The 230,686-nt window shown below is 67.8% G+C and carries 195 protein-coding genes and 4 pseudogenes (2 of these 199 only partly in view); 101 read left to right on the top strand and 98 right to left on the bottom strand.

Annotated features, from left to right (window positions below; all coding sequences use genetic code 11):
- The 4 genes from FOB47_RS07135 to FOB47_RS07150 form a co-directional block, all read left to right on the top strand.
- Positions 1-481: the 3' portion of a hemolysin family protein gene (locus tag FOB47_RS07135; RefSeq protein WP_174780420.1), read on the top strand. Its footprint begins 833 nt before the window's first position; 481 of the gene's 1,314 nt are visible here — the last part of the coding sequence; its start codon lies off the left edge, out of view; the stop codon is at positions 479-481.
- Between the two features lie 251 nt (positions 482-732).
- Positions 733-1,116, top strand: coding sequence for a DUF6152 family protein (locus tag FOB47_RS07140; RefSeq protein ID WP_390884831.1), 384 nt, complete (start codon positions 733-735; stop codon positions 1,114-1,116).
- A gap of 19 nt (positions 1,117-1,135) precedes the next feature.
- On the top strand, positions 1,136-1,642 hold the full coding sequence (locus FOB47_RS07145; protein WP_053823708.1) for a DUF6644 family protein: 507 nt from the start codon (positions 1,136-1,138) through the stop codon (positions 1,640-1,642).
- Positions 1,643-1,820: 178 nt separating this feature from the next.
- Complete coding sequence (locus tag FOB47_RS07150) at positions 1,821-1,952, top strand: entericidin A/B family lipoprotein (protein ID WP_006578423.1); 132 nt, start codon at positions 1,821-1,823, stop codon at positions 1,950-1,952.
- 105 nt (positions 1,953-2,057) lie between these two features.
- On the opposite strand, the gene nhaR is transcribed toward FOB47_RS07150, so the two are convergent.
- Complete coding sequence (gene nhaR, locus FOB47_RS07155; RefSeq protein ID WP_174780421.1) at positions 2,058-2,981, bottom strand: transcriptional activator NhaR; 924 nt, start codon at positions 2,979-2,981, stop codon at positions 2,058-2,060.
- A gap of 196 nt (positions 2,982-3,177) precedes the next feature.
- On the opposite strand from nhaR, the gene FOB47_RS07160 reads away from it, so the two are divergent.
- Positions 3,178-3,684 carry a universal stress protein gene (locus FOB47_RS07160; RefSeq protein WP_053823706.1) on the top strand — a complete coding sequence of 169 codons (507 nt, stop codon included), beginning with the start codon at positions 3,178-3,180 and terminating at the stop codon, positions 3,682-3,684.
- Between the two features lies 1 nt (position 3,685).
- Positions 3,686-4,657 (top strand): TerC family protein, encoded by a 972-nt coding sequence (locus tag FOB47_RS07165; RefSeq protein ID WP_174780422.1) that lies wholly within the window; start codon positions 3,686-3,688, stop codon positions 4,655-4,657.
- A 46-nt stretch (positions 4,658-4,703) separates the two neighbouring features.
- On the opposite strand, the gene FOB47_RS07170 is transcribed toward FOB47_RS07165, so the two are convergent.
- The 4 genes from FOB47_RS07170 to FOB47_RS07185 form a co-directional block, all read right to left on the bottom strand.
- Complete coding sequence (locus FOB47_RS07170; protein ID WP_174780423.1) at positions 4,704-6,434, bottom strand: phospholipase D family protein; 1,731 nt, start codon at positions 6,432-6,434, stop codon at positions 4,704-4,706.
- Between the two features lie 101 nt (positions 6,435-6,535).
- Positions 6,536-7,177 (bottom strand): bifunctional 4-hydroxy-2-oxoglutarate aldolase/2-dehydro-3-deoxy-phosphogluconate aldolase, encoded by a 642-nt coding sequence (gene eda, locus FOB47_RS07175; RefSeq protein ID WP_053823704.1) that lies wholly within the window; start codon positions 7,175-7,177, stop codon positions 6,536-6,538.
- A 99-nt stretch (positions 7,178-7,276) separates the two neighbouring features.
- A complete protein-coding gene (locus tag FOB47_RS07180) occupies positions 7,277-8,212 on the bottom strand; it encodes a sugar kinase (protein ID WP_053823703.1) in 936 nt (311 codons plus the stop codon).
- Between the two features lie 51 nt (positions 8,213-8,263).
- Positions 8,264-9,592, bottom strand: a complete 1,329-nt coding sequence (locus FOB47_RS07185) for an amino acid deaminase (protein ID WP_174780424.1) — start codon at positions 9,590-9,592, stop codon at positions 8,264-8,266.
- A gap of 189 nt (positions 9,593-9,781) precedes the next feature.
- Between FOB47_RS07185 and FOB47_RS07190 the strand changes: the two genes are divergently transcribed.
- From FOB47_RS07190 to fghA, 8 genes are all read left to right on the top strand, one after another.
- Positions 9,782-10,696 carry a MurR/RpiR family transcriptional regulator gene (locus FOB47_RS07190; protein ID WP_174780425.1) on the top strand — a complete coding sequence of 305 codons (915 nt, stop codon included), beginning with the start codon at positions 9,782-9,784 and terminating at the stop codon, positions 10,694-10,696.
- A gap of 2 nt (positions 10,697-10,698) precedes the next feature.
- Positions 10,699-12,228, top strand: a complete 1,530-nt coding sequence (locus FOB47_RS07195; RefSeq protein ID WP_174780426.1) for an N-acyl-D-amino-acid deacylase family protein — start codon at positions 10,699-10,701, stop codon at positions 12,226-12,228.
- 67 nt (positions 12,229-12,295) lie between these two features.
- Positions 12,296-12,688 (top strand): RidA family protein, encoded by a 393-nt coding sequence (locus FOB47_RS07200; protein ID WP_053823699.1) that lies wholly within the window; start codon positions 12,296-12,298, stop codon positions 12,686-12,688.
- Positions 12,689-12,796: 108 nt separating this feature from the next.
- Positions 12,797-14,158 carry a GntP family permease gene (locus FOB47_RS07205; RefSeq protein WP_174780427.1) on the top strand — a complete coding sequence of 454 codons (1,362 nt, stop codon included), beginning with the start codon at positions 12,797-12,799 and terminating at the stop codon, positions 14,156-14,158.
- 79 nt (positions 14,159-14,237) lie between these two features.
- Entirely contained in the window at positions 14,238-15,185 is a 948-nt protein-coding gene (locus FOB47_RS07210) for an aldo/keto reductase (RefSeq protein ID WP_174780428.1), read from the top strand.
- A gap of 25 nt (positions 15,186-15,210) precedes the next feature.
- Entirely contained in the window at positions 15,211-16,698 is a 1,488-nt protein-coding gene (locus FOB47_RS07215) for an NTP/NDP exchange transporter (RefSeq protein ID WP_174780429.1), read from the top strand.
- Positions 16,699-16,887: 189 nt separating this feature from the next.
- Positions 16,888-17,994 (top strand): S-(hydroxymethyl)glutathione dehydrogenase/class III alcohol dehydrogenase, encoded by a 1,107-nt coding sequence (locus tag FOB47_RS07220; protein WP_174780430.1) that lies wholly within the window; start codon positions 16,888-16,890, stop codon positions 17,992-17,994.
- Between the two features lie 20 nt (positions 17,995-18,014).
- Positions 18,015-18,875, top strand: coding sequence for an S-formylglutathione hydrolase (fghA, locus tag FOB47_RS07225; protein ID WP_174780431.1), 861 nt, complete (start codon positions 18,015-18,017; stop codon positions 18,873-18,875).
- 33 nt (positions 18,876-18,908) lie between these two features.
- Here fghA and FOB47_RS07230 read toward each other — a convergent pair whose 3' ends face one another.
- Complete coding sequence (locus tag FOB47_RS07230) at positions 18,909-19,901, bottom strand: GlxA family transcriptional regulator (protein ID WP_174780432.1); 993 nt, start codon at positions 19,899-19,901, stop codon at positions 18,909-18,911.
- A 204-nt stretch (positions 19,902-20,105) separates the two neighbouring features.
- On the opposite strand from FOB47_RS07230, the gene FOB47_RS07235 reads away from it, so the two are divergent.
- The gene (locus tag FOB47_RS07235) at positions 20,106-21,935 is read left to right on the top strand and encodes a cation:proton antiporter domain-containing protein (protein WP_174780433.1); all 1,830 of its coding nucleotides are present in this window, start codon (positions 20,106-20,108) and stop codon (positions 21,933-21,935) included.
- Positions 21,936-21,956: 21 nt separating this feature from the next.
- Here FOB47_RS07235 and FOB47_RS07240 read toward each other — a convergent pair whose 3' ends face one another.
- Complete coding sequence (locus FOB47_RS07240) at positions 21,957-22,994, bottom strand: AraC family transcriptional regulator (protein ID WP_174780434.1); 1,038 nt, start codon at positions 22,992-22,994, stop codon at positions 21,957-21,959.
- Positions 22,995-23,233: 239 nt separating this feature from the next.
- Here FOB47_RS07240 and FOB47_RS07245 point away from each other — a divergent pair, with 239 nt between their 5' ends.
- From FOB47_RS07245 to FOB47_RS07265, 5 genes are all read left to right on the top strand, one after another.
- Entirely contained in the window at positions 23,234-24,367 is a 1,134-nt protein-coding gene (locus FOB47_RS07245) for an acyl-CoA dehydrogenase family protein (protein ID WP_174780435.1), read from the top strand.
- A 57-nt stretch (positions 24,368-24,424) separates the two neighbouring features.
- Complete coding sequence (locus FOB47_RS07250) at positions 24,425-25,948, top strand: CoA-acylating methylmalonate-semialdehyde dehydrogenase (RefSeq protein ID WP_174780436.1); 1,524 nt, start codon at positions 24,425-24,427, stop codon at positions 25,946-25,948.
- 35 nt (positions 25,949-25,983) lie between these two features.
- Positions 25,984-26,883 carry a 3-hydroxyisobutyrate dehydrogenase gene (gene mmsB, locus FOB47_RS07255; protein WP_174780437.1) on the top strand — a complete coding sequence of 300 codons (900 nt, stop codon included), beginning with the start codon at positions 25,984-25,986 and terminating at the stop codon, positions 26,881-26,883.
- Positions 26,880-28,055, top strand: coding sequence for an enoyl-CoA hydratase/isomerase family protein (locus tag FOB47_RS07260; RefSeq protein WP_174780438.1), 1,176 nt, complete (start codon positions 26,880-26,882; stop codon positions 28,053-28,055). Before mmsB ends, FOB47_RS07260 begins: the two co-directional genes overlap by 4 nt.
- Positions 28,056-28,329: 274 nt before the next feature.
- Positions 28,330-29,151, top strand: coding sequence for a hypothetical protein (locus tag FOB47_RS07265; protein WP_174780439.1), 822 nt, complete (start codon positions 28,330-28,332; stop codon positions 29,149-29,151).
- Positions 29,152-29,285: 134 nt separating this feature from the next.
- Here the strand turns inward: FOB47_RS07265 and alaC are convergent, their stop codons facing one another.
- A complete protein-coding gene (alaC, locus tag FOB47_RS07270; protein ID WP_174780440.1) occupies positions 29,286-30,548 on the bottom strand; it encodes an alanine transaminase in 1,263 nt (420 codons plus the stop codon).
- A gap of 268 nt (positions 30,549-30,816) precedes the next feature.
- On the opposite strand from alaC, the gene FOB47_RS07275 reads away from it, so the two are divergent.
- Positions 30,817-31,101, top strand: a complete 285-nt coding sequence (locus FOB47_RS07275) for a nicotinamide mononucleotide transporter (protein WP_053823687.1) — start codon at positions 30,817-30,819, stop codon at positions 31,099-31,101.
- Positions 31,102-31,147: 46 nt separating this feature from the next.
- Here FOB47_RS07275 and FOB47_RS07280 read toward each other — a convergent pair whose 3' ends face one another.
- From FOB47_RS07280 to FOB47_RS07290, 3 genes are all read right to left on the bottom strand, one after another.
- Positions 31,148-31,990: a siderophore-interacting protein gene (locus FOB47_RS07280; RefSeq protein ID WP_174780441.1), complete on the bottom strand. Its 843-nt coding sequence runs from the start codon at positions 31,988-31,990 to the stop codon at positions 31,148-31,150.
- 3 nt (positions 31,991-31,993) lie between these two features.
- Positions 31,994-32,632, bottom strand: coding sequence for a PadR family transcriptional regulator (locus FOB47_RS07285; RefSeq protein WP_244959188.1), 639 nt, complete (start codon positions 32,630-32,632; stop codon positions 31,994-31,996).
- A gap of 104 nt (positions 32,633-32,736) precedes the next feature.
- The gene (locus FOB47_RS07290; protein WP_244959189.1) at positions 32,737-34,005 is read right to left on the bottom strand and encodes an AI-2E family transporter; all 1,269 of its coding nucleotides are present in this window, start codon (positions 34,003-34,005) and stop codon (positions 32,737-32,739) included.
- 256 nt (positions 34,006-34,261) lie between these two features.
- On the opposite strand from FOB47_RS07290, the gene FOB47_RS07295 reads away from it, so the two are divergent.
- Positions 34,262-35,554, top strand: coding sequence for a DSD1 family PLP-dependent enzyme (locus tag FOB47_RS07295; protein WP_082371712.1), 1,293 nt, complete (start codon positions 34,262-34,264; stop codon positions 35,552-35,554).
- Positions 35,555-35,598: 44 nt separating this feature from the next.
- Positions 35,599-36,243, top strand: a complete 645-nt coding sequence (locus tag FOB47_RS07300) for a histidine phosphatase family protein (RefSeq protein ID WP_174780443.1) — start codon at positions 35,599-35,601, stop codon at positions 36,241-36,243.
- A gap of 7 nt (positions 36,244-36,250) precedes the next feature.
- Here FOB47_RS07300 and FOB47_RS07305 read toward each other — a convergent pair whose 3' ends face one another.
- The gene (locus tag FOB47_RS07305) at positions 36,251-36,652 is read right to left on the bottom strand and encodes a tautomerase family protein (protein ID WP_174780444.1); all 402 of its coding nucleotides are present in this window, start codon (positions 36,650-36,652) and stop codon (positions 36,251-36,253) included.
- A gap of 181 nt (positions 36,653-36,833) precedes the next feature.
- Here FOB47_RS07305 and FOB47_RS07310 point away from each other — a divergent pair, with 181 nt between their 5' ends.
- From FOB47_RS07310 to FOB47_RS07320, 3 genes are all read left to right on the top strand, one after another.
- The gene (locus tag FOB47_RS07310) at positions 36,834-37,721 is read left to right on the top strand and encodes a LysR family transcriptional regulator (protein WP_174780445.1); all 888 of its coding nucleotides are present in this window, start codon (positions 36,834-36,836) and stop codon (positions 37,719-37,721) included.
- Between the two features lie 165 nt (positions 37,722-37,886).
- The gene (locus tag FOB47_RS07315; RefSeq protein ID WP_174780446.1) at positions 37,887-38,924 is read left to right on the top strand and encodes a M14 family zinc carboxypeptidase; all 1,038 of its coding nucleotides are present in this window, start codon (positions 37,887-37,889) and stop codon (positions 38,922-38,924) included.
- The gene (locus tag FOB47_RS07320) at positions 38,921-39,697 is read left to right on the top strand and encodes an alpha/beta fold hydrolase (protein ID WP_053823680.1); all 777 of its coding nucleotides are present in this window, start codon (positions 38,921-38,923) and stop codon (positions 39,695-39,697) included. Before FOB47_RS07315 ends, FOB47_RS07320 begins: the two co-directional genes overlap by 4 nt.
- Here the strand turns inward: FOB47_RS07320 and FOB47_RS07325 are convergent.
- From FOB47_RS07325 to FOB47_RS07360, 8 genes are all read right to left on the bottom strand, one after another.
- Positions 39,678-40,262, bottom strand: a complete 585-nt coding sequence (locus tag FOB47_RS07325; RefSeq protein WP_174780447.1) for a cytochrome P460 family protein — start codon at positions 40,260-40,262, stop codon at positions 39,678-39,680. The genes FOB47_RS07320 and FOB47_RS07325 overlap by 20 nt on opposite strands.
- A gap of 15 nt (positions 40,263-40,277) precedes the next feature.
- A complete protein-coding gene (locus tag FOB47_RS07330) occupies positions 40,278-41,330 on the bottom strand; it encodes an alpha/beta fold hydrolase (RefSeq protein WP_174780448.1) in 1,053 nt (350 codons plus the stop codon).
- A gap of 168 nt (positions 41,331-41,498) precedes the next feature.
- Positions 41,499-42,770, bottom strand: a complete 1,272-nt coding sequence (locus tag FOB47_RS07335; RefSeq protein WP_174780449.1) for a hypothetical protein — start codon at positions 42,768-42,770, stop codon at positions 41,499-41,501.
- Between the two features lie 271 nt (positions 42,771-43,041).
- Positions 43,042-44,439 carry a hypothetical protein gene (locus FOB47_RS07340; RefSeq protein ID WP_174780450.1) on the bottom strand — a complete coding sequence of 466 codons (1,398 nt, stop codon included), beginning with the start codon at positions 44,437-44,439 and terminating at the stop codon, positions 43,042-43,044.
- Positions 44,440-44,820: 381 nt separating this feature from the next.
- Positions 44,821-45,447 (bottom strand): LysE family translocator, encoded by a 627-nt coding sequence (locus FOB47_RS07345; protein WP_174780451.1) that lies wholly within the window; start codon positions 45,445-45,447, stop codon positions 44,821-44,823.
- Between the two features lie 44 nt (positions 45,448-45,491).
- Positions 45,492-47,132, bottom strand: coding sequence for a histidine kinase N-terminal 7TM domain-containing protein (locus FOB47_RS07350; protein WP_174780452.1), 1,641 nt, complete (start codon positions 47,130-47,132; stop codon positions 45,492-45,494).
- Positions 47,133-47,289: 157 nt separating this feature from the next.
- Positions 47,290-47,910 (bottom strand): TetR/AcrR family transcriptional regulator, encoded by a 621-nt coding sequence (locus FOB47_RS07355; protein ID WP_053823676.1) that lies wholly within the window; start codon positions 47,908-47,910, stop codon positions 47,290-47,292.
- Positions 47,911-48,202: 292 nt separating this feature from the next.
- Positions 48,203-48,583: a hypothetical protein gene (locus tag FOB47_RS07360; protein ID WP_174780453.1), complete on the bottom strand. Its 381-nt coding sequence runs from the start codon at positions 48,581-48,583 to the stop codon at positions 48,203-48,205.
- 530 nt (positions 48,584-49,113) lie between these two features.
- On the opposite strand from FOB47_RS07360, the gene FOB47_RS07365 reads away from it, so the two are divergent.
- From FOB47_RS07365 to FOB47_RS07375, 3 genes are all read left to right on the top strand, one after another.
- The gene (locus tag FOB47_RS07365; protein WP_174780454.1) at positions 49,114-49,455 is read left to right on the top strand and encodes a hypothetical protein; all 342 of its coding nucleotides are present in this window, start codon (positions 49,114-49,116) and stop codon (positions 49,453-49,455) included.
- Positions 49,456-49,646: 191 nt separating this feature from the next.
- Positions 49,647-50,366 (top strand): alpha/beta hydrolase, encoded by a 720-nt coding sequence (locus FOB47_RS07370; RefSeq protein ID WP_174780455.1) that lies wholly within the window; start codon positions 49,647-49,649, stop codon positions 50,364-50,366.
- A gap of 110 nt (positions 50,367-50,476) precedes the next feature.
- Positions 50,477-50,848, top strand: coding sequence for a hypothetical protein (locus tag FOB47_RS07375; protein ID WP_174780456.1), 372 nt, complete (start codon positions 50,477-50,479; stop codon positions 50,846-50,848).
- Positions 50,849-50,873: 25 nt separating this feature from the next.
- Here FOB47_RS07375 and FOB47_RS07380 read toward each other — a convergent pair whose 3' ends face one another.
- The gene (locus FOB47_RS07380; RefSeq protein WP_174780457.1) at positions 50,874-52,007 is read right to left on the bottom strand and encodes an AGE family epimerase/isomerase; all 1,134 of its coding nucleotides are present in this window, start codon (positions 52,005-52,007) and stop codon (positions 50,874-50,876) included.
- Positions 52,008-52,169: 162 nt separating this feature from the next.
- Here FOB47_RS07380 and FOB47_RS07385 point away from each other — a divergent pair, with 162 nt between their 5' ends.
- The gene (locus FOB47_RS07385; RefSeq protein WP_006577695.1) at positions 52,170-52,409 is read left to right on the top strand and encodes a hypothetical protein; all 240 of its coding nucleotides are present in this window, start codon (positions 52,170-52,172) and stop codon (positions 52,407-52,409) included.
- Positions 52,410-52,656: 247 nt separating this feature from the next.
- The gene (locus tag FOB47_RS07390) at positions 52,657-52,959 is read left to right on the top strand and encodes a hypothetical protein (protein WP_006577694.1); all 303 of its coding nucleotides are present in this window, start codon (positions 52,657-52,659) and stop codon (positions 52,957-52,959) included.
- A gap of 27 nt (positions 52,960-52,986) precedes the next feature.
- Here the strand turns inward: FOB47_RS07390 and mdtD are convergent, their stop codons facing one another.
- Positions 52,987-54,435, bottom strand: coding sequence for a multidrug transporter subunit MdtD (gene mdtD, locus FOB47_RS07395; protein WP_174780458.1), 1,449 nt, complete (start codon positions 54,433-54,435; stop codon positions 52,987-52,989).
- A 173-nt stretch (positions 54,436-54,608) separates the two neighbouring features.
- Here mdtD and FOB47_RS07400 point away from each other — a divergent pair, with 173 nt between their 5' ends.
- The gene (locus tag FOB47_RS07400; protein ID WP_174780459.1) at positions 54,609-55,205 is read left to right on the top strand and encodes a lipocalin family protein; all 597 of its coding nucleotides are present in this window, start codon (positions 54,609-54,611) and stop codon (positions 55,203-55,205) included.
- Positions 55,206-55,260: 55 nt separating this feature from the next.
- Here FOB47_RS07400 and FOB47_RS26120 read toward each other — a convergent pair whose 3' ends face one another.
- Positions 55,261-55,599: a hypothetical protein gene (locus FOB47_RS26120; protein WP_232207036.1), complete on the bottom strand. Its 339-nt coding sequence runs from the start codon at positions 55,597-55,599 to the stop codon at positions 55,261-55,263.
- A gap of 250 nt (positions 55,600-55,849) precedes the next feature.
- Between FOB47_RS26120 and FOB47_RS07410 the strand changes: the two genes are divergently transcribed.
- Positions 55,850-56,326 carry a hypothetical protein gene (locus FOB47_RS07410; RefSeq protein WP_226995046.1) on the top strand — a complete coding sequence of 159 codons (477 nt, stop codon included), beginning with the start codon at positions 55,850-55,852 and terminating at the stop codon, positions 56,324-56,326.
- A 77-nt stretch (positions 56,327-56,403) separates the two neighbouring features.
- Here FOB47_RS07410 and hpnA read toward each other — a convergent pair whose 3' ends face one another.
- Entirely contained in the window at positions 56,404-57,405 is a 1,002-nt protein-coding gene (hpnA, locus tag FOB47_RS07415) for a hopanoid-associated sugar epimerase (protein WP_174780938.1), read from the bottom strand.
- A gap of 252 nt (positions 57,406-57,657) precedes the next feature.
- Here hpnA and ispH point away from each other — a divergent pair, with 252 nt between their 5' ends.
- The 6 genes from ispH (at position 57,658) to FOB47_RS07445 (ending at position 64,449) form a co-directional block, all read left to right on the top strand.
- Positions 57,658-58,593: a 4-hydroxy-3-methylbut-2-enyl diphosphate reductase gene (ispH, locus tag FOB47_RS07420; protein WP_174780460.1), complete on the top strand. Its 936-nt coding sequence runs from the start codon at positions 57,658-57,660 to the stop codon at positions 58,591-58,593.
- A 66-nt stretch (positions 58,594-58,659) separates the two neighbouring features.
- Positions 58,660-59,847 (top strand): adenosyl-hopene transferase HpnH, encoded by a 1,188-nt coding sequence (gene hpnH, locus FOB47_RS07425; RefSeq protein ID WP_174780461.1) that lies wholly within the window; start codon positions 58,660-58,662, stop codon positions 59,845-59,847.
- A 6-nt stretch (positions 59,848-59,853) separates the two neighbouring features.
- On the top strand, positions 59,854-61,059 hold the full coding sequence (gene hpnI / locus FOB47_RS07430; RefSeq protein WP_244959191.1) for a bacteriohopanetetrol glucosamine biosynthesis glycosyltransferase HpnI: 1,206 nt from the start codon (positions 59,854-59,856) through the stop codon (positions 61,057-61,059).
- On the top strand, positions 61,056-62,477 hold the full coding sequence (gene hpnJ / locus FOB47_RS07435) for a hopanoid biosynthesis associated radical SAM protein HpnJ (RefSeq protein ID WP_174780462.1): 1,422 nt from the start codon (positions 61,056-61,058) through the stop codon (positions 62,475-62,477). Before hpnI ends, hpnJ begins: the two co-directional genes overlap by 4 nt.
- A gap of 92 nt (positions 62,478-62,569) precedes the next feature.
- Positions 62,570-63,412 carry a hopanoid biosynthesis-associated protein HpnK gene (hpnK, locus tag FOB47_RS07440; protein WP_244959192.1) on the top strand — a complete coding sequence of 281 codons (843 nt, stop codon included), beginning with the start codon at positions 62,570-62,572 and terminating at the stop codon, positions 63,410-63,412.
- Complete coding sequence (locus tag FOB47_RS07445; protein WP_151023465.1) at positions 63,409-64,449, top strand: lysylphosphatidylglycerol synthase domain-containing protein; 1,041 nt, start codon at positions 63,409-63,411, stop codon at positions 64,447-64,449. Before hpnK ends, FOB47_RS07445 begins: the two co-directional genes overlap by 4 nt.
- An 11-nt stretch (positions 64,450-64,460) precedes the next feature.
- Here FOB47_RS07445 and FOB47_RS07450 read toward each other — a convergent pair whose 3' ends face one another.
- Entirely contained in the window at positions 64,461-65,102 is a 642-nt protein-coding gene (locus tag FOB47_RS07450; RefSeq protein ID WP_174780463.1) for an MlaC/ttg2D family ABC transporter substrate-binding protein, read from the bottom strand.
- A 92-nt stretch (positions 65,103-65,194) separates the two neighbouring features.
- On the opposite strand from FOB47_RS07450, the gene hpnN reads away from it, so the two are divergent.
- Together hpnN and FOB47_RS07460 are read left to right on the top strand one after the other, a co-directional pair.
- Positions 65,195-67,807, top strand: a complete 2,613-nt coding sequence (hpnN, locus tag FOB47_RS07455; protein ID WP_174780464.1) for a hopanoid transporter HpnN — start codon at positions 65,195-65,197, stop codon at positions 67,805-67,807.
- Positions 67,808-67,960: 153 nt separating this feature from the next.
- Entirely contained in the window at positions 67,961-68,731 is a 771-nt protein-coding gene (locus FOB47_RS07460; RefSeq protein WP_082371711.1) for an MlaA family lipoprotein, read from the top strand.
- Here FOB47_RS07460 and FOB47_RS07465 read toward each other — a convergent pair.
- Positions 68,629-69,438 (bottom strand): phosphorylase family protein, encoded by an 810-nt coding sequence (locus FOB47_RS07465; RefSeq protein ID WP_244959193.1) that lies wholly within the window; start codon positions 69,436-69,438, stop codon positions 68,629-68,631. The two genes, FOB47_RS07460 and FOB47_RS07465, sit on opposite strands and share 103 nt — an antisense overlap.
- Before the next feature lie 2 nt (positions 69,439-69,440).
- Positions 69,441-71,441 carry a squalene--hopene cyclase gene (shc, locus tag FOB47_RS07470; protein ID WP_244959317.1) on the bottom strand — a complete coding sequence of 667 codons (2,001 nt, stop codon included), beginning with the start codon at positions 71,439-71,441 and terminating at the stop codon, positions 69,441-69,443.
- A 364-nt stretch (positions 71,442-71,805) separates the two neighbouring features.
- Between shc and FOB47_RS07475 the strand changes: the two genes are divergently transcribed.
- Both FOB47_RS07475 and FOB47_RS07480 read left to right on the top strand, forming a co-directional pair.
- Positions 71,806-73,056 (top strand): CaiB/BaiF CoA transferase family protein, encoded by a 1,251-nt coding sequence (locus tag FOB47_RS07475; protein WP_174780941.1) that lies wholly within the window; start codon positions 71,806-71,808, stop codon positions 73,054-73,056.
- Positions 73,053-73,952, top strand: coding sequence for a citryl-CoA lyase (locus FOB47_RS07480; protein WP_244959194.1), 900 nt, complete (start codon positions 73,053-73,055; stop codon positions 73,950-73,952). Before FOB47_RS07475 ends, FOB47_RS07480 begins: the two co-directional genes overlap by 4 nt.
- Positions 73,953-73,989: 37 nt before the next feature.
- Here the strand turns inward: FOB47_RS07480 and FOB47_RS07485 are convergent, their stop codons facing one another.
- The 4 genes from FOB47_RS07485 to FOB47_RS07500 all read right to left on the bottom strand — a co-directional run bounded on the left by FOB47_RS07485 (position 73,990) and on the right by FOB47_RS07500 (position 78,984).
- Complete coding sequence (locus FOB47_RS07485; protein ID WP_174780466.1) at positions 73,990-75,306, bottom strand: GGDEF domain-containing protein; 1,317 nt, start codon at positions 75,304-75,306, stop codon at positions 73,990-73,992.
- A gap of 161 nt (positions 75,307-75,467) precedes the next feature.
- The gene (locus FOB47_RS07490) at positions 75,468-76,196 is read right to left on the bottom strand and encodes an IclR family transcriptional regulator (RefSeq protein WP_174780467.1); all 729 of its coding nucleotides are present in this window, start codon (positions 76,194-76,196) and stop codon (positions 75,468-75,470) included.
- Positions 76,197-76,454: 258 nt separating this feature from the next.
- Complete coding sequence (locus tag FOB47_RS07495) at positions 76,455-77,519, bottom strand: isocitrate/isopropylmalate dehydrogenase family protein (RefSeq protein WP_174780942.1); 1,065 nt, start codon at positions 77,517-77,519, stop codon at positions 76,455-76,457.
- A 115-nt stretch (positions 77,520-77,634) separates the two neighbouring features.
- Positions 77,635-78,984 carry a bifunctional alpha/beta hydrolase/OsmC family protein gene (locus FOB47_RS07500; RefSeq protein WP_174780468.1) on the bottom strand — a complete coding sequence of 450 codons (1,350 nt, stop codon included), beginning with the start codon at positions 78,982-78,984 and terminating at the stop codon, positions 77,635-77,637.
- A gap of 424 nt (positions 78,985-79,408) precedes the next feature.
- Between FOB47_RS07500 and FOB47_RS07505 the strand changes: the two genes are divergently transcribed.
- From FOB47_RS07505 to FOB47_RS07520, 4 genes and pseudogenes are all read left to right on the top strand, one after another.
- Complete coding sequence (locus FOB47_RS07505; protein WP_053823661.1) at positions 79,409-80,533, top strand: TRAP transporter substrate-binding protein; 1,125 nt, start codon at positions 79,409-79,411, stop codon at positions 80,531-80,533.
- Between the two features lie 16 nt (positions 80,534-80,549).
- Positions 80,550-81,158: pseudogene (locus FOB47_RS07510) on the top strand (TRAP transporter small permease subunit); the annotation flags it as partial.
- A 170-nt stretch (positions 81,159-81,328) separates the two neighbouring features.
- Positions 81,329-83,281, top strand: coding sequence for a TRAP transporter large permease (locus FOB47_RS07515; RefSeq protein ID WP_174780469.1), 1,953 nt, complete (start codon positions 81,329-81,331; stop codon positions 83,279-83,281).
- Positions 83,282-83,455: 174 nt separating this feature from the next.
- Entirely contained in the window at positions 83,456-84,490 is a 1,035-nt protein-coding gene (locus FOB47_RS07520; protein WP_174780470.1) for an aldo/keto reductase, read from the top strand.
- Between the two features lie 10 nt (positions 84,491-84,500).
- Here FOB47_RS07520 and FOB47_RS07525 read toward each other — a convergent pair whose 3' ends face one another.
- The 4 genes from FOB47_RS07525 to FOB47_RS07540 form a co-directional block, all read right to left on the bottom strand.
- The gene (locus tag FOB47_RS07525; protein WP_174780471.1) at positions 84,501-85,115 is read right to left on the bottom strand and encodes a hypothetical protein; all 615 of its coding nucleotides are present in this window, start codon (positions 85,113-85,115) and stop codon (positions 84,501-84,503) included.
- Positions 85,116-85,306: 191 nt separating this feature from the next.
- Positions 85,307-85,969, bottom strand: a complete 663-nt coding sequence (locus FOB47_RS07530; protein WP_053823654.1) for a TetR/AcrR family transcriptional regulator — start codon at positions 85,967-85,969, stop codon at positions 85,307-85,309.
- Positions 85,969-87,471 (bottom strand): MFS transporter, encoded by a 1,503-nt coding sequence (locus FOB47_RS07535; RefSeq protein WP_174780472.1) that lies wholly within the window; start codon positions 87,469-87,471, stop codon positions 85,969-85,971. The genes FOB47_RS07530 and FOB47_RS07535 overlap by 1 nt, the downstream gene beginning before the upstream one ends.
- Positions 87,472-87,671: 200 nt before the next feature.
- Complete coding sequence (locus tag FOB47_RS07540; RefSeq protein WP_174780473.1) at positions 87,672-88,667, bottom strand: LysR family transcriptional regulator; 996 nt, start codon at positions 88,665-88,667, stop codon at positions 87,672-87,674.
- 297 nt (positions 88,668-88,964) lie between these two features.
- Between FOB47_RS07540 and FOB47_RS07545 the strand changes: the two genes are divergently transcribed.
- Both FOB47_RS07545 and FOB47_RS07550 read left to right on the top strand, forming a co-directional pair.
- Complete coding sequence (locus FOB47_RS07545) at positions 88,965-90,299, top strand: MFS transporter (RefSeq protein WP_390884832.1); 1,335 nt, start codon at positions 88,965-88,967, stop codon at positions 90,297-90,299.
- 97 nt (positions 90,300-90,396) lie between these two features.
- A complete protein-coding gene (locus FOB47_RS07550) occupies positions 90,397-91,929 on the top strand; it encodes a M81 family metallopeptidase (protein WP_174780474.1) in 1,533 nt (510 codons plus the stop codon).
- A gap of 17 nt (positions 91,930-91,946) precedes the next feature.
- Here FOB47_RS07550 and FOB47_RS07555 read toward each other — a convergent pair whose 3' ends face one another.
- The 5 genes from FOB47_RS07555 to FOB47_RS07580 all read right to left on the bottom strand — a co-directional run bounded on the left by FOB47_RS07555 (position 91,947) and on the right by FOB47_RS07580 (position 100,061).
- On the bottom strand, positions 91,947-95,474 hold the full coding sequence (locus tag FOB47_RS07555; protein WP_420839245.1) for an error-prone DNA polymerase: 3,528 nt from the start codon (positions 95,472-95,474) through the stop codon (positions 91,947-91,949).
- 190 nt (positions 95,475-95,664) lie between these two features.
- Entirely contained in the window at positions 95,665-96,117 is a 453-nt protein-coding gene (locus FOB47_RS07560) for a DUF3800 domain-containing protein (RefSeq protein WP_244959195.1), read from the bottom strand.
- Positions 96,118-96,506: 389 nt separating this feature from the next.
- A complete protein-coding gene (locus FOB47_RS07570) occupies positions 96,507-98,111 on the bottom strand; it encodes a Y-family DNA polymerase (protein ID WP_053823649.1) in 1,605 nt (534 codons plus the stop codon).
- Positions 98,044-98,982 carry a damage-inducible protein gene (locus FOB47_RS07575; protein WP_174780478.1) on the bottom strand — a complete coding sequence of 313 codons (939 nt, stop codon included), beginning with the start codon at positions 98,980-98,982 and terminating at the stop codon, positions 98,044-98,046. The genes FOB47_RS07570 and FOB47_RS07575 overlap by 68 nt, the downstream gene beginning before the upstream one ends.
- 164 nt (positions 98,983-99,146) lie before the next feature.
- Positions 99,147-100,061 carry a LysR substrate-binding domain-containing protein gene (locus FOB47_RS07580; protein ID WP_174780479.1) on the bottom strand — a complete coding sequence of 305 codons (915 nt, stop codon included), beginning with the start codon at positions 100,059-100,061 and terminating at the stop codon, positions 99,147-99,149.
- Positions 100,062-100,193: 132 nt separating this feature from the next.
- Here FOB47_RS07580 and FOB47_RS07585 point away from each other — a divergent pair, with 132 nt between their 5' ends.
- The 3 genes from FOB47_RS07585 to serA all read left to right on the top strand — a co-directional run bounded on the left by FOB47_RS07585 (position 100,194) and on the right by serA (position 103,603).
- Complete coding sequence (locus FOB47_RS07585) at positions 100,194-101,507, top strand: MFS transporter (protein WP_174780480.1); 1,314 nt, start codon at positions 100,194-100,196, stop codon at positions 101,505-101,507.
- 121 nt (positions 101,508-101,628) lie between these two features.
- Positions 101,629-102,309 (top strand): hypothetical protein, encoded by a 681-nt coding sequence (locus tag FOB47_RS07590; protein ID WP_053823646.1) that lies wholly within the window; start codon positions 101,629-101,631, stop codon positions 102,307-102,309.
- Between the two features lie 61 nt (positions 102,310-102,370).
- A complete protein-coding gene (gene serA / locus FOB47_RS07595) occupies positions 102,371-103,603 on the top strand; it encodes a phosphoglycerate dehydrogenase (protein WP_174780481.1) in 1,233 nt (410 codons plus the stop codon).
- Between the two features lie 24 nt (positions 103,604-103,627).
- Here serA and FOB47_RS07600 read toward each other — a convergent pair whose 3' ends face one another.
- A complete protein-coding gene (locus FOB47_RS07600; protein WP_174780482.1) occupies positions 103,628-103,939 on the bottom strand; it encodes a hypothetical protein in 312 nt (103 codons plus the stop codon).
- Between the two features lie 163 nt (positions 103,940-104,102).
- Positions 104,103-105,578, bottom strand: a complete 1,476-nt coding sequence (locus tag FOB47_RS26125) for a BON domain-containing protein (protein ID WP_244959196.1) — start codon at positions 105,576-105,578, stop codon at positions 104,103-104,105.
- Positions 105,579-105,837: 259 nt separating this feature from the next.
- Between FOB47_RS26125 and FOB47_RS07610 the strand changes: the two genes are divergently transcribed.
- From FOB47_RS07610 to FOB47_RS07625, 4 genes are all read left to right on the top strand, one after another.
- Positions 105,838-106,251, top strand: coding sequence for a CBS domain-containing protein (locus FOB47_RS07610; RefSeq protein WP_170292932.1), 414 nt, complete (start codon positions 105,838-105,840; stop codon positions 106,249-106,251).
- A gap of 123 nt (positions 106,252-106,374) precedes the next feature.
- Positions 106,375-106,563, top strand: coding sequence for a DUF3008 family protein (locus tag FOB47_RS07615; RefSeq protein ID WP_006576892.1), 189 nt, complete (start codon positions 106,375-106,377; stop codon positions 106,561-106,563).
- A 53-nt stretch (positions 106,564-106,616) separates the two neighbouring features.
- On the top strand, positions 106,617-107,237 hold the full coding sequence (locus FOB47_RS07620) for a DUF4142 domain-containing protein (RefSeq protein ID WP_174780483.1): 621 nt from the start codon (positions 106,617-106,619) through the stop codon (positions 107,235-107,237).
- 92 nt (positions 107,238-107,329) lie between these two features.
- Positions 107,330-107,728, top strand: coding sequence for a BON domain-containing protein (locus FOB47_RS07625; RefSeq protein ID WP_174780484.1), 399 nt, complete (start codon positions 107,330-107,332; stop codon positions 107,726-107,728).
- A 170-nt stretch (positions 107,729-107,898) separates the two neighbouring features.
- Here FOB47_RS07625 and FOB47_RS07630 read toward each other — a convergent pair whose 3' ends face one another.
- The gene (locus tag FOB47_RS07630) at positions 107,899-108,366 is read right to left on the bottom strand and encodes a hemerythrin domain-containing protein (protein ID WP_174780485.1); all 468 of its coding nucleotides are present in this window, start codon (positions 108,364-108,366) and stop codon (positions 107,899-107,901) included.
- Between the two features lie 69 nt (positions 108,367-108,435).
- Positions 108,436-108,873: a BON domain-containing protein gene (locus FOB47_RS07635; RefSeq protein WP_244959197.1), complete on the bottom strand. Its 438-nt coding sequence runs from the start codon at positions 108,871-108,873 to the stop codon at positions 108,436-108,438.
- A 310-nt stretch (positions 108,874-109,183) separates the two neighbouring features.
- On the opposite strand from FOB47_RS07635, the gene FOB47_RS07640 reads away from it, so the two are divergent.
- Complete coding sequence (locus tag FOB47_RS07640) at positions 109,184-109,693, top strand: CinA family protein (RefSeq protein WP_174780487.1); 510 nt, start codon at positions 109,184-109,186, stop codon at positions 109,691-109,693.
- A 190-nt stretch (positions 109,694-109,883) separates the two neighbouring features.
- Here FOB47_RS07640 and FOB47_RS26275 read toward each other — a convergent pair whose 3' ends face one another.
- Positions 109,884-111,866 carry an ATP-binding protein gene (locus FOB47_RS26275; protein WP_174780488.1) on the bottom strand — a complete coding sequence of 661 codons (1,983 nt, stop codon included), beginning with the start codon at positions 111,864-111,866 and terminating at the stop codon, positions 109,884-109,886.
- A gap of 329 nt (positions 111,867-112,195) precedes the next feature.
- On the opposite strand from FOB47_RS26275, the gene FOB47_RS07650 reads away from it, so the two are divergent.
- From FOB47_RS07650 to FOB47_RS07660, 3 genes are all read left to right on the top strand, one after another.
- Complete coding sequence (locus tag FOB47_RS07650) at positions 112,196-112,549, top strand: hypothetical protein (protein ID WP_174779613.1); 354 nt, start codon at positions 112,196-112,198, stop codon at positions 112,547-112,549.
- Positions 112,550-112,778: 229 nt separating this feature from the next.
- Positions 112,779-113,222: a hypothetical protein gene (locus tag FOB47_RS07655; protein WP_053823634.1), complete on the top strand. Its 444-nt coding sequence runs from the start codon at positions 112,779-112,781 to the stop codon at positions 113,220-113,222.
- 18 nt (positions 113,223-113,240) lie between these two features.
- Positions 113,241-113,561, top strand: coding sequence for a hypothetical protein (locus FOB47_RS07660; RefSeq protein ID WP_053823633.1), 321 nt, complete (start codon positions 113,241-113,243; stop codon positions 113,559-113,561).
- A gap of 31 nt (positions 113,562-113,592) precedes the next feature.
- Here FOB47_RS07660 and FOB47_RS07665 read toward each other — a convergent pair whose 3' ends face one another.
- Complete coding sequence (locus FOB47_RS07665; protein WP_174780489.1) at positions 113,593-114,183, bottom strand: diguanylate cyclase; 591 nt, start codon at positions 114,181-114,183, stop codon at positions 113,593-113,595.
- Between the two features lie 9 nt (positions 114,184-114,192).
- Positions 114,193-115,206 carry an SDR family oxidoreductase gene (locus FOB47_RS07670; RefSeq protein WP_174780490.1) on the bottom strand — a complete coding sequence of 338 codons (1,014 nt, stop codon included), beginning with the start codon at positions 115,204-115,206 and terminating at the stop codon, positions 114,193-114,195.
- 418 nt (positions 115,207-115,624) lie between these two features.
- On the opposite strand from FOB47_RS07670, the gene FOB47_RS07675 reads away from it, so the two are divergent.
- Genes FOB47_RS07675 through FOB47_RS07695 form a run of 5 tightly spaced genes read left to right on the top strand, consistent with a single transcriptional unit; the run spans position 115,625 to position 119,886 of the window.
- Complete coding sequence (locus tag FOB47_RS07675; RefSeq protein ID WP_174780491.1) at positions 115,625-116,896, top strand: glycosyltransferase family 4 protein; 1,272 nt, start codon at positions 115,625-115,627, stop codon at positions 116,894-116,896.
- Positions 116,897-116,909: 13 nt separating this feature from the next.
- Positions 116,910-118,016, top strand: coding sequence for a UDP-glucuronic acid decarboxylase family protein (locus FOB47_RS07680; RefSeq protein WP_053823630.1), 1,107 nt, complete (start codon positions 116,910-116,912; stop codon positions 118,014-118,016).
- Entirely contained in the window at positions 118,013-118,216 is a 204-nt protein-coding gene (locus tag FOB47_RS07685; protein WP_174780492.1) for a hypothetical protein, read from the top strand. The genes FOB47_RS07680 and FOB47_RS07685 overlap by 4 nt, the downstream gene beginning before the upstream one ends.
- Positions 118,217-118,219: 3 nt before the next feature.
- Entirely contained in the window at positions 118,220-118,954 is a 735-nt protein-coding gene (locus FOB47_RS07690) for a PIG-L deacetylase family protein (protein WP_053823628.1), read from the top strand.
- A 14-nt stretch (positions 118,955-118,968) separates the two neighbouring features.
- Positions 118,969-119,886, top strand: a complete 918-nt coding sequence (locus tag FOB47_RS07695; RefSeq protein WP_174780945.1) for a glycosyltransferase family 2 protein — start codon at positions 118,969-118,971, stop codon at positions 119,884-119,886.
- 180 nt (positions 119,887-120,066) lie between these two features.
- On the opposite strand, the gene FOB47_RS07700 is transcribed toward FOB47_RS07695, so the two are convergent.
- The 11 genes from FOB47_RS07700 to FOB47_RS07750 all read right to left on the bottom strand — a co-directional run bounded on the left by FOB47_RS07700 (position 120,067) and on the right by FOB47_RS07750 (position 132,911).
- On the bottom strand, positions 120,067-121,014 hold the full coding sequence (locus FOB47_RS07700) for a glycosyltransferase (RefSeq protein WP_174780493.1): 948 nt from the start codon (positions 121,012-121,014) through the stop codon (positions 120,067-120,069).
- On the bottom strand, positions 121,007-122,134 hold the full coding sequence (locus FOB47_RS07705) for a glycosyltransferase family 9 protein (protein WP_174780494.1): 1,128 nt from the start codon (positions 122,132-122,134) through the stop codon (positions 121,007-121,009). The genes FOB47_RS07700 and FOB47_RS07705 overlap by 8 nt, the downstream gene beginning before the upstream one ends.
- Positions 122,131-123,162 (bottom strand): glycosyltransferase family 2 protein, encoded by a 1,032-nt coding sequence (locus FOB47_RS07710; RefSeq protein WP_174780495.1) that lies wholly within the window; start codon positions 123,160-123,162, stop codon positions 122,131-122,133. Before FOB47_RS07710 ends, FOB47_RS07705 begins: the two co-directional genes overlap by 4 nt.
- Positions 123,149-124,915 carry a carbamoyltransferase family protein gene (locus tag FOB47_RS07715; RefSeq protein ID WP_174780496.1) on the bottom strand — a complete coding sequence of 589 codons (1,767 nt, stop codon included), beginning with the start codon at positions 124,913-124,915 and terminating at the stop codon, positions 123,149-123,151. Before FOB47_RS07715 ends, FOB47_RS07710 begins: the two co-directional genes overlap by 14 nt.
- Before the next feature lie 33 nt (positions 124,916-124,948).
- Entirely contained in the window at positions 124,949-126,145 is a 1,197-nt protein-coding gene (locus FOB47_RS07720) for a glycosyltransferase family 9 protein (RefSeq protein ID WP_390884833.1), read from the bottom strand.
- On the bottom strand, positions 126,142-126,792 hold the full coding sequence (locus FOB47_RS07725; protein WP_174780946.1) for a D-glycero-alpha-D-manno-heptose-1,7-bisphosphate 7-phosphatase: 651 nt from the start codon (positions 126,790-126,792) through the stop codon (positions 126,142-126,144). Before FOB47_RS07725 ends, FOB47_RS07720 begins: the two co-directional genes overlap by 4 nt.
- 23 nt (positions 126,793-126,815) lie before the next feature.
- Positions 126,816-127,556 carry an SDR family oxidoreductase gene (locus FOB47_RS07730; protein ID WP_053823623.1) on the bottom strand — a complete coding sequence of 247 codons (741 nt, stop codon included), beginning with the start codon at positions 127,554-127,556 and terminating at the stop codon, positions 126,816-126,818.
- 318 nt (positions 127,557-127,874) lie between these two features.
- Positions 127,875-128,342 carry a heme-degrading domain-containing protein gene (locus tag FOB47_RS07735; protein WP_053824567.1) on the bottom strand — a complete coding sequence of 156 codons (468 nt, stop codon included), beginning with the start codon at positions 128,340-128,342 and terminating at the stop codon, positions 127,875-127,877.
- 170 nt (positions 128,343-128,512) lie between these two features.
- Positions 128,513-131,227, bottom strand: coding sequence for an ABC transporter transmembrane domain-containing protein (locus FOB47_RS07740; RefSeq protein ID WP_053823622.1), 2,715 nt, complete (start codon positions 131,225-131,227; stop codon positions 128,513-128,515).
- Between the two features lie 44 nt (positions 131,228-131,271).
- Positions 131,272-132,228: a hypothetical protein gene (locus FOB47_RS07745; RefSeq protein ID WP_174780498.1), complete on the bottom strand. Its 957-nt coding sequence runs from the start codon at positions 132,226-132,228 to the stop codon at positions 131,272-131,274.
- Positions 132,229-132,365: 137 nt separating this feature from the next.
- A complete protein-coding gene (locus FOB47_RS07750; RefSeq protein WP_170265900.1) occupies positions 132,366-132,911 on the bottom strand; it encodes a low affinity iron permease family protein in 546 nt (181 codons plus the stop codon).
- A gap of 1,609 nt (positions 132,912-134,520) precedes the next feature.
- On the opposite strand from FOB47_RS07750, the pseudogene FOB47_RS26370 reads away from it, so the two are divergent.
- Positions 134,521-134,613: pseudogene (locus FOB47_RS26370) on the top strand (hypothetical protein); the annotation flags it as partial.
- Between the two features lie 119 nt (positions 134,614-134,732).
- Here the strand turns inward: FOB47_RS26370 and FOB47_RS26375 are convergent.
- Positions 134,733-134,927, bottom strand: a pseudogene (locus FOB47_RS26375) (hypothetical protein); the annotation flags it as partial.
- 75 nt (positions 134,928-135,002) lie between these two features.
- Between FOB47_RS26375 and FOB47_RS07760 the strand changes: the two are divergent.
- Complete coding sequence (locus FOB47_RS07760) at positions 135,003-135,623, top strand: ParB-like protein (protein ID WP_174780500.1); 621 nt, start codon at positions 135,003-135,005, stop codon at positions 135,621-135,623.
- A 12-nt stretch (positions 135,624-135,635) separates the two neighbouring features.
- Here FOB47_RS07760 and FOB47_RS07765 read toward each other — a convergent pair whose 3' ends face one another.
- Entirely contained in the window at positions 135,636-135,893 is a 258-nt protein-coding gene (locus FOB47_RS07765) for a SecDF P1 head subdomain-containing protein (RefSeq protein WP_174780501.1), read from the bottom strand.
- Between the two features lie 167 nt (positions 135,894-136,060).
- Here FOB47_RS07765 and FOB47_RS07770 point away from each other — a divergent pair, with 167 nt between their 5' ends.
- The 3 genes from FOB47_RS07770 (at position 136,061) to FOB47_RS07780 (ending at position 137,988) form a co-directional block, all read left to right on the top strand.
- The gene (locus FOB47_RS07770) at positions 136,061-137,020 is read left to right on the top strand and encodes a chemotaxis protein (protein ID WP_174780502.1); all 960 of its coding nucleotides are present in this window, start codon (positions 136,061-136,063) and stop codon (positions 137,018-137,020) included.
- Positions 137,021-137,302: 282 nt separating this feature from the next.
- Positions 137,303-137,647 (top strand): hypothetical protein, encoded by a 345-nt coding sequence (locus FOB47_RS07775; RefSeq protein ID WP_315904302.1) that lies wholly within the window; start codon positions 137,303-137,305, stop codon positions 137,645-137,647.
- A gap of 26 nt (positions 137,648-137,673) precedes the next feature.
- Entirely contained in the window at positions 137,674-137,988 is a 315-nt protein-coding gene (locus tag FOB47_RS07780) for a GTP cyclohydrolase (protein WP_174780503.1), read from the top strand.
- Positions 137,989-138,054: 66 nt separating this feature from the next.
- Here FOB47_RS07780 and blaOXA read toward each other — a convergent pair whose 3' ends face one another.
- On the bottom strand, positions 138,055-138,972 hold the full coding sequence (gene blaOXA, locus FOB47_RS07785) for an OXA-837 family class D beta-lactamase (RefSeq protein ID WP_174780504.1): 918 nt from the start codon (positions 138,970-138,972) through the stop codon (positions 138,055-138,057).
- A gap of 182 nt (positions 138,973-139,154) precedes the next feature.
- Here blaOXA and FOB47_RS07790 point away from each other — a divergent pair, with 182 nt between their 5' ends.
- Positions 139,155-140,798 carry a hypothetical protein gene (locus FOB47_RS07790; protein WP_174780505.1) on the top strand — a complete coding sequence of 548 codons (1,644 nt, stop codon included), beginning with the start codon at positions 139,155-139,157 and terminating at the stop codon, positions 140,796-140,798.
- Between the two features lie 21 nt (positions 140,799-140,819).
- On the opposite strand, the gene FOB47_RS07795 is transcribed toward FOB47_RS07790, so the two are convergent.
- The 15 genes from FOB47_RS07795 to FOB47_RS07865 form a co-directional block, all read right to left on the bottom strand.
- Positions 140,820-142,040 carry an ISL3 family transposase gene (locus FOB47_RS07795; protein ID WP_174780257.1) on the bottom strand — a complete coding sequence of 407 codons (1,221 nt, stop codon included), beginning with the start codon at positions 142,038-142,040 and terminating at the stop codon, positions 140,820-140,822.
- Between the two features lie 156 nt (positions 142,041-142,196).
- Positions 142,197-145,316, bottom strand: a complete 3,120-nt coding sequence (locus tag FOB47_RS07800) for an efflux RND transporter permease subunit (RefSeq protein WP_043440510.1) — start codon at positions 145,314-145,316, stop codon at positions 142,197-142,199.
- A gap of 5 nt (positions 145,317-145,321) precedes the next feature.
- The gene (locus FOB47_RS07805) at positions 145,322-146,482 is read right to left on the bottom strand and encodes an efflux RND transporter periplasmic adaptor subunit (RefSeq protein WP_174780506.1); all 1,161 of its coding nucleotides are present in this window, start codon (positions 146,480-146,482) and stop codon (positions 145,322-145,324) included.
- A gap of 2 nt (positions 146,483-146,484) precedes the next feature.
- Positions 146,485-147,858 (bottom strand): TolC family protein, encoded by a 1,374-nt coding sequence (locus FOB47_RS07810; RefSeq protein WP_174780507.1) that lies wholly within the window; start codon positions 147,856-147,858, stop codon positions 146,485-146,487.
- Between the two features lie 154 nt (positions 147,859-148,012).
- Positions 148,013-148,468: a hypothetical protein gene (locus FOB47_RS07815; protein WP_006575723.1), complete on the bottom strand. Its 456-nt coding sequence runs from the start codon at positions 148,466-148,468 to the stop codon at positions 148,013-148,015.
- Positions 148,469-148,727: 259 nt separating this feature from the next.
- On the bottom strand, positions 148,728-150,062 hold the full coding sequence (locus FOB47_RS07820; RefSeq protein WP_174780508.1) for an MFS transporter: 1,335 nt from the start codon (positions 150,060-150,062) through the stop codon (positions 148,728-148,730).
- Positions 150,063-150,174: 112 nt separating this feature from the next.
- Positions 150,175-151,650 (bottom strand): amidase, encoded by a 1,476-nt coding sequence (locus FOB47_RS07825; RefSeq protein WP_174780947.1) that lies wholly within the window; start codon positions 151,648-151,650, stop codon positions 150,175-150,177.
- Positions 151,651-152,103: 453 nt separating this feature from the next.
- Positions 152,104-152,295 carry a hypothetical protein gene (locus FOB47_RS07830; protein WP_053823609.1) on the bottom strand — a complete coding sequence of 64 codons (192 nt, stop codon included), beginning with the start codon at positions 152,293-152,295 and terminating at the stop codon, positions 152,104-152,106.
- Between the two features lie 311 nt (positions 152,296-152,606).
- Positions 152,607-153,311 carry a GntR family transcriptional regulator gene (locus tag FOB47_RS07835; protein WP_023264630.1) on the bottom strand — a complete coding sequence of 235 codons (705 nt, stop codon included), beginning with the start codon at positions 153,309-153,311 and terminating at the stop codon, positions 152,607-152,609.
- 165 nt (positions 153,312-153,476) lie between these two features.
- Complete coding sequence (locus tag FOB47_RS07840; protein ID WP_174780509.1) at positions 153,477-154,478, bottom strand: 2Fe-2S iron-sulfur cluster-binding protein; 1,002 nt, start codon at positions 154,476-154,478, stop codon at positions 153,477-153,479.
- Between the two features lie 76 nt (positions 154,479-154,554).
- Complete coding sequence (locus tag FOB47_RS07845) at positions 154,555-155,034, bottom strand: GlcG/HbpS family heme-binding protein (RefSeq protein ID WP_006575728.1); 480 nt, start codon at positions 155,032-155,034, stop codon at positions 154,555-154,557.
- Positions 155,035-155,092: 58 nt separating this feature from the next.
- Positions 155,093-156,538, bottom strand: a complete 1,446-nt coding sequence (locus FOB47_RS07850) for an aldehyde dehydrogenase family protein (protein WP_174780948.1) — start codon at positions 156,536-156,538, stop codon at positions 155,093-155,095.
- Between the two features lie 80 nt (positions 156,539-156,618).
- Positions 156,619-157,350 (bottom strand): iron-containing redox enzyme family protein, encoded by a 732-nt coding sequence (locus FOB47_RS07855; RefSeq protein ID WP_174780510.1) that lies wholly within the window; start codon positions 157,348-157,350, stop codon positions 156,619-156,621.
- Positions 157,351-157,605: 255 nt separating this feature from the next.
- The gene (locus FOB47_RS07860; protein WP_174780511.1) at positions 157,606-158,526 is read right to left on the bottom strand and encodes an ornithine cyclodeaminase family protein; all 921 of its coding nucleotides are present in this window, start codon (positions 158,524-158,526) and stop codon (positions 157,606-157,608) included.
- Between the two features lie 88 nt (positions 158,527-158,614).
- The gene (locus tag FOB47_RS07865; protein ID WP_053824565.1) at positions 158,615-159,313 is read right to left on the bottom strand and encodes a sulfite exporter TauE/SafE family protein; all 699 of its coding nucleotides are present in this window, start codon (positions 159,311-159,313) and stop codon (positions 158,615-158,617) included.
- A gap of 448 nt (positions 159,314-159,761) precedes the next feature.
- Between FOB47_RS07865 and FOB47_RS07870 the strand changes: the two genes are divergently transcribed.
- From FOB47_RS07870 to FOB47_RS07885, 4 genes are all read left to right on the top strand, one after another.
- Entirely contained in the window at positions 159,762-161,312 is a 1,551-nt protein-coding gene (locus FOB47_RS07870) for a hypothetical protein (protein ID WP_174780512.1), read from the top strand.
- A gap of 72 nt (positions 161,313-161,384) precedes the next feature.
- On the top strand, positions 161,385-161,738 hold the full coding sequence (locus FOB47_RS07875) for a 2Fe-2S iron-sulfur cluster-binding protein (RefSeq protein WP_064573999.1): 354 nt from the start codon (positions 161,385-161,387) through the stop codon (positions 161,736-161,738).
- Between the two features lie 25 nt (positions 161,739-161,763).
- Positions 161,764-162,057 carry a hypothetical protein gene (locus FOB47_RS07880; protein WP_053823603.1) on the top strand — a complete coding sequence of 98 codons (294 nt, stop codon included), beginning with the start codon at positions 161,764-161,766 and terminating at the stop codon, positions 162,055-162,057.
- A 47-nt stretch (positions 162,058-162,104) separates the two neighbouring features.
- Complete coding sequence (locus FOB47_RS07885; RefSeq protein WP_174780513.1) at positions 162,105-162,497, top strand: 2Fe-2S iron-sulfur cluster-binding protein; 393 nt, start codon at positions 162,105-162,107, stop codon at positions 162,495-162,497.
- Between the two features lie 148 nt (positions 162,498-162,645).
- Here the strand turns inward: FOB47_RS07885 and FOB47_RS07890 are convergent, their stop codons facing one another.
- Positions 162,646-162,831: a hypothetical protein gene (locus tag FOB47_RS07890; RefSeq protein WP_006575737.1), complete on the bottom strand. Its 186-nt coding sequence runs from the start codon at positions 162,829-162,831 to the stop codon at positions 162,646-162,648.
- A 172-nt stretch (positions 162,832-163,003) separates the two neighbouring features.
- Positions 163,004-163,711, bottom strand: a complete 708-nt coding sequence (locus FOB47_RS07895) for a DUF2062 domain-containing protein (protein ID WP_244959198.1) — start codon at positions 163,709-163,711, stop codon at positions 163,004-163,006.
- Between the two features lie 242 nt (positions 163,712-163,953).
- On the opposite strand from FOB47_RS07895, the gene FOB47_RS07900 reads away from it, so the two are divergent.
- Entirely contained in the window at positions 163,954-166,047 is a 2,094-nt protein-coding gene (locus FOB47_RS07900; RefSeq protein WP_174780514.1) for a TonB-dependent receptor, read from the top strand.
- On the opposite strand, the gene FOB47_RS07905 is transcribed toward FOB47_RS07900, so the two are convergent.
- The 3 genes from FOB47_RS07905 to FOB47_RS07915 form a co-directional block, all read right to left on the bottom strand.
- On the bottom strand, positions 166,019-166,447 hold the full coding sequence (locus FOB47_RS07905; protein WP_174780515.1) for a hypothetical protein: 429 nt from the start codon (positions 166,445-166,447) through the stop codon (positions 166,019-166,021). The two genes, FOB47_RS07900 and FOB47_RS07905, sit on opposite strands and share 29 nt — an antisense overlap.
- A 162-nt stretch (positions 166,448-166,609) precedes the next feature.
- The gene (locus tag FOB47_RS07910; RefSeq protein ID WP_174780516.1) at positions 166,610-167,206 is read right to left on the bottom strand and encodes a LysE family translocator; all 597 of its coding nucleotides are present in this window, start codon (positions 167,204-167,206) and stop codon (positions 166,610-166,612) included.
- 96 nt (positions 167,207-167,302) lie between these two features.
- Positions 167,303-168,193, bottom strand: coding sequence for a LysR family transcriptional regulator (locus tag FOB47_RS07915; RefSeq protein ID WP_174780517.1), 891 nt, complete (start codon positions 168,191-168,193; stop codon positions 167,303-167,305).
- Between the two features lie 107 nt (positions 168,194-168,300).
- Here FOB47_RS07915 and FOB47_RS07920 point away from each other — a divergent pair, with 107 nt between their 5' ends.
- The 4 genes from FOB47_RS07920 (at position 168,301) to FOB47_RS07935 (ending at position 173,378) form a co-directional block, all read left to right on the top strand.
- Positions 168,301-169,854 (top strand): AMP-binding protein, encoded by a 1,554-nt coding sequence (locus FOB47_RS07920; RefSeq protein WP_174780518.1) that lies wholly within the window; start codon positions 168,301-168,303, stop codon positions 169,852-169,854.
- 74 nt (positions 169,855-169,928) lie between these two features.
- The gene (locus FOB47_RS07925) at positions 169,929-171,140 is read left to right on the top strand and encodes an acyl-CoA dehydrogenase family protein (RefSeq protein WP_174780519.1); all 1,212 of its coding nucleotides are present in this window, start codon (positions 169,929-169,931) and stop codon (positions 171,138-171,140) included.
- A gap of 104 nt (positions 171,141-171,244) precedes the next feature.
- Positions 171,245-172,228, top strand: a complete 984-nt coding sequence (locus tag FOB47_RS07930) for a tripartite tricarboxylate transporter substrate binding protein (RefSeq protein WP_174780520.1) — start codon at positions 171,245-171,247, stop codon at positions 172,226-172,228.
- A gap of 13 nt (positions 172,229-172,241) precedes the next feature.
- Positions 172,242-173,378, top strand: a complete 1,137-nt coding sequence (locus FOB47_RS07935; protein ID WP_174780521.1) for a CaiB/BaiF CoA transferase family protein — start codon at positions 172,242-172,244, stop codon at positions 173,376-173,378.
- Positions 173,379-173,465: 87 nt separating this feature from the next.
- On the opposite strand, the gene boxA is transcribed toward FOB47_RS07935, so the two are convergent.
- The 3 genes from boxA to boxC all read right to left on the bottom strand — a co-directional run bounded on the left by boxA (position 173,466) and on the right by boxC (position 178,016).
- Positions 173,466-174,755, bottom strand: coding sequence for a benzoyl-CoA 2,3-epoxidase subunit BoxA (gene boxA / locus FOB47_RS07940; RefSeq protein WP_174780522.1), 1,290 nt, complete (start codon positions 174,753-174,755; stop codon positions 173,466-173,468).
- A 108-nt stretch (positions 174,756-174,863) separates the two neighbouring features.
- Positions 174,864-176,291 (bottom strand): benzoyl-CoA 2,3-epoxidase subunit BoxB, encoded by a 1,428-nt coding sequence (gene boxB / locus FOB47_RS07945; protein ID WP_053823595.1) that lies wholly within the window; start codon positions 176,289-176,291, stop codon positions 174,864-174,866.
- A gap of 66 nt (positions 176,292-176,357) precedes the next feature.
- The gene (gene boxC / locus FOB47_RS07950) at positions 176,358-178,016 is read right to left on the bottom strand and encodes a 2,3-epoxybenzoyl-CoA dihydrolase (RefSeq protein ID WP_174780523.1); all 1,659 of its coding nucleotides are present in this window, start codon (positions 178,014-178,016) and stop codon (positions 176,358-176,360) included.
- Positions 178,017-178,411: 395 nt separating this feature from the next.
- Here boxC and FOB47_RS07955 point away from each other — a divergent pair, with 395 nt between their 5' ends.
- The 11 genes from FOB47_RS07955 to FOB47_RS08005 all read left to right on the top strand — a co-directional run bounded on the left by FOB47_RS07955 (position 178,412) and on the right by FOB47_RS08005 (position 192,271).
- Positions 178,412-178,906, top strand: a complete 495-nt coding sequence (locus FOB47_RS07955; protein WP_174780524.1) for a DUF4863 family protein — start codon at positions 178,412-178,414, stop codon at positions 178,904-178,906.
- The gene (locus FOB47_RS07960) at positions 178,903-180,471 is read left to right on the top strand and encodes a 3,4-dehydroadipyl-CoA semialdehyde dehydrogenase (protein WP_174780525.1); all 1,569 of its coding nucleotides are present in this window, start codon (positions 178,903-178,905) and stop codon (positions 180,469-180,471) included. Before FOB47_RS07955 ends, FOB47_RS07960 begins: the two co-directional genes overlap by 4 nt.
- 107 nt (positions 180,472-180,578) lie before the next feature.
- Complete coding sequence (locus FOB47_RS07965) at positions 180,579-182,312, top strand: benzoate-CoA ligase family protein (RefSeq protein ID WP_244959199.1); 1,734 nt, start codon at positions 180,579-180,581, stop codon at positions 182,310-182,312.
- Positions 182,309-183,115, top strand: coding sequence for an alpha/beta fold hydrolase (locus FOB47_RS07970; RefSeq protein WP_174780526.1), 807 nt, complete (start codon positions 182,309-182,311; stop codon positions 183,113-183,115). Before FOB47_RS07965 ends, FOB47_RS07970 begins: the two co-directional genes overlap by 4 nt.
- Before the next feature lie 64 nt (positions 183,116-183,179).
- Positions 183,180-184,532, top strand: a complete 1,353-nt coding sequence (locus FOB47_RS07975) for an MFS transporter (protein WP_174780527.1) — start codon at positions 183,180-183,182, stop codon at positions 184,530-184,532.
- A 146-nt stretch (positions 184,533-184,678) separates the two neighbouring features.
- Positions 184,679-185,899 (top strand): ISL3 family transposase, encoded by a 1,221-nt coding sequence (locus FOB47_RS07980; protein ID WP_174779953.1) that lies wholly within the window; start codon positions 184,679-184,681, stop codon positions 185,897-185,899.
- Between the two features lie 126 nt (positions 185,900-186,025).
- A complete protein-coding gene (locus FOB47_RS07985; protein ID WP_174780528.1) occupies positions 186,026-186,967 on the top strand; it encodes a VOC family protein in 942 nt (313 codons plus the stop codon).
- Between the two features lie 145 nt (positions 186,968-187,112).
- On the top strand, positions 187,113-188,579 hold the full coding sequence (locus FOB47_RS07990) for an MFS transporter (RefSeq protein ID WP_174780529.1): 1,467 nt from the start codon (positions 187,113-187,115) through the stop codon (positions 188,577-188,579).
- 179 nt (positions 188,580-188,758) lie between these two features.
- Positions 188,759-189,646, top strand: a complete 888-nt coding sequence (locus FOB47_RS07995) for a LysR substrate-binding domain-containing protein (RefSeq protein WP_174780530.1) — start codon at positions 188,759-188,761, stop codon at positions 189,644-189,646.
- Positions 189,647-189,673: 27 nt separating this feature from the next.
- Positions 189,674-190,780 (top strand): NAD(P)H-dependent flavin oxidoreductase, encoded by a 1,107-nt coding sequence (locus FOB47_RS08000; RefSeq protein ID WP_174780531.1) that lies wholly within the window; start codon positions 189,674-189,676, stop codon positions 190,778-190,780.
- Positions 190,781-190,852: 72 nt separating this feature from the next.
- Positions 190,853-192,271: a 3-deoxy-D-arabino-heptulosonate 7-phosphate synthase gene (locus tag FOB47_RS08005; RefSeq protein ID WP_174780532.1), complete on the top strand. Its 1,419-nt coding sequence runs from the start codon at positions 190,853-190,855 to the stop codon at positions 192,269-192,271.
- A gap of 29 nt (positions 192,272-192,300) precedes the next feature.
- Here the strand turns inward: FOB47_RS08005 and FOB47_RS08010 are convergent, their stop codons facing one another.
- Positions 192,301-193,269 (bottom strand): tripartite tricarboxylate transporter substrate binding protein, encoded by a 969-nt coding sequence (locus FOB47_RS08010; RefSeq protein ID WP_174780533.1) that lies wholly within the window; start codon positions 193,267-193,269, stop codon positions 192,301-192,303.
- A gap of 25 nt (positions 193,270-193,294) precedes the next feature.
- Positions 193,295-194,554 (bottom strand): pyridoxal-phosphate dependent enzyme, encoded by a 1,260-nt coding sequence (locus FOB47_RS08015; protein ID WP_244959200.1) that lies wholly within the window; start codon positions 194,552-194,554, stop codon positions 193,295-193,297.
- A 23-nt stretch (positions 194,555-194,577) separates the two neighbouring features.
- Between FOB47_RS08015 and FOB47_RS08020 the strand changes: the two genes are divergently transcribed.
- Complete coding sequence (locus tag FOB47_RS08020; RefSeq protein ID WP_174780534.1) at positions 194,578-195,507, top strand: LysR family transcriptional regulator; 930 nt, start codon at positions 194,578-194,580, stop codon at positions 195,505-195,507.
- Here FOB47_RS08020 and FOB47_RS08025 read toward each other — a convergent pair.
- Positions 195,485-195,895, bottom strand: coding sequence for a VOC family protein (locus FOB47_RS08025; RefSeq protein WP_174780535.1), 411 nt, complete (start codon positions 195,893-195,895; stop codon positions 195,485-195,487). The two genes, FOB47_RS08020 and FOB47_RS08025, sit on opposite strands and share 23 nt — an antisense overlap.
- A gap of 371 nt (positions 195,896-196,266) precedes the next feature.
- Between FOB47_RS08025 and FOB47_RS08030 the strand changes: the two genes are divergently transcribed.
- Positions 196,267-200,040 carry an SIR2 family NAD-dependent protein deacylase gene (locus tag FOB47_RS08030; protein ID WP_174780536.1) on the top strand — a complete coding sequence of 1,258 codons (3,774 nt, stop codon included), beginning with the start codon at positions 196,267-196,269 and terminating at the stop codon, positions 200,038-200,040.
- A gap of 604 nt (positions 200,041-200,644) precedes the next feature.
- Here FOB47_RS08030 and FOB47_RS08035 read toward each other — a convergent pair.
- The gene (locus FOB47_RS08035) at positions 200,645-200,998 is read right to left on the bottom strand and encodes a YggL 50S ribosome-binding family protein (RefSeq protein WP_174780537.1); all 354 of its coding nucleotides are present in this window, start codon (positions 200,996-200,998) and stop codon (positions 200,645-200,647) included.
- Positions 200,999-201,108: 110 nt separating this feature from the next.
- On the opposite strand from FOB47_RS08035, the gene FOB47_RS08040 reads away from it, so the two are divergent.
- Both FOB47_RS08040 and FOB47_RS08045 read left to right on the top strand, forming a co-directional pair.
- Positions 201,109-201,588, top strand: coding sequence for a YaiI/YqxD family protein (locus FOB47_RS08040; protein WP_174780538.1), 480 nt, complete (start codon positions 201,109-201,111; stop codon positions 201,586-201,588).
- 130 nt (positions 201,589-201,718) lie between these two features.
- A complete protein-coding gene (locus tag FOB47_RS08045) occupies positions 201,719-202,048 on the top strand; it encodes a DHCW motif cupin fold protein (protein ID WP_151023444.1) in 330 nt (109 codons plus the stop codon).
- Between the two features lie 99 nt (positions 202,049-202,147).
- Here FOB47_RS08045 and FOB47_RS08050 read toward each other — a convergent pair whose 3' ends face one another.
- The 3 genes from FOB47_RS08050 to FOB47_RS08060 are packed head-to-tail and all read right to left on the bottom strand — an operon-like array spanning position 202,148 to position 203,793.
- Positions 202,148-202,750 carry a cysteine hydrolase family protein gene (locus FOB47_RS08050; RefSeq protein ID WP_174780952.1) on the bottom strand — a complete coding sequence of 201 codons (603 nt, stop codon included), beginning with the start codon at positions 202,748-202,750 and terminating at the stop codon, positions 202,148-202,150.
- 60 nt (positions 202,751-202,810) lie between these two features.
- On the bottom strand, positions 202,811-203,584 hold the full coding sequence (map, locus tag FOB47_RS08055) for a type I methionyl aminopeptidase (RefSeq protein ID WP_174780539.1): 774 nt from the start codon (positions 203,582-203,584) through the stop codon (positions 202,811-202,813).
- Positions 203,581-203,793: a ParD-like family protein gene (locus FOB47_RS08060; RefSeq protein ID WP_174780540.1), complete on the bottom strand. Its 213-nt coding sequence runs from the start codon at positions 203,791-203,793 to the stop codon at positions 203,581-203,583. The genes map and FOB47_RS08060 overlap by 4 nt, the downstream gene beginning before the upstream one ends.
- Positions 203,794-204,366: 573 nt before the next feature.
- Here FOB47_RS08060 and FOB47_RS08065 point away from each other — a divergent pair.
- Together FOB47_RS08065 and FOB47_RS08070 are read left to right on the top strand one after the other, a co-directional pair.
- A complete protein-coding gene (locus FOB47_RS08065) occupies positions 204,367-206,250 on the top strand; it encodes an AAA family ATPase (protein WP_174780541.1) in 1,884 nt (627 codons plus the stop codon).
- Positions 206,251-206,551: 301 nt separating this feature from the next.
- A complete protein-coding gene (locus FOB47_RS08070) occupies positions 206,552-207,082 on the top strand; it encodes a hypothetical protein (protein ID WP_174780542.1) in 531 nt (176 codons plus the stop codon).
- A 96-nt stretch (positions 207,083-207,178) separates the two neighbouring features.
- Here the strand turns inward: FOB47_RS08070 and FOB47_RS08075 are convergent, their stop codons facing one another.
- Positions 207,179-207,970, bottom strand: a complete 792-nt coding sequence (locus tag FOB47_RS08075) for a VWA domain-containing protein (protein ID WP_390884878.1) — start codon at positions 207,968-207,970, stop codon at positions 207,179-207,181.
- A 108-nt stretch (positions 207,971-208,078) separates the two neighbouring features.
- Positions 208,079-208,231: pseudogene (locus FOB47_RS26380) on the bottom strand (LPXTG cell wall anchor domain-containing protein); the annotation flags it as partial.
- 252 nt (positions 208,232-208,483) lie between these two features.
- Between FOB47_RS26380 and FOB47_RS08080 the strand changes: the two are divergent.
- A complete protein-coding gene (locus FOB47_RS08080) occupies positions 208,484-210,163 on the top strand; it encodes an amidohydrolase (protein ID WP_174780544.1) in 1,680 nt (559 codons plus the stop codon).
- A 575-nt stretch (positions 210,164-210,738) separates the two neighbouring features.
- Here the strand turns inward: FOB47_RS08080 and FOB47_RS26135 are convergent.
- Entirely contained in the window at positions 210,739-211,515 is a 777-nt protein-coding gene (locus tag FOB47_RS26135) for an HNH endonuclease (protein ID WP_244959201.1), read from the bottom strand.
- Positions 211,516-211,640: 125 nt separating this feature from the next.
- Between FOB47_RS26135 and FOB47_RS08090 the strand changes: the two genes are divergently transcribed.
- Positions 211,641-212,669 carry a 5'-nucleotidase gene (locus FOB47_RS08090; RefSeq protein ID WP_174780545.1) on the top strand — a complete coding sequence of 343 codons (1,029 nt, stop codon included), beginning with the start codon at positions 211,641-211,643 and terminating at the stop codon, positions 212,667-212,669.
- A 29-nt stretch (positions 212,670-212,698) separates the two neighbouring features.
- Here the strand turns inward: FOB47_RS08090 and FOB47_RS08095 are convergent, their stop codons facing one another.
- The 4 genes from FOB47_RS08095 to FOB47_RS08110 all read right to left on the bottom strand — a co-directional run bounded on the left by FOB47_RS08095 (position 212,699) and on the right by FOB47_RS08110 (position 217,499).
- Positions 212,699-213,766: a LacI family DNA-binding transcriptional regulator gene (locus FOB47_RS08095; RefSeq protein ID WP_174780546.1), complete on the bottom strand. Its 1,068-nt coding sequence runs from the start codon at positions 213,764-213,766 to the stop codon at positions 212,699-212,701.
- Positions 213,767-213,861: 95 nt separating this feature from the next.
- Positions 213,862-214,638: an SDR family NAD(P)-dependent oxidoreductase gene (locus tag FOB47_RS08100; protein WP_174780547.1), complete on the bottom strand. Its 777-nt coding sequence runs from the start codon at positions 214,636-214,638 to the stop codon at positions 213,862-213,864.
- A complete protein-coding gene (locus FOB47_RS08105) occupies positions 214,635-215,174 on the bottom strand; it encodes a VOC family protein (RefSeq protein ID WP_174780548.1) in 540 nt (179 codons plus the stop codon). The genes FOB47_RS08100 and FOB47_RS08105 overlap by 4 nt, the downstream gene beginning before the upstream one ends.
- 108 nt (positions 215,175-215,282) lie before the next feature.
- Positions 215,283-217,499: a TonB-dependent siderophore receptor gene (locus tag FOB47_RS08110; RefSeq protein WP_174780549.1), complete on the bottom strand. Its 2,217-nt coding sequence runs from the start codon at positions 217,497-217,499 to the stop codon at positions 215,283-215,285.
- 259 nt (positions 217,500-217,758) lie between these two features.
- Here FOB47_RS08110 and fhuF point away from each other — a divergent pair, with 259 nt between their 5' ends.
- A complete protein-coding gene (fhuF, locus tag FOB47_RS08115) occupies positions 217,759-218,499 on the top strand; it encodes a siderophore-iron reductase FhuF (RefSeq protein WP_174780550.1) in 741 nt (246 codons plus the stop codon).
- 100 nt (positions 218,500-218,599) lie between these two features.
- Positions 218,600-230,686, top strand: the 5' portion of a protein-coding gene (locus FOB47_RS08120; RefSeq protein ID WP_174780551.1) for a non-ribosomal peptide synthetase. It continues 1,377 nt past the right edge of the window; the window shows 12,087 of its 13,464 coding nt (coding positions 1-12,087); its start codon is at positions 218,600-218,602; its stop codon lies beyond the right edge, outside the window.

A 230,686-nucleotide genomic window follows, 5' to 3' on the forward strand; every position in this document is an offset into this window, starting at 1 on the left:
GGTGATGCAGGCCCCGGTCTATGTGCCCGAGAGCGTCACCGGCATGGAGCTGCTCGAACACTTCCGCTCGTCGGGCGGACAGATGGCCTTCGTCATCGACGAGTACGGCGAGGTGCTGGGCATCGTCACGCTGCAGGACCTGATCGAGGCGATCACCGGCGAATTCAAGCCGGACATCGCCGGCGACGAATGGGCGGTGCAGCGCGAGGATGGCTCCTGGCTGCTCGACGGCCTGATCCCGATCCCCGAGCTGAAGGACCGCATCGGCCTGCGCAGCGTGCCCGAGGAAGACAAGGAGCGCTATCACACGCTGTCCGGCATGCTGTTGCTGCTGCTGGGACGGCTGCCGCAGATCGCCGATTCGGTCAGCTGGCTGGACTGGAAATTCGAGATCATCGATATGGACGGCAAGCGCATCGACAAGGTGCTGGCGAGCCGGCTGCCGGCCGAGGAAGGCCCGGAGCCGGATACGACGGGCTAGCCGTCCAGCCTGCGAGGCGAGCCTGCCCTCCCCCCTCTCCCGCAAGCGCGAGAGGGAGCAAGGTCGGAGGTACTGTTTGGCGATGTCGCTTGAATTTGCCGCCGCTGCTGCTCCGTTGCACGCTCCGTGCCGCTCGCGGGAGAGGGGTTGGGGAGAGCGCCTTGGGCAGAGGGCTTGGGGAGAAGAAAGCCGCGACGCCCCTTCATCAAGCGGCAGCTATACTCGACGAACGCAGAAGCCGGAGAACCGCCATGTCCCGCCTGTTCCGCTCGATGCCCCGCGGCCCGCTTGCCGCGCTTGCCACCGCCGCCGCGTTCGCCGCGCTGCTGGCCGGCCCGGCCGCCGCGCACCACGGCTGGTCGAGCTACGACGACAGCAAGCCGATCACGCTGACCGGCAAGCTGACCGAGGTCAAATACGAGAACCCGCACGCGATGGTGCGGATCGACGCCAACGGCAAGCGCTGGCTGGCCGTGCTGGCGCCGATCTCGCGGATGCAGGCGCGCGGGGCGACCGCCGACAAGGTCGCGGTCGGCCGCGAGGTCACCATCGTCGGCTACCCCAGCAAGGAACACGGCGACGAGATGCGCGCCGAGCGGATCGTGCTCGACGGCCAGACCGTCGAACTGCGCTGACTGTCCCGCAGCGGGCGCCGTGGCATCGCTGACCGGGCTGGGCGCCACGCTGGCGTCGTTGCCGCTGTCGAGCGCGCTGCGCGCTTCGGCCTGGGCCTACCCGCTGGTCGAGATCGTCCATCTGGCCGGCATGGCGCTGCTGTTCGGCACCATCGCCGTGGTCGACCTGCGGCTGGCCGGGCTCTGGCGCAACCTGCCGGTGACGGCGCTGCTGCGCCAGGTGCTGCCGCTGACGATGGCGGCCTTCGTCGCGGTGGCCGTCAGCGGCGTCCTGCTGCTGCTCGCGCATGCCGACGAGCTGGCGACCAATCCGGCGCTGTATGCCAAGCTGGCCCTGATCGCGGTCGGGCTGCTCAATGCGCTGGCATTTCATCTGTGGCCGTACCGCGCCCTGCAGCGGGCCGACGGCCCCGCCGACTGGAACATCGGCGCCCGGCCGCCGGGCTGGGCGCGCACCGCGGCGGTGCTGTCGCTGCTGACCTGGACGCTGGTGATCGCCGCCGGCCGGCTGATCGCCTACGTCTAGCGCGCGCTCGGACGCCACTGGGTCCCTGCTTTGGTGGGGACGACGGGGACCCGGGCCGGTTCGTCATTGCCACCCACGCCGGCCCCGCTTCGTTACAAATAGCCACACTGCCCTGTGCGCAGCGGGCCGCACCGATTGTAAAATCGCCCCGTTCGCAACACCTCAAAAGGAGCGCAGTGTGAAAAAAGGTTGGATTTTTGGTGTGATGCTGGCTGTGCTGCTGACCGGCTGCAACACGATGGCCGGCCTGGGCCAGGACATCCAGCGCGGCGGCCAGAAGCTCGAAGGCGCGGCGGACCGTCACAAGTAAGCCCGCGCAGCCGGGCCGCGGCGCAAGCGGCCCGGCTGTCCGAGGGACCCGCCCGGCTCCGCGGGCGAACGCCGCCGGCCACCGGCCAGCGGCGCTTTCTCGGCGTCAGCGCCCTCGCTGCCGCCGCCGCAACGGCGTGGCAAACAGCTCGTTGCGCGCCGCCTCGGTGTTCGCCGTCACGCAAGGATGCGTGATCCGGCGTTCGACCGAGATCGCGAAAAACTCCTCCACGACGTCGTACGTAGCGCCCAGCACGCGCACGCCGTACTGCTTCTCGATGTCCCGCTCGAGCACTGTGGGACCGACGAAGACACCCATGCCCCGCCGCCCGAACTCCTTGGCCAGCGCGCTGTCGTCGCACTCGGCGACCACACGCGGGCGCAGCGAATGCGCGTGCAGCCAGTTCCGCAGCCGCTTGCCGACAGCCGAATCCTCCGCCGGCATGACCAGCGGCGCACCGTCGAGATTTGCCGGAAAGCGCCCGCCGCGTGATTCGAGCAGCCCCGGCGCCGCGAAGAAGCTGACACCGCAACTGCCCAGGTGATGGTTGAACGCCGACACGCTGACGTCGGACGGAATCGGCGCGTCGGCAATCACGAGGTCGAGCCGATGCAGCGCCAGCTCGCCCAGCAGCATGTCGAGCTTCCACTCGCGGCACACGATGCGCACCGGCTCGGGCAGTTGCGTGGCGGGCTCGATCAGCCGGCAGGCAATCGTCTTCGGCACTGCATCGGCCACGCCCACGCGGAACTCCAGCAGCTTGCCCTGGCGAGGGTGATCCCGTATCGCTTCCTCGAGCTCCGCGCCCATCGAGAAGATCGCCTCGGCATAGCCCAGCACCATGCGGCCGGCATCGGTCAGTGCCAACCCGCGCCCGCTCTTCGCAAATAGCGCCATGCCAAGGGCCTCTTCCAGCGACCGGATCTGCGCGCTGATCGTCTGCGGGGCAACATGCAGGCGCTCGCTGGCGCGCAGCACGCCACCGAGCCTGGCCACCTGCAGGAAATAGTGCAGATGCTTGTAGTTCATCGGCTGTCCCCCGCTCGCCGCCAGCCGCGCGCGCGAGATTGTCAGGTTCTATCGGATGATGGTATCCGAACAATCTGCTTTTCACGCATTGTTTCCGGGTCTAGATTTTTTCCATGCGCCACGGCCGCGCTTCGGCTCGCGCCCGCGTCAACGGCCGCCTTGGCGGCCTCCCGCCCGCCTCTCAGGAGACATCGACATGGCCACGCTCCTTCTGCCGTGCGACGGCTCGCCCAGCGCCCTGCTGGCCGTCCGCCACGCCATCGACGAGTTCCACCGCGGCGATGCCAGCCGGGTCCACCTGCTGAACGTGCAGCCGCCCTTCTCGGCCTACGTCGCACGCCACGTCTGCCGCGAGCTGCGCGCGCAATTCCAGCGCGAACGCGCCGACGCGGAGCTTGCCGAGGCGCGGCAGTTGCTCGACGCCGCAGGCGTGCCCTGTTTCACGCACCGCGAAGTCGGGGACACGGCCCAGTGCATCGCCGAATCCGCGCGCCGGCTGCACTGCGATCGCGTGCTGATCGGCACCACCCGCAAGGGCGCACTGGTCCGTGCGATCGAACATTCGCTGACGAACCGGCTGCTCGATTGCTGCACGGTGCCGGTCGAGGTAGTCGCCGGCGCGCCGGCAGGCATGATCGAGCGGATCGGCATCCCGGCCGGCGTGGGCGCCGGGGTGGCGCTGGTCTGGGCAAGCGCATCCTGACATGATCGTCGATTCCTTCGCCACCGCGCCCATGTGGGCGGGCTTCATCGCCTTCGTCATGGCGATGCTGGCGCTGGACCTCTTTGTCTTCGGCGGCAACAAGGCGCATCGCGTTTCCGTCAGGGAGGCCGGCGGCTGGGTGGCTGCCTGGGTGACGATGGCCTTCACGTTCGCGGCGCTGCTGTGGTGGTATCTCGATGCGCACGCCGGCCGGGAAGTCGCCAACGGCAAGGCGCTCGAGTTCATCACCGGCTATCTGATCGAACAGTCGCTGTCGGTCGACAACATGTTCGTCTTCGTCATGATCTTCAGCTACTTCGCCGTGCCCCCGGAGCTGCAGAGGCGGGTGCTGCTGTACGGCGTGCTGGGCGCCATCATCATGCGCGCCGGCATGATCCTGGCCGGCGTCTGGCTCGTGCAGGAGTTCGCCTGGATCCTCTACGTATTCGGTGCCTTCCTGGTCGTGACCGGCATCAAGATGCTGGTCTTCGCGGACCGGCAGCCGGACCTGGAAAAGAATCCGCTGCTGCGCTGGCTGCGCCGGCACATGCGCATCACGCCCGCCTTCGAGCACGAGAAGTTCTTCGTGCGCATCGGCGGCGTGCGTTGGGCCACCCCGATGTTCCTGGTGCTGATCATGATCGAAGCGAGCGACCTGGTGTTCGCGATCGACAGCATTCCGGCGATCTTTGCCGTGACGACCGACCCGTTCATCGTCTTCACTTCCAATATCTTCGCGATCATGGGGCTGCGCGCCCTGTACTTTCTGCTGGCCGACATGGCAGGGCGCTTCCACCTGCTCAAGTACGGCCTCGCGGTCGTGCTGGTCTTCATCGGCGGCAAGATGCTGGCGGCGCCGTGGTTCCACATGCCGGTGCAGTGGTCGCTGGCCATCGTCGGCATCGTGATCCTGGTTTCCGTGCTGATCAGCCTGGTGCTCTCCGCCCGCAAGCTGGACCGCACCGCGACATGACGTGCGGCAATGTGCCGACGCGCCGGGCTGGAGCAGCGCTTGCGCGTCAGAGCAACTCTTCCGGCGTAAACGGAGTCAGCAAGTCGATCCAGAACCGTTGCGACCAGGTGGTATCGGGCTCGGTGTCCAGCACGACGGCCTGCTTGCCCTGCCCGTCCACCCATTGCAGCTCGTCGTCCTCCGACAGCTGCAGCCGCCAGCTGTTGACGCCGATGGCGCCCGAGAACAGCTGCGCGACCTGCCCCGCCAGCCGCTCGTTGCGCACGATGATGCCGGTCTCGGTGTTCTGCGTGATCGAGCGCGGGTCGAAGTTCATCGAGCCGACGAACAGCGTCCTGCGGTCGACCACCGCGGCCTTGACGTGCAGGCTGGCCTGCGAAGACTTGAAGTCCCCGACCGCGCGCTGCTGCCGATGCAGCCGGGACTTCAGCTCGTGCAGTTCGACGCCGGCGCGCAGCAGCTCCTTGCGGTAGCGCTTGTAGCCGACGTGCACGATCGGCGAATCGGTCGCCGCCAGCGAGTTCGTCAGCACGCGGATCTTGACGCCGCGCCGGGCCAGTCCGCTCAACCACTCGACGCCGCGCTTGCCGGGCACCAGGTACGGCGAAATGATGATGATCTCCTCGCGGGCCTCGTTCATCATCCGCGCGACCTCGTCGGCCAGCGTATCGTCGCTGTCCGGCAACTTGTCGGGTTCGACCTTGGCCGGGTTGTCGACCAGCACGCTGGCGCGCGCCCATTCGAAGTTCAGCCTGCCGCCGCGGGCGAGTTCGCGCGCGAGGAAGCTCTTGTTCGGATCGATCTTCTGCGGCGCCGTCATGCCGCTCGCCTCCAGCCGCTTCTGCTCGGCCTCGCGCTGCGCGGCCTCGTCGACCAGGGCCTGCTCGGGCGCGGGCGAAGCCGAACCGCGCGAACCGCCCGACCCCGATCCCCCTGTCCCACCGGACCCGCGCGCGGCGGACGCCTGCACGCCCGAACCCGGCGGCGTGCCCGCCGGCCCCGGCGCGGCCTCGTTCGGGTTGGCCAGCGACTCGACCGGAAAGGCGTACTGGCTGTTCCAGTATTCGTCGAAGCCCGCCGACAGCCGGCGCACAGCCGGACCGGCCACCACCACGTCGAGGTCGACGAAGTTGGTATCGGGCGCGCGCAGGAAATAGGCGTTGCCGATATTGCGGCCGCCGGTCATCGCCATCGCGTTGTCGGCGATGAAGACCTTGTTGTGCATGCGCCGGTTGACGCGGCGGGCGTCGCCGACCACGCTGATGAAGCGCGTCAGCTTGGAGAAGCGCCCCGCCGGAAACGGATTGAAGTAGCGGACCTCGATATTGGGATGGCGGGCGAACCGCAGGAAGGCCGGATCCTTGCCGTCGCTGTGCAGGTCGTCGACCAGCAGCCGCACATGGACGCCGCGCTCGGCGGCCGCGCGCACTCGGCGCAGGATTTCGCGCGACGATTCGTCGGCAGCGACGATGTAGTACTGCAGGTCGAGGGAACGGGTGGCGCGGTCGGCCAGCGTGATCAGCGTGCCGTAGGCGTCTTCGCCCGACGACACCACGTGGAAGCCGGACAGCGCCGGGTCCGGCGTACTGCTGGCGACGACCTGGCCCAGCGGGGTATCGGCCCAGCCGGCGAAGGCAGTCGAAGGCCGGCGCGGCACGTCCTGCGGCAGGCTGGCGCAGGCGGAAGCGCTGAGCGCCAGCGTCACCGTGGCAAGCCAGCGCAGCCAGCTTGCCGTGCGCGGCCCCGCTTTCCCACACGACACCGCAAGCGCCGTCATGCCGACTCCATCAGTCCCGATGCTGTCAGCTTAGGCGGCACCAACGGCGCGGACAATCGGCCTTTGTCCGACAGTCCGAAAGCGCGGGAGGGAGCCGGTGCTCAGCCGCGCCGCAGCGCCGCCGCTTCTTCGGCCAGCGCGCGGATGCGCGCCCAGTCGCCGCTGGCGACCGCGTCCCTGGGCACGACCCAGGAGCCGCCGACGCAGACGACGTTCGGCAGGGCCAGATAGCCCGGCGCGCGCGCCGCGTCGATGCCGCCGGTCGGGCAGAAGCGCAGCCGCGGAAGCGGCCCGTTCAGCGATTTCAGCATCGGCATGCCGCCGGCGGCCTCGGCCGGGAAGAACTTCAGGAAGGTAAAGCCGGCCTCGAGCGCGGCCATCGCCTCGCTGGCGGTGGCCACGCCGGGCAGCAGCGAAATGCCGGCATCGCGCGCGCCTTCGGCGAGCCGCGGCGTCAGCCCGGGCGACACCGCGAATTGCGCGCCGGCGTCGCGCACCGCATGCAGCTGCGCGACGTCGAGCACGGTACCGGCGCCGACAATGGCCTGCGGCAAGGCGGCGGCGACCGCGCGCATCGCCTCGAGCGCGACCGGCGTACGCAGCGTGATTTCGAGCACCGGCAGGCCGCCGGCGACCAGTGCCTCGGAGACGCGCAGCGCCTCGTCGACGGCGTGGAACTCGAGCACGGGGATGACCGGCACGCCGGCCAGGCGGTCGATCAGCGAGGGAGATTGGCTAGGCATGGCGTTATCGGGAAGAAAGTCGGTACGGGTTGAAGGAAAGCGCTGTCCGTCGTCGCACGGCAGGACGCGACACGGGGACCGAAGCGCGGACCGTTGCCGTCATCGGATCACCGAGACCGATTCGGCCAGCCGCGCCAGCACCGTTTCCGCCGACGGAATCGGCGCGACCGCGCCATAGCCGGTGGTCGACAGCGCGGCGGCCACGTTGGCATAGCGGGCCGCCTCGAAGGGATCGTCGCCGGCCGCGAGCCGGGCGATGAAGCTGCCGCCGAAGCAATCGCCGGCGCCGGTCGCGTCGAGCGGCTGCACCGGGTAGGCGGGCACCAGTGCGCGCGCATCGGGGGTCGCAACATAGGCGCCCTCCTCGCCGAGCTTGAGCGCGACCAGTTTGACGCCGCAGCCGAGCAGATGGTCGACGATCGCGTCGCGGTCGTCGAGCCCGGTCAGCACCGTGACATCGTCCCAGCTCGGCAGGCAGATATCGGTCATGCCGAGCGCCTCGCGCATGATGCCGCGCGCGCGGGCCAGCGACCACAGCCGCAGCCGCAGATTGGTGTCGAGCGAGACCTTGACGCCGGCCTTGCGCGCCAGCTCCATCGCCGCAAGCCCCGCGTCGCAGGCGCTGTTGCTGATCGCCAGGCTGATGCCCGACAGATGCAGATAGCGCGCTTCGGCGATCGCCTGCTGCGGCAGGTCGTCATGGCTGTAGCAGCTCGCCGCAGAGCCCGCGCGCAGATAGTCGAAGCGATGGCCGTGGTTGTCGTGGCTGACGAAGTAGACGCCCGTCGGCGCCCGCGAATCGGTGCGGACATGGCGGGTATCGACGCGCTCCTGCGTCCACAGCGCCAGCAGCCGTTCGCCGAAGCTGTCGGCGCCCACCGCGCTGATGAAGCCGGTCTGCGCGCCCTGGCGCGCGGCGGCAATGCAGAAGTTCGAGGTGTCGCCGCCGAAGCCCTGCAGATAGCGCTCGGGCGCGTCGGGCTGCTGGTTGAACTCGACCAGCGCTTCGCCGAAGGCCAGGATATCGATGCTCATGGTGCGACCGCCGATACGGTAGAAGAAAGGGAAAAGAGAGCCGGCAAACGGTCAGAAGAAGGTCTGCACGATATCGACCACGCGCAGCTCGTCGTCCAGCACCGGGATATGCCGCCACTTGTCGAAGGTCAGGCAAGGATGCGAGATATCGAAGGCGATCATGTCGCCGACCCGCACGTCATCGCCCGGCGCGATCCGCAGGTAGGCGTGCTGGTCCATCATGCCGGTCACTTCCCAATGGGACGGCGCATCGGCCGGTGCGGTTCCCCGCGCGTCGGCCGGCGCGCTTTCCGGCGCGCTTGCCGGCGCACTCGCCGAGCCCGGGCGGAAGTGCCGCGCTGGCGTCGGCATGCCGGCATCGAAGGCCGCGTCGCGCTTGCCCATGCCGACGATCGCGCGGTCCGGCTCCGGGATCGACTGCACATAGGCCCACAACTGCAAGGCGGGCAGCAGGCCCTCCCGCATCCTTTGTGCCACCGGATTGCTCGCGAGGATGCGCTGCTGCGCCTGCCGGTAGATACCGACGTCGTGCGTCAGATAGCAGCCCGGACGCAGCACGATGTCGATGGGCGCGCCGATGTCGGCGCCGGCGAATTCCTCGGCCACCACGTCATACCAGGCCGACCCCGCGCCGGACAGCACCACCGGACGCGATTCGATCCGTGCGCCGAAGCGGCCCTGCCCGGCCAGTTCGCGCGTGGTCGCCACCGTGCGGCGCAGGAAGGCGCGGATATCGGCCTCCTGCTGCAGCACGCCCTCGTAGATCTCCACACCGGCCAGCGTCAGCGCATCGGTCCAGCGGTCGAGCGCGTCCAGCACCTGCTGCTGCTGCGCGGCGTCGCGCACGCCGGTGCGGCCGCCCTCGACGCCCAGTTCGAGCAGCACCTGCAGGCGCTGGCCGCGCCCGCGGAAGAAGCCGCCGAGCCGATCCACCAGCTCGGCCGAATCGACCAGGGAGAAGAACTCGAAAGCGGGATCGCGCAGCAGGTCGGCGACGATCTCCATATTGCGCCGGCCCACCAGCTGGTTGGCCATCAGCACGCGCTTGACGCCGTGCGCATGCGCCGCCGCGGTCTGCTGCGCGGTCGCCAGCGTGATACCCCAGGCGCCGGCCTCGAGCTGCCGCGCGAACAGCTTGGGCGCCATCGTGGTCTTGCCGTGCGGCGCCAGCTTCACGCCGTACTCGCCCATGAACCGGCGCATCCAGGCCAGGTTATGGGCCAGCCGGGATTCGTACAGCACCGCGGCCGGCAGGCTGACCTCCTCTTCCAGCAGCCGCCAGCCGGTGGCGGCCTCGGCCGGTGCCAGCGGCGCCTCGAGCTTGCCAAGCGCCTTGTTCAGCGGATCGATGATGCCGCTCTGGTACTTTATATCACGCATGTCCTGATCCGCCCTTTCGCGCCTTTCCGCGCCCCAACGCGGCCTTGTGGCGCCGCATCGAAATTTTCGATTGACGTAATGATAGCGGCGAAATTACGATATTTCACCTTTGTTATAAAGTAACACGCTGCGATGCCGCGCCACCGCCCGAGGCGGGACGCACCATCCGGCCCTCCTTCCGCCGAGCCCATGCCCGCTGCCTTCGACATCCTGACCCGCATCGCCGAGCGCGGCCCGACGCTGCGGCTGGCCGAGCAGAAGGTGGCTCAGGTCATCCTCGAAGACGTCGGCGGCGCGGCGTCGGCGAGCATCAATGCGCTGGCGCGCAAGGCCGGCGTCAGCGAGGCAAGCGTGACACGCCTGGCCAAGGCGCTGGGCTGCCGCGACGTGCGCGACCTGAAGCTGCGGCTGGCGCGCGCCACCGCGGTCGGCCAACGCTTCCTGCAGCACGAGCCGGGCACCGCTGACGCCGATGCGGCCCCGCCCTCGCTGGCCGATCGGCTGCATGGCGACGTGGTCGCGGCGCTCGAAGCCAACCGCCAGCTGATCGACGAGGCCCAGATCGAACGCGCCGCGCGCCTGTTGCAGGACGCGCGCATGGTCTACGCTTTCGGCATGGGTGGCGGCTCGACGTGGCTCGCCGACGAGGCGCGCTATCGGCTGGCGCGGCTTGGCCGGCCGGTCGCCAGCTATCAGGACGCGGTGCTGCAGCAGATGGTGGCCGCCACGCTGGTCAAGGGCGATGTGGTGCTGGCCTTCTCCGTCAGCGGCAGCGTGCCCGAGATGCTGGCCAGTTGCGATGTCGCGCGCGAATACGGCGCGCGGGTGATCGCGGTGACCGCGCTGGGCTCGCCGCTGGCCGCGCGCGCCGACGTGCTGCTGCCGGTGCGCGCGCTGGAAACCGATTTCATCTTCAAGCCGTCGGCCTCGCGCTATGCGATGTTGCTGGTGCTGGACGTGCTGGCCACGCGGCTGGCGCTGCTGCAACAGGACGACAGCCAGGAACGGCTGCGTCGGCTCAAGTACGTGCTCGACGCGCATCGGGGCAGCGGCGAGCGCGGCAACGCGGCGCTGCGCGACAGCCGTCAGCCGCTCGGAGACTGACCATGGCAGCGAGCCCGGACACCGCCTTCGCCTATGACACGCTGATCCGCGGCGCCACCGTGATCGACGGTTCGGGCGCCGCCGCGCGCGTCGCCGATGTCGCGCTGCGCGACGGCCGCATCGCGCGCATCGTCGACATCGATGCCGACGGCGGCGACGCGGAGCAACGCATCGCCTCCGCTGCCGCGGCCGACGTCATCGATGCCGCCGGGCTGGTGCTGGCGCCGGGCTTCATCGACGTCCACACGCACGACGACACCAACGTCGTGCGCCAGCCCGAGATGATGCCGAAGCTGTCGCAGGGCGTGACCACCGTGGTGGTCGGCAACTGCGGCATCAGCGCGGCGCCGGTGACGCTGCGCGGCGAACCGCCCGATCCGATGAACCTGCTGGGCGATGCGGACGCGTTCCGCTATCCCAGCTTCGCGGCCTACGTCGATGCGATCGCGGCCGCGCGTCCCGCGGTCAACGTGGCCGCGCTGGTCGGCCACACGGCGCTGCGCAGCAATCATCTGGACCGGCTCGATCGGGCCGCCGGCGCGGACGAGATCGCCGCGATGCGCGCGCAGTTGCAGGAGGCACTGGACCACGGCGCGCTCGGCCTGTCGACCGGGCTGGCCTACGCCAATGCATTTGCCGCGCCGACCGAGGAAGTGCTGGCGCTGGCCGAGCCGCTGGCGCACGCCGGCGCGCTGTACGCCACGCACCTGCGCAGCGAATTCGCCGAGATTCTCGACGCGATGGACGAGGCCTTCCGCATCGGCCGCCATGCGCGCGTGCCGGTCGTGATCTCGCACCTCAAGTGCGCGGGCGTGGACAACTGGGGCCGCAGCGGCGCGGTGCTGGCCGCGCTCGATGCCGCGCAGCGCTGGCAGCCGGTGGGCTGCGACTGCTATCCCTACACGGCCAGTTCGTCGACGCTGGACCTGAAACAGGTCACCGGCGACTTCGACATCATGGTGACCTGGTCCGAGGCGCATCCCGGCATGGGCGGACGCCTGCTCGCCGATATCGCGGCCGAATGGCAGGTCGACCTGCACGAGGCGGCGCGCCGCCTGCAGCCGGCGGGCGCGGTCTATCACTGCATGGAAGACGCCGACGTCGACCGCATCCTGGCCCATCCGGCCACGGTGATCGGCTCGGACGGGCTGCCCAACGATCCGCTGCCGCATCCGCGCCTGTGGGGCGCGTTCCCGCGCGTGCTGGGGCACTACGCGCGCGATCGCGAGCTGTTTCCGCTGACGATCGCGATCGCCAAGATGACCGGCATGTCGGCCGAGCGGTTCGGCCTGGCCGGCCGCGGCTTCGTGCGCGAGGGCCATTGGGCCGACCTGGTGCTGTTCGATGCCGCGACGATCCGGGACGCGGCCACCTTCACCGAGCCGATGCAACCGGCCGAGGGCATCGCCGCGGTGTGGGTCAACGGCACGCTGTCATGGTCGCGGCGGCGCGCCACCGGCGCGCGCGCCGGCCGCTTCCTGCCGCGCGGCGAACCGGCCCCGGCCGTGGCGGACGCCATCGCGGACACGTAAGTCCGCGCCCTTCCTTCCCCGTTTTTTGCAGCTCACCGTTTCCCGTATTCAGTTCGAAGGAGTCTTCATGGATATCCAACGCTTTGGCGTCGAAGGCGGCACCGGCACCGGCGGCCAGCACATGCCGTTCGCGCGCGCGGTCGCGGCCGACGGCTGGCTCTATGTGTCCGGCCAGGTGCCGATGGTTGATGGCGAGGTCGTCGACGGCGGCATCGTCGCGCAGACCCACCAGGCCATCAGCAACGTGCTGGCGATCCTGGCCGAGGCCGGCTACGGCCCCGAGCACGTGGTCCGCTGCGGCGTCTGGCTCGACGACGCGCGCGACTTCGCCTCGTTCAACAAGATCTTCAAGCAGTATTTCGGCGCCAATCCCCCGGCCCGCGCCTGCGTGCAGTCCAGCATGGTGGTCGACTGCAAGGTCGAGATCGACTGCATCGCCTACAAGCGGCCGGGCGGCTGATTCGGCCGGCTTCGCCGCCACTTCCCTCCCTTTCCCAACCGGGCCGCGCCAGCGGCCTCTTTCATACGCCGCGGCGCCGACCGGCCCCGCGCACCCCAAGGAGACAACATGGTCCCAGTCACCGGAACCACGCTGTTGCTGTATGCGCTGATCGCCGTGATCGCGCTGGTCGTGCTGATCGCGCGATTCAAGCTGAACCCCTTCATCACGCTGGTGGTGGTATCGGTCCTGCTCGGCTTCTCGGTCGGCATGCCGATGAACGAGATCGTCAAGTCGTTCGAGGCCGGCGTCGGCGGCACGCTGGGCCATATCGCGCTGGTGGTCGGCCTGGGCACCATGCTCGGCAAGATGATGGCCGAGTCCGGCGGCGCCGAACGGATCGCGCGCACGCTGATCGCCTTCTTCGGCGAGAAGCACGTGCACTGGGCGATGGCGACGATCGCCTTCATCGTCGGCCTGCCGGTGTTCTTCGAGGTCGGCTTCGTGCTGCTGATCCCGATCGCCTTCAATATCGCGCAGCGCACCGGCACCTCGATGGTCAAGGTCGGCATCCCGATGGTGGCCGGCCTGTCGGTGGTGCACGGCCTGATCCCGCCGCATCCGGCGGCGCTGCTGGCGGTCACCGCCTACGGCGCCGACATCGGCCGCACCATCCTGTATGCACTGATCGTCGGCATTCCCACCGCGGCAATCGCCGGTCCGATCTTCGCGACGCTGATGGACCGCCATATCAAGCTGCCCGCCGACAACCCGCTGGCCGCGCAGTTCATCGAGGAAGCGGACGACACCGCGCGGGCGCAGGCGCTGCCGGGCTTCGGCATTACCGTGTTCACGATCCTGCTGCCGGTGATCCTGATGCTGATCGGCAGCAGCGCCGACCTGGTGACGACGCCGAAGACCTGGGCCAACGACTTCCTGAAGCTGATCGGCAATTCGGTGATCGCGCTGCTGATTGCCGCGCTGGTCAGCTTCTACACCTTCGGCAAGGCGCGCGGCTTCAATCGCGAGGCGATCCTGCGCTTTACCAACGAATCGGTGGCGCCCACCGCGATCATCACGCTGGTGGTGGGCGCGGGCGGCGGCTTCGGCCGCATCCTGCGCGACTCCGGCATCTCGAACTCGATCGTCGAGGTCGCGACCGGCGCCAACGTGTCGGTGCTGGTGCTCGGCTGGCTGGTCGCCGTGATGATCCGCGTCGCGACCGGCTCGGCCACCGTGGCGATGACCACCGCGGCGGGCATCGTCGCGCCGATCGCCGCCAGCGTGCCGGGCACGCGCCCGGAGCTGCTGGTGCTGGCCACCGGCGCCGGGTCGCTGATCCTGTCGCACGTCAACGATGCGGGCTTCTGGCTGGTCAAGGAGTACTTCAACATGACGGTCGCGCAGACCTTCAAGACCTGGACCGTCTGCGAGACGATCATCTCCGTGGTCGCGCTGCTGCTGACGCTGGGGCTGGCGGCCGTGATCTGAAGGCCGCGGCGGCGGCGGTGCCAAATTGGCGCGTCTTACCTACAATGGCCGGGAAGTTGCCGGCTTGCCAGGAGACGCCATGGCCATCGATCGTCGCCGCTTTCTTGCCTGTTCCGCCGCGCTGGCGGGCACGCTGACGTCCGCCGCACAGGCCCAGCCCGGCCCCGCATCCGGCGCGCCAGCCACGCCGGCTGCAGGCGCCGGTGCGGCCCCGCTGCGGCGCGCCATCCCGGGCACGCGAGAAACGCTGCCGGTGATCGGCCTGGGCACCGCCGACACCTTCGATGCCGGCACGCAAGGCCTGCAGCAGAGCCCGCTGTCCGAGGTGATGGCGCTGCTGCTGCGCACACCCGGCGCGGTTCTCGATACCGCGCCCAGCTATGGTGCGGCCGAGGCGGTGACCGGTGAATTATTGCGCCTGCACAATGGCCGCAAGCAGGTCTTCCTCGCCACCAAGATCTCGGCCTCCGCCAGCAGCGCGCCCGCGCAATGGGCGCGCTCGCAGCAGGAGCTGGGCACCGACACCGTCGACCTGCTGCAGGTCCACAACCTGATCGACTGGGAAGAGAACCTGCGTTTCCTGCGCCGGCTGCAGGAACAGGGCAAGACCCGCTATATCGGCGTCACGCACTATCGCGCCGACGCGCACGAGCGGCTGGAGCAGATCGTGCGCAGCGAGAAGATCGACTTCGTGCAGGTCAACTATTCGCTGGGCGAGCGCGAGGCCGAACGGCGGCTGCTGCCGCTGTGCCGGCAGCGCGGCATCGGCGTGCTGATCAACCGGCCGTTCCAGGACGGACGGCTGTTCCGCGCAGTGCAGGGACGCCAGCTGCCGCCGTGGGCGGCCGAGCTCGATTGCAGCAGCTGGGGGCAGCTGTTCCTCAAATTCATCGTCAGCCATCCCGCGGTGACCGCGGCGATTCCGGCGACGTCGAATCCGCGCCATATGCGCGACAACCTCGGCGCAGGGCTCGGCCGCATGCCGGACGCGCAGCAGCGCGAGCGCATCGCGGCGCTGCTGACCTAGCGCCGGTCCACCGCCCGCTTCCGGCATGGCAACCGCCCCGCCTCCGCAATCCGATCCCATCCCCGGCGGCCGTCCCGGCGCGCTTGGCATCCGCCCGGGCGAACACACGGCCGTGGCCGCCGCCTTCGGCTTCTTCTTCTGCCTGTTCGCCAGCTACTTCATGCTGCGGCCGGTGCGCGAAACGATGGGCATTGCCGGCGGCGTGCAGAACCTGCAATGGCTGTTCACAGCGACCTTCGTCGTGATGCTGGCCGCGATTCCGCTGTATGGCCTGTGCAGCTCGCGCCTGCCGCGGCGGCGCTTCGTGCCGTGGGTCTATGCCTTCTTCATCGCCAATCTGCTGGCCTTCGCGCTGGCCACGCGCGCGCGGCCCGACGATGTCTGGCTGGCGCGGGTGTTCTACGTGTGGCTGTCGGTATTCAATCTGTTCGTGGTGTCGGTCGCATGGAGCCTGATGGCGGACGTGTTCCGCCCGGAACAGGCGCGCCGGCTGTTTCCGGTGATCGCCGCCGGGGCCAGCGTCGGCGGCCTGACCGGGCCGCTGCTGTCGGGATGGCTGGTCGGACCGATCGGCCTGACGGGCCTGATGCTGCTGTCGGCAGTGTTGCTGGCGGCGACGCTGCCGGGCTGCGCGTGGCTGTTCCGCTGGCGGGCGCGGGCCGGAGCCGGGGCCGCGGCTGGAACCGCGGCTGGGGCCGGAGCCAGCGCGGGAGCCGGAACGCCGGCTCAGGCTGGGCCTGGTATTGGCGCCGGACCCATCGCGCAGGGCGATGCCGCGGCGGGTCGCATTGCCGCGCACCATGCCGGCGCCGCCCGCGACGATCCGCGCGATCCCATCGGCGGCAGCCTGCTGGCCGGCCTGACGCTGATCGCGCGCTCGCGCTATCTGCTCGGCATCGCGCTGTTCGTGATCCTGCTGTCCACCGCCAGCACCTTCCTGTACTTCGAACAGGCGCGGCTCGTCGCCGAAACCTTTCCCGATCGCACCGAACAGACGCGCGTGTTCAGCGCGATCGACGCGATCGTGCAGGCCGCCACCATCGCGATCCAGCTGTTCTTCTCCGGCCAGGTGGCGCGCCGCTACGGCGTGACCGCGCTGCTGACCGTGGTGCCGCTGGCGGTGGCCGGCGGCTTCGTGCTGCTGGCGCTCTGGCCGGTGTTCGGCGTGCTGGCGGGCGTGATGGTGCTGCGCCGCGTCGGCGAGTATGCGATGGTCCGCCCCGGCCGCGAGATGCTGTTTACCGTGGTCGATGCCGAAACCAAGTACAAGGCCAAGAACGTGATCGACACGATGGTCTACCGCGCCGGCGATGCGGTCAGCGCCTGGGTCAAGACCGGCATCGACGCGCTGGCCGGCCATCCCGCGGTGGTCGCCATCACCGGCGCCGTGCTGGCGCTGGTCTGGGGTTTGCTTGGCTGGTGGCTGGGCCGGCGCCACCAGGGTGCCGACGACCTGCCGGCACGGAGTGCCAGCCCGCGGGCGCCGGCATCGGCCCGGATGCCGGGCCGCTAGCCCACGCATTCGGCCAAAATGGCGGCATGCGGGGCCAAGCGGACGGGCTTGCCCGCCGGCCCGATGCCGCAGGCATTACAGTGTCGGCCGAACCGGGCAATGCCGCGCCGTGCCTGTACGGCCGGCGCGCCCGCCATCGATCGAACCCGGCCAAGCGCTCCCCGCGCGCGGCCACCGAAGGAAGCCGCCATGAAAACCAAAGCCGCCGTCGCCTGGAAAGCAGGTGCCCCGTTGACCATCGAGGACGTCGATCTGGCCGGACCGCGCGCCGGCGAGGTGCTGGTCGAGATCAAGGCCACCGGCATCTGCCATACCGACTACTACACGTTGTCGGGTGCGGACCCCGAGGGCATCTTCCCCGCGATCCTGGGCCATGAGGGCGCCGGCGTGGTGACCGAGGTGGGCCCGGGCGTGACCTCGCTGAAGCCCGGCGACCACGTGATTCCGCTTTACACGCCCGAATGCCGCCAGTGCAAGTTCTGCCTGTCGCGCAAGACCAACCTGTGCCAGGCGATCCGCGCGACCCAGGGCAAGGGCCTGATGCCGGACGGCACCTCGCGTTTCTCGCTCGACGGCAAGCCGATCTTCCACTACATGGGCACGTCGACCTTCGCCAACCACATCGTGGTGCCGGAGATCGCGCTGGCGAAGATCCGCGACGACGCGCCGTTCGACAAGGTCTGCTATATCGGCTGCGGCGTGACCACCGGCGTGGGCGCGGTGCTGTTCACGGCGAAGGTCGAGGCCGGCGCCAACGTCGTGGTGTTCGGCCTGGGCGGCATCGGCCTGAACGTGATCCAGGGCGCGAAGATGGTCGGTGCCGACAAGATCATCGGCGTCGACATCAATCCGAACCGCGAGGCGCTGGCGCGGCAGTTCGGCATGACGCATTTCGTCAATCCGAACGACGTCGACAACGTGGTCGACCACATCGTGCAGCTGACCGACGGCGGCGCCGACTATTCGTTCGAATGCATCGGCAACACCAAGGTCATGCGCCAGGCGCTGGAGTGCTGCCACAAGGGCTGGGGCAAGTCGATCATCATCGGCGTGGCCGAGGCCGGCGCCGAGATCTCGACCCGGCCATTCCAGCTGGTGACCGGGCGCGAGTGGAAGGGCTCGGCCTTCGGCGGCGCACGCGGCCGTACCGACGTGCCGAAGATCGTCGACTGGTACATGGACGGCAAGCTGAACATCGACGACCTGATCACGCATACGCTGCCGCTGGAGCGGATCAACGAGGGCTTCGACCTGATGAAGCGCGGCGAGTCGATCCGTTCGGTGGTGCTGTACTGAAGGCCGGAGGCGCGACGCTCATGCTCGAACTGCTCTCCGAGCACGGCTGCTTCGGCGGCGTGCAGCGCTTCTACCGGCATGCGTCGACCGCGGTCGGCCTGCCGATGCGCTTCTCGGTCTTCCTGCCGCCGGCGGCGCTGGCCGGCGTCGGCACGCCGCGGCCCGCGCTGTTCTACCTCGCCGGCCTGACCTGCACCGAAGAGACCTTCATGATCAAGGGCGGCGCGCAGCGGCTCGCCGCGCAGCTCGGCCTGATCCTGGTCGCGCCCGATACCAGCCCGCGCGACACCGGCATCGCCGGCGAGGCGGACGAATGGGATTTCGGTGCGGGCGCGGGCTTCTATCTGGACGCGACGCAGGCGCCGTGGAACGCGCACTGGCGCATGGAAAGCTATGTCGCCGGCGAGCTCTACGATCTGGTCGTCGGCGAACTGGGCGCCGATCCGCAGCGCATCGGCATCTGCGGCCATTCGATGGGCGGACACGGCGCGCTGGTGCTGGCGCAGCGCCATCGCGAGCGCTTCCGCTCGGTGTCGGCGTTCGCACCGATCGCCGCGCCTTCACAATGTCCATGGGGCGAGAAGGCATTCGGCCGCTATCTCGGCGGCGATCGCGCGCAATGGCTGCAGTACGACGCCAGCGCGCTGATGCGCGCGCAACCCGCCGCGCCCATCCCCGGCGGCATCCTGATCGATCAGGGGCTGGCCGACAAGTTCCTCGCCGACCAGCTGCATCCCGAGGCCTTCGAGGCGGCCTGCGCCGCGGTGGGCCAGCCGCTGACGCTGCGGCGGCACCAGGGCTACGACCACGGCTACTACTTCATCGCGACCTGGATGGAGGACCATCTGCGCCATCATGCGGCGCAGTTGCAGGCGCCCTGAAGCGCCGGGCCTTGCGGCGCGGCCCTGTCGACCTCAGGCCGCCGCGCCGAAGCGCTGGCGATAGTCGCGCGGCGTGATGCCCAGATGGCGCAGGAAGGCGCGCCGCAGCGCTTCGTCGGAGCCGAAGCCGCTGCGCGCGGCCACCGCCTTCAGCGGCAGCTCGCCCTGCTCCAGCAGGCGGCGCGCCGCCTCGAGCCGCGCCGATTCGATGAAGGCGGTCGGACTGGCGCCGGTCTCGCGGGCGAATACGCGGCGGAAATTGCGCTCGCTCATCGCAGCCCGCGCCGCCATCTCGCTCATCGTGAATACGCGCGTCAGGTCGCGCAGGATCCAGTCCTGTACCTCGCGCACGCCGGCGTGGCCGGTGGTCTGGCTGGCCAGATGCACGCTGAATTGCGACTGGCCGCCGGGGCGCTTCAGGAAGACCACCAGCTCGCGCGCCAGATCGAGCGCGATCTCCCGCCCCAGATCCTCCTCGACGATCGCCAGCGCCAGGTCGATGCCGGCGGTGACGCCGGCCGAGGTCCACAGCGTGCCCTGACGCACGAAGATCGCATCGGGATCGACCGCCACCGCGGGATAACGCTGCCGCAGCAGCGGCGCGACGCTCCAGTGCGTGGTCGCGCGCTTGCCGTCGAGCAGGCCGGCGGCGGCCAGGAAGAACGATCCCGAACACAGCGCCACCAGCCGGCCGATGCGCGGCGCCACCGCGCGCGCCCACGGCACGATCTCCTCGGCGTCGCGCAACGCCCCTTCGATATCGCGCGCGCCGACGATCACCGCGGTATCGGGCAGCAGCACCGTGTCGAGCCGCGCCGTGGCTTCGAGCGTCATCAGCGTGTCCGAGCGCACCGGGCCGACGCGCGTCGACACGATCCGGGTGCGATAGGCGGGCGGCTGGCCGCGCCGGGCCAGCTGCAGGTTCGCATAGTCGAACACCGTCATCGGTCCGACCGCCTCCATGGCCTTGAAGCCGGGATAGACGACGAGATCGATCTGATGGGGTGCGGGGGACGGCTGGGACATGAAGCGGGAACGGCGCGCGGCCGGCGGGAACGACCCGCGCAAGTGACCGCGCTCTTTGGAAAAAGAACGAAGGCAACAGTGTAAACGACGCCCCGTTGCCGGCCGTGCGAGGCGCCGGGCCGCGCCTGCTTGCTATCATGAACTGCAGACCGTTGCGCCACCGATTTTTCCGATCACCCCTGACCCCTTCGCCGCGAGCCGCCCGTGCCCCATGAAGTCAGCCTGATCACCACCATCGCCGCCGGCCTCGGTCTGGCGCTCGTCTTCGGCTTCATCTGTGCCCGGCTCGGCGCGCCGGCGCTGGTCGGCTACCTGCTGGCCGGCATCGTGATCGGGCCGGCCACGCCGGGCTTCGTCGCCGACATGGCGCTGGCCGGCCAACTGGCCGAGATCGGCGTGATGCTGCTGATGTTCGGCGTCGGCCTGCACTTCTCGCTCGAGGACCTGCTGTCGGTACGCCGAATCGCGCTCCCGGGCGCGATCGTGCAGATCGCCTTTGCCACCGCGCTGGGGGCCGGGTTGACCACGCTATGGGGCTGGCCGCTCGCCGATGCACTGGTGTTCGGGCTATGCCTGTCGGTCGCCAGCACCGTGGTGCTGCTGCGCGCCCTCGAGCAGCGCGGCACGCTGGATTCGGTCAATGGCCGCATCGCGGTCGGCTGGCTGGTGGTCGAGGACCTGGTGACGGTGCTGGTGCTGGTGATGCTGCCCGCGCTGGCGGAGGTGCTCGGCACCGTTCCATCGGGCCAGGCTGCCGCGATAGCGGCCGGCGGCAACGGCGCCGCGCCGGCCGCGGGCAGCGCGTCGCTGTGGGCGACGCTGGGCGCCACGCTGGGCCGCGTCGCCGTCTTTGTCGCGCTGATGCTGCTGGTGGGCCGGCGCCTGTTTCCGTGGCTGTTGTGGCAGGTCGCGCGCACCGGCTCGAACGAGCTGTTCACGCTGTGCCTGGTCGCGGCCGCGGTCGGCATCGCCTACGGCTCGGCGGTGCTGTTCGGCGTCTCGTTCGCGCTCGGCGCCTTCTTCGCCGGCATGGTGCTGCGCGGCTCGGCGCTGAGCCATCGCGCCGCGCAGGAAACGCTGCCGCTGCGCGACGCCTTCTCGGTACTGTTCTTCGTCTCGGTCGGCATGCTGTTCGATCCGCGCGTGCTGCTCGACGCGCCGCTGCAGGTCGCGGTCACGCTGGCCATCGTGATCGTCGGCAAGTCGCTGGCCGCGCTGGCGCTGGTGCTGGTGATGCGCTACCCGCTGAACACCGCGCTGACGGTGTCGGCGAGCCTCGCACAGATCGGCGAGTTCTCGTTCATCCTGGCCGGCCTTGGCGTCACGCTCGGCATGCTGAGCGCGCAGGGACACAACCTGGTGCTGGCGGCTTCGCTGATCTCGATCGCGCTGAACCCGCTGGTATTTCGCGCGGTCGAGCCGCTGCAGCGCTGGATTCGCGCGCGTTCCCCGCTGGCGCGCAAGCTCGAGCGCAGCGCCGACCCGCTGGCCGAGCTGCCCGCCACGGTCGACCAGGCGCTGCTGACGCGGCAGGTCGTGCTGGTCGGCCATGGCCGCGTCGGACGCCGCATCGCCGCGGCGCTGCGCTCGCATGGGGTGCCGGTGGTGGTGGCCGACCAGAACCGCGAGATCGTCGAAGCGCTGCGCGCGCAAGGGGTGCCGGCGGTATCCGGCGATGCGGCCGAGCCGGCGGTATTGATCCAGGCCCATATCGCCCGCGCGGGCGTGCTGGTGATCGCCACGCCCGATACCGTCGGCGTGCGGCGGATGGCCGAGATCGCGCGCACGCTCAATCCGGGCATCCGGATCCTGGTGCGCACGCACAGCGAGGACGAGGCGGCGCTGCTGCGGCAGGACCGCGTCGGCGAAGTCTTCCTCGGCGAGCACGAACTCGCAGCGGCGATGATCGAGCGCGTGTTGCAGACCGCGCGGCAGGACGCGGCCGCGCTCGATGCAAGCGCGAACAGCGGCGCCACCATCGGCGCCACGGGCAGCACAGGCAGCGGCAGCCAGCGCGCCGGCGCGCCGCACTGAAGCGTCGGGTCGGCCGCGACGTCAGCCCGCCGCGGCCTGCATGCCGCGATAGACGCCGGGCCGCAGCCCGGTCCAGCGCCGGAACGCACGATGGAACGCGCCGGGCTCGGCAAACCCGATCTCGGCCGCGATCTCGGTGATCGGCAGATCGGTATGGCTCAGCGCCTCGATCGCCAGATCGCGCCGCAATTCGTCCTTCAGCTGCTGATAGGTGGCGCCCTCCTCCATCAGCCTGCGCCGCAGCGACGAGGCCGACAGATGCAGCGCCGAGGCCAGCGCCTCGAAGGTTGGCCACATATCGGGCCGCGACTGCCGCAGCAGCCGGCGCACGCGCGCCACCACGCTGCTGCGGTCCGAGTACTTGACCACCACGTTGTGCGGCGCGTCGCGCAGGAAGGCCTTGACGCTGCGCTCGTCGTGCCGCACCGGATGGTCCAGCCACGCGGCGTCGAAGATCAGCGCGGTGCCGGGCGCATCGAACGCGAGCTGGCGCGAATACATGACGCGGTACTCGGCGCTGTAGTCCGGCTCGGAATAGCGGAACGCGGCCAGCCGCACCGGCACCCGCCGCCGCGCCAGCCAGCACATCAGCCCGTGCAGCATGATCAGCAGCGTCTCTTGCGCGAACACGCCCGGCCGGCGCCGCGACGGCTCGGTCAGCACCAGCGCGGCACGCTGCGGCCCGCCGTCGGTGGCGTTGCCATCGTAGCGGCGCAACAGCTGCACGCCGATATCGTCGAGCAGCACGCCGAAGCCGCGCGCGACCCGGTCCAGCCCCTGCCCCAGCGTGCGGCTGCCGGCCACCGCATGGCACAGCAGCGCGAAGCTGCCGGGCTTCATCGCGCGCGAGTCCTGGCCGAAGAACTCGTCGCCCAGTGCCGCCGATACCGCCAGCCACAGCGCGCCGTAGCTGGCCGCCGACACGCGTGCCTGCGGCACCGCCAGCATCGCGGGCGCGATACCGGCGGCGCGCAGCACCGGCTCGGCATCGATGCCGCGCGAGCGCAGGCCGGAAATCGCATGGTGGACGAAGCAGATCGCGACGCTACCTTTTTCCATCGGTACGCAAGGCAACAACGGGACGCAACAGCGCAGGCATGGAGACAGTCCGTGGAGTGATTGGGTTCGCTGATGGCGCCGAAGACGGCGGCGGTCGGGACAACCGTCATCGCGGCGCACGCCGCCGGCAGTGGCAAATCAGTTCAGCGCAGTTGACGGATTTTGGCATAGCGCGCGCCGGCATCGCCTTTCTACACTGCCGTCAACCGTCGCACGCCCGACTACACAACGACAGCGCCATGTACAGCGAATACACCGAGCAGCAACGCATGATCCGCGACACCGCGCGCACCTTCGCCGAGGAACGGCTCAAGCCCAACGCCGCGCAATGGGACCGCAGCGGACAACTGCCCGACGAGATCGTGGCCGAGATGGGCGCGCTCGGCCTGCTCGGCATGATCGTGCCCGAGCAATGGGGCGGCACCTATACCGACTACATCGCCTACGCGCTGGCGATCGAGGAGATCGCCGCCGGCTGCGCGGCCTGCGCGACGCTGATGAGCGTGCACAGCTCGGTCGGATGCGGTCCGATCCTGCACTACGGCACCGAAGCCCAGAAGGATCGCTATCTGCCGGCGCTGGCCAGCGGCGAGCTGATCGGCGCGTTCTGCCTGACCGAGCCGCAGGCCGGCTCGGAGGCGCACAACCTGCGCACACGCGCCCGTCCGACCGATGACGGCTGGGTGCTGTCCGGCAACAAGCAGTTCGTCACCAATGGCCAGCGCGCCGGCATCGCGATCGTCTTTGCCGCGACCGAGCCGGAGCGCGGCAAGCGTGGACTGTCGGCCTTCCTGGTGCCGACCGACACGCCGGGCTTTCACGTCCATGCCCCGGAAAAGAAGCTGGGCATCCGTGCCTCGGACACCTGCGCGATCACGCTGGAGGACTGCGTCGTGCCGCACGACGCGCTGCTCGGCGACACCGGCGAGGGCCTGCGCATCGCGCTGTCGAACCTCGAAGGCGGCCGCATCGGCATCGCCGCGCAGGCGATCGGCATCGCCCGTTCCGCCTTCGATGCCGCCTGCCGCTATGCCGGCGAACGCGTGCAGTTCGGCCGGCCGCTGCGCGAGCATGCGCCGATCGCCAACATGCTCGCCGACATGGCGACCGAGCTGAACGCGGCACGCCTGCTGGTGCATCGCGCCGCGCGCATGCGCAGCGACGGCCAGCCCTGCCTGTCCGAAGCGTCGCAGGCCAAGCTCTATGCGTCCGAGCTGGCCGAACGGGTCTGCTCGAAGGCGCTGCAGATCCACGGCGGCTATGGCTACCTCGAGGACTACCCGGTCGAGCGCCACTACCGGGACGCGCGCATCACGCAGATCTACGAGGGCACCAGCGAGATCCAGCGGATGCTGATCGCCCGCTCGCTGTAGTCCGGCCCTCGCCCTCCCTTGCGACTTGCCTCGCCAGAACAAACCGACGGAGACACCATGACCAAACAGCCCGCCACCGAAACCGCGATTCCGACCGTCAAGCTGCTGATCAACGGCGAATGGGTCGAATCGGCCGCCACCGAGTACCGCCAGGTCGTCAATCCGGCCACGCAGCAGGTGCTGGCGCGCGTGCCGCTGGCCACGCGCGCCGAGGTGGACGCCGCGGTCGGCGCGGCGCAGCGCGCCTTCGCCAGCTGGCGCCATACGCCGATCGGCGCGCGGCTGCGCATCATGCTGAAGTACCAGGCGCTGATCCGCGAGCACAGCAAGCGCATCGCCGCGATCCTGACCGCCGAACAGGGCAAGACGCTGTCCGACGCCGAGGGCGACATCTTCCGCGGCCTCGAGGTGGTCGAGCATGCCGCGTCGATCGGCACGCTGCAGCAAGGCGGCTTTGCCGAGAACGTCGCGGCGACTGTGGATACCTACACATTGCAGCAGCCGATCGGCGTCTGCGTCGGCATCACGCCGTTCAATTTCCCCGCGATGATCCCGCTGTGGATGTTCCCGATGGCGATCGTCTGCGGCAATACCTTCGTGCTCAAGCCGTCCGAGCAGGACCCGCTGTCGACGATGGAGCTGGTCGCACTCGCGCTCGAAGCGGGCGTGCCGCCCGGCGTGCTGAACGTCGTGCATGGCGCCAGGGAGGTGGTCGACGCGCTGTGCACGCACCCCGATGTCAAGGCGGTGTCCTTCGTCGGCTCGACCGCGGTCGGCACCCATGTCTACAACCTGGCCGGCAGCCACGGCAAGCGCGTGCAGTCGATGATGGGCGCGAAGAACCATGCGGTGGTGCTGCCCGACGCGCACAAGGAGCAGACGCTGAACGCACTGGTCGGCGCCGCCTTCGGCGCGGCGGGCCAGCGCTGCATGGCGACCTCGGTGGCGGTGCTGGTCGGCGCGGCGCGTGACTGGGTGCCCGACCTGATCGCCAAGGCACGCACGCTGAAGGTCGGCGCCGGCGCCGAGCCCGGCACCGATGTCGGACCGGTGGTGTCGGTCGCGGCGAAGCAGCGCATCCTGGGGCTGATCGAGGCCGGCGTGCAGGAAGGCGCGACGCTCGCGCTCGATGGCCGCGACGTCAGCGTGCCGGGCTATCCGGACGGCAACTTCATCGGGCCGACCGTGTTCACCGACGTCACGACCGGCATGTCGATCTACACGCAGGAGATCTTCGGGCCTGTGCTGGTCGTGATCGGCGTCGACACGCTCGACGAGGCCATCGCGCTGGTCAACCGTAATCCCTTCGGCAACGGCACCGGCGTGTTCACGCAGAGCGGCGCCGCGGCGCGCAAGTTCCAGAGCGAGATCGATGTCGGCCAAGTCGGCATCAATATCCCGATTCCGGTGCCGGTGCCGTATTTCAGCTTCACCGGCTCGCGCGGCTCCAAGCTCGGCGACCTCGGGCCCTACGGCAAGCAGGTGGTGCAGTTCTACACGCAGACCAAGACCGTGACGGCGCGCTGGTTCGATGACGAGACCGTGAACCACGGCGTCAACACCACCATCGCGCTGCGCTGAACCAGCCCAACGGACTCAACGGACAGGAGACCTCGATGCATATCGCCTTTATCGGCCTGGGCAACATGGGCGCGCCGATGGCGCGCAACCTGCTGAAGGCCGGCCACACGCTGACGGTATTCGACCTCAATGCGCAGGCGCTGGCCGCATTGCGCGACGCCGGCGCCAGCGGCGCCGATTCGCCGAAGCAGGCAGCTGCCGAGGCCGACATCGTGATCACGATGCTGCCGGCCGCGACGCATGTGCGCGGCGTCTACACCGGCGAGAACGGCGTGCTGGCCGGCGTGCGTGCCGGCGTGCCGCTGATCGATTCGAGCACGATCGACCCGGCGACGGTGCGCGAACTCGCCGCGCTGGCCGCGCGCCAGGGCAATCCGTTCGCCGACGCGCCGGTGTCCGGCGGCACCGGCGGCGCGCAGGCCGGCACGCTGACCTTCATGGTCGGCGCCGACGCGGCGCTGTTCGAGCGGCTGCAGCCGGTGCTGGCCGGCATGGGCAGGAACGTGGTCCGCTGCGGCGACACCGGTACCGGCCAGGTCGCGAAGATCTGCAACAACCTGATCCTCGGCATTTCGATGATCGGCGTGTCCGAGGCGATGGCGCTCGGCGCGCGGCTCGGCATCGACGCCAAGGTGCTGGCAGGCATCGTCAACACGTCGACCGGGCGCTGCTGGTCGTCCGACACCTGCAACCCCTACCCCGGCGTGATCGACACCGCCCCGGCCGCGCGCGGCTACAGCGGCGGCTTCGGCGCCGAACTGATGCTGAAGGACCTGGGCCTGGCCAACGACGCCGCCCGCGCGGTGCGGCAGCCGCTGTTCCTCGGCGCGCTGGCGCAGCAGCTGTACCAGGCGATGTGTCAGCGCGGAGACGGGCAGCTCGATTTCTCGGGCGTCATTCGGCAATACCTCGACGCCGATGGAGGCGCGGCGTGAACGCAAGAGTCGAATCGCTGCCGCCGCGGATCGAGGCCGAGGGCACCGATGAAGTCCGCTTCGAGGTCATCAACCGCGTCGGGCTGGTGACGCTGAACCGGCCGCGCCAGCTCAATGCGCTGTCGTATCCGATGATCATGGCGCTGCGAGAACAGCTGCGGCACTGGGCAGCGCAGAAGGATGTCGTTGCCGTGGTGCTGCGCGGCGCCGGCGACAAGGCCTTCTGCGCCGGCGGCGATATCCGCGCGCTGTACGACAGTTATCGCGACGCCGTGGCCGGACGTGGCGGCGACGATGGGGAACCGCTGTACCGGCGCTTCTTCGTCGACGAATACCAGCTCGACTTCGAGCTGCACCGCTATCCGAAACCCGTGATCGCGCTGATGGACGGCATCGTGATGGGCGGCGGCATGGGTCTGGCGCAAGCCGCACCGCTGCGCATCGTCACCGAACGCTCCCGCGTCGCGATGCCGGAGACCGGCATCGGCCTGGTGCCCGATGTCGGCGCCAGCCACTTCCTGTCGCGGATGACGCCCGAACTGGCGCTCTATCTGGGACTGACCGGCGTGACGCTCGGCGCGGCCGACACGCTGCTGTGCGGGCTTGCGGATGTTGCGGCCGACAGTGCCGCGCTGGCGGAACTGGAGACGACGCTGACCCGCATCGACTGGCCCGCCAGCGACCGCGACACGGTGCTGGCGACGCTGCGCCGGGCGCTGGTGCCCGCACCGCCGACGACCGCCGCGGATGCCCCGCTGCTGAACGTACTGCCTGCGCTGCTGCGGCACTTCCGCGCCGACGCGACGCCCGCGGCGATCCTGCAAGGCCTCGCCGGTGAACAGGATCCATGCTGCGCTGACTGGGCCGCGAAGACGGCGACGCTGCTGCGCGGCCGCTCCCCGCTGATGACGGCCGTCACCCGCGAACTGCTGCTGCGCGGCCGCCGGCTGGACCTGGCCGACTGCTTCCGCATGGAGCTCGACGTGGTCAGCCACGCCTTCACCGACGGCGACTTCATCGAGGGCGTGCGCGCGCTGATCGTCGACAAGGACCAGACGCCACGGTGGCGGGTGGACAGCCACGATGCGGTCGATCCCGATGCGGTACGCGGGTTCTTCATGCCGCCGTGGGAAGGCGAGCGGCATCCGCTGGCGCCACCAGCACTGAAATAGGAAAGGGCGCTCCGAAGAGCGCCCTGTATAGCCGACAAGTCTGTCGTCCCCGCGAAGGCGGGGACCCAGCGGCTTGGTCATCCCGCTCCGGCACAGGTGGAAACACCGTTCTGCCGTCCTACCGGTTACGATTCCCGCGCCTTGAAGGAAAAAGGGCGCTCCACGGAGCGCCCTTCAAGGAGGAAGTTGGGGGTCCGCTTGCCTATTCAGGCAGCTGCCGACACTGATCCCGACCTATCGCCAGCGAATATAGCCACGCTCACAGCTCGAGTCAATGGACCACCTGTCCGAACCAGAATTGGCTAGCGTCGCAGCCCTTCTCTCGGACGAACGGCTTGGAACGTTCGAGCGCTTCACCGGGTCTCGCCGCACCGCCATTGCGCTCCATCAGGCAATGCTCAGACTTGCCGCCTCGCTGATGACGGTCACCGCCGTGGTAGAGATTGCATTGCGCAACGCCGTCTGTGCCCAACTGACGGACCACTTCCAAACCCCGAACTGGCTCCGCATGCCGCCCGCTCCCTTTCAGGGGGACAACGAGTTGAAAGCGAAGATCCTGCAGGCCGACGCCAGCGCGCGAAAGACTGCGTACGCAAAGATGAACCTGGACGAACGGCAACAACTGGATAGACGCGCGTTCTGCGGCGGCATTGCACCGCACGGTCTTGCATATGAGCACATCCTGAGGGCCCGGCAAAAGGTCGTCAGCGTATCGATGGGACAACTGGTGGTACAGCTGACTCTGTACTTCTGGAAGCGGCTGTTTTCAACGAGCTACGAGCACACGCTATGGCGACCCGCGCTGAAGCACGTCTTCCCGGACAAATCGGTGTCGCGTGCATTGGTTGCCAGCCATCTTGAAGCGCTTTATCAGACCAGGAATCGCATTGCGCATCACGAACCTGTCTACGGACACAGGCTTCAACAAGCCGAAGCCGCGATCGACTTCATTGCACGGTGTCTGTGGCGAGGTGACATCAAAGGTGCCACCCCGCTGGAGAAGCTGCTTCAAGCAGAAATGACAGAGCTGAGAACCCGCGCCGAGTCTGCAAACCGCATCCTCGCCATGCGTGTTCCGCCGGCGCGGCCGCATTGAAGCAAGAGAAGCGCTGATGAGAGCGCCCAAGCTTGCCAACGGAGATTGTCGTCCCCCAAAGCGCGGATCCCAGCGGCTTTCAAAGACGCTGGGTTCCCGCTTTCGCGGGAACGACATGCGGTACGCGAGCCTGCTCAGGGCTTTGGCGCCGTTGCGGAAGCCGCCGCCGGTGCGACCAGCCCATCGGCGCGGAACATCGTCTTGATGCCCCGCACCGCCTGCCGGATGCGCGATTCGTTTTCGATCAGCGCGAAGCGCACGTAGTCGTCGCCGAAGTCGCCGAAGCCGATGCCCGGCGATACCGAGACCTTGGCCTTCTCCAGCAGCTGCTTGGCGAATTCCAGCGAGCCCAGCGCGCGATACGGCTCGGGAATCCGCGCCCAGATGTACATCGACGCCTTCGGCAGCTCCACCGGCCAGCCGGCCTCGTTCAGCCCGCGCGCCAGCACATCGCGGCGCGACTGGTATTGCGCGGCGATCTCGCGCACGCATTGCTGGTCGCCCTCGAGCGCGGCAATCGCGGCAATTTGCAGCGGCGTGAAGGTGCCGTAGTCGTGATAGCTCTTGATGCGCGCCAGCGCCGTCACCAGGTCGGCGTTGCCGGCCATGAAGCCGATGCGCCAGCCCGCCATGTTGTAGCTCTTCGACAACGTGAAGAACTCTACCGCGATGTCCTTGGCGCCCGGCACCTGCAGGATCGACGGCGCCTTCCAGCCATCGAAGACGATGTCGGCATAGGCGAGGTCATGCACGACCAGGATGTCGTGCTTGCGGGCCAGCGCGATCACGCGCTCGAAGAAGTCGAGCTCCACGCATTGCGCGGTGGGGTTCGACGGGAATCCGAGCACGATCATCTTCGGCTTTGGATAGCTGCCGCGGATCGCGCGTTCGAGCTCGGCGAAGAAATCGACGCCGGGGATCAGCGGCACCGAGCGGATATCGGCGCCCGCGATCACCGCCCCATAGATGTGGATCGGATAGCTCGGGTCGGGCACCAGCACGGTGTCGCCGCGATCGAGCGTGGCGAGCATCAGGTGCGACAACCCCTCCTTCGAGCCGATCGTCACGATGGCCTCGCGCTCCGGATCGATGTCGACGTCGTAGCGCTCGCGATACCAGTGCGAGATCGCGCGGCGCAGCCGCGGAATGCCGCGCGAGGTCGAATAGCCGTGGGTATTGGGACGCTGCGCCGCCTCGGTCAGCTTGGCCACGATATGCGCGGGCGTCGCGCCATCCGGGTTGCCCATGCTCATGTCGATGATGTCCTCGCCGCGGCGGCGCGCGGCCATCTTCAGCTCGGCGGTGATATTGAAGACGTAGGGGGGAAGACGATCGATGCGCGCGAAGCGGCGCTGGCTCGACGGGCTCGAGCCGGGGGATGCCGGAGTGGCTGACATGGTTGTCCTTGTACGTAAGCGCCCGGAACCGTCCGAGCGACGTTGGCGGTTGTCAGTGCCGCCGGCGACGATGTTAATCGGGTTACGGGCGCGCGTCCATCGCCGTCGTGCAGGCGCGATCTCGTTTCGATTGGTCCGCTTCGGCGCGAAGGAGTCCGCCGCACGTCGCGCCAGGCGTATATCCCCTCTTGCTCCCAGCGTACTTCGGCGTTAAGCTTCGCACGCTTTGTATGCAAAACTTGAACACAAAATAAGGAGACATAGCGCGATGGATCTCGCTGCCGCCCAACTGCCGATGGTGCTCAATGGTCTGGAATGGTCGGGCTGCGCGCTCGCGATGAGCGGCTCGCTGCTGGTCGCGCTGCACAACAAGGCGTCGCGCTGGGGCTGGATCTCGTACCTGTGCTCGAACATCGTGTGGAGCGTGTTCGCACTGGTGACCGGCACCTATGGCCTGTTCGTGCAGCAGCTCGGCTTCACCGCGACCAGTCTGTACGGGCTCTACCGGCATACGCAGTTCCATCGGACTGGCGGACACGCCGGCTCGCACTGAGCCGGACGCCCTCTCCGCCCTCCCCACTCCGGCCTCTTTACGCGGCTCAGTCGTCGAGCGTTTCATGCACGCCGACGGCGCCGTGCTTCCAGTAGGCCGACGCGCGGATGCGGCGCTTGTCGATGCCGCGCTCGTCCACCAGGCAGGCGCGCACGGCGCGGATCGCGGCCGCCTCGCCGGCGGCCCACACATAGCCCTCCCCGGCCGGCAATTCCAGCCGGCGCAGCGCCGTCAGCAGTTCGTCGCCTTCGGCGCGATACAGCCAATGCAGTTCGCAGTCGGCGTCGCTGTGCAGAGCGACACGCGCCTCGCGGTCGTCGATCTGCGCGACCACCACCACGCGCTTGCCGGCCGGCAGTTCCTCGACGCGGCGGGCGATCGCGGGCAGCGCCGCTTCGTCGCCGATCAGCAGGTGCCAGTCGAACGCAGTCGGGATCACGAACGAACCGCGTGGTCCGCCGATACCCAGCCATTGGCCCGGCTGCGCCTGCGCCGCCCAGCTGGCGCCGGGGCCGTCGCCGTGCAGCACGAATTCGATGTCGAGCTCGCGCGCCGCGGCGTCGTAGCGGCGTGGCGTGTAGTCGCGGGCGATCGGGCGCGGCTGTCCCTCCGGAAACATCGGACCATCGGGTCCCATCTCCGGCAGCACCGGTCGCTGCTGCCCCGGCGCGGGCAGGAACACCTTGATATGGTCGTCGAACGAGGCCGACACGAAGTCGGCGAGATCGTCGCCGGTAAAGGTCACGCGCAGCAGCGCCGGTGAGATCCGCTGCGTGCGGACCACCTGGATGTGGCGGAACTTCAGCGGATGGCGGACGCGCTCGACGGTCAGCGCGGCGTCGCGGCGATCGGTGGCTTCGATGGATGTGGCACGGTCGGTTGCGGACATGCATTACCTCGGGTTGCGTGGTCGGGCGGGATGCGGCGGCACGGCGGCCGCCTCGGTGCTTTCGATATCGGCGGCGGCGCGCAGCAGGATCCCGGCGATGCGCCGCTGTTCGTCCGGGGAGGCATCGGTGCGCAGCAGCAGCGCGCGCTTGAGCGCCATCCGTGCCTGCACGAACTCCGGCAGCCAGCCGTTGCCCTGATCGTCCGGCTCCGGCGGCGCCTCGCCGGCGAGCGCCCGGCGCACCCACTCCATCTTGCGGGCCGCATGACGCAGCCCGTTCCACAGCAGCGCCAGCCGTTCGCGGTTGGCCTGCAGGAACTCGCGGCCCGGCTCCGCCAGTCGGTAGCACTTGCGGTTGCCGTCGACATCGACGGCCGCGTGGCCGATCTCTTCGAGGTACGTCAAGGCGGGATAGATCACGCCGGGGCTGGGCTTGTAGAAGCCGGCACTGCGCGCTTCGAGCGCCTTGATCAGCTCGTAGCCGTGGCTGGGCTGCTCGGCCAGCAGGTCGAGCAGCAGCAGTTGCAGGTCGTCGGCCCCGAGCTTGCGGCCGCGGCGCAGGCTGTCCGCATCGGAGCCGAATCCTTCGAAAGGACCGCCGGGGCCGTGGCCGTGCCGGCCGTGATGATGGCGAGGGGGCATGGAACAGTCGCTCGTTATATCGAAAAACATATCTTACGATATAGTTCGCCGCACTGAAGGTCAACCCCTGGCCCTGCTTGCGGCAGGGTCTTGTCGGCTCGGCGCTACTCCCCGAGGAACTCGGCCATGAATTCCAGCCCTTCGATATGGTCGGCCACCACCTTGGCGATCACGGCCAGCGGAATCGCCAGCAGCATGCCCCAGGCGCCCCACAGCCACGTGAACAACAGCAGCGCAACGAATACCGCCACCGGATTCATCTTGGCCATCCGGCCGGTCATCCAGGTCTGCACGACCGAGCCGATCAGCGTCGCGATCAGGATCGAACCTCCGGCCGCCGCGGCGGCCAGGCCGAGCGTGCCGAACTGCATGAAGGCCGCCACGCCCAGCGCGATCGCGGTCGCGCCCGAGCCGAAATACGGAATCAGATGCAGCGCCGCCGCGGCCAGCGCCCAGGTGCCGGCGTGCTGCAGGCCGATCCCCTTCAGCAGGAACCAGGTACAGATGCCCAGCGCGGCATTGGTGATCAGCAGCATCAGCATGTAGCGCTGAATCTGCCGATTGATCTCGCCCAGCATATGGACGTTGACCTTCTTCTGCGTCAGCGTGCGGCCCGTCATCTTGACGAACTTGCGCTTGAACATGTCGCCCGACACCAGCAGGAAGAACGTCAGGAACAGCACCACCACGGCCTGCCCGGCCGCGGCAAAGGCACTGACCGAACCGGCCAGCACCATGTCGTGCAGCGCGCCGGCCGGCTTGTCGATGACGACCGGGGCGCCGCGCGAGAGCTGCGGGGTGCCGCCGGTCAGCACGGTCGCCGCGCGCTGGATCTTCTGCCACATCGAGTCGTCGCCGCTGAGCAGCGCCGACAGGCTGCGCGAGAGCTTGCGCGCGATCTCGGGCAGACGGTCGACGATCGCCTCGACCTGGCCCTGCAGCAGATACGCGCCGCACAGCAGCACCGCGACCAGGCCCAGCAATACCAGCGTCGCGCCGATCGGACGCGGCAGCCGCTGGCGGTGCAGCGCCGATACCAGTGGATCGAGCAGATAGGTCAGGATCACGGCCAGCACCACCGGGATCACGAAGGCCTTGGCGACATGCAGCGCGTACAGGCAGGCCAGCGTCGCCAGCACCACCAGCGCCAGGCTGCCGCGCTGGATCGCGATCGGCAACGCGCGGGCGCTGCCCGGACCGCGCAGCGGCTCGGCCGCCGCCGGGGGGGCCGAGGCCGCGGCCGCGGGCTCGTCGTCGCGGGGGTCGGCGGCGACGGTCGAGGCCTGCGCAGCAGTGTCGGCTGCGGTGTCCGCTGCGGGACGCGCTGCGGACGGCGCACCGGACTGCGCGGACGGGGTGGGCGTGGCATGCATGGCGAGGGGACGGTGCGGGGGGTGACCGGTGCCGCGCGGGGAGCGCGGTGCATCACTGTCAGCATAGTCGGCGCCGTCCGCCTCCCGAAGTCGGACGGCCGCCGCAAGCGATGTAGGACAAGCGCGACAGCGCCCTGGCCGGCGCGCGCAGCCGGGCCGCGGCAGCGGCACGGTTTGACAGCCGGTGCCGATCGGCCGATGATCCCCCGCGCCCTGTGCCATTCGGCCCACCGACCCATCTGGAGACATCGCCGTCATGCCTGCCCCTCGCGCCGTGCCTTCCGCCCCCTCCGATCTGCCCGTCTTGCGCGATCCGGCGGGACTGCCCACGCTGCCTCCGATCGCCGAAGCCGGCCAGCCCTGGCAGACGATCGACACGCCGGCGCTGGTGCTGGTGCTCGATGCCTTCGAGCGCAATCTGCAGCGGATGCAGCAGGCCGCGGATCGGGCCGGCGTCGCGCTGCGGCCCCACGCCAAGGCGCACAAATGTCCGGACATTGCGCTGGCGCAAATGACGCGGGGCGCTGTCGGCATCTGCTGCCAGAAGGTCAGCGAGGCGCTGCCCTTCCTGCGCGCCGGCGTCGCCGATATCCATATCAGCAACGAGATCGCCGGCCCGGCCAAGGCCATGCTGCTTGCACGCATGGCCCGCCACGCGCGCATCAGCGTCTGCGTCGACGCGGTCGTCCAGGTGCGGGCGCTTGCCGAGGCGGCCGAGCGCGAGCAGAGCGGACTGACGGTGCTGGTCGAGCTCGACATCGGCCAGGGCCGCTGCGGCGTGGCCGACGCCGATGCCGCGCTGCGGCTGGCCGAACGGATCGCCGCGCAGCCACGCCTGTCGTTCGGCGGATTGCAGGCCTACCATGGCGGCATCCAGCATGTGCGCGACCATGCCGCCCGGCGCGAGGCCGCGGCGCGCGCCGCCGAGCGTGCCGGGGCGGTGGCGGCCCGGCTGGCCGCGGCCGGGGCGCCCTGCCAGGTGGTCACCGGCGGCGGCAGCGGCAGCGTCGAATTCGATCTGGCCAGCGGCGTCTTCACCGAGATCCAGCCCGGTTCGTATGTGTTCATGGACGGCGACTACGGCAGCAACGAGGGCGTCGCCGCCAGCGGACTCGACGGCGGAATGGACAGCGGCAGCGCCGCCGAGGCGCTGCGTTTCGAGCACAGCCTGTTTATCGCGACGACGGTCATGAGCACCGCGGCGCATGGCCAGGTCGTGGTGGACGCGGGATTGAAGTCGATGGCGGTCGATTCGGGGCTGCCGTGGATATGGGAACGCGACTCCGGGGAGCGCGCCGGCGGCCAGTTCGGCGGCGGCAGGCGCAGCACGCGGCTGGCCTATGTCGCCGCCAATGACGAACACGGCATCGTGCGGCCGGTACCCGGCGCCGGCGGCGAGATGCCGGCGCTGCCGCAGCTGGGCGAACCGCTGTGGCTGGTGCCTGGCCATTGCGACCCGACGCTGAATCTGTACGACACGCTGGTCGGCGTGCGCGACGGCAAGGTCGAGTCGCTGTGGCCGATCTCCGCGCGCGGTCTAAGCCGCTAGCGTCGGGCCGGGCAGGCCGCACGGCGCGCGCAAGGAGGAGCATCATGATCGATCGCAGCACGGCCGCCATCGGCTCGCCCTCCGCGCGGCGCCGCAAGACGTTGGCCGCCGCGGCCCGCCTCGCCTGCTGGACCCTGCTGGCATCGGCCATGCCGGCCAGCGTGTCCAGCGCCCTTGCGCAACCGATCGCCACCCTGCCCGTCTCGGCGCTCGCTCGGCCCAATGTGGTCATGTTGCTGCGCCATGCCACCGCGCCGGGCGTCGGCGACCCGCCCGGCTTCGACCTGCGGTCCTGTCCGACGCAGCGCAATCTCGATGCGAGCGGGCGCGCCCAGGCCCAGCGTCTGGGCGCGGCCTGGCGCGCGGCAGGCTTTCGTCCCAGTGCCGTCTGGACCAGCGCCTGGTGCCGTTGCCAGGACACCGCGCGGCTGATGGACCTCGGTCCCGTCACCGTGCTGCCGCTGCTGAATTCCTTCTTTGGCGACGCCGGCGCCCGCACCGAGCAGACCGCCGCACTGTCGCGCTTCATCGATCGGCTCGATCCGCGCGGCGGGCCGTATCTGATGGTGACCCATCAGGTCAACATCACGGCGCTGACCGGACAAGGGGCGGACAGCGGCGGCGGCGTCGTGTTCGAGCTGTCGGCGGACGGACGGCCGCGGCGCCTGTATCGGCTGCCCGCCGGCTGAGCCCGCCTTACAACGTCGACCCGTGCTGATGGCGGTATTCCTGCGTGCGGCCGCCATAGCCGTACGCCGCCGCACGGGCGTCGATCACGTGGATATACGAGCAGTCGTGCACATCGCCGATCAGCTCGGACAGCGCATGGTGCACCGCTTCGAGGTAGCGCGCCTTCTCCGCCTTGGTATTGGTCTCGTCGGTGACGCTGATATCGAGATGGAAGGCGTTGCGTCCGAGCGCGGACAGCGGCTGGCCGTCGATGAACCAGGCGTCGTGCGGCACGTACTGGACCGCCACGGCCATCACCTCGGGCTTCTTGCCAAGCACGGTACGGGTCAGTTCGGCCACGGTGGCGGCGACCTTCGCGGTCAGCGCGGCGTTGGGTTGACCGGAGATCTGCAATTGAAGGTGGGGCATCGCGGTTTCCTCTTCGAATGGTCGGTGGGATGGAAGGTGGCACGGGCCCGCTTCGCTTCCGTCTCGCGATGCCGACCCGCCACTGACTCGATCGTAGTGCCCGCCTTTCCATCGGAAAAGCGGGAAGATGCGATACCATCCATCGGTATCTCCGAAACCAGAAGCGAACGAGGAGCGGGACATGCGAGGCTTCGATCTCGAACAATTGCGTACCTTCGTCGCGGTCGCCGACAGCGGCAGCCTGTCGGCCGCGGCGCCGCGGCTGTTCCTGTCGCAGTCGTCGGTCAGCGAGCAGCTGCGCAAGCTCGAGGAGCGCGCCGGCGTGCCGCTGCTGCTGCGCGGCCGCCGCGGCGTGCAGCCGACCCCGGCCGGCGAACGGCTGCTCGGCCATGCCCGCCGCATGCTCGATCTGGACGCGCTGGCGATGCAGGACATCCGCGGCGAGACGCTGGCCGGCGAGCTGCGGCTCGCCATCACCGACTACTACCGCACCGCCGAGATCGCCGGCATGCTGCGCCGCCTGCGCGAGCGGCATCCGCAACTGCGGCTGCACGTGACCGTGATGAAGAGCGCGGCGATCGACGCCAGCGTCGACGACGACGCCTTCGATATCGGCCTGACGATGCGCGTGGTCGGCGCGCGCGGCGGCACCGGCGAGCGGCCGCGCGCCGGCTGGCGGCCGTTACGGCGCGAGCCGCTGGCCTGGGTCGGCGCGCGCGGCGACACGGAAGACATCGCCGTGCCGCTGCCGCTGGTGCTGCTGCCCGACACCTGCTCGCTGCACCAGTACGTGGTACGGATGCTGAAGCGCGCCCGCGTGCCCTACCGGGTCTCGCACTCCGCGTCCGGCGTGGCGGGATTGCAGATGGCGCTGGCGGCAGGACTCGGCATCTCGTGCCTGAACCGATCGGCCATTCCGGCCGGCGTGGCCGCGCTCGATCCGTCGACGGCCTCGTCGCTGCGCCTGCCCGCGCTGCCCGAAGTCGAGTTCTGCCTGCTGCCGCCGCGCCGCGGCGAAGCGCCGGTGGTCCAGGCCGCGCGCGAGGTGCTGGCCGAGCAGCTGGGCTGATCGACGGCCACATCGCCCGGCCCGATGGGCTCGACAAGGTCGATGACAGTCCCGTGTCGTCACAAAGGCACTGTCATATTGCGCGAGTAGACTCGCAACATCGTTCCGTCATACGGACCGGCGCCATCGCCGCCCCGGCCGCTTCCTTTCCGCCCAGCCGACCCGATGCCCCTTCCCGCCTCCGACAGTTTCGCCGAGCTCGATCTGCTGCGCGCGCTGCTGGAAGTGGGCGCCGATCATTTCGATATCGACGTGGTATGCGAGGCCAGCAGCCATGGCCGGCGCTTTCCGGTGTATCTGGCCGGCATCGGCTCGCGCGCCCCCCGCGCGCCGGCGATCGGGCCGTTCGGCGGCATCCACGGCCTCGAACGGATCGGCACGCAACTGCTGCTCGACTATATGCGGGCGCTGCTCAAGCGCCTCGAATGGGACGAGCTGCTGCACCTGCAATTGCGCCAGGTCCGTCTGCTGTTCATGCCGATCGTCAATCCGGCCGGCATGTGGGCCGGCCGGCGCGCCAATCCGAACGGCGTCGACCTGATGCGCAATGCGCCGCAGGATGCCGAGGGGCGCGTGCCCTTCCTCGCCGGCGGCCAGCGCATCGGCCCGTGGCTGCCGTGGTACCGCGGCAGGGCCGGCACGCCGATGGAGGCCGAGAGCACCGCGCTGCTGCGCGTGGTGCAGGCGCAATTGCTGACGCGGCCGCTGAGCTTCGCCGTCGATTGCCATTCCGGCTACGGCTGGCGCGACAGCATCTGGTTTCCCTACGCCAGGACGCAGGCCGCGATGCCGCACCTGCCGGAGATGTACGTGCTGAAGACGCTGTTCGAGCAGGCCCATCCGCACCACGGCTACGCCTTCGAGCCGCAGAGCCACCAGTACCTGGTGCATGGCGACCTGTGGGACTACGCCTATGACCGCACGCCGGCGCCGCACATCTTCCTGCCGATGACGCTCGAACTGGGCTCGTGGCTGTGGATCAAGAAGAATCCCCGGCAGCTGTTCTCGCGCGACGGCTTCTTCAATCCGGTCAAGGCGCATCGCACGGCGCGCGTGCTGCGCCGCCATGTCAGCCTGTTCGATTTCCTCGCGCGCGCCGCCTTCGCGCCGACGCGCTGGCTGCCGACCGGCGCCGCGCGGCAGGCGATCTGGCGCGAGGCCAGCGAACACTGGCGTGCCCCCGCCGACAGGCCGGCACGATGAGCGACTGGATCCTGCTGCGCGGCCTGACGCGCGAGGCGCGCCATTGGGGCCGACTGCCGGCTGCGTTGCGGCGCCGCGGCGCGCTGGGCGACGACGACCGGCTGACGATGCTCGACCTGCCGGGCAACGGCAAGCAGGCCGGCCGGCGCTCGCCGGCGGCGGTGGACGACATCGTGTCCGAGCTGCGCGCCGAGGCGGCACGGGCCGGCCTGCGTCCGCCGTACCGGCTGCTGGCGATGTCGCTGGGCGGCATGGTCGCGACCGCGTGGGCGCAGCGGCATGCCGACGAGATCGAACGGCTGGTGCTGATCAACACCAGCATGCGGCCGTTCGGCGCGCCGCATCAGCGGATGCGCCCTGGCGCGTGGCCGGCGGTGCTTGGCCTGATGCGATCGTGGCACGACGGTGCCCGCTGCGAGGCCATCATCCATCGGCTGACCTGCGCCCGTACCGATACGCTGGAAGCCGACCTGGCGCGCTGGGCCGCGATCCGCGCCGACGCACCGGTCAGCCGCGCCAACGCGTTGCGCCAGTTGCTGGCGGCGGCCCGCTTCCAGGCCGGCACGGCGCCGCCGCGCTGCGCCACGCTGCTGCTGTCCTCGGCGGCCGACCGGCTGGTATCTCCGGCCTGCTCGGCGCGGCTGGCGGCGGCATGGTCGGTCCCGCACCGGATCCATCCGTGGGCGGGACACGACCTGCCGCATGACGATCCGGAATGGGTGGCGCGCGAGGTCGCCGGCTGGATCGCGTCGCCTACGGCGCGAAGCGGGTGAACACGTAGTCGCGGTCCTTGACGCGGGCCGCATGGCAGGCGAAGCAGGTCTGATGCTGGGCCGCGTCCACCGCCACGCCGCCGACGAAGCGGCCGAAGCCCCAGCCTCCGGTCGATGCATACCGGCGCGAGTCCTTGACCATCACCTGTACCGTGGTCGGCTGTCCCGGTATCGTCGCCGGTTCGAAGTCGGGCGATGGCTTTCGCTTGTAGGCCAGCTTGACCAGCACGGCCCCGTCGGGAAAGCGCTTCGCGGATCGTTCGATGGCCTCGACCGCTTCCGGATTGCCGAGCACCACGCGCAGTTCATCGAGCGGAGCCGCCTCCTCGGCCGGCGCGATCAGCTGCCATTTTCGGTAGCCCGGTGGAATCGTCACGCCGTAGATCGGCGATGCCGACGGCCTGGCGCTCTGCGGCTCGGTGGACGGCTGCTGTGCCGGCTGTTGCCTGGGCACCGTTTCGCTTGCGCCGTGGACCGGTGGCTGCGCCACTGCATGCTGGCCGAGGGCGGCGCAGGCCAGCAGCACGAGGCCGCCGAAAGCCGCTGCAATTCGGAGTCGTTGCATGCGCGTCTCCCCGGCTCAAAGCTTCACGACTTCCAGCACCGCATCGGCGAACGCACGCGGGGCTTCCTGCGGCAAGTTGTGGCCGATGCCGCCACCGATGTCCCGATGCCGATACTTGCCGGTGAACATGCCGGCGTACGCGGCGGGCTTCGGATGCGGCGCCCCGTTCGCGTCGCCTTCCATCGTGATGGTCGGCACCGAGATCTTCGGGGCGGCCGCCAGGCGCGTCTCCAGCGCATCGAAGTGCGGCTCGCCCTGGGCCAGGCCGAGGCGCCAGCGGTAGTTGTGGATCACGATGGCGACGTGATCGGGGTTGTCGAACGACTGCGCCGACCGCCGGTACGTCGCGTCATCGAACTTCCACTGCGGCGACGCCAGCTGCCAGATCAGCCGGTTGAAGCCGTCGAGATTGGCCGCATAGCCGGCGGCCCCGCGTTCGGTGGCGAAGTAGAACTGATACCACCATTGCAGCTCGGCCTGCGGCGGCAAGGGCTTGCGGTTGGCTTCCTGGCTGCCGATCAGATAGCCGCTGACCGACACCAGCCCCAGGCAGCGCTCCGGCCACAGCGCGGCGACGATATCGGCGGTGCGGGCGCCCCAGTCGAAGCCGGCGATGATGGCCTTGTCGATCTTAAGCGCGTCCATCAGCGCGATGACGTCGACCGCGAGCGCGGCCTGCTGGCCGTTGCGCGGCGTCTCGGGCGACAGGAAGCGGGTCGAGCCATAGCCGCGCAGGTAAGGCACGATCACGCGATAGCCGGCCTTGGCGAGCACCGGCGCGACGTCGACGAAGCTGTAGATGTCGTAGGGCCAGCCGTGCAGCAGGATCGCGACCGGGCCGTTGGCCGGACCGACCTCGGCATAGCCGACGTTCAGCGTACCGGCGTCGATCTGCCGGATCGTGCCAAACGAAGCGCTGCCGGGCGATTGGCCGGCAACGGCGGCGGCTTGCCGTGCCGGCCCTGCCTGGGCCACGCTGCCCAGGCCCAGTTCCAGCAGGCCGATACCGGCCAGCGCCGTGGTCGAGCCGAGCAGGCGGCGGCGTTGTGCGTTCACGGTGTTTGACATGGTCGTTTCTCCAAATAGGTCGGTGAGAAACGCCAGTAGACCGTTGCGCCGTATCGCCGCCGTGTCGGAAACCGGCCCGGCGCGCATCGCCGTGTATCGCCCCGCTGCGCCGATACACGCCGATACAAACCGGCGGCTGGACAGAGGAATCGTCCGACGGCACCGAGGCTAGCCGAGCGCGGTGCCATCGCGCGGCATCGCGCCGGCGGGTCCCGCTTCCCGTGTCACCTCGGCATCGACCAGCCCGATGCGGCGCCATATCAGCTGCGCCTGCTCGCGTACCGCGGACTGCCGCACCCGCACGCCGGCGATTCCCGCCATGGCATCGCGCAGGGCTCGATTGCCGGTCTCGTACAGCGCCTCGCGGATGTCCAGCAGCTTGCGGCACGTACCCCAGGCACTCAGACCGGCCCGCAGCAGCGCGTCGCCGAGGCGATGCAGTTGCGGCTCGGTCAGGCGAGCGCCGCCCCGCGCCAGCAGCTCGTCCAGGCGCGCCGCAATGTCGGCGGGAAACGCCTCGCTTTCGCGCTGCCGCGCCACCGTGCGCAGGTTGTGAACCAGCGAATCGACCGCGGCATCGAGCCGCTCGGCGTCGCAGCCGGGATCGAGCAGCAGCTCCATCAGCGTCCTCGCGGCGAGCGGGGTCGCGCCGTGGCTGCGTGCCTTGCCGCCGGCACCCGGCGCCCCTTGGGCGGCCTCGTCCGGCTCGGCGCCATCGGACGGACTCGACCCCGGCGCCTGCCACGCGATGCCCAGCTGCCCGCGGAGCAGAGCCAGCGCCGTGTCTCGCTGCTGCAGGCGCAATGCATCGGCATGCTCGGCCATCGCCGCCCCGGTCAGCCTTCCGGCCTCCAAGGCCTCGCACAACGCTGCCGCAGCGTCGACCCATTGCGCCGCCAGCGCCTGTGTGGCCGCCGGATCGCCGTCGGCCATCTCAAAGCGGCACAGCGCCTCGACCGAGCGTCGGAACCTGTCGAACATATTGGCGGCATGGCAGCCGCCGGCGACGAACTCGCGATCGCGCGGGTGCCGGCTGACCCAGTCGTCGCGCAAACGGGCCAGGTCGAGGACGCCCTTGCCGTCGCGGACCTTGACCAGCGCGCGGTGCAGCTGCGTCAGCACGTGTCGGACGCCGCCCGGTGGAACGAGCCCGTCCGGCTCGAACGCACGCAATGCTTCGCTGGCCTTTGCCTCGATCATGCCTTTCGCCGTGATCGTCTCCGTATCGTCCGCCGCAGGGCCGTTGCCAGGGGCCCGGCACCAGTCCACCATCGCCTGCAGCGTGTCCCTGGAGCAGCCGCGGCAGAACGCCTCGAGCGCATCGGGCGCCAGGGGCGCCAGGCTTTCGACGATCGACCTTGCGGTATCGCGGTCCGACAACGGCGGCGGCGTGGGAACGTAGGTGATCCGAGGCGACTGGCGGGTGCGGGCCCGGTCCATGCGCGGGCTGCGCCAGAAGAACAACGTGCGGACAAGCCGGGACCAGAGGCTGGCGCGGGGGCTTTCGGTATCCCGCGCAATGCGCGCGGATGAAGCGGCTGCGGGCCGCGGCTTGTGCCTGACGCCGAGGCACTGGCCGATGTATCTGAACACGACTGGCAACAACATCCGATCTCCCACAGACAATCAGTAAAAAAAGCTCTGCACGCGGCATCGTTCGATGCGCGTCCTTTCCGCTTGTGCTGCTATTGGTTTGAATTCGGGCCTGGGCTCAGGCTCGGACCCGATCGAGCTGCAACGCGGTACCGGCGTCCGACACGGGGTCGATTGCAAAAAGTTGCCGGAACAGATCGTTCGCCGTGGCGACCTCGGCCGCTTGTCCGGAAACCGGCGACGCAGCGGCTTTGCGCTTCGTCGCGGACTGCGCTTGCGCGGACATCCGCATGGTCAGCAACCCGGCCAGACCGTCGTAGGCCGCGATCCAGTCGCGCAGCAGCCGACGCTGGGCCGCAAGCGCGCTGGCGCCGCGGGAAGTGCCCTCGTCCTGCGGCGGGTTGTCCTGCGGCGGGTTGTCCTGCGGCGGGTTTGCCCGTGCGGCGCGATCGACCATGGTCCGCAAGGCGAGCAGCGCGGGCGTCGTGATCCAACGATGCAGGCCGGCAATGTCGCCCGGATTCCACGCCGAGAGCCGCGTCGACAGCGCGTCCTGCAGCAGGCCCTCCCGCGCCGCCTCCGAAGCCTGCCGGGCCGGAGCGCCGCCCGCCGGCGGCGCGCTGTCCGCGAGCTTGCGTGCACTGGCGCCGAGCGCCGCCAGTTCCGCCAGAAGGACCGCATCGTCGGCGTGCCGGCGCGCATCGGCCGCACAGTGCCTGGCATGCAGGCAAAGCCTGCCCAGCGTGTTCGCGGCCACGTTCGACAGCGTACTGCCCGCGTGCAGCACCGGTGTCAGTTCCGGGCCGAGCCCAGGGCACTGGCGCAGGGCGGTCCGCTGCGCCGGGCTCAGGCCATGACCGCCGTCGCGCGCCAGCCGGCATATTGCCGCGCGCAGTGCGGGCGGAAAGGGATCGGCTGCCGACGCCGGCCCGCAGGTGCGGGCCAGCCCATGCAGATGCGCCAGCAAGCGGTCGACCTGATGGACCGCGGCCTGACGGTCCGGCAGCCGGTCGCTGTTGATCATCGCAACAAGGTCCCATGGAGGGCCGCCGACGATCGCGCGCAGCGCGGCGTCGGCCCGTTCCCGTATCGCCGCATGCTCGCGGCCGCAGGGCGTGGCCTCCAGCGCGCCGATCAGTGCTTCCACGGCGTGCTGCAGCATGGGGACGTCTGTGTCTGCCGATGCCCCGCTGCGCAGGCGATCGCGCAGCGCATGCGCCTGCGCGATGGCGCTGCTGCCCCATTCCGAAGCGGCAAGCGGGCTCGACGAAGCGAGCGGACCGGCGGGCTTGCCCTCGGCCAGCAGCGCGTCGAGCAGCGCAATGGCCGCGGCGCGATCGCTGGGCAGGCCCGTGGCAACACGTTCGGCCAGCGGCACGCCGGTGCGCCGGCGCAGCAAGCTCAGCGCCGCGTCGACATGGCTGGCGGGATCAGGGGCATCGAGCGGGATGCGGGACAGCACGGGTTCGGCTGCAAGGGGCGGCTGGAGCAGCGCCAGCGCCGCGCATGGATGCATCGGATCCAGGGCGGGCTCGGCGTGCCGGCCATCAACATGGGATTGCCCGCGGAATGTCCCGCCGGATTGCGCCGGTTCGGAACCGGACAACGGCTGACCGGGCGGACGGCCGACGGAGGGAATGGAAGAGGGAAACACGATGGCAGTCGCCTCGACGGTCGAGCGGAAAGGCGCAATGTAGCGCTCCCGTGCGAGGCTGCTGTCGAAGCTGATCCGACGCTGTAGAAACTCGCCGACGTGCTGCGATCCGTGTTTCAGAATCTATACGGGCAGCCATGGCGCGCCAAATCGCGGCGCGTATCGGTGCCGCCTCGCACAGCCGCTGGGCCCTATCGGTGGGCCCTATCGTTGAGCCCTATCGTTGGGTCCTATCGTTGGGCCCTATCGCTGCGCCGTCGCGAGCCGCAGCGCCAGGCCGGCGAAGACGGTGCCGGCGAACCAGTTCAACGCCCGTCGCGCCCGCGCCGAGCGCAGCAGCAAGGTGCCGAACAAACCCGAGAACCACGCGATCGCGCCGAATACCAGCAGCGTCGCGAGCATGAAGACCGCGCCGAGCACCGCGATCTGCATCGCGATCGGTCCTTGCGCCGGCGACACGAACTGCGGCAGGAAAGCAAGAAAGAAGATCGCGACCTTGGGATTGGTGACGTTCATCACCACACCGCGGCGATACATCTGCCAGCCGTCGCCCGCCCGCTCGCCCTGCTGCACCGGCGCATCGACCGGCGCGCGGAACGCCTGCCACGCCAACCATGCCAGGTACAGCGCGCCGCAGACCTTCAGCACGGTGAAGGCGGTGGCCGACGCCGCGAACAGCGTCGCCAGTCCGAGCGCGACGGCGGCCGTATGGAACAGCAGGCCGGTGCACAGGCCCAGCACCACAGTCGAACCGGCGCGCGGGCCGCGCATGGCCGACTGCAGCAGCACGAAGACGTTGTCGGGCCCGGGCGCGAGGCCAAGCAGCACCGCAATGCCGAAGAAGGCGATCAGCGTATCGAGCGTGGGCATCTTGTCTCCTTGAGGCTGGCAGCCCTGGAGGGCCGGCGGCGCAGTCAGACCAGCGGGCGCGATGGATCGGCGCTACCAGCGTTGGCGGCGTTGGCGGTGCTGTCCGCGGACCTTGGCGCGCTCGCCTGGCCCCCGGCCATCACCAGCCGGTTGCGGCCGCCGCGTTTGGCCGCATAGAGCGCGACATCGGCTGCCGCCACCAGTTCCTCGATCAGCGGCGAGTCCGGAACGCGCGTCACCGCGCCGACGCTGATGCTGAGGAACGGATGGGACGGATCGGCGCCGGCGTGCGGCATCTGCAGCGACCGCACCGCCTGCAGCATGCGCATGCCGATGGCGCGGGTACGCTCGGCGTCCGCCTGGTGCAGCACCACGGCGAATTCCTCGCCACCGACACGCGCACAGAAGCTGGCGCCCTCGTCCAGCGTCTGCGCCAGCGTGGCACCGATCGCACGCAGACATTCGTCGCCGCGCAGGTGGCCGTAGATGTCGTTGTACTGCTTGAAGAAGTCGACGTCGATCAGCATCAGCCCAAGCGGCGTGCCGCGCTCCTGCGCGGCAGCCAGCAGCACACCGGCCTCGCGCTGGAAGAAGCGCCGGTTGAACAGGCCGGTCAGCGGGTCGCGATACAGATCGCCTTCGATGCGCAGCAGCTTGTCGACGGTCTCGTTGAGCCGCACCGCCAGATTGGAGTTCTCTTCCACCAGCGCATGCTCGCGCGTGCGAAACGCGCTGACGTCGCGCACGAACACGATGCGGCCGATGACCCGATCGTCCAGATTGCGCACCGGCTCGACCGTCAGCTCGTAGTCGGGGACGCCGGCCACATAGGGCCGGGTCGCCATCCATGAAGCGGGCGCCGGGACGCCGCGCCGAAGTCCCGGCAACATGCGCTGCGCGGTGCGGTTCAGATCGGCGATCCGGTCGCGATCGTCAACGATCACGCAGCCTTCGCGCAGCGCATCGAACACGCGCAGCCGCGCATAGTGGCCGACATCCCCCAGATGCGGCCGCAGCGCGCACAGCCAGACCAGCAGCGCCATCACCGAGAACGTTGCGGGCGTCAGGTCGCCGCCGAGCGCAGTCGTCCAGCCGCGCAGATAGGCGACGTTGGCAACTACCGGCAACAGCAGCCCGCCGATCAGCAGCGCCCTGCCCCCGCCCGACAGCTTGCCGCGCGGACGCGCCATCACGAGGAAATACAGGCTCGCCGACAGCAGGCCGTAACCATAGGCGGCCAGCGCCCAATAGGCTGGGCCGTGCGAGAACACGGCGCGCGTATGCAGGCCCACGCCGCCGAACCACTGGACCTGAGGCCAGACCAGGCCATGGCGTTCGTTGGTCAGCACCAGCACCATGCCGGCGACACTGACCGCCAGCGCCAGCGTCAGCCAGCCGCGGCCGACCACAAGATCGGGACGCGTCAGCCGCACGACCGACAGCAGCCACCCCACCGGCACCATCAGGATGCCCGGATACTGCAGCTTGGCCCAGAGGATGCGTTCGGCGACGTTCGGCGCCTGGATTTCCAGCATGCGCCCGGCGCACCAGATGCCGGCGCCGATCGCCAGCAGCAGGAACGCCCGCACGGTCGGATCGTCGCGCCGCGGCCAAGCGGCGATCGCGATCGCGGCGCACACCAGCAATGCGCCGGCCATCAGCAGAATCAGCAGGGAGATCGCCATCGGGCAGGATTGCAGCATGCCGCGCCCGAGCGGGCAACCGCTGCTGCACAGGGGTGGGTGTCGGCGCCTGCCGGGTAGCAAGCCGGAGGCGGCACCGGGCGGCCGGTCACGATCGACCGGCGCCGGTCATGGAGGCCGGCGTGCGGCGTCGCCGCGCTCAACCGGCCGCGGCTTCGGCCGCCTGCGCCGTGGCCGATGCGGACGTGCCTGCCGGCTTGCCAACCGCGGCCAGCAGCATCTGCGCCGCGGCCTCCCAGCGCTCGGGCGAGCGGAACAGCCGCGCCGAGATCAGGCCGCTCTGCAGCGCGCCGAAGATCACCATGGCGAGCTCGGACGCCGGAATCGGCTGGGCCGGCGCGCCTTCGGCGCGGGCCTGTTCGATCATGCCGGTCAGCAGGCGCTCGTGCAGCAAGAAGAAGTCCCTCAGCACCGCATGGACCGCCTCGGGCAGGCACTCGGTTTCGGTCGCCAGCATGCCGCACATGCAGATCTGGTCCGGATCGAGCTTGCGGCGCCAGCCGTTCAGATAGAGCTCGGCGCGCTCGAGCGGGCTCAGCGCCGGGTCGATATGGCTCAGTTCCTCGGCGATCCGGGCCGTGTATTGCTTGGTCGCTTCCAGCGCCAGGTCTTCCTTGCACGGGAAGTAATAGTGGATGCTGGACGTCTTGACGCCGACCAGGTCGGCCAGGTCGCGGTAGCTGAAACCATTGAAACCGCGCCGGCGGATCAAGGCGAAGGTATGGTCGAGCAGTTGCTCGCGGACGGATTGCGCTTTCATGACGCCACTTTATCTACCAACAGATAGGTTAGCAATGAGGGATAGCCCCGGATTGCCGGCATGTCTGCCGTGCTGGCGTCATGCAAGATGCGAGCCCATGCCCGCCTTCACGCGGGCAACACCTGCGCGATCGCCGTGACGAGCCAACCACTTGCCCCACAGAGCAACAGCCAGCCGGACACAATCAGAACACTGTCGCGAATTCCCATGATCGACTCCTGAAAACAAGCCGGGCCGCGGTACGGGCGGCCCGGCCACGATGATGGCCGCGGGCTCGGTGCCCGCCGCGGACTCAGGCGCGGGCGCCGTCGGTGTAGGCATCGACGCTGCGAGCGCCGTCGGTGTACGCGTCGAAGCGGCGCGACGGCGAGGCCGAGACGCCAGTGCGATCCAGGCCGGCGCTGCGGAAGCTGTCGGTGAACGGATCGGTCTTGCCGACGCGGGCGCCTTCGGTGAACGGGTCGAACTTGCCGGCCCGCGCGCCCTCGCTGTAGACGTCGAACTTGCCGGTGCGGGCGCCCTCGCTGTACGGATCGAACTTGCCGGTACGCAGTTCGTAGCCGTAGCGATCAGCCGGCACGCTGCCCGCGGGCGCGGCGGCTGCCTGCCCGGCAACGGCGGCGGCGGCCACGGCGGCGATGGCGATCACGGTCTTGGCGAACTTGGCTTGCATGGTGTTTCTCCTGGCTTCGGTGGACCCGGGGGTTGTCGTTCAGAGTCCCGCGTCAGTCCTGGCAACGGTGGCACCGGCGCTTTCGCGACATAGATTATCTACTCGTAGATAGATGGCCCATGTCAAAAAAATAGCCTCGGCGGCTCGGTAATGCTGGTGGGACCTGCAGTTCGTCGAATTCGAATTTTCTTCGGGGCTTCAACGGACTGCGCCTTCCATGCGTTGCATGTTATCTACCGATAGATAGATGGTCAAGGAAAATATGGTGGCGCCCCCGCGCAATCGCGCAACGTAGAGCGCCACGTGAAGCCAAGCTCATAACTTTGGGTGCCTGACCGCGGCACACCGGACAATCTACCCTGCTCCGCCGCCATCCGGCAATCGGTCGTGGCGCGCGGTTGTGGGCGATCCGCGACGGATGCGGTCCGCCGCACATGGCCGACATGCATTGGCGTCTATATTGGATCGCATGGCCTGAGAGGTTTTTCGACCACAAGGATCATCGAATCCAGTACGGGAGGTACACCGCCATGCGTTCGCTTGCATCACTGTTCATTGCGCCCAGCCCGGAAAAGATCGCCGCCAAGGAGTTGCAGGACATGCGGCTTGCGCTGTTCCAGGCCGAACGGCGGCTGCTGGAGGCGCAGATGCAGGTCGACTACTACCGCGACATGGTGGGCTTCCTGGAAGAGGTCGCCACCGCCGGAGTGGAACAGGTCGTCGACAAACGCCGCGCCAGCGAGGCCGCTGCGGCCGAGCAGGCCGAGGCTGCGGCCTCGCACACCGCGCCGGTGCCGTCGCAGACTGCCACGCAGCCTTCGCGCATCGCGCCTGGATTGACCACCGTGCCGATCGTGCCGTCCGCGGCCTGATCGATTGCTGTCGGCGGCGCGCCCCGCGGCGGGCGCACGCCGCTTCTGTGCGATACTGCGCAGCCGCGCTGCCTGGCGCCGTTGCATTCGCAAAGTGCGGATGCCGGCGTTTCCCTGAGGGCACCGCACGCCATCCCCTGTCGATGCCGTCCAGCCCCTCCCCAGCGCGCCGTTGACCCTCGCGCCCTGCCATGATCGAAGCCTTCCACGCCGTCCCATCCGCCGCCGACGCCCCCATCGAAATCGAAACCGCACCGGAGCCACGCTTTGCCGTGATCTGGATGCACGGCCTGGGCGCCGACGGCGGCGATTTCGTGCCGGTGGTGCCCGAACTGGGCCTGCCTGCCGGCGCGGCGGTGCGCTTCGTCTTTCCGCACGCGCCGCTGATTCCGGTGACCTGCAACGGCGGCTATATCATGCGCGCCTGGTACGACATCGTGTCGCTCAGCGACGCGCGGCGCCACGCGGACGAGAGCGGCATTCGCGCGTCGCGCGAGACGATCCGCGCGCTGATCGCACGCGAGAACGCGCGCGGCATCCCGAGTTCGCGGATCGTGCTGGCGGGGTTCTCGCAGGGCGGCGCGATGGCCTATCTGGCCGGACTTACCCATCCGGAGCCGCTGGCCGGCATCATCGCGCTGTCGACCTATCTGGCCTCGCCCGCGCTGCTGGACGTCGAGGCGGCGCCGGCCAACGCCGCCACGCCGGTCTTCGCCGCGCACGGGGCACAGGATGACGTCGTGCCGCTGGCGCTGGGCACGCAGGCGCGCGACCTGTTGCAGCAACGCGGTTATCCGCTGACGTGGCAAACCTATCCGATGCCTCATTCGGTCTGCCTCGAGGAGATCGCCGACATCGGCGTCTGGCTTGGCCAGCGGCTGGCGGCGGCCGGCGGCGGTTCCGCGGCTTGATACCGTTGCCGCTGCCGCTGCCATTGCCGGTGCCCACTCGCATCGACTGACCGCGCCAATTTCCGTTCGTCGGGCACACCACCGCCCGTGCCAATCCGATTCGTTTTCCGATGTCCGCGACTCCCCCCGCTCCCCTGCTCGATTTCGATACCCGCAAGGCGCTGCTGTTCGCGTTGGCCGCCGAACGCCTGTCGGCCTATTACGAGCATGGCAAATGGATGACCGACGCGCAGGGCGCGACGCTGGCCGCGCAATGGCTGTCGCGTTCGCGGCTGCAATTGGCGTTGAGCGAGCGCCGGCTGCTGTCGGAGCTGAGCGATCAGCTGGCACGCCAGCTCGCCGAGACGCTGTCGCGCTCCGCGGGGCTGTACGCCGCGCATGAAATGATGGAAGCGCTGGACCCGAACTATCAGTCGGCCTTCGCGCACGACATGCTCGACGAATGCGAGCGGCTGCTGCGCGAGAACGGCGTGCAGGACTGAGCCGCCCCGCTGTACCGCGCCGGATTCAAGCGAGCAGCTTGCGCAGCGCCTCGTAGGCGGTGGCCAGATGGTATGGCGTGGTCGACGGCATCTCGTCGCGCAGCACCGCACCGTCGGGACCGATGCATTCGTGCCAGCCGCGTCCATGCAGGAAACGGCCGGGGAAGGCGGCCAGCCACCGGGCCAGTGCCGCGCGGCCTTCGTCGTCGCCACGCAGCGCCAGCGCGCGCGCGTATTCCGTCTGCGCCCAGATGCGCTGGGTCGCATCGATGATGCGTCCGTCGGCGTCGAGCGCCGCGGCAACGCCCTGCGTCAGCGGTGCCACGCCATGGCGCTGCGCGAAGGCACAGCCGCGCGTCAGCGACTCGCCCAGCTCGCACGCGCCGAACACCGACGGCGCCATCGCCAGCAGCGAGTACCACTCGAACTGGTGGCCCGGCTCGATGCGGTTGTCGGCGCTGCCCAGCGGCAGTTCGGCGATGCAGCCGTTGGACGGATCGACGAAGGTGCACTGGACCTGCCGCGCGATCTCCCGCAGCCGCGGCACATACCACTGGTCACCGGTGGCCTCGCAGGCGGCCAGATAGGCCTCGGTCAGATGCATCACCGGGTTCTGCAGCACCGCCTTCCGCTCGACGGTAAAGTCGCGCGCCAGCGCGGCGTGGTACAGGCCGTCCGGCATGCCGAACTTCGTTTCGATCAGCGCGGCGGTATCGTCGAGCACCGCGCGTGCATCGGCATTGCCGCTGCGGCGCCAGTACGCGGCGCAGGCGAACACCACGAAGGCGTGCGTGTACAGGTCCTTGCCGGTATCGAGCGGCGCGCCGTCGGCGTCGATGCTGTAGTACCAGCCACCGTCCGGATCGGCGAACCGCCGGCGCAGCGCGGCGAACAGCGTATCGGCATGCGCGAGGCCATCCGCCTGCCTGGAAAACACGTAGAGCTGCCGCGCGCAGGCCATCGCCCGATAGCGCTGCACCGGCAGCGGGCTGGCATCGTGCCCTGCCAGGGCCTCGTAGGGCAGGCCGATCGATTCTTGCCAGCCGGGGCCGGTCCACAGCGGCAGCACCGTGGAGTCGTAGTGCGCCAGCAGCGAGGCGACGGCGGCGCCCAGGTCGGCGGATGTGTTCGAAGCGGCGGAGGAGGAAATGCGGCTCATCGAGACAAGGAGGTCGGCGGCGGAGCACGGGCGGGGGCACGCGCAAGCGCAGAAGATACTGTAAATGCCCACGAAACAAAAGCGGCGGACCGGACGGCGCCCCAGGCCGAAATCCCGCGGTCCAACTGCTACGATGAATCAGGTAGCAAGGGGGTATCCGCCATGCCGAACACATCCCTGTCCCTGTCCGACCAGCACCGCACCGTGGTGCTGCACGTGATCGAGCTGCAGCCGCAGGCCTACACCTGGCAGATGGTGCTCGAGGAGCACTGCGGCAGCGCCGACTGCGACTGCATCATCGAAGCGCACGCCGAGTGGCCCACGCAGGCCGAGGCGCAGGCGGCCGGCTGGGCCGAATGCAATCGGCTGCTGAACGGCCCCCGCGTCGCCACGGAGCACTGAGCCGGGGCGCCGGCGCTTGAACGCCGGCCGATATGCACTACGCTGAAGGCGTCGGGCCACCGCCCGACGCGGGTCTTCTGCGCGCTCGCGACCTGGCTTGACGGCACCTTGCCGGCAGGGCGCAGACGCCGTCGGCGTCTCGCTGGACCCGATCCGACCGACTCTCACCACGACGGGAGAACCCCACTCGCCACCGGCGCCACGGCGCACCGGCAAGAGAGGCTGTTCCGCTCGCAGGGAGACCGCCATGGAAAAGCCAGTGATCAGTCCGCGCCGCTTCGTCGAGATGGTGAACGCGCGGCTGCCGAGCCATCCGCTGTATCGGGAAGGCATGCACGTGTACGCGGTACCGCGCCATGCCGAGCATCCGCGCAGCCTGGTCTGCGTGGGCCCCAGGGGCACGGTCGGCGTCTGTACCGCGATCGAGACCATCGTGCGCAACGAATATGATGTCGAACCGGACATTCCGCGCGAGTGGCATCACGACATCCCGCCCTGCGCCCCCAATATCCGCCGCGCCCACCTTCCGGCGCAGGCACGCCAGTCCTGATCGGCGCGCCCTGCCCGGCCCCAACCGTCAGACCTCCGCCGCCTCGGCCGTCTCGCGGGTTTCCCGGGCGGCCCGGCCCGTGCCGGTATCGTCCTCCGGCGTCAGCTGCATGAAGATCCACGCCGACGCCGACGTAATCAGCCCGACGCAGACGAAGGTGGCATGAAACGCCGGCAGCGGTCCGGCCTGCGCATGCTCCTGCAATACGCGGTTGAAGGTCCCCAGCAGGGCGCCGGCGGAGGTCACCGCCAGACTCATCGCCAGCATCTGCACCATCGACAGCAGGCTGTTGCCGCCGCTGGCGCTGGCGCCGCCGAGATCCTTCAGCGTGACCGTATTCATCGCGGTGAACTGGATCGAATTGACGGCGCCGAACAGCGCCAGCTGGCACAGCACCAGCGGCAGCGGCAAGGTCGGCGAAATCAGCCCGAACGAGGCGATCACCAGGCCCACCACGAAGGTATTGGTCACCAGCACGCGGCGATAGCCGTGCCGCTCGATCAGGCGGGTCGCCACGCGCTTGGACAGCATGCCGGCCGCGGTCACGGGCAGCATCATCAGGCCCGCGTACAGCGGCGAGTAGCCGAGGCATACCTGCAGCGTCAGCGGGATCAGGAAGGGCATCGCGCCGTTGCCGATGCGCGCGAACAGATTGCCGAGCAGGCCCACGCTGAAGCTGTGGATGCGGAACAGCGTCAGCGGAAACAGCGGCTGCGTGCGCCGCGCCGCGTGCAGCGCGTAGGCTGTCAGCGCGGCCAGGCTGGCGATCAGCAGCATCAGCACGGTCGCGTGCTCGAAGCCGAAGTCGGCCAGGCCGTCCAGCGCGAAGGAGATCGTCACCATCGCCGTCGCGAGCAAGGCGTAGCCGGCGAGGTCGAAACGGCCGGTCTCGGCCAGACGGCTGTCAGGCATGTAGCGCAGCGTCGCCAGGCCGCCCAGCAGCCCGACCGGCACGTTGATCAGGAAGATCCAGTGCCACGACAGCGCCTGCGTCAGCCAGCCGCCCAGCGTCGGCCCGATCAGCGGACCGATCATGCCGGGAATCGCGACGAAGCTCAGCGCCTGCAGGAACTGTTCGCGCGGAAAGGTCCGCAGCACCGCCAGACGCCCGACCGGCAGCAGCATCGCGCCGCCGACGCCCTGCACGACGCGCGCCGCCACCAGGAACTGCAGGCTCTGCGCATAGGCGCACAGCAGCGAGCCCAGCACGAACAGCGCGATCGCCAGCTGGAAGATCCGGCGCGTGCCGAAGCGGTCGGCCAGCCAGCCCGACGCCGGGATGATCACGGCCATCGTCAGCGAGTACGCGATGATCACCGACTGCATCCGCAGCGGACTCTCGCCGAGGCTGGCCGCCATCGCCGGCAGCGCGGTATTGACGATGGTGCTGTCCAGCGTCTGCATGAAGAAGCCGACCGCGACGACCCACAACATCACCTTGCGCGTGCGGGCTTCACTGTCCTGGGTGGGCGTCATGCGGCTGCAAATCCATGGAGACAAATCAATACAGCACGATACGCCACATCGTTGCGGTACGACAAGGCCGGCAGCCGCCCCCGGGGCGCGTAGGACGCGGACCGATGCCGCCGGCGGTCATCGCTGCCTAGACTGGCCGATGTCCCGACCCAAAGGATGCCAAGGAGGCAGACATGAACAAGGCTCGCATGACCACGCTGGCCACGCTTGCCGGCGTCGCCAGCGTTGGTGCGGCACTGCTGCTGGCCGCGCGCTCGCGCGAACCCGTGCGCAACCCGCACGTGCCCGAGCCGGACAAGGATGTGGAACTGGACCCTTACCTGGGGCGCTGGTACGAGATGGCGCGCTACGACAACCACTTCGAGCAAGGCGCCGACGCGGTCACCGCGGAGTACAGCCTGCGGCCGGATGGATTGCTCGACATCGTCAACCGCGCCGGCCGCGACGCCACCGGCAAGCCCCGCATCTCGCGCGGCAAGGCGCGCGTCGTGCCGGACAGCCGCAACGCCAAGTTCAAGGTGTCGTTCTTCGGACCGTTCTATGTCGGCGACTACTGGATCCTGGACCACGCCGACGACTACAGCTGGTCGATCGTCGGCGAGCCGTCAGGCCGCTATCTGTGGATCCTGACGCGGGCACGCGACCCGGAGCCGGCGCTGCGCTCGCAATTGCTGCATCGGGTCGCCGAGCTCGGCTACGACGTCGACGCGCTGCGCATGACCGAACACGCCACGCTGCAGGAAGCGCCGGCGCCCGCCGCGCCGGCCTGAGGCGGCCGGGACGCCGGCTGCGCGCCGCCATGGACGCGGAGCCGGCGTCCGTGGCTCAGTGCCAGCGGCCGTGATCGCGCCAGCGCGCCTCGCGGTAGCCGTCGTGGCGATGCCAGCCGCGCGCATAGCCATACGGCGGGCCGTAGCGGACCGGCGCGGGAGCGACGACCACCGGACGGGGCGCCACTACCACCGGCGCCGGCGCATAGGCGACCGGAGCGGGCGCATAGACGGGCGCGGGGGCATAGACCGGAGCCGGCCGGTAGACCGGTGCCGGCGCCACGACCACGCCGGGCACGCCGACGCCGATATGGATGTCCACCCCGGCATGCGCCGCGGCGCTGGCTGCAAGCATGGCACCGCCCACGGCGGCCATTGCGAGAATCCGTTTCATGGCTGTCCCCCTGAGGAACCGTTGAACATGGGCGTACTGTATGCGGCGGCGCCGTAATATTGGCCTCGGGAAGTGTTGCATTTGTGACGCTGTATTACGTGTCCGGGCCTCCGCCGCCGCGTCGATGGGCCGGCCCACTTTTGCGGAATCGGCAAGAAAGCCGAAAACCGGTCGGCAAATTGCCGGCGAGGCGAGAACAAACCGGCCCTTCGCATCGTCAAACGGCTATCCCCGTCACAGGAGAACATCGATGAAGACTCCGACTCTTGCATCCGAATCGTCCTGCCTTGGCCATTCCGGCCGCTCCGATCCTCCCCGTCAACCGCACCGCCCCGCCGGTCCTCTGGTCCGCTTCGGTGCCGCCGCGCTCGGCGCGCTGGCCTTCGGCGTCCCGGCCCTCGCGGCGGACCTGACGCCGCAGACGGCCGGCCCCTTCACCTATGTCTGCGGCGGCGTCGCGGAAGACGAACAGCAAGCGATGCGCGCCGAGGCCCGCAACTACGACATGGGCCTGCTGATGACCGAAGGCCCGCGCGGCGAATACCTGTCCGACGTCGATATCACGCTGTCGCGCGGCGGCAAGCAGGTTGCCAACTTCCGCTCGACCGGACCGCGCTGCCTGATCAAGGGGCCGAAGGGCACCTACCAGGTCACCGCGGACTATCAGGGCAAATCGAAGCGCACCACGCTGAGCGCCGGCCAGCGCAACAAGCAGCTGCGCTGGTAAATCCGATCCCATGACCCTTGTTGTCGATCGGCGGCCTGCGGGCCGCCGATGCATTTGCGCGCTCGAATCCCCCGGTCTCAGCGCAGATACCCCGCCCCGCGAAACCACTCGACCGCGTCGCGCAGCCCTTCCCGGTATGGACGCGGCCGGTAGTCCAGTTCGCGGCGCGCCTTGTCCGAGCTGAAGTACATGCGGTAGCGCGACATCGCCAGCCCGTCGACCGTCAGCAGGGGCTCGGTGCCGCGCCGCCGCGCGATGGCCTGCGACAGATGCGCGAACGGGATCAGCGGCCAGCGCGGCAGCGGCACCAGCGGACCGCGGCGGCCGGTCAGCTCGGCGATATCGCGCAGCATCTGCCGCAGCGGCACGTCCTCGCCGCCGAGGATATAGCGCTCGCCGATGCGTCCGCGTTCGAGCGCGAGCCAATGCCCCTGCGCGACGTCGTCGACATGCGCGAGATTGAGCCCGGTATCGACGAAGGCCGGAATGCGCCCGCTGGCCGCTTCGACGATCACGCGGCCGGTCGGCGTCGGGCGGATGTCGCGCGGCCCGATCGGTGTCGACGGATTGACGATCACGGCCGGCAAGCCGGCGGCGATCTCGCGTTCGACCGCGCGCTCGGCCAGCACCTTGCTGCGCTTGTACGCCCCGATCGCCTGCTGCGGCGACAGCGTGGCGGTCTCGGTGACCGGCGCGGCCGCGCCCTGCACGCGCAGCGTGGCGACGCTGCTGGTATAGACGACCTTCTCGACGCCGCAGCGCCGGGCCGCTGCCATCATCGTCTCGGCGCCGACCACATTGGTGCGGACGATGGCCTCGGGCTCGGGCGCCCACAGCCGATAGTCCGCCGCCACGTGGAACAGATAGCGGACCCCGCGCATCGCACGTTCGACCGACTTCGGGTCGCACATGTCGCCCTCGACGATGCGCACCGGCAAGCCGTCGAGATTGCCGCGCGGGCTGCCGGCGCGGACCAGCACGCGCACGCGCCAGCCGCGCGCGATTCCTTGCCGCGCGACCGCCGAGCCGAGAAAACCCGATGCCCCGGTGACCAGAACGTCGTCGTCGATGCCTTCCATCGGGCTCTCCATCGGGCTCTCCATGGTGCTGTCCATCGTCTCGTCGAACTCGCCGGCCGCGCCGGGCCGGCCGGGCAAAGGCGGTGACGCGGGTATATAGTAACCACCGTGCGACGGGAAGCGCTTCCCGGACACCGGACAAGGCGGCTGCCTCAAGGCGGTTTGCCGACAACGCTGCGTCGATGGCGCTGCATCGATGGCTCTGTGCCGATGCCGCCGTGTCGAGGGTGTATTGCCAGGGGGAACGTCTCCATGCGGGTGATTCTGGCTCAGCCGCGCGGCTTCTGCGCGGGCGTGGTAAGGGCGATCGAGATCGTCGATCGCGCGCTGGTCAAGCACGGCGCGCCGGTCTACGTGCGGCACGAGATCGTCCACAACCGCCATGTGGTCGACACCCTGCGCGGCAAGGGCGCGCGTTTCGTCGAGGAGCTCGACGAGGTCCCCGCCGACGCCGTGACGATCTTCAGCGCGCACGGCGTCGCGCGCAGCGTCGAGGAAGAAGCCAGGTCGCGCCAGTTGCATGCGATCGACGCCACCTGCCCGCTGGTCATCAAGGTCCATAACCAAGGCCGGCAGTACGCGGCCAGCGGCCGCATCGTGATCCTGATCGGCCATGCCGGCCATCCCGAGGTGGTCGGCACCATGGGCCAGATTCCCGGCCGCGTGATCCTGGTACAGAACGAGGCCGAGGTCGCGCAGCTGGACCTGGCCGCCGATACCCCGCTTGCCTATGTCACGCAGACCACGCTGAGCGTCGACGATACGCGCGGCATCATCGCGGCACTGGAACGGCGCTTCCGCGATCTGGTCGGACCCGATACGCGCGACATCTGCTATGCCACGCAGAATCGCCAGAGCGCGGTGCGCGAACTGGCCACGCAGGTCGACGTGCTGCTGGTGATCGGCGCGCCCAACAGTTCGAATTCCAACCGCCTGCGCGAGATCGGCAGCGAGAGCGGCGTGCCGTCGTATCTGATCGCCGATGGCAGCGAACTCGATCCGGGCTGGGTCCGCGATGCCGCCGTGATCGGCATCACCGCCGGAGCGTCGGCGCCGGAAGCGATGGTCGAGGACGTGCTGGCCGCGCTGCGGCGTCTGGGTCCGGTCGAGGTCAGCACCATGAACGGCCGCGAGGAAAACGCGCAATTCCGGCTGCCCGCCGAACTGGCCGGCGTCACGATGGCCTGAAACCGCCGGGCGCAGCGCGATCCCGCCCAGGCATCCATCCACCCACATCGAAGGAGGAAGCGCGCCTTGGCCATCCCCCTGCTCCAGGTCGCCCGCGTGGGCGCCTATGTGGTCCGCCAGCGGCTGGCCGGCCGCCGGCGCTATCCGCTCGCGCTGATGCTCGAGCCGCTGTTCCGCTGCAACCTGGCCTGCGCCGGCTGCGGCAAGATCGACTACCCAGAGCCCATCCTGAACCAGCGCCTGTCGCTCGACGAATGCCTGGCGGCGGTCGACGAATGCGGGGCGCCGGTGGTGTCGATCGCCGGCGGCGAGCCGCTGCTGCACAAGGAGATGCCGGCCATCGTCGAAGGCATCGTCGCGCGCCGCAAGTTCGTCTACCTGTGCACCAACGCGCTGCTGATGGAGAAGAAGCTCGACGCCTACCGGCCCAGCCCCTACTTCGTCTGGTCCGTGCATCTGGACGGCGATGCCGGGATGCACGATCGCGCGGTCTGCCAGCCCGGCGTCTACGAGCGCGCGGTCGCCGCGATCCGCGCCGCCAAGCAGCGCGGCTTTCGGGTCAACATCAACTGCACGCTGTTCAACGACGCCGATGCCGAGCGCGTGGCCCGCTTCTTCGATTCGGTCAAGGCGATGGGCGTGGACGGCATCACGGTCTCTCCGGGCTACGCCTACGAGCGCGCGCCGGACCAGCAGCACTTCCTGCATCGCGGCAGGACGCGGCAGCTGTTCCGCGACATCCTCGCGCGCGGCCGGCGCGGCCGCCAATGGGCCTTCAGCCAGTCGACGCTGTTCCTCGATTTCCTCGCCGGCAACCAGACCTACCGCTGCACGCCGTGGGGCAATCCCGCGCGCACCGTGTTCGGCTGGCAGCGTCCTTGCTATCTGCTGGGCGAAGGCTATGCGGCGACGTTCCGCGAGCTGATGGAGGACACCGACTGGGATGCCTATGGCACCGGCAACTACGAGAAATGCGCCAACTGCATGGTGCACAGCGGTTACGAGGCCACCGCGGTCGCCGATACCGTCGCTCATCCGCTGAAGGCAATGCGCGTGGCGCTGCGCGGCGTGCGTACCGACGGGCCGATGGCGCCCGATATTCCGCTGGACGGCCAGCGCCCGGCCCAGTACGTGTTCTCTCGCCATGTCGAGATCAAGCTCGAGCAGATCCGGCGCGGCGCCGCGGATCCCAACCATGCCGGCCAGGCCGCCGGCGCGCAGAACCCGGAACGCCGGGCCACCGCCCTGCATTGAACGCGCATGGACTGGGCGAGACTGGCCGGCGCCATCCTGACCGTGCTGGCATCGGGCTATGCGGCAGCGGCCTGGTGGGCCAGCCGCCGTCCCTTGCCAACGCCAGCGGTCGACAGCGACGATGGCCTCGCGCCGGTGACGGTGCTCAAGCCGCTGTGCGGCGACGAGCCGCGCCTGTACCGCAATCTCGCCAGCTTCTGCCGGCAGCGCCATCCGTGCTTCCAGCTGGTGTTCGGCGTATCCGAGCCCGACGACGCCGCGCTGCTCGTGGTCGAGCGATTGCGGCGGGCGTTCCCCGGCTGCGATATCGCCGTGGCGGTCGGCGCGCAGCGGCTCGTGCCGGCGCTGTCGAACGTCGCCCCGGTCAATCCGAAGGTCGCCAACCTGATCGCGATGCTGCCGCTGGCACGCCACGAACGGCTGGTGATCGCGGACAGCGATATCGCGGTGCGCGCCGACTATCTGCGGCGCGTCACCGCGCCGCTGGCCGATCCGCGCGTCGGCATCGTGACCTGCCTGTATCGCGGCCGGCCGCTGCGTGGCGCATGGGCGCGGCTCGGTGCCCAGTTCGTCGACGAGTGGTTCGTTCCGGCGGTCCGCGTCGCGCAGGCGGGCGGCAGCCAGCGCTTCGGCTTCGGCGCGACCATCGCGCTGCGGCGCGAGGCGCTGCTGCGGATCGGCGGCTTCGCGGCCGTGGCCGACCGGCTCGCCGATGATTACTGGCTCGGCGAGCTGACCCGCCGGCAAGGGCTGCGCACCGTGCTGTCCGATGTCGAGGTCCGCACCGATATCGCGGAAACCACGCCGCGCGCGCTGTGGTCTCACGAACTGCGCTGGCTGCGGACGCTGCGCGGGCTCGATCCCGCCGGTTTCGCGCTGGTCTTCCTGACCTTTACCTGGCCAATGCTGGCATTCGGGCTGCTGCTGGCGTCCTCGCGCGCGCTCGCGCTCGTGGCCGCGCTCGGAGCACTGGCCCGGTCGCTGCGTTGCCGCGACGCGGGCGCGGCGCTGCGCGCGCCCTTGCGCGATACGCTGCTGCTGCTCGAATGGACGGTGGCAATGGCGGGCCGCCAGGTGCGCTGGCGCGGCACGCGCCTTGCCATCGAATGGACGCGCGATGGGATGGCGAGCGCCGCAGCTCGCGCAGACAGGCCACGCCGGCACGATCGCGTCGATAGGCAGTCCCCTTCCGTCTCCCGGAGGACCCGATGAAGACCCTGTTCCTGCAAGCGCCCTCCTTCGATGGCTTCGATGGCGGTGCCGGGTCGCGCTATCAGGCCAGGCGCGAGATCCGTTCGTTCTGGTATCCGACCTGGCTGGCGCAACCGGCCGCACTGGTGCCGGGCAGCCGCCTGCTCGATGCGCCGGCCGACGGCCTGAGCCTCGAACAGACGCTGGCCATCGCCAGCGAATACGAACTGGTGATCGTGCATACCAGCACGCCGTCGTTCCCGGCCGACGTGCGTTTCGCGCAGGCGCTGAAGGCGCGCTATCCGACGATCCGGCTCGGCATGGTCGGCGCCAAGGCCGCGGTGGACCCCGGCGGCACGCTGGCCGCCAGCGAGGCGATCGACTTCGTCTGCCGCGAGGAATTCGACTACACCTGCCGCGACGTCGCCGCCGGCATGCCGTTGCCGCGGATCGCCGGACTGAGCTACCGCGCGGCCGATGGCGCGATCGAACACAACCCGCCGCGCCCGATGATCGAGAACATGGACGAACTGCCGTTCGTCTCGCCGGTCTACCGGCGCGACCTGAACCTGCGCAACTACTTCATCGGCTATCTGCTGCACCCCTATGTCTCGATCTACACCGGCCGCGGCTGCCGCTCGCGCTGCACGTTCTGCCTGTGGCCGCAGACGGTCAGCGGACACCGCTACCGCGTCCGCTCGCCGGAGAACGTGCTGGCCGAAGTCGAATGGATCCGCCGCAATATGCCGGAGGTGCGCGAGATCATGTTCGACGACGACACCTTCACCGACTTCAGGCCGCGCGTGGAGGAGATCGCGCGCGGGCTCGGCAAGCTGGGCGTGACATGGTCGTGCAATGCCAAGGCCAACGTGCCGTACAGCACGTTGAAGATCATGAAGGACAACGGCCTGCGGCTGCTGCTGGTCGGCTACGAGTCGGGCGACGACCAGATCCTGCTGAACATCAGGAAGGGCCTGCGCACCGATATCGCGCGGCGCTTCACCGAGGACTGCCGCAGGCTCGGCATCACGATCCACGGCACCTTCATCCTCGGCCTGCCCGGCGAGACGCGCGAGACCATCGAGAAGACGATCGCCTTCGCGCAGGAAATCAATCCGCATACGATCCAGGTCTCGCTCGCGGCGCCCTACCCCGGCACCGCGCTGTACCGGCAGGCGCTCGACAACGGCTGGCTCGCCGGCGACAAGGTGATCCCGCTGGTCAACGACCGCGGCGTGCAGCTGGCGGCGATCAGCTATCCGCATCTGTCGCGCGACGAGATCTATCACGGCGTCGAGACCTTCTACCGCCGCTTCTATTTCCGCCCGTCCAAGATCTGGGAGATCACCCGCGAAATGATGGGCAGCTGGGAAATGACGCGGCGGCGGCTGCGCGAGGGCGTCGAGTTCTTCCGCTTCCTGCATACCCACGAGGCCTGATCCTGCCCAGCCCGACCACGACCACGACCACGACCGCAGCGACCGCAGCGACCGCCACGGCGACGCGCCGGACGCGGCCACGCGCGCTGATCGTGACCGCCGACGACTTCGGGCTGCACCCGGCCGTCAACGAGGCCGTCGAGCTGGCGCATCGGCACGGCGTGCTCGACGCCGCCAGCCTGATGGTCGGCGCACCGGCCGCGGCCGATGCGGTCGCGCGCGCGCACCGGCTGCCGACGCTGCGCGTCGGCCTGCATCTGGTGCTGGCCGACGGACCGTCGGTATTGCCGCCGGCCGCGATCCCCGACCTGGTCGACGCCGCCGGTCGCTTCGGCAGCGCAATGGCGCGCGACGGGCTGCGCTTCGTGCTGTCCGATTCGGTGCGCCGCCAGCTGGCCGCGGAAATCCGCGCGCAGTTCGCCGCCTTCGCCGCGACCGGCCTGGCGCTCGATCACGTCAACACGCACAAGCATTTCCACCTGCATCCGACCGTGCTGTCGCTGATCCTGGCCATCGGCCGCGACTACGGCCTGCGCGCGATGCGTCTGCCGCGCGAAGCGGGCGCGCCATGGTGGCTGCGCCCGTGGCTCGCGCTGCTGCGCCGGCGTCTCGATGCCGCCGGCATCGCGCACAACGACTACGTGATCGGCATCGCCCGCAGCGGCGCGATGGACGAACAGGCGGTGCTGGCCGCCCTGCGCGCGCTGCCGCCCGGCGTCGGCGAACTTTATCTGCATCCGGCCACCGAATCGGGCGAACGGATCGCCCCGTCGATGCGCGGCTATCGCCATGCGGACGAGCTGGCGGCGCTGCTGTCGCCGCGTGTGCGCACCGCGCTGGAGCGGGCGGCGCCGCGGCGCGGCGGCTTCGCCGACCAGCTGGCGGTGCGCATCGGCGACGGCGGGCCCTGTTCCTCGCCGGGGTGGCCGCGATGAAGCGGCTCGGACTGCTGGCGGGTCTGATCGGACTGATCGCGCTGGGCGCATTGATCGTGCACCAGGGCGTGGGCCAGATCGCCGCCACCGTCGCGCGCGCCGGCTGGCCGCTGCTGTGGCTGCTGCCGGTGCACGGCGTCGCGATCGCCCTCGATGCGCGCGCCTGGCGGGGCTTGCTGCGCGCCGCCGCGCCCATGGCCCGTCCCGGCATGCTGTTCCTGTGGTGGGTGGCCAGCGTGCGCGAGGCGGTCAACCGGCTGCTGCCGACGGCCAACGTCGGCGGCGAGCTGGCCGGCATCCGCCTGGGCAGGCTGCAGGTCGGCGACACCAGCGCGGTCACCGCCAGCGTGGTCGTCGAAGTGATGGTCACGCTGTTCTCGCAGTACCTGTACTGCGTGATCGGCGTGCTGCTGCTGATCGCCGCGATTCCCGGCGGCCATCAGGAACAGCGCGCGCTGACGATCGGCGGCGGGCTGCTGCTGTCGCTGCCGCTGCCGATCGCGTTTGCGCTGGCGCTGCGGCATGGCGCGCTGTTCGCGCGGCTCGAGCGGCTGGCCCGGCGCCTGCTCGGCGAGGAACACCGGATGGTCGATGCGATCGCCGGCGCCGACCTGGGCGCGGGCCTGGACCAGCGCATCCGCGCGCTGTTGGGACGGCTGCGCACGCCGGTTACCGCGGCGGTCTGGCAACTGCTCGGGCTGACCGCCGGCACCGTCGAGACCTGGCTCGCGCTGCGGCTGCTGGGCCATCCCGTCTCGTTCGGCGAGGCGCTGGCGATCGAGTCGCTGACGATGGCCGCGCGCAACATGGCCTTCTTCGTGCCGGGCGGACTCGGCGTGCAGGAGGCGGTGGTGATGCTGCTCGGACAGCTGCTCGGCATCGACGCGCAGACCGCGCTGTCGCTGGCGCTGGTGCGGCGCGCGCGCGAGGTGCTGTACGGCGTGCCGGCGCTGCTGTCGTGGCAGTGGTTCGAGGTGCGCCGCTGGCGCGACCGCCACGGCAAGCCCGACGCGGGCGCGCGGGGCCGCCCGCGATGAGGCGCCGCGCTTCAGCGGCTGCCGGCCTGGCGCGCGTTGTGGTCGGACAGGTAGCGGATCAGTCCGTCGATGCCGTCGCGCTCGACGATGTCGGCGAACTGGCGGCGATAGACCTCGATCAGCCACGCGCCCATCATGTTGATGTCGTAGATCTTCCAGCCGTCGGCGCCGCGCCGCAGCCGATAGTCGATCTGGTTGTCGTCGCCGGCGGTGATCACGCGGGTGCGCACCACCACGTCGTCGGCGTTGGCGCCGGCCTGGGCCGGCGTATAGCGGAACTGGACGTCCTGGCCACGCAGCTGCGACAGCGACAGCGCATAGGTGTGGACCAGCAGCGTGCGGAACTGCTCGACCAGTTGCTGCTGCTGCACCGGATTGGCGGTGCGCCAGGCGGGACCGAGCGCCAGCCGCGTGGTGCGCGCGAAATCGGTGTACGGAAGGAACTGGCGCCGCACCACGGCGACGACACGGGCCTGGTCGCCGGCGCCGGCCGCGGGATCGGATCGGACTGCGGAGATCACGCCTTCGACGGCGGTACGGACCTGGCGGTCCGGGGCGGCACGCTCGGCGGCACCGGCGGGCAGGGAACAGACCAGCGCGGGCGCCGCGATGGCCAGCGCGGGAATCGGCGAATGGGGACGGATATGGAACATGATCGGCAATCCGGCTGCATGGCAAGGCGAGCGATCGAGTATAGCCCCGCGGCGGCGGCCGTTGCAGCGCCGGCTGGCAAGGCCTTGCCGACATGCTGACCGCGGCCATCACCCGCCTGGTGATGCTGGCGACCGCGCGCGCCTGGCTGACCATCGCGCTGGCGGCCGTGGTCTGCGCGGGCAGCGGCTGGTATGCGGCGCGGCACTTCGCGATCAACACCGATATCGGCCGGCTGCTCGATGTCGACGCGCCATGGGCGCGTTACGACGCCGCGCTGAACCAGGCCTTCCCGGATCGCGACCGCATGATCCTGGCGGTGGTGCAGGCACCGGTCCCCGAACTGGCCGAAGCCGCAGCCGATGCGCTGGCGCAGTCCCTGCGCGAACAGCCGTCGCACTTCGAGGCGGTGCGCCAGCCCGGCGGCGGCGCCTTCTTCGCGCGCAACGGCCTGCTGTTTGTCGATACGCCGTCGCTGGCCCGGCTCACGCGCGACCTGACCGATGCGCGGCCCCTGCTGAACGCGTTGGCGCGCGATCCGAGCCTGCGCGGGCTGGCCGACACGCTGTCGGTGACGCTCGGCCTGCCGCTGCAGATGGGCCAGGTCACGCTGGCGCAGATGGCGCCGCTGCTCTCGCGCAGTGCGATGACGCTGGAGCAGGTGCTGGCGGGCCGGCCGGCGGCGCTGTCCTGGTGCACGCTGGCGGACCCCACGCCCGCGGCCGGACCGGCGCTGGCCTTCGTCGCGGTCAGCCCCGTGCTCGATTACGGCGACCTGCAGGCTGGCGCCGATGCGTCGGCCGCGATCCGCGCCAGCGCCGCGCAGCTGCAACTGGCGCAGCGCTACGCGGCCGAGGTGCGGCTGACCGGGCCGCAGGCGCTGGCCGACGACGAGTTCGCCTCGGTGGCCGACGGCGCCGCGCTGAATGGCGCGGTGACGGTGCTGGTGGTGATCCTGATCCTGTGGCTGGCGCTGCGTTCGGCGCGGCTGATCGTCGCCGTGCTGCTGAGCCTGTTCGCGGGCCTGGCCGTCACGGCGGCGCTGGGCCTGGCGATGGTCGGCGCGCTGAACATGATCTCGGTCGCGTTCGCCGTGCTGTTCGTCGGCCTCGGCGTGGACTTCGGCATCCAGTTCGGCGTGCGCTACCGGGCCGAACGCCACGACCGCGACCATATCGCGACGGCGCTGGCCCATACCGCGCAGGCGCTGGCGATTCCGCTGTCGCTGGCGGCGGCAGCCACGGCCGCGGCGTTCTTCGCCTTCCTGCCGACCGACTATCGCGGCGTGGCCGAGCTGGGCCTGATCGCCGGCGTCGGCATGTTCGTCGCGTTCTTCACCACGGTCACGCTGCTGCCGGCGCTGATCCGCGTGCTGCAGCCCGACGGCGAGACGGTCGCCCCGGGCATCCGCTGGCTCGCGCCCGCCGACGAATTCTTCGAGCGCCATCGCAAGCCGGTGCTGTGGGTCACGTGCGGGGTCATCGTGGCCGCCTCGCCGCTGCTGACGCAGCTGCGCTTCGATTTCGATCCGCTGAACCTGAAGGTCCCCGCTTCGGAATCGATGGCGACGCTGCGCGCGCTGAAGGACGCGCCGCAGGCCGGCACCGAGGATGTCAGCGTGCTGGCGCCCTCGCTGGAGGCGGCACGCGCGCTGGCAACGCGGCTGTCGGCACGGCCCGAGGTCGCGCGCGTCGCCACGCTCGACAGCTTCGTGCCGCCCGATCAGGACGCGAAGCTTCCCCTGATCGCATCGGCCGCGCGGGCGCTGCTGCCGGCGCTGACGCAGCCGGCCGCGCCGCCGGCCGCCGACGCGCAGCGCGTGGCCGCGTTGCGCCAGACCGCGACCCAGCTCGAGCTGGCTTCGAACGCCCGTTCTGCGCCGGGCACCACGCCAGCGGCCGGCGTGACCGAGGCGCGGCGGCTGGCCCAGGCGCTGCGCAAGCTGGCCGATGCCGATGCGGCGACCCGCGACCGCGCCGAACGCGCGATCGCCCTGCCGCTGCGGCTGGGACTGGCGGGCCTGGCGCAGGCGCTGCAGGCCGAGCGCGTCGGCATCGACTCGCTGCCGCGCGAGCTGGTGCGCGACTGGCTGACGCCCGACGGGCGCGCGCTGATCACGATCAGCCCGCGCCTGCCGCCCGGCGAACGCGCGCGCGAGGCGGCGCTCGACGTCTTCGTGCCCACGGTACTGGCGATCGCGCCGCAGGCCACCGGCGGCCCGATCGCGGTGCGCGGCTCCGCCCACACCATCCTGAGCGCGTTCGCGCAGGCCGGCGCATGGGCGGTGCTGTCGATCGCGGTGCTGCTGTGGCTGACACTGCGCCGCTTCGCGGACGTGCTGCGCACGCTGGTGCCGCTGCTGGTATCGGCGGTGCTGACGCTGGAGCTGTGCGTGGTGTTCGGCATCGCGCTGAACTTCGCCAACGTGATCGCGCTGCCGCTGCTGCTCGGCATCGGCGTCGCCTTCAAGATCTACTATGTGATCGCGTGGCGCGAGGGCAAGACCGGGCTGCTGCAGTCGAGCCTGACCCATGCGGTACTGTTCAGCGCGGCCACCACCGCGACCGCGTTCGGCAGCCTGTGGCTGTCCAACCATGCCGGCACCGCCAGCATGGGCAAGCTGCTGGCGCTGTCGCTGGTCTGTACGCTGGCCGGCGCGGTGTTTTTCCAGCCTATCCTGATGGGACGGCCGCGCCAGTCGCGCTGATTTGTCCGAGACCGCGGACGGCCCGACCACGACGCCACCATGATCGCCATGCCAGAGCCCTCGCCTCCCTCGCCCCCCTCGCCTCCATCGGCCCCCTTGCGCCCCCGGTCCCGTTCGCCCGCTGCGTTACCGCTGCGCCGGCTGGTCCCGCTCGTGCCCCTCGCCGCGCTGTGCTGCGGGGCCTGCGCGACCGGGCCCAACGCCAACCCCGCCGATCCGCTGGAACCGATGAACCGCGCGATCCATACGGTCAACGACAAGATCGACACCTATGTCGCGGTGCCGGTCGCCAAGGGCTATCGCCGCGTCACGCCGCAGCCGGTGCGCACCGCGGTGACCAATGTCTTCAACAATGTCGGCGACGTCGGCAACGCGATCAACAACCTGCTGCAGGGCAAGGGCGTCGCGGCGGCCGAGAGCGTGATGCGCGTTGCGATCAATACCGTGCTGGGCCTGGGCGGGCTGATCGATATCGCGACACCGGCCGGCCTGCCCCGGCACCCGCAGGATCTTGGCCTGACGCTGGGCACGTGGGGCGTGCCGTCGGGGCCGTATCTGGTGCTGCCGCTGTTCGGGCCCAGCACCGTGCGCGACGGCATCGGCATGGCCGGCGACGTGTTCGCCGACCCGGTGACCTACATGGATCCGGCCTGGCGCAACAGCCTGTTCGCGCTGCAGTTCGTCAATACGCGCAGCAACCTGCTCGATGCCACCAGCCTGCTGGAGCAGGCCGCGCTGGACAAATACAGCTTTGTGCGCGACGCCTATCTGCAGCAGCGCCGCCAGCGGCTGCGCGGCAGCGAAGCCGGCGATCTGCCCGACTATGGCGATGACGGCGACGAAGGAGACGGCGCGGCGGGCGGGGCTTCGCCATCGATCGACGCACCGGGCTCGCCCCCCGTTCCGGCTCCCGCCGCCCCATGATCGGACGATCGATACGCCGAGCACCGCAACGCAGCCGCCAGCCGGCGCAAACCCCTTCGCGCCGCGGCGGCGTCGCCGGCAAGCCGCAGCAGCTCGCCCAGTTGCGCCGGTCGCTTGAGCAAGCTGGCAGACAGCGCGCGCATCGCGATGCCGCCATCCGCGCCGAATGCGGCCAGCGCCGCCGGCGGAACGCGCCGCCCCGCCGGATCGGCGATCGCCCGGCATACCACGAAAGGCAGCCCCGCCGCGCGCGCCGCGGCGGCGATCCGGTGCGATTCCATATCGACCGCCACCGCGCCGGTCGCCGCATGCAGCGCCCGTTTGTCAGCAACGGCCGCGGCCGGCGTATCGGTGCCTGCGATCGTTCCGCCGACGGCCGCGGGCAATGCCATGCGCAGCACGCTGGTCCAGCGGGCATCCGTGTCGAAGCGCGAGCCTTCCGCGGCGACGGCATCGGCCAGGATCACGCTGCCGGGTGGCAGCGCGGGGTCGAGCCCGCCCGCCACCCCGAAGCTGATCAACCCCGCATAGCGCGGCGCCGATCCTGCGTCGTCATGCAAGGCAGCGATCATCGCGGCATCCAGCGCATCGCCACGCAGGCCGCTCAGCGTCGTCGCGCCTGGCCACGACAACAGCCGCGCCTCGAAGGCCATGCCGGTGACGACGAGCCAGCGCGGCGCGCCGGCATCGGCGCGGCTGGCGGCCACGCTCACATGCCCCATGGCATGCGGCCCGCGGCGTCGGCAGTCCCCGTGGCATTGGCCGGATTGCCGACGCGCTGGAGATTGCGGTAACGCGCCAGCGCCCACAGCGGGAAATAGCGCGCATAGCCGTGATAGCGCAGATAGAACACGCGCGGGAAGCCCACCGCGGTGAAATGCTGCTCGTCCCACAGCCCGTCGGCGCGCTGCTCGCGCAGCAAATAGTCGATGCCGCGCGCGACCGCCGGCAGATCGCGGCAACCGGCCGCCATCAGTCCGAGCAGCGCCCAGGCGGTCTGCGACGGCGTGCTCGGCGCGCTCTCGTGGCCGCGGTAGTCGAGCCGGTAGCTGCTGCCGTCCTCGCCCCAGCCGCCGTCGCCGTTCTGCACGGACAGCAGCCACTGCGCGGCGCGGCGCACCGAGGCCGCCTCAGGCCCGAGCCCGGCGGCCTGCAGCGCGCACAGCGCGCTCCAGGTGCCATACAGGTAGTTGGTACCCCAGCGCCCATACCAGCTGCCGTTGGCCTCCTGCTCGTCCAGCAGATAGCGCAGCGCCTGCGCGGCGGCGCGGCTGTTGGCCGGCAATTCGCCCAGCTGGGCCAGCATCGACAGGCAGCGCGCCGACACGTCGGCGGTCGGCGGGTCGAGCAGCGCGCCATGATCGGCAAACGGAATGCTGTTCAGATGGCTGTGCGTGTTCTCCGGCTCGAAGGCGCCCCAGCCGCCGTCGCTGCTCTGCATGCCTTCGATCCATTGGCGCGCGCGAGCCAGCGCGGGCTCGACGCCGCCCTGCCAGCGCGCATCGCCGCGCGCCGCGCGATCGAGCGCCATCGCGACCACGGCGGTATCGTCGACGTCCGGATAGTGCGGGTTGGCGTACTGGAAGGCCCAGCCGCCGGGGCGCAGATGCGGCCGGCGCACCGTCCAGTCGCCGCGCACGTCGAGCACCTGCAAGGGCAGCAGCCAGTCAAGCGCGCGCCGCGCCGCGGCCAGCGCGCGCTCGCCGCCGGCTTCGAGCATCGCATGGCAGGTCAGCGAGGTATCCCACACCGGCGAAAGGCAGGGCTGGCAATAGGTCTCGTCGCCATGCTCGACCAGCAGGCGATCGAGCGCCGCGCGAGCCTGCGCGACCGCCGGTTCGTCGCGCGGCACGCCGAGCGCGTCGAACATCATCACCGCATTGACCATCGCCGGAAAGATTGCGCCCAGGCCATCGTCGCCGTTCAGGCGCTCGCGCACGAATCGCTCCGCTTGCTCGATGGCGCGCCGGCGCAGCGTCTTCGGCGACAAGGGCTCGAACACGCGCAGCGCGACATCGACCCCGCGGAACACCGCATACCAGAAGCGGCCTTGATGCGGCGCCCTGCCCGGCATCCGCGCGGCCTGGCTGGGCCGGCGAAACAGTTCCTCGATGCCGACGCGGCGCGGATTGCGCGCGCACGGGCGCAGCGTGTTCAGCACCAGCAGCGGCACGATCACCGTGCGCGCCCAGTACGAAATCTTCGACAGATGGAACGGAAACCACAGCGGCAGCAGCATGATCTCGACCGGCATCAGCGGCACCGCGCGCCACGGCATCACGCCGTACAGCGCCAGCAGCGTGCGGGTGAACACATTGCTCGCCTCGGCCCCGCCCAGCGCCAGGATGCGCTCGCGCGCGCGCCGCATCGCCGGCGCGTCGGCCGGCTCGCCGATCATCTTCAGCGCGAAATACGCCTTGACGCTGGCGCTGATGTCGGAGGCGCCGCCATGAAACAGCGGCCAGCCGCCGTCCGCGTTCTGCCGGCGCAGCAGATAGCGCCCGATGCGCGCCTCCCGCGCAGGATCGGCCGGCTCGCCCAGATAGTGCACCAGCAGCACGTATTCGGACGGGATCGTGGTATCGGCTTCGAGCTCGAACACCCAGTGGCCGTCGGCGCGCTGCCGCGCGATCAGGGCATCGACGGCGTGCGCGATCGCGGCCTCGAGCCTCGGGTCGGTGGAGTCGGCGGAGGCGGTGGAACCGGTCAGCGGGGGAAAGGACGACGCGAAGGAAGCGGCGGAATCCGGCCGGTCCTGGTGGTCTACGAGGTCGGCGGCTTGCGGCGAACCGTTCAAGGCGATCTGGATTTCAGCCACATCACTCCTCGTCACGCGATGACATCGCGAGGCAGCCGGCGGCGGCGGGACCACGACCGGCGCGCGAGAGACTCGCGATCGGTATTGGGGGGTCGGGCGATTATAGCAATCAGGCCAAAAGCAGGCCGGCAGCGCCCGCTCGCCTTGACAGCGGCGCTGCCCGGCTTCTATGCTGGCGCGCATTGTTCCTTTGAAAAGACCAATGTTCTGTTGTACGGAACCAGAACCGAAGATGCAGAACCTTGGCAACACCGCGATGAATCCCGACTCCTCCAACGGCGGCCCATCCGGGGCCGCCCACCAGCCCCCCCGCAAACCCTTGCGCGGCATTCGCGTGCTCGACCTGACCAATGTGCTGGCCGGCCCCTTCTGCTGCCATCAGCTCGCGCATCTGGGCGCGGACGTGATCAAGGTCGAGACCCCTGTCACCGGCGACCTCGCGCGCCAGCTGGGCGCCGACGCCGAGCTGAACCGCAGGCTGATGGGCGTGTCCTTTCTGGCGCAGAACCCCGGCAAGCGCTCGATCACGCTGAACCTGAAGCATCCGCTGGGCAAGCAGGCGCTGCGCCGGCTGGTGCAGCAGTCCGACGTATTGGTCGAGAACTTCCGGCCGGGCGTGATGACACGCCTTGGGCTCGGCTACGACACGCTGAAGCAGGACAATGCGCGGCTGATCTATTGCGCGATCTCGGGCTTCGGCCAGGACGGCCCGCTGGCCGACCTGCCCGCCTACGACCAGATCATCCAGGGGATGGCGGGCGTGATGAGCATCACCGGCGATGCGCAGACCGCACCGTATCGCGTCGGCTATCCGGTCTCCGACACCGTCGGCGGGCTGACCGCGGCGCTGGCGGTGGCGGCGGCACTGGCCGACCGCGACCGCACCGAGGGCTATCTGATCGACGTGTCGATGCTCGAATCGACGCTGGCGACGATGGGCTGGGTGGTATCGAACTACCTGGTGGCCGGGCGCGAACCGGCGCCGATGGGCAACGACAACATGACCGCGAGCCCGTCGGGCACCTTCCGTACCGGCGACGGGCTGATCAATGTCGCCGCCAACAAGCAGGAACAGTTCGAGGCGGTCTGCCGCGTGATCGGCCGGCCCGAGCTGGCCACCGATCCGCGCTTCGCCGAGCGCCAGGCCCGCTTGCAGCATCGCGCCGCGCTGCAGGCGGAGCTCGAAGCCGAACTGAAGCGCCAGCCCACCGCGCATTGGTGGCCGCTGCTGAACCAGGCCGGCGTGCCGGCCGGGCCCGTCTATACGGTGCCGCAGACGCTGGCCCATCCGCAGGTTGCCACGCGCGGCATCGTCGCCGAGTTTCCCGACGCGCCGGGCGTCGGGCGCGACGTGCGTCTGCTGCGCACCGGCTTCAAGCTCGACGGCGCGGCGCCGGCCGTCGATGCGCCGCCGCCCGAACTGGGCCAGCACACGCGCGACATCCTTCTCGAACTCGGCTACACGGCCGAGCAGATCGACACCATGCAGGCGGAGCAGGCCCTATGACCGCATTCGATCCCTCGACCCCGGACGCCGGCCAGCGCCGCGCCGAAGACTGGTGGCACAGCGCCATCATCGACATGCAGCCCGGCGTGATCCGCTATCGGGGCTATCCGATCGAGCAGCTGATCGGGCGCGTGTCGTTCGCGCAGATGATCTGGCTGATGCTGCGCGGCGAGCTGCCGCCGCCGGGCCAGGCCGCGCTGCTCGACGCCGCGCTGATGTCCGCGGTCGACCATGGCCCGCAGGCGCCCAGCATCGCGGTCGCCCGGATGGCCGCGACCTGCGGCGTGGGGCTGAACAACGCGATGGCATCGGCCGTCAATCTGCTCGGCGACGTGCACGGCGGCGCCGGCGAGCAGGCGGTCGCGCTGTATCTCGATATCGCCGCGCGCGTCGATGCCGGCACGGACCTGCCGCAGGCGGCGCGGGCGGGCCTGCAGGCCTGGCGCGAGCTGCATGGCAAGTATGTGTCCGGCTTCGGCCATCGCTTCCATCCGGTCGATCCGCGCGCGCCGCGGCTGCTCGAGCTGGTCGACCAGGCGGCGGCGGACGGCGTGGTCGACGGACGGTTTGCCGCGATCGCGCGGGCGGTGCAGGCCGAGCTCGGGGCCGGACGATCGCGGCCGGTGCCGATCAATATCGACGGCGCCACCGCGGTGATCTACGCCGAGCTGGGCTTCCCGCCGCCGCTGGCGCGCGGGCTGTTCTGCCTGTCGCGCTCGGTCGGCATCCTGGCGCACGCCTGGGAGCAGACCGAGCAAGGCGGCCGCAACAAGGGGCCGATGCCGCGCGAATTCATCTGGACCTATGACGGGCACCCGCCGCGCGATGTGCTGGGCGCGGTGTCCGGCGAACGGCCGGACGGCCTGTCGGCCGAGCGGCCGGATGGGAAGCGCTAGGGTGCCAGCAAGGATCGCGGCTCGCGCGTCAGCAGCGTCAGCGGCCGTCTCCGGAAACATCCGCTTCGAGCGGGATCTCGGGCGCCGCCGCGGCGGACGCCGGTGCCGCAGCCGCGGCCGGGCGGCTGGCCGCGGCTGCGGCCATCGCCTCCTCGCGCTCCAGCGTGGACGCCACCACATAGCGGTCGCGCCCGCGCCGCTTGGCCTCGTACAGCGCGCGGTCGGCATTGCCGAACAGCTGCTGCCACAGACCGACCGAATCGGAGCCGTCGTCGCGCAGCTGCGCGACGCCGATGCTGACGCTGGCGAACTTGCCGGCCGGCCCGGGCAGCGGAATCGCCCGTACCTTGCGCAGGATCCGCCGGGCCAGCGCGGTGGCCTGATGCTCGTCGGTATGGGGGCACAGCACGCAGAATTCCTCGCCGCCGTAGCGGCCGGCCACATCGGAGGCGCGGCGCGAGTTGTCCAGCGCCTCGGCGATTGCCTGCAGCACCGCATCGCCGGCGCGATGGCCGCTGCGATCGTTGACCTGCTTGAAATGATCGACGTCGATGACCAGACAGGCGACCGCCTGCCGGTTGCGCAGCGCGGACACGATCAGACGGCTCGCGGCGTTGTCCAGCGCGGCGCGATTGAGCAGGCCCGTCAGGCCGTCGATGCGGGCGCCCCGCTCCTTGTTGGCGATCACCTGCTCCAGCGCCATCACGGTGAAGCCAAACAATCCGAGCAGCGTCGCCACCAGCGGGGCCAGCACCACCACCGCGTTATAGGTGGCGTCGTGGGCCAGGCTGCCCGCGTTGAACGGCGACGGGGAAATCGCGCCGTCGCCCTGCCAGGCCACGGCCGCGCCGTAGAGCTGCGCGCACAGCTGGACCGCGCTCGCCAGCAGCACCAGCGGCAGGCCGATTTCGCTATGGCGCACGCGCGAGCGCAGCAGCACCAGGATGGTCGCCAGCGACAGCAACGCCAATGCGACATAGGCGACCCGATGCAGCTGCAGCACCGGCTGCGGCCCGGTCAGCGCATCGAGCGAAGCGGCAACGGCGATCACCACGGCCGCGCCCTGGATGCGGGTAAATCCGGGCAAACCCTGATGCACGCGCACACCGCCATAGATCGTCAGCTTGCCGGCCAGATACACCATCGCGGCCACCGCGCCCACCTCGACCAGATGCGCCGTGGCCGCGTTGAGGGTCAGCGCCAGACCGCCGGCCGACAGCACCAGGTGGCCGCCTGCCCATAGGCGGCCGGCATCGGTGCGGATCAGCGCGAACACGAGGCCCGCCGAGATCAGCAGCGTGCTCGAAAACACCACCATCATGACGATCACAATGCTGTGCTGGTCTAGCTGCACGGTATCCCTCGGAAAATGCCGCGTTGCATATGCCCCGGCGGCACGGCCGCTCGTCCCAAAAACCTTTGATGATAGCTGGCGCACCGGCGCCGGGCATCCCCCTTGAGTCGGGCATGGGCGGGCCGCGGCGGCGGGCGTGCCGTCGCGGGGCCAATGCCGGCTCAGTCGTCGAAGGGGAAATGGCCGCCCAGCGTTTCGGTCAGCGTGCGCGCGGCGCGCAGCACGTCGGCGCGGAAATCCGGCCGATAGCGCGAGGCCGGACAGGTCAGCGTCAGCGCGCCGCGCAGCTCGCCGCCGGGGCCGAACACCGGGGCGGACACGCCGGCGATATCGGGCACGCGGTCGCCGACCAGCGTCGCCACGCCGTCGCGGCGGATGGTGTCGTACAGCTGGCCGCGCGCACCGGCAAAGGCGCGCAGCACCCGGCCGCCGGCGCCGCGGTTGCGCGGCAGCAGGTCGCCGGCGCGGGCGTGGTCACGCACCGGCTGCGGGGAGTCGACGCGATACAGGCATAGCCGATGCTCGCCCTGCTCGATATGGAAGGCCGCGCTCTCGCGGGTGTCCTGCACCAGTTGGCGCAGCACCGGCATCACCGCCGTTTCCAGCGAGAACGACGCGGCATAGACCGCATGCAGCCGCGCGACTTCGGGGCCGAGTCCGTAGCGGCCGTCGGCGTGGCGCACCACCAGCCGCGCATGCTCGAGCGAGGCGAGCAGCCGCAGCAGCGTACTCTTGTACAGGCCCGAGCGCTGCGCCAGCTCGGCCAGCGTCAGCGCGGTATCGCCCAGCCGGAACGCGCGCAGCAGGAACAGCGCGCGATCCACCGCCACCGCGCCGCCTTCGGCGGCATGCTTGTCGGCTTCGGAAACCTGGGCGGCTTTACGGGGCATGGGGCGGAACGGCGCGCAACCGACGCGCAATCGATGAGGTGCGCGCACCGTATAGAACGGCCCCCGCTTTGTCAATGCAGCACAGGGCAAGCCGCGAAGGACGCAAGACGCTGGGTCCCCGCTTCCGCGGGACGACGGGTGGCCAGACCCGTTGCATACCGCTGTCGTCCCCGTGCAGGCAGGGACCCAGTGGCTTTGATGTCGCCGCGAAGGACGCGGGGCTGCTGGGCCCCACCTTCGCGGCGACAACGGCAGGGTTCACCCCAGCCGCCGCACCACCGCCTGCGCGAACTCGCGCGTGCGGGCCTTGCCCTTCAGGTCGCCGGTACGGACGTTGTCCTCGTTCAGCGTCCGGTCGATCGCGGTGCGCATCCGTTGCGCCAGATCCTGGCGGCCGACGTGCTCGAGCATCAGGCCGGCCGCCAGCATCAGCGCGACCGGGTTCGCAATGCCCTTGCCCGCGATGTCGGGCGCGGAGCCGTGCACGGCCTCGAACACCGCCGCGTGCTCGCCGATGTTCGCGCCCGGCGCCAGGCCCAGCCCGCCGACCAGTCCGGCGATCTGGTCCGACAGGATGTCGCCGAACAGGTTCGTGCACAGCAGCACGTCGAACTTCCACGGGTCGAGCACCAGCTGCATCGCGCAGGCGTCGACGATGCGGTCGTCCATCTCGACCCGTCCCGCATAGTCGGCCGCCACCTCGCGCGCGGCCTCCAGGAAGATGCCGGTCAGCGCCTTCAGGATATTGGCCTTGTGGACCACGGTGACCTTCCTGCGGCCGTTGCGCAGCGCGTATTCGAAGGCGAAGCGGGCAATGCGCAGGCAGTCGGCGCGCGTATTGGTGCCGGTCGACACGGCCACCGCGCGCGGATCGTCGCCGACCGCGATGTAGTAATCGTGCGCGACGTAGAAACCGCCGACGTTCTCGCGCACCAGCACCAGGTCGATGTTCTCGTAGCGTCCCGGCACCAGCGTGCGCGCGGGCCGCACGTTGGCGTACAGCTGGAACAGCTCGCGCAGCCGCACATTGACGGAGCGGAAGCCCCCGCCCACCGGCGTGGTCAGCGGCCCCTTCAGCGCCAGGCCGGTACGGCGGATGCTGTCGAGCGTCGCTTCGGGCAGCGGATCGCCGCTGGCCTCGAGCGCGGCCATGCCGGCCTGCTGCGTTTCCCAGGCGAACGGCGCGCCCAGCGCGTCGAGCACCTGCAAGGTGGCATCCATGATTTCCGGCCCGATGCCGTCGCCGGGGATCAGCGTGGCCGGGATGGCGCCGCCGCCGCTGCTGTTGCTGCTGCTGTTGCCGCTGCTTGCCGCGGGGTCGATCTTGTTGGTCGGATTTGCATCGGTTTGCACAGGCGATCTCCACAAAATGACAATGGCCAGGAACGACGGCGACACGCCCGCGGCGGCCGGCTCGGGTTCGCGGATACGGCCCCGATCAGCCGCCAGGCGCCGTGCCGGCGGGGCTGGCGCCCTCCCCGGCGGGGCCCATGGCCGCTGGGCCCGCCCCTTCCTCAGGCGCCGCGCGCGTGCGCACCACCACTTCCGAATGCAAGGTTCGGTGCACCGGGCACTTGTCCGCGATGGCCAGCAGCGCCTCGCGCTGCTGCACGTCGAGCGGCCCGCGCAGCGTGACCTCGCGCTCGATCCAGTCGACCTTGCCGTCGCGGGTGTCGCACTCCGCGCAGTCCGCGGCATGGATCTTCTCGTGCCTCAGTGACACGCTGACGTGTTCCAGCGGCCAACCCTTGCGCTCGGCCACCATCCGGATCGTCATCGACGTGCAGGCGCCCAGCGCCGCCAGCAGCAGGTCGTAGGGCGCCGGTCCGCCGTTCAGGCCGCCGAACGAGACCGGCTCGTCGGCCAGCAGCCGGTGCTTGCCGACCGTGACCTGCTGCTGGAACTTGCCGGCGTGGTTCTCCTCGACGCGCACCAGCCCCTCCTCGACAGCGGCCGCCGGCAGCGTGGCCGCATCGATGCCGAGGTAGCGCTGGCTCCAGGCGGCGATGGTATTGGCGACATAGACCGCTTCCTCGCGCCGCGTCAGCAGATGGTCGGCATGATCGAGCGAGACGAAGCTCTTCGGATGGCGGGCCGCGATGAACAGCTGCGTGGCATTGTCGATGCCGACGGTGTCGTCGAGCGGGGAATGCAGGACCAGCAGCGCCCGCCGCAGCCGCGATACCTTGGCCAGCAGCGCCTGTTCGGCGACGTCGTCGAGAAACTGCTTGCGGATGCGGAACGGGCGGCCGGCCAGTTGCACCTCGGCCTCGCCCTGCGCGGCGATGGTGCCGGCGTGCTCGCGCAGCAGGCCGACCACGTGCGACGGATCGCTCGGCGCGGCGATGGTCGCCACCGCCCTCGCCTCCGGGATGCCCTCGGCCGCGGCCAGCACCGCGGCGCCGCCCAGGCTATGGCCGATCAGCAGCGCCGGCGCCTGCAGATGCCGGCGCATATGGTCGGCGGCCGCGTGCAGATCGGCGACGTTGGACGAGAAATTGGTGTTGGCGAAATCGCCGCCGCTGCCGCCCAGGCCGGTGAAGTCGAAGCGCAGCACCGCGATGCCGTGCTGGGTCAGCGCCTGCGCGATGCGGCTGGCCGCCACCGCATCCTTGCCGCAGGTAAAGCAATGCGCGAACAGCGCGTAGGCCTTGACCGGTCCGGCCGGCATGTCGAGGCGGCCTGCCAGCGGCTGGCCGTCGTGGCCGGGGAACTGGACTTTCTGGTTGGGCGCGCCGGGCGAACTCGGCGAGTTCGGCGAGTTCGGTGAATTCGACGGATCGGGCATGCGTGGCTCCTGGCGAAAAAATGGCGGGATGGCCGGTCCTTGCTACTGTAGCCGCTCCGTCCGCCGAAGTGGCCGAAAGGTCATGCAAAACCGGGCGCCGACGACCATTGGAGAGCCCGCGACAGTGGCCTCGCCAGACATGGAGCAGACAAGCACGAGACAAGATGCAGACATGCTGTAGAGCCCCGATTTGCACGCGGCGACAAGGCCGATCCGTCACGGGTAATCCCTACATTGTTGCGCTTGGTTGCAATTCCTAACATGAAGTCAATTACAAACCACTTGCACGCCGCCCCCTGAAAACGGCAGTCGCCGCCGGGCCGGCCACCGCATCGCAATTCCAAACGTCGCATCAACGGTTCGAGGCTGGCGCACTCGCGGCGCTGCCTCCGGTGTCGTCAACAGCAGCAAGGGGGAAGACAGCATGGCAGCGAAAAACAAGCGCGGTGCGGTATCGCGACGGGGATTTCTGGGCGGGGCGGGGGCTGCGGTCGGTGCAACGGCGCTGGGATTTCCGGCGATCGTCAAGGCCCAGGGGCCGGTGACGATGCGCTGGCAAAGCACCTGGCCCAGCAAGGACATCTTTCACGAGTTCGCCGGCGACTTCGTCGCCAAGGTCAACGACATGTCGGGCGGCGAGCTGAAGATCGAGCTGCTGCCGGCCGGCGCGGTCGTCAAGGCGTTCGATCTGATCGACGCGGTCAGCAAGGGCACGCTCGACGGCGGCCACGGCGTGATCGCCTACTGGTATGGCAAGAACTCGGCGCTGGCGCTGTGGGGATCGGGGCCGGCCTGGGGCATGGACCCGAACATGCTGCTCGCCTGGCACAAGTACGGCGGCGGCAAGGAACTGCAGCAGGAGATCTACCGCAGCCTGAACCTGGACGTCGTGTCGTTCCTGTACGGGCCGATGCCGACGCAGCCGCTGGGCTGGTTCAAGAAGCCCATCACCAAGCCGGAGGACTTCAAGGGCCTGAAGTTCCGCACGGTCGGCCTGTCGATCGACATCTTCACGGGGCTGGGCGCCGCGGTCAACGCGCTGCCCGGGGCCGAGATCGTGCCGGCGATGGACCGCGGCCTGCTGGACGCGGCCGAGTTCAACAACGCCAGCTCGGATCGCGCGCTCGGGTTCCAGGACGTGTCCAAGGTCTGCATGCTGCGCAGCTTCCACCAATGCTCGGAGCAGTTCGAGATCCTGTTCAACAAGAAACGCTACGACGCGCTGCCAGCCAAGCTGCGCGCGCTGATCGCCAACGCGGTGGACGCGGCCTCGGCCGACATGTCGATGAAGGCGATCGACCGCTACTCGAAGGACTATCAGGCGCTGCAGCAGCAGGGCGTGAAGTTCTACGCGACGCCCAATTCGGTGCTGCAGGCGCAGCTGAAGATCTGGGACGAAGTGGTGGCGCGCAAGGAAAAGGAAAACCCGATGTTCAAGAAGGTCAACGACTCGATGAAGGCGTTCGCGATGCGCAGCACCCGCTGGCAGAACGACACCAACGTCGACTATCGGATGGCCTCGGCGCACTACTTCAGCAAGCGCAGCTGAGCGGCGGGGCGCGATCGTGCAAGGCCTGCTGCTGGCGATCGACAGGATCAGCACCCTGATCGGTCAGGCCGCCTCGTGGCTGATCGTCGCGTTGACGCTGATGATCAGCTACGAGGTGTTCTCGCGCTATGTCCTGTCGGCACCGCATGCCTGGGTGTTCGACGCGAGCAATATGCTGTACGGCGCGCTGTTCATGCTGGCCGGCGCCTATACGCTGGCCAAGCGCGGCCACGTGCGCGGCGACATCCTCTATGGCTTCCTGCCGCCGCGCGCGCAGGCCACGATCGACCTGGTGCTGTACCTGGTCTTCTTCTTCCCCGGCGTGATCGCGCTGGCCTGGGCCGGCATCGACTTCTTCGAGGTCTCGCTGGCGCAGAACGAGCACTCGTCGATCGCGGCGGACGGCCCGCCGATCTATCCGTTCAAGGCGGTGATTCCGGTGGCCGGCGCGCTGCTGCTGTTGCAGGGCGTCGCCGAGACGATCCGCTGCGTGATCTGCCTGAAGCGCGGGCATTGGCCGATGCGCGAGGGCGACGTCGAGGAAGTCGACGTGGACAAGCTCAAGCAGATGGTCAGCGCCGACGCCGTGGCCGGCACGGCGGCCACGCCGGCGGTCGCGGAAGATGGCGAAGTACGGGATGGCGGCCATGCGCGGGACGAGCGGCATGGCGGCGGCCCGGCCGATGCGCCGGCTCGGCGCGACACGCCCGCGGCCGATCCGGCCCCACACCACCCCCGCGATCGCCACGACGATCGCGAATCGAAGCCAGCGCGCGAAACCGACGGAGCGCCGCGATGAGAAAGGAACTGTGGTTCGGCGCCACGCTGATGGCGCTGATCGCCGTCGCGGTGCTGGTGCTGATGCCCTCGCCCGCCGATTGGACCAACGGGCATCTGGGCCTGCTGATGCTGGCGCTGATCGTCGCGGCGATCATGCTGGGCTTTCCCACCGCGTTCACGCTGATGGGCATGGGCGTGCTGTTCGCCTGGCTGGCCTATCGCCATGCCGACCCCAACATCGCCGTGCAGCAGACGCTGGACCTGATGGTGCAGCGGACCTATGCGGTGATGACCAACGACGTGCTGATCTCGGTGCCGCTGTTCGTCTTCATGGGCTATCTGGTCGAGCGCGCCAACCTGATCGAGCGGCTGTTCCGCAGCCTGCATCTGGCGCTGGCGTGGCTGCCGGGCTCGCTGGCCGTGGCCACGCTGATCACCTGCGCGGTGTTCGCGACCGCCACCGGCATCGTCGGCGCGGTCGTCACGCTGATGGGCCTGCTGGCGCTGCCGGCGATGCTGCGCGCCGGCTATAGCGCTTCGCTGTCGGCCGGCGCGGTCACCGCCGGCGGCTGCCTGGGCATCCTGATCCCCCCATCGGTGCTGCTGATCGTCTACGGGGCCACCGCCGGCGTGTCGGTGGTGCAGCTGTATGCGGGCGCCTTCTTCCCCGGCCTGATGCTGACCGGCCTGTATCTGCTGTACGTGATCATCCTCGCGAAGCTGCGGCCGCGGCTCGCACCGCCGCTGCCGCTGGCCGACCGCGAGGTCCCGCTGCCGCCGCTGCAGCAAAGGCTGCGCGACACCATCGGCGCGCGCGCGCTGCCCGCGCTGGTCACCGCCCTCAAGGGCAAGCGCAACGCCGCCATCCCGACCGGCCAGCTGATGCGCCAGTTCGGCATCGCGGTGCTGCCGGCACTCGTGGTCGCGCTGCTGATGGGCTCGATCTACGCCGGCGTCACCGCCGCGCCGCCGGCGGCGGTCGATGCGACGCTGATGGAACTCGGCGCGCAGAGCGCTGACGATGCCGCGGCGCTCGATACGCTCGCGCCGCCGCCGAGCGACGAGAGCCCGGCCGCAGCGACAGCCCCGGGCGATCCTGCCACCCCCGCCACCCCCGCCGCGCCATCGTCGCAGGCCGATGCCGCGCCCGCGCCGGCCGCCGCCGCGCCCAGCCCGCCCGGTGCCGACACCGCCAATCCGCCGGCCACCGCGCCGCAGGCGCCCAACTGGTTCTGGATCACGCTGGCCGTGGTCTGCGTGGCGATGCTGTACTTCTACTGGCGCTTCGACTTCGCGCGGATGGAGATCTTCAAGCAGCTGCTGTCGTCGTTCTTCCCGCTGGCGGTGCTGATCCTCGCCGTGCTCGGCTCGATCGTGTTCGGCCTGGCCACGCCGACGGAGGCCGCGGCGGTCGGCGCGCTTGGCGGCGCGCTGCTGGCGGCGGCCTACGGCCAGCTCAACTATGGCGTGGTCAAGGAGTCGGTGTTCCTGACCGCCAAGACCAGCGCGATGGTCTGCTGGCTGTTCGTCGGCTCGTCGATCTTCTCGGCCGCGTTCGCGCTGCTCGGGGGCCAGGCGCTGGTCGAGCAGTGGGTGATGTCGCTGGACCTGACGCCGCTGCAGTTCATGATCCTGGCCCAGGTGATCATCTTCCTGCTGGGCTGGCCGCTCGAATGGACCGAGATCATCATCATCTTCATGCCGATCTTCGTGCCGCTGCTGGACAACTTCGGCATCGATCCGCTGTTCTTCGGCCTGCTGGTCGCACTGAACCTGCAGACCGCCTTCCTGTCGCCGCCGGTCGCGATGGCCGCCTTCTACCTGAAGGGCGTGGCGCCGCCGCATGTCACGCTGAACCAGATCTTCGGCGGCATGCTGCCGTTCATGGCGATCCAGGTGGTGGCGCTGGTGCTGCTGTACGCATTCCCGGACATCGGGCTGTGGCTGCCGAGGGTGTTGTATCAGTAGGCCACGTAAAAGCCACGACGGCGGTATCATGGCCGGGTCGTCCGACCCGCCATTCGCAGGGGCACTCCGGTGCCCCTGCTGCTTTCCGGCGCCGGTTCGCAGTGCATTGCCCCGGTTTCATCCCCGCTATCCCGCTATCACAGTTTCCGTACGACCCGATCTCGAGGAATCGACATGTCCGAATTCAAGATGGAATACCGCCGCCTGGGCCGCAGCAATCTGAAGGTGTCCGCGCTGTGCCTGGGCACGATGATGTTCGCCGACCAGACCGACGAGGCCGAGGCCGGGCGCATCGTCGCCAGCGCGCGCGACCATGGCGTCAACTTCATCGACACCGCGGACGTCTACAGCAAGGGCGGCTCCGAGCAGATGGTGGGCCGGCTGATCGAGGCCGAGCGGCAGCAGTGGATCCTCGCCACCAAGCTGGGCAACGCGATGGGGTCCGCGCCGAACCATGGCCACTACTCGCGGGTCTGGGTGCTGCGCGAGGTCGAGGACAGCCTGCGGCGGCTGGCGACCGACTACATCGACATCCTGTATCTGCACCGCGATTACGCCGACGAGAATCTGGAGGAGGCGGTGCGCGCGATGGGCGATCTGGTGCGCGACGGCAAGATCCGCTACTGGGCGGTGTCGAACTTCCGCGGCTGGCGCATCGCCGAGATCGCGCGGCTGTGCGATCAGCTGGGCGTGCCGCGGCCGGTCGCCTGTCAACCCTACTACAACCTGCTGAACCGGATGCCCGAGGTCGAGATCCTGCCGGCCTGCGAATACTATGGGCTCGGCGTGGTGCCCTATAGCCCGGTCGCGCGCGGCGTGCTGACCGGCAAGTACCTGCCGGGACAAGCGCCGGAGGCCGGCACGCGCGCCGGACGCGCCGATCGCCGCATGATGCAGACCGAGTTCCGCGAGGAATCGCTGGTCATCGCGCAGCAGCTGAAGGCCCACGCCGAGGGCCGCGGCCTGACGGCCGGCCAGTTCGCCACCGCATGGGTACTGGCCAATCCGCTGATCACCTCGGTGATCGCGGGTCCGCGCACGCTGGCGCAGTTCGAGGACTATTTCGGCGCGATCGGCGCGACGCTGTCGCCCGAAGAAGAAGCGATGGTCGATGCGCTGGTGGCGCCCGGACATCCGTCGACGCCGGGCTATACCGATCCGAACTATCCGTTCACGGGGCGGCCGGTCAAGGTGGCGGCGGCGGACTGATCGGCCGGCCTCACCAGCCGCGCCCCATGTCGTAGATCGAGCGCGACAGCCCGGGCGAGTCGATCCCCGCCAGCGTCGCGATGCCGAGGCCGAGGCCGTCCCGGCCGCTGCCGGGATCGTCCTGGCCCAGCTCGGTCAGGCAGCGCGATATATGGACAATCTGGGTCGGCAAGCACGGTTCCGAACCGCCGCCGAGCCGCAGCGGGCGCGCTCGCGTGCCGGCCGGGCGTGGCCGGCCCCGCTGCCGCATCGGCGCATTCCTGCGGCCGTGGTATCGCAGCGCTTCGCGGCCATCGTGCGGTGCCGCCGGAACCCGCGCTTCGCCGCGGCGCGGTGCCGGCTGAATGCCGGCATCCCGGCGTGGATTGCTCCCGCCATCGGCGTGCAAGGCCAGCGCTTCGCGCAGGTATTCCGCGCGGCTCTGCCTGCAGCGGTAGATCTCGACGAGGGCCGGCGCCGACCCTCGCTCCGCGGTGGGCGGCGCGTTGACATCGGCGTGGATGAACGCGATCGATACCTCATCGTTCTGCCGATCGGCCAACGTCATGCGGCCGGTGGCCGGCGCGGCGGACAGATACAGCGGCTGCGGCGTGCCGGAGAGCCACGACTTCAATACGGTGAACATGCTTGTCCTCGTCGAGTGGAAGCGAGGCGCCATCTTTGCCGGCATCCCGGACGCGGGCTACTGAAAACGTGTGAGGAATGTACGCATAGCGATGTATTGCCGCATCGGCATGCGAGTGTGAAACGGCGCATTGGCCGCGTTGGGCGCGTTGGGCGCGCGCGGCCAACGCCAGCCCCGCCGTTCGCAGCGCGCTACAGCCCCTTCTCGACCATCGCCAGCACGCGCTCGCCCAGCGCAATGCGCAGCGCTTCGTCGGCATGGCGCAGCGGGCCGTCGATGATCAGCAGCGCCAGCCCGTGCACCGCCGACCAGGCCAGGTACTCGGCTCCGGGGCGCCGCTCGGCGGGCAGCACGCCGGCCGCGACCAGCCGGTCCAGCGCGGCGCCTAGCAATTGGAAGGGATTGAGGCCGCCGGGGCCGGCCTTGGCGGGATCGGGGTCGTCCTCCACCATGCTCGGCGTGGCGAAGGCCGTGCGGAACAGACCCGTCTGCGTCTGCGCGAACTTCAGATAGCCGGCGCCGATCGCGCGCAGGTCGGCGCGCGCCCTGGCGGCCGGGTCATTGCGGTCGACCTGCTCGGCCGCAGCGGCCAGCTCGGTTTCCATCGCCACCGCCAGCGCCGACAGCGCGGCCGCGCGTACCGCCTCGAACAGCGCCTGCCGATTGGCGAAGTGCCGGTAGGCGGCATTGGGCACCACGCCGGCGCGGCGCGTCGCCTCGCGCAGCACCACCGCGTCGGGGCCGCCGTCGCTTGCCAGCGCGATGCCGGCGTCAATCAGCGCGCGACGCAGATCGCCGTGGCGATAGGTCGTGCGCGGCGGCGGCGCGGCCGCCAGCTTCAGTGCGGTGACCATCAGGCTGCATGGCCGCCGTGGGGCGCGGCCATGCCCGTTTCCGTCGCACCGCCTTCGGCGGCGGCCTCGGCGCCTTCCGGCGTCACCGACACCGGCGCGGTACGCGTGCGCAACAGCATGCCGCCCAGCACCGCGGCCACCAGCGCGAACACCGCGCCGACCAGGAACGCGAGGTGATAGCCCGCGTTCAGCGCGTCGGCCGGCGCGCCGCCGGCGGCGGCCACGCCCGCGGTGCGGCCCGCCGCCAGGCTGGCGAGCACCGCCAGGCCGAGCGCGCCGCCCATCATGAACGAGGTATTGACCACGCCCGACGCCAGGCCGGAATCGCTCGGCTTGACATCGCTCATCGCCGCCAGCAGCACCGGATTGAACGCGATGCCCGCGCCCAGTCCCAGCAGCAGCATGCCGGGCAGCACGTCGACGACGAAGCCGCCGCCGACTGGCGCGCGCGCGAACAGCAGCAGGCCCAGCGCCGCCAGCAGCAGCCCGGCGGCCAGCGGCGCGCGCACGCCGTAGCGCATCACCAGGCGCGCGGACAGGCCCAGCGAGAACGCCGCCATGATCAGGTTGGCCGGCAGGAATGCCAGGCCGACCTGCATCGGCGTGTAGCCGAGCACCAGCTGCAGATACAGCGCCGAGATGAAGAACCAGGCGAACATCGCCGCGGCCCACAGTACGCCGACCACATTGGAGACCGCGACATTGCGCAGCCGGAACAGCCCCAGCGGCATCAGCGGATGCGCGACGCGCGACTCGATCAGCAGGAACACCAGCAGCAGCGCCACCGCGATGCCGAGCATCGACACGGTCTGCATGGCCAGCCAGCCGACCTCGTTGCCGTTGACCACCGCATAGACCGCCAGCATCAGCGAAACCGTGATCGTCACCGCGCCGCCGACGTCGAGGCGCTGACCGTTGGCCGAGCCCGGCAGGTTCGGGATCAATGCCACGCACAGCGCGTAGACCGCGACGCCGATCGGCAGGTTGACCAGGAAGATCCAGTGCCAGCTCAAGGCGCTGGTCAGCAGCCCGCCGAGCAGCACGCCGATGCTGCCGCCGCCCGCGCAGACGAAGCCATAGACGCCCATCGCCTTGGCGCGGTCGGACGGCGTCGAGAACAGGTCCATGATCAGCGACAGCGCCACCGCCGACACGACCGCGCCGCCGATACCCTGCACCGCGCGCGCGGCCACCAGCAGGCCCTGCGATTGCGCCACGCCGCAGGCCAGCGAAGCCAGCGTGAACAGCGTGATGCCGAGCAGGAACAGGCGGCGGTGGCCGAACAGGTCGCCGAGCCGGCCGCCGAGCAGCAGGAAGCCGCCGAAGGTCAGCATATAGGCGTTGACGACCCAGACCAGCGCGGTCTCGGTGAAGCCGAATTCGTTGCGGATCGACGGCAGGGCGACGTTCACGATGGTCGTGTCCAGCACGATCATCAGCTCGCCCAGGCACAGGACCATCAGCGCGAGCCAGCGCTTGCGGTCATCGAGTGTGTGCTGCATGGGGTGTCCTTTTTCGGTTCTTGGTTTTTTGTTTGTGCTTGTGACTTCAGGAGCGTTGACGCGCTGGCGTTTTGCACTGTTGTGTACAGCGTTCACAACCATAGCACACAAATGGACGATGTCCACTTCTGCGTTGTGATGTTGGCTTTACGACATATTTGACGCCGCCAGAGGCGCCGGCCGCCGCGGCTGCGTGGCGCTCAAGCCGTGCGGCGGTTGCGCACCTTGCGCGCCCGCCCGCCCCCCTCCCCGTCTGCACGCAGCACCGTCATCTCCGCCAGATAGTCGAGCAGGCGCTTGACCGCCGCCGAGCGCGGCCGCTTGTCGCGCACGATCAGCTGCGCGTCGGCGGCTTCCAGCACCGCGTTGCGCACCGGCAAAGCGACCAGCTGGTGGCCCAGTTCGCGCGCGACCGCCAGGGCCGGCAGGAAGGTCACGCCCAGACCGGTGCTGGCGTAGTGCTTCAGCGCGGCGATCGAGTTGGTGGTCAGCGCCGCCGTGAAGCGGACCTTTTCGGTCAGTTCGACCAGCTGGATCACCTGGCGCAGGCCGAAGCCCGGCGTCATCAGGCCGACCGGATACGGCAGGATGTCCGCGATGGTCAGCGTCTTGCCGCGCCGCGCCAGCGGATGGTCGGGCCGCGCGATCACGCAGACCGGCTGGCGCCGCGCGGCCAGCACGCGCAGCGTCGGCTCCGGCGGCGGCGCATAGGCCAGACCCACATGCGCGCGATCTTCCGCGACCGCGCGCACCACCTCGTTGACGTTCATCAGCTCCAGCGTGACGTTGATCTTCGGATAGCGCTGGCAGAACTCGTTGAGCACCGCGTGGATCAGCTCGTCGATGAAACCCTCGCCGGCGACGATCTGGATCTGCCCGCGCTGCAGCCCATTCAGTTCCTGCAGCCGCGCCAGCAACGTTTCCTCGCCGGCAAGCCGCTCGCGGTAGTGGTCGAGCACCAGCTGGGCCGCTTCGGTCGGCATCACGCCGCGGCCGCGGCGCTCCAGCAGCGTCGCGCCGAGCTCGCCTTCGAGCTGCTGGATCTGCCGGCTGATCACCGACGGTTCGACATCGAGCTTGTCGGCGGCGGCGCGGATCGAGCCGGCGACGACGGCGGCGTAGAAGTAGCGCAGCCGGCGTTCGCTGAGGCCGGCCGGCAAGGCGCCGTCGCGGTTCGGATCGGGGGACAGGGGCACGGCGTTTCCTCGAAGGTGGTGGCGAAGGTGGTGGCGAAGGTGGTGGCGACGGTGGCCGCGAAGGTGGTTGGGCGGCGGCGGTCCTGGCCCACCCAGCGTTGACCAAAAAGCAACGGAATCGTACAGCGATGGCTATTGTTCCTCAACGGCCGCGTTGGCAACAATGCGCGAAGGCCGGCCGCGCCCGCGCGGATGCCGGCCTACGGGACAACGACAGCACAACGACAGCAGCAGCCCGATCAGAACAAGCGCCCGTCCTGCCAACCCCCACCGTGCCTGCGGCACCCGGAGACATCGATGCAACAGACCACCACCTCGTGGAATCCATCCGACGCGATGGCGGCCACGCCCGACGCGCTGGCGCCGATCTATCGCAAGATCAGCCTGCGCGTGCTGCCCTTCCTGCTGCTGTGCTATGTGTTCGCCTACCTGGACCGGGTCAACATCGGCTTTGCCAAGCTGCAGATGCAGCAGGACGTCGGCATCAGCGACGCGGTCTACGGGCTGGGCGCCGGCATCTTCTTCCTCGGCTACGTGATGTTCGAGGTGCCGAGCAACCTGCTGCTGGCGCGCATCGGCGCGCGCAAGACCATCAGCCGGATCATGGTGCTGTGGGGCGCGACCTCGGCATGCATGCTGTTCGTGCGCGATGCCCACAGCTTCTACGCGCTGCGCTTCCTGCTCGGCGTGTTCGAGGCCGGTTTCGCGCCGGGCATGATCTTCTATCTGACCTACTGGTACGGCGGCGCGCGCATGGCCCGCGTGATGGCGATCGTGATGCTGGCCGGCCCGATCGGCGGCATGGCGGGCGGCCCGGTATCGACCTGGATCATGACCGCGCTGGCGGGCTCGCACGGGCTGGCCGGCTGGCAATGGATGTTCCTGATCGAGGGGCTGCCGTGCGTGCTGCTCGGCGTGATCGCCTACTTCTACCTCGACGACACGCCGGCGCAGGCGCGCTGGCTGTCCGACCGCGAGCGCCGGCTGCTGGCGCACGACATCGGCGCCGCGCGTGCCGGCGGCGGCCACCATAGCTTCGCCACCGTGCTGCGCGATCCGCGCATCTATGCGCTGGCGTTCGGCTACTTCTGCCTGATCAGCGGCATCTACGCGGTCAGCTTCTGGCTGCCGACGATCCTGAAGGGCGCTGGCGTGACCAGCACGATGGCGATCGGCATGTATTCGGCGCTGCCTTACGTCGCCGCCGCGGTCCTGATGTTCCTGGCGGCGCGCAGCTCCGACCGTCGCCAGGAACGGCGCTGGCACAGCGCGACGCTCGCCTTCGTCGGTGCCGCCACGCTGGCGATCGCGGCCTTCACCGCCGACAACCTGACGCTGTCGCTGATCAGCATCACCGTCGCCACCGCCGCGATGTGGGCCGCCTACACGGTGTTCTGGGCGATTCCGTCCGAATATCTGCAGGGCACCGCGGCCGCGGGCGGCATCGCGCTGATCAACAGCCTCGGCCTGCTGGGCGGCTTCGTCAGCCCGACGCTGATCGGCGCGGTCAAGGACCTGACCGGTTCGCTCGAAGGCGGACTGCTGGCGATGGTGGGGCTGCTGGCCGCCGGCGGCCTGGCCATCCTGCTGAACCGGCTGCCGAAGGACCGCGCGCCCTCCGCGGTTCGCTGAAGTGTGCCGGGGCGCGTTGATGCGTGCCCCGGCCCCGCTTGCCCCGCTTGCCATCGACGCCCCATTTCTCCAATCCGAATTGAACGACTACCGACCCATGCGCATCCTTCTCGCCGGTTTCCAGCACGAAACCAATACCTTCGCGCCGTCGAAGGCCCACTACGACAACTTCGTCCGCGGCGAGGGCTTTCCCGCGATGGTGCGCGGCGCCGACGTGCTGGCGCTGCGCGACGTCAATATTCCGGCGGGCGGCTTCATCCGCGCGATCGGCGAACTGACGCGCGGTGAGGCGCAACTGCTGCCGGTGATCTGGGCCGGCGCCAGCCCCTCGGCACATGTGGCCACCGACGCGTTCGAGCGCATCGCCGGCGAGATCGTCGACGCCGCGCGCGCGCAGCGGCCCGACGCGATCTATCTGGACCTGCACGGCGCGATGGTGACCGATGAACACGACGATGGCGAAGGCGAGCTGCTGGCCCGGCTGCGCGCCGCGGTGGGCGTGGACGTGCCGATCGTCGCCAGCCTCGACCTGCATGCCAACGTCACGCAGCGCATGCTGGAGAGCGCCGATGCGCTGGTCGCCTACCGCACCTATCCGCACGTCGACATGGCGGACACCGGCGCGCGCGCGGCGCAGCTGCTGCAGCGCCTGCTCGGCAAAGGCAACGGCGACGGCAGCCATGGCAGCCGCCCGCTGCATCGCGCGGCGCGCCGCCTGCCCTTCCTGATCCCGATCAACGGCCAATGCACGTTCCTGGAACCGGCGCGCGGCATCTATGCGCTGCTCGACGAGCTCGAGCGCGAGCTGGACGGCGTGGTGTCGCTGTCGTTCACGCCGGGCTTTCCGGCGGCGGACTTCGCCGAATGCGGCGGCGTGGTCTGGGGCTATGGCGACGACGCCGCGCGTATCGAGCAGGCGGTGGCCGCGCTGACCGACGCGGTCGTCGCGCGCGAGGCCGACTGGGCGGTGCCGTTCCTGACGCCGGACGAGGCGGTACGGGAAGCGATGCGGCTGTCGCAGGCGGCGAGCCGGCCGGTGGTGATCGCCGACACGCAGGACAACCCCGGCGCCGGCGGCGACTCGAACACGACCGGCATGCTGCGCGCGCTGGTACGCGCCGGCGCCACCGATGCCGCGATCGGGCTGATCGTCGATCCGGAAGCGGTGCGCGCCGCGCATGCCGCCGGCGTCGGCAGCGATATCACGATCGCGCTGGGCGGCCAGTCCGGCGTGCCGGGCGACGCGCCGTTCGAGGCGACCTTCCGCGTCGCGCAGCTGTCCGATGGCCGCTGCCGTTTCGACGGTCCGATGATGAACGGCATGGACGTCGATGTCGGGCCGGCGGCGCGGCTGACGATCGGCGGCGTGCACGTGGTCGTCAGCGCCGGCAAGGCCCAGATGCTGGACCGCAATCTGTACCGGATGGCCGGCGTCGAGCCGGAGCGGATGAAGATCCTGGTCAACAAGAGTTCGGTGCATTTCCGCGCCGACTTCCAGCCGATCGCCGAGGCCGTGCTGGTGGCCAAGGCGCCGGGCCCGCTGCTGGCCGATCCGGCCGATCTGCCGTGGAAGAAACTGCCGGCCGGATTGCGGCTGCGGCCGCTGGGGCCGGCTTTCCAGCATTCCTGACGCGGATCGATGAATCGTCAGTGAAAATCCCGGCTGCCCGCCACCAGCCGGCCCAGCAGCGGACTGAGGTCGACCAGTTCCTTGGCGATCAGATGCCGGACCTCGCCCTGCCGCTGCCAGGTGCCGACCACGCCGAGCAAGGCCGCGCCCAGCACCTCCTTGCGCTGGCGCTCGACCAGGTCGGGCCACAGGATCACGTTGACCGAACCGGTCTCGTCCTCGATCGACGAGAAGATCGTGCCGCTGGCGGTGCCGGGCCGCTGGCGCACGGTGACGATGCCGCAGGCCCGCACCCGCCGCCCATTGGGTAGCCGGGCCAGGTCGCGCGCGGTGGCATAGCCCATTCCCGCCAGGCGCCGGCGCAGCAGCGTCAGCGGATGGGCCTTCAGCGACAGGCCCAGGCTGGCGTAGTCATCCACCAGCTCCTGCCCCAGCTTCGGCGCCGGCAGCGCCAGCGCGCCCTCGGCCGGCGGCGCGCTGTGCAGCAGGTCGCGATGCGCGGCCTGCACCGCCGCGGCGCGGGCCTGCCAGCGGGCCTGGCGGCGATGGCCGGCCAGCGAGCGCAGCGCATCGGCCGCGGCCAGCACGTCGATATCGTGCCGATCGAGTCCGGCGCGCAGCACCAGATCCTCGACGCTGGCGAAGGGCCGCTCGAGCCGGGCCCGTTCGATCCGCAGCGCGGCGGCCTCGCGCATGCCCTTGACCCGGTTCAGGCCCAGCCGCACCGCGTCGTTCTCCAGCACGCTTTCCCAGCCGCTGACCGTCACGTCCGGCGGCAGCGACCTGACGCGATGGCGGCGCGCGTCCTGCACCAGCTGCGACGGCGAATAGAAGCCCATCGGCTGGCTGTTCAGCAAGGCGCAAAGAAAGGCCGCGGGATGATGGCACTTGATCCACGCGCTGACATAGACCAGCTTGGCGAAGCTGGCGGCATGGCTTTCCGGGAAGCCGTATTCGCCGAAGCCCTCGATCTGCTTGCAGATCGCCTGCGCGAACGCCTCCGGATAGCCGTTGCGGGTCAGCGCCTTGATCAGCGCGTCCTGGTGGCGCTTCAGATCGCCCTTGCGCCGCCACGCGGCCATCGAACGGCGCAACTGGTCGGCCTGTCCCGGCGTGAAGCCGGCCGCGTCGATGGCCAGCTGCATCACCTGTTCCTGGAAGATCGGCACGCCCAGCGTGCGGCCCAGCACGCGGCGGATCACCTCGTTGTGATAGGTCGGCAGCTTGCCGGTGCGGCGGACCATCTCGCGCCGCTTCAGATAGGGATGGATCATGCCGCCCTGGATCGGCCCCGGCCGCACGATCGCGACCTCGACCACCAGGTCGTAGTAGCGGCGCGGCTGCAGCCGCGGCAGCATCGACTGCTGCGCGCGCGACTCGACCTGGAACACACCGACGGTGTCCGCCTTGCACAGCATGTCGTAGGTGTCCTCGTCGTCCTGCGGGATGTCCTCCATGCGGCAAGGCAGCTGCGGATGCGCGGGATTCGGATTCGGGATCATCGCCAGCGCGCGGCGGATCGCGGTCAGCATGCCGAGCGCCAGCACATCGACCTTCAGCAGGCCCAGCGATTCGAGATCGTCCTTGTCCCACTGGATCACGCTGCGCTTCTCCATCGCCGCGTTCTCGATCGGCACCAGCCGCGACAGCTTGTCGCGCGCGATCACGAAGCCGCCGACATGCTGCGACAGGTGGCGCGGGAAACCGCGCAGCTGCGCCACCAGGCTGGCCCACTGGCGCACCGCCGGCGAATCGGGGTCGAGCCCGTAGCGGGCAATGCGTTCGACGAAGGTGTGGCCGCTCTCCCACCACGCCTGGCCCTTGACCACCTGCTCGACCACGCCGGGGTCGATGCCGAGCGCGCGGCCCACGTCGCGCAGCGCGCTGCGGGCACGATAGGTGATCAGCGTCGCGGCCAGCGCGGCGCGATGGCGGCCGTACTGGTCGTAGATGTACTGGATCACCTCCTCGCGCCGCTGGTGCTCGAAGTCGACGTCGATGTCGGGCGGCTCGTCGCGCTCGCGCGAGATGAAGCGGCCGAACAGCAGATTGGTCTGCTCGGGGCTGACCTCGGTGATGTACAGGCAGTAGCAGACCACCGAGTTGGCGGCCGAGCCGCGGCCCTGGCACAGGATGCCCTTGCCGCGTGCAAAGCGGACGATGTCGTAGACGGTCAGGAAGAAATGCTCGTAGCCCTTTTCCTCGATCAGCGCGAACTCGTCCTCGAGCCGTTGCCGCACCGATTGCGGAATGCCGTCGGGATAGCGCAGTGCCGCGCCGGCCAGCGTCTCCTGGCGCAGGTAGGAACTCGGCGTATGGCCCTTCGGCACCAGCTCCTCGGGATATTCGTAGCGAAGCGCATCGAGCGAGAAGTCGCAGGCCTGGGCGATCTTCACCGTCTGCGCCAGCGCCTCGCGCGGATAGAGCCGCGACAGCCGCTGCCGCATCCGCAGATGGCGCTCGGCATTGGGCGCCAGCGCGGCGCCGCAGGCGCCCAGCGGCTGCCCCAGCCGGATCGCCGTCAGCACATCGGCCAGCGGCTTGCGCGAGCGCACATGCATCTGCACCGCGCCGGCGGCCACCAGCGGCACGCCGGTGTCGGCGGCCACCGCCTCGAGCCGCTCGCGATGCAGCGCGTCGGCATGTTCCTGCAGCAGTTCCAGCGCGATCCAGACGCGCTCGCCGAAGACCGCGCGGCACCATTGCGCCTGCGCACGCAGCGTGTCGGGGTCGGCGCAGTAGTCCGGCAGCAGCAGCGCCAGGCAATGCGGCATGCCGCGCAGATGCGCTTCTTCGGCAGCGGGATCGCTGATGTCGTGCTGGTACAGCTGGTAGCTGCCCTTGTCGGCGCGCCGGCGTCCGAGCGTGATCAGTTCGCACAGATTGCCGAACCCCTCGCGGTCCTGCGCCAGCAGGATCAGCCGGATACCGGATGGGACTTCGGATGGGACTTCGGACGGGGCTTCGGGCGGGACTTCGGACGAGACTTTCCGTTGCCGCAAGTCAAGCTCGCCTGTGGCTTCGCCCTTGCCCTGGCCTTCGCCCGCCTGCAGCGTCATGCGGCTGCCGATCAGCAGCCGGAAGGCTTCGGCCGCCTCCGCACGGGCCAGCAGGCGCGCATGCCGGCGCAGGAACTCCGGCTGGACCGCCCCGCCTGCCGGCGGATCGGCCAGGGCAGCGGCTGCCCCCGGGCCTGACGATGGCGCCGCGAGCCACATTTCGTTGTCGTCATCGTCGTATTCGTCATCGTCGTCCGCGTCGTCGGGTGAGGCGCCGGCGGCCATCCTCGCCAGCCGCGCCGCACTGCGCTCCACCGCCTCGCAGGTGCGCTCGCGCAGCGTCTTCAGCGCGTGATGCGCCCGCGCCGTCCCGGCCACCGAGGCCTCATCGGTCAGCGCCAGCCCGCGATAGCCCAGCGCCAGCGCGCGCTCGATCAGCTCCTCGGGATGAGAAGCACCGGTCAGGAAGGTGAAGTTGGAAATGCAGTGCAGCTCCGCATAGTCCGGCAGGCTGCCAAGCAGCAGCGACGCCAGCGATGGCGGCAGCGACGACGTGGAAAAGGGGAGCTGAGGTGGAGCTTGGGACACAGCACTGCGAGGGGAACGCCCTGGATCGATACTGTATATTTATACAGTATTATGGCCGCCGAAGGCAAGGCGGATTGTGCAGTGCGAGCTTGGCCCTCTAATCGACGTTGCTCTGCGAGAGATGGGTCACAACACCTTTGCAGTTCACCTAGAAAAACAGCCTCTTCTGAAGGATCGCGGAAGTCCCGATGCGATGCGCTTGGCAATTACGGAACTCATGATGTGCCCAGACGATGCCCGCCAAGATGTCGACAAACTGGAGTGCCAAGCTATCCTTGCTTTCCCAAGGGGTGGTCTGTAACTGCGTAGTGGCGCCCCTTATGGCCAACTCGGTACGAAGGTAGTCATGCAACGCATGCTTCAATTCGGTCTTGAGTGAGCGGGCATCCGGGATGAAGCACACAGAATCGCTTTCAGCCATCACGTCCAGCAGCAACAATTTGGCCATGTAGTTGTACAGGCCATTTGGGTGATTGCGGAACGCAGCGCTTACATTTTCTTTGCGCACGGTGATGGCAACGAAGTGGACACCCGCATGAGCGCTGCGGATCTTTACCAACTCGTGTGCAAAGCCGACGCGCTCCCCTGATGAAAGCTCCACCGACTTCAACTCGCGGCAAAGCGGACTTGCGTCGAGTGTATAGGCCCCTGACAGGACGGGTCAGAATCGATTCGCGACCATCAGGGATGATTGCGGCGGCAAGAGTGAAATGCCGGCTTGATCCTCCACGTTGATATGGAGCATCCAATTTCCAGCCTAAACAACCGCTTTCGTCCAAATAGATGGTGATGGCCATATGAAAATAGCCTCCCGAAAGGGAGGCTATCGAAAGGTGCGGTACCCAGACCTGACGTACTCAAAGTACGCTTACGATTACGACGCAGTTTGTCGCAGGTGGCTCTGGGCCAAGCGTTGTCATTTAAACCGCCACGCCGCTACATCCGCGATTATGGGGACATGCCTCGCTGATTTCAACCGCCCGGGTGACGTTATCCAAACAACCCGTGCAAAAACCACCGGTACTCCCCCTCCTCCTCTCCTTCTCGCCCGGGGCGTTCGCGGTAGATCCAGCAGCGCAGGCCGTCGCCGCGTTCGGCGATGAAGTAGTCGCGCGTGGCGAGGGCGCCGTCCCACCAGCCTGACTCGATGCGTTCGGGCCGGGACAGCAGCGTCAGCGGGCTGCCGTGACAGGGGCTGTGCCGGCGCACCGGCAGGCGCAGCGGCGGTTCCAGCAGCCATAGCGGGCGATCGGGCAAGACAGCCGCATCGGCCGACCCGGCGGCCGCGCGTGGCGATCCGTTGGCGCGGCCCGTGCCGGCTTCGTCGACCGGCCGCCAGCGGTTGGCGCATTCGGGCCGATGGTCCGCCAGCGGATGCGGCTGCAACACGTTCTCGCGGCCCAGCCGCGCCACCAGCGTATCGAGCACGCGGCCGAGTTCGGCCTGCCCGCCGCCCGGCTCCGGAAACAGCGTGTCGCTCTGCGGCAGGCATTCGGCCACGGTCTCGACCTTCAGCATCAGGCCGACCACTGGCGCATCGAACTGCAGCCGGTCGAGCTTTTCCTGCAGCAGCCGCGACAGATGCCCGGGATCGCGGCTGGGCTGGGCCAGGCTGACCGTCACCGGCGTGGCGGCGATGGCGGCGTCGCGCCGCTGGCGTTCGTGCTCGAGGCGCAGCACGAAGCGCGTGACGCCGGCCTGATGCGCGGTCAGCCAGCCGGCCACCGCCTGCAGCAGACGCTGGGCGCCGGCCAGCACGCCGGCGGCCGATTCGGTCCGCCCCGGCAGTTCCATCCGTTCGGCGAAGGTCGGCGGCGCGGCGAACCAGCCCAGGCGCGCCGGCGTCTCGCCATAGGCCTGGTCCAGCCGCGTCAGCAGGTCCGTGCCGAGCCGGCGCTGCAGTCCCGCGCGCGGCAGCCAGCGGACCTCGCCGACGGTGCGGCAACCGATGCCGTCGAGCCAGCGCGGATCGGCCAGGCTTGCCAGCATCTCGACCGGCAGCCGGTCCAGCAGCCGCGCCATCCGCTCGGCCCGCACCGCCCGCCGCGCGGGCCGCAGCACCTGGCCGCGGCGCCCCAGCCGCAGCGGCATCGCGGCCAGCCAGGCGGCGCCATGGGCGGTGGTGCCGCAGCCGATCTGCGCGAAGGTGCCGAGGCTGCGCACGCAGGCACGCACCGCGCGGCACAGCGCGCGATGGCCGCCGAACAGGCGCAGGCTGGCGGTCACGTCGAGCGCGACGGTGGCGGGGCCGAGTTCCTCGTCCAGCGTGACCTGCGGCGTGAAGCGCAGCAGCGCCAGCGCGGCCGCGGTCAGCAGTTGCGCTTCGGCGGCCGGGTCGCGCTCCAGATGCACGATCTCCGCCGACAGCGCCTGCACGCCGCCGCGCCGCATGCCGGCGGACACGCCCAGCGCCATCGCCGGCCGGTTGGCCAGCACCACCCGCTCCTGCTCCAGCACGACCGTCGGCACCGCATGGTTGAGCGTGCCGATGTTGCCGCCGGTATTGCTGCCGGCGGTGCCCGCGGCCTCAGGCCAGCTGGGGTGCAGCGCGTCCAGCGGCAGGCGCGGCAGATGCACCGCGATCCAGAACGGCATGATCGGACTCGTGGAGGGATTCGTTGGCGCTTGCGGTCGCCGGTGCCATCGATTCGGGCACCGGCTCGGCCACCGCCGAGCGCCCGGCCGGCACCGCCGGCATCGCGCCGAGCGGCAGGATCAGCGGGGTATCGCGCACCGGTCCGCGCCGCTTGTGGAACACGATCGACAGCGCATTGCCGGGCAGCGGCGACAGCAGCAGCCGCAGCACCGCCGGCGACGATTCGCGCAGGGCCGCGGCAGGACGGCAGACCCAGACCACCGCGTCGCTGGCCTGGGCCAGCACCTGCAGCCGCCGCACCGCCTCGGGACGGGCCGAGGGCAGCCACACCAGCACGCCGCCGAAGGCCTGGCTGCGCAGCACCTGCTCGGCGGCCCACAGCAGATCGGCCTGGCGGGCGGCCTGGGTGGCCTGGGCGGTCTGGCGAGCCGGACGCCTGCCCTTGGCGGCGGCCTGGCGGGCCGCGCCCTCTTCTTCGTTGGCCCGGACCCAATACACCTGCCGGGCCGGCAAACCCCAGGCCGCCAGCGCCGGCGCATTGACGGCATGCGGCGCGCCGATCCATACCAGCCGGCGCCCGGCCTCGGTCAGCGATTGCAAGGCCGGCCGCAACAGGCGCACTTCGCCGACGCCGTTGTCCGGCACCAGCAGCTCGGTCACCGCGCCGACCGGCCAGCCGCCGCCAGGCAACTGTGCCGACAGCGCGTCGTAGCCGGTCGGCCATACCGGCAGCGAGGCGGCGCGGCCGAGCTGGCCGGCCCGCCACAGGTCGGGATGGCGCCGCTCCAGTTCGGCCAGCGCGCGCTGGCGATCCAGCGGGGCTTGCGGCAGGGAAGGCGGTGACGTGACGGCAGGCGATGACGCAATCATGGTGATCTCTATGTCTCTCCGTGCACACTCTGTGCGTTGGTGTGCGCGCTCTTGTGCGCTGTTGTGCGCTTCACAGCGCCGGAAAGACTCGGCTTTCGGATACTGTATGTTTATACAGTATTTTGACCGGACTCAACAGAGACCCACCGCCGGACTCGGGAAAGTCAACTTCCGATCCGATGCCCCGCCGCCTCCTGGCGGATCCATGCCACCACCTTCAGCACATCGGCACGCGGACGCTCGTCCGCCTGGATCAGCCAGTAGCCGAAGCTGTCGCCCGAAGCCGGCGGCGGCGCGGCGACCACGCCGAGCTGCCTGTCGTCGAGCAGGTCACGGATCAGCTCCAGCCGCCCCAGCGCGACGCCCTGTCCCGCCAGCGCGGCATGGATGACCTGGTCGTACTGGTTGAACTGCGTCATCGCGCGCGGCTTCGCTCCCTGCCAGCCGCGCTCCTCGAGCCAATGGCGCCAGCGCAGCCGCGGATTGGTGTCGTCGTCGAGCTCGAGCAGATTCAGGCCCTGCAGCGCCCGCACGCTGTCGATCGCCGCGACGCCCAGCGCGGGATGCGCGACCGGCACGATGGTCTCGCCGAACAGCGCGATCGCGCCCGGCGGCGCATGGTCGGCGGCGCAGTAGCGGATCGCCAGGTCGATCTGTTCGGCGCGCAGGTCCGCCACCCGGTTGCTGGCCGACAGCCGCAGCTCCAGCTCCGGATGCGCCTGCTGCAAACGCCCCAGCCGCCGCAGCAGCCACAAGCCGGTGACGCCGACGCTGGCGGTCAGCGTGACGGGCCGCTGCGCGACCTGCACGCGCAGCTCGCCAACCACGTCCTGGATCTGCTGGACCGCGGCATTGGCGCTGCGGAACAGCCGCTCGCCGGCACTGGTCAGCGCGATCGCGCGATGCCGGCGCACCAGCAGCGGCACGCCGAGCTGCGCCTCCAGTGCGCTGATCTGCCGGCTGACCGCGGACTGGGTCAGGCACAGGTCTTCGGCGGCGAGCGTGATGCTCATGCGCCGGCCGACGGCGACAAAGCCCTTGAGCAGATCGAGCGACGGCAGGCTGACGAGATTTTGCATGGCGGCCTTTCACATTCCTGTAGCGCATGCGAGCGGACAAAGAAATCAATTGAGCTGCCCCCATGCAGCCGGCTTAATGGAAGCCGGTGATCTCACCGCATGCTAACCGCTCATCCGAAGGCCGTCACGACCATGTCCCGCTCCTCCTCCCCGCCCGGCTCCCCCGCTCCCCGGCTGTCCGCCACCGATCCGCTGGTGCTGGTCGTGGCCGGCGGCCTGATCCTCGGCCTCGCGCTCGGCATGCGCCATGTGCAGGGGTTGTTTCTGCTGCCGATCACGATGGAGCGCGGCTGGACGCGCGAGGCGTTCGGCTTCGCGATGGCGGTGCAGAACCTCGTCTGGGGGCTGGCGCAGCCGTTCGCCGGCATGATCGCCGACCGCTTCGGCTCGGCCCGCGTGATGCTGGCCGGCCTGCTGCTGTATGCGCTGGGGCTTTACACGATGACGCAGGCGAGCACCGCCGCCGCCTTTGTCTGGAGCGCCGGCATCTGCCTCGGGCTGGCGCTGTCGGGCACGACCTTCGGCGTGGTGTTCGCCGCGTTGAGCCGGCTGGTCAGCGCGCAGCGGCGCGGCTGGGCGCTGGGCGTGGCCGGGTCGTTCGGCGGACTCGGCCAGTTCCTGCTGGTGCCGGCGGTGCAGGCGGGCGTCGAGCGGATCGGCTGGAGCGCCGCGCTGTGGTCGATGGCCGTCTGCGCGCTGCTGGCGCTGCCGCTGGTATGGCCGCTGCGCGAACGCGGCGCCCGGGCAGCCGAGGCATCGACCCCGGCATCGACCCTGGCATCGAGCGAGGCATCGGCCGCGGCGCAGGCGGGCACGGATGGCAACCGGCAATCGATGCGCGCCGCGATCCGCCAGGCCTGCGGGCATCGCGGCTTCTGGCTGCTGAACATCGGCTTCCTGGCCTGCGGCTTCCAGCTCGCCTTCATCGCCTCGCATCTGCCCGCCTATCTGCTCGACCGCGGACTGTCCGCGTGCGACGCGGTGATCGCGCTGGCGATCATCGCGCTGGCCAATATCGCCGGCACCTATCTGTGCGGGCTGCTCGGCAACCATGTGCGGCGCCATCGCGCGCTGGCCGGCATCTATCTGCTGCGCACCGCGGCGATCGCGCTGTTCCTGCTGGTGCCGCTCTCCAGCGTCAGCGTCTTCGTGTTCGCCGCGGTGATGGGCTTCGTCTGGCTGGGCACCGTGCCGCTGACCAGCGGCCTGGTCTCGCAGGTGTTCGGCACCCGTTATGTGGCGACGCTGTTCGGCTTCGTCTTTCTCGGCCATCAGCTCGGCTCCTTCCTCGGCGTCTGGCTCGGCGGCTATCTGTTCGACCGGACCGGCTCCTACGATCTGGTGTGGATCGGCGCGATCGTGGTCGGGCTCGGCGCGGTCGTGCTGCACTGGCCAATCGACGACCGGCCGGTCGGTCATCGCGAGGCGGCGATGGCGGCGGCTTGAAAGCTGCGGCGCAGCCGTCATATCGAAGGGAAACGTTGTCCTCGATTTCCCTTAGTTGCCCTCGAACTGCCATGGTTTTCGTGTACGTTACGCCGTTCAAAAACATGACAGGGAGACATGGATGACGCTGCACCGCAGTGATGCAGGAGAGCCGACGATCGTGGCCCTGGTCGAGGCGATGAAGGCCTGGCAGCGCGCGCTCGATACGACGCTGTCGACCTCCGGCCTGACCTACGTCAAATGGATCCTGCTGCGTGCCATCGCGCGCGGCGACTATGTCCGCCACCGCCCTTACCTCGGCGCGATCCTGATCGACGTCGAGATGGCCGAGCATCTGCTGGCCGAACTGCATCGCGATCGCTGGATCGGTTTCGTCGACGGCGCCGGCATGGCGTGCGGCCCCGCGCTGCCCGAAGGACAGCCGGTCGTTCCCGAGGCCGAGCGCGCGCGCGTGCAGCGCATCGCGCAGTCGCTGAAGGCCCTGCATTCGGTGTCGGTCAGCCCGTTCACCAGCGACGAACGCGCGATGCTGTCGACGATGCTGCAGCGGATGCAGGCCAACCTGAACGAATTCAGCGACCGGCGCGATGCGCAGCACGCGGAAGCGGCGAACGACGAGACCCCGCTGATCCGTGCCCACGCAATGCTCGGCGCTTCGGCCAGGACATCGACGTCCGCGCACTCCGGCTCGCACTCGGGCGCCCACTCCACGTCTCACGCCAAGAGCGCCGAACGCGGCCCGCTGCCAGCCCGGCCGGCGCGCCGCAAATCGTCGCCTACCTCACTTCCCTGCCGAAGTTGAGGCAAGATAGAGCGCTGCACCGACACCGTCGGGCCCACCACGATCGCCATGCGAGGCCGCGATGACCAAGGTAATGCTGCTCGAAAACATTCATGAAAGCGCCAGTGAACGGCTGGCCGAGGCCGGACTGCAGGTCGACCGCCGCGCCGGTGCGCTGGCCGGCGGCGAGCTGCACGAAGTGCTGGCCGCCAACGAGCTGATCGGCATCCGATCGGCGACCCATCTGCATGCCGAGGACATTCGCCACGCGGGGAATCTGCTGTCGATCGGCTGCTTCTGCATCGGCACCTCGCAGGTCGATCTCGCCGCCGCGACCGCGGCCGGCATTCCGGTATTCAACGCGCCGTTCTCGAATACGCGATCGGTGGCCGAACTGGTCGTCAGCGAAGCGGTGATGCTGCTGCGCCGGATCCCCGAGAAGAACACGCTGGCGCATGCCGGCAAATGGGCCAAGGGCGCGGCCGGCGCCTTCGAGGCGCGCGGCAAGACGCTCGCCATCGTCGGCTACGGCAATATCGGCTCGCAGGTCGGCGTGCTGGCCGAGGCGATGGGCATGCGCGTGGTCTACTACGACGTGCAGCCGCGGCTGTCGCTGGGCTCGGCCAAGGCTGCCGGCTCGCTGGCCGACGCCGTCGCGCATGCCGACGTGGTGACGCTGCACGTTCCGGCGACGCCGCGCACGCGCAACATGATCGACGCGACCGTGCTGGCCGCCTTCAAGCGCGGCGCGATGCTGATCAACGCCTCGCGCGGCAGCGTGGTCGATATTCCCGCGCTGGCCGAAGCCTTGCGCGAGGGACGGCTTGGCGGCGCCGCCATCGACGTTTTCCCCAGCGAACCGAAGAACAACAAGGACGCCTTCGTCAGTGAACTGCAGAACCTGCCCAACGTGCTGCTGACCCCGCATATCGGCGGCAGCACCGAGGAGGCGCAGCAGAACATCGGCGTCGAGGTCGCGGCCAAGCTGGTCAATTACATGACCACCGGCGCCACCATCGGCGCGGTCAATTTCCCCGAGGTCGATCCGGGCCCGGTCGATTGTCCGGCGCGGCTATTGAACGTCCACGGCAATGCGCCGGGCGCGCTGGCGGCATTGAACACGCTGCTCGCGCGCGAGGGCATCAATATCGCCGGCCAGCATCTGGAGACGCGCGGCACCACCGGCTATGTCGTCACCGATCTGGACAAGGCGCCCTCGGCCGAGCTGGAGCAGGCGCTGGCAGCGCTGCCGGGCGTGCTGCGGCTGCGCGTGCTCAGGCGCGAGGAGGCCGGCGTGGCGGGCGCGGCCTCGTAGCCGGTTGATGATGGAATTCGCGAGTCAGGCGGCAGGCGGCTGGCGCCGGCTGCCCCACAGCAGGATCGCGCTGATGACCCAGCCGCAGAAGAACAGCGCGTCGCCGAGCTGATTGAGCACCAGCGGCATCGAATCGCCGCGGAACATCTGGGCCAGCATGTCTTCCGGCAGGCGCGACGCGATCCACAGAAATACGGCCGGCGCGCTGCAGTAGACGCCCGGCTGCCACCATGGCGCGCGCGTTTTTCTGGTGTCGGCCTGGCCCGATGCCGGTGCGCCGGCATCGCGCGGTGCCGCCGTGCGGTTGGCGGCGATCAAACCCTCATTGGCGGTCATGGCGCCCTCCCTGTTGTGGGCGCAATATTGCCCAAGCAGGCGGCGCGGCGCCATCGGCGGCTGTCTGACACGCGTGCGGTGGCGCACGCAAGCGCAGGCAGGCGCAGGCAACGGGCAGGCGGCGGGCGGGCGCCGGACAGACCCGCCCGCCTCGCCGTCGCGATCAGTCCGGCGTCCAGCCCTTCAGATCGTCCATCTTCGCCGGCGATTCCCCGCTGTCGCGGCGGACGCGAATATCGTTCTCCACGTCGGTCACGCCGAACACATTGTCGACCAGATCCTCGATGTCGTACTTCTCGTTGCGGTCGCGGACGGTACCGCCGAGCTTGACGATGCCGCCGTTGACGTCGACCGTCACCTCGCTGACATCCAGCCCCTCGGCATAGGCCAGCCGTTCGCACACCGCCTCGCGGATCCGCTCGTCGCTGCGGCGATAGCCTTTCGGGCCGACCCGGCGCTGCGGCCGGTCGTCGGTGCCGAAGAATTCGCTGACCGCCTCGCCGATGCGCCGGCCGATGTTGTACAGCGGACCGTGTCCATCGCGATCGTCGTCGCGATCGCGACGCTCGTCGCGGCCATATTCGCCGCGGTATTCGCCGCGATATTCGCCGCCGTAGCCGCCGCCATAGCTCAGCTCCCCGGCCGACAGCCGGCCGGCATCGCGGCCCGACCATTCCTCGCGATAGTCACCGCCGTAGCGGTGTTCCGGCACCGCGTAGTTGCGGCCGGGCCAGTCGTCGTCGAAGCGGTCCCAGCCGTAGTTCGACGTACCGGCGTTGCTGTAGCCGCTGCTGCGTTCGGCCTCGCGCAGCCAGTCCTGGTCGCGGTTGCGCATCCCTTGCCGCTGGCCGCCGCGCCACGTGGTGGTGCCGGTCGTTCCTCCGTAGCGCTCGTCCTCGTCGCTCCATTCGTCGCCGCGCGTGCCGGTGGCGTACGAGGGTCCGGTGCCCGTCTCCAGCGCCGCGGCGCCGGAATAGCCCGACTGCCACGGGTCGGTGCGGTACTCGTTGCGGCGGGTCGACGATTCGCCGCCGCCGTATCCGCTGCTGCCGTATCCGCTGCTGCCATATTGGCGGCCGTACTGACCGCCGTATTCGCTGCCCGATTGGCCGCCGTATTCACGCCCATATCGGCCGCCGTAATCGGAACCATATTGGGCGCCATAAGCGGACTCGCCACCGTATCGGCCACCGCCATGGCGGCGCCCACCATCGCCGCGCCCGTACTGGCCGCGCCCATACTGGCCGCCACCGCCACCGCCGCCGCCTTGCGCGCGGCCGTATTGACTGCGGCCTGACTGACCGCTGGTGTATTGCTCGCCGCTGTAGCGGCCCTCGCCATAGCCCCCGTTGCCACCGCCGCGGTATGGCTGGCCCTGCCGGCCGGCTTCGCGGCCATAGCCGGTGCCATAGGTATCGTCGTCATCGAACGCGCCGCGCGGCGGGCCGCCCTCGCTGAGCTGGTAGGGCGTCATCTGCGCGCGGCGCCAGCGCGACTCCCACTCGTTGCCTTCCGATTCCGCCTGCCAGTCGTCCTGGGCCCAGCGTTCGGAGCGGTTGTCGCTCCAGCCATCGTCACGTTGGTCGTAGCCAGGCCAGGATTGGTCCGGCCGATTGCGTCGCATGGATTCGTTTCGCATATCGCTCTCCTGCACGTGGTCCGGCGCGATGCGCGCCCGTATCGATGCAGCCGCGCAAGAACCGTACCGTCGCGGCGATCGGCCGCGCCCGGCGTGTCACGGCGGCGTCATCCCGGCAGGCGCTCTGGAACGCATCTTGCGAAACCGTCGATGCGTGCCAAGCGCACGCAGTGCCAACCATCCGCAAGGAGAAACGACGATGGCAACCCAGATGCAAGGAGGCGGCGCCCAACGGTCAGGCGGCGTTCTACGCGATGTGATGACCGCACAGCCGGCCTTTCTGACCCAGGACGACACGATCAAGCGCGCGGCCGAACTGATGGCCCAGCTCGACGTCGGCGCGCTGCCCGTTTGCGACGGGCGCCGGCTGACCGGCATGGTCACCGACCGCGACATCACCGTGCGATGCACCGCCGCGGGAGCCGACCCGGCCAACACCAAGGTCACGCAGGCAATGACGCAGGACGTGCAGTGGTGCAGCGACGACGAGTCGGTCGATACCGCGCGGGAGAAGATGGCGGCGCATCAGATCCGCCGTCTGGCGGTGATCGACAAGGATCATCAACTGGTCGGCATGGTGTCGCTGGGCGACCTGGCGGTGAAGACCGGCGATACCGGCGGCGCGGGCGAGGCCCTGGAAGGCGTTTCGCAACCGGCGCAGCCGTCCCGCTGACGCCCCGCCGACGTCGAATGCCGCTTGCCTGCGGGCTGCGGCAGCGACCGGGATTTACAAGGCTTGCAAGATTGCAACCCTCACCCACCATCCGACCCCGACTGTCAATGAATGGAGGACCCGATGCCAGCCAAATCGAAATCGCAGCAAATGGCCGCCGGCGCGGCGCTGTCGGCCAAGCGTGGCGACAGGAAGGTCGGCGAGCTCAAGGGCGCGTCGAAGTCGATGTACAAGTCGATGAGCGAGAAGGAGCTGCACGACATGGCATCGACGCCGCAGAAGGGCAAGCCGGACCACAAGTCCGAGAGCTGATGCACGCCACCGGCGTTGGCCCGCCGGCGGCGTTGCGTCGATGGAGATCCGCGATGACGACGATCGCATCCACCCCTCGCATGGCGGCGCGGCTGCTGCTGGCCGCCGCGGCCGTGGCCACCGCGCTGGCCGCCGGCCCGGCGCCGGGGCAGCCGGCCGCCACCTCGCCGCTGGCGACGCCGCCCACCGGGGCGTCCAAGCCGCCCGCGACGTCGCTGTCGACCGACGACCTGCGCTTTATCGACGAAGCGATCCTGACCGCCGCGATGGGCGTCGAGACCGCCAGCATGGCGCTCGAGGTCTCCGCCGATCCGACACTGCTGGCCTACGCCCGCAGCGCCGCGCGCGACTACCGCGCGCTCGCGGCGGAACTGGCGCGCATCGCGCAGAGCAAGGGCGTGCAGCCCGAACAGCGGCTGCCCGAAGCGCCCGAGGTCACCAAGCTGCGTTCGCTGAAGGGCGCCGAGTTCGACCGGATGTTCGTGCAGATCGTCGCGGTCGATGCCAACCGGCAGGCGCTGGCACTGTTCCAGCGGCAGGCCGAGATCGGCAAGGACCCGGCGCTGCGCGCGTTCGCCAAGCGGGCATTGCCGATGCTCGAAGAGCGCCTGTCGCAGGGCAAGTCGATGTCGACGCGGACCGTGACCTGGCGCAGCGGTATCGCGCAGCGCTGATGGCGCGGCGCTGCTGTCTCATTGGCCGGGCGCGCGAGAACCACCACGGCGCGCCCCCTTTCCTTTCCTAGCTGATCCCGACGAGCACCCCCATGATAAACGCCAATCCTTCGCAGCCTTCCCCGCCGACCGGCACGGACACCGCCGCACAGGACGACGACCTGCTGCGGCAGGCACGCGACCATATCGCCGAGGAATTCGGCGGCGCCATGCCGCAGGGCATCGAGGTGGGAATCGAGGACAAGCGCATCCGGCTGCGCGGACGCGTGGCCGATCGGCCGACGGCGGAACGCATCGCCAAGGCGGCGGCGATCGGGCCGGGCATCCTCGGCGTCTACAACGAACTGCAGGCTGCCGACGACAGCGAACCGGCCAGCCCGATCGCGGGAGCCGAAGCGGCCGACGCGATCGACACGCCCGAGCCTGGCGAACGCGGGGAGCGCGGCGCACCGTTGCCGCCGGTGCCCGGGCCGATTCATCACAAGGTGTGAGAGGCGCGGCGGCAAGCGCGCCGCCGAGGTGGGATGGGAATGTCGTTCCCGCGCAGGCGGGAACCCAGCGGCTTATCTGAGTCGCAAACCTGGAGCCGCAACCCTGGAGCCGCAAACCCGGAGCCGCAAAGCCGCTGGGCGCCGCCTGTGCGGGGGCGACGGTGGCCAACCTAGGCCATGGCTCCCATCAGTTCTTCCTTGCGGGCGGTCATCTGCTCCGCCATGTCGCCCAGCTCGACGTTCTTGCTGATCACCATCTTGAACAGTTCGTTCTCCTCTTCCTGCACGTGGTGGTTGACGTATTCGGACAGCACCTTGTAGTTGGCCTCCAGCATCCCGCCGCCCGGATCGCCTTCGATGGCCGCGATCAGGTCCTTGGCGACCTGGTGTTCGACCTTCGCTTCATCGAGCATCTCGTCGAGCTTCTCGTGGACTCCGCGCAAGCCGGGATAGAAGATCTCCTCCTCGATCTGCGCGTGCACGGTCAACTCGTGGCAGGTCTGCTGCGCGATCTGTTCCTTCTCGGAACGCTCCTTCGCGCTCTCGAACGACTTGAACAGCTTCTTGACGTTGCGGTGGTCGTCGAGCAGCAGGCTCAGCGCGGCGCGTTGCGCGCTCGGAATCTTGGACTTGTCCATTCGAAACTCCTTTTATCGTGGTGGGGAATTGCTGTGCAGGTACTGCCTGGGCTGCCCTCGTCCGACGGCTCACCCTCGAGACTCGCTGCGGTCCGGCGCGACCCGGATCCGGTTCTCGATATCGGAGACGCCCTGGCAGGCGTCGACACACTCTTCGATCTGCCGGCGTGCCGTGCGGCTGCCGACCTGGCCTTCGAGCGTCACGTGGCCGCCTTCGACGCGGACCGATACCTCGCTGACATCGAGCCCCGCGCGCCATAGACGCTCGCAGACCCGATCCAGAATGCGCTCGTCCGAATAGCGGATGCGGCTGCCCGCACTGCGGCCGGCATCGCCTTGCCGCTGATAGCTCGGGTTCTCGTTCTTGAAGCCGCCGTAGCTGCTTTGGCCGGGATCGGCACTGCGGCTGCGCACCTCGTCGCCAGACCGGTCGGTGCGGGTCCCCGGCGCGGCAAACGGTGCCCCGGTGACACAGCGTTCTCGCGGATTGCTGGTGGATTGCTGCATGCGTCGGCTCCTTGTGCTCCGGTTGCATCGGATCGCCGCGGACCGGCGCTTCAGCACTGCGCAATCCGCGGCTTCGAGCCCAGACGCAATATCCATACCGCCGCCGCCGCGGTTGCGAAACGCACGCTGGCACCATCGCCCGATGCCGCTGCCTGCGTGCTTCCGGCGTTCGGAATTTCATGCGGGGCCGCTTTTTACACGCTTTCCGAATGTCCGGCGCGGTCCACCCGGCAAAGCGTGCAGATTTGACCAGGGCCGCCGATGGCATGGAATCTGCACACGCGCAGTCGTGAACTGGGAGGAAAACGAGATGAATGCCCATGAGGAGGCCGCACGCTTTCTGCTGCGGCATGGCCTGCAACTGGCTACCGCGGAATCGTGCACGGCCGGCCTGATCGCCGCGCGCATTGCCGATGTGCCCGGCTGCGGCGACGCGCTGCGCTGCGCGGTGGTCGCCTATGCGCCCGCGACCAAGCATCGCGTGCTCGGCGTCGCGCCGGAAACGATCCGGCGCTACGGCCTGACCAGCGAAGAGGTATCGCTGGCGATGGCGCGCGGCGTGCTCGCGCTGACCGATGCCAATCTGGCCATCGCCAATACCGGCATTGCCGACGGCAAGGGCGACGACGGCACACCACCCGGTACGCAGTGTTTCGCCTGGATCTTCAGGCAGACCGGCCGCGGCAATGGCCGTACCGTCGAGTTCTCGGAGACCGTGCGCTTGCGCGGCAGCCGCAACGAGGTCCGCGAGGCCGCCGCCGAATTCGCGCTCGCGCAGATCGGCCGCTATTACGCGCTGGCGCAGCAGCGGGAACGCTGACCGAACCGCGGCGCCAATGGACGCGCCGCTGCCCTCTCTCCAGCCCTCTCTCCAGCCCTCTCTCCAGCCCTCTCTCCAGCCCTCTCTCCAGCCCCTCTCTCCAGCCCTCTCCCCAGCCCTCTCCTGCAAGCGGGAGAGGGGCCGGGGGAGAGGGCATCGGGCGCTGGCAGGCCGCAGCGCCTGCGCCAGCTCAGGCGCGCCGCGGCAGCTGGCAGGCCGGCAGGAACAACGTCACCGTGGTCCCCTTTCCAGGGGCCGAACGCACCGTCACCGCGCCGCCGGCCTCGCGACAGAAATCCGCGACCTGGCTCAGGCCCAGACCCGTGCCGACCCCGTCCGGCTTGGTGGTGAACAGCGGCTCCAGCGCCCGGTCGGCGACATGAGCCGGCATGCCGATGCCGCTGTCGCTGACCCAGAGCCGCACGTAGACGCCGCGCATCGGCGTCGCGGTATCGGTGCGGGAATCGTCGGCCGGGTCGCCGGCTGGCTCGTCGGTCCGCTCGACGGGCCGGTGACGATCGGCCCCATCGGCGGAATCCTCCGGCCCGCGGCACGCATCCAGTTCCGGCGGCAGCGTCGCCGCGCCGCCGCAAGCCGCGCCCAGATTGGCGGCGCCGATCTCCAGCAGGCCGCCCTCGGGCATCGCATCGCGCGCGTTGGCCGCGAGGTTCAACAGCGCCAGGCCGAGTTCGCAGCGGTCGGCATGGACCGGCAGGCAATCGGGACTGACCGCATAGCGCAACGCGATACCGGGGCCGAGCGTCGCGCGGATCAACGGGTCGCATTGCTGCAGCTCCTCGGCCAGCGCGATCGTCTCGCGGCGATGCTCGCGCCGCCGCACCACGCCGAGCAGCCGGTCGGCCAGCAGCGCGCCGCTGGCCAGGCTCTTGCGGATGCCGGCCAGCGCGGTACGGTGGGCACGGTCCGTCCTGTGAACGCAATCTCCTCGATCCGCCCGGTCGGCCCGGTGCACGCTATCGCCCCCGCCGCGATGTCCCGCCCCGCCGGTCCGCAACATCAGCACATCGGTATAGGCCGAGATCACCGCCAGCACATTGCGGAAGTCGTGCGCGACCGAGCCGATCAGCTGCCCCATCGCCTCGAACTTGCGCGACTGCCGGTAGCGCTTCTCCAGTTGCTCTCGACGCGCGCGTTCCTCGCGCCACCGCCGCCGCACCGCCTCCTCCGCGCGGATGCGCCGCAGCGCGCTCCACAACGACAGAGACAGCACGGCCGAGACGATGGCGGCGGCCAGCGAGGCGGGCGCCATGCGCCGCCACCAGGCGCGGTAGACGACGCGATACGGCACGCTGACCATCGCACTGGCTACCCCGTCGCCGACCGGATGGACCGCGAGCAGCCAGGCATGGCCGTCGGCGCGCCCGGTCCGCTCCGGCCCATCGCTCTGGCTCAGGTGCCGTACCTGGCCGGCGAACCGCGCCGCATCCGGATCGGGCCATGGATAGGCCGCCAGCACCGCCCCGTCGCCGCGCACCAGCGCCGCGCGGTAGCCGTCGGTGTTCTCGAGCAATTGCCGGTAGAAGTCGGCGAAATAGGAAGGCCGCAGCGAGATCGACACGATGCCGGCAAGCCGTTGGCCGTGCATGCGCGGCATGCTGGCCTTGAACACCGGCTCGGGAATCACGCCGCCGATCAGCACCGCGGACAGGTGCGAGGACTCGTGCTCGACCATGATGGCGCGATAGTCCTCCCGTCCCGCGATATTGAGCGGCGGCGCCGGATACAGCAGGCTGCTGGCCAGCAACGTGCCATCGTCGCCGAAGATCCCCAGCGCAAAGGCCTGCGGCAGATCGCGGCCCATCCGCGCCATGCGGCGATGCAGCTCGAGCTCATGGTGCCGGATGTCGGCGTTGTTCCAGTGCGCGGTCAGATCGCGCAGGCGCTGGTCGGCGAGGCGGTTGCTTTCCATCACCTTGCTGGCGTGTTCCTGCACCACCCGCGCGAGCAGCACGCATTGCCGCTCGGCATCGGCAAACGCGTCGCGCAGCGCGAGCCAGCCCCAGCCGGCGAGCATGCACAGCGGCAACAGAACGGTGCCGGCCAGCAGCAGTGCGGCGACGCGGCGCCGCAGCGGGTAGTCGGCCTGGAGCGCGGCTTCGGGCTCGGTCTGCGACCGAGTGTGCAAGGTCCTGGCTGGATTGGAGGTGTCCATGGCGAGAGCCGGGCGCGGCATCATGTCGCCGTTCGCCCGGGTGCGGGCCAGCTTAGTGAGCGCTGCCGATGCAGCAAGACCGGCCGCGCCAGAAGCTATAGTTGCCGCCCGCCGGGCGCCGCCCGAGGACGATGCGCCGGGACGACCGGGTCGCCAGGAGGCGTCGCGCCGCTTGACCGACGAATTACAACGTCCATGTAAAACCGGCCGAAAAACCGGCGCAATCGGCGTCGGGCGGCCCCGCATGGCGCATGTGCAGCAGCCTTCGCGACTGGCATGGTTAGTGCTCGATCGCGGGAAGTGCAACTTGCCTTCCGCGGAGTGGACGCATGGCAACAGAATCACGGCCCGGGACCGAATCCCCCCATGGCGGCGACCCCGTCGGCCAACGCAACGATCAGGGCGGCAGCAAGAGCGCGGGCCCGACCCCGGCGCAGGGCGCGCCCGATGCGGGCGGCCGCAACGAGCGGCGCGACGGCCAGCGCGACGGCCAGGGCAATGGCCAGGCAAATGACCAACGCAATGGCCGACACGATGTCGAACGCGACGGCGGCGGCGGGTCCCCGCGCGAGTCCGACCCGGCCGGCGGGCGCGACCTTCCGGATGAAAACGGCGAGCCGCCATCGGTCAAGCGCCCCGGCGGCAACCCCGAAGAAAGTGAGCCACCGGTGGAAAACATCTGAAGCGGTCGCAAAAACGTCCTAAAACATTAGAGCCATTGGAACCGCCAGAGCACGCCGCCATCAGCACGCAGCCATCCCCGGCATGCGGTCGCGCGCCCCGGATCCCACCGGATCCGTTCGACCTCCGCCTCCTTGCCACGCCGAGATCGCCGTGTTTGCCCAAGCCCGTTCGCCAAACCGCCCGCACATCGTGAAATCCACCCTCCCCTCCCCAGAGGATCCGACCGCCATGCTCGCGGCCCTGGGCGACCTGGCCGCGCTCTGCGGGCAGGCACTCGAAGCCGCCTCGGTGAGCGCCGCCGATCCGCAATTGCGCGCGCTGCTGATCCATCGCGCCAACCTCCAGCGGCGCGCGGCCGCCGATCTGTCGCAACGCGCGGCCGGTGCGCCGGGTGCGGCGCCGCAGGGAGATGGCGCCGCGCATCGCGAGCGCCCCGGCGATACGCCGCTGCAACTGGCCTGCCGCCGCGCGGGCCGTTCGGTCGCGGCGTGCGGCGCGCTGCTGCGCGGCGAGCTGGACGATCCGATGCTGCGTCCCTGGCTGATCCGCTATTACCACGAAGCGGCCGACCTGCTGCGCGTGCTCGAGCAACTGACGCGCGAGCAGTATCCGGCCACCACGCGCCGCTCGCCGTCGCGGCCGACCGTCAACCGGCCGCTGCCTCACCGCTAGTCCGCCAGGTTCACGCCGATGCCAACGAATCCGCCGAACTCCCCCAATCCGCAACATCCCCATGCCGATCTGCGCCGCACGCCCGCCGATGCAGGGCCGGCGGCAATGCCGCCCGTGGCCCGGCCTGCCTGGACGCGCCTGCTCGACGCGCTGGCGATGACGCTGCTGGTGATCGCCGGCGTGCACGAGGCGATCATCTGGCTCGGTGGCGAAGGCTGGCTGGCGCGCTTGCCTAGCGCGGGGGGCAGCGACAATGCGGTGGTGGTCGGCGTGATCTTCGCGCTGGCCGCTGCCTATGGCGCCTACCTCGTCGTGCGCAGCTGGCGGCGGGTAGGCTGAGCAGCCAGGCGCTCGCCTCACTGATCCCGCATCACCCTTCGGTCGCCACCGCCGCACCCTGCTCGCGCTCGACGCCATGCCGGCGCCGCCAGCGCCAACAGCGGTAAAACTCCTCGACGAAGGGCAACACGCCGCATAGCGCCGTCGCGGCCAGCACCGCCGCGACATACCAGCCGTGCAACGGCGGCTGTTTCGGCGTCAGCGAGAAGTCCGGGGCCCGATCGCCGAGCCCGAACAGCGCCAGCGCCTGCGGCCAGTGGGCGACGGCCACCAGCGCCAGCGCGGACAACGGCAACACCTCGAGCAGACCGTGCATATGCTGCTCGGTCGGGCCGATGATCCGGCGCCCATAGGTGTAGTGGACATCCCACCAGGCAGTGGCCGCATGCACGACCACCGCGACCATCATGATCGCGAGCACCAGCGCGTTGATTTCGAGGAACAGCGCGAGCAGCACCGGCACGCCGACCTCCGCAAGCATCAGCAGATGCAGCGCCGATTCGTAGGTGCCGGCATTGCGCTCGATCCGCTCGCGGCGATGGCAGGCCCAGTCGCCCAGTCCCGCCAGCAGCCACAGCGGGACCAGGCCATACATCAGGATCAGCGTGGCCGCCTCAGCCATCGTCCCCGCTCATCGCATGCGCGTGCGTCGCATGCCGAGCGCCGCGGCGAGCGCCAGCGAAGCGCCGACCACCATCGCGCCGGTCATCACCGGATGGCGGGTGCTGGCCGTATAGGGGCAGGTGCGGACCACGTGCCGGCGCCCCTCGCGCTCGACCAGGTCGTTGGTGGCCTGGAACAGCGCGTTGTTCTCGCGCGGGCCGGCGGGCCGGGCGGTGCACTGCGCACGCCCCAGGAAGCGCCGCATCACGCGGTCGTACAGGCCCGGCATGTGGTAGGCGGCGGACGACATCGCCTTGGACGCCGCGCCGACGAACATGTCGCGGCGCGGATGCTCCGCGGCGAACAGGATCGCCTCGGCGGCCATCTCTGGATCGTAGACCGGCGGCGCCAGTTCCGGCTCGACGTCGAGATAGTTCTTGGCGTGACTGGCGAACGGCGTGTCGAGCGCGGCCGGCTTGATCAACGTGACGGAAACTGGGGCACGCTCCTGTTCGAGCTCCAGCCGCAGCGAATCGGTGAAGCCCTTGATCGCATGCTTGGACGCCGCGTAGGCGCTCTGCAGCGGCAGCGGCACGTCGGAGGCCTCGCTGCCCATATTGATGATCGCGCCCCCGCGCTCGCGCAGATGCGCGGCCGCGACCAGCGAGCCATGGACGACGCCCCAGTAGTTGGTATCGAACAGCTTGCGCTGGTCCTCCACCGGGACCTCGTTGTAGCGCCCGTAGATCGTCACGCCGGCGTTGTTGACCCAGGTATCGAAGCCGCCAAAGCGCTCGATCGCGGCCTGCGCCAGCGCCTTGACCGCCTGCAGATCGCCGACGTCGGTGGGCACGGTGATCACTTCGGAGCCGGTCTCGCGCAGCTGCTCGGCGAGCTGGTGCAGCGCCTCTTCGCCGCGGGCGGCGAGGACCAGCCTGGCGCCGCGCGACGCGGCCTTGCGCGCGGCGAGCAGGCCCACACCGCTGGTGGCGCCGGTGATCACGATGACCTGCGATCCGATTTTCTTCAGCGTCATTCTCATCTGCTTGCTACTCCAGCGGCCCGGGGTGTCCATCGACGGCGTCGCGGCGTCGCACGACACGCGTGGCGGCCGGCACGGGCCTTGCCGCCGGCAACTCTGTTCGTCTCGCAAGGAGCGTTCCCGGCGCCGCACGGGAAATGCCGTGCCCTCTGGCGCAATGCCATCGTGCATCGCTAGCGCGTATTACAAAATGCTGCAATTTCGCCATGGGGCCGCGCATGGCTTTACCGGGGCGCGCGCAGATCTTGACGTGCGGCATGGAAACCGGACGAGAAGCGATATAACGCTTCTCCTGATCTTCGCGACATCAACAGCCTGAGAAGTCGCACGCTGGCATGCAAGCTGCAAACACGGTGGCTTTACTAGCGAGCGGATCGCGGCTGTGACGGCTGGCAGCTCGCTCCCCTGGGAGCCAACCATGCAAAGGATCGCGTTGATCAGCGAGCACGCTTCCCCTCTGGCCGGGCCGGGCAGCGTGGACAGTGGAGGACAGAACATCTACGTGGCGCAGCTGGCGCGCCATCTCGGCAAACGCGGCTATCCGGTCGACGTGTTCACGCGGCGCGACAAGGGCCTGTTGCCGGAGGTCGTGGCGTTCGCGCCCAACGTCCGCGTGATTCATGTCCCCGCCGGCCCCGCGGTGCACGTGCCGAAGGAACAGCTATTGCCTTATATGGACGAGTTCGGCGCCTACATGGCCGAATTCATGGCGCGCGATCGCGTCGGCTATATGGTGATGCACGCAAACTTCTTCATGTCGGGGCTCGCGGCGCTGCACGTCAAGCAAAAGCTTGATATTCCGCTGGTCATGACCTTCCATGCCCTCGGCAAGGTCCGGCGCCAGCACCAGGGCAGCGCCGACGGCTTCCCGGACTGCCGCTTCGAGATCGAGGAGCAGCTGGTGCGCGAATCGGACTGCGTGATCGCCGAGTGCCCGCAGGACCGGCACGATCTGATCCGGCTTTACGGGGCCGACCTCGGCACGATCGAAACGGTGCCCTGCGGCTTCGATGGCGACGAATTCTCGCCGGTGCCGCGTACCGAGGCGCGCCGCGCGCTTGGCTGGCCTTCGCATGAATTCTCGGTGCTGCAGCTCGGCCGCATGGTGCCGCGCAAGGGCATCGACAACGTCGTGCGGGCAATGGGTGAACTGCGCCGTGCGTTCGGCCTGCGCGCGCGGCTGTACGTCGTCGGCGGCAATTCCGACCAGCCGAGCGCGGCGGCCACGCCCGAAATCGGCCGCCTGCAGAAGATTGCCGCCGAGGAAGGCGTGGCCGATGCGGTCACCTTCGTCGGCCGGCGCGGCCGCGACCAGCTGCGGCTGTTCTACAGCGCGGCCGATGTGTTCGTCACCACGCCGTGGTACGAGCCGTTCGGCATCACGCCGGTCGAGGCGATGGCCTGCGGCGTGCCGGTGATCGGCGCCGCGGTCGGCGGCATCCGCAGCACCGTGCTGAACGGCCGCACCGGCTACCTGGTGCCGCCCAACGATCCGGCGGCGCTGGCGGCGCGGCTCGCGCGGCTGGCCTGCGATCCGACGCTGGCTGAACGGATGGGCGCATCGGGCCGCCGCCGTGCGCACGCGCATTTCACCTGGGCCGGCGTCGCCGCGCGCATGGAAGGCGTGTATGCGCGGCTGGCCGGCGTCACCATCGACGAAACGGCGCAAACGCCGCAAGCCGCGGCTTGAACGGAGCGACCTCATGAAAGAAGCCAACCGACGCCGCGTGCTGGTCACCGGAGGCGCGGGCTTTCTCGGCTCGCACCTGTGCGACCGGCTGGTCCAGGCCGGCCACGATGTGCTGTGCGTGGACAACTTCTATACCGGCAGCAAGGACAACATCGCGCACCTGCTGCGCGAGCCCAATTTCGAGCTGATGCGTCACGACGTGACCTTTCCGCTCTATGTCGAGGTCGATCAGATCTACAACCTGGCCTGCCCGGCCTCGCCGGTCCACTACCAGAGCGATCCGGTGCAGACCACCAAGACCAGCGTGCATGGCGCGATCAACATGCTGGGGCTCGCCAAGCGCGTGAAGGCGCGCATCCTGCAGGCGTCGACCAGCGAGGTCTACGGCGACCCCGACTGTCATCCGCAGCAGGAGTCGTACTGGGGCCATGTCAACCCGATCGGGCCACGCTCCTGCTACGACGAGGGCAAGCGCTGCGCCGAGACGCTGTTCATGGATTACCACCGCCAGCATGGCGTCGACGTTCGCATCGCGCGGATCTTCAACACCTACGGGCCGCGCATGCATCCGGCGGACGGCCGCGTGGTGTCGAACTTCATCACGCAGGCGCTGTCGGGCCAGCCGCTGACCGTCTATGGCGACGGCTCGCAGACGCGCTCGTTCTGCTATGTCGATGACCTGATCGAAGGGCTGATCCGGCTGATGGAAGCGCCGGGCGACCACAGCACGCCGATCAACCTGGGCAACCCCTGCGAGCTGTCGATGCTGGAGATCGCACGCAAGGTGCTGGCGGCGACCGGCTCGTCGGCACCGATCGTGATGCGGCCCTTGCCCGAAGACGACCCGCGCCAGCGCTGCCCCGATATCACGCAGGCCGGCCAGCAGCTGCAATGGGTGCCGCGCATCGACCTGGACGAGGGGCTGCGCCGCACCGTGGCCTATTTCGCCGAGCGGCTGGCGCGCGGAGCCGGCATGCCGGCTCCGGCGGTCAACGACACCGTGGCGCAGCAGGCCGATGGCATTGCCGCGGCGGGACAGGTCGCGCAAGCCGCCGCAGGCATGGCGACGCTCGCGCCGCGGCGCGGCGCCGCTGCAACGCCGAGGGGAGCGACGCGATGAACGGCAACATCACCTTCCTGGTCTACCGGCTCGAATGGCATCGCCGCCGTGCCGAAGCACTGCACGCGGCGCGCAACGGCCGCCTGCGCGACCTCGCCGATCTGCCCGCGTGCAAGGTCTACTGGGCCGCCGATGCCTTCGCACACCGCAGTCCCGCCGCGCCGCCGCGGATCGTGGACCTGCAAACCGAACCGGAATGAACCATGTCGCTGTCGGTCTCCATTCCCCTGGTCGTGATCTCGCCGCACCTGGACGATGCCGTGTTCAGTTGCGGCAACCTGCTGGCGGCATGCCCCGGCTCCGTGGTCGTCACCGTGTTCGCCGGCGTGCCGCCGGTCGACATGCCGGCGCCGGACTGGGATCGGCGCGCCGGCTTTTCCAGCGCGGCGCAAGCGGTGCTGGCGCGGCGCGAGGAAGACCGCGCCGGCCTTGCCATCCTCGACGCGCAACCGGTCTGGCTCGATTTTCTCGACAGCCAGTACAACCGGCGCCACACCGCCGGGGAGATCGCCGCGCAGCTGTCGAAGGTGATCTCGCTGCATAACGCCTGCGCCGTGGTGGCGCCATGCGGTCTGTACCATTCCGACCATACGCTGGTGCACGAAGCGTGCGCGCGCCTGTGGCGCGAGCGCGATCACGGCGGACCGCCGTGGCTCTATTACGAAGAGGCGATCTACCGGCGCAAACCCGGCATGCTGCACAAGCTGCTGGCGCGCTGGCACGCGGCCGGCACCGTATCGACCCCGGTGGACCTGGCCATCGGCGAGCACACCGCCACCAAGGCCCGCGCCTGCAACGCCTACGCCAGCCAGCTGGCGATGTTCGATTCGAATACGATCAGCGATCTGAGCGCGCCCGAGCGCTATTGGCAATGGGAGGCCAGCGCCGGCGATTCGACCGAGGCCCAGGCCGCCTGCACCAGCGAGGGCAGCGCGTGAACGCAGCGGATGGCATGACGGCGCCCGCGCCGGGCCGCGGCCGTCGTATGCAGGCGCAGGGGGATACGCGCGTCAGCGTGGTGGTGTTGACGTACAACCGCCGCGAATGGCTGCGCGCCACGCTGTCGCGCCTGTGCGCGTTGCCGGAGCATCCCGCCATCGCCGTGGTCGACAACGGCTCGAGCGACGGCACCGCGGACATGGTGCGCAGCGACTTTCCGCAGGCCGCGCTGCTGCGGCTGCCGGCCAACCTGGGCGCGGCGGCGCGCAATGTCGGCGTGGACTGGGCCCGCACGCCCTATGTCGCATTCTGCGACGACGATACCTGGTGGCATCCCGGCGCGCTGAAGCTGGCCGCCGACACGCTGGACCGTCATCCCGACGTCGCCGCGCTGACCGCGCATCTGATGGTGGTGCGGGAAGACAGCGCGCCGCAGAGCGACCCGATCAGCCGCATCATGGCCGACAGTCCGTTGCCTTCGTCCGGGCTGCCCGGCAAGGCGATCCTCGGCCTGCTGGCCGGCGCGACGGTGTTTCGTGCCGACGCCTACCGCCGCGCCGGCGGCTACCATCCGCGGCTCTTCATTGGTGGCGAGGAAACGCTGCTGGCACTCGATCTGGCGGCACTGGGCTGGCATCTGGTCTATTGCCCCGAGCTGATCGCCTACCACCAGCCCTGCCCGATCCGCGCGCACCGGATGCGCCGCCGGCTGCTGGCGCGCAATGCGATCTGGTCGGCGTGGTTGCGGCTGCCCGCCGGCGCGGCGCTGCGCGAAAGCCTGCGCATGGTGCCGGCGCTGCTGCGCGAAGGCGGGCTGGTCGGATGCGTCGATACCGCGCGGGGGCTGCCGTGGGTATTGCGCGAGCGTGCGGTGATTCCGCCGACGGTGCAGCGGTTGCGGCGCTATCTGGGGTCGGCGCAGATGCGGTGAGGGGTGGGGCAGGCGGCAGTGGTTGAGGGGCGCCGCTTGCCCTCTCCCCAACCCTCTCCCGCAAGCGGGAGAGGGAGCAAACAAAGGGCTGCGGACCCTCTCCCCTTCCCGCTTGCGGGAGAGGGTTGGGGGAGAGGGCAAACGGCCGCCCACTCCACGACAACGCCCGCCCCTCACCCCTTACTGCGCCACCTGCCTCAACACCCCACACCAATCCTGGACAAACCGCCCGATCCCGAAGCGCTCCATCGCGCTCGCCCGCGCCTGTTCGCCCCATTCCCTGGCGAGCCCCGGATCGTCGATCAGCCGCCGCATCACCTCGACCAGCCGCTCCAGCCGCGTATCGACATAGCCGCTGTGTCCATTGCGGATCGCCGTCGACATCTCGGTGGTCGCCAGACCGACCACCGGCATGCCGATCATCATTGCCTCGACCACGGCGAGCCCGAGGCTCGTATAGCGGATCGGATTGAAGAAAAAGCGGTAGCGCGCGACAAAGGCCGCCAGCTCGGGATTGGGCACTTCGCCCAGCCCGCCCGCCTCTTCCGCCGCCATGCCCACCAGATCGAGCGGTACCTGCTCGCGCGCCTGCGCGAAGATGTCGGCGCCAAGCCGGCGCCCGCGCCTGTTCAGGTTGTTGACCACGCTGATGCCGCGCGGCGCCTCGCCGCTGTAGCGCACGGCCGGATCGACCAGCACACCGTGTTCGATCACGCAGTGCGGCGTGACCCCGCTGTCCCACATCAGCGCATTGAACGGCGTCACATGGACCAGCATCACGTTCGGGTCCTGCACCGGATGCACGGTCCCCGTCGGATGCTGCTGCGGCGGGTCGTGTTCGAGAAAGATCGTCGGCAATCGCCGCTGCGCCTCGGTCAGCAGCGTCTCCCGATCGCTGTCCCAGTGCCGCTGGTGCTGGTACAGCACGCAATCGAACTCGCGCTTCGGCACATCGTCGTAGGCGACCTCGTGCACGTTGCCGCCCCACGGCAGCGCGCCGACCGCGCCGGCATAGCCCGGCGGCGAGCCCGGCTTGGTCACCAGATACAGGTCGTGCGGAATCTGCGACAGGTAGTACAGATAGTTGCCGTGAACATGCCAGGTCAGGATGCGCAGCCGCTCAGGCATGGCTGACCTCCTGCGTCTCGCGCGACTGCCCGATCATCGCCATCGCGGCGGCCACCACGTCGTCGACCTCGAGGCCCTCGGCGCACAGGTGCCCGACCGGGCAATCCTGATGCATGCACGGGCGGCATGACGGATAGTCCGCCAGCACGCGATGCCGCGAGCTGTCCAGCGGCGCCCAGCGCGCGCTGTCGCTGCCGCACGAGACCACGACGCTGGGCGTACGCATTGCCGCGGCGATATGCGAAGCGCCGGTGTCGTTGCACAACAGCAGCCGCGCGTGCTTGACGACCGCCGCCATCGCGCCCAGATCGGTCTTGCCGCACAGATTGATCACCGGCGAGCCGAGCGCATCGCACAGCCGTCCGGCCAGCTCGGCCTCGTCCGGCGTGCCGGTCACCACGATCTTCCAGTGCTGGCGCAGCACGTCCGCCACCGCGGCAAAGCGCTCGACCGGCCAGCGGCGGGAGTGCATGCGCGCGCCGGGATGCACGCAGATGAAGTTGCCCGGCATCAGGTCGTGCATCAGCGCCAGCCGTTGCCACGCCGCGCTGTCGGCCGGCTGCAGCGGAAATTCGAGCTCGGTGCCGTCGGGCGGATAGCCGAGCCGGCTGGTCAGTGCCAGCAGCCGCTCGATCTCGTTGCCGCCGGGCCAGTCGATCAGCAGCTCGTTGACCGGACGCGCACCGTACGATAACACGCCGGGCTGCCATTTGCGTTCGGCGCGGCCCGCGCTGGGCGCCGCCGGCACCGGCCGAAAACCGGCCATCTGGCGCGCCCCAAGCTGCCGCACGATCGCGTTGGTCACCAGTCCGCTGCCGTGCAGCTGGATCGCCAGATCGAACCGGCGCGCGCGGGCCTGCGCATAGAAGGCCTGCGCCTCGTCCTCGCGGATCGGCTGCTCGGGCATGCCCGGGGCCCCGGGGAACACCATCAGCTCGTCGACCAGATGCGAGAAGCGTTCGACGAACGAGGCCGCCCAAGGCAGGCCGATCAGCGTGATGGTCGCATCGGACTCGGCCTTGCGCAGCGCGCGCAGCGCCGGCACCGCGCACAGCATGTCACCCAGTTGCAGCGCTCGGAACACGGCGATCCGGCGCGGACGCTCCGCGAATCTGATCATAGGAAACCAACCTTGAAGGCAACGGCGCCGCGCAGGCGCCAGTACAGGGAAAGCGGCGGAATCAGGATCGAAGTCGCGATCATCTCGGCGACATGCGAAGGAGTCAGCGCTGCGCCACGCAGGCGGCGGCAGCAGAACCACGCGGTCAGCGCGAACCACAGGCCGAAGCCGCCCCATGCCAGCGAGGCATGGCCGGCCGGCGCGGCAATCAGCGCCACCAGCAAGCCGAGCACTGACACGTAGTAGTGCCACGGCGGGATTGGACGGATGCGCTCGCGGTACCAGCGCGGATGCTTCTTGTACAGCAGCGCGTCGAAGAACACCTTCGACTGCGCCGCAAGGCTGCTGCCCCACGGCGCCGGCCGCACCGGATGCACGACCATCGCGCCCGGCGCGTGGCCGATCGGCCCGACCTGCTGCAGCAGGCGGAACTGCAGATCGGAATCCTCGCGCCACGCGCGCTTGAAGCGTTCGTCGAAGCCGCCGACCTTGACCAGCGCCTCCTTGCGGACGAAGCAGTTGGCGGTGACGAACTCGGCCGTGGCCAGGCCGCCGGTATCGCGTTGATGGTCGGTGGGCCGTGCCGGCAGCGGCACCACCACCTTGCCGGTCATCGCGCAGCATTGCGGCGAGGTCGACAGCGCCCGGCAGCCTTCGCGCAACCACCCCGGATCGGGAATGGTGTCGTCATCGGTGAACGCGATCACCGACGCGCGCGCGATGCGCCAGCCGGCGTTGCGCGCGCCCGCGGGGCCCTGCGTATCCGGCACCGCCAGATAGCGCAGCGTGCAGCGAGGCCACGCGCCGTTCAGTTCCTGGACCAGACGCTGGACCGCCGGCTCGCAACCGTCATCGGCGACGATCACCTCGAACGTGCCGGCGCCGAACTGCTGCACGCCAATCGCCCGCAGGCAGCGATGCAGCAGGTCCGGGCGCCGGTAGGTCGGGATCACGACCGAGACCAGCGGCTCGGTGTCCGCGCGCTCGACGTTGCCGATCCTTCGATCCGCGGGCTCATGCACCGGCATGGGCGCCCTCCCGCGCAGGCTTTTCCAGCAGGAACGGACCGATCACCAGCGCATCGAGCGGCGACGTCCAGAAGCACTCGACCGCATCGCGCGGCGTGCAGACGATCGGCTCGCCCCGCGTGTTGAACGAGGTATTGACCAGGATCGGCACGCCAGTGCGCTGCTCGAAGGCCGCCAGCACGTCGTAGTATGCGGGATTCTGCTCGCGCCGCACGGTCTGCACGCGGGCCGTGCCATCGACGTGGCAAACGGCCGGAATGCGGTCCTCTCTTCCGGGCTTGACGTTGAACACGAACAGCATGAAGGGCGCACGCCAGTTGCCCGGATGGGCGGCGGTGAACCACTCGGCCGCGCGCTCCTCCATCACCACCGGCGCGACCGGGCGGAAGTCCTCCCTGTCCTTGATCTGGTTCAGCTTCTGCTGCATCGACGGATCGATCGGCGAGGCCAGGATCGAGCGGCCGCCCAGCGCACGCGGGCCGAACTCCATGCGGCCCTGGAACCAGCCGATGATCTTGTTCTGCGCGAGCAGCTCGGCGGTCTCGCCGGCCACGTCGTCGAGCCGGCGGTACGGCAGCTTGGCCTGGTCCAGGAAGGCGGCGATCTCCTGCTCGTCGAAGGCCGGGCCGTAATAGGCGTGCTCCATCGCCCAGCGCCGTGCCGGCTTGCCGCGCTGCTGCCAGTCGATCCACAGCGCCGCGCCCAGCGCGGTGCCGGCATCGCCGGCGGCCGGCTGCACCCAGACCTCGTCGAACGCGCCCTGGTCGCGCACGCGCGCGTTCATCACGCAGTTCAGCGCGACCCCGCCCGCCATCGCCAGCTTGCGCTCGCCGGTCTCCGCGGCGAGCCACGCCGTCATGCCGAGCACCGTCTCCTCGAGCACCAGCTGCAGCGAGCGCGCGATATTGAAGTGTTCGCGCGTGAATTCGCTGCCCCGCACGCGCGGCGGCCCCAGTACCGCTTCGAGATCGGCCTGGTCGATGCGGTAGCCCCCTTCCCGATCGCCATGGACCATGGCGCGGAACACGTCGGCGCGGGTCGGCTCGCCGTACGAGGCCAGCGCCATCACCTTGTACTCGTCGGAGGAATGCAGGAAGCCCAGATGCCGCGTCACGCGCTCATACAGCAGGCCGAGCGAATCGGGCAGGTCGATCTGCTTGATGCGGCGGTAGTCGCGCCCATCGAACACGCCATAGCTGGTGGTCGCGCTCTCGCCGCGGCCATCCATCGTCAGCACCGCGCAGCGATCGAACGGCGCCGCCAGGAAGGCGCTGGCTTCGTGCGCCATATGGTGCTCGACGTAGTGCCAGCGGTACGGTGCCTCCGCGCTGCTGCGCACGGTGGCGAAGCGCTTCTGCAGGTGATGCGGCACGCCCGACACCAGTTGCCGCGGCGCGTTGACGACATAGGACAGGAACAGCGGGTCCCACGGGGAATCGGCCACGCCGGGCTGCGCATGCCGCGACGGTTCGAGCGGCAGCGTCACCGTTTCGTCGTTGCGCCGCTCGCCGAGCATGATCGCGGGGTCGAACGAATAGGCGATATGGTCGATGTCGGCCAGCGTGATGCCGGCCTCCTTCAGGCAGTAGTCGATCGCATGGTAGGGCAGCTCCCAGGCCGTAAACGGCACCGGCCGCTTGCCGTGCTTGATGTGCGTGAACCGTTCGTCTTCCGCCGCGGCGATGACCTCGCCGTCGCGCACCAGGCAGGCGGAGGTGTCGTGATAGGCGGCGTTGATTCCAAGCGTGTACATGGCGGCTCCTCTGCGCGATTCCTTGTGTCCGATTCAGGTGGCCAGCACCGCGCCACTGGCGCGTACCGGCGGCAACGGGGGCATGACGGGGGCGGGTACGACCAGCGGCGGCAGCACGTTCGCGGCCTCCGCCGGCGCGCCGGCCAGCAGTTCGCGCGCCGCGGCCACCACGTCGGGGACCGCGACATCGTTCAGGCAACGGTGGTGCTGCTGCGGGCAAACGCTCTTGTAGCAATAGCGGCACGGCACGTCGGCATACAGCGTGCGGTGCGGCACCTGCCACGGCGTGTGCTGCGGATTGGTCAGCGCATAGAGATCGACCACCGGCGTGCCGAGCGCGGCCGACAGATGCACCGGGCCGCTGTTGTTCGAGATCAGCAGATCGGCATGCTCGATCAGTGCGCCCATCTGGCCGAGCGTCAGTTCGCCGGCGATGCCGGTCACGCGCGGGTGGCCGGCGGCCCGGCATACGGTGTCCACCAGCGGCTGCTCGCTGACGCCGCCGGTCAGCAGCACCAGCGCGCCGTCCTGCTCGGCCAGCGTGCGTGCGACCTCGGCAAAGCGCGGTGCCGGCCAGCGGCGCGACTCGGCGGTGGCGCCGGGATGCATCACGACGCAGCGGCGGGACACGGCGCCCTCTGGCTCGCCGTCGCCCTGCCAGCGTTGCAGCAGCCGCTGCACCGCGCGCCGGTCGTGCGGCTGCACGCGGAAGCGCAGCCGCGTGTCGGCCGGCACTGCGCCGACCGTCGCCACCAGATCGAGCTGGCGTTGCGTCTCGTGGCGAACCTGCGTCTGGGGCTCGGTCTCCGGCACCCAGTCGCTCAGCAGTTCGTAGGGGTTCTCGCGGCAATGCGCCAGCCGCAGCGGAATGCCGGCCATCGTGCAGAGCAGCGCGGCCGGCAGCGGGTTCTGGCTGTAGACGGTGAAGATCACCGCCGCATCGAAGCGGGCGGCCTGCAGCCGCTGCGCCCACGGCAGCACGCTGCTGGCCGTGCGGTTGCCGGTGCCGTTGCCTTTGACCCAGGGCGCATCCCAGGTCAGCAGCGTGTCGATCATCGGCAGGTGGCTGGCCAGCGCCGCGGCGCCGCTCGAGGTCAGCAAGGTCAGATGACGGGACGGGTCGCTGCCCTTCAGCGCCTGCATCGCGGGCGTGGTCATCAGCACGTCGCCCATATTGTCCAGCCGCACGCACAGGATGCGTTTGGCGTCGCGCCATGCCGTCATGGTCAGGAGGCCTCCGCCCGGCAACGTTCGGCGTGCCGCACCGTGCCGCCCAGATGGCGGACCACGATGCGCGCGGCCTGGTCCAGATCGGCAACGACATGCTCGGGCGTGCGGTACGGCCCGCGCACCCATTCGGTCTCGTTGCCGCAGTCGACCAGGATCGTGTGGCAGCCGGCGCGCTGGCCGGCCTCGATGTCGTCGAGGATGTCGCCGATCATCCAGGAGCGGCGCAGATCGAAATGCAGCAGCGTCGCGGCGTTGCGCAGCAGCCCCGGCAGCGGCTTGCGGCACAGGCAGGTGCGCGTGAAGCGCGGCACCACGCCTTCCGGATGGTGCGGGCAGAAGAAGAAGCCCGACAGCCGTGCGCCGTGGGTCGCGAACAGCTCGCCCAGACGCTGGCGCATCGGCGCCAGCGCCTCCGGCGTGAAGCGGCCGAGCGCGAGGCCCGGCTGGTTGGACACCACCACCAGCGGCACGCCGAGCTTGCCGAGCCGGCGCAGCGCGCGCGCGGCGCCGGGTGCGAGCCGCATCTTGTCGGGGTCGACGTTGTACGGCACGTCCTGCAGCACCGTGCCGTCCTTGTCCAGCAGTACCGCGCCGGGGAGTCCGGGGTGCCCGCTGCCCGCTCGGGCCGGAACGGCGGCGCCCGCGATCTGGCCGGCGCCAGGGTCGTCGATCACGGCCACGACGTTTCCTTCATCGGCAGCACCATGACCTCCGGGATCACGGTCTCTTCGGGCTGCGTCAGCACGAAGCGCACCGCGCGCGCGACATTGGCCGGGTCCTGCAGGGTGGACTGGTCGATATCGGCGAAGCGGTCGAGCAGGAAGGGGGTGCGCATGCCGCCGGCAACGATGGCCGACACCTTGATGCCGTGCGGCCGCAGTTCCGCGTGCAGCGCGTGCGAGAAGCCCAGCAGCCCCCATTTGGTGGCGTGGTAGGCCGAGGCGTTGGGCCAGGCGCGCTTGGACGCCGTCGACGCGATATTGACGATATGGCCGCCGCCCTGCGCCTTGAGCATCGGCACCACCGCGTGCGACATCAGATAAGGGCCGTACAAGTTGACCATCAGCACGCGGTGCCAGCGTTCGGTCTCGACCTCGTCGACCGGCAGCGTGATATCGATGGCGGCGTTGTTGACGATGCCGTCGAGGCGGCCGCTGCGTTCGCGCACCTGCTCGAAGGCCGAGCGGACCGCGGCCGGTTCAGCCACGTCGAAGGAAAGCGAATAGGCCCGCTCGCCACTGGCATCGAGCTTTTCGGCGCAGTTGCGCGCCAGGGTTTCATCGACATCGGCAACGACCAGGCTGGCGCCGGCGGCCGACAGGTTCTGGCAGATCGCGGCGCCGAGCCCGCGCCCTCCCCCGGTCACGAGAAAGGTCTTGCCTTGCAGGCTGGCGTCTGGCGCATCGGTCATTTCGGCTCCTGAAGTTGGCTTGAAAGGCTGGACCGGATGCGGCGCGCGCTGGAATCGGCGCGTTGACGGACGGACGGACGGACGGACGGAGAAGGGAAATGCACGGCACCGCTCCCCAATCCGGCTGCCCGCCGCACCGTGCGACGGCGGCGATCCGGTTCTCTGTGGGGTTGCCTTCAGCGAATTGCATGCCAGACGCGTGATGGCGCCGTGGCTTGCCGTTTCGGGGGAAACGGTTCCCCCCATGTCAGGAGTTACATGGGGGGTGTTGGCGTTTATGCCTTGGCTGGTAAAAGTTGCAGGGGCCAGATGGGCGTTCTACTTCTCCGCTCTCCGCCGCTGCTGCGCCACCGCCCGCAACAGCGCCGCCACGCTCAGCGCGAAGGCCTCGTCGTACCAGGGGTTCGCCCCGCTGACCGCGACGACGATGCCGTCGAGCACCACCGCGCCGCCCAGCATCGACTCCTCGGCGCGCAGCAGGTGCGGCGCCCGTGCCTGGATCTGGTCGGTCGCCATGCCCGTGCGCCAGGCGACCTTGGCTTTCTCGCGGGCGTACCAGGCATAGTCAGCGTCCCAGCGTTCCCGTCCCGGCGTCGAATACTCGAACAGGATCGCCTGCTCGAACGGGCAGTCCGCCGGGCACTTGCCCGGGTCCATTACCACCAGATGCAGGAAGCCGCCCTCGCCGACCTCGCGGTCGCGCACCGCCGCTTCGAGCATCGGCACCGCCAGCGCGACGGCGCGCTCGGCGCTGGCCGCATCGGCGAAACGGCTGCCCAGCGCCATGCCGGGCGAGGCGGTGGCGCCGGGCACGTCGGCGGAGGATCGGGAAGGCGTGGAACTGGGCAGGTCGGGCCTGTCGTGAGGCTGCATGGTTTCTCCTCGATCGGGCAATGAGAAATGGAAAATCAAGCGAAATTCGACGAACCGCGGCCCCGGCCCGGCAGCCCCCCGCGCTAACCTCGCGGCCCCGGCACCGTGGCGTCGACATCGCGATGGCGCACCATCGAATGGATCGCGATCACCAGCTCGCCGATCTGCACGGGCTTGGACAGATGCACCTGGAAGCCGGCCATCATCGCGCGCATGCGGTCCTGCGCCTCGGCATGGCCGGACAGCGCGATCGCGCTGAGGCGGCAGGCCAGCGGCACGTTGCGCTCGGCCTCGAGCCGGCGCACGCGGCGCAGCACGGTGTACCCGTCCTCCTCGTCGAGCGCGATATCGCACAGCAGCACCTGCGGCCAGTGCTGCGGGTCGGCCCCGCCCAGCAAGTCCAGCAGATCGTCGCCGCGGCCGAAGGCCTGGGCGTCGGCGCCATAGTCCTCCAGCGTGCTGGTCAGCACCTCGCGCGTCGGTTCGTCGTCGTCGAGCACCAGGATGCGCAAACCCTTCAGCGCGTCGGCAGCGGGCAGCGTCGAGGTCACGTCGGGTGGGGCGACCGGCGGCGGCGCCGGCGTTTCGCGGATCGGACGCAGCGGCATCGCCATCCGGTAACCATGGCCATGCGGATCGACCGTCAGGCGGACCGCATGGTCCTCCAGCAAGCCCTCGAGCTCGCGCATATCGGGCAGCGGCGCCTGCCGGTCCGGCGCGGCGACGTACAGCGACGCCTCGCCGCCCTGCCGCTCGAGCCGCAGCTCGATGCGTCCGCCCGGTTCCATGTCGCCGATCAGCGCATGGCACAGCTCCCATACGGCCTTCTGCACCACGCCGGGATCGCCGGTAACCCGCAACTCCGCCTCGCCCAGCACGGTAAACAGATTGACCTGCCGCTCGGCGATCAGCTCGCGCAAGCCGTCGACCACCGCGGCGACGATGGCCTCGAGCCGGATCGGCTGCAGCGCCAGCTTCTGCTCGGTCCGCTCCAGCTCGCGCTGCTGCTGTTGCAGCCGCCACATCTGCGCATAGACCCCGCGCCGGGCCAGCAGCGCATCGTGGTTGCCCTCCTCCACCACGCGGCCATGCTCCATCACCAGGATATGGTCGGCATCGGCGATGGTCGACAGCCGGTGCGCAATGATCAGCGCGGTACGGCCCTTCGCCACTTCGGCCAGCTCGCGCTGGATGGCGCGCTCCGAGCGCGTGTCGAGGGCCGAGGTGGCTTCGTCGAACACCACGATCGGCGGCTTCTTCAGCAGCGCGCGGGCGATCGCCACGCGCTGGCGCTCCCCGCCGGACAGGCGCACGCCGCGCTCGCCGACGCGCGTCTCGTAGGTGTCGGGCAGCCGGTCGATGAACGTGTCGAGCTGCGCGGCGCGGGCGGCCTCGACAATATCGGCACGGGTTGCGCCCTCGCGGCCGTAGCCGATGTTGTAGGCGATCGTGTCGTTGAACAGGATGGTGTCCTGCGGCACGATGCCGATCACCTCGCGCAGGCTCTGCTGCGTGACCAGCCGCAGGTCTTGCCCGTCGATGCTGATCTTGCCGCTGTCGGGCAGATACAGGCGGAACAGCAGCCGCGCCAGCGTCGATTTGCCCGACCCGCTGCCGCCGACCACCGCCACGGTCTGCCCGGCGCCAATGCGGAAACTGACGTCCCACAGCGTCTGCCGGCTCGGGTCATAGCTGAAGTTGACGTTCTCGAACACGATCTCGCCGCGGGAAACGTGCAAGGGCCGCGCGCCCGGCGCGTCGTGATCCTCGCCCGGCGGCCCCTGTGCATCGAGCAGCGCGAACAGCCGCTCGACCTGCGTCATCGCGTCGTTCGACTCGCGGAAGATGAAGCCCAGCGTATTGAGCGGCAGCACCACCTGGATGATGTAGGCGTTGATCAGCACCAGGTCGCCGACCGTCAGCGCACCGGTGACGACACGCTCCGTGGCCAGCAGCATCACCGCGGCGACACCCAGCGCGATGCAGCCGCTCTGGCCGATATGCAGCGCCGACAACGCGTACTGGTTCTCCACGCTGGCGTCGACCCAGCCTTCGAGCAGCCCCGACAACCGCTTGGTCTCGAACTTCTCCCGCGCGAAGAACTTGACGGTGTCGTAGTTCAGCAGGCTGTCGACCACCTTGCTGTTGGTCTGGGCCTCGACCGCATTGACCTTGCGCTGCACCTTGGTCCGGCGCCGCGTCATCACGAAGGTGTATCCCGCATACAGCGCGAACGTGACGACGATGATCGCCGCAAAGGCGCCGCCATAGGCCGCGATCATGATGATCAGGACCGAGCCGATCTCCATCAGCGTCGGCACGATCGTGAAGACGGCGACACCGAGCAGGAAGCCGATCGCGGCCGTGCCCTTCTCCAGGTCGCGGATCACGCCGCCGGTTTCGCGGCGCGCATGAAAGCGCGCGCCCAACGCATGCAGATGCGAGAACGTGCGCTCCATGAAGGTCGCCACGGTACGCTGCGTGACCGGCGCGAACACGACATCGCGCAATTCGTTGAAGGCGTTGCCGAGCAGGCGCAACGCGGCGTAGGCCAGCACCAGGAAGACCGGCATCGTGATCGCCGCGCCGGCCATCGCGGCGGCACCGGTGGCGACCGGCGCCACGTCGTCGACCACCAGCTTCAGCACCAGCGGAACCGCTACCGAGGCGGCCTTGGCCAGCACCAGCAGCAACACCGCCACGCCGACGCGCGCACGAAAACGCCAGATCGTTGCCCACAATTCGGCGGCGATCCGGCGTTTGGAAGCGGGTGTGGGATGTCCGTTGGTCGTCGCCATCGTCTCTCTGGTTGGGGGCGGCGCGGAGCGGACCGCTCAGGCCGTCACGAACGGCTGTCAACCTTCGGCGCGTCCGGCGTGGTGCTGCCCGGGTCGCGAAGGTCGCCCTCGCCGACACCCGGCGGGAACTGCCCGCGGCGGATCTGGCGGAAGGTGTCGTTCGGCCCGCTGGGCTCCGGCGTGGTCGTCGCGCCGCGCACCAGTTCAGGCTCGTTGTCCTTCTCGCCCGGCTGGCGATGCGACTGCGCCGATTCCCAGGCTTCGCGCGGTTGCTGTTCGGCGGGGTGGCGGCCATGGCTTTCGGGCTGGCTTTGGCCCTGGCTTTGATCCTGGCCCTGGCCTTGGCCTTGGTCCTGGAATTGGCCTTGGCTCGCTCCCTGCCCCGCTGCCTGACCGGCCGGCGGCGTCTCGCCCGGGGCACCCTGCTGCCGCGGTTCGCCCGCCCTCTGGCCCTGCATCCGTGCCTCGTCGCCCTTGCTGACGCCCTCGTGGGTGGTGGTGTGCTGGCCCGGCGTCAGCAGCACGCCGAGGTCGCGCTCACCGTTCGCGCCTGCCCCGGTGCCTGCCTGACCGCCGTGACGATCCTCGTCCTGCCGGACCGACTGATCGATCTCGCTGCCCGGATCCTCGTTGCCGGTCGGGTTCAGCGCGCCTTCGCCCAGCTGGCCGGCACGCTCGTGCGGCGCGGTCTGCTGCAGCGGCTGTGGCGTGCCAAGCGGGTCGAAGTCCGTCCAGCGGCCGTTCTCCCACTGACCCTCCGCCTGTTCGAGTTCGCGCCCGCCTTCCAGGCGGATCAGCTCGGCCGCGGTCTGCAGCCGTTCGGGCTCGACGCGCGCAGCCAGCAGCACGCCGGGCGGACGCCCCAGCTGCTCGGCGGCCTGCGGCGTGCCGATCGTGAAGATCGACACGTCCCATACCGAAAATCCGTGTCCATAAAGCCCTCGCGCCGCGCGCTCGGCGTCGGCGAAGGATTCGAAACGCCCTGCCACGATGGTCGACATGATTGGCTCCTGGGTTCGGCAACGACATTCCCGATGTCGTGCAAGGAATGCGCCCGCGTGCGCCGGGCGGACCTGGCGCGCGCCGGCGTCAGGGCGGCATCGGTTGCCCATGTCGAACTTGCAACACGCACACCGAACTACACGGCTTCATCCGATCCGCTTCCGCGCGAGCCCGCCGTGCCGCCGTCGCGGCTACCGTCGCCACGGCGCTCCTTCGATCCGAGCCCGGCCGCTACCTCTTCCTCCAGGTCGTGCCGCGCTTCCTTCTTGGCAACATGCGTCTGCAGCGCGTCGTCGAGCCCGTGGGTTTCCTCGATATCGCTCTCGCGCTCGGCCAGCTCGGACAGTTGCCGGTAGAACGCCGCCAGCTTCTTCAGGTCCTCTTCGTCCAGATCCTCGATCGACACCAGCCGGCTGCTGGCGTGGCGATGCGAGGCCAGCAGTTCGTTCAGCTTCAGATGCACCGCCAGCGAATCCTTGTTCTGCGTCTGCTGAATCAGGAACACCATCACGAAGGTGATGATCGTGGTGGCGGTATTGATCACGAGCTGCCAGGTCTCCGAGTAATCGAACATCGGGCCGGTCACCGCCCACAGCAGCACCACGCCTACGGCGAGCGCAAACGCGATCGGTGAGCCGGCGCCCCGGGTGGCATGACCGGCAAACCATTCGAAGGCATGCATCACCCTGCGTCGCCAGCCCGGCCGGTCTTCCTCCAGGGAGCCGCTGCCGGCGCCATTGGCATTGCCGTTGGCGGACTTGCCGTTGATCACTTCGCGGGCGACGCTGGCGAGGCGTTCGCGGTCGGTACTGGCTACGTCGGGCATGGCAGTTCTCTAGGCGCCTGCCGGCATCGCGGCCTGCAGCAAGCAAAGCGCGCCCCGCCGGACAATCGGCAATACCTCGACATACGGCAAGTTCCATACCTGCCTCGGCAGCACGGGACGCACGGGACACGTCAATGACACGTCAATGACGAAAGAGACTGCGCTTCGGCGCCGCCGCCGCCATGCGCCGTACTTTTTACAAGTGCCGGCGGCAAACTTTTCAGGTCGAGCATGTCCGGCACGGCGGCCACGCGCGTCGCTTCGCGTGCCGCCCCTCGCGCACAACGGTACGGTTCTTGCGGTTCCTTGCCCGGTCGGACAATGGTCCGGCGCAGTGCGCGGCGCGTGCCGCCACTCGGTACGCAAGGAGGGACAGATGAGCAACGGCAGCAATCAGCGCTACCCCGGCGGCTACGGTGGCTACGGCAGCGGTCCGGGGCGGGATCAGGGGAGCGGCAGCGAATGGTGGCGTGACAAGGACGGTGACGATATGGGCGAAGAAATGCGGTTTGGCGAGTACGGTGACGAAGGCGATTACGGTCGTGAGCAATACGGCGGTCGCGAGCAATACGGCCGCGGACAAACCGGTCGCGGACAGTACGGCGGTCAATCTGGCGGCCAGCGCTCGGGCCAGCAGCGGTACGGCCAGGGTCAAGGCCAGGGCCAGCAACGCTACGAGAACGAACGCGAACGCTGGCGCGACGAATGGGGTGCCGGACGTGGCGGCGGCGATCGCTCGCGCAGCGGCGGCGGCGGTTCCTCGTACGAACAGCAATCGTCGCCCCGCTATCGCGGCGGCGGCCAGGGCCGCTACGACCCCACCGACATGGGCGGCGCGCGCAACCCCTACAGCAGCGGTTATGCCGGCTACGACCCCAGCGGCGGCGGCGTGGAGCGCTATGGCATGTACGGCGTGCGCGATACCGGCCGCGATGATGGACGGATGGGCCAGAGCTCCGGTGAAAGTTCGATACAGGGCTATGGCGGCTATGGGCGCGAGCAGGGACGAGGCGGAAGCGGCGGCGACACGTGGCGCGACCTCGAGGCGCGGGAACGTCTGCGTCGCGGCAACGAAGCCGGCTACGGCGGCGGCTACTACGGCAGCAGCTCGAGCGGCGGGCAGTCGTACAGCGGCGGGCAACGGACCTATCCGGGCGACCCCGGCTATCGCCAGAGCGGCAGCTCCGGCTATGGCGGCTCCAGCCAGGGCGGCCGCGGTTATGGGCTGGAGAGCTACGAATCCGGCGGCCGGGGGCGCTCGCAGTATCAGTCGGGCTACGGGTCGCAGTATGGATCGCAATACGGGCAAGGGCAGCAATACGGCGGCCAGCAAGCGCAGCAGTACGGCCAGCAAGGACAGCAATACGGACAACAGCAACGCCGCCGGCGCGTCGGCCCGAAGGGCTATCAGCGCTCGGACGAGCGCATCCGCGAGGATCTGTGCGAGCGCCTGTCCGATGTGCCGATGGTCGATGTCAGCCAGGTCTCGGTCGAGGTCAGCGGCGGCACGGTAACGCTGTCCGGCACGGTGCGCGAGCGGCACGAGAAGTTCGTCATCGAGGATATCGCCGATGAGATCTTCGGTGTCCAGGAAGTCCACAACCAGATCCGCGTGACGCGCGACATGGGCAGCGCGGGCGCCGGCTCGGAAGCCGGCGGCGACTATCGCAGCAGCGGCGGGATGTCGGCAACGTCCGGCTCCTCGGGCTCCACGTCCGCCACGTCGACCGGCTCGCCGCTGTCGTCGGGCACGATGGGAACGTCGGGCACCACGGGCACCACGGGCTCGATGGGGACGTCCGGGACGTCCGGGACGTCGGGAACATCGGGGACCACCGGTACATCTGGCTCGATCTCCTCGGCCTCCGGCAGCACGCCCGATATCGGCGACGGGCTCGGCTCGACCGGCAAGGGGACCAACCGCTGACCCCGGCCGGATCGGCGCACGTGGGCACCACGACCCTCGCCAAAGGCAGCAAGCTCCGCGCGCCGATCGCGGAGCTGCGGCCGACCCAGATCACGGTCGGCATGCTGCATGTCAAGCGCAAGATGCAGACGACGCGCCGTCAGCCCGAGGACCGGCTCGAAGCCTTCTTCGACAAGCATCGCATCCACGTGGTGGTGGGACCGCAGCATGTGCTGTGGGTCGTGGACCATCACCACTGGGTGCGGGCGTGGCACGAGCTGGGCTTCGAGATCATCCCGGTGTTCGTGCGCAAGGACCTGAGCGACCGCTCCGAGGACGAATTCTGGGAGTACATGCTGCGCCGCCATCAGGTCCACCCCTACGACGAGCACGGCCGGCGCCAGCCGCTGTCGGCCCTGCCGCGCTCGGTCGCCGGCATGCGCGACGATCCGTATCGCAGCCTCGAGGCGTTCGCCCGCATCGCGGGCGGCTACCGCAAGGTCAAGCAGGCGTATCCGGACTTCAAATGGGCGGACTTCTTCCGCCGCGAGATTCGCGGGCCGATGGACAACCCGGAGTGCTTTGCCTACGCGCTGGCGCTGGCCGTCAAGGCGGCCAGGAGTCCGAAGGCGCGAGGACTGCCGGGCTATATCGGCAAGTAGGCAGCGATCGCCTTATCGGGCCACAGGCGCGCCGGCGCCGCCGATCACGGCGGCCACATTCAGCGCTTGCTGCTCGCTGGCCATCGGCACGAACAGCACGCCGTTGGTGATGGGCCGGCCGATGCGCGGCGTTGCCACCATATTGCCGCCGACGGTCAGCACCAGGTTCTTGCCGGAGAACCGCTGCGTCAGCGCAGCGAGCTTCTGCGCGCCGGGCTGCGTGAAGTTGAAGCGCACGTACGACTTGCCGTCCTTCGACTTGACGGGCACGACCCCAATTTGGTGCAGCCAAGTTCACGCTCAAGATTGCCCGCCGACGTCCGTTAAAGGTCCGTACCGCGAGCGGCCGAGGCCACCGAACCGCCCTCCCCTCGTGTGTCGTGAACGATACATAGCGCCGCCGGCAACGCGCGCGTCGCGAGGAGCAAGAGGACGTCATGAGCGGCTTGATGAAGGAAATCGACGAGCGGACCAACCTGACCAACAATAATCAGTTCGAACTGTTGTTGTTTCGGTTGGGAAATGCGGAGCGCTCCGGCCAGAACGAGATTTTCGGGATCAATGTATTCAAAGTTCGCGAAATTCTGGTAATGCCGAAAATCACCACCGTCGTCGGGGGTGCACCGGCCATGCTGGGCATGGCGGACATCCGCGGACAGGTGATCCCGGTGATCGACCTGGCCAAGATCGTTGGTTGCGCGCCACAGGGTGGCAGCTGCGGCATCCTGCTGGTGACCGAGTACGCGCGCTCGACGCAGGGCTTCGCCGTCGAGGGCGTCGAAGAGATCGTGCGGCTGGAGTGGAATGAGGTGGTGTCGGCCGAGGCCAGCACCAAGGGCGGACTGGTGACGAGCATCGCCAAGCTCAATGCCGACACCCCCGACGCTCGGCTGGTGCAGGTGCTCGACGTCGAGCAGATCCTGCGCGACGTACTGCCGACCAGCCAGCCCGACGTCGATCCGTCGACCGTGGGGCCGAAGCTGGCGCTGCGTCCGGGCACGAAAATCCTCGCGGCCGACGATTCCGCCCTCGCCCGCAGCCTGATCGAGCAAGGTCTCGACGCGATGGGCGTGTCCGTGGTGATGACCAAGACCGGCCAGGAAGCGTGGGACGAGCTCAACGACATCGCGGCCCATGCGGCAAAAGCCGGCCGCACGGTGCGCGACGAGATTGCCTGCGTGCTGACCGATCTGGAGATGCCGGAGATGGACGGTTTCACGCTGACCCGCAAGATCAAGGCGGACAAGCGCTTCCAGGGCATCCCGGTGGTCATCCATTCGTCGCTGTCGGGCAATGCCAGCGAGGACCATGTGCGCAAGGTCGGTGCGGATGCCTATGTGTCGAAGTTCCTGGCGAAGGATCTGGCCGAGACGATTCGCGGCGTGCTGCATCTGTGAGGATGTGACCCGCGTCAGCACGGCGGCAATTCCAGCGCCGCCGTGCTCGCGAGGTAACCGTGCTATAGTGTGTGCCTTCGCCCCAAGAGGCGAAAACCCGGACAGATTATTAAGACAAGACACTGTCCGGCTGGCCCCAAGGGCCCCGCCGCCCGACCTGACGTCCGGCATTCACCACCCAAGCGTTCCCAATCAGTCGTCGCATCGCGGATGTTCCCGCTCACTCCGAGCCGGCATCACGCGCAGTGACCATCGCCGTTTTCGGTAAGTCGCAAGTCGCGCGTGTCACCACGCGCCACGGCGCCCGAAGTCCGCCTGCACGCGTCCTTTCTCACGCTGACGCCTTCGCGCGGATCCACCGGACAGGGCAAGGGACCGCCCCATTCCAATCACATGAATCCACAACAAAACCACAACCAAAACCAATACACCGTCGCCGTCCATCCGATCCAGCAAAGCCCCGGCCAATGGTTCGCCACTTACATCGTCAGCCGCTATGAAAGCGGCCGCGAGCGGGTGCTCGAAAATGTCGCGGTACGCGACACGCTGCATCGCACGGAAGCGCAGGCCAAGCAGGTCGCCCGGCAAGCGGGCGAACGCGCGATTGCGCGCTTGCGCCGCCATTGAGCGCGCGCATTACCAAGGAGTCCACCATGTACGCCAACCACGCCGTCTACAAGGGCTATCGCCTCTCGGCCCACGTCCATCACACCGCCGAACAGGCCGGCAAGTCGGGCACCGCGCGCGACAGCTTCGAGGCGACGATCAATATCATCGCCCTGGGCGGAGCGCCGTCGACCGGACTGCCTGCGCTGCGTTCGCACCGCGCCGGTAGCCCGCGCGAGGCGATCGAAGCGGCCGTCGCCTACGGGCGCGATGTGATCGACGGCCTGTCGAGCTTCACCAAGGGCAAGCGCAAGGCCGCCGCGGCGAAAGCTCGCGCGTCGGAACTGGACGCGACAGTCTGACCAGCGCCTCGTAGGCGTGCAGGCCCGCGCACCGTCGTCATCCGACAGGCGCGGCAAGCCCCCGCGCTAGCTCGTCTTGCGCGCCGGCCCGCCTTGCGCGGGCAATGCGCCCAGTTCTACCATCAGCGCTCGCGCGATGGTCAGGCGCTTTGGCGCCAGTTCCTCGCGCTGCAGATCCATATTGAGCGCGAAGGTAAACACGCCGCCGTTGCGCTCGACCCAACCCACCCACCAGCCGTGGTTCAGCCCGGCGTCCATCGCCCAGCCGGTTTTCGCGAATAGCGCGTAGTCGCCGCCCGATTCGACTTTCAGGATCTCCCGCACCCATTGCTGGCTGAGCCGCGAGGCCGGCAGCTGCTGCTGCGCCAGCCGCGCGAGAAAACGGGTCTGCTCCACGGCCGAGATGGCCAGCGGCCCACGCAGCCAGAACTGATCCACCTGCTTGCCCAAATCGCGATTGCCATAGTCGAGGCGGTCGACCCACGTCTGCATCCGTTGCATGCCGATGCGGCGCGCGACACCCTGGTACACCGGCACATTCGACATCGCGATCGCCTCACGCAGGTTCATGTCGCGCTGCCACTGCGGAAATCGCGTCTTGCCGCCGCCGTACGGCTGGACCTGATCCGGGTCGGCCACCACGCCGGTTTCAAACGCGATCAGGCTGTTCGGAATCTTGTAGGTCGAGGCCGGCACCATGCGCGTCTTCGCGCGCGGCGCGTTGACCAGCGACAGCCGGTTCGCCTTGACGTCGAGCATGGCGAAGCAGCCGTCGACATCGAGCTCGCGGAAGTGCGACATCAGATCATCGCGGATGGCTTCGGCTGGCGCCGCGGTCTCGGCCCGCTGCGCCACGCGGGCGATGTCGTCGGCCTGCACCAGCCGGGCGGCCGGCAGCAACGCCGCACCTCCGGCCAGTTGCAGCAGACGGCGGCGATACAGACGTTGCCCATGCAGAGGTTGCTCGTTTTTTCGGGACTTCATGGTCTCTCCTTGTATTGGGGATGGCGCGCCGGTCCGGGCGGCGTGGCGCGACACCGACTGGACAGCCCGCATCGTAGCCACAGGCATGCGCCGGTCCAATGCGATGCGTGCGACAATCTGCATCCACTGTCACGGCTGTCACGTCCTGAGTACCGCCTTTCCCACTCTGTGTGCCCACGTCCATGCCCGATCCCCTGCTAATCGAGCTTTGCGCCCCGCAAACCGTCAATGGCCTTCGGGCGCCCTACCAGTCGGTATGGCTGCTGGTCCGGCTGCACTACGCGGCCCAACAGGCGCCGCACCGGCCGCTTGTCTACGCCGACGACCTGCGCGAGCGCATGAGCAATGCGCGCACGCTGCGCATGGCGATCACGCGTGCCTTCCAGGACTTCGCGCGCTGGGAGCTGGCGGTCGGTTGGGACGACGACGCCAGCCGCGATCCGCGTTTTCTGAATCTGGAGGGGCGCAGCCAGGGGCCGTTCTGGCTTGCCGCGCATGAACGCCAGCGCATCGTCTGCGTGGTCGACGGGGCTCCGGCCGGCGCGGCGGAAATTGCCGCGTTTCTTGGTCTCGATCGCGACGGGCATGGCCAGGGCAAGGAGCCGGTCCCGCAGCGGATGGTCACGCAGACGGACCTGTCGTTCTGGCGCCATTTTGTCGACGGCAAGCAGGCGCTGCGTGAGGGACGGCTGTTGACGCCGCTGTCTCGCGAGGATGCGGCCAAGACCGGCGGGACAGGTGGAAATGACGGGCATGACGCCCCCGCTGCGCTGACGGCATTCCGCGCCGCCGGGCGGCTGGCCGCCAGCGAGTTCGAACACGCGTTCGTCGCGCTGAACGAGGCGCTGCTGTGGCGCCGCCTGGGCGATCGCGCACAGACCCGCAAGATGCTGCGCGCACTGAAGCGGCGCCGGCGCGGTCATGCCATCGCCGGCAACGACTATCTCGACGCGATGGAAGGCATCGTCGCCGCCTGGTGCGCCTACGACGAGCGCGACCTGCCCGGCGCGCTGGCCGTGCTGCAGGCGCTGGCGCAGAACCAGCCCAGTGCGACGCTGGTGCAGGCCCACCCGCATGTCCGCTTCGAATGGCACAACCTCGCCGCGCTGATCCAGCGGTCCAATGCGCTGGCAGCCGCCCCGCACGACGCCGCGACCGCCGGCGCCCTGGCCGAACAGGCCGCCACCCATTTCGATCAGGCGTTGGCCGCGGCGTTCGAATCGAACGTCTCCGATGCCGCGCAGCATGTGGCCGCCAATATCGGCATGGCGCTATGGCTGTTCGGCGAGGCCGGCATCGGATGGTCCGGCGCCTTGCGCGATGGTGAAGCGGAGCGCGCGATCCAGTGGATCGGCCTGTCGGAATGGCTGGGCCGCGGCGCCGGCAGCCGCCATCCGTCCGCATGGAACGCCATCTACCTGATGCGCATCGCCCGCGGCGCCTGCCATACCGCGCCACGGCCCACGCTGGCCGAATTCCAGGCGACCGCACCGATCGGCGTGGCGGCCTTGCGCCAATTGGCCGGGCCGTTCGCCGACGCCTTCACCGGCCCCGCCTGGCCGGACAGCTGGCACGAGGTCGCCGCCTGGCGCCTGGCGGAATCGCAGCGCGGCGAGCGCAAATATCCGCTGCTGCAGCAGAGCAGCCTGTGGTTCGAACTGGCCTGGTATTCCGCGCATGCCGGGCAACTGGAGCCGGCGGCAAAGGCGCTGCGGCGGCTGCGGGAAGGACTGAAGCAGCTGGCGGTCAGCGATCGGCAGTACTTCGGCAAGCCGCTGCTCGACGCGCTGCCGGAACCGGTGCATCGGCTGGCGCACGACGATTGAGCGCCGCGCAATAAAAAAGGTTCATCGAGGAATACCGGGGAAGGCAGCGCGGATTTTGAGGAAGAAGTACTCCTCATCGCGATAGCCGTAAGCGCGCCGCTTGATGACCTTGATGGTGTTATTGATGCCTTCGACGACGCTGGTGTTCAGCGGGTGCCGGCACCGGGCCACAATGCCGTGCCAGTAGCCGCTCAAGCGATGGGCGAACTGCTGTAACGGACCAATACCGCTTTGCTGCGCTTGCTCAAACCAGTTGTGCCATGCCCGCTGCGCCCATCCCGGGCGGCGGTAGAACCACAGCCGCTTGAGTTCGTCGCGCAGGATGTAGACCGTCATCAACGGTCGGTTCGCAGCCAACACCTCGTTCAGATGAATGGCCTGACCCTCGCTCAGATTGGCCCGATTGCGCAGCAGCAGCCAACGCGTCGACTTCAGAACGCGTCGGGCCGGCCTGTTGTGGCGTAGCCGATTGGCTTGATCGACCCGAACCCGATCAATGACCTCGCGTCCATATTTGGCCACGATATGGAACAAGTCATAGACGACTTCGGCCTGCGGGCAATGCTCGCGGATCTCGAGTTCATATGCCGTCGTCATGTCGATGGCAACCGCTTCAATCCGCTCTGCCGCGCCCGCTGGCAGTTGCTCGAAGAAGGCGCGCGCCGTCTCGCGTGAACGGCCCTTGCCAATCCACAGCACCTGCCGGCCGATCGGGTCCACGACGACCGTGGCGTAGCGGTGGCCCTTATGCAGCGCAAATTCGTCCATCGCCAGATAGCGGATGTTGGCCCAGTCCGGCTCCGTCACCGCCTCGCGCAAGCGCGCCTTGTCGATGGACTTGATCGTGTGCCACCCAAGCTCATAGAACGCGGCGACAGCGCGCACCGAGCAGTCGCGCAACAGTCGACCACAAGCCTCGGCCAGGCGCGCTGTCACGCGCTGATAGCGCCCGAGCCAATCCAGCCGCTCCAGCCGCGGGCCGCCACATTGATCACACCAGACACGCCGGCGCGGCACGTGTAGAACGACGCGATAGTCGAAAATCGGCAGGTCTCGTACCCGCCGAACGGTGGTCTCGTGTACCTGCTTGCAGCGCGCACCGCATTCCTGGCAGTGCATGACCTTGCTGGTCGGCTTCAGATAAAGCGATAGCGTCCGACTGTCGCCTTCGGGCCAGACTACCCGCTCAAGACGGTATCCGGTCCAGCAACCCAGCGCCTGCAACGTCTTCCGATCCAGCATTCCCGCTCCTGACCCCTGAAATAACAGGCATCAAGCATACGAAAAACCGGAACCCTTCACGGAATTCTGCGAAGAACCATAAAAAAGGGCCCCCGCCTGCACGGGGACCCAATCGCACCACCATGGCGCCGGCACTGGCCGGCGCCCGGCCTTCGGTTACACCGGCTCGTCCGTCGCCGGATTCGGCTTGCGGTCGTCGAACCAGCGATACAGCGTCGGCACCATCACCAGCGTCAGCAGCGTCGACGTGATCAGGCCGCCGATCACCACCACCGCCAGCGGGCGTTGCACCTCGGAGCCCGGGCCCGTCGAGAACAGGAACGGCACCAGGCCCAGCAGCGCGATGGTTGCCGTCATCATCACCGGACGGAAACGCATGGTGGCGCCGTGGATCACCGCCTCGTCGAGGTCCATGCCGTTGTTGCGCAGATTGCGGATGTAGGACACCAGCACCACGCCGTTCAGCACCGCGATGCCCCACAGCGCGATAAAGCCCACCGATGCCGGCACCGACAGGTATTCGCCGGTGATGAACAGGCCGATGATGCCGCCGATCGACGCGAACGGCAGCACCGTGATGATCAGCGTGGCGAAGCGCAGCGAGTTGAACAGCAGGAACAGCAGGAAGAAGATCGCGGCGATCGTGATCGGCACGATGATCTTCAGGTGGCCCATCGCGCGTTCCATGTTCTGGAACTGGCCGCCCCACTCGAAGTAATAGCCTTCGGGCAGCTTGACCTTGCTGTCGGCCGCCTGCTGCAGCTCGGCGACGAAGCCGCCGAGGTCGCGGTCCTTGACGTTGATCATCACCACGACGCGGCGCTTGGCCATTTCGCGGCTGATCTGCGCCGGGCCGTCGCTGACCTCGATCTTCGCCACGCTTTGCAGCGGCACCTGGATGCCGTCGGGCGTGGTCACCAGCAGCTGGCGGATCGACTGGACATCGTGGCGGAAGCGCTCCGGCAGACGGACGGCGGCGCTGAAGCGGCGCTCACCCTCGAAGATGTCGGTAGCGCGCTTGCCGCCGATCGAAATCTCGATGATGTCGTGGATGTCCGAGACATTGAGCCCGTAGCGCGCGATCGCCTGGCGGTCGATGTCGATCGACAGGTACTGCTGACCGGTGATGCGCTCGATGCGGATGTCCTGCGAGCCCTGGATGCCGCCCGCCACGCGTGCGACCTCGCCGGCCAGTTCGCGCAGTTTGCCGAGGTCGTCGCCGAAGATCTTGACCGCGATGTCCGAACGCACGCCGCTGACCATTTCGTCGATCCGGTCGGAGATCGGCTGCGCCATCACGATCTGCACGCCCGGAATGGCGCGCAGCTTCTGGCGGATCTGCTCGGCGATGTCGTCCTGCGTCCAGCCGTCGGGCCACTCGTCGCGGTCCTTCAGGCTGGCGATCGGGGTCGATTCGTTCTGGCTCTGCGGGTCCGCCGGGCTTTCGCCGCGGCCGACGCCCGAGACCACCGACTTGACGCCCGGTACGCTGAGCACCAGCTTGTTGGCCTCCTTCTCGAGCTTGATCGATTCCTCCAGCGAGATGTTCGGCACGCGATCGATCGCCGGAACGATCGAGCCTTCCTTCATCTCCGGCATGAACGACGAACCGAGCAGCGGCACGATCGCCAGCGTGCCGAGGAACGCGACGACGGCAGCGACCACGGTCTTGCGGCTGTTTGCCATCGCCACCTTCAGCATCCGCAGATAGTGGCGCTTCAGGAAGGCGATCACGCGGGTATCGTGCTCGGCCCCGCCCTTCAGGATGTAGGACGACAGTACCGGCGACAGCGTCAGCGACAGCACCAGCGAGATGGCCAGCGCGATCGCGATGGTGAAGGCCAGCGGCGCGAACATCTTGCCCTCGGTGCCGGTCAGCGTCATCAGCGGCAGGAACACCAGGATGATGATGCCGACGCCGACGATCACCGGCGTCGCCACTTCCTGCACCGCCTTGACCAGCACCTCGGTCTTCGACAGCCTCAGCTCATCCTTGCGCCCCAATCGCTCGAACGCGTTCTCGACCACCACCACCGAGCCGTCGACCATCAGGCCGATCGCGATCGCCAGCCCCCCCAGCGACATCAGGTTGGCCGACAGCCCCACCTGGTTCATCACCATGAAGGTCAGCAGCGGCGTCAGCACCAGCGTGGCCAGCACGATCACCGACGAGCGCAGGTCGCCCAGGAACAGGAACAGCACGATCACCACCAGCACCACGCCTTCGAGCAGCACCTTGGTCACCGTCCACAACGCGGCGTCGACCAGTTCGCTGCGGTCGTAGTACGGCACGATCTGCAGCTTGCCGGGCAGCATGCCGCGCTCGTTGATCTCGGCGACGCGCTGCTTGACGCGGCTGACGACCTCCTTGGCGTTGCCGCCCCGCATCATCATCACGATGCCGCCGACCGCCTCGGTCTGGCCGTTCTTGATCAGCGCGCCCTGCCGGACTTCATGGCCGATGGTGACCTCGGCGACGTCGCGCAGGTAGACCGGCGTGCCGTTGATCTCCTTCAGCACGATGCTCTTCAGGTCCTCGACGCCTTGAGCCAGACCCACACCGCGGATCAGGTACTGCTCGGCATAGTGCGGCAGCACGCCGCCGCCCGAGTTGGCGTTGTTGTTGGCCAGCGCCTGGTAGACCTGCTGCACCGAGATGCCGTAGTGCCGCATGCGGTCCGGATTGATCAGCGCCTGGTATTGCTTGACGTAGCCGCCCTGCGAGTTGATTTCGGCGACGCCCGGGATCGATCGCAGCAGCGGGCGCACGACCCAGTCCTGCACGATGCGGCGCTCGGACAGTTCCTGTTGGGTCAGCTCGCGGTCGCCGTCATCGGCGCGGTCCAGCGTGTACTGGTAGACCTCGCCCAGACCGGTCGACACCGGGCCGAGCACCGGCGTCACGCCTTCCGGCATGCGGCCGCCGACCTCGATCAGCCGCTCCATCACCAGCTGGCGCGCGAAATAGACGTCGGTGGCATCGGTAAACACCAGCGTGATCAGCGACAGGCCCGCCTTGTTCAGCGAGCGCATCTCGACCAGCCCGGGCAGGCCGGTCATCGCGATCTCGATCGGCACGGTGACGAAGCGCTCGACCTCTTCCGGCGAGCGGCCTGCCGCCTCGGTGGCGATCTGCACCTGCACGTTGGTCACATCGGGGAACGCGTCGACCGACAGCTTGCCGGCGGCGCGCAGCCCGAAGAAGAACAGCACGACCGCGATCACGCAGACCACGAGCCGCTGTTTGATGGCAGCTTGGACTAGGGATTCGATCATCGTGGTCAACCTTGCTCGAGGCGCTTGCGCTCGTTATCGAGATGGAACGCGCCATTGACCACGATGCGGTCGCCAGCCTTGACGCCGCTCTGCACCACGCGCATGCCGTCGCTCTCGGCGCCGAGCTTGACCGGCACGGCGCGATACAGGCCCTCGCCCTGCTCGACGTAGACCTGCTCCTCGTTGCCATCTCGGACCACGGCCGAGCCCGGCACCACCAGCCGCTCGGTGGGCCGGCTGGCGATCACCATGCTGGCCAGCATCGCCGGCTTCAGGCGTCCCTCGCGGTTCTCGAGTTCGGTACGAACGAGCACCGTGCGCGATTCGGGATTGACGGTGCGGCCCACATAGATCAGCTTGCCGGCGATCCGGCTGCGGCCCGTACCCGCGCCCAGCGACGGCACGTCGATCTCGACGGTCTGGCCCTCGGCCACCAGCGCGGCCTGCTGCTCGGGCACCTCGGCCACGACCCAGACGCGCGACAGGTCGGCCACCGTGTACAGCGAATCGGCGGGCTGCACCACCTGCCCCTGGGCGACCTTGCGCTCGACCACGGTGCCGCTGATGCTCGAATACACCGGCGAATACGAATTGATGCTGCCGCCCTTGGACAGCTCGGCGATCGCCGCCTTCGACATGCCCAGCACACGCAGCTGATCGCGATAGGCGTGCATCTCGGCCTGGGCGATCGCGTATTCGCTCTCGCGGCGCTGCAGCTCACCGCGGCCGATCACGTCGGCGGCGAACAGCTGGCGCGCGCGCTCGGCGTTCTGCGCCTGCAACTGCGATTGCGCCAGTGCCTTCAGGTAGGACATCTGCGCGGCGCCCAGCTCGCTGCTGTGCAGGCGCGCCAGCACCTGGCCGGCCTTCACTTCCTGGCCCGGCATCGCGTAGAGATCGGTCACGCGTCCGGTCACGGACGCGCCGATGCGGGCCACGCGCTGCTCGTCGAAATCGATGCGGCCGGCCACGTGCAGCATCTCGCTGAACGGGCTGGTGGTCACCGGCGCGACCTTCAGCTGCTGCTGCAGCGATGGCTCGGGCTTGACCACGCCGGGCGGCAGCTTGGGCGCCTCGGCTGCGGGCGGCGGCTCCTCGGAACAGGCCGCGAGCGTCAACATCATGGCGGCAGCCACCGCCAGGGTACGGAGGGAAAAGGGGCGCATGGTCAGTCTTTGTTCGATTCGGTGGAGAAGGTCGCGGCGGTCGGGGTCATGGCCGGGGTCGTGGCGGAGGTCACGGCCGGGGTCATAGTCGGGCTGACATCCGGAGTCACGTCCGAGGTCCTGCCCGGGGTCACGCCGGGCGTGGACATGCCGGGCGCCATCGACAGCAGGCGTTCGATCTGGATCACGGCCATCTGCTGGTCGTATTGGGCGGCGATCAGTTCGTTGCGCGCGTTGCGCAGCGTGCGCTGGGCATCGATCACTTCGAGGATGCCGCGCTCGCCGTAGCGGTAGGCCGCCTGCGCGACCTGCAGCGCGTTCTCGGCCTCACGGACGATGCCGGACTCCAGCGCGGTGACCTGGGCCTGCGTGATTTCGAGCTGGCGGTACGCCGACTCGAGTTCCTGCGCCAGTTCGAATTCGCGCAGCTCATAGGCGTTGCGTGCCTGCGTGGCCTGCGCGACCGCCTCGCCCACCGGGCCCTTGCGGCGGTCCCACAACGGGATGGTCAGCACCAGGCCGACCTGGGACACGCTGTTGTCCGGCTCGCGCGTGGTGCTGGCGCGCACCGCCAGCTCCGGCAACCGCAGCGAGCGCTGGTAGTCGACGGCCAGATTGGCGCGCTCCAGCTCCATGCGGCGCTGGACCAGTTCGGCATTGGCCGTGCTCAGCCGCTCCCGCATCACCGCCAGATCGGGCACGTTCGGGATCTGGCCGAGGCTGCCGGCCAGCGCGAACTTCGGCGGCAGCGCGCCGCCGACCTGCTGGCGCAGCGCCGCCTTGGCCTGGTCGACGCGGTACTCGGCGCTCTGCAGCGATTTCTGCGCGGCCAGCAGCTCGGTCTCGGCCCGGATCAGCTCATAGCGCGGCGCCTCGCCGACCTCGACGCGCAAGCGCGCCCGCGAATGGACCTGCTTCATCATCGCCAGGTCTTCCCGTGCCGCCGCCAGTTCGCTCTCCCGGCGCAGCACGCCGAAGTAGCCGGTTTTGACCCGGCCGGCGAGGTCGGCGTAGAAGGCCTGCAGACCCGCTTCGGTCGCGTCGAGATTGCGCTCGGCGATCGAGCGGCGCAGGCTGCGCTGCTGGGGGTAGTCGAGCCGCTGCGTGATCGAGAAGCTGGGCGTGTTGCCCTCGGCCACGCCGGCCTGCCGGCCGCGCAGGCGGCCGTACATCATTTCGACCTGGGGATTCGGATAGGCGCCCGCGCTGGTGACGGCGGCGCTGGCGGCGTCCACGCCGGCATGCGCGGCGGCCACGCCCTTGTTCGAGTTCTGGGACAGGGAAAGCAGTTGCTCCAGCGAGAAGGCATCGGCGGCAAAGGCCGACGACACCCCAAGCGAAAGCGACGCTATCAGGGTAAGCGTAGAGATCTTCATGGCAACGAGAAAAAGCCGGACCACTGCATGCCGGCTTCGCGCGGACGGCGTTACCGCGACAAGCACACGGCCCACGGCAACAAGCGCCGCGAGCAAGACACGCAGATAGGAGGCGCGACCGGTCCGACGCGGAGCCGGACCGGCGCGTCAGCAATCAGGCGGAGAAGATGGGGGGCTTGAACAGCGCCGCAGGCAGCGGCGGCGCGCGGCCGTGGCGAGGCGGAGAGACATCGCCGGAAGGCAGTTCGAGCGGGGCCGCCGGCAAGGCGAACAGCGCGCTCGATTCCTCGATTTCGTCGAGCACGTCGGGCGGATCGAGCAGATCGGCCGACCAGATATTGCAGTAGCCCGGGTGGGAGGCGGCTTCGGCGACGTCGTCGTCGGCATGGATGCCGTCGTCGCCCGGGGCGACGATGCGGCTGCCGTCGTCATCGCTGGAAACCGCCCGGGCCGCCACCGCGGCGACCGCGGCCATGCTGCAGACCAGCGGCCCCACGCGCATCTGTCCTTGCCCGAGCCCCGCCGCCGCGTCCAGACGCGTGCTGGCCTGCGCTCCGAAGGAGAGCAGGAACAGGCAGGCCGCGATCAGAAACGGTAGAAAGGCTCGCATCAAGGGGAAGTTGGCGTCGGTATGCGGGCAGGGGCACTACGCCAGAAATATGACGGTTAGTGCTCTGCGTAATAAGACGCAAGTGCGGCATTGTAACCGAATGCAATCGCATGGACAGGGTTAGCCCTAGGTTGTTCCCGAAAACGTGACGATTTGGGTATCGGGCAGGGCACGGCTCCCCTGCCCGTTCGGCGTGATTTGCGACCGAGTTGCGCCCGATTTGTCGCCGCTTTGCGCGATCTGCGCGGGCTCGGCCGGGTCAGGCCACGGTGCCGCCGACGCCCGGCGCGGGCGCCAGCCCGACCTTGCCGGGCGCCGTTTCGTCCCGATCGGCTTCATCGCCGCCGGCCTTGTCCAGATCCATGCCGGTGGTTTCCGGCAGCATCAGCGCGGCAAACACGACCAGCGCATAGCCCGCCCCGGCGACGATGGCGATCGCCAGCGGCAGCGAGGTCCGGCCCGAGCTCAGCCAGCCGACCGACAGCGGGAAGAACGAGCCGATCACCCGGCCAAGGTTGTACGAGACGCCGTAGCCGGTCGCGCGGATATCGTTCGGATACGACTCCGAGATGGTCGCGCCGATGCCGGAGAACACCCCCTGCATCAGCACGCCCAGCGGAAAGCCGAGGAACAGCATCGACAGGTTGGAGACCGGGATCACCATATAGATCAGCGCCATCATGAAGGCGCCGGCGGCGAACAGCACATAGGTCGGCCGCCGTCCCAGCCGGTCGGTCGCGTAGGCGCCGGCCACATAGCCGACCAGCGAGCCAAGGATCGTCACCGCCAGATAGGAGCTGGTGCCGAACACCGACAGGCCGCGCTCGGTCTTCAGGAAGGTCGGCAGCCACGTCGCGATCGCGTAGTAGGCGCCCAGCATGCCGCCCGACAGCAGGCTGCACAGCACGGTCTTGCGCAGCAGCGGCCGCCGCACCAGCCGGCCCAGTTCCTGCCACGCGGAGCCCTGCGAGGCGGCCCGCTCGGCCCGCGTCTTGACGAAGACCTCGGGCTCGTCGAGGTTGCGGCGCAGATAGAACACCACCAGCGCCGGCACGATGCCGAGGAAGAAGCAGACCCGCCAGGCCGTCTCGGCCGGGAACAGGCTGAAGGTCAGGCCATAAGCCAGCGCCGCCGCGCCCCAGCCGAACGAATAGCTGCTGGCCGTGAAACCGGAGTATTTGCCGCGGTGCGCCGGATTGCGAATCATCTCGGTGACCAGCACCATGCACAGCGACGATTCGCCGCCGAAGCCGATGCCCTGGATCATGCGGAACAGCATCAGCTGCTCGGGCGAATTGGCCAGCCCGCACAGGAAGCAGGCGACGGTGAACACCACGATGGTCCAGCGCAGCACGCGCACGCGGCCATAGCGGTCGGCCAGCATGCCGGCCCCGATCGCGCCGACCAGCGACGACACCAGCGTCCACGTGACGATCGCGCCCGCAGTCGATTTGCTCATCTGCCACTGCGTCAGCAGCGTCGAGATCAGGAACGAATAGATCATGAAGTCGAACACATCGACCGCATGGCCAAGGAACGCGCCGTAGAACCCCTTGCGCTCCATCCGCGATAGCTCTTTGAACCAGTCCAGCATGATCGTCGCTCCTTGTCAGTGTGGGCATCGCGGCGGCGTGGTCAGCCGCGCGGCGTGCGAATTCGGTGGGGTGTTTGCGTGGTGTCAGCGAGGCGTGCTCAGCGAGGCGTGCTCAGCCAGGCGGCGGCCGGAAGGCGAAGCCCGCCGCCTCGAGCAGGCCGGCGAAGCGCAGCGAGGTCAGGTCGCGGTAGCGCCCGGCGACGATCTGCACGCCAACCGGCAGGCCGTTGCTGGCGGGGCCGATCGGCGCGACGGTCGACGGCAGTCCGCACAGTCCGGAATGGCCGGCCCAGAACAGCTGGGTCGTCATTGCTTGCGGCTTGCCGTTGACGTCCAGATGGCGCTGCCAGGGCTCGCCGGATTCGTTCAGCGAGAAGGCGGTCGTCGTCGCCGCCGGGCACAGCAGCACGTCGTAGTCATCGAAGAAACGCTGCCAGGCCCCGGCGAAACGCTCGCGAGCGTGCTGCAGCAGCAGCCAGTCGCGGTGGCCGAGCGTGGCGCCGACATGCTGCAGGGTCGCGTAGCTGGCGTCGTCGGCCGTGGCGGCTTCGGCCTGTTGGATGGCTTCCGTGAACGCGCCGTCCGGCATATGGACCGAGGTCGTCGAACGCAGCAGCAGCACGTAGACCCGCCACAGTTCTTCGGGGTCGAACGAAGGCCGCGCATGCCAGGCAACGCTGGCGCCCTGCCCTTCGAGCCAGCGGCCCAACCCCTCGATGCAGTCGCTGACCTCGCGGTCGGCCTCGGCCTGCGGGTGCGAGGGCAGCACCGCGACGCGGAACTGCGCCAGCGAATCGAGCCGGCACGGCGGCAACGCGAGGCGATAGGCCAGCGCATCGGCGCCTTCCGGGCCGGCAATGGTCTGCAGCACCAGTTCGAGATCGCGCGCACTGCGGGCAATCGGGCCCGCGACGTTGATGTCCTGGATGCCGAACGACGCCGCGCCGGTGCCATGACCGCTGAGCGGCACGATGCCGTGGCTGCTCTTGTGCGAGAACACGCCGCAGTAATGCGCGGGATTGCGCAGGGACGAGCCGATGTCCGAGCCGATGTCGAACAGGCTCATGCCGGCGCAGACGGCCGCCGCGCTGCCGCCCGACGAACCGCCCGGCGTGCGCGACGGATCGTGCGGATTGCGCGTGGTGCCGTAGACCGCGTTATAGCTTTGCCAGTCGCGCAGGCCGAGCGGGACATTGGTCTTGCCGATCAGCACCGCACCGGCCTTTCGCAGCCGCTGGACCACGGTGGCGTCGCGCTGCGCGACGTGCTCGCGCAGCGCCGGATTGCCGCAGGTGGTCGGCCAGCCGGCCACGTCGAACGATTCCTTGACGGAGAACGGCACGCCATCGAGCGGCCCCAGCGCCCTGCCCTGGCGGCGGCGCGCATCGCTGGCGCGCGCCTGCTCCCGGGCGGCATCGAAGTCGGCGAGCACGATGGCGTTCAGCAGCGGATTGCGTTCGGCCCAGGCGGCGTGACAAAGATCGAGCAGTTGCTCGGCGCTGGTGCGGCCCTCGGCGAGATCGTCGACAGCCTGCCATAGCGGGCGATAGCGCGCGGCGGGCGGGGCGGAGGCTGTTTGCTGGCGCAGGGAAGCACCGGCGCGGGCCGGGATGGACGGGGACGTTGGCAGGCTCACGTCGGCTCCTGTTCTTGTTGTTGTCTGTTGTTATGCCGCGACCCTGACGGCAGCACCCGGGGCCTCTCTCTAGCGGAGGTGTCGTAGTGCCGTGTCGGTATACTATATGCAATAGTGTAGGACGGACCAAGGCTCCCTGGCATTGGCGGAAACCCTCGCACCAGCGGCCTCCAATCGCGCACCCCTGGCACGCGGCGGCGGCGCGCGTGCTTGACGCAAGAATCGGCCCAGCGCGACGTGCGTCACCATGCGGCGCGCCGCATTCAAGGGGGGACGGCAAGACCAGGCCGGGACGGCAGATGGGATGGTCGCGTGCGAATGCCCGGACTCGGACGCAGGAAAAGAAAAACCGCCCCGGGGGGCGGTTCGAGCGCTGTCAGCAGCGCTTTGCCAGTACGTCGGCCGTTATGCCGGGCGATGCCCGCAGCCAGCGCGGCCAAACAGGCACTGCACAAAGCGCAGCACATCGGCGGCTCGCAGCGGGATCAGCGGCGTGGCATGACGGACCGCGTCGCGGGCCGCGTAGTGGCGCAGCAGTTGCTGGCCGATCGGGGTCTTCAGATACGACGCCCGGGCATTGGTGTCGCGGTAAGTCATGGTCTTTCTCTATTGCGTTTACAACAGTCGACAGTATACACAATTTTTGTGCATTGCGCCATGACGGTGCGCCTGACGCCCCGGACCCGTGCGCGCGGCCGATGCCGGGGCACGGCGGCAAGGCGCACCGCGCCCATGGTGCATCGCGACAGAGGAATCGCGACAGAGGAATCGCGACAGAGGAATCGCGAAAGAGGAATCGGGAAAGGGAAAAGAGAAAAGGCAGAGAGACCGGAGGACCTGCCGCCGGCGTCAGTCAACAGGCGTCAGGCCGCAACAGCCCTCAGACAACATACGTCAAGCAACAGCCGTCAGGCGGCGTGCTGCTCGCCGACCGGCAGTTCGGCCGCCTTGGCCGCGCTGTAGACATGCCGCGCGGCCAGCAGGGCCGCAAGATCGGCATCGCCGGCGATCACCGCCTGCAGAATCTGCGCGTGTTCGTCCCAGTTCTGGCGGGCGCGCACCGTGTTGGCCGGCCCGAACAGCACCGCGGTACGCTCACGCAGCGAGCGCATCATTTCCTGCAGCACGCTGTTGGCGGCGATATTGCCGAGCACCTCGTGAAAGCGCGAGTTCAGCGTCAGCAGTTCGTCGGCCTTGCCCTGGGCCGCCGCTTCCATGCCCTGCTGCAACACCGCCTCGAGCTCCGCGATCAGCGCGGGATCGCGCCGCTGCGCGGCCAGCTTGGCGTTCAGCCCCTCCAGCGTGGCGCGCACCTCGACCATCTCGCGGACGATATCGGGCGACAGCTTGGCCACCGAGGCGCCGCGGCGCGGTTCGATCAGCACCAGTCCTTCGCTGGCCAGCGCGCGCAGCGCCTCGCGCACCGGGATGCGCGACACACCCAGTTCCGCCGACAGCTTGTTCTCGACCAGGCGTTCGCCCGGCTCGTAGTCGCCCTTCAGGATGCGCTCACGCAGCTTGTCGGTGACCAGCGCGAACAGCGGCGAATGGCTGGCGCCCAGGCTCACGACTTCCTGATCGGGCGCGGCGGAAACGGACGGGCGGAGGGACATGGCGGATGGCGAGGCGATCGGATTGGACAGCGCGCGAATTGGCGGGGACCCAGGCGCTGCGGCGAGGCACCGGGTCGGTGCGAGCCCGCGCCAAAGGCTGGCGTCATTGTATACCAGCTACCGAACGAAGCGGCGCGGTCGCCGCCCCTCCACGGCCGCCGGGCCTCAGTCCCGCTGGAACGTGAAACTGTCGGCGTAGATATGTTCGGTGCTGGCGCCGCGATCGAGGAAGGCCTGCCGCGCGTCGCGGATCATGTCCGGCGAGCCGCACAGGTAGATCGCGTGCTCGGACAGGTCGCCGAGATCGTCGACCGCGGCGTGGTGCACATAACCGCGGCGGCCCCGCCAGCCGACGCCGCCGCGCGACAGCACCGGCACATAGCGGAAGTCGTACAGGCGCTCGGCCCAGCCCTCGATCTGCTGGTGCAGATACAGATCGCCCTCCTCCCGCATGCCCCAGTACAGCGATACCGGCGGGCAGTCGGGATCGTCCATCAGCGATTCGAGAATCGCCTTGATCGGCGCGATGCCGGTGCCGGTCGCGACCATCAGCAACGGACGATAGTCGCGCGCGCGATAGAAGAAGTTGCCGTGCGGCAGCTCGACTTCGACCGCATCGCCCGGCGCCAGGCCCGGCAGGATGCGGTCGGTCACCGCGCCGCCCGGAATGCGGCGCACATGCAGTTCGATGCTGCCGCCCAGCGGCACCGACGCCATCGAGAAACTGCGCGCCTGCCCCTCTGCCGCGATCAGCTTGAGGTACTGACCCGGTCGATAATCCAGCGCCGCGTCGAGATCCGGCACCTGCAGCCGGACCTGCAGCACGGTCGGCGTCAGCGGAAGAACCTGCTCGATGCGCGCGCGATGCCGCATCGGCTCGGCGCAGGCTTCGTCCTCGCGCGCGGTGCTGATCACCAGATCCCCAACCGGCTGCGCCTGGCAGGCCAGCGCATAGCCCGCCGCCGCCTCGTCGGGCGCCAGCCCCATCGGCTCCTCCTCGTAGCGGACTTCGCCTTCGACCAGCTTCATCCGGCAGGTGCCGCAGCCGCCCAGCTGGCAATCGTGCGGCAGCGCGATACCGGCCTTGAGTGCGGCCTGCAGCAGCGTTTCGCCGCGCTCGACAAAAAAGGCCTGCTGCGTTTCGAGGATCTGGATGCGGTGAGACATGATGCGTTCCGAATGGCCGGTTGAAAGATGCGGCGGGGGTTCAGCGCTTCGTGCAGCGCTTGGGTCAGCGCTCGGTTCAGCGCTTGATATCGGCCTGCACCACCACCTTCAGGTCCTGCGGTGCCAGCAGTTCCTGCAACGCCTGCAAGGCAGCGAGGCCCGCCTGCGTGTCCTGCTCGCCGTTGCCACCGCTCAGGCCGATGCCGCCGATCACCTGTTCGTTGACGACGATCGGAAAGCCGCCGACGAAGGCGGCGAACTTGCCCTCGAAGCTCCACTGGATGCCGAAGGCTTCGTTGCCGGGCAGCGCGGGCCCGTTCGGCGGCGTCGTGAACAGATGGGTCGAGCGCTTGTGGCCCGCCGCGGTAAAGGCCTTGTTCCAGGCGATCTGGGGCCCGGTGATACGGGCGCCGTCCATCCGCTCCAGCACCAGCGGATAGCCGCCCTCATCCACCACGCAGATGGATTCGAGCACGCCGATCTCCTCGGACTTGGCGATGGCCGCGGCCACCATATGGCGCGCTTCGCGCAGTTCGAGCTTGATGGCTTGTTTCATGCGATGTTCTCCTGGTCGATGCGGTGTAGCGATGCTGCGATACTGCGATGCGTATTGCTTACAGGCCGCGGTAGACGGTCTTGATCTGGGTATAGAACTCGAGGCCGGTGCGGCCGGACTCGCGGAAGGTCGAGGTGCTGGAGCGCTTGAGCCCGCCGAACGGCGCGTTGACCAGATTGCCGGTGGTGGTGCGGTTGATCTTGACGGTGCCGGCCTCGATGTCGGCGGCGAAGCGATGCATGTAGCGCGGATTGCGTGTGACGATCGCCGCGGCCAGGCCGTACTCGCTGTCGTTGGCCTTGGCGATCGCGTCGGCGTAGTCGCTGAACGCGATGATCGCGATCACCGGCCCGAAGATCTCCTCTCTCGCGATGCGCATGTCCTGCGTGACATCGGTGAAGACGGCGGGCGACACGTAGAAGCCGTTGTCGTACTCCGGACCGCCGAGCCGCTCGCCGCCGCACAGCAGCGTCGCCTCGGACTTGCCGATGTCGATGTAGCGCAGCACGTTGTCGAGCTGGTTGCGCGTGGCCAGCGGACCGAGGTCCATGCCGGGCGTCAGGCCGCTGCCGATCTTCAGTGTCTTGACGCGGGCCAGCAGCTTCTCGGTATAGGTCTCGCGCACGGACTCGGCGACCAGCACGCGGCTGGTGCCGGTGCAGGCCTGGCCGCTGAGCGAGAAGCCGCCCTTGATCGTCAGTTCGACGGCCTGGTCCAGGTCGGCGTCCTCCATCACCAGCAGCGGATTCTTGCCGCCCAGCTCCATCTGCGTGCGCGTGGTCAGCGGCACCGAGCGATGGATCTGCTCGCCGGCGCGGGTCGAGCCGGTGAACGAGATCGCACGCACGGCCGGGGCTTGCGTGATCGCGGCTCCCACGTCGGCGGCGCTGCCGGTGATGAAGTTCAGCACGCCCTTGGGCAGGCCCGCGTCGATCAGCGCCTCGGCCAAGCGATAGCCGCTCAGCGGCGCATCGGACGACGGCTTGAACACCACGGTATTGCCGGTGATCAGCGCCGGCGCGATCTTGCGCGCGGGGATCGAGATCGGGAAATTCCACGGCGAGATCACCGTCGCCACGCCCAGCGGCTCGCGCTGCGTGTAGACCAGCATGTCGCCGTCGTCGTTGGGGAACGATTCGCCGGTGAAGGTCTGGCCTTCGACGGCATAGAAGCGCAGCGTCTGCGCCGAGCGCAGGACCTCGTCGCGCGCCAGGCTCAACGCCTTGCCCTCTTCGCGCGTCAGTTCGCGCGCGATGCTGTCGGCATTGGCTTCGAGCTGCTGCGCGGCGCGGTTCAGGATGGCCGCGCGGCGTCCGATCGGCGTGTTCTTCCAGCCCTCGAAGGCGGCGGAGGCGGCCGCCACCGCGGCCTGTCCGTCTTCGGCGGCGGATGCCTGGAAGCGGCCCACCACGTCGTTCGTATCGGCGGGATTGATGTTGTCGAAGGTTCGGCCGGACTGGCACGCGGTCCATTCGCCATCGATGTAGTTGTAGAACGGTTCCATCTGTGCGGCGCTCATCAGGCAGTCAGGGGAAGGAGCGCGGCGCCGGCAGGCGCCGCGGGGCACGGCTCTGGCGTCGCGCTTTACGCAGCCAGTTCCAGTTCCGGCAACGGCAGCTCGTGGGCGACATAGTCGTAGTACAGCGCGGTCGTATAGAGCAGCCGCATCTGCGCGCCGATCTCGCAGATCTTCAGGCAGCGCTGCTGCAGCTCGGGCGTATTCGCGTGCTCGAGCACGATCTGGTAGCCGCGTTCGCCGTGGATTTCGTCCGAGACGATATGCAGGTCGAAGAACTCGACCTCCTCGTCGGTGAACTGGTACTTCTCGCGCAGCGTCGGCGTCTGCTTGCGGTAGATCGACGGCACCTGCGACTCCAGCCCAACCACCAGGCCAGCCACCGCGACGATCGGGTCCTCGCGCATCGCCACCGAATAGCACCAGGCCTGCAGGCCCCGCGTGGTGGGCGACATATTGTCCGGATCGATCACGCGCTCGCGGGTGGTGCCGCAGGCCTCGGCGAAGCGGATCAGCAGATCGGTGTGGCGATCGCCGCCGATTTCCTCTTCGTACATATTGGCCAGCAGGAAGTCCTTGGCCTCGGTATACCGATCCGGCATCCGGGCGTAGATGTAGCCCAGGTAATCGGCGAACGGCCCGACATAGTGATAGTGGTTCTCGGCCCAGCGTGCCAGATGCGCGCGGCTCAGCTTGCCGGTGGCCCAGGCCTTGCTGAACGGCGCCTGGTTGGCGCTTTTGCCCTTGATCGCTTCTTCCAGCGCGGCGCGGAATTCTTCTCGGTTCATCAGTTCGGCCATGTGGGGCTCCTTGTTGGCTGACGGTTCGGAATGGTTGGGTCGGACGGTCGTTCGTCCGATGTTTGTATACTATATACATTCAAGCGAGACGAACAAGGGCTTGAGCGGCTTTATTCATCGGGGTTTACCTTGGGTTTCCAGCGAGTCGCTTGTGTTGGGCCGCGAAGCAAGCCGCGGGCTCCCCGCCTGCGCGCGGGCAACGAAACTGCTTGCGGTGTCGTCCCCGCGCAGGCGGGGACCCAGTGGCTTAACGACTTATCGCGCAGCCGCCTGCACCCGCTGCCACGCCAGTCCGGCCAGTGCCACATCCTCCAGGCCGACGCCAACGGACTTGTAGATGACGATGTCGTCATCGCTGCGCCGCGGCCGCGCGCGCTCCAGCACGACGTCGGCCAGTTCGACCAGCTTCGATTCGGGCAGCACGCCCTGCCCCGCCATCACGATGTCGCCGGCTTCGCGCGTCGACTGCGGCTTCCATTCAACGACCACGGCCGACGCGCGCGACAGGGCCACGTCGTCGAGTTCGCGCGTATGTGGCAGGCTGGAACCGATCGCCGCCACGAATGCCCCGGGCTTGATCGCCTCCCCGGAAAACAGCGGCGTGGTCGAGCGCGAGGCTGTGACGACGATGTCGGCCTCCCGCACCGCAGCCTCGTTCTCCGTCACGAGCACCGGAATGCCGCAGCTCTGGCTCAGCCGCTCCGGCAGATCGGCCGGCGCATACGGATCGCACAGCAGGATGCGCTCCAGCGGCAACGCGGCGCTCAACTGCCTCGCGTGCGCGGCGCCCTGCGTGCCGGCGCCGAACAGCGCCAGCGTACAGGCATTGGGCCGCGCCAGATGGCGGGCCGCGACCACCGTGCAGGCCGCGGTGCGCAGCCGCGTGATCGCGCCCGCATCGAACGACGCCAGCGGCCGCCCATCCTCGGTCGAGAACAGCAGGATCACGAAGGAAAACTGCCCCTCGATGGTCGTGTAGACCTTGGCGCCGGCCACGCCCTGCTCCGGTAGCACCGCGCCCAGTGTCGACAGCTTGACGCCGCCCGCCTCGGTGCGGATGCGCTGCTGCATGGCGGCTTTGCCCTGGCCGAAGCTGCGGAACGCTTCGAGCATGATGCGTTGCACGTCTTCGGGCGCCACGTGGCGGTCGACCATTTCGTCTGTGATGTGCTGCATCGGGTCTCCTGCGTTGGGTGGGTGATTGAAGTCGAAGTCGAAGTCGAAGTCGAAGTTGGGGCGAGTTCGAGGTAGCGCGCCGGGGGGCTCAGCCCTGCAGCACCACCCGGACCAGCACGGCGATCGCGCCCGCCGCGCACAAGGCCAGCAGCAGCCGGCGCACGGCCACCGCCGACACACGCGCCTTGAGCCGGCTCGACACCGCAAACCCGGCGAGCAGGAACGGCGCCAGCAGCGCGCTCAGCGTCAGGTCCGCAATACCGAAGCGCCCCGCACCGGCCAGCATCGCCAGCGACAACACCGCGCCGCCACCGAGAATGCAGCCAACCGTTGCGCGCATCGCCGCCGGACTCATGTGCTGCATCACGATGGCGAACGGCGGCGCGCCCGCCGACGTCAGCGTCGCCATGAAGCCGGACGCGGTGCCGGCGATCGCCAGGTTTCCAGCGGAGGGCCGCACACGCCAGCCAAGCGCGCTGAGCGCCACCGCCAGCAGGATCGACAACGAAAACACCACCGCCAGCCACTGCGGCCGCAGCCACGCAATGGCCAGCACGCCGATCAGGCCGCCGAGCGTGCGGCCCAGCAACGCGGTTCCGGTCAAACGCCAGGCGATCGCCTCGCGCTCGCGCAGCGCCGCCAGCAGCGACAGACAGCCACCCATCGCCAACAGCGGCCCCGGCACCAGCTGCGGAAAGAACATCGCGGCCAGCGGTGCAGCCAGCATCGCGAAGCCGATGCCGCCCACGCCCTGCAGGCAGGCACCGACGAAGATCGTCGCGCCCATCCACCCGTATTCGGACAGCGGCACGGCGGGCAGCAAGGACGTCGCCGGCGACAGCGTCGGCAACAGACTGGCAATCAGCGCGGGCAGCGTGGTGGTCATGAGGAAGAGGGATTGGAAGAGCGCGGACCGCTCGATGCGGCCCGGCTCACAGACGGGCAATGGCCGTGGTCAAATACCCTAGCCGCCGGAATTGGTATACAGTCTACATACCAGATTCACCAGAACGCAAGTCGCCCGTCACCGCGCGCACCGCAACGGTGCTGGTTGAAGGACATCAATCCCAGCGCTGGTGCGCCTTTCCGGCGACCTACCCCACTCCGGTATCAGCGTATATCCGTATACGATTTCGCTTGTCGGCGCAGGCGTACGGAATATAGTATACCGTTCAGACCCCCACCCGAAGGACGGTCGAGCTTCACGAACCACCCTCTCGCCCCACGGAGCTTTCATGCAACACGAAGTCGTGATCGGTGCCGCGCACTGGATATATCTCATGGGGGTCGCGGTCATCGTGCTGACGATGATCCTGCGCGCCAATGTCGTCGTGCCCTCCATCGTGGGGACCGCGCTGGTCGTGTTCGCGCTGACCGGCAGCCCGGTATCCGCGTTGGCGGGCGTGTTCTCGGCCAGCCTGGTGGCCGCCAAGGAGTTGTTCAATATCTTCCTGGTCATCGCCTTCATGACTGCGCTGCTCAACGCGCTGAAGACGCTGCGCTCGGATATCCGCATGGTCGAGCCATTTCGCGTGGTGATGAAGAACGGCCACAGCGCCTTCTTCATCCTGGCCGGCGTGACCTACGTGATTTCGCTGTTCTTCTGGCCCACGCCCGCGGTGCCGCTGGTCTCCGCGATCCTGCTGCCGGCGGCGATCGCGGCCGGACTGCCGCCGCTGGCGGGCGCGATGGCGATCGCGATCGCCGGCCAGGGCATGGCGCTGTCGTCGGACTATGTGATCGGCGTCGCCCCGGGCATCAGCGCCAAGGCGGCCGGCGCCGCGGTCAGCGCGGCCGTGGTCGCAGACCGCGCGCTGACCCTGTCGATCATCACCGGCGCCATCGCGCTGTGCCTGGCCTACTTGTCGATGCGCAAGCACATCGTCCCGGCCAGCGGCACGTTGCTGGACCGCTGGCAACAGCGCGCCAGCGGGGCCGCGCTCGGCCTAGGTGACGACGGCGGCGGCGGCGGCACCTTCGACAAGGCGGAGATCGCCCGCGCCACCGCGCATGAGGAGCCGCTGGCCACCGAGTCGAATATCGAGGCCAGCCTGTCGATGGTCGAGCGCAAGCGGATCAAATGGTCCAAGTGCTTCGCCATCGTGACGCCGATCGCCTTCCTCGCCGTGGTCACCGTGATGGTGCTGCCCAAGCTGGGCACCGGCGTGCAGGACCTGAAGGGCGGCGAGGCCGCGGCCCTGGTCGGCGGTGTGGCCGCGGTGCTGATGATGCTGGCGACGCTGGCCGCCGAAGGCCCGCGCCGGATGCTCGATGTCTGCCCCGAGCACATCACCGACGGTTTCGTGTTCGCCTTCAAGGCGATGGGTTCGGTGCTGCCGATCGCCGGCTTCTTCTTTGTCGGCGCCGGCGAGACCGCCGCCCACATTCTCGGCCTGCCGCCGGGCAAGGCGCCCAGCCTGCTGTTCGAACTGATCCAGTCGTATCAGCACCTGATTCCCGACAACCACATGCTGGTCGCGTTCGGCGTGCTGCTGGTCGGCATGATCACCGGCATCGACGGCTCCGGCTTCGCCGGCCTGCCGCTGACCGGCACGCTGGCCGGCGCACTGGGCCCGGTGGTGGGCTTCGATCCGGCCACGCTGGCGGCGGTCGGCCAGATGGGCGCGGTCTGGACCGGTGGCGGCACGCTGATCGCCTGGTCCTCGCTGATCGCGGTGGCCGGCTTCGCCCGGGTGCCGGTGCTCGACGCGGTGCGCGCGCTGCTGATCCCGGTGGTGATTGGGCTGGCGTGTTCGACCGTGGCCGCGATGCTGCTGTGGTCCTGAGGGGCCGCCGCCGCCCTCGCCTGCCACCCGCAGATAGATAGCCAAGTAGACAGCAACAAGCAGGACGACATCATGCCCAAGGTTCTTCTTCACCGGCACGGCCAGGTTCACAGCGACGAGGTCGCACCTCGTACCAATCTGGTCGTGCGCGCCGGGATCCGGCAGTTTCCCTATCCGAACCTGCGCTACGAGTGCGGCATGGGCAAGTGCTCGAAATGCGCCTGCCGCGTGCTCGCCGGCGCCGAGCACCTGCCGCCGCCGAACTGGAAGGAGAAAAAGCAGTTGGGCGAGCGGCTCGAGCAGGGCTACCGGCTGATCTGCCAGCTCTGGATCGAACACGACATCGAGCTGGCGCAGGACGAACTGTCGCCGGCCGAGGAAGCCGCCGGCGCCGCGGGCCGCGTACCGGCCGGCATCAAGGCCTGATGGCCTGCATCGTGAGCCGCACGCCATGTACGTGATCCTGACCAGCCGCCCCGGCCAGTTCCGCACCGAGCCGGTCGACGGCATCACGCCGGTGGAACGCTACGAGTACCGCTTCTACGGCAAACCCACCGTGCGCTTCGTCATCGCCCGGCTCGAGCACGAGGCCAAGGTTCGCGTGGTCGAGGAAACGCCGCCCGGCATCGTCAACCACGTCCCGACCAAGTTCCTCGACAAGTACGCCACCGTCGAAGCGGCGCGCGAGGAACTGCGCCGGCTCGCCTCGTTCGGCAGCATGGAACTGACGCTGGTCGCCATATGAATCGCCGCCATTCGAATCCTGAACACGCCTGATAGCAGCGCATCGCCATGATCCAGATCACCTTTGTCAGCAACAACGGCAAGACCGCCACCGCCCCGCCCAACAGCAACCTGCTGCGCGTCTCGCTGCGCGAACAGGGCGGCATTCCGTTCAAGTGCGGCGGCGGCCTTTGCGGGACCTGCAAGTGCCACATCGACAGCGGCCTCGAACACACCGACGAGGTCAAGGCCAAGGAGAGAAAACTGCTGACCGAGCAGGAACTGGCGAGCGGCCACCGGCTCGCCTGCCAGACCTTCGTCAACGGCGACATCAGCGTGTCGTGGCAGCCGCGCCCCACCGCGGCGGTCAGCCGCCCCGCCCCGGCCCCTGCACGCGCCGACGCGGCCGCCTCCGGCGGTTCGGAGGAAACCCCGAAGGAATCGGAAGGCAGCGCACGCTGATCGGCCCGACAAAAAAACCGGCCCGGCATCGGTCCCGCAGCGCATTGCTGCGAGGCCGATGCCGGGCCGGTTTCTTGTTGGCTGACCCTATCGCTTGCCGCGACGCGACAGCGGGGGACTATCGCGATGCAGGGGTCGAGCCGGCTGCTTAGCCGTTCGCGAAGACGATCTTGGCCTTGCGGGCGTCCGACTGCAGGCGGGCCAGCACGCCTTGCACGGCGGCGATGGCGCGCTTGACGTCGTAGGCAAAGCCCAGGCGCGGCGCGTCGAGTTCACGCTCGATCAGGTCACGTTCGAGTTGATCGGTCAGCTTGATATCGGATTGGGTGTTCATGGCGTCCTTCCTTTCAGGGATAACCCTTATGGGGTTTTCCCGAATTGTAGGCAAAGGATTGACGCATTGCAACATTAGGTAGAAATGCGTATGCCGGAAAGCAACATCTACAGCAAAATCGCAGACATCACTTGGCGCAAACGCCACCCGCTCCATCGGCCGCGTGCTTCGTTCAACGCTTGGCGGGAGGCTGTCCGCCCGCGGGCTTCCCTTCCCCTCGCGCCGCCCTGACACGCCGGCGCCGAACCAGCCGGGTGCGCAGCGCCCAGACCCAGGACACGCCGAAATAGAAGACCACGCTGGTCACGCTCGCCATCAGCGCCAGCCCCAGCAACAGCGGTTTGCCGACGCCCAGCAAGCGGCGGCGGGTTTCCGTCCACCAGCTCTCCTTCTCCACCTCGGCGGGCGCCGCCGCCGGGCCGCCGCCTCCCGGAACGAGATTGACCATCGGGCCCGGTTCGGCAACTGCCGCCAGCGCTTCCGGCGCCGGTGGCGGACCGCCTTCTCCGAGCACCGCGCTGCCAAGCCGCCACGCGGCGTAGTAGATCGGCCCGAAGGTCAGCGGGTTGCTGACGAAGGTGCTGGCCACCGCGGCCGGTACGTTGGCTCGCAAGGCGACCGCCACCGCGCCGCTCATCGGGATTTGCGCAATCGGCAGCAGCAGGCCGAAGAACAGGCCCAGCGCGACGCCGAGCGCGATGCCGCGGCGGCTGACATGCCATAGGCGGGGGTGCTGCAGGATCGGCCCCATCCAGCGCAGCCACCGGTGCTGTTGCAGCCGTTCGGGATCGGGAAGGAACCGGCGGAAATGGCGGAACGGCGAGGAACTGTGCGGGTTACGGGAGGGGGACGACGGACGGCGGAAACGAAGCGGAGGCATTGGTAACGGGGACGGCTGACTACCGTGCAAGCATACGCCCGCGCGGCCCTGGCGGACGCTGCCAGTCGCGAATTCTCCATGGCCACGCAGCGTGGTACCGGCCGCAGTACGCGGTGAAATCAGCACTTTGCATGCTTTGCACCGTTGGCCGCACCCCACGAACGGGTGATTAGGCAGTTGACCGCATATCTTGTAATGATAATAATTCGCATTCCCTTAAAAATATTACAGTTCATTACAAAATGCGAGCCAAGCGTCACCCGATTACCGCTGCCCTGCTGGCGGCGTCCGTTCTTTCCCCTGCCGCCGTCCGAGCCCAGGCCACTGAAACGCTGCCCGAAGTGAAGGTCAAGGCCAGCGCAAGCCGGGAGCTGGGCGAGGGCTACAACCCGCCGGATACCGTCACCGCCACCAAGATGGATGTTCCGCTGCGCGACGTGCCGCAGACCGTGAACGTGGTGACGGCCGAAGTCATGCGCGACCAGCACGCGACCTCGATCCAGGACACGCTGAAGAATGTGCCGGGGGTGGGCTTCTCGCATGGGGATGGACAGCGCGACCAGGTGACGATCCGCGGCTTCACGGCAATTGCCGATCAGTTCGTCGACGGCATCCGCGACGACGCGCTGTATTTCCGCGACCTGTCCAACGTCGAGCGGATCGAGGTGATCAAGGGACCGGCCGCCGTGCTGTATGGCCGCGGCTCGTCGGGCGGTCTGATCAACCGGGTCACCAAGAAGCCCGGCCTGGACATCACCGACCTGAGCCTGAGCTACGGTTCATGGGCGGACCGGCGCGGCGAGGTCGACGTCGGCCGGGTGTTCGGCGATGGCGCGGCGGCGTTTCGCATCACGGGCGCGGTGGAGCGGGCCAACAGCTACCGCTCGCAGCAGTTTCTGGACCGCACCGCGATCGCCCCGTCGCTGGACCTGAAGGTCGCGCCGGACACCAAGCTGCTGCTGCAGGCCGACTACCTGGAAGACCGCCGCGTGACCGACTTCGGCATTCCCGCCTTCAACGGCCGCCCGGTCGAGGTGCCGGCGTCCACCTACTACGGCGCGGCCAATGCGCGCGACGCCGACTACAGCCAGTCGCGCGTGTACTCGGGCACCGCCACGCTGACGCATCGCTTCAACGACCAATGGTCGATCCGCAACGCGACGCGCTATTACCACTACTCGCTGGACCGCAACAACACGCTGCCGGGCACCGTCAACGCGGCGCAGCGTACGGTGTCGCTGAACCGCTCCAACGTCTATCGCGAAGAGCATGGGTGGTTCAACCAGACCGACCTGACGCAGAAGGCCACGCTGTTCGGCATGAAGCATGAGCTGCTGTACGGCATGGAGCTCGGCCAACAGAACAAGGACCTGGTCAACTACTCGCGCAACAACGTCGCCACCGTCGACCTGTTCCATCCGGTGCTGCCCACGCTGCCCCGGCTGATCGGCGGCACGCCGGGCACCACCAACCGCGGCACCTTCAAGACCCTGGGCCTGTACACCCAGGACATGATCACGCTGAGCGAACAGTGGAAGGCGCTGGTCGGCGTGCGCTACGACCGCTTCGAGCAGGAGACCGTCGATCGCCGCCCGAACCAGCGCGGCCTGGTGCGTACCGACAACGCGTGGAGCCCGCGCGCCGGGCTGGTGTGGCAGCCGTCGAAAACGCAGTCGTATTACCTGTCGTGGAGCCGCTCATTCCAGCCGTCGGGCGAGACCTTCTCGCTGGCGGCCAATAACGCCGAACTGGAACCGGAAAAGACCAGCAATACCGAAATCGGCGCCAAATACGATTTCTTCGACGGGCGCGCCAGCACCACGGTGTCGGTATTCCGGCTGGAACGCACCAATATCAAGGTCGCCAACGCCACCAATACCGCGCTGATGCCGATCGGCGAACAGCGCACCGACGGCGCGGAACTGACGTTCGCCGGCGATCTGGGCCAGGGCTGGAAGGTATTGGCCGGCTACGCCTATCTCGATGCGCGCGTGACCCGCTCGAGCAGCGCGCTGGAGGGCAAGCGCGCCACGCTGACGCCGCGGCACAGCGGCAATTTCTGGGTCACCAAGGAGCTGGGCCACGGCTTCGGCATCGGCGGCGGGCTGAACCTGGTCGGTGCCCGCATGGCCGATCCGCAGAACACGGTGACGCTGCCCGGCTATGTGACCGCCGACATGATGGCGTGGTACCGGCGCGGCCCGGTCGAGCTGCAGCTGAACCTGTACAACCTGTTCGACAAGGGCTATATCGTCTCGGCGCACGGTTCCAACGCGAACCTGAACCTGCCGGGCGCGCCACGCAGCGTCATGGCGACGTTGCGGTACCGGATGTAGACACGGGCAGAACCAGCGTCGGCGTGGGTCCGATCGGTTTCGCGGATCCGCCCGTCGTCGGGACCTCAGGCTGGACAGATTGCCGCTGCGCAACCGCCCGCGCGCTGCGCCGCATGTTCAGATCGTCGACGTACTGCATGCAGCCGGCCCGAAAGGCCGGCTCTATCGCCTCACAGGAGCGGGCGTGACGCACGTCGTGCATCAGCGCCCACGCATAACCCTGGAACAACTCGGCGCACGGCTCGGCGCAGGGCCTGCCGCCAAAATGATCGCCGTCGGCGTGAAAGCCCGGTGCGAGCGCGGCGATCGGCGCGTTCGTCAGCGTGCCTTTTACCTGTGCCGCGCCCATCAGCATCACGGCGATGGTCCCGGCTCCGAGCAGAAAGACAGAGAATTTCATCGTATCGGCATTGGCGCTGGCTCGCGCCGACCTTGTATTTATGCAACGTATTTTGGCCAATACAAATACAACAACAACCGGCTTGCCGATATGAAATCTTTTTAAATCACTGTGTCCGTTGTATTTTTGCTCCGCCAATAAACAGGCGGTGCCGCAGTCGGGTCAGCTTTTGACCGCAATCGCGCCAGCGCAGCCGGCCATCATGGCGGCCGCGGTGCGATCGGCAATGCGTACGCGTTTTGGCGAAGAGATGAAGCTGCGAGCCTGCCGCGCCAGCATCAGATAGAACAATTGCACCGAGAAATCGACCGCGACGCCGAGCGCCAGGATCAGCGCGATCTGTCCGGCGGACAATGCGGTCATATCGAACGCCTGCGGCAATACCGCGCCGAAAAACACCATGGCCTTCGGATTGCCCAGCGTGAGGAATGCGCCGGCGATGAAACCGCTGCCGGATCGCTCAGGCTGTTGTGCCATGCGATTGCCGTCCGACCGCCACAGGCGCCAGGCCATATAGAGCAGGAACATTACGCCGAGCCATTTGATCGCCACGAACACGGTGGCAAATCGGACCGCCAGCGCCGACAGGCCGAAGATGGCTGCGAGAAGCCAGACCGCATTGCCGGCCACCATGCCGACGATGAATGTCGAGGCGGACGCGGCGCCCCGGCTGATGACCCTCGCAAACAGGGCGCCCTGCGCGGGCCCCGGCAACGCGGCCGCAATGGCGAAGGGAATCAGGAATAGCCAGATATTCATGGTGCTGTCTTCCGCGCGTGGTGGCTGCGTGGTGGGTGCGTGGTCGGTTCGTGGTCGCTGAATCGGGGCCCAGTATAGCGGCGGCGCGGCGCGCCTCTATTTCGCTCTTTCCTGCAGAATCGCCACCATCCTCTGTGCCAGCGGCGACAAATAGGCACCGGCGCGCGCAATCACGCCCACCCGCCGGCGCAGGTCCAGTTCTTCGCTGCTGAGCCGTAACGCACGAAACCCGGCCAGCGGCCGCGCCATCTGCGCCCCCGCAATGCTCAGCATGCGCGTGCCACGCATCAGATAGAACAGCGACGCGCTGCCGAAATCCGATTCGACGCGCAGATTCGGCGGCGGCAGGCCGCGTTGCGCAAAGGCGGCCTCGAGCTGTAGGCGCAGCAGGATATGCGCGCCAGGCAGCAGCCATTCCTGATCGATCAGGTCGGCCAGTCGCAGGCCGCGCTTGCCGTGCAGCGGGTGCGACTCGTCGGCGACCACCGCCAGCGTGTCGTCGAACAGATCATGGACGACAAACTCGTCGGTCCGCTGGCGCGGCACTGGGGCGATGGCCAGATCCAGTTCACCCGCCAGCAGCGGATCCATCAGGTCGCGCGCCATCCGGCGGCTCAGCCGCAGCCGTGCCACGGGCCGCTCCTGCATCAGTTGGCGGCACGAGTCCAGCACGATCGGATTCGGAATCGACGGCGAATAACCAAGCCGCAGCACGCCCTGCTCGCCGGTACGGATGCCGCGCATCTCGGCCAGCGCATCCTCGTATTCGAGCCGGATGCGCCGGGCGCGATCGATAAAGGCAGCGCCGGCCTGGGTCGGCCGCATTCCCAGCGCGGTGCGCTCGAACAGCGGCAGGCCGATCTGGCCCTCCACCCGCTGCACCGCCTTGGTCAGTGCCGGCTGGCTCATGCCGAGCGCCTCGGCGGCCCGGCCGATGCCGCCATGGGCGGCCACCTCCAGCACGTACTCCAGATCGCGTGTCTCCATGCCGCTTCCCTCGCATTCCCGTCGGTTATGGCTTTATTTCCAATGCAGCATTGTAGTGATGTCCCGCGTCTTCCAAACTGCCGCCAAAGCAGATCAAGGAGACATCGATGACCTTCGCCTATTTCCTGCGGCGTGCCGCGCGCTATTGGGGCGACCGCCCCGCGGTGCTGTATCGCGACCGCGCGCTCAGCTATCGCCAGCTGGACGAGCGCTCGACCCGGCTGGCCAATGCGCTGCTGGGACTGGGCCTGATCAAGGGCGACCGCGTCGCGGTGCAGTCGCGCAATTGCACCGAGCTGGTCGAGATCGAATGCGCGCTGTTCAAGGCAGGGCTGGTCAAGGCGGCGCTCAATCCGCGCTTTACCGCCGCCGAGGCGACCCAGGTGGTAGAGAACTGCGGGCCGCGCGTGATGATCGCGGGCCGGGGCTACACCGGCTACAACCCGCAGACGGCCGGCTTCGGCTCGGTCGAGACCTTTATCGCGATCGGCGAGCCCGCGCCGGGCTATCTGGACTACGAGGATGTGGTCAGCCGCGGCGGCACCGAGGCGCCCGACTACGCGCCGCAGGCGTCCGACCTCGCCGTGCTGCACTTCTCGTCCGGTTCGACCGGCAAGATCAAGGCCGCGATGCAGAGCTACGGCAATCGCATCGCGTCGCTGCGCAAGATCGTGCTGGGCATGGACCGCCCTGCCCGTTCCGGCGACCGGCTGGCCTTGATCGGCCCGGTCACGCACGCATCGGGCATGCTGATGCAGCCCTATCTGTATTGCGGCGCGACGCTGGTGCTGTTCGACAAGTTCGAGCCGGCGCATTTCCTCGCCGAGATCGCGCGCCTGCGCATCACCCATGTGTTCATGGTGCCGGCGATGATCAATATGGTGCTGGCCGAGCCGTCGCTGGCCACTGCCGACCTGTCCAGCCTGAAGACGCTGGCCTATGGCGCCGCGCCGATGGCCCCCGCCCGCATTCGCGAGGCGTGGGAGCGCATCGGCCCGATCCTGTCGCAGGGCTATGGCGCCAGTGAATCGACCTCCGGCGTCACGCGCCTGTCCACCGCCGATCATGCCGATGCGCTGGCCAACCGCCCCGAGCGCCTGGCCTCGTGCGGCCGCGCGATGGGCGAGACCGAGGTGCGCGTGGTCAACGAGCGCGGCGAGGAAGTCAGCGGCGACGAGATCGGCGAACTGGTGATCCGCGGCGAGGACGTGTTCCAGGGCTACTGGGGCGAGCCCGAGCTGACCCGCGAGGTGCTGATCGACGGCTGGCTGCATACCGGCGACCTGGCCCGCGTCGACGAGGAAGGCTTCATCTACCTGGTCGACCGCAAGAAGGACATGATTATTTCCGGCGGCTTCAACGTCTACCCGACCGAGGTCGAAGCGACGCTGTACCAGCATCCCGACGTGATGGAAGCCTGCGTGATCAGCGTGCCCGATGCGACCTGGGGCGAGAGCGTCAAGGCCGTGGTCACGCTGTGGCCGGGGCGCGAACTAAGCGCGGCCGACCTGATCGCGCATTGCCGCGCGCGCATCGCCGATTACAAGACGCCGCGCTCGATCGACTTCGTCAGCGAGCTGCCAAAGAACGCCAGCGGCAAGCTCGCCCGCAAGCTGGTGCGGGAGCGCTATTGGCAGGGTCAGGAACGGCGCGTGAACTGACGCTTGAACTGACACCTGAGTTGAAACCCGAGCCGACACGCGACCCACCGCCTACGACACCAAGGAACGACACCATGTTCGAATACCTGACCAATCCCGTGCTGGTCGAGACGCGGGCCGCCATCCGGCGCTTCATCGACGAGGAACTGCGCCCGATGGAGCGCGAGCTCGGCCTGGGGTCGGAAGACCCGTGGCCGAAGGAGGTGCTGCGCCGCGTATGGCGCCGCTCCAGCGAGCTGGGTCTGTACGCCGCCTGCCTGCCGGTCGAACTGGGCGGCAAGGGCCTGAATATCGCCGAGCAGTGCGCGCTGAAGGCCGACATCGCCGCCAGCGGCTGCTCGCTGGCGCCCCATGTGCTGGGCGACCTCGGCGGTCCGCCGCGCGTCGGCAATATGCTCAAGTACGCCACGCCGGAGCAGATCGAGCGCTATTTCGGCCCGGTGATCCGCGGCGAGCGCTCGACCTGCTTCGCGATGACCGAGCCGCATTCGGGGTCGGACGCGATGAGCATCTCGACGACCGCGGTCGCCGACGGTGACGAGCTGGTCATCAACGGCCACAAGCACTACATCAGCGGCGCGCCGTTCGCCGATTTCGCGATCGTGCTGTGCGTGACGGACGCCACCACCACGCCGCCTTCGATCAGCGCGGTGCTGGTCGACCTCGACCTGCCGGGCGTCACCGTCGATACCGAATACACGCCGATGTCGGGCCAGCATATCGACGCCGATATCCGCATGGTCGATGTGCGGGTGCCGCGCAGCAATATCCTCGGCGGCGAAGGCAATGGCTTCAAGCTCAGCATGTCCCGCATCAACGTCAACCGGCTGCTGCATTGCCCGAGCATGCTGGGTCTGGCCACCAGCGTGTATCGCGCTTCGGTCGAGTACGCGGGCAAGCGCCGGCAGTTCGGCGGCCCGATCGCGCGGTTCCAGGCGATCCAGCATATGCTCGCCGATATGGCGGCGGCGCTGTGGGCATGCGAAGCGATGATCGCGCAGACCGCCGCGCTCGCCGACAGCGGCGCCGATCTGCGGATGAAGGCGGCGGCCTGCAAGCTGTTCGTGTCCGAACGCTGCTTCGAGATCGCCGACAAGGCGGTGCAGATCCACGGCAATGTGGGCGTCACGCGCGGCCACCCGGTCGAGCAGACGTTCCGCAAGCTGCGCATGTTCCGCATCTTCACGGGCACCAGCGAGATCCAGCGCAATACCATTGCGCGGGCGATTCTGGAGCCGCTGATGGAGCAGGCGGGGAAAGGGCGTGCGGCCGAGAAGGCTCGATAGGTAGCGCAGGGTTTGTTGGGTGGCGGTTGCCATCCCACCACGAGCCCCAACCAGGCAACGATCGACGCAGCCCCAGACTGCGCCATCAGTACAGGAGACAGCAAATGCATCGCAGAACATGGCTGGCCGCCGCGGGCGCCGCGGCACTGGGCGGCATCCTGCCGCGCGCGTATGCGGCCAACGATTATCCGAACCGGCCGATCCGGCTGATCGTGCCTTTCCTCGCCGGCACCTCGCCAGACAACATGGCGCGTGCGCTGTCGGCCGAGCTGGCACCGAAGCTCGGCCAGCCGCTGGTGGTGGAGAACATGCCCGGCGCGGGCGGCATCATCGGCGGCCGCGCGCTCAAGCGCGCCGCGGCGGACGGCTACACGCTCGGCGTGCTGGCCAACACGCACGTGATCAACATCCATATGTACAAGCAGATGCCGTACGACCCGGCGCGCGACTTCACCTGCATCGCGCCGCTGTCGGGCGGCCCGACCGCGCTGGTGGTGCCGTCCAATTCGCCGTACCGCACTGCCGCCGAACTGATCGCCGCGATGAAGCGCGCCCCGGGCAAGCTGAACTACGGCTCCGGCGGCAAGGGCAGCATCGCCCATCTGGCCGTCGAATCGATGCTGCACCAGACCGGCACCGAAGCGGTCCACGTGCCGTACAAGGGCGCGCCCGAGATCCTGACGGCGATGCTGACCGGGCAGACGCAGTTCGGCATGCCGGTGCTCAGCACCGCGACCTCGTACCTGCGCAACGGCCAGGTCCGCGCCCTCGCGGTGACCACGGCCGAGCGCTCGCGCTACTTCCCCGATGTGCCGACGCTGGCCGAGGCGCTGCCGCCCGGCTTCGTGCTCGACAACTGGAGCGGCCTGTTCGCGCCGGCCAACCTGCCGCCGGCGCTGACCCAGCGCCTGTTCACCGCGATCAACGAGGTCCAGGCCAGCGGCAAGCTCGACGCGCTGCTCGAGGCCAGCGCGGGCGAGCTGCGCCGCAGCGCGTCGCCCGCGCAGTTCCGCGAGATGGTCTCCGCCGAGACCAAGCGCTATGCGTCGCTGATGCGCGATATCGGCATGACGGCCGATATCGGCTGAGCGGGCGCCGGCCATGAGATCGAGCAAGCCGTCCACCAAGCCCGACTGGTCCTGCCTCAAGGACGTCCGGATCATCGATCTGAGCCAGCTGCTGCCGGGCCCGCACGCGACGCTGCAGTTGCAGCAGCTGGGCGCCGAGGTGATCAAGGTCGAGCGCCCCAGCGTCGGCGACACCTCGCGCACGTTGAGCGCCTCGGTGTTCGCGCAGTTCAATCGCGGCAAGCGTTCGGTCGCGCTCGACCTGCAGCATGCCGACGGACGCGCGGCCTTCCTCGAGCTCGTGCGCGATGCGGATGCGGTCGTCGAGGGCTTTCGTCCCGGCGTGATGCGGCGGCTCGGCCTGGACTACGCCGAACTGGCCAAGGTCAATCCGGCCATCGTGCTGTGCTCGATCTCGGGTTTCGGCCAGACCGGTCCCTATGCCGACCATGCCGGACACGACCTGAACTATCTGGCGCTGGCCGGCTACTGGGCCGCCCCGGTACAGGTGCGCGACAAGGTCGCGCGGCCGCGCGTGCGGGTGTCGGACTACGCCGCGTCCAGCTACGCGGCGCTGGCGCTGACCGTCGCCATTCTCAGCGCGCGCCAGCACGGGCGCGGCCAGCATCTCGATGTCTCGATCCACGATGCGATGCTGTCGTGGACCGCCCACGGCGCCTGGGCCGCGCGCCAGCATGCCGACACCCCGCTGCGCTCGCCGACGGTGATGCCGGAGAACGACCTGTTCGAGACGCGCGACGGCCGCCATCTGGCGCTCGGCATTCTGGAGAACAAGTTCTGGCTGAACCTGTGCGACGCCTTGGGCGACAAATTCCCCTCGCTGAAGGACCCGCGCTTCGCCGAGCGGGCCGGTCGCCAGCGCCACAAGGTCGAGGTCAACGCGCTGCTGGCGCAGATCTTCGTCAGCCGCACGCTGGCGCAATGGCTCGACCTGCTGGCCGGCGTCGATCTGCCGATCTCGGCGGTGCTCAATGCCGAAGAACTGCTGCAAGACCCGCACGTGCAGGCGCGCGGCACGGTGCGCCCGGTGTCGGATCCGGATCAGGATCGCATCGCGGTCCGCTTCCCGGTGCGCTTCTCTCTCGGCCTGCCCGATGGCGATGATCACGTGCCGGCGTTGGGCGAGCATCGCCCCAGCTGGACCGACTGAACGACGACAAGAACAAGGCCGGCGCCGCGTTTGCGCGGCGGCCGGCCTTGTGAACCTCCGAAGCCCCGGTCAGGGCAATACGCAAGCTCAGTACGTCTCCAGATGCAGCCGCCCTTCGCGCTTCAGCGAAGCGGCCACCGCCTCCCAGTCCAGACCGGCCTGCTCGGAAATATCGCGCAGCGCCAGCACCACGCCCTCCTCCATGCTCTTCAGCCCGCAGACATAGAAGTAGCTGTCGGGATCGGCCAGCAGCGCCGCCAGGTCGGCGGCGCGTTCGCGCATCAGGTCCTGCACATAGCGCTTGGGCTGGCCCGGCGTGCGCGAGAACGCCAGATTGATATCGATGAAGTCCTTCGGCAGGTTCTGCAACGGACCGAAGTACGGCAATTCCTCCTGCGTGCGCGCGCCGAAGAACAGCATCAGCTTGCCACCGTCGAACTTGCCCGACTTGCGCAGCCGGCGGCGCCATTCGGTCATCGCCCGCATCGGCGCGCTGCCGGTGCCGGTGCAGATCATCACGATGTTCGAGCGTGGATGGTTCGGCATCAGGAAGCTGTTGCCGAACGGGCCGATCACGTCGACCGTATCGCCGACCTGCAGGTCGCACAGATAGTTCGAGGCCACGCCGCGCACCGGATTGCCCTGATGGTCCTCGAGCACGCGCTTGATCGTCAGCGACAGGTTGTTGTAGCCCGGCCGCTCGCCATTGCGCGGGCTTGCCACCGAGTACTGCCGCGCATGATGCGGGCGGCCCTGCTCGTCGACGCCCGGCGGGACGATGCCGATCGACTGGCCCTCCAGCACCGGGAACGGCATCGCGCCGAAGTCCAGTACCAGGTGATGGGTGTCGTAGTCGCGCCCGACCTCGGTCACGCGCACATTGCCGACCACGGTGGCCGTGACCGACTTGATCGCCGACTTCGGTCCGTACAGATTGGTGTAGCAATGCGCGGCCGACCATGGCGGCAGCGTGGCGCCGTATTGCGCGCTGTTGAACGGCGCGATCTGAGCGAGGGCCGGATCGACCGGCTCCTCCACCGCCTCCAGCGCCTGCGCCTCGGCGATCGCCTCGGCGCCCACGCCGCTGGCGGCCAGCTGCTCGCTGCTCAGTTCGTCGGGAAGCGTGTCCCAGCCAAGCTGCTCGTCCAGCGAATAGGGCCGCGAGCGCGGCACCATGCGCCAGTTGTCGATCGAGCCGGTCGGGCACGGCGACACGCAGGCCATGCACAGATTGCACTTGCCGGCGTCGACCACGTAGTTGCGCGAATCGTGCGTGATCGCGCCGACCGGGCAGGTCATCTCGCAGGTATTGCAGCGAATGCAGATCTCGGGGTCGATCAGATGCTGCTTGATGATATGCATGTCTGCCATATCCATGGCCGTCTCCAGATGCTGCCGCGGCTCGGCGCTGCGTTCGGTCACGCGCGGTCGCTGTCGTTGTTGCTGGCGCTGTTGCGCCGATATTGCCGTTGCTCTCGCCGTCGCTCAGTTGAACCGCACGTATTCGAAATCCACCGGCTGGCGGTTGACGCCCATTGCCGGCGGCGCGATCCAGTTGGCGAACTTGCCAGGTTCCACCACGCGGCCCATCAGGCTGGCGACGAAGGCGCGGTCGTCTTCTGTCGGCAGCCACTGGCCGACATTGGCCTGCCATTCGGCGTCCGAAATCACGCGGCCGTCCGGCGACACCTTGACGCCGGCCAGCGCGCCGATATTGCGGTGGAAGGCCTTGTGCGGAACCTTGAGCCGGAACGGAATGCCTGCCTTGTCGATCACGCGGTTCCAGCGCTCGACACCGGCCACGCTGTCCTTGATGTAGTCGTCGCGCAGCACCTCGTTCAGCGCGTTCAGCATCGGCACTTCCTTCTCGACCAGCTGACCGCCCGAGGCCTGCAGCACGCGATAGGTGCTGTCCTTGAGCAGATGGTCGTCGTTGCGCTTGCCTTCCTCGAAACGGCCCTTCAGACCGGTACTGTAGAACGTCGCGGCATTGCTGGACTCGTCGGCGCCGAACAGGTCGATGGTCACGCTGTAGTGGAAGTTCAGGTAGCGCTGGATCGTCGGCAGGTCGATCACGCCGGCGGCGCGCAGCTTGGCCGGATCGTCGGTCTTCAGCTCGTTCATCACCTGGCAGGTGCGCTGGATCACGCGCGACACGCCCGATTCGCCGACGAACATGTGGTGCGCTTCCTCGGTCAGCATGAACCTGGTGGTGCGGGCCAGCGGATCGAACGCGCTCTCGGCCAGCGCGCACAGCTGGAACTTGCCGTCGCGGTCGGTGAAGTAGGTGAACATGAAGAACGACAGCCAGTCCGGCGTGCGCTCGTTGAACGCCTGCAGGATCCGTGGGTTGTCCTGCTCGCCGCTGCGGCGCTCGAGCAGCGCCTCGCCTTCCTCGCGGCCGTCGCGGCCGAAGTACTTGTGCAGCAGATAGACCATCGCCCACAGGTGGCGGCCTTCCTCGACATTGACCTGGAACAGGTTGCGCAGGTCGTACATGCTCGGCGCGGTCAGGCCCAGATGGCGCTGCTGCTCGACCGAGGCCGGCTCGGTATCGCCCTGCGTCACGATGATCCGCCGCAGGTTGGCGCGGTATTCGCCCGGCACGTCCTGCCAGGCGTCCTCACCCTTGTGATCGCCGAAATGAATCTTGCGGCCCTGCTCCGCCGGGTTCAGGAAGATGCCCCAGCGATAGTCCGGCATCTTGACGTAGCCGAACTGCGCCCAGCCCTGCGGGTCCACGCTGATCGCGGTGCGCAGGTAGACGTCGAAGTTCTGCGAGCCGTCCGGGCCCATGTCGTTCCACCAGCTCAGGTAGTTCGGCTGCCACTGCTCCAGCGCGCGCTGCAGCGTGCGGTCCTCGCTGAGGTTGACGTTGTTGGGGATCTTGTCGCTGTAGTTGATACCGGACATCGTTGGTCTCCCGGTGATATGTCGCTGTGTCGCTGTGTGGTTGTGTCGTTCGTCGCCGGCCCGCGGTCAGACGCGGTTCCAGTCGAATGCCGCCTTGTCGCCCTTGCCGTAGACCTTCAGCGCGCCCTTGTCGCCGACGGCATTGGGCCGTTGGAAGATCCAGTTCTGCCAGGCGGTCAGCCGCCCGAAGATGCGCGTGAACATGGTCTCCTGGCCGTTGAAGCGCAGGTTCGCCTCCATGCCGGTCAGCGCGTCGGGCGACATCGCCACGCGTTCCTCGATCGCGATGCGCAGCTCGTCGGCCCAGTCGATATCGTCCGGGTTCGCGGTCGCCAGGCCCAGCGCGAAGGCCGCGTCCGCATCGAGCGGCTGGCCGGCCTTGGCGCGCACCGCTTCCAGCGCCGGCGCTTCGTCGTAGAAGCGGCGGCCCAGACGGCTCTGGCCGGTGGCCATCGGATAGAGGCCGAAGTTGGTTTCGCCGACGGTAATCTTTGGCGCGCGCGCCTCATCGTCAGGCAGCGCCAGGTGGTAGATGCGATCGCAGGCCAGCGCCAGTTCCAGCAGCGAGCCGGCGAAGCAGGTGCCTTCGTCGACCAGCGCGAACAGGCTGCGCGATGACACATCGAGCCGGCTGAACGTGCGGCGCAGCAGCCCGATGGTCTCGCGCACCAGCCAGTGGTCGCGGTGCGCCAGCAGCGTGGCGTCCATCCGCAGCACCGCGTCGGCATCGCCGGCGGTCTTAATCAGCCAGGTACCGATTTCCAGCTCGTTGGTGCGCATCGACAGGATCGCGTCCTCAAGCTCGCGCGCCAGCTGCAGCGGATACCAGGCCGCGCCGGCCTCGGCGATCGCGGCCGGCGTCTCCGGCTGCGGGCCGCGCGGCGCGTGGATCGTGAACGTCGCGGTGCGGGCGGCGCGGTCGATCTGCACGTCGACGTAGCCGTAGCGCAGCGCGTCGGCTTCGACGGTGCGCTCCAGCGGCGTCAGCGCGATGCCCTGCGCGTCGGCGGGGCGATCGCTCTGCGCGGCCAGCGCCAGCGCGCGCTCCTGCACCTTCTGCGCGAACACCGCGGGCTTGGCGATGTCGTCGACCAGGCGCCAGTCCTTGGCGCGCTGGCCGCGCACGCCTTCGGTCGTGGTGCAGAAGATATCGGCCAGGTCGTGGCGCACATGGCGCTTGTCGGTGACGCGGGTCAGGCCCCCCGTGCCGGGCAGCACGCCGAGCAGCGGCACTTCGGGCAGGCTGACGGCCGACGAGCGGTCGTCGACCAGCAGGATCTCGTCGCAGGCCAGCGCCAGCTCGTAGCCGCCGCCGGCGCAGGCGCCGTTGACCGCGGCGAGGAATTTCAGGCCGCTGTGCTTCGACGAATCCTCGATGCCGTTGCGCGTCTCGTTGGTGAACTTGCAGAAGTTGACCTTCCACGCGTGGCTGCTGACGCCGAGCATGAAGATATTGGCGCCGGAGCAGAACACCTTCTCCTTGCCGCTGGTGACCACCACGCTGCGCACTTCGGGATGTTCGAAGCGGATACGGTTCAGCGCGTCATTCAGCTCGATGTCGACGCCGAGGTCATAGCTGTTCAGCTTGAGCTTGTAGCCGGGACGCAGGCCGGCGTTCTCGTCGATGTCGAGCACCAGCGTGGCGACGGGTCCGTCGAACCGCAGCTTCAGGTGCTTGTATTGGGAAGGGTCGGTCTGGTAGTCGACGCGGGGGACCTGGGTCACGGCATTGTCTCCTGTTCTCTGTGCTGACATCGCTGTCTGTTCAGCCTGCGCGCCTCGTGCGGCAAAGCACGATAGTGCATGGATTGGAATCCGATGTCACGCATCATAGTGCATCGCGTCCGGCGACGTCAAGAATTATTGTGCATACACCTGGATCGCGGCCACGCTGCGCTTTACTTCATATGCGGTGCCCGGAACCAGTGGCGGGTACGTCATGACGATGCCCGTCTGTCCTCGTTCATCGGGGAGCCCGCCAGCGCATCCGCCGATACTCCTGCAATATAGTTCTTGACAGGCTCGGCGTCGACCTCTATGGTTTGCCCATGCACAATAATGCATTAAAAGCAGACGTGCAAACCGGTTAGGTTTTCCCCGACGTGACGGAGTGCTTGCCGATGTCCCCCACCCTCCCGCCGGCCGCCCAGGCCTTCCGCCAGCAATTGGCCGAACTGACTGCTCGCCTGGCCGGCCGTCCGCTCGACGCCGAGCTCGATGCCTGGCTCAACGCCGAATACGGCCCCGATACCGAGCCCTACCGCGCGCTGAAGGCCGCCTGCGAAACCGGCGTCGCCGAAGGCTGGCTATGCGATCGCGAAGGCGGCGGTATCCGCTATGGCCGCATCTTCAAACCCGCCGACGACCTGCACGGCTTTTCGGTCGACGTGGTCGACATGAACGATATCGCCGGGCCGCACCACACTCATCCCAATGGCGAGATCGACCTGATCATGCCGATCGAGGGCGAGGCCCGCTTCGACGGGCGGCCCGCCGGCTGGCTGGTGTGCCCGCCCGGCAGCGCGCATCGCCCCACGGTGTCGAACGGGCGCGCGCTGGTCCTTTATCTGCTGCCCGAAGGGCGCATCGAGTTCACCCGACAGGAGGCAGCATGAGCGAGTCGCTACCAAGCTATCTGGCCGGCCGCTGGCAGCATGGCAACGGCAAGGGCGCGGCGTTGTTCGATCCCGTGCTCGGCGATGAACTGGCGCGCGTCGATGCCACCGGGCTCGATCTGGCCGAGGGCTTCGCCTTTGCACGCGAGCAAGGCGGCGCCGCGCTGCGGGCGCTGACGTATCGCGAGCGCGCGCAACTGCTGGGCGCGATCGTGCAGGTGCTGCAGCAACACCGCGACGCCTATTACGAGATCGCGACGGCCAACAGCGGCACGGTCAAGCGCGATTCCGCGGTCGATATCGACGGCGCGATCTTCACGCTCGGCAGCTATGCGAAGCTGGGCGAGACGCTCGGCGACCGGCGCTATCTGCTCGACGGGGAAGCGGCGCGCCTGGGCAAGGACCCGTTGTTCCAGTCGCAACACGTGCTGGTGCCCACGCGCGGCGTCGCGCTGTGCATCAACGCCTTCAACTTCCCTTCGTGGGGCCTGTGGGAGAAGGCCGCGCCGGCGCTGCTGTCCGGCGTGCCGGTGATCGTCAAGCCGGCCACGTCCACCGCCTGGCTGACGCACCGGATGGTCCACGATGTGGTCGAGGCCGGCATCCTGCCGCCGGGCGTGCTGTCGATCGTCTGCGGAAGTGCCGACGGGCTGCTCGACGCGCTGGAGCCCTTCGACGTGGTGTCATTTACCGGCTCGGCGCAGACCGCCGCGCAGATCCGCTCGCATCCGGCGATCGCGCAGCGCTCGGTGCGCGTCAATATCGAGGCCGACAGCGTCAACTCGGCGCTGCTGCTGCCGCGCGAGGCCGGCGGCGACGACGCGCTGCCGCTGCTGGCGGCCGAAGTCGTGCGCGAGATGACGGTCAAGTCCGGGCAGAAATGTACGGCGATCCGCCGCGTGCTGGTGCCCGAGTCGCTGTACGACGCCGCCGCGGAAGCCATCGCGGCCAGGCTGCGCGAGATCACCGTCGGCAATCCGCGCAACACCGACGTCCGCATGGGGGCGCTGGTCAGCCGCGCGCAGCTGGCCACGGTACGCGAGGGCCTGGCGCAATTGCAGGCCCAGACGCAGACCCTGCACGATGGCGCGAACCAGCCGTTGATCGACGCCGACCCGGCCATCGCCTGCTGCATCGGCCCCACGCTGCTGGGCACGCGCGATCCCGACGGCAATGCGCTGGTGCATCAGGTCGAAGTATTCGGCCCGGTCGCCACGCTGATGCCCTATCGAGAACGGCAAGGCGACGATGGCATCGACGCCGGCCATGCCTTCGAGCTGGCACGCCGCGGCGAAGGCTCGCTGGTGGCGTCGCTCTATGGCGGCGACCCCGCGGCACTGGCCGCCGCGTCGCTGCAACTGGCCGACAGTCATGGCCGCGTCCACGTGATCTCGCCCGATGTCGCGCAACTGCAGACCGGCCACGGCAACGTCATGCCGCAATCGCTGCATGGCGGCCCGGGCCGCGCCGGTGGCGGCGAGGAACTCGGTGGGCTGCGCGCATTGAACTTCTACCATCGCCGCAGCGCCGTGCAGGCCAGCACGGCGGTGCTGGATCGGCTGTAAGGAGGCACGCAGTACCAGTACCAGTACCAGTACCAGTACCAGTACCAGTACCAGTACCAGTATTTGCCGTATCGCAAGCATTCGTAGAACAGATGGGGAGACAACGCATGGCAGCCGCGACGACGACTACCGCGACCACGATCACGACAGGCGCACCGGGCTCCGACCCGCCGCCGGTGGTGGCGCCCACCACGCCCTTCAACTTCGCCCAGTACCTGCTGGACGCCAACAAGCATCGCGGCGACAAGACCGCCTATATCGACGACCACGGCCGGCTGCGCTACGACGAACTAGCCGAGCGCGTGCGCCGCTTCGCGACCGCGCTGCAGACCCTCGGGGTACGCCGTGAGGAACGCGTGCTGCTGCTGATGCACGATTGCAGCGACTGGCCGGTCTGCTTCCTCGGCGCGATCTATGCCGGCATCGTGCCGGTCGCGGTCAACACGCTGCTGACGCCGGATGACTACGCCTACATGCTGCGGCACAGCCGCGCCCGCGCCGCGCTGGTGTCGGCGGCGCTGCTGCCGGTGCTGGAACAGGCGATGGCGAAGGCGACGGCGGAAGGCGGCCATGAGCTCGACCACGTGATCGTGTCGCACGCCGAGGGTGCCCTGCCCGCCGGCACGGGCTCGCTCGATGCGCTGATTGCCGGGCACGCGCCGCAGCCCTCGGCGGCGGCCACCGGCCCCGATGACCCCGGCTTCTGGCTGTATTCCTCCGGCTCGACGGGCCGCCCCAAGGGCGTGCTGCACAGCCAGGCCAATCCGTACTGGACCGCCGAGCTCTATGCCAAACCCATTCTCGGCCTGACCGAGCACGACATCTGCTTCTCGGCGGCCAAGCTGTATTTCGCCTATGGCCTGGGCAATGGCCTGACCTTCCCGCTGAGCGTCGGTGCCACCGTGGTGCTGATGGCCGAGCGCCCCACGCCCGAGGCGATCTTCCGGCGCTGGCTCGACCACCGCGCCACGGTGTTCTTCGGCGCGCCGACCGGCTATGCCGGCATGCTGGCCTCCCCCGCGCTGCCCGCGCGTGAACAGGTGGCGCTGCGGCTGTGCTCGTCGGCCGGCGAGGCGCTGCCTGCCGAACTGGGTCAACGCTTCACCGCGCATTTCGGCTGCGAGATCATCGATGGCATCGGCTCGACCGAGATGCTGCATATCTATCTGTCGAATCGCCCGGGCCAGGTGCGCTACGGCACCACCGGCTGGCCGGTACCCGGCTACACCGTCGAACTGCGCGACGAGGAAGGCCGGCCCGTGCCCGATGGCGAGGTCGGCGACCTCTATATCCAGGGGCCGAGCGCGGCGCTGATGTACTGGGGCAACCGCGACAAGTCGCGCGAGACCTTCCAGGGCTGCTGGACCAAGAGCGGCGACAAGTACGTGCGCAACGCCGATGGCACCTACTGCTATGCGGGCCGCAGCGACGACATGCTGAAAGTCAGCGGCATCTATGTATCGCCGTTCGAGGTCGAGGCCACGCTGATGCAGCATCCGGCGGTGCTGGAGGCCGCGGTGATCGGCGTCAACGACTCGCAGGGGCTGACGCGCACCAAGGCTTTCGTCGTGCTCAAGCCCGGCACGCAGTGCGGCGATGACGAACTGAAGGCCTTCGTCAAGGAACGGCTGGCGCCCTACAAGTACCCGAGGCTGATCGAGTTCGTCGACAGCCTGCCGAAGACCGCAACCGGCAAGATCCAGCGCTTCCGGCTGCGCGAGCGGGAACAAGAGCAAGGACAAGGGCAAGATCGGCGGCAAGGCCAGTGCGGCGCCGATGCGGTCGGATCGAACGTGCTGATTTCTTCCGATGGGCAACTGGCCCTGGCGGGGCTGCAATGAGCGCGCCGGTCGAATTCGCCGACATCGACTGGGCCGGCCGCCCGGTGCGGATCGAATACCAGCGGCTGGGCGAGCGGAACGCCGGCGCTCCGCTGCTGATCTTCCTGCACGAGGGCCTGGGCTCGGTGGCGATGTGGCGCGATTTCCCGCAGCGCGTCTGCGAGGCGCTGGGCTGCCGCGGCCTCGTCTATTCGCGGCCGGGCTATGGACGTTCGACGCCGCGTGCCGCCGACGAGGTGTGGCACCCGGACTTCATGCACCGCCAGGCGCACGAGGTATTGCCTGCCCTGCTGACGGCGCTCGGCATCGATGCCGAGGCCGAGCCGTCCTGGCTGCTCGGGCACAGCGATGGCGGCTCGATCGCGCTGCTGTACGCGGCGCGCTTTCCGTCGCGCGTGGCCGGGACCATCGTGCTGGCGCCGCATATCCTGGTCGAGGACTTGTCGGTCACCAGCATCGAGAAGGCGCGCGAGGCCTACCTGAACACCGATCTGCGCCAGCGGCTGGCGCGCTATCACGACGACCCGGACTCGGCCTTCTGGGGATGGAATGGCATCTGGCTGCATCCGCCGTTCCGCCACTGGTCGATCGAGGCCGAGATCGCCAGCATTGCCTGCCCGCTGCTGGCGGTGCAGGGGCTCGACGACGAGTACGGCACGCTCGAGCAGATCCGCGGCATCGCGCGCCGCGTACCGCAGACGCGCCTGCTCGAGCTGCCTGACTGCGGCCATTCGCCCCATCGCGACCAGCCGGACGCGCTGATCGCGGCGATCACCGATTTCGTCGGCGAGACGGTGCAGTAGTCGCTGCCGCAGGACATCATCACGATGACAAGCGAGCCGTCCGAGCTCGGCAAAGGAGACAACCATGCGTCAAATCGACGTCCACCAGCTGGCCGACGAGGCCCGCTTCAACCGCTTTCATGGGCTCGTGCTGTTCTGGTGCGCGCTGATCATCATCTTCGACGGCTATGACCTGGCCGTGGCCGGCATCGCGCTGCCGTCGATCATGCAATCGATGGGCGTCGATGCGACCCAGGCCGGCTTCATGGTCAGCTCCGCGCTGTTCGGCATGATGTTCGGCGCGATCTTCCTCGGCACCATCGCCGATCGGATCGGCCGGCGATGGGCCATCGCGATCTGCATCGTGCTGTTCTCGGTGTTTACCGCCGCCGCCGGCTTTACCAGCGATCCGGTGACGTTCAGCGTCACGCGCTTCCTGGCCGGCCTTGGCATCGGCGGCGTGATGCCCAACGTCGTCGCGCAGATGACCGAGTACTCGCCGCGCAAGATCCGCGGCACCATGGTCACGCTGATGTTCAGCGGGTATTCGGTCGGCGGCATGCTGGCCGCGGTGGTCGGCAAGGGCCTGATCGAGAGCTACGGCTGGCAATCGGTGTTTATCGCCGCCGGGCTGCCGGTGCTGCTGATCCCGATGGTGATGAAATCGCTGCCGGAATCGATGCCCTTCCTGATCCGCGCCGGACGCCTGGACGAGGTCAAGCAGGTGCTGAGCCGCCTCGAACCGGCGTATCGGCCGCAAGCCGACGACCGCTTCGCGTTGCCCGAGCTGAAGGCCGGCGAGGCGCCGATCGGCAAGCTGTTCCAGGATGGCCGCGGCTTCAGCACCGTGATGTTCTGGGTCGCGTTCTTCATGTGCCTGTTCATGGTCTACGCGCTGAGCTCGTGGCTGGCCAAGCTGATGGCCAGCGCCGGCTACAGCCTGGGCTCGGCGCTGACCTTCGTGCTGGTGCTCAATTTCGGCGCGATGATCGGCGCGGTCGGCGGCGGCTGGCTGGCGGACCGCTTCAATATCAAGCACGTGCTGGTCGGCATGTATGTGCTCGCGGCGGTGTCGATCACGCTGCTCGGCTATCCCGTGCCGACGCCGCTGCTGTTCGTGCTGGTCGGCCTGGCCGGCGCCTCGACGATCGGGACGCAGATCGTGACCTACGCCTATGCCGGGCAGTTCTATCCGATGGCCGCACGCGGCACCGGCATCGGCTGGGCCTCGGGCGTCGGCCGCAGCGGCGCGATCCTCGCGCCGATCGTGATCGGCATGCTGGTCGGCATGGCGCTGCCGCTGCAGCAGAACTTCGTCGCCATCGCGATTCCCGCCGTGATCGCCGCGCTCGCGGTGTCGATGATCGACCACCGGCGTTCGGCCTCGGCCAGCCACCAGACGACGCTGGGCACGCCGGCGCCAGCGGTGCAGAAGTAGCGCCGCCGGGGCGCCGCCCACTGAAACAGAACATCCCCAGGGGGATTTCACCCCTGGGGATTTTTTTAGGTTCTTCGCAGAATTCCGTGAAGGGTTCCGGTTTTTCGTATGCTTGATGCCTGTTATTTCAGGGGTCAGGAGCGGGAATGCTGGATCGGAAGACGTTGCAGGCGCTGGGTTGCTGGACCGGATACCGTCTTGAGCGGGTAGTCTGGCCCGAAGGCGACAGTCGGACGCTATCGCTTTATCTGAAGCCGACCAGCAAGGTCATGCACTGCCAGGAATGCGGCGCGCGCTGCAAGCAGGTACACGAGACCACCGTTCGGCGGGTACGAGACCTGCCGATTTTCGACTATCGCGTCGTTCTACACGTGCCGCGCCGGCGTGTCTGGTGTGATCAATGTGGCGGCCCGCGGCTGGAGCGGCTGGATTGGCTCGGGCGCTATCAGCGCGTGACAGCGCGCCTGGCCGAGGCTTGTGGTCGACTGTTGCGCGACTGCTCGGTGCGCGCTGTCGCCGCGTTCTATGAGCTTGGGTGGCACACGATCAAGTCCATCGACAAGGCGCGCTTGCGCGAGGCGGTGACGGAGCCGGACTGGGCCAACATCCGCTATCTGGCGATGGACGAATTTGCGCTGCATAAGGGCCACCGCTACGCCACGGTCGTCGTGGACCCGATCGGCCGGCAGGTGCTGTGGATTGGCAAGGGCCGTTCACGCGAGACGGCGCGCGCCTTCTTCGAGCAACTGCCAGCGGGCGCGGCAGAGCGGATTGAAGCGGTTGCCATCGACATGACGACGGCATATGAACTCGAGATCCGCGAGCATTGCCCGCAGGCCGAAGTCGTCTATGACTTGTTCCATATCGTGGCCAAATATGGACGCGAGGTCATTGATCGGGTTCGGGTCGATCAAGCCAATCGGCTACGCCACGACAGGCAGGCGCGACGCGTTCTGAAGTCGACGCGTTGGCTCCTGCTGCGCAATCGGGCCAATCTGAGCGAGGGTCAGGCCATTCATCTGAACGAGGTGTTGGCTGCGAACCGACCGTTGATGACGGTCTACATCCTGCGCGACGAACTCAAGCGGCTGTGGTTCTACCGCCGCCCGGGATGGGCGCAGCGGGCATGGCACAACTGGTTTGAGCAAGCGCAGCAAAGCGGTATTGGTCCGTTACAGCAGTTCGCCCATCGCTTGAGCGGCTACTGGCACGGCATTGTGGCCCGGTGCCGGCACCCGCTGAACACCAGCGTCGTCGAAGGCATCAATAACACCATCAAGGTCATCAAGCGGCGCGCTTACGGCTATCGCGATGAGGAGTACTTCTTCCTCAAAATCCGCGCTGCCTTCCCCGGTATTCCTCGATGAACCTTTTTTTATGGGGCGGCTTTGTCGATCGTGCAAGCGGCGACTACTCTGGAGTTTTGTCGCGAAAAACGGCGGCCGACATGGCGCCGTTTCGCATTTTGAAACGCCTGAAAAGGAGCCTGGGACATGACCACGCCCGTCACCGCGCCTGTCACTCTTATTCCGCACCTGTGGTACGACCGCGAGGCCGTGGAAGCGGCGCGCTTCTATGTATCGGTATTTCCGGATTCGGCCGTCGATTTCGTCACGCAGATCCACAATACGCCCTCCGGAGACTGCGATATCGTGCGGTTCACGCTGTGCGGCCAGCCATTCATGGCGATCTCCGCGGGGCCGATGTTCCGCTTCAATCCGTCGATTTCCTTCTTTGTCTACTTCGATCCGGGCCGCGACCCGCAGGCCCGCGAGCGCCTCGACGCCATGTGGGACAAGCTGACCGACGGCGGCCAGGCACTGATGCCGCTTGACGCCTACCCGTTCAGCGAACGCTTCGGCTGGGTCCAGGACCGCTATGGCCTGTCCTGGCAGCTGATGCTGACCGATCCCTCCGGCGAATCCCGTCCGCCGATCGTGCCGGCGCTGATGTTTTCCGGCGAAGCCTGCGGCAAGGCCGAGGCGGCATGCGAATTCTGGCGCGAGATCTTCCCCGGCTCGCAGGCGGGGCAGCTGGCCCGCTACGGTCCCGGCATGGAGCCCAATCCAGCGGAAACGGTGATGTTCTCGGATTTCCGGCTCGGCAATACCTGGATGGCGGCGATGGACAGCGGCTTTCCGCATGGCTTCAGCTTCAACGAGGCCATCTCGTTCATGGTGCACTGCGAGGACCAGGCGACCATCGACCGCTACTGGTCCAAGCTGTCCGCGGTACCGGAAGCCGAGGCGTGCGGCTGGTGCAAGGATCCGTTCGGCGTCTCCTGGCAGATCGTGCCGGCCGAGATGGAAACGCTGATGCGTTCCGGCGACCAGGCTGCCATCGATCGGCTGGTGCAGACGATGCTGCCGATGAAGAAGCTCGATGTCGCGGCGCTGCGCTCGGCCTTCGAGGGAAGCAGCGGCGGCAGGGCTTGAGACCATGGGACGCGAATCGCCGAGGCCAGAATTCCCGCGTCCTTAAAGATATAACAATAAGTCATTTGGATCACCGATCGTGCTGGCGTAGCATTCGCCGCGCCGCCGCCCCTCCGGCGCGGTACATGCTCCCATCACGATTCCCATGTCCGTCGAACTCACCCTCTCCCCCGCCGAAGCGCAACAGGCGTCCGCCAGCGCGGCCCCACCGAACAAAGCCGTCATCCGCTCCGCCGCCGATGTCTCGCAACTGGTCAACCAGGGCGGCGCCCAGGCCAGCAACGCCCGCATGGTGGTCGCGATCGCGCTGGGCGGCGTGTTTCTCGACGCCTACGACCTCGGCGCGCTGGCCTTCGGCCTGAAGGACGTCACCCGCGAATTCAACCTGACCCCGGCCGGCACCGGCATGGTCGCGTCCGCGATCACCTTCGGCGCGATCGTCGGCGCCTTCCTCGGTGGCTATTTCACCGACCGCATCGGCCGCTATCGCGTCTTCATGGCCGACATGCTGTTCTTCGTGGTCGCGGCGATCGCCTGTGCGCTGGCCCCCAATGAATACGTGCTGGCCGGCGCCCGCTTCGTGATGGGCCTGGGCGTCGGCATCGACCTGCCGGTGGCGATGGCGTTCCTCGCCGAGTTCTCCAAGCTGCAGGGCCGCGGCAACAAGGCCGCGCGGGTGGCGATGTGGTGCCCGACCTGGTACGCGGCGATCTGCGTGTCCTATCTGCTGGTGCTGCTGTGCTACGCGGTCCTGCCCGAGTCGCACAGCGGGCTGCTCTGGCGCATCATCCTCGGCTTCGGCGCGGTACCGGCGCTGGTGATCATCGCGGTGCGCAGCAAGTACATGAGCGAATCGCCGGTGTGGGCCGCCAACCAGGGCGATCTGGAGGGCGCGGCGCGGATCCTGAAGCGGTCCTATGGCATCGACGCGGTGGTCGCGCCCGATGCAGTGGCCAAACCGGCCAAGCGCGCGGCGTCCTGGGGCAACTACGCGGTGCTGCTGCAGGGCGTCTACCGCAGCCGCACGGTGCTGGCGACGATCATGTCGATCGCCTCGTCGTTCGCCTATAACGCGGTCGCGTTCGGCCTGCCGGTGATCATCGCCAGCTTCCTCGCGCAGACGATGCTGAACACCATCCTGATCTCGCTGGCGCTGAACCTACTGTTCGCCTTCGTCGGCGGGCTGATCGGCGTGCGGCTGGTGCCGCGGGTCGGCGCATGGAAGCTGACCGTGGTCGGCTACGCGTTCCAGCTGGCCGCGCTGGTCGGCCTGGCGCTGGTCGGCAAGCCCGACGGCGTGACCGAAGTGGTGGCGGCGATCGCGCTGCTGGCCGTGTTCCTGCTGGGCCAGGGCTTCGGTCCGGGCGCGCATACGATGACCTATGCGTCGCTGAGCTACCCGACCTCGCTGCGCGGCGTCGGCGTCGGCTTCAACCAGACGCTGATGCGCGCCAGCTCCACGCTGTCGCTGTTCCTGTTCCCGGTGCTGGCCGCGGCACTGAGCACCAAGGTGTTCTGGGTCATCGCGCTCGCACCGCTGGCCGGCCTGCTGGCGCTGCTGGCGATCCGCTGGGAGCCGGCGAACTACGATGTGGATGCCGAGGATTTCTGATCGGACCTAGGGGGCCGGCCACGCCGGACCACCCTGTCGATTGCTTCAGGAGGGAGAACGCGTACTGCGTTCTCCCTTTTTGCTTTGGGGGCCGCCTTGACTTATCGTTCTCGATAAAGGATATTTAATTTATCTTCATTCCTGAATCGAGAACGGCTCGATACGCCGCGCCGCATCCGATGGAACTGGCCGAACTGGAAATCTTCCGCGCCGTGGCGCAGGAGCAAAGCGTCACGCGCGCCGCGCGCGCGCTCGATCGCGTGCAGTCCAACGTCACCACCCGCATCAAGCAGCTGGAGGACAGCCTCGGCGTCACGCTGTTCCAGCGCGACAGCAAGCGCATGACGCTGACCGCCGAAGGGCAAAAGCTGCTTGGCTATGCGGAGCGGCTGCTGGCGCTGGCCGAGGAAGCGCGGCAGGCGATGCGGCACGACGTTCCCACCGGCAAGCTGCGGCTGGGCAGCATGGAAAGCGCCGCGGCCGCCCGCCTGCCCAAGCCGCTAGCCCGCTATCACGCCGCGTATCCGCTGGTCGACGTCGAGATCCGCACCGGCACCGCCGAGGCGCTGGCCGATGCGGTGGCGTCGCACCAGCTCGACTGCGCGATCGTCGCGCACCCGGGCATCGGTTCGCCGCGCCAGCTGTCGATGGAAGACATGGCGCCGGGGCTCGAGGGCACGTTCCTGTTCACCGAAGAACTGGTGCTGGTGCTGCCCGCCAGCCATCCACGCGTGCGCCGGCCGCAGGACGTCACGCTGCGCACGCTGGCCGGCTTCTCGCGCGGCTGCACCTATCGCCGCTGCGCCGAAGAATGGCTGGCCCAGGCCGACGAGGCGCTGCGCCGCAACCTGACGGTGCGCGAGATGCCCTCCTACCACGCGATCCTGGCCTGCGTCAGCGCCGGCTCGGCCTTCGCCATCCTGCCGAAGTCCCTGCTGGCCCTGCATCCGGACCGCGACGACTTTCACACCGTGCCGGTGCGATCCGCGCATACCTTCCTGGTCAAGCGCGCCGGCTTCACCACCGCCGCCTACGAGGCATTGCTGCACGAGCTGCGCCAAGGCTGAGCGGCCCGATCCCCGAAGGAGCATCCGATGTCCCCCTCTTCCGCTGCAAACGGCCTGCTGGCCCGGCTCGGCATGTCGACGCCGATCATCCAGGCCCCGATGGCAGGCGTCAGCACGCCGGCGCTGGCCGCGGCTGTCTCCAACGCCGGCGGCCTCGGTTCGCTCGGCGTCGGCGCAATGAACGCCGATGCCGCCCGCCAGGCCATCCGCGACACGCGCGCGCTGACCGATCGCCCGTTCAACATCAATCTGTTCTGCCACGCGCCGGCCCAGGCCGATGCCCAGCGCGAGCGCGGTTGGCTCGACTATCTCGCGCCGCGCTTCGCCGAATTCGGCGCGACCCCGCCGGCCTCGCTGCGCGAGATCTATCGCAGCTTCGTCGCAGACGATGCGATGTACCAGATGCTGCTAGAGGAGAAGCCCGCGGTCGTCAGCTTCCACTTCGGCCTGCCGGATCAGGCATGGATCGACGCGCTGCGCGAGGCGGGCATCGTGCTGCTGGCCTCGGCCACGACGATCGCCGAAGCGCGCCAGGTCGAAGCGGCCGGCATCGACGCCGTGGTCGCGCAAGGCATCGAGGCTGGCGGCCACCGCGGTGTGGTCGACACGCAGGCCTTCGACGAAGGCCTGGGCACGATGGCGCTGGTCCGCCTGCTGGTGCGCAAGACCAGCCTGCCGGTGATCGCCGCCGGCGGCATCATGGACGGTGCCGGCATCGCGGCCGCGCTGGCCCTGGGCGCCGTGGCCGCGCAGCTGGGCACCGCGTTCGTCGCGTGCCCCGAGACGGTGGCCGACGTCGCGTATCGCGAGGCGCTGCTGGCGGACCAGACGCGTCCCACCACGCTGACGCGCGCGATCTCCGGACGCGCCGCGCGCGGCTTTGTCAATCGCTTTACCGAGCTCGGCGTCGCCGCCGACGCGCCGCCGATCCCGGACTACCCGATTACCTACGACGCCGGCAAGGCGCTGCACGCCGCCGCCAAGGCAAAGGGCAGCGCGGACTTCGCCGCGCAATGGGCGGGCCAGGCCGCACCGTTGGCACGTTCGCTGCCCGCGGCGGAACTGGTCGCGACGCTGAACGCCGAGCTGGACGACGTGCTGGGGCACCTGGGCAACCTCGCGCGCGCACGCTGAGCAAGGCGGTGTGGCGGCCGCCGGGACGGCGCGGCGCGTCCCGGGGCCGGCGTCGTTGTTACCATTGCGCTCATGTCCCTGCCGCCACTGCCCGCCTCGCTTGATGACACGCTGCGCGCCGTCGCACGGCGGTATCGCCTGCCGCCGATCGGTGCCGTAGCGGAGCGGATTCATGAGGCCAATCCGGCGACAGCGCTGGCGATCACCATCGAACAGGCTCGCCTCGCGCTGGCGAACGGCGAAGTCCCCGGCGCGGCGCTGAAGCATCTGTTCGTCGAGTCGCTCGCGCGCATGGTGCAGGAAGCGATCCGGCCGGATGCCGGCGATCCGGCTTTCCAGGCGATGGTGCTTCGCCACCGGGTGGCCCATGTGCGCGAGTACGCGTCGCTCGCGGCCCGGGCGGATCAGGACCGCAGGGCCGTGCTGGCGGCCGTCAATGCGGTGGCGCACCCGAACAAGCAGCAGCGGATCGCGGCGCGTCGGCTGCGGGAGGCAATGGCGAGCCTTCATGCTGCTGCGTCGGCGTCAGCGTGGGCCGATCTGCAGAACGCCGTTCGCACTCTGCTAGCGATGCCGGAGATCGCCAACGACACGCCGGATCATCACGGCCTGATGCAACTGCTGGAAAGCCCCGCACTGCAGCGTTTGCGGCGGCTCGAAGCGCTACTCTCGGACGAGCTAGTCCGCCAGTATCGATCGCTGTGGGACCGGCAAGGGCCTCGCTCGGGAACCGCTACCGCGACGGCGCAGGGCGTCTCCTCGCGGCAGCGCGGGGCCGCCGTCGAGGCGCTGGCCGCGCAGGCGCTGCGCGCGTTGGCGCAGCGGCTGAACGAGCGCGAAGGCTCGTCGGCAATTTATCGCGTTGTCACCTCGATGCGCGTGCCGGCATCGCTGCCGGCCAGCCACGAGCGGGCGAAGACCGAATGGGATGCGGTGTTGCTGAGGCGAGCGGAGACAGCGCGCGAAACGGCCGATGAGTCCGGCGACGATACGCCGGCCTGGGACGTTTGCCTGCTCGTGGAAGCAAAAGCCTCCGCGGACGCCGCCACCACGGACCTGCCCCGGCTGCTGCGCGGCTTGCGCCTGCTCGCGCATGCAGAGCCGCACGTCGTCTATACCTTCCAGACCGAGCAAGGAGCGGTACGCCTGCGTGGTGCCGCGTTGCGTGCCCTGCCGACCGACGAAGCGGATCTTTCGAATCGGATCCTGTATTGCAGCGATGCGCCTGCCGAAACCAATCCGCGCATGCTGAGTGCCGCCAGCCGGATGCAGCTGTTGTCGGCACCGACCACCCTCGAATTCGCCAGCAAGCTGATCGACAAGCAGCACGCGGATTCGCGAGAACTCGAGCCGGTCTGGCATCAACTGATCGAATCGCCGCAGTGGAGCGCCGTGCTGAATCAATACCGGACCCTGCGGCAAGTACGAGAGTTCATGGTCCACGCGGACGATCTACTGGCCGCGATCGCCGAAACCGGCCGACGCGGCTGACTTATTCCGGCTGACTTATTCCGGCTGACTTATTCCGGCTGAATTCTCGCCTGCTTGACCAGCGCCGCCCAGCGATCGACCTCGCCGCGCAGCCGGTCGCCGAGCTGCGCGGGCGACGAGGCCTTCAGGTCGATGCCCTGGCTATCCAGGCGAGCCTTGGTCTGCGGATTGGCGAGCGCCGCGCGCACCTCGTCACCGAGCTTGCTGACCACGGTCGACGGCGTGCGTGCCGGTGCCACGATGGCCCACCACTGGCTGATCTGCAGCGACGGCAGCTTGGCCTCCGCGGCCGTCGGCACATTGGGCAGCGCCGGAATGCGCGCCGGCCCGGTCACCATCAACGCCGTGATCTTGCCCGCGCCAAGCAGGCTGCTGCCGCTTGCCAGCGTGGCGAAATGGCCGGCGACCAGCTGGGCCGACACGTCGGTCAGCGCAGGCGCGGATCCGCGATAGGGAACCGCATCGATCGGCACGCCGGCCTGCGCCTCGAACATCTTGGCCGCCAGATGGCTGATCGTGCCGTTGCCGCTCGTGGCCAGCTGCAGCGGCTTGCCCTGCTTGCGCGCATCGGCAAGAAAGCGCTGCGCCTCGCCGGCCCGATAGCGGGTGCTATCGGCGAACAGCACCAGCGGCGATTCACCGAGCAGCGAGACCGGCGTGAAATCGCGCAGCAGGTCATATGGCATCTGGCGGAACACGGCCGGCGCCACCGTATGCGCCAGTTCGATGACGCCCAGCGTGTAGCCGTCCGGCGCCGCCTTGGCCACCGCCTCGGCACCGATGCGGCCCGAGGCCCCTGCCCGGTTCTCGACGACCACCGGCTGGCCCATCGACTCGCTCATTCGCTGCGCCACGGCGCGCGCCAGCGCATCGGTACTGCCGCCCGCGGCCCAGGGCACCACGATGCGAATCGGCTTGTCCGGATAGGCGGCCTGTGCCACCGGCACATGGGCGGCGAAGCAAAAGGACAGCGTGGCGATCAGATAGCGCAGCTTCATGGGAACACTCCAGCCTGTGTAAGAGTCAGCTTTGCGCGGGGTCGCGATCGCCCCGTGCCGTCAACATCAGAAGAACCGATTGCGATGCGTCGATGCGCCCGTCGGCGCGCAGCATTTGCGCCGCGGCAAGCCCTGCCCCCGCGCAGAGCTCGACCCAGAATCCCGCGGCCGCCAACGCGGCCGTGCCGGCACGGGCCGCCTCGTCGCCAACGACCACCGCGCCGCCGCCCGAACGCGTCACCGCCTGAACCTGCTGCGCGGTCACCGTCGAGCCCGCAGTGGAGAACTGCTGCGTCGCGCCCGCAAAATCGCCCTGCTGCGGCTCGCCGGACAGCACCCGCGACAGCCGCGGGAACGGCTCGACCGCCCACAGCTTCGGCACGCGAGAGAGCCGCCGCGCCGCCACCAGATCGCGCAGCACGCTAAAGATGCCCCACAGCAGATCGCCTCGCGCGGTCGGCACGATCACGTGGTCCGGCTCGCATCCCTGGTACACCCATTCCAGCGCCGCGGCGCGATAGCCCTCGACCCCGAACACCGGGCTGCCCACCGCCGGAATGCTGTAGTTGGTCAAGGCGAACGCCCCATCATCCTGCACGCGGCGGCGCACATGCTCCCATCGCGCATGGCCGGTCTCGCAGACGATACGGCGCGCCCCGTAGTAACGCAGCGCCGCATCGAATATCGCCGGCAAATCGCGGTAAGTCGCGACTTCGCAGGCCAGGCCCGCCGCCGCACAGTAAGCCGCGGCCGATACCGCGGCATTGCCGCTCGAGGCCAGCACCACTTCGCGGGCGCCAATCGCCAGCGCGCGGCTCACGGCCTGGGACGACATGCGGTCCTTGTGCGAACCGGTCGGATTCACGCCCTCGTTCTTGATCCACACCGACGCAACGCCCGCCACCTCGGCCAGCGCGGGCACCGACAGGCAAGGCGTGTCGCCCTCGCCCAGCGTCACGCCATTCAGATACGGCAGGCAATGCCCCCAGCGATAACCTGTGCTTTTTGGTGCAAAATCGAACGCTCGCGCGTCATAGACCGCCTCGACACTGCTGGGCCGGCTCTGGCTGTGACAGGCCGGGCAGCCTTCCGGCAGGTCCGAAACGGGATAGATCGCCTCGCAGCTGATGCATTGCAGCGCGTGCAGCGCCGGATTCAGGGTCGGTTGCAAGGCAGGGAACGGCGTCGATGAACGGTCGAGGGACATGGCGATAGACAACGATTGCATAGGTCGAAGTCTACGGCGCGCCATGCTCCAGCGATGACAGCTCTCGTGGCTTTTCAATAAGACGAACTTATAGGGTCCACATGAAAGAGGCCACCAGAGACACCGGCGAACCGTCCATCAGCGCCCGGCAGATCGAGGTATTCCGCATGGTCATGCGCCTCGGCTCGGCGCGCCGCGCAGCCGAGGCGCTGCATATCAGCCAGCCGGCGGTCACCCAGACCGTGCTGCAACTCGAGAAGATCGCGCAGCTGCGACTGTTCGACCGCAGCAAGGGCCGCATGGTCCCGACCGCCGAGGCCGCCGCGCTGATGGACGAAGTCGAACGCGTCTATATCGGCCTCGACGCCGTCCAACGCAAGATCGACCTGCTCCGCCAGCACGAAGACACGGTATTGCGCGTCGGCGCCCTGCACGCAATGGCCGCCAGCGTGATGCCAATGGCCGTCGCCAGCTTCTCGCACAACTACCCGCGCAGCCATTGCCGGCTCGAGGTAGACAGCTCGCGTGCCCTGCGCGAACGCCTGCTCCAACGCGAACTCGACCTGGCCTTCATGGGCGATGAGGTCGATACCAGCGGCCTCACGGCATCCGAGTTCTATGCCGTCCCGGCCGTCTGCATCGTGCCAGCGACCCACCCCTTCGCGGCCCGAGCAAGAGTCGGCGTCACCGACCTGGCCGACGCCCCACTGATTGGCCTGGACGCTGCGGACCCGGCCCAACGACAACTGGAAGCCGCGTTCGCCGAACACCAGATCGCGCCCCGCTTCGTCGCGACGACGCCGTATAGCCATACGCAATGCGCATTGGTGTTGGCGGGTGCGGGGCTTGCGGTCACGAATCCGCTGGTTGCTCGGACCTATCTAGCGCTTGGGCTCAGGAGTATTCCGTTTGCTGGGGCGGTTCGATTTCGGGCGATTCTGGCGTTTCACCCCGGACGGGGCCAATCATCGGCGGCCCAGCATTTCGTCAGTCTTTGCCGGCAGGGCGTCAGGGATTTGGTGCAGCGGTAGCGTCAGCCTCGGCTTCGGGCTCGGGCTCGTGGCAGACGACTTCGATGTTGTGGCCATCTGGGCCGATGACGAAGGCGGCGTAGTAGTTGGGGTGGTAGTGCGGGCGTAGGCCGGGTGGGCCGTTGTCTTTGGCGCCGGCTTCAAGCGCTGCGCGGTAGAAGGCATCTACCTGCTGGCGGGTTTCGGCTTTGAAGGCCAGGTGGAGGTGGGCGGGTTTTTCGGTGGTTTGGAAGAGGCAGAGGGAGGGCTTGCCTGGGGGGCAGAGTTCGACGCCGTAGGACGGGGGGCCTTCGGAGGCTATGGTTACGCCGAGGGGTTCTAGGACTTTTAGAAAGAAGGCTTTGCTGGTGGCGTAGTTGGTGACGCCGAATTTTATGTGGTCGAACATGAGGCTTCCTAAACGATGTAGGGCTATGGACTGACTATTGTCGGCTATCGCGGCTCAGACCCAATCCGCGCCACTTCTTCCGCCGCTTACAGCCACACACTCCACGCCGAACTGCGACAGATTTCCCCGGGGAGGACGCCGACCAAAGATCTCACCGTTTATCAGGGGATTGATGAACGACAAACCATAAAATGCACCAAAGTGGTTTTGACCTTGCGCTTGGTACGCACCGGCAGGCCCCGCACGAGACACCATAAAACTGGACGCACACGCCGCGTTGTGTAAGATGTCGATTTGTTTGTAGTAATAGCAGGCGATCTACTCCCATATTCGAACGCCAGCTCATCGAGGCATGCGGCACCTATCACACAATGCAAGTTAATACCTACGACGTCCATTTCGCTGCGATCCGAAAGGCGCTGAAAAACGGTAATGCGGCTGTAATGGTTGGGGCGGGCTTCAGCCGAAACGCCCGCAATGGCGAGCAACTGGCAACCTGGTCCGAATTGTCAGGCGAACTCTGGAAGGCACTGAACCCAGACGAACCTCCTTTGTCTAGCTTCTCGACCTCCGTGGTGACTCAACTGGGAGAGCAATACGCCCGCGTCTTTTCAAAGCCTGCACTGGAGGAGGTTCTCAAGCGTCTTATACCGGATGAGCGCGTGCATCCGGGCGCTCTACATGCGCAACTTCTTGAGCTACCTTGGGTTGATATCTTTACGACAAACTACGATACGTTGCTCGAACGTGCAGCCGAAAAGATAGTGGACCGTGCGCACTACACCGTGACATGTCGCGAAGATATTCCACAATCGAAGATTCTGAATCGGCGCCGGATTGTCAAGTTGCACGGGTCGTTTCCTTCCCAGCGTCCTTTCATCTTCACAGAAGACGAATATCGCCGATATCCAGCCGACTTTGCTCCGCTTGTCAATCTCGTCCGTCAGTCACTGCTGGAGAACGTCTTCTGTTTAGTTGGGTTCTCTGGCGACGATCCGAACTTCCTGCATTGGATCGGCTGGGTTCGAGACATGCTTGACCAGCATGCTCTACCCATTTACCTGCTTCTAGATAAACGGCCTTCGCTAGGCCAGCAAAAGCTACTTGACGCCAGACAGGTCACCCCGATCGTTCTTCCGCTTCCTCCGGGAATCGACTCGGACGACTATCCGGCGAGACTGCAGTCATTCTTTCGTGCCATCGATCCCACACAGGAACCTCAGGACACAGCATGGGGGTCAGATGCGGGTCCGGATTCCGACTTCAGCGTATCCAAGAGTATGGCCGAGCGCAAGGCTGCGGTCATAGCGGCATACGAACGGCTGGGAGCGCTTAGAAAGACCTATCCTGGATGGCTAGTTGCACCACAGTCAGTACGACAGAGGCTCGAGCACACCGTGGGGTACGGTCCTGCCTTCGCAGACCGGGAGGCGCTGCTCAGCGTGCTACAAGATGATGCCTATGTTGCCGCCCTTATCATGGCCGAGTATTCATGGTACCAAGATGTCGTCCTTCAGAGCATGGACGACCAATTGGCGGCCGAAGCAAGAAAGATATTGCTTGCAACTGCTGATGTTAATACCCACGTGCTGCAGGAACGGAGCGCCATACTTCAACGTCTTGGGGCGGCGTCGGTGAGAGAGTACCGTGACCGTTGGAAAGCCCTAGCGCTGGCCTTACTACTGTGGACACGAGAGGGATTGCATCGCGAGGCCTTTGAAGAAATCCAAAGACTGCTAAACATATCGTTCCCGGATGACTCTCAACTGGAGGACGAGATAGCTCACCAAGCCGTCCTTTTATCTCTCTATGAAGGCGAGCGCGTGGCGGCGCTGCGCCTTCTCAATGAGTGGGAGGTCAAGAGCGCCGATGGGTACATGCTAGTCCGCAAGGGCTCACTATTGTCTGAACTGGGCGAAGTTGAGCGTGGTTTTTCCATCAGCCTATCTGGCCTCCAGCAACTTAGGTGGGACCAGCGATCACGCTCAGACATAACGCGCTACCTTTCTGAGGAGGCATGGGCATGTGCTGTTATTGGCCGCCAGCAGAACGCAATGGCTTCTCCCTTCAGAAGGTCTGAACCTGGCCATGACACCGCCCAGATCGCTGCTCAGCTATTTCGTAGACTCATTGATCTTGCGGCAAAAGGGGTGGATGTCACACGCGAGCTTGACTTACTCGACGCCTCTCTGGACGCTGAAGCTGCAACACCGTCAGATCCTAAAAGCGTTGTCCCAGGTTTCGACCTCGGTTCATATACCACATCGACAACGATCGGAGCGCCGGGGCGCGTTAAAGAAAAACTTGACGCAGCGTTTGCCTGGCTAACGCTCGCAGACCGCGTCTCACTTGTACCGCGCATCGGCAATTTTAGCTTTGGCATCAATTCTTTCCTGTGCGCTGGATGGTGGGTTCAGTATGCGGATTCTATGCAGCGTGTGCTAAGCGTTCTGGTCCGTACAATGAGTACGACCGCCCTCGAACCTCGCCGCCCAGTCGACCCACGTCATACGGCGGGGTGGTTGTCCCGGTTTCAGGTTGGCAAGACTGATGAGAGCCTCGCGATCCGCATCTGCGAAACTTCGCTATCGCTAATCGAAAGGGTTCTCTTAGGCGAGCTAAGCAACAATGCCGAGCAGACATTGGCCTTCCACATCCAGGTGTTCGGTCGGTTGGTCCTCCGGGTTTCGAACATTAGTCAGGTCGAGGCGTATGCTAATCGTATTGTTTCAATACATCAGCGAGAAACTTTGGCTGAGTACCCACGTCTTTGGCGACACTTCGCGACCGCCTTGTCACGCTGCTTCGAGGCTATGTCTCCTGCCAAGCAGAAGCAGTTGCTACCAAGCATCTGGAAAATAGCAAACAGGCCTCTCGTTGCACAACCGCATTTTCTGGACGATTGGGTTCCCCTGAGCTTGTTCAATCCAAACATTAATCCATTGCCGGCGTCGGATGCGGATGCTGCCATTCCGCCAAATATCGATGAACTAATTCTGAAAATTGACCAGCCCCGCACTTGGGAATACATTTATTTGCTCCAGAATTGGGCGTTGCTGACAGAGGCTCACAGAAAGATAATATGCCAGAAATTGTGGAATAAGACCGACGGCACCTGGCCAGTCCTCGAGGGATTTTATCCTGAGGCAACTTATGTATGGGGGCGCCCAAACGACGATGTGGATCATCATAAGGTATTCCGAGAATGGATCCTCGAAAGAATCGCGCCTAATTTTCCCTCGCAAGGATCAATCGTCTCTATTCGCAGACCGGGACGTCGAGCGTGGGGGTTGCCCGTCAACAATGTCGGGTTACGCGCGCTGGTAAAGTCCTTCGAGCGAGAACCATGGCCACTAGACGATGCACGACGCGCACTGGCAAAAATCAAAGCATGGTGGCAACACGATTGGCCAGAAATATCGTCGGATGTCCAAAGCGTAGACGATTTGGCATCAGAGCTCTTGCAGCGCCTCGATTACATCGACTCATTTTTTGCGTTAGTTATTTCGAACAAATCGCTTAACTCGCTGCTCGATGAGGCGGAGTTCCTAGAATGGATCGAGCAGATGCTAGTGGCGACACAACCATACGGCGCGTCGTTTAGCCGATTTAGGATCGCGAAGGCTTCAGCCCATGGGAATAGCGATGCATTGTGGCAGGTAGTCGAGGAGCTGGTAGTCGAACTCGCAGACCCAGACATTTCCATAGCCGCTCGGTCCGCACCAAAAGTCGTAGCCTACTGGCTGTCAAGCTTAACCCCTGAAGCAAATCAAGCGTTCCAATTTTTGGTAGTTTCCATAGCCGGATTTATTGCGGCTAGGCGGATGCCGATCCTTCCCTGGATGCTGCAGACCGCAACAGAGATTGTTCATCACCGGCCGGATTTACTCGATGGGCAAGCTTTATCGCTGATTGAGGTAGGACTATCAAAAATGCAACATGAGCTTTCCTATAAAGCTCGCAAAGAAGGATCAGGCATTCCAGATGACAATGTTCCCATCATCCGCTTTCAGTGCGCTCGCTTGGCCCGAGCAATGCGCGAGCGATTACAACGTTCCTCAGCCTGCATAAATGATTGGATCGACGCCTCGATCAACGATCCCCTCCCGGAGATGCGATTTCTCCCGAAACAACCAGCTCCTTAAGACGATGATGCCTTTGGTTGCTTTTTAGAGTGGTCTATTTTTGCATTCGGTGGACTATTGCGATCGTGCTGGGCCATGCCTGATACGCCATGCCGCCAATAACAATCAGTGGCATGGTGAAGAATCCATAAAGTGACGCCAGAACCGTGCTTTTTTACTTGCCCCCGTTTCGCGGTGGCAAACTCACTGCGCCTAATCGATTGGGGAAAGTTACGACGGCTGGGCACACCCCTCGGCAGTCGCGACAGGAACGCCCTGACAATGTCATTCAATTGCCAACGCAGGTCGGTAATCTGTGAGGCTAGGTGAGGCCTCCGACTAGGAGTTGCCTCACCGAGAGGTGGTCGTCCCGGAAGGCGTCGAGGGCTGTTCCAGATGCACAACCGCAGAAGGCGGGGGCTTGGCGACGTTTGATCAGATCTCAGCAGGTCTTTCCCACGTTGGTTTCGCGGTGGCGTCACAGCGCCTTGGCCAAAGACGCAGGCGTGGGCTGGAGTACCTGCGGCCCTTCCACCGCTCCTTCCGGGTGAACCGCCCAACTATTGAGGCAAAGCTTGAACAAGGCCCGGAAAATGCCGGGCTTGGCATCCTTTCCCTACCTCAATTACTGTTGGTCCTGCCCATACCACGCATCGCGCAGCGGCCCGACGCGGACGTTCTCGAAGTCGGCAGTAGCCTGCAACCACTTCTCAACCGCTTCGCGCTGCTCGGCGCTAACCGAACCGCGCGCCGCGTTCAGCAGGATATAGGCGGACAAGTGGCCATCGTCGATGGCGCCGGCCATCAGCAGCCCGTTGGCCTCGATCGCCTCCTCCAGGAACCGATCAAGCAGCGCCTCAGGATCGCCCTGGCGAGCCGACTCGGTGACATCAGCCATCACTTCGAATGCCAGTTCCTGGTACTCACCGATATGCAGCTTCTTGCGTTGGCGGTGGTTGTAGCGGCGGGAAGACTTCATGAGAATCCTTTGATGCTTCATGGGAAAGGCGCAATTGTGCCAGTTCCTGGGAGAGTGTCAGCCCAGGCCGGCAGTATCATGACCGTCTTCACCCCAACCGAACTACCGCAATGCAAATACTGGTTGACGCAGACGCCTGCCCCGCCGTCGTCAAGGAAATGCTGTACCGAGCGGCGCAGCGGGTCGAGGTGTGCGTCACGCTGGTCGCCAATCAGTACATGCGCACGCCGCCTTCGCGCTTCATCAAATCAATCCAGGTGCCGGCCGGCTTTGATGCCGCCGACGATCGTATCGTCGAGCTGGTGACGAGGGGGGATCTCGTGATTACGGCGGATATACCTCTTGCCTCCGCTGCTCTGGACAAGGGTGCCCATGTGCTGGACCCAAGGGGAAGCTGGTTCACGCGCGAGAATATTCAGGAGCGCTTGACGATGCGTGAGGTGATGGACCAGCTTCGCGCCTCAGGAATCGATACCGGTGGGCCGGCGCCGTATTCCGCGCAGGACAGCAAGGCGTTTGCCGGGCAATTGGATCGGTTTCTCGCACGCCACGCACCGCCGAAGGCCGCCTCCGGGCCGACTGAGCCATAGCTTCAAAGCATGTGCCGATAGGCCGTGAGCCAACTCAGGAGGCGCGGAGCGGATTTCGGCGCCGCACGAATATGCCGTCACTCAGACGCAGCAGACAAATTTTTGAGCGGAATCAGCCTGGAGCAAATCAATGCAGATGAGCGACATACCTTTCGGCACGACCGATTGGTCAACCGTTGAGCGTACGGAGCATCCCGGAGAAAGCGGAACGGCATACTGGCACACACGTACATTCGGCCAGATTCGGGTTCGCCTAGTCCAGTACACTCCCGGCTACCTCGCCGATCATTGGTGCTCCAAGGGACATATCCTGTTTTGCCTGGAAGGCGAACTGCATACGGAACTCGCCGACGGTAGGAAGTACATCCTCACACCGGGCATGAGCTATCAAGTTGCGGATAACGCCGAAGCGCACCGTTCGTATACGGAGACCGGGGCAAAGCTATTTGTGGTCGACTGAGCGATATCGGCGTCTTGCGTCGCCGGTGTTTTTAGCGGCGGTAGGGGCGACCGCGTTTCTATCTTTGACCGACTACCCGCCGTCGGCCTGCTCGCGATGTCAGGCAAGCAATGCCAAGGCATCCGCCAACGTCAGCACCGTCGTACGCGACTCAAACGCTGTCGCAAAGAGATGATCGTGCACGACCTGATCCGGGTCGTAGCAACAATCCTTGACTGTGAACAAACGGAAATCCGCATCGCTGGCGTATGCGACCGAAGACAGCATCACGCCGGTCGACGCAATGCCGACCATGATAAGCGTATCGATGCCTTGCGCGGATAGCCTGACCTGCAGATCGGTACCGAAGAATACGCTGGCACGGTGTGCGATGATGATCGGCTCATCGGCTTGCCGGCCGAGCTCCGGCGAGATCTGATCTTCGACGAAAAGGCCGAGTTGCTTGACGCCCTGCCCGTTCTTGTTTAGAGGACTGACTTCGGGATAGCCGGGACTGAAGTGGAACTTCGCGAAATAGACGCCGATGCCTTTGTCCCGGGCAGCGTCGCACAGCCTGCGCGTGTTGGCGAGCAATGTGGGTGCGACCGAGGGAAACAACTCGAGGATGTCGGTCTGATAGTGCATGACCAACAGCGCCGTCTTTGCTGGAACGATTGCCGGAATCTGCGTGGTCATATTTGACGTAGCGGCGGTACTTTCCATATCGGGTTGATCGCTGCGGGAGTCGGTGGAGGACAACGACCGACTCTACCACGACCCTCATCAGCCAAAATCCGGCACTCTTTCGCCGGGACGCAATGTCAGAACGCGTACGCCGTTTCCGGTAACAGCCACCGTGTGCTCGAATTGCGCGGACAGTTGCCCATCGCGCGTCACCACCGTCCAGCCGTCTTCTTCGGTCTGAACGGCGTGCCCTCCCTGGTTGATCATCGGCTCGATGGTAAACACCATGCCTTCGCGCAGCACCAACCCCGTTCGCGGCCGTCCCCAGTGCAGGACTTCCGGAGGCTCGTGCATTTCCCGGCCGATGCCATGGCCGCAATATTCCCTCACGACCGAATAGCCATGCCTGCGAGCGTGCCGCTCGATCGCGTGTCCGACATCGCCAAGCTTGGCGCCGGGCCGAACGGTCTGGATTCCCTTCCACATGGCCTCGTAGGTAACCTGCACGAGGCGCTTGGCGAGCGGCGACACGTCGCCAACCAGGTATGTTTTGCTGGAATCGGCGATATAGCCGTTCTTCTCCAACGTGATATCGAAGTTGACGATATCGCCGTTCTGCAAGACTTCTGACGTCGAGGGGACGCCGTGGCAGACGACGTTGTTGCGGGATGAATTCAGCGCGTAGGCATAGCCGTACTGCCCTTTGCTCGCCGGGCGCGCTTGCAGTTCGTTGACGATATAGCTGTCGACCAGGTCGTTTACCTGCATGGTCGACATGCCGATCAAATTGAGCCGATCCAGATGGCTGAACACCTGCGCCAGCAATCTGCCCGACTCCGCCATGATGGCAATTTCTTCCGGCCGCTTCGTCATGTCGAAGAGACCTTGATGCCTTGCGGCGCCACGCCGGCCGCCCGCAATTCCCTCGCCACGATCTCATTGAAGCTTTGCGTCGGATTCATCTCGCACAGCATGCCGATCTTGATCCAGAACGCCGCTTGCGCATTGATCGACCGGCACGACACGGCGCTCGCCTTGCGAATTTGGTCGTGGAGGTCGTCGTCGATATTTACTATGCCCATTGCAATACCTCCATATGATACATATATGAATCATATATGCAAGCCATTTGCTCTGCAATGAGCCGATTCGGCTGCTGCCATTCCACAACCTTCGCCAGCCAACACAAAGAAGCGGAGTAGATGCGATGACTGCTGCGACCACTGGTATTGACCACGTTGGCCTTTCCGCTCCACCAGCGGCTAGGGCCGCCCAACTCCAATCGGAGGGCCATCTTCGCCGATGAGTCCATCTTCCACCCGACACGAGTTCAGGTTGTGCGTCGTTCTCCGATGACTGAGAGCATCCCCCACCAAAGCAGGGTTCAGACCGTCGCTTCGATCGCCGACTATGAGCCTTAGCCTTGGCATGCCACCCCGCCCGGATCGCGATTAAAAGCGCGGCTTTGCACTGTGCGTACTCTGGCGCTAAGCGGTTGAGCAACCTGATACGAGGAAGATAGAGCGCATTTACGGGTGGTTACAACAGGGCTGGCGGAAAGTCTCGTCTATCACGTTTGAGCGCCCGTGGCCCATTTTTTTCTAAAAACCACTAGGCCAAAGAGCTTGTCAGGGTTGCTATAGATAAGGATCACCATGCGCCTCAAGTCCGTCAAAATCAAGAACTTTCGCGGCTACCGTGCCACCACTGTTATCCCAATCGACGAAGCCCTGACGGGTATCGTGGGCCGTAACGACTATGGAAAGTCGACCATCCTCGAAGCGCTAGCCATCTTCTTCGAAAACGAGGCGGTCAAGGCCGACAAAAGCGACATGAATCGCTTCAGCGCAGTCGAGGGGGAGGAGCAATTCGAGATTGCATGTGAGTTCGACAACTTGCCCGACGCACTGGTATTAGATGAGAACGCTGCAACGACATTGGCGCAAGAGTATCTCCTCAACGCCGAAGGTGCGCTAGAGATCGTCAAGACCTTCAAGGCCAACACTGGCAAGCTCGAGCGTACTGCCATCCGCTGTCAACACCCGGCAGACGCGGAATTGGCGAACCTCCTGGGTCTCAAGATGGGGGAGTTAAAACGGCTTGGTGAGCAACGTGGAGTTGCGAACCACGTTGGCGATAAGCGGGTGGCTTCGCAGTGGCGGCATGCCATACGCGATGCGGGACGGCCGCTTACCCTGCAAGACACGCTACTTGATGTAAGCAAACACCTCTCAGTTGAAAACAAATCGATCTGGGACAGAATTCAAGACCGACTACCCACTTTCGCGTTATTTAGGGCTGATCGTGAAAGTAGTGATGGCGATGCCGAAGCAAAAAATCCATTACAGCAGGCGGTCAAGGAGGCACAAGCCGCATTGCAGCACAAGATTAGTGAGCTAGAGCAGCAGATCGAAACCAGTGTACTGAATGTGGCCAATCGTACGCTCGAAAAGCTTAGAGAGATGGCGCCCGAACTGGCCAACGAGCTTACACCCCGCTTTAAAGAAAAGCCCAAGTGGAGCTTCAACTTCACCTTGGAAGGCGAGAATGGAATCCCCATTAACAAACGCGGAAGCGGCGTACGTCGACTGATCTTGCTCAACTTCTTTCGCGCGGAGGCGGAGAAGGCGGCAATAGGCACCCAGCGCAATGTAATCTACGCCATTGAGGAGCCTGAAACCTCACAGCACCCCAACTACCAGATGATGCTGATGAAGGCGCTGCTGGACCTCTCCATTCAGCCTAACAGGCAGATCATTGTCACAACTCACGTCCCCGCCTTGGCCGGCTTGATTCCAATTGAGGGAATCCGCTACGTCACCAAAGATGACAACCGCCAACCCGTTGTCAAAATGCCCAGTAATGATGTGCTTAAGGAAGCGGCTGAGAGTTTGGGCGTACTTCCCGAAACAGGGATGGAGCGCGCGCAGGGCATCGTTCTAGTAGAGGGTAAATCTGACGTTACCTTCCTCCGTCATGCGTCCAATGCCTTAAAGGACGCCGGGCACGTTAACTCGAGTCTAGATGATGCCGGAATCGTTCCCATTCTGATTGGTGGTTGCGGTAGCGTTAAGCACTGGGTCACCCTCAACCTCGCCAACGACCTAGGTCTGCCTTGGTGCGTGTTTCTCGACTCAGACATCGGTGGCAGTCCAGAGCAGGTCGCCTCGATAGCGAAACGCAGGCAGGAGGTTGAAGCGCTAGGTCGCCCCTTCTATACCACGCGAAAACGTGAAATCGAGAACTACCTGTGCCCGGACTTGATTTATTCGTTAACCGAGATAAAAGTAAATTTTACGGAAACTTGCGACGCAAAGAAGATCATTGGTCAGGCAGTTCGCGTCAAAGCTGATGACGTTATTGACAGGTTCTGGCCATCGATGACCGCAGAGCAAATCATTCGATGTTCGATGTATCAAGAACATGGCGAACAACATTCCGAGATTAAGGTACTGATTGAGAACTTGCTGGGACTATCCGCCGGGGTTTCGGCAATCAAAGGGCGCAGATCAGAGCTGGCGACGCCCCCACAATTTTAAGCAAGATGTATCAATGCAACTGGTTTTGTAGACGCCGAGACTCCATTCCGTGATAACTGCGATCTAGTTCCGATAAAACGTGGTGCCGCTCGACGTCCATCCGACACGCGGTCGACCTTGTTCAAAAGCCCAACGCTCGAGATCGCCAGGGGTTATCCATCCAAGCCTATTTGTCTTGTCATCGGCTTCCTCGCCCCCTGGGCACTACAATTTTTGCGATGAACAATCCGATATACCTTCTAATATTCCGTCTAAGCATCTAACATTTTTGAGAGTATTCCATATGCGACGTCCAGAGCTGATGTTCGATGACGCCCTTAGAACGTTTTTGGAGCGCGAGGGTCAGTCTCTTTTGACAGGTGTGAGCGAACGAAATACATGCGCCCGTTTGGACTATTTCATTGAGAGGCAGCTAGAGCAAGAGGGCGTCACGGGGTACTACGCAGACGTTGAATACAACAGAAAGCAGCGCGGAATGGTAAAGACAATCATCAACAATGAGTTCCAAATAGTTGCAATCACGGCAGATCTAATTGTCCATTCTCGCGGCGAAAAGCCTTTCCCGCACGACAATTTGATCGCGGTCGAGGCAAAGAAGGCATCACGACCGACAAAAGAAAAGGCTGAAGACATTTATCGCCTAATCGCAATGACCAGAAAACCGCTTGAAGATGTTTGGGGATGGGAAGTTGCTCATCCTGAGCATGTATGTGGTTATTCAGTTGGTATATTCATGGAGATCTTCCAGAAAGAGCAAAAAGTGTCACTTGAATACTTCAAGAAGGGCATCAAAACGAAGGAACGTTTACTTCCGATCACCGGAAGCGTTTGAAATGGCGCAACGACGCCTGCAATCGGCATAGCCACCGCAAGGTGACATATCGACACGCAAAAAGGTGGAAATCCATTCAGTATCCTACCCTTCCCCTCACCGCCGAAACCAAACCACCGACAACCCACAAGCCAAGATCAACAACACCCCCGCCCCCGCCGCCAACAACGCACTAACCTCAACCTCCTTCCGCTCCAACGCCAACCGACTACTCAACCGCCGATAAACCTGCGTCAAATCCGACGCCGAGCTGGCCTGAAAGTACTCCCCATCGGTCAACATCGCGACCTGCCGCAACGTAGCCTCATCCAGTTGCACCGGCGAAGAAAGGCCCGGCACCGGCGCCCCCTCGTCCAGCGGCGTACCAAAGCCCACGGTATAGACCCGGACGCCCCGCTGCGCGGCCATCCGGGCTGCGTCGAGAGGATCGGGGCCAGTGGTGCGGCGGCCGTCGCTGAGCAGGATGATCGCGCCGTGCCGATAGGAACCGGGGCTCGCCGACGGCTGCTCCTGTTCGCGCTTGCGGACGGCCTCGGCCGCGGCGGCCTCTGACAGTGATCTGCCGCCGGAGCCGGGCGCAAGCGACTCGCCGCCGAAGATGATCGCTTCGAGATCGATGCCGTCGTTGGGCAGCAGCACCGCCAGCGCCTGGATCAATCCGCTGCCGGTTGCCGTGCCGTGCTGCAGTTGAAAGCGGTCGATCGCATCGAGCATGTCCTGCCGGCTATCGGTGGGGGATAGCACCACGGTCGCCGTGGCGGCAAAGGAGACGATGCCCAGACGCACACTGGCCGGCAAACCGATGATGAAATCGCGGGCGGCGTGCTGCGCGGCGGCGATTCGGGTAGGTGCCACGTCGGCCGCCGCCATGCTGCGAGAGGTATCCATCGCGAGTACCACCGTGACGGTGTCGGAAGGCAGCGTGACGGTCGCGGTAGGACGAGCGCAGGCCAGCAGGGCCACGCCCAGCCCCAGCAACACGAGGAATGGCGGGATGTGGCGGCGCAATCGTTGCCTGCGACCGAGCACGGCGCGCGGCAGCGCAACACTGGAATACAGCAGCGCGGCTTTTTTGCGCCGCGCAATCAGGTACAGGTAGGCGGCTACCAGCAGCGGAAGACCCAGCAGCAGCCAGAGCATTTGTGGCCAGAGAAACTGCATGCCCCGCTCCTTGGCACTCCTTGGCACGTGATATGGCGATGGTACTGCGTTTCCCGGTCGGGCATTCCCTTGGCCTTTCCCGCACCCCTGTTTTCTCTTATGATGCCGCCCGTCATGCGGGCGAGCAGAAGGCAGACCACCGCCCGCCCATGACTCGCGGCGCTATGCCGCGAATCGGCGCCGTCCCGGGCGTCATCGGCAACACCATAAGAAAACACAGCACAACAACAAGGAGTCATCTTGAAGAAGTCCATCCGCACGAGTCTGCTCGCACTGGCCGCCATGGCGGCGGTGCATGCGCACGCCGCTCCCACGCTGGTCGAGTCCGTACAGGGCTACACGCTGCAGAACGACAAGATCGCCAGCTTCAGCGGCCTGGTGTTCGACGAGGGCAAGGTTCTGGAGACTGGCGACGCCGCCGCGCTGCGCGCGAAATATCCCGATGCCAAGCGCATCGACGGCCGGGGCAAGACGCTGCTGCCGGGCCTGATCGACGCGCACGGCCACGTGTTCCGGCTGGGCTTCAAGACGACCGAGATTTCGCTGTCGGGGACGAAAAGCCTGCAGGAAGCGCAAGGCCAGATCCGCGACTACGCGCAGAAGAATCCGCAGCGTCAGTGGCTGCTGGGTTATGGCTGGAATCAGGTGAACTGGAAGCTGGGCCGCTTCCCGACTGCGGCCGAGCTGGATGCCGCGGTATCGGATCGTCCGGTGCGGCTGGTGCGGGTCGATGGCCATGCTGCCTGGCTGAACACCAAGGCGCTGCAGGCGGCCGGCATCACGCGTGACACCAAGGACCCGGCCGGCGGCCGTATCGAACGGGATGCGAACGGCAATCCGACCGGTGTGCTGATCGACAAGGCGATGGCGCTGGTCAACAACGTGATTCCCCCCTACTCCGACGACGATCGCCGCGCCGCGCTGGCCGCCGCCGTCGCGCATCTGAATGCGCTGGGCCTGACCTCCGTCGGCGATGCCGGCGTGACGGTCGCTGACGACCGCATCTATCGCGAATTCGCCGATCAAGGCAAGCTGACCACGCGCATCTACGGGATGATTCGCGACACTGGCGATGAATTCAAGACGCTGTCCGCCAAGGGTCCGCTGATCGGTTACGGCAACGACCGCTACGATCTGCGCGCCGTCAAGCTCTACGGCGACGGCGCGCTCGGCAGCCGTGGCGCCGCGCTGATGGAGCCCTACACCGACGATCACGCGCATAGCGGCCTGCTGTTCATGAGCGATGCCGTGATGCAGGCCAACGTGAAGACGGCGCTGAAGGCCGGCTATCAGGTCAATGTGCATGCGATCGGCGACAAGACCAACCATCAGGTCCTCGACGCGATGGAAGTCGCTTACAAGGACGTGGGCGGCCGCGACCTGCGCAATCGGATCGAGCACGCGCAAGTGGTTTCGCTGCCCGATATCCCGCGCTTCAAGAAGCTGAACCTGATTGCGTCGATGCAGCCCACGCACGCGACCAGCGACATGAACATGGCGGAAGACCGCATCGGCAAGGAGCGGATCAAAGGCGCCTACGCCTGGCAGACCTTCCTGAAGCAGGGCACCGTGATCGCGGGCGGCTCGGATTTCCCGGTGGAATCGGCCAACCCGTTCTACGGTCTGCACGCCGCGGTCACGCGCACTGACCATGAAGGCCGCCCGATCAACGGCTGGCATCCCGAGGAAGCGATGACGCTGCCGCAGGCATTCCGCGCGTTCACCCTCGATGCCGCCTACGCGCAGCATCAGGAAAAGACGCTGGGCTCGCTGGAGAAAGGCAAGTGGGCCGACTTCATCCTGGTGGACCGCGATCTGTTCAAGGTCGCACCGGCGGACATCTGGAAGATTCAGGTGCTGGAGACCTGGGTGGCCGGTGAACGGGTGTACGCGAAGGGCAGTCAATCGGCGCAACGCTGATCGACCAGATCGCAATCTCGCCAATAAGAAGCCCTGCTGGACGATGGTTCAGCAGGGCTTTTTTTCGCGTAATCGCCGTCCCCGGCTAACGGCAGACATCCAAAGAATGCGCGATTCTGCCTGACCAATCTTTCGTCCTTGTCGATCCGTTTGGTGCGTATCGGGCAACAGGTTCGAGTTCGCATGCTGCGGGAAGCGACCGCGACTGGGGAGTCGTCCGTGGCGACTCACTGCCGTTCCCATCGGTTGGGCGGGTGGCGGTGCAGGGCGAGGCGTTTCGGGGGGTGCCGGTTTTTCTTTTGGAATTTTGGCTGATCGGTAAAGGCTGCGGGCGGGGCGCGGGCTCGCGTCTGGTTTGAGGCCCTCGTTTCGACTCAAGAAGTCAAAGAGAAGTGCATGGATACGCCTGATGCTCGCTTGGCTAGACCACGAGGGGGGGGAACCGCCGACTGCACCTCGACAAACCGCGGCCTGTGAGTCCCATCGTTCAATTCACACTCGCCCCGTCCGTCCTCCTATAGAACCAAATCGCTAAAGTGACCGACTCCTCCAACCTCGCGCCCCTACTACCTGTCCTAAGCGGACCGGCCGACAATGTGCGCCTGCGCATCAATACGCGGGGCGGCGAACTTCGCACCATAGTGACGCTCCCGATGACAGTTTGGGCAAAGCGCAATCGCGTTTTCGACGGTATCCATACCGCCCTCAGCGAGCGGGAGACGATGATGGACCTCCAAATAGGGGCGACCATCGGCACGAGAAAACGGCGCTGGCCTCCTGCACCCTTCGCAAATGCCATCTGCGCGTGACAGAACTTCAGCAATAACGTCCGGATTGGGGCGAAAGACGCGGACAAGAACGATCTGCTGTTCCGGAATCGGTCGCGCTAATCGGAGGCGCTGCGCTCTTGCTTCACGTGTGTCTGCTTGAGCCTTAGCCACCTGTTCATCAAAATAATTTGGAGCTTCATCGAATGAGGCCATTTCACGAAGTCGGTCTACAAATTCCCCATGAACCTTGCGCAAGCCTGGCTCGTTTCCCGTTATAGACTGCAGATACGTTATATGACTCATGACTGATTGCAACGCAGTTATGAGGTCGCCAGGGCCACCCTCCGCAATACGCTCCAACATAAAACGGAGGCCACTTGCGCTGACAATTGTTTTAAATGTTGTGCCTCGACGCATTGCCAGAAAGCAACCGATGTATCCGCTCGCAGTACGCTGTGCAATACCGTACTGGGACGCGAGAGTCTTTTGCGCATCCATCAACCTGGCGCTTCCGTCGAGCACCTGCCGCGCCGCGTCATAAGCAGCCGCGAACACTTCTGGCGTAACTCTAGCCCGCACCATTCCACCGGCTCCTCGTTGTCATTTGTGGTCTTCAATAATAACTGTCTTGTGGCTCGAAGGCATGCGTTGATTTTCGAAATCGCACTATCTCCAATGACCGCCAACTCTCGCCGGTATAATGGCGCATGGCCTACGACCTCACCGACAAACTTGTTATCGGCATCTCATCTCGAGCGCTTTTTGACCTTGAGCGGGAGAACAGCATCTTCGAGAACGAGGGTGTTACTGCTTATGCGCGGTACCAAATGGAACACGAGAATGAGCCGCTTGCCGCTGGCACAGCGTTCCCCTTGGTGCGCGCCTTGCTGGAACTTAATGCGGCCATACCGGGGCGGAGGTTGGTTGAAGTAGTTGTGATTTCCCGAAACTCTCCCGACACAGGGCTGCGTGCCTTCAATGCTATAGAAGCCCACAAACTGGATATCACTCGCGCGGCATTCACTGGCGGTGCCCCCATTGCACCCTATTTGCAGGCGTTTAAAGTGGACCTGTTCCTGTCACGCGATGCCCTTGATGTGCAGGCAGCCATTGATGGTGGGGTGGCGGCAGCCCAATTGTACGATGCCCCTCTTGCATATCAAGCTCCCCAAAAACAGATTCGAATTGCATTTGATGGCGACGCTGTCCTGTTCTCACCAGAGTCGGAGCAAATCTACAAGCGCAAGGGCCTCGATGCCTTTATCCGACATGAGCGCAAGAACCGCCATAAGACCATGGCGGAAGGACCTTTCGCAAAGCTCCTGCTGCGACTCTCTGAGATACAACATCACTTTCCGCCGGGCGAATCCCCCGTCCGCATCGCGATTGTCACAGCCCGCAATAGCCCCGCACATACCCGCGTGATCCACACGTTACGGACTTGGAAAGTAGCAATTGACGAAGCATTTTTCCTGGGTGGCCTGCCCAAGGACATGGTCCTCCATGCGTTTGGAGCCCACATGTTTTTCGATGATCAAGAATCGCACGTTGAACGTGCTGCTGCCTTGGTCCCGGCTGGTAGAGTCCCTTACAAGGGAGGGACCCTATTGTCTGAAAAACCCGCCTCAATACTGACCAAGCGCGGCGGTGCGAAAGCGCAACGCACAACTGGCACGACGCCGGATGGAGACGCGGAAAGCAGGAAAGCCAGTCGCTGTAGCACGCGGCCTGCGTAGCGACTGTCGTTAGGAAGGAGGCAACCAGCTCATGCCGCCTTCGGCGGCGCACACGATTCCCGCAAAACAACCCGCGTACCAAGCCGAATCTCCCGCCCCGCGGCCGCCTTCGCATCGTCCGGGCCTGTACCGCCCCCAATCCCCCGCAACAACATCTCCGCCGCCGCCGTCCCCACCGCCTCCAGATCCCAATCGATCGCAGTAATCGCCGGCGTATAAAGCTGCGCCAGATCGCTATCCCCCACGCAGATCAGGCTGACATCCTGCGGCATGCGATGCCCCGTCTGCTTCATCGCTTGCAGGACGCCGGACAGGATCCGGGTGCCGAGGCAGATAAAGGCCGTCGGGCGGTCCTTGGCGGACAGCAGCGCCAGTGCATCGCTGAATGACAGATCCATCGCCGAGCGTCTGGAGCGTACGAGGGCGGTGTCGACGGTCAGGCCGCGCTCTTCCAGCGCCTTGCGATAGCCGCTGATGCGTTCGCGGCCGGGGCGCAGGGCGCCGTCGGATGTCATCAGGGCGATGCGGGTGTGTCCGAGGTCGAGCAGATAGCGGGTCGCTTCGTAGGAACCGCGGGCGTGTTCGACGTGGACGCCGGAACCTTGCGCGCCGAAGTCGCGGTCCATGGCGACGACGGCGAGGTCGCGGGAGATTTGGGCGAGGTAATCGGGGCGTTCGGTTTCGCAGGGGCCGAGGATCAGTCCGTCGACGCGGCGGCGGCGGAACAGGTCGACCATCAGTTCTTCCTGCGCCTTGTCGTTATGCGTGTTGCCGACCACCATTGCATAGCCTTCGCGCTGCAGCCGGGCTTCGACCGCGGTGATGATGCGGGCGTAGAGCGGATTGGCCAGGTCGGACACCAGCAGGCCGACGACGCCGGAGGTACCGGTGCGCATGCTTTGCGCAATGGGGTCGGGCGCATAGGCCAGCGCCTTGGCAGCCCGTTCGACGGCCTGGAGCGCGGCCTCGCTGACGGGTCCGCTGCGGTTCAGTGCGCGAGATGCCGTACCCACGGAGACGCCGGCGGCGCGCGCCACGTCGCGGATCGTGACGCGGGCTGGCGTGTCGGAGCTGGGGGTGCGCGTTCGGCTGGTCATCGATGGTCCGGCTTGAAGGTCTGAGCTGGCGGTAATCGTAGCGGGCCCTGGGGCCGCTATTATCGTCGATCCGATGGCCCTGCCCTGCCCGCCCATCAGTACATCGCGCGGCCGCCGCTGATATCGAATACCGCCCCGGTACTGAAGCTGCAGCGCGCGGAACACAGCCATGCGGCCATTTCCGCCACCTCCTCGACGCGCACGAACCGCTTCATGGGCACGCGTTCGAGAAGGCGGGCCTGCAATTGCGCCCGCTGGCTCTCGTCGTGCTGGCCAAAGATATCGGTATCGGCGGCGCTGGGCGTGATGCAGTTGACCAGTACGCCGGTCTCCGCGAGCTCCTTGCCCAGGCTTTTCGTCATCGAGATCAATGCGGCCTTCGATGCCGCATAGGCGCCGGCAAACGGATTGCCCTCCTTGCCAGCCACCGACGCCACGTTGACGACGCGCCCCCAGCCGTTCTTCACCATCGAAGGCACGACTGCCTGCACGCATTGCAATGCGCCGAACACATTGACGTCGAAGACGAGCTTCCATTCGTCGACGGACGCCTCCACTGTCGGCCCTCTGCGTCCGAGGATGGCGGCATTGTTCACCAATGCTGTTGGCATGCCCAGAGTTTCGACCGTCTGTGCAAATGCCTGGTCTACCTGTTGGCGATCGGTGATGTCGACTGACACCGCCAATACCCGTGCGCCATTGCCGCGCAATGTGCGAGCGGCCTCCTCTAACAAGGCTCGGTCGCGATCCCACAGGGCGACCGCGTATCCGTCCGCCGCGAGCCGATTGCCGATCGCGAGCCCGATGCCACGCGCGGCGCCGGTCACCACCGCAACGTGCCGGCCCGCCGTCGTGCCCTCGGCCGCGCTCATTGCGGGGTTCCAATGCGCCGAATCGGATCGGCGCCGTCCCAGCCTTTCGCGGCCTCGGCAATCGCCGCAAAGTATTCGCCCTTGCCGCCGGACATTTCCGAAATCTCGACGATGTTGCCCGGCAAGTCCGCATGGACGTAATAGGCAAATCGGCCGCGCATGCCCATGCGCCCGCCGTGCCCCTCGACATAGCCGCTTGCACGCAACCGCTCGGCGAATTCGTCGAAGCGGCCGTCGGTCCAGTACGCGATATGCTGCATGCCTTCGCCGAAGTGCTTCAGCGAATCGAGATAGAGCGACGGCGCATCATTGCGCTGCTGGATCAGCTCGATCTGCACGCCGCCGGAATTCGCGAGCGCGATGGAAAGATCCGGCAAGGCCGACGCTTCACCGTAGTAGCGAAATTCGGTCGTGCCGACTTCCTTCTTGTAGAACCACGGCCCGACGCCGAGCACCCCGCTCCAGTGCCGCATCGCCTTCTCGATATCCCGCACGACGTAGCCGATCTGGCATACGCCTCCGAACAGCAAGCTCATCTTGCCTCCATGTCATCGAATGTTGGAAACGTTTCCATAAAGACACAGTAGCCGATGTGCTGGCTCGGCGCAGCATAGCGTTAACCATGATTGCTGCCCACACCACGCTCAACGACACTGCAATGGAAACGTTTCCACGCAGAAGGAGACGCCACCCCGAACCCCGCATCGCAGAACGGGCGAACACCCTTGGAGACAAGACATGAAGAAGCTCTTCACCACCGCCTTGCTGGCCGTGGCGGCCGCTACCGCGCAGGCGGCCGACCCCGCCGCGGCCAACCACACCGACGACACCTTGAAGGTATTGGCCGCATCGCCCCAGGTCGAGCCGATGTAGCGCGCGCCAGCCCCCATGCCAAGCCCGCGCAGCAAGCCGCCGCGCATCGTGTAGTCGACCCACAGACCGGCCGTATGGCGCGGCCGGTTGGTCGGCGTCTTGCCCAGGTCGGGCCCGTTGCTCCTGGTGGTTTCCATATTCATCAAGGTGTACGAGCCGATCGCCTTGAAGCCGTTCTGGAAGTCCATCGTGCCTTCCAGTTCGAAGCCGCGCGAGCGAACCTCGCCGGTCTGGACCTGGAAGTTGGTGCCGGCCGGGCGTCCCGGATCCGGCGTCAGCACGTCCTGCTGCCGCAGATCGTAGACCGCCGCGGTAATGAAGCTGTTGCTGCCCGGCGGCTGGAACTTGACGCCAAGTTCGGTCTGCTTGCCGGTGGTCGGCTTGAAGGGCGAACCCTGGCGGTCGGTGCCCGCCTGCGGCTGGAACGAAGTCGAGTAGCTGACGTACGGCGTGATGCCGTACGGCGCCTGATACAGCAGGCCGAGGCGGTAGGTGAAGTCGTCCTGGTCGATCGGCGTCGTCGTGACGGTGCGCGCGTTGGTCGCCGTGACGATGCGGGTCGAGGTCGTATCCGAGCTTGCCCAGTCCTTGCGGCCGCCGGCGACGAAGGTCAGCCGCTCGGTCAGCTTCATCTGGTCCTGGAAATAGACGCCGAGCTGGCGCTGCGTCTGCTCGGCATTGGTGTACGAGGCGATCGGATTGATCCTCGCGCCGTAGACCGGATTCCACGGATCGATCAGGCCCAGCGGCGGCGTGCCTACCGTGCCGAAGCCCTGCTTGTCGTCGAACTTGCCATGCTGGTAATCCACGCCGACCAGCACTTTGTGCCGGACCGGCCCGGTACTGAAGTCCGCCTGCAGCTGGGTATCGACGCCGATCGTATCGAGCTTGCCGCCGGCATCGAGCGAACCGCGCCGCAGTTGCTGCTGCGCCGCCGAGTTCCAGCCCACGGCATACACCCCGGTATAGGTCAGGTCGCTATGCATGTAGCGCACGTTCTGCCGGACGCGGAAGGTATCGTTGAAGCGATGTTCGAACGCGTAGCCGATCGCATACTCCTCGCGGTCGAAGGTATTGAAGCCCGGCTCGCCGGTAAAGAACCCGACCGGGATCCTGCGGCCGTTCACCGTCGGAATGACCGTGCCCTCGCGCGGCAGGAAGTTGATCGCCGTGCCTTGCCTGTCGCGTTGGTAATGGGTCAGCAACGTGAACGTGGTATCGGCGGACGGGCGGAACGTCAGTGCGGGCGCGATGAAGATGCGGTCGTCCTTGGCATGCTCGGTCTGCGTATCGCTCTTGCGGAACAGCCCGGTCAGCCGGTAGAGCACGGTCTGGTTGCTGTCCACCGCGCCGGACAGGTCGAAGCTGGCTTGCTTGCGGTTGTGCGAACCGTATTGCAGATTGACCTCGCGCAACGTCTCGGCGGTCGGCCGCTTGCTGACGAGGTTGACGAGCCCGCCCGGGGCATTGGCGCCGTACAGCACCGAACTCGGCCCGCGCAGCAGTTCGACGCGCTCGAGTCCATAGGTATCGACGCGCGGCATCAGGTAGCCGCTGGTGTAGTAGTTGATGTACAGGCCGTCGAGATATTGCCGCGCGGGGAAGCCGCGGATTACCGGCTTGTCGTAGCGCGACTCGACCACGTTGTCGCCGACCACGCCGGCCGAATAGGCGAAGGCCTCCGACACGTTCTGCACGCCGCGATCTTCCATCTGCTCGCGGGTGATCACCGAAATCGACTGCGGCGTCTCCGACAACGGCGTATCGGTCTTGGTGGCGGTGACGCTGCGGCGGGCGACATAGCCGCCCACCGGCCCGGTTCCCGTTTCCGACCCGGTGGCCCGCACGGTGACCTCCGGCAATTGGCCGGCCACCGGCTGGCCCGCCGGCGCCGCCTGCTCCTGCGCATGTGCGCTGCCCGCCAGCGCAAACAACATCACTACCGCCCGCCGGACTTCCGTCCGCCGGCAATCGAACACCCGTTGCATGAGACTCCCCTTCTTATTGGATCGCGCCGGCCCGGCACGCAAAACGCTTACCGTAATGCTGTTGCGAATGATAATGATTCGTAATTATTACGTGAGTGTCGTGAAAACGGCAATAGGGCGCGTGAAAAGGGGAATTGGCGGCTGATCGGGACAGAAACGGGGCGCTGGCTAATTTCTCGCGTCGGCGGTCCGTCTCTCGTGGAAGGCGGCGCCCCATCGCGAAGCCCCAATACGGCCCGTCCGGCCTGGAGATTCCCCGTTGATTGCCGAACTCACGCCCTTCTTTCCCGGCCCGCTGCGGCGCTTCGGCGAAGGAGTCACCACGGCGCCGGCCGGCGTCGAGGCGGTGCCGGGCAGCGCGTTTGCCGAGCCTGCCGCCTTGCGGCAACGGCTGGCGGAATACCGCGACACGATCGCCGCCGAACACGAGCGCGCCCCTCCCGCCCTGGCGTCGTGGTGGGCCCGGCACTACTGCGTGGTGCTGGTGCCGCCCGTGCTGGTTGCGGCGGCTGCGCTCGGGCGGACCGTGCCGGTATCGCTGGACGAGGTCGATATCGCCTTCGGCCCGGACGGGCTGGTGTCACGCATCCACCTGCGTTCGCCGACGCTCGGCCATGGCGCGGCAACGCTGGACGAAACGCTGGCCGCCATGACGCACCACCATCTGGCGCCGGTGTTCGCGACGCTGTCGGAGCTGACCCGTGCCTCGCCGCGCGTGCTGTGGAGCCACGCGGCCGAGTTCGTCCAATACGTCGGCATCAACCTGCTCGCCCACCCGGCGCTCGATCCCCGGCGTCGCGACGCGCTGGCGCAATGGCTGCGCCAGGACAAGGGCGCGGATGGCCGGCCGCACCCTTATCGCGCGGCCTACCTCGAGCGCCCGCAAGCGGACGGCGGCGAACGGCGGGTACGCCGCGTCTGCTGCCTGAAGTACCGGCTCGACGGCGACGATTACTGCGGTACCTGCCCGCTGCGCGCCGAGTGCGCGGCATTGTGCTGATCGAAGCCACGCCACGCTAAATTCCCCGCTCCTCCCTTCGTCTTCCTTCTGTCGGACGTGCTGGTGCAGCACCGGTCCATCGATTCGCAAAAGGACAGCAATGCAAGGCGAGACGCTGCTCGACTATTTGATCCATCACGCGACAGGCCGCCCCGATGCGATGGCGCTGACGGTGCTGGACGAGGACCATCCCGAAGGCACGCCCTACTGCTATCGCGACCTGCTCGCGCGCGCGGCGGCCTATGCCACGCGACTGAGCGAAGTGGCCCGGCCCGGGGAGCGCGCGATGATCGTGCTCGATACCGGTATCGATTACGTCAGCGCGTTTCTGGGCTGCCTGCTGGCGCGCGTCATCGCGGTGCCGGCCTTCCCGCCGGAGTCGATGCGGCCGCAGCATCTGGCACGGCTCAACGCCATCGCCGCCGACGCGCAGCCTGCTGTGGTGGTGGTCGACGACGGACTTGCCGGCGACTGGGCCAGCGGCCGGTCCGCCAGCCTGCAAGCCCACGTCGTCACCGTATCGTCGGTCCGGCCAGCGTCGCCTGGACCCACCGTCGCGGACGCGAGGGCCTTGGCCGCGGCCATCCGTCCCGACGCCATTGCCTTCCTGCAGTACACCTCCGGCTCGACCGCGACCCCGAAGGGCGTGATGGTGACGCACGCCAATATCGTCGCCAACGAAGCGGCCATCGCCAGCCAGTTCGGCACCACGGCCGACGACGTGATGGTCAGCTGGCTGCCGCTCTATCACGACATGGGCCTGATCGGCGGACTGCTGCATCCGCTTTTTGGCGGCATGCCGCTGGTGCTGATGTCGCCCACCTATTTCCTGCAACGGCCTCGCCGCTGGCTGGAGGCGATGGACCGGTTCCGCGGCACCGTCAGCGGCGGCCCCGACTTCGCCTATCGGCTGTGCGTGGAGCGCGTACGTGCGGCACAAGTGCCGACGCTGTCGCTGCGCAGCTGGCGCGTCGCCTTCTGCGGCGCCGAGCCGATTCGCGCCGAAACACTGGAACGATTTGCCAGCCACTTCGCCGCCGCCGGCCTCGACGCTCGTGCGCTCTATCCCTGCTATGGCTTGGCCGAGGCAACGCTGCTCGCCACCGGGGGGCGTCCCGGCGAAGGCGCCACGCCGATCGGATTCGACGAGGCCGCGCTGGCATCCGGACACGCGGTTGCATCGATCGATGGCGACGGTACGCGACTGGTCGCCTGCGGCGATGCCGCCCCGGGTCATCGCGTCGACATTCGCTGCGTCGAGCATGGCCAGCCGCTTCCAGACGGGCAGATCGGGGAGATCTGCATCAGCGGGCCAAGCGTGACGGCCGGCTACTGGCAGCAGCCCGAGGCCACCGCCATGACGTTCCCTGATCACGGCGACGCCGCATCGCGCTATCTGCGCACCGGCGACCTCGGCTTTCTGCACGACGGCAGGCTCTATGTCGCCGGACGCTTGAAGGACCTGATCATCGTTCGCGGACACAACTTGTATCCGCAGGACATCGAGATCGCGGTCGAAGCGGCGGTCGAGGTCGTGCGCAAGGGGCGCGTCGCGGCCTTCCCGTTCCAATCCGCCGACGGTCAGATCGAAACGATCGGCATCGCCGCCGAGATTGCGCGCAGCATCCAGAAGTTCGGCTCGCCCGAAGCGGTGGAAACCGCCATCCGCGAGGCGGTGGCGCACTGCTGCGGCGAGCCGCCGGGTCTGGTGCTGCTGCTGCAGCCCGGCGAATTGCCGAAGACCACCAGCGGCAAGCTGCAGCGCTCGCGCTGCCTGCCGGCCTGGCGCAGTGGCGAACTGGCACTGTGGGCCGCATTCGAATCGGGGCGGCGGCTCGCATCGGTCCCTTCGCTCGACGGCGCGGCGGCGCCGGTCGCGATCGCCAATGCCAACGCCGATGCCGTGGCGCTGCAGGGCACCGAGGCGACTCTGGCGGAGCTATGGCAGGAAGTCCTGGGTGTCCACCCTGCCTCGGCCGATGACAACTTCTTTGCCCTGGGCGGCAACTCGGTGCGCGCGACCCAGCTGGTGTCGAGAATCCGGGAGCGGCTGCATCGTGGCTACGCGCTGGCGCATCTGTTTGCCGATGGGTCGCTGCGAGCCAACGCGGCGGTCATCGAGCGGTTGCTGGCGCGCGACGAGGGAGAAACGCCGTCAGAGGACATGGCCATCTCGCGCCGGCCCGACAGCGAGCTCGCCCCACTGTCTCCGGTGCAGCGCGGCCTGTGGGTGCTGTGGTCGATGCAGCCTGACAGCGGCGCCTACAACGTCTCGGGCGTGCTGAAGCTGCGCGGCCGTTTCGACCGGATCGCGCTGCAACGCGCAGTGGACGCGCTGGTCGCCCGGCACGAGGCACTGCGCACCCGCTTCGAACTGGACCAGCATGAGGAACCGCGGCAGCGCGTGCTGCCGGCCGGTCCCTGCCCGATCGCGGTAGTGGACTTGCGCGAGCCTGGTCCCGACGCCGCCGCCAAGGCGCAGGCAAAGGCGCGAGAGCTCAGCGCCGAGCCGTTCGACCTGCTTGCCGCGGCGCCCGTGCGCATCGCGCAATTGCTTGTTGCCAACGACCAGGAATGGCTGTCGATCACGGTCCACCATATCGTGTCGGATGGCTGGTCGATGAATGTGGCGATCGACGAGTTTTGCCGGCTCTATGAGGGCTTCGCGGCGGATCGCCCGGTCGAGTTGCCGCCACTGGCGATCCGCTACGCGGACTATGCCGCCTGGCATGCGGACCGTCTCGGTGCCGGCGAGCGCAACCGCCAACTCGGCTACTGGAAGGGCCGCCTTGGCGGCCAGCCTGTTGTACTGGAACTCCCCTGGGATCGCCCGCGGCCCGTGGTGCAGAGTCATCGCGGCGGCGCGGTGCCCTTCATGCTGGACGGGCCGTTGGCGACAAGCTTGCGTGGCATCGCGCTCGCTGCACAGACGACGATGTTCGCGGTGCTGTTGGCCGCCTTCCAGACGCTGCTGTACCGCTACACGGGGCAGCGCGATGTCCGGGTCGGCGTGCCGGTCGCCAATCGTGGCAGCGTCGAGACGGAAGGCCTGATCGGATGCTTCATCAATACGATCGTCGTGCGCACGGACGTCGATGGCAGCATGCCGTGGGATGCCCTGCTGCGCCGGCTGCATCAGACGGTGCGCGAGTCGCAGCAATACCAGGACCTGCCCTTCGAACAGTTGGTCGAGGCGCTGCAGCCGGAACGCAGCCTCGCCCATAACCCGCTGTTCCAGGTCAAATTCAACCTGGCGCTGCCGATTGCGGTCCCCAAGCAATTGGCTGGCTACGTCGTCACGGCCGAACAGATCGAGGGCGATGTCACGCGCTTCGATATCGCGCTGGATCTGGTGGAAAGCGAGGACGGCATTGCGGGCCGGCTTAGCTACGCCACCGATCTGTTCGATCACGACACGATCGAGCGGATGCGCGGCCACTACGTCCGCGTCCTCGAACAGATCGCGTCGACACCGGCGCTTCGCGTTGGTGAGTTGAAGTTGGGCAATGAGGACGGACGGCTCATTGGCGAGTCCGTGACGTCGGCGCCGACCGATGTGCTGGCGGCATGGCGGCGCAACGTCGACGCGGATTCGTCGGCCATTGCGCTGCGATACGAGGAACAGACGCTGACGCGCGGCGAGACAGATCGGTTGGCCAATGGGATTGCGGCGGCGCTGCTCGAGCGCGGTGTTGGGCGCGAGACGCGGGTTGGGCTTTGTGTCGAACGTTCGCCGGCGTTCGTCACCGGCCTGCTTGGCATCCTGAAGGCCGGCGCGGTTTGCGTACCGCTCGATCCGGCACAGCCGGCCGAACGCTTGCGCCAGTTGCTGGATGACGCCGCGGCTCGCGTGGTGGTTGGCTCCGTGCCGGGGTTCGATTGCCTCGATCCGGCCTCCGTGGCACCGGTGGACGAGGCGCCCGCTGTCTCGCTGCTTCCGGGTCAGGCCGCTTACCTGATCTACACCTCGGGCTCCACCGGCACCCCGAAGGGCGTGGTCGTCAGCCACGATGCGCTCGCGCATTACGTCTCCGGCGTGCTGCTCCGGCTCGAGCTGCCGGCCGATGCCTCGATGGCGATGGTCTCGACCACCGCCGCCGACCTCGGCCATACCGTGCTGTTCGGCGCCCTCTGCAGCGGCCGCACCTTGCATCTGATCTCGCGCGAGCGCGGCTTCGATCCCGATCGCTTTGCGGAGTACATGGCGCGGCACCGCGTTGGCGTACTGAAGATCGTACCGAGCCATCTACGCGGTCTGTTGCAGGGCCGGCAGCCTGCCGATGGCTTGCCCGAGCAGGCGCTGATCCTCGGCGGTGAGGCTACCTCTGCCGAACTGGCTCGCACAGTCCGTGACCTGAAGCCGCACTGCCGGCTGTTCAACCACTACGGGCCCACGGAGACGACGGTCGGCGTGCTGACGCACGAGGCCGTAACCTTGCCCGAACGGCAACTGCCCACCGGCATGCCGCTGCCCGGCTCTCGCGTCTATGTGCTCGACGCCGACCTGAACCCGGTGCCGGCCGGCATCGTCGGCGAGCTCTATATCGCCGGACCGCAGCTAGCACGCGGCTACCTCGGTCGTCCCGGGCTGACCGCCGAGCGCTTCGTGCCCGATCCCTTCACCGACGGCGCGCGGATGTACCGCACCGGCGACCGCGTCAGACAGGACGCGCAAGGCCGAATCGAATACCTCGGCCGCCAGGACGAACAGGTCAAGATCCGCGGCTACCGCGTCGAGCTCGGCGAGATTGTCCATCTGCTGCGGTCGCAGCCGGGCGTCAAGGATGCCGCCGTGATCGTTTATGAGGAGCGGTTGGTGGCCTACTGCGTGCTGGACGCCATCGACGCCACAGCGATCAAGGACCGGCTCAAGGCACAGCTGCCTGACCATATGGTCCCGGCTCAAATCATCGCGCTCGACCGGCTGCCGGTCACGCCCAACGGCAAGCTCGATCGCCGCGCGCTGCCCGCTCCCGTGTGGGAAACGCAAGGCTACGTCGCCCCGCGCAACGAGATCGAAGCGCTGCTGGCGCAGGTCTGGCAAGACGTGCTCGGTGTCGAACGCGTCGGCGCCACCGACAATTTCTTCGAGCTCGGTGGCGACTCGATCCTGTCGATCCAGTCGGTCAGCCGCGCCCGCCGACTGGGCCTGCGTTTCACGCCCAAGGACCTGTTCCTGCATCAGACCGTGCAGGCGCTCGCACAAGTGGCCAAGCGCGACGAGACCCATCGGCGCGTCGACGACAGGCCTGCCGGCGAGGTGCCGCTGCTGCCGATCCAGCGGGCGTTCTTCGAGACGCCGATGCCGAACCGCCATCACTGGAATCAATCGGTACTGCTGCGACCAGCGGAGCCTCTGGACCCGAACGCGCTGCGCAGCGCGCTGAAGGCGCTGGTCGCCCATCACGACGCATTGCGGCTGCGCTACCGCCAGCAGGACGGGCAATGGCAGCAACACTACGCCGAGCCCCCCGATGGCGACTTGCTGTGGCAGCAGCAAATTGACGACGCCGGTTCCATCGCAGCGCACTGTGACCGTGCCCAGCGCAGCCTGGATCTTGCACAGGGGCCATTGCTGCGCGCTCTGCATCTGCAATTGCCGGATGGCAGCGAGCGCCTGCTGCTCGTCGTTCACCACCTTGTCGTGGACGGCGTCTCGTGGCGCATCTTGCTGGAAGACCTGCAGCAGGCATACCGGACCGCGCAGCAACGCCAACCGATCGCTCTCGCGCCCAAGACGGCGCCGTACAAGGCCTGGGCACAGGCGCTGGTTCAATATGCGAACTCCGACGAACTCACCCGGCAAGTGGACTACTGGCGCGGCCAGCACGGACCAGAGGTCCCTTGCGACCACGCCGTGTCGGACGACCGCATCGCGGAGGCTGCCACGCTGACCCTGCGGCTGTCGGCCGAGCAGACACAACGGCTGCTCAAGCAGGCGCCGGCCGCCTACCGCACGCAGATCAACGACCTGCTGCTGAGCGCGTTGGCGCAGGCAGTGCGCCAGTGGGCGGGTATCGATCGCGCTGCCGTGCTGCTCGAAGGGCATGGCCGGGAAGCCTTGCGCGCGACGCCGGATATCGCCCGCACCGTCGGCTGGTTCACGACGATGTTTCCGGTGGTACTGCCGGCGGTCGATGACACCGCGGCCAGCATCAAGTCGGTCAAGGAGACGCTGCGTGGCGTTCCCGACCACGGCATCGGCTACGGCTTGCTGCGCCATCTGGGGCCACAAGCTCTCCGTGACCAACTCGCGTCCCGCGCACTGCCCCGCATCACGTTCAACTATCTGGGTCAGTTCGACCAGAACGTCGGTGGTGACGCGCTATTCGACTTCGCCGACGAGTCCAGCGGAGCCAGCCGCGATCCTGAGGCCCCGCTTGGCAACTGGATCACGATCAATGGACAGGTGTCCGGCGGCGTGCTGTCGCTGGGCATCACGTTCAGCACCGCCCGCTACCGCCACGAGACCATCGCTTCGCTGTTGCAAGCCTATCGGCAGGCGTTGGAGAGCACTATCGACCATTGCCTTAGCGTGCCGCCCGGCGCGCTGACGCCGTCCGACGTACCGCTCGCCGGTCTGACCCAGGATCAACTCGATCGCCTCGACGGCCGCCAGATCGAGGACCTGTATCCGCTGACGCCGATGCAGCACGGCATGCTGTTCCACTCGCTCTATGCGCCAGAAGCCGGGCTTTACGTCAACCAGCTCGCCATCACGCTCGACGGCCTCGACGCCGATCGCTTCGGCGCGGCCTGGGACGACACGGTCGCACGGCACGAGATCCTGCGTACCGGCTTTGTCTGGATCGAGGGGCAGGCCATGCAGGCGGTCTATCGGCAGGTCCCTTCGCCGGTGCGCATCGATGCGCAGCAGCATTGGAACGAATCCGAGTGCGAGGACGTCGCGCTCGCGGAACGGAAACAGGCCTTCTCGCTCGATACGCCTCCGCTGATGCGCGTGCGCCTGCTTCGACTCCGCGCAAACCGCTACCGCATGATCTGGACCAGCCACCATCTGCTGCTCGATGGCTGGAGCACGGCCCGATTGATCGGCGAAGTCCTGCAGCGCTACCATGGCCAGCCGGTCGAGGCGCCCGCCTCCCGCTATCGCGACCACATCGCCTGGCTGCAGACGCACGATGTTGCCGCCAGCGAATCGTTCTGGCGCCAGCGGCTGCAAACGCTCGACGAGCCGACGCGGCTGGCGTCTGCCCTTCCTGCGCCTGACGCCGGCCCCGGTCATGCGACCTGCCGCACCACGCTCGATGCCGACGCCCTCGCCCGCCTCCAGCGCAGCGCCGCCAGCCAGCATCTGACGCTGAACACGCTGCTGCAGGCGGCCTGGGTCATCGTGCTGCAGCGCTATACCGGCAGACGTGCCGTCGCCTTCGGCGCCACCGTCGCCGGACGGCCGGCAGCCTTGTCCGGTGCTGAAGCGATGCTCGGCCTGTTCATCAATACGCTGCCGGTGATCCAGGCGCCTGCGCCCGACCAGTCCGTCGCCGACTGGCTGCAGGCGCTGCAAGCGGAGAACCTGGCGCTGCGCGAGCACGAACACGTGCCGCTGTACGAAATCCAGCGCTGGGCCGGTCAAGGCGGCCAGGCGCTGTTCGACTCGATCCTGGTGTTCGAGAACTACCCGGTCGATGCCGCGCTGCGCCAGCGCGAGCAGAACGGCCTGAAGCTCGGCGAGGTCAGCCATGCCGCGACCACCAACTATCCACTGACGCTGGTGGTCTCAGCTGGCGCGACGCTCGATATCGGTTGCAGCTATCAATGCGATCTCTTCACGCATGCGGCGGTCCAGCAATTGCAGCGGCACTATCTGGCTGTGCTGGAGCAGATTGTCTCGGCGCCGCACGCTCGCGTCGGCGAACTGCGGTTTGCCAGCGGAGACGACGGAATGCTGGTGGGCGAGTCGCCGGGCACTGGAGCAGCCGATGTGCAGACTGCCGCAGCCGATGTGCTGACCGCCTGGCGACGCAGCGTCGAGGCCGATCCTTCTGCCATTGCGTTGCGATACGAGGAACAGACGCTGACGCGCGGCGAGACAGATCGGTTGGCCAATGGGATTGCGGCGGCGCTGCTCGAGCGCGGTGTTGGGCGCGAGACGCGGGTTGGGCTTTGTGTCGAACGTTCGCCGGCGTTCGTCACCGGCCTGCTTGGCATCCTGAAGGCGGGCGCCGTCTGCGTACCGCTCGACCCGGCGCAGCCGGCCGAACGCTTGCGCCAGCTGCTGGACGATGCTGGCGCAAGCGTTGTCGTCGGTTCCGTGCCGGGCTTCGATTGCCTCGATCCGGCCTCCGTGGCACCAGTGGACGAGGCCCCTTCCGTCTCATTGCTCCCGGACCAGGCCGCTTACCTGATCTACACCTCGGGCTCCACCGGCACCCCGAAGGGCGTGGTCGTCAGCCACGATGCGCTCGCGCACTACGTCTCCGGCGTGCTGCACCGGCTCGAGCTGCCGGCCAATGCCTCGATGGCGATGGTCTCGACCACCGCCGCCGACCTCGGCCACACCGTGCTGTTCGGCGCCCTCTGCAGCGGCGGCACCTTGCATCTGATCTCGCGCGAGCGCGGCTTCGATCCCGATCGTTTCGCGGAGTACATGGCGCGGCACCGCGTTGGCGTACTGAAGATCGTTCCCAGCCATCTGCGCGGTTTGTTGCAGGCCCGGCAGCCCGCCGATGTCTTGCCCGAGCAGGCACTGATCCTCGGCGGCGAAGCGACCTCTGCCGAACTGGCTCGCACAGTCCGCGACCTGAAGCCGCACTGCCGGCTGTTCAATCACTACGGGCCCACGGAGACGACGGTCGGCGTACTGACGCACGAGGCCGTAACCTTGCCCGAACGGCAGTTGCCCACCGGCACCCCGCTGCCCGGCTCCCGCGTCTATGTGCTCGACGCCGACCTGAATCCGGTGCCGGCCGGCATCGTCGGCGAGCTCTATATCGCCGGACCGCAGCTGGCTCGCGGTTATCTGGGACGGCCAGGGCTGACCGCCGAGCGCTTCGTGCCCGATCCCTTCACCGACGGCGCACGGATGTACCGCACCGGCGACCGCGTCAGGCAGGACGCGCAAGGCCGCATCGAATACCTCGGCCGCCAGGACGAACAGGTCAAGATCCGCGGCTACCGCGTCGAGCTCGGCGAGATTGTCCATCTGCTGCGGTCGCAGCCGGGCGTCAAGGACGCCGCCGTGATTGTTCATGAGGAGCGGTTGGTGGCCTACTGCGTGCTGGACGCCATCGACACCACGACGCTAAAAGCCGAGCTCAAGGCACAGCTTCCCGACCATATGGTCCCAGCTCAAATCATCGCGCTCGACCGGCTCCCGGTCACGCCGAATGGCAAGCTCGATCGCCGCGCGCTGCCCGCGCCGGTCTGGGAAACGCAAGGCTACGTCGCCCCGCGCAACGAGATCGAGGCGCTGCTGGCGCAGGTCTGGCAGCAAGTGCTTGGCGTCGAGCAGGTCGGCATCCACGACAACTTCTTCGAGCTCGGTGGCGACTCGATCCTGTCGTTGAAGCTGATCGCGCATCTGAAGAAGGCCGGCCACAAGTTGTTGCCCAAGCAGGTGTTTGCCAACCCGGTACTGGGCGACCTTGCGCACGCGATCGCGACGGATCAGGCTGCCACTTCGCCCTCCACAGTGACCGTGGATCGCTCGCCGGCGCGGGTCGATCGCAGCGGTCCTATCCCGTTGTCCTGGGCCCAGCAACGGCTTTGGTTCCTCTGGCAATGGAACCGCAACAGCGCCGCGTATCACATTCCGCGGGCCGTGCGGCTGCGCGGCTCGCTCGACCACTCGGCCTTGCAGCGGACCTTCGACGCACTGGTGGAACGGCACGAAAGCCTGCGCACGACCTTCCATCAGCAAGGCGAGCAGGCGGTGCAGCGTATTCACCCGCCTCAACCCCTGCCGATTGCCATCAGCGATCTGCGCGACATCGAGCCGGCGCAACGGGACAGCACGATTCAGTCGCTGGTCGATACGGAGGCCCAAGTTCCATTCGATCTCGAACAGGGGCCGCTGCTGCGCGTGCGCCTGCTGCGCCTGGCCGACGACGACCACATCCTGCTGGTCACCATGCACCATATCGTCTCCGACGGCTGGTCGATGAACGTGGTGATCGACGAGTTCGCGCGGGTCTATGCCGGTTTCGTCAGCGGCCAGTCGCCGCAATTGGCGCCATTGCCAATCCAGTACGCCGACTATGCGGCCTGGCAGAAGCAGTGGCTCGAGGCCGGAGAGCTGGAGCGGCAGCTGCGCTACTGGAAGTCGCATCTGGCGGACGACGGCACCGTGGTGCTCGAACTCCCTACCGACCGGCCTCGCCCGGCGGTGCCGAGCCATCGTGGCGGTGCGGTGTCGTTCTCGCTCGACCCGGACCTCTCGGCCAAACTCAGGGCATTGGCGCGTCGTGCCGACACCACGCTGTTTACCGTGCTGCTGGCCGCCTTCCAGGTCCTGCTCTACCGCTACACCGGTCAGCGTGACCTGCGCGTCGGTGTGCCGGTGGCCAACCGCAACCGCGTCGAAACGGAGGGCGTGGTCGGCTTCTTCGTCAATACGCAGGTGCTGCGCACCGAGATCGAAGGCAGCATGACCTTCGACTCCGTGCTTGAGCGCGCCCGCGAGTCGGTGCTGCAAGCCCAGGCCCATCAGGAGTTGCCATTCGAGCAACTGGTCGAGGCGCTGCAACCGGAGCGTGACTCGTCGCGCAATCCCCTGTTCCAGGTCATGCTCAACCATCAGCGACGCGACCGCAGCATCGCGCAACGACTTCCAGGATTGCAGCTGGAACCGGTGGAGCGATCGGTCCGAGCGACCAAGGTGGACCTCTCCCTCGATACGCAGGAGGACCAGACTGGCGCGGTGTTCGGTGCCATGGGATATGCGTGCGATCTGTTCGACCACCGTACGGTGGAACGGATGCTGGCGCACTACCTTGGCATCCTCGAGCAGATGGCGTCCGGGCCTGGCGTTCGCGTTGGCGGATTCGTGCTGAACGGCCAGGATGAAGGAAGGCTGATCGGCGAGGCGGTGGCGTCGGCGCCGGCCGGTGTGCTGGCAGCATGGCGACGCAGTGTCGTGGCGGATCCTTCTGCCATTGCACTGCGATACGAGGAACAGACGCTGACGCGCGGCGAGACCGATCGGTTGGCCAATGGGATTGCGGCGGCGCTGCTCGAGCGCGGTGTCGGGCGCGAGACGCGGGCTGGGCTTTGTGTCGAACGTTCGCCGGCGTTCGTCACCGGCCTGCTTGGCATCCTGAAGGCGGGCGCCGTCTGCGTACCGCTCGACCCGGCGCAGCCGGCCGAACGCTTGCGCCAGCTGCTGGACGATGCTGGCGCAAGCGTTGTCGTCGGTTCCGTGCCGGGCTTCGATTGCATCGATCCCGCCTTGGTGGCACCGTTGGACGAGGCGCCCGCTGTCTCGCTGCTCCCGGGACAGGCCGCTTACCTGATCTACACCTCGGGCTCCACCGGCACCCCGAAGGGCGTGCTGGTCAGCCACGATGCGCTCGCGCACTACGTCTCCGGCGTGCTGCACCGGCTCGAGCTGCCGGCCGATGCCTCGATGGCGATGGTTTCCACCACCGCCGCCGACCTCGGCCATACCGTGCTGTTCGGCGCCCTTTGCAGTGGCCGGACCCTGCACCTAATCTCGCGCGAGCGCGGCTTCGATCCCGATCGCTTTGCGGAGTACATGGCGCAGCACCGCGTTGGCGTACTCAAGATCGTTCCCAGCCATCTACGCGGTCTGTTGCAGGCCCGGCAGCCTGCCGATGTCTTGCCCGAGCAGGCGCTGATCCTCGGCGGTGAGGCTACCTCTGCCGAACTGGCTCGAACGATCCGCGACCTGAAACCGCACTGCCGGCTGTTCAACCACTATGGCCCGACGGAAACCACCGTCGGCGTGCTGACGCACGAGGCCGTAACCTTGCCCGAACGGCAGCTGCCCACCGGCACCCCGCTGCCCGGCTCCCGCGTCTATGTGCTCGACGCCGACCTGAACCCGGTGCCAGCCGGCATCGTCGGCGAGCTCTATATCGCCGGACCGCAGCTGGCTCGCGGCTACCTCGGTCGCCCCGGGTTGACCGCCGAGCGCTTCGTGCCCGATCCCTTCACCGACGGCGCACGGATGTACCGCACCGGCGACCGCGTCAGACAGGACGCG

Origin of the sequence: Cupriavidus gilardii, from assembly GCF_013347325.1 — a bacterium.
Taxonomy (GTDB): Bacteria; Pseudomonadota; Gammaproteobacteria; order Burkholderiales; family Burkholderiaceae; genus Cupriavidus; species Cupriavidus gilardii.

Coding starts and splice junctions, on each gene's coding strand:
- FOB47_RS07685 (WP_174780492.1), top strand. CDS start 118,013: ATGAACGGCAACATCACCTTCCTGGTCTACCGGCTCGAATGGCATCGC.
- FOB47_RS07625 (WP_174780484.1), top strand. CDS start 107,330: ATGATAAACGCCAATCCTTCGCAGCCTTCCCCGCCGACCGGCACGGAC.
- FOB47_RS07670 (WP_174780490.1), bottom strand. CDS start 115,206: ATGAGAATGACGCTGAAGAAAATCGGATCGCAGGTCATCGTGATCACC.
- FOB47_RS07290 (WP_244959189.1), bottom strand. CDS start 34,005: ATGCATGCCACGCCCACCCCGTCCGCGCAGTCCGGTGCGCCGTCCGCA.
- FOB47_RS07610 (WP_170292932.1), top strand. CDS start 105,838: ATGACCGCACAGCCGGCCTTTCTGACCCAGGACGACACGATCAAGCGC.
- FOB47_RS08025 (WP_174780535.1), bottom strand. CDS start 195,895: ATGTTCGACCACATAAAATTCGGCGTCACCAACTACGCCACCAGCAAA.
- FOB47_RS07500 (WP_174780468.1), bottom strand. CDS start 78,984: ATGCCCGATCCGTCGAATTCACCGAACTCGCCGAACTCGCCGAGTTCG.
- FOB47_RS07855 (WP_174780510.1), bottom strand. CDS start 157,350: ATGGCCGAACTGATGAACCGAGAAGAATTCCGCGCCGCGCTGGAAGAA.
- FOB47_RS07970 (WP_174780526.1), top strand. CDS start 182,309: ATGAGCGCGCCGGTCGAATTCGCCGACATCGACTGGGCCGGCCGCCCG.
- FOB47_RS07870 (WP_174780512.1), top strand. CDS start 159,762: ATGCAACACGAAGTCGTGATCGGTGCCGCGCACTGGATATATCTCATG.
- FOB47_RS08090 (WP_174780545.1), top strand. CDS start 211,641: ATGGCCTACGACCTCACCGACAAACTTGTTATCGGCATCTCATCTCGA.
- ispH (WP_174780460.1), top strand. CDS start 57,658: ATGCGGGTGATTCTGGCTCAGCCGCGCGGCTTCTGCGCGGGCGTGGTA.
- FOB47_RS08000 (WP_174780531.1), top strand. CDS start 189,674: ATGTCCCCCTCTTCCGCTGCAAACGGCCTGCTGGCCCGGCTCGGCATG.
- FOB47_RS26275 (WP_174780488.1), bottom strand. CDS start 111,866: ATGGACACCTCCAATCCAGCCAGGACCTTGCACACTCGGTCGCAGACC.
- FOB47_RS07325 (WP_174780447.1), bottom strand. CDS start 40,262: ATGCAACGACTCCGAATTGCAGCGGCTTTCGGCGGCCTCGTGCTGCTG.
- FOB47_RS07875 (WP_064573999.1), top strand. CDS start 161,385: ATGCCCAAGGTTCTTCTTCACCGGCACGGCCAGGTTCACAGCGACGAG.
- FOB47_RS07730 (WP_053823623.1), bottom strand. CDS start 127,556: ATGACCGATGCGCCAGACGCCAGCCTGCAAGGCAAGACCTTTCTCGTG.
- FOB47_RS08060 (WP_174780540.1), bottom strand. CDS start 203,793: ATGGGCATAGTAAATATCGACGACGACCTCCACGACCAAATTCGCAAG.
- FOB47_RS26135 (WP_244959201.1), bottom strand. CDS start 211,515: ATGGTGCGGGCTAGAGTTACGCCAGAAGTGTTCGCGGCTGCTTATGAC.
- hpnN (WP_174780464.1), top strand. CDS start 65,195: ATGCTGACCGCGGCCATCACCCGCCTGGTGATGCTGGCGACCGCGCGC.
- FOB47_RS07335 (WP_174780449.1), bottom strand. CDS start 42,770: ATGGACCGGGCCCGCACCCGCCAGTCGCCTCGGATCACCTACGTTCCC.
- blaOXA (WP_174780504.1), bottom strand. CDS start 138,972: ATGAAGTCCCGAAAAAACGAGCAACCTCTGCATGGGCAACGTCTGTAT.
- FOB47_RS07920 (WP_174780518.1), top strand. CDS start 168,301: ATGACCTTCGCCTATTTCCTGCGGCGTGCCGCGCGCTATTGGGGCGAC.
- FOB47_RS07355 (WP_053823676.1), bottom strand. CDS start 47,910: ATGAAAGCGCAATCCGTCCGCGAGCAACTGCTCGACCATACCTTCGCC.
- FOB47_RS07410 (WP_226995046.1), top strand. CDS start 55,850: ATGAAGACTCCGACTCTTGCATCCGAATCGTCCTGCCTTGGCCATTCC.
- FOB47_RS07360 (WP_174780453.1), bottom strand. CDS start 48,583: ATGCAAGCCAAGTTCGCCAAGACCGTGATCGCCATCGCCGCCGTGGCC.
- FOB47_RS07895 (WP_244959198.1), bottom strand. CDS start 163,711: ATGCCTCCGCTTCGTTTCCGCCGTCCGTCGTCCCCCTCCCGTAACCCG.
- FOB47_RS07795 (WP_174780257.1), bottom strand. CDS start 142,040: ATGCTGGATCGGAAGACGTTGCAGGCGCTGGGTTGCTGGACCGGATAC.
- FOB47_RS07220 (WP_174780430.1), top strand. CDS start 16,888: ATGAAAACCAAAGCCGCCGTCGCCTGGAAAGCAGGTGCCCCGTTGACC.
- FOB47_RS07995 (WP_174780530.1), top strand. CDS start 188,759: ATGGAACTGGCCGAACTGGAAATCTTCCGCGCCGTGGCGCAGGAGCAA.
- FOB47_RS07450 (WP_174780463.1), bottom strand. CDS start 65,102: ATGTTCCATATCCGTCCCCATTCGCCGATTCCCGCGCTGGCCATCGCG.
- FOB47_RS07370 (WP_174780455.1), top strand. CDS start 49,647: ATGATCGAAGCCTTCCACGCCGTCCCATCCGCCGCCGACGCCCCCATC.
- FOB47_RS07345 (WP_174780451.1), bottom strand. CDS start 45,447: ATGCCCACGCTCGATACGCTGATCGCCTTCTTCGGCATTGCGGTGCTG.
- FOB47_RS07635 (WP_244959197.1), bottom strand. CDS start 108,873: ATGCAGCAATCCACCAGCAATCCGCGAGAACGCTGTGTCACCGGGGCA.
- FOB47_RS07215 (WP_174780429.1), top strand. CDS start 15,211: ATGGCAACCGCCCCGCCTCCGCAATCCGATCCCATCCCCGGCGGCCGT.
- FOB47_RS07890 (WP_006575737.1), bottom strand. CDS start 162,831: ATGAACACCCAATCCGATATCAAGCTGACCGATCAACTCGAACGTGAC.
- FOB47_RS07695 (WP_174780945.1), top strand. CDS start 118,969: ATGACGGCGCCCGCGCCGGGCCGCGGCCGTCGTATGCAGGCGCAGGGG.
- FOB47_RS26125 (WP_244959196.1), bottom strand. CDS start 105,578: ATGCGAAACGAATCCATGCGACGCAATCGGCCGGACCAATCCTGGCCT.
- FOB47_RS07165 (WP_174780422.1), top strand. CDS start 3,686: ATGATCGTCGATTCCTTCGCCACCGCGCCCATGTGGGCGGGCTTCATC.
- FOB47_RS08105 (WP_174780548.1), bottom strand. CDS start 215,174: ATGAGCTTGCTGTTCGGAGGCGTATGCCAGATCGGCTACGTCGTGCGG.
- FOB47_RS07200 (WP_053823699.1), top strand. CDS start 12,296: ATGGATATCCAACGCTTTGGCGTCGAAGGCGGCACCGGCACCGGCGGC.
- FOB47_RS07170 (WP_174780423.1), bottom strand. CDS start 6,434: ATGACGGCGCTTGCGGTGTCGTGTGGGAAAGCGGGGCCGCGCACGGCA.
- hpnI (WP_244959191.1), top strand. CDS start 59,854: ATGGACTGGGCGAGACTGGCCGGCGCCATCCTGACCGTGCTGGCATCG.
- FOB47_RS07860 (WP_174780511.1), bottom strand. CDS start 158,526: ATGCAGCACATCACAGACGAAATGGTCGACCGCCACGTGGCGCCCGAA.
- FOB47_RS07815 (WP_006575723.1), bottom strand. CDS start 148,468: ATGCGAGCCTTTCTACCGTTTCTGATCGCGGCCTGCCTGTTCCTGCTC.
- FOB47_RS07375 (WP_174780456.1), top strand. CDS start 50,477: ATGTCCGCGACTCCCCCCGCTCCCCTGCTCGATTTCGATACCCGCAAG.
- FOB47_RS07620 (WP_174780483.1), top strand. CDS start 106,617: ATGACGACGATCGCATCCACCCCTCGCATGGCGGCGCGGCTGCTGCTG.
- FOB47_RS07320 (WP_053823680.1), top strand. CDS start 38,921: ATGAGCGACTGGATCCTGCTGCGCGGCCTGACGCGCGAGGCGCGCCAT.
- FOB47_RS07570 (WP_053823649.1), bottom strand. CDS start 98,111: ATGCCGTTCTGGATCGCGGTGCATCTGCCGCGCCTGCCGCTGGACGCG.
- FOB47_RS07580 (WP_174780479.1), bottom strand. CDS start 100,061: ATGCAAAATCTCGTCAGCCTGCCGTCGCTCGATCTGCTCAAGGGCTTT.
- FOB47_RS07550 (WP_174780474.1), top strand. CDS start 90,397: ATGCGCATCCTTCTCGCCGGTTTCCAGCACGAAACCAATACCTTCGCG.
- FOB47_RS07240 (WP_174780434.1), bottom strand. CDS start 22,994: ATGGAAAAAGGTAGCGTCGCGATCTGCTTCGTCCACCATGCGATTTCC.
- FOB47_RS07810 (WP_174780507.1), bottom strand. CDS start 147,858: ATGAAGATCTCTACGCTTACCCTGATAGCGTCGCTTTCGCTTGGGGTG.
- FOB47_RS07835 (WP_023264630.1), bottom strand. CDS start 153,311: ATGTCCCTCCGCCCGTCCGTTTCCGCCGCGCCCGATCAGGAAGTCGTG.
- FOB47_RS07850 (WP_174780948.1), bottom strand. CDS start 156,538: ATGGAACCGTTCTACAACTACATCGATGGCGAATGGACCGCGTGCCAG.
- FOB47_RS07830 (WP_053823609.1), bottom strand. CDS start 152,295: ATGACTTACCGCGACACCAATGCCCGGGCGTCGTATCTGAAGACCCCG.
- FOB47_RS07915 (WP_174780517.1), bottom strand. CDS start 168,193: ATGGAGACACGCGATCTGGAGTACGTGCTGGAGGTGGCCGCCCATGGC.
- FOB47_RS08075 (WP_390884878.1), bottom strand. CDS start 207,970: ATGGATACCTCTCGCAGCATGGCGGCGGCCGACGTGGCACCTACCCGA.
- FOB47_RS07365 (WP_174780454.1), top strand. CDS start 49,114: ATGCGTTCGCTTGCATCACTGTTCATTGCGCCCAGCCCGGAAAAGATC.
- FOB47_RS07975 (WP_174780527.1), top strand. CDS start 183,180: ATGCGTCAAATCGACGTCCACCAGCTGGCCGACGAGGCCCGCTTCAAC.
- FOB47_RS07140 (WP_390884831.1), top strand. CDS start 733: ATGTCCCGCCTGTTCCGCTCGATGCCCCGCGGCCCGCTTGCCGCGCTT.
- FOB47_RS07990 (WP_174780529.1), top strand. CDS start 187,113: ATGTCCGTCGAACTCACCCTCTCCCCCGCCGAAGCGCAACAGGCGTCC.
- FOB47_RS07285 (WP_244959188.1), bottom strand. CDS start 32,632: ATGCCCCCTCGCCATCATCACGGCCGGCACGGCCACGGCCCCGGCGGT.
- FOB47_RS07640 (WP_174780487.1), top strand. CDS start 109,184: ATGAATGCCCATGAGGAGGCCGCACGCTTTCTGCTGCGGCATGGCCTG.
- FOB47_RS07900 (WP_174780514.1), top strand. CDS start 163,954: ATGCGAGCCAAGCGTCACCCGATTACCGCTGCCCTGCTGGCGGCGTCC.
- FOB47_RS07820 (WP_174780508.1), bottom strand. CDS start 150,062: ATGCTGGACTGGTTCAAAGAGCTATCGCGGATGGAGCGCAAGGGGTTC.
- FOB47_RS07505 (WP_053823661.1), top strand. CDS start 79,409: ATGGCAGCGAAAAACAAGCGCGGTGCGGTATCGCGACGGGGATTTCTG.
- FOB47_RS07265 (WP_174780439.1), top strand. CDS start 28,330: ATGGACCACCTGTCCGAACCAGAATTGGCTAGCGTCGCAGCCCTTCTC.
- boxA (WP_174780522.1), bottom strand. CDS start 174,755: ATGGATATGGCAGACATGCATATCATCAAGCAGCATCTGATCGACCCC.
- FOB47_RS08095 (WP_174780546.1), bottom strand. CDS start 213,766: ATGACCAGCCGAACGCGCACCCCCAGCTCCGACACGCCAGCCCGCGTC.
- FOB47_RS07380 (WP_174780457.1), bottom strand. CDS start 52,007: ATGAGCCGCATTTCCTCCTCCGCCGCTTCGAACACATCCGCCGACCTG.
- FOB47_RS07615 (WP_006576892.1), top strand. CDS start 106,375: ATGCCAGCCAAATCGAAATCGCAGCAAATGGCCGCCGGCGCGGCGCTG.
- FOB47_RS07630 (WP_174780485.1), bottom strand. CDS start 108,366: ATGGACAAGTCCAAGATTCCGAGCGCGCAACGCGCCGCGCTGAGCCTG.
- FOB47_RS07195 (WP_174780426.1), top strand. CDS start 10,699: ATGGCAGCGAGCCCGGACACCGCCTTCGCCTATGACACGCTGATCCGC.
- FOB47_RS07185 (WP_174780424.1), bottom strand. CDS start 9,592: ATGCGTGATATAAAGTACCAGAGCGGCATCATCGATCCGCTGAACAAG.
- FOB47_RS26120 (WP_232207036.1), bottom strand. CDS start 55,599: ATGAAACGGATTCTCGCAATGGCCGCCGTGGGCGGTGCCATGCTTGCA.
- FOB47_RS07880 (WP_053823603.1), top strand. CDS start 161,764: ATGTACGTGATCCTGACCAGCCGCCCCGGCCAGTTCCGCACCGAGCCG.
- FOB47_RS08050 (WP_174780952.1), bottom strand. CDS start 202,750: ATGGAAAGTACCGCCGCTACGTCAAATATGACCACGCAGATTCCGGCA.
- FOB47_RS07530 (WP_053823654.1), bottom strand. CDS start 85,969: ATGGTCACCGCACTGAAGCTGGCGGCCGCGCCGCCGCCGCGCACGACC.
- mmsB (WP_174780437.1), top strand. CDS start 25,984: ATGCATATCGCCTTTATCGGCCTGGGCAACATGGGCGCGCCGATGGCG.
- FOB47_RS07340 (WP_174780450.1), bottom strand. CDS start 44,439: ATGCATCCATGCGCGGCGCTGGCGCTGCTCCAGCCGCCCCTTGCAGCC.
- FOB47_RS07660 (WP_053823633.1), top strand. CDS start 113,241: ATGCCAACGAATCCGCCGAACTCCCCCAATCCGCAACATCCCCATGCC.
- FOB47_RS07600 (WP_174780482.1), bottom strand. CDS start 103,939: ATGACCGCCAATGAGGGTTTGATCGCCGCCAACCGCACGGCGGCACCG.
- FOB47_RS08110 (WP_174780549.1), bottom strand. CDS start 217,499: ATGCAACGGGTGTTCGATTGCCGGCGGACGGAAGTCCGGCGGGCGGTA.
- FOB47_RS07300 (WP_174780443.1), top strand. CDS start 35,599: ATGATCGATCGCAGCACGGCCGCCATCGGCTCGCCCTCCGCGCGGCGC.
- FOB47_RS08045 (WP_151023444.1), top strand. CDS start 201,719: ATGCAGATGAGCGACATACCTTTCGGCACGACCGATTGGTCAACCGTT.
- FOB47_RS07800 (WP_043440510.1), bottom strand. CDS start 145,316: ATGATCGAATCCCTAGTCCAAGCTGCCATCAAACAGCGGCTCGTGGTC.
- FOB47_RS07575 (WP_174780478.1), bottom strand. CDS start 98,982: ATGATTGCGTCATCGCCTGCCGTCACGTCACCGCCTTCCCTGCCGCAA.
- FOB47_RS07705 (WP_174780494.1), bottom strand. CDS start 122,134: ATGATCAGATTCGCGGAGCGTCCGCGCCGGATCGCCGTGTTCCGAGCG.
- FOB47_RS08065 (WP_174780541.1), top strand. CDS start 204,367: ATGCGCCTCAAGTCCGTCAAAATCAAGAACTTTCGCGGCTACCGTGCC.
- FOB47_RS07845 (WP_006575728.1), bottom strand. CDS start 155,034: ATGAAACAAGCCATCAAGCTCGAACTGCGCGAAGCGCGCCATATGGTG.
- FOB47_RS07180 (WP_053823703.1), bottom strand. CDS start 8,212: ATGAGCATCGATATCCTGGCCTTCGGCGAAGCGCTGGTCGAGTTCAAC.
- FOB47_RS07160 (WP_053823706.1), top strand. CDS start 3,178: ATGGCCACGCTCCTTCTGCCGTGCGACGGCTCGCCCAGCGCCCTGCTG.
- FOB47_RS07400 (WP_174780459.1), top strand. CDS start 54,609: ATGAACAAGGCTCGCATGACCACGCTGGCCACGCTTGCCGGCGTCGCC.
- FOB47_RS07675 (WP_174780491.1), top strand. CDS start 115,625: ATGCAAAGGATCGCGTTGATCAGCGAGCACGCTTCCCCTCTGGCCGGG.
- FOB47_RS07330 (WP_174780448.1), bottom strand. CDS start 41,330: ATGTCAAACACCGTGAACGCACAACGCCGCCGCCTGCTCGGCTCGACC.
- FOB47_RS07930 (WP_174780520.1), top strand. CDS start 171,245: ATGCATCGCAGAACATGGCTGGCCGCCGCGGGCGCCGCGGCACTGGGC.
- FOB47_RS07955 (WP_174780524.1), top strand. CDS start 178,412: ATGTCCCCCACCCTCCCGCCGGCCGCCCAGGCCTTCCGCCAGCAATTG.
- FOB47_RS07315 (WP_174780446.1), top strand. CDS start 37,887: ATGCCCCTTCCCGCCTCCGACAGTTTCGCCGAGCTCGATCTGCTGCGC.
- FOB47_RS07690 (WP_053823628.1), top strand. CDS start 118,220: ATGTCGCTGTCGGTCTCCATTCCCCTGGTCGTGATCTCGCCGCACCTG.
- FOB47_RS07295 (WP_082371712.1), top strand. CDS start 34,262: ATGCCTGCCCCTCGCGCCGTGCCTTCCGCCCCCTCCGATCTGCCCGTC.
- FOB47_RS07715 (WP_174780496.1), bottom strand. CDS start 124,915: ATGTACACGCTTGGAATCAACGCCGCCTATCACGACACCTCCGCCTGC.
- FOB47_RS07210 (WP_174780428.1), top strand. CDS start 14,238: ATGGCCATCGATCGTCGCCGCTTTCTTGCCTGTTCCGCCGCGCTGGCG.
- FOB47_RS07525 (WP_174780471.1), bottom strand. CDS start 85,115: ATGTTCACCGTATTGAAGTCGTGGCTCTCCGGCACGCCGCAGCCGCTG.
- FOB47_RS07590 (WP_053823646.1), top strand. CDS start 101,629: ATGACGCTGCACCGCAGTGATGCAGGAGAGCCGACGATCGTGGCCCTG.
- FOB47_RS07350 (WP_174780452.1), bottom strand. CDS start 47,132: ATGGCGATCTCCCTGCTGATTCTGCTGATGGCCGGCGCATTGCTGGTG.
- FOB47_RS07385 (WP_006577695.1), top strand. CDS start 52,170: ATGCCGAACACATCCCTGTCCCTGTCCGACCAGCACCGCACCGTGGTG.
- FOB47_RS08035 (WP_174780537.1), bottom strand. CDS start 200,998: ATGAAGTCTTCCCGCCGCTACAACCACCGCCAACGCAAGAAGCTGCAT.
- FOB47_RS07245 (WP_174780435.1), top strand. CDS start 23,234: ATGTACAGCGAATACACCGAGCAGCAACGCATGATCCGCGACACCGCG.
- FOB47_RS07735 (WP_053824567.1), bottom strand. CDS start 128,342: ATGGCGCTGGGCAGCCGTTTCGCCGATGCGGCCAGCGCCGAGCGCGCC.
- alaC (WP_174780440.1), bottom strand. CDS start 30,548: ATGTCAGCCACTCCGGCATCCCCCGGCTCGAGCCCGTCGAGCCAGCGC.
- fghA (WP_174780431.1), top strand. CDS start 18,015: ATGCTCGAACTGCTCTCCGAGCACGGCTGCTTCGGCGGCGTGCAGCGC.
- FOB47_RS07980 (WP_174779953.1), top strand. CDS start 184,679: ATGCTGGATCGGAAGACGTTGCAGGCGCTGGGTTGCTGGACCGGATAC.
- FOB47_RS07190 (WP_174780425.1), top strand. CDS start 9,782: ATGCCCGCTGCCTTCGACATCCTGACCCGCATCGCCGAGCGCGGCCCG.
- FOB47_RS07925 (WP_174780519.1), top strand. CDS start 169,929: ATGTTCGAATACCTGACCAATCCCGTGCTGGTCGAGACGCGGGCCGCC.
- FOB47_RS07965 (WP_244959199.1), top strand. CDS start 180,579: ATGGCAGCCGCGACGACGACTACCGCGACCACGATCACGACAGGCGCA.
- FOB47_RS07305 (WP_174780444.1), bottom strand. CDS start 36,652: ATGCCCCACCTTCAATTGCAGATCTCCGGTCAACCCAACGCCGCGCTG.
- FOB47_RS07475 (WP_174780941.1), top strand. CDS start 71,806: ATGAATCCCGACTCCTCCAACGGCGGCCCATCCGGGGCCGCCCACCAG.
- hpnA (WP_174780938.1), bottom strand. CDS start 57,405: ATGGAAGGCATCGACGACGACGTTCTGGTCACCGGGGCATCGGGTTTT.
- FOB47_RS07585 (WP_174780480.1), top strand. CDS start 100,194: ATGTCCCGCTCCTCCTCCCCGCCCGGCTCCCCCGCTCCCCGGCTGTCC.
- hpnJ (WP_174780462.1), top strand. CDS start 61,056: ATGAAGACCCTGTTCCTGCAAGCGCCCTCCTTCGATGGCTTCGATGGC.
- FOB47_RS07520 (WP_174780470.1), top strand. CDS start 83,456: ATGTCCGAATTCAAGATGGAATACCGCCGCCTGGGCCGCAGCAATCTG.
- FOB47_RS07910 (WP_174780516.1), bottom strand. CDS start 167,206: ATGAATATCTGGCTATTCCTGATTCCCTTCGCCATTGCGGCCGCGTTG.
- FOB47_RS07205 (WP_174780427.1), top strand. CDS start 12,797: ATGGTCCCAGTCACCGGAACCACGCTGTTGCTGTATGCGCTGATCGCC.
- FOB47_RS07885 (WP_174780513.1), top strand. CDS start 162,105: ATGATCCAGATCACCTTTGTCAGCAACAACGGCAAGACCGCCACCGCC.
- FOB47_RS07515 (WP_174780469.1), top strand. CDS start 81,329: ATGAGAAAGGAACTGTGGTTCGGCGCCACGCTGATGGCGCTGATCGCC.
- FOB47_RS07985 (WP_174780528.1), top strand. CDS start 186,026: ATGACCACGCCCGTCACCGCGCCTGTCACTCTTATTCCGCACCTGTGG.
- FOB47_RS07840 (WP_174780509.1), bottom strand. CDS start 154,478: ATGTCTCACCGCATCCAGATCCTCGAAACGCAGCAGGCCTTTTTTGTC.
- FOB47_RS08030 (WP_174780536.1), top strand. CDS start 196,267: ATGCAAGTTAATACCTACGACGTCCATTTCGCTGCGATCCGAAAGGCG.
- FOB47_RS08070 (WP_174780542.1), top strand. CDS start 206,552: ATGTTCGATGACGCCCTTAGAACGTTTTTGGAGCGCGAGGGTCAGTCT.
- serA (WP_174780481.1), top strand. CDS start 102,371: ATGACCAAGGTAATGCTGCTCGAAAACATTCATGAAAGCGCCAGTGAA.
- FOB47_RS08020 (WP_174780534.1), top strand. CDS start 194,578: ATGAAAGAGGCCACCAGAGACACCGGCGAACCGTCCATCAGCGCCCGG.
- FOB47_RS07865 (WP_053824565.1), bottom strand. CDS start 159,313: ATGGGCGCGACGATCTTCGTCGGTGCCTGCCTGCAGGGCGTGGGCGGC.
- FOB47_RS08005 (WP_174780532.1), top strand. CDS start 190,853: ATGTCCCTGCCGCCACTGCCCGCCTCGCTTGATGACACGCTGCGCGCC.
- FOB47_RS07665 (WP_174780489.1), bottom strand. CDS start 114,183: ATGGCTGAGGCGGCCACGCTGATCCTGATGTATGGCCTGGTCCCGCTG.
- nhaR (WP_174780421.1), bottom strand. CDS start 2,981: ATGAACTACAAGCATCTGCACTATTTCCTGCAGGTGGCCAGGCTCGGT.
- FOB47_RS07280 (WP_174780441.1), bottom strand. CDS start 31,990: ATGTCCGCAACCGACCGTGCCACATCCATCGAAGCCACCGATCGCCGC.
- FOB47_RS08040 (WP_174780538.1), top strand. CDS start 201,109: ATGCAAATACTGGTTGACGCAGACGCCTGCCCCGCCGTCGTCAAGGAA.
- FOB47_RS07230 (WP_174780432.1), bottom strand. CDS start 19,901: ATGTCCCAGCCGTCCCCCGCACCCCATCAGATCGATCTCGTCGTCTAT.
- FOB47_RS07310 (WP_174780445.1), top strand. CDS start 36,834: ATGCGAGGCTTCGATCTCGAACAATTGCGTACCTTCGTCGCGGTCGCC.
- FOB47_RS08100 (WP_174780547.1), bottom strand. CDS start 214,638: ATGAGCGCGGCCGAGGGCACGACGGCGGGCCGGCACGTTGCGGTGGTG.
- FOB47_RS07445 (WP_151023465.1), top strand. CDS start 63,409: ATGAAGCGGCTCGGACTGCTGGCGGGTCTGATCGGACTGATCGCGCTG.
- FOB47_RS07680 (WP_053823630.1), top strand. CDS start 116,910: ATGAAAGAAGCCAACCGACGCCGCGTGCTGGTCACCGGAGGCGCGGGC.
- FOB47_RS07480 (WP_244959194.1), top strand. CDS start 73,053: ATGACCGCATTCGATCCCTCGACCCCGGACGCCGGCCAGCGCCGCGCC.
- FOB47_RS07275 (WP_053823687.1), top strand. CDS start 30,817: ATGGATCTCGCTGCCGCCCAACTGCCGATGGTGCTCAATGGTCTGGAA.
- FOB47_RS07650 (WP_174779613.1), top strand. CDS start 112,196: ATGGCAACAGAATCACGGCCCGGGACCGAATCCCCCCATGGCGGCGAC.
- FOB47_RS07935 (WP_174780521.1), top strand. CDS start 172,242: ATGAGATCGAGCAAGCCGTCCACCAAGCCCGACTGGTCCTGCCTCAAG.
- FOB47_RS07745 (WP_174780498.1), bottom strand. CDS start 132,228: ATGTCGACCATCGTGGCAGGGCGTTTCGAATCCTTCGCCGACGCCGAG.
- FOB47_RS07780 (WP_174780503.1), top strand. CDS start 137,674: ATGTACGCCAACCACGCCGTCTACAAGGGCTATCGCCTCTCGGCCCAC.
- FOB47_RS07700 (WP_174780493.1), bottom strand. CDS start 121,014: ATGCCTGAGCGGCTGCGCATCCTGACCTGGCATGTTCACGGCAACTAT.
- FOB47_RS07740 (WP_053823622.1), bottom strand. CDS start 131,227: ATGGCGACGACCAACGGACATCCCACACCCGCTTCCAAACGCCGGATC.
- FOB47_RS07960 (WP_174780525.1), top strand. CDS start 178,903: ATGAGCGAGTCGCTACCAAGCTATCTGGCCGGCCGCTGGCAGCATGGC.
- boxB (WP_053823595.1), bottom strand. CDS start 176,291: ATGTCCGGTATCAACTACAGCGACAAGATCCCCAACAACGTCAACCTC.
- FOB47_RS07390 (WP_006577694.1), top strand. CDS start 52,657: ATGGAAAAGCCAGTGATCAGTCCGCGCCGCTTCGTCGAGATGGTGAAC.
- FOB47_RS07710 (WP_174780495.1), bottom strand. CDS start 123,162: ATGCCGGTGCATGAGCCCGCGGATCGAAGGATCGGCAACGTCGAGCGC.
- FOB47_RS07545 (WP_390884832.1), top strand. CDS start 88,965: ATGCAACAGACCACCACCTCGTGGAATCCATCCGACGCGATGGCGGCC.
- FOB47_RS07655 (WP_053823634.1), top strand. CDS start 112,779: ATGCTCGCGGCCCTGGGCGACCTGGCCGCGCTCTGCGGGCAGGCACTC.
- FOB47_RS07770 (WP_174780502.1), top strand. CDS start 136,061: ATGAGCGGCTTGATGAAGGAAATCGACGAGCGGACCAACCTGACCAAC.
- FOB47_RS08010 (WP_174780533.1), bottom strand. CDS start 193,269: ATGAAGCTGCGCTATCTGATCGCCACGCTGTCCTTTTGCTTCGCCGCC.
- mdtD (WP_174780458.1), bottom strand. CDS start 54,435: ATGACGCCCACCCAGGACAGTGAAGCCCGCACGCGCAAGGTGATGTTG.
- FOB47_RS07905 (WP_174780515.1), bottom strand. CDS start 166,447: ATGAAATTCTCTGTCTTTCTGCTCGGAGCCGGGACCATCGCCGTGATG.
- eda (WP_053823704.1), bottom strand. CDS start 7,177: ATGCCTAGCCAATCTCCCTCGCTGATCGACCGCCTGGCCGGCGTGCCG.
- map (WP_174780539.1), bottom strand. CDS start 203,584: ATGACGAAGCGGCCGGAAGAAATTGCCATCATGGCGGAGTCGGGCAGA.
- FOB47_RS07490 (WP_174780467.1), bottom strand. CDS start 76,196: ATGCCCCGTAAAGCCGCCCAGGTTTCCGAAGCCGACAAGCATGCCGCC.
- FOB47_RS07535 (WP_174780472.1), bottom strand. CDS start 87,471: ATGCAGCACACACTCGATGACCGCAAGCGCTGGCTCGCGCTGATGGTC.
- FOB47_RS07750 (WP_170265900.1), bottom strand. CDS start 132,911: ATGCATGCCTTCGAATGGTTTGCCGGTCATGCCACCCGGGGCGCCGGC.
- FOB47_RS07250 (WP_174780436.1), top strand. CDS start 24,425: ATGACCAAACAGCCCGCCACCGAAACCGCGATTCCGACCGTCAAGCTG.
- FOB47_RS07805 (WP_174780506.1), bottom strand. CDS start 146,482: ATGCGCCCCTTTTCCCTCCGTACCCTGGCGGTGGCTGCCGCCATGATG.
- FOB47_RS07790 (WP_174780505.1), top strand. CDS start 139,155: ATGCCCGATCCCCTGCTAATCGAGCTTTGCGCCCCGCAAACCGTCAAT.